173 protein-coding genes, 7 tRNA genes, 3 pseudogenes and 1 riboswitch are annotated in these 191,790 nt (G+C 67.6%); of the genes and pseudogenes, 89 read left to right on the top strand and 94 right to left on the bottom strand.

What is annotated here, in order from left to right; genetic code table 11:
* Window positions 1–9: 9 nt before the first annotated feature.
* A complete protein-coding gene (locus CHC02_RS12305; protein WP_089391743.1) occupies window positions 10–939 on the top strand; it encodes an electron transfer flavoprotein subunit alpha/FixB family protein in 930 nt (309 codons plus the stop codon).
* Between the two features lie 203 nt (window positions 940–1,142).
* Window positions 1,143–2,339, top strand: coding sequence for an enoyl-ACP reductase FabV (fabV, locus tag CHC02_RS12300; protein ID WP_089391742.1), 1,197 nt, complete (start codon window positions 1,143–1,145; stop codon window positions 2,337–2,339).
* Window positions 2,340–2,396: 57 nt separating this feature from the next.
* On the opposite strand, the gene CHC02_RS12295 is transcribed toward fabV, so the two are convergent.
* Window positions 2,397–3,347, bottom strand: coding sequence for an alpha/beta fold hydrolase (locus CHC02_RS12295; RefSeq protein ID WP_089391741.1), 951 nt, complete (start codon window positions 3,345–3,347; stop codon window positions 2,397–2,399).
* A gap of 212 nt (window positions 3,348–3,559) precedes the next feature.
* Between CHC02_RS12295 and CHC02_RS12290 the strand changes: the two genes are divergently transcribed.
* The 9 genes from CHC02_RS12290 to CHC02_RS12250 all read left to right on the top strand — a co-directional run bounded on the left by CHC02_RS12290 (window position 3,560) and on the right by CHC02_RS12250 (window position 11,553).
* Window positions 3,560–4,378 carry a substrate-binding periplasmic protein gene (locus CHC02_RS12290; protein ID WP_089391740.1) on the top strand — a complete coding sequence of 273 codons (819 nt, stop codon included), beginning with the start codon at window positions 3,560–3,562 and terminating at the stop codon, window positions 4,376–4,378.
* 25 nt (window positions 4,379–4,403) lie between these two features.
* On the top strand, window positions 4,404–4,745 hold the full coding sequence (locus CHC02_RS12285) for a DUF4398 domain-containing protein (RefSeq protein ID WP_089391739.1): 342 nt from the start codon (window positions 4,404–4,406) through the stop codon (window positions 4,743–4,745).
* Window positions 4,742–5,554: an OmpA family protein gene (locus CHC02_RS12280; protein WP_089391738.1), complete on the top strand. Its 813-nt coding sequence runs from the start codon at window positions 4,742–4,744 to the stop codon at window positions 5,552–5,554. Before CHC02_RS12285 ends, CHC02_RS12280 begins: the two co-directional genes overlap by 4 nt.
* Before the next feature lie 137 nt (window positions 5,555–5,691).
* The gene (locus CHC02_RS12275) at window positions 5,692–6,327 is read left to right on the top strand and encodes a LuxR C-terminal-related transcriptional regulator (RefSeq protein ID WP_089391737.1); all 636 of its coding nucleotides are present in this window, start codon (window positions 5,692–5,694) and stop codon (window positions 6,325–6,327) included.
* A 129-nt stretch (window positions 6,328–6,456) separates the two neighbouring features.
* Window positions 6,457–7,896 carry an aminotransferase-like domain-containing protein gene (locus tag CHC02_RS12270; RefSeq protein WP_058071001.1) on the top strand — a complete coding sequence of 480 codons (1,440 nt, stop codon included), beginning with the start codon at window positions 6,457–6,459 and terminating at the stop codon, window positions 7,894–7,896.
* Between the two features lie 141 nt (window positions 7,897–8,037).
* Complete coding sequence (locus CHC02_RS12265) at window positions 8,038–9,699, top strand: vWA domain-containing protein (protein ID WP_089391736.1); 1,662 nt, start codon at window positions 8,038–8,040, stop codon at window positions 9,697–9,699.
* A 1-nt stretch (window position 9,700) separates the two neighbouring features.
* Window positions 9,701–10,285 carry an RNA polymerase sigma factor gene (locus CHC02_RS12260; protein ID WP_089391735.1) on the top strand — a complete coding sequence of 195 codons (585 nt, stop codon included), beginning with the start codon at window positions 9,701–9,703 and terminating at the stop codon, window positions 10,283–10,285.
* Complete coding sequence (locus tag CHC02_RS12255) at window positions 10,282–10,914, top strand: hypothetical protein (protein WP_089391734.1); 633 nt, start codon at window positions 10,282–10,284, stop codon at window positions 10,912–10,914. Before CHC02_RS12260 ends, CHC02_RS12255 begins: the two co-directional genes overlap by 4 nt.
* 108 nt (window positions 10,915–11,022) lie before the next feature.
* Entirely contained in the window at window positions 11,023–11,553 is a 531-nt protein-coding gene (locus CHC02_RS12250; RefSeq protein WP_244160954.1) for a hypothetical protein, read from the top strand.
* Between the two features lie 326 nt (window positions 11,554–11,879).
* Here CHC02_RS12250 and CHC02_RS12245 read toward each other — a convergent pair whose 3' ends face one another.
* From CHC02_RS12245 to CHC02_RS12205, 8 genes are all read right to left on the bottom strand, one after another.
* Complete coding sequence (locus CHC02_RS12245; RefSeq protein ID WP_089391733.1) at window positions 11,880–13,706, bottom strand: long-chain-acyl-CoA synthetase; 1,827 nt, start codon at window positions 13,704–13,706, stop codon at window positions 11,880–11,882.
* A gap of 211 nt (window positions 13,707–13,917) precedes the next feature.
* Window positions 13,918–14,739 (bottom strand): SDR family oxidoreductase, encoded by an 822-nt coding sequence (locus tag CHC02_RS12240; RefSeq protein WP_089391732.1) that lies wholly within the window; start codon window positions 14,737–14,739, stop codon window positions 13,918–13,920.
* A 348-nt stretch (window positions 14,740–15,087) separates the two neighbouring features.
* Entirely contained in the window at window positions 15,088–17,070 is a 1,983-nt protein-coding gene (gene atuF, locus CHC02_RS12230) for a geranyl-CoA carboxylase subunit apha (protein WP_089391730.1), read from the bottom strand.
* A 98-nt stretch (window positions 17,071–17,168) separates the two neighbouring features.
* Window positions 17,169–17,966, bottom strand: coding sequence for an isohexenylglutaconyl-CoA hydratase (gene atuE, locus CHC02_RS12225; RefSeq protein WP_089391729.1), 798 nt, complete (start codon window positions 17,964–17,966; stop codon window positions 17,169–17,171).
* Between the two features lie 93 nt (window positions 17,967–18,059).
* On the bottom strand, window positions 18,060–19,220 hold the full coding sequence (atuD, locus tag CHC02_RS12220; RefSeq protein ID WP_089391728.1) for a citronellyl-CoA dehydrogenase: 1,161 nt from the start codon (window positions 19,218–19,220) through the stop codon (window positions 18,060–18,062).
* A 162-nt stretch (window positions 19,221–19,382) separates the two neighbouring features.
* Entirely contained in the window at window positions 19,383–20,999 is a 1,617-nt protein-coding gene (atuC, locus tag CHC02_RS12215) for a geranyl-CoA carboxylase subunit beta (protein ID WP_089391727.1), read from the bottom strand.
* Between the two features lie 3 nt (window positions 21,000–21,002).
* Complete coding sequence (locus CHC02_RS12210; protein ID WP_089391726.1) at window positions 21,003–21,878, bottom strand: SDR family oxidoreductase; 876 nt, start codon at window positions 21,876–21,878, stop codon at window positions 21,003–21,005.
* A 104-nt stretch (window positions 21,879–21,982) separates the two neighbouring features.
* Entirely contained in the window at window positions 21,983–23,770 is a 1,788-nt protein-coding gene (locus CHC02_RS12205) for an acyclic terpene utilization AtuA family protein (protein WP_089391725.1), read from the bottom strand.
* Between the two features lie 222 nt (window positions 23,771–23,992).
* Between CHC02_RS12205 and CHC02_RS12200 the strand changes: the two genes are divergently transcribed.
* Window positions 23,993–24,616: a TetR/AcrR family transcriptional regulator gene (locus tag CHC02_RS12200; protein WP_208604351.1), complete on the top strand. Its 624-nt coding sequence runs from the start codon at window positions 23,993–23,995 to the stop codon at window positions 24,614–24,616.
* On the opposite strand, the gene CHC02_RS12195 is transcribed toward CHC02_RS12200, so the two are convergent.
* Window positions 24,617–25,381: a CPBP family intramembrane glutamic endopeptidase gene (locus CHC02_RS12195; RefSeq protein ID WP_089391724.1), complete on the bottom strand. Its 765-nt coding sequence runs from the start codon at window positions 25,379–25,381 to the stop codon at window positions 24,617–24,619.
* Window positions 25,382–25,499: 118 nt separating this feature from the next.
* Window positions 25,500–25,673, bottom strand: coding sequence for a DUF2897 family protein (locus CHC02_RS12190; protein WP_074979780.1), 174 nt, complete (start codon window positions 25,671–25,673; stop codon window positions 25,500–25,502).
* Window positions 25,674–25,856: 183 nt separating this feature from the next.
* On the opposite strand from CHC02_RS12190, the gene pyrF reads away from it, so the two are divergent.
* A complete protein-coding gene (gene pyrF, locus CHC02_RS12185; protein WP_089391723.1) occupies window positions 25,857–26,555 on the top strand; it encodes an orotidine-5'-phosphate decarboxylase in 699 nt (232 codons plus the stop codon).
* Between the two features lie 203 nt (window positions 26,556–26,758).
* Here pyrF and CHC02_RS12180 read toward each other — a convergent pair whose 3' ends face one another.
* Complete coding sequence (locus tag CHC02_RS12180; protein ID WP_089391722.1) at window positions 26,759–27,202, bottom strand: multidrug/biocide efflux PACE transporter; 444 nt, start codon at window positions 27,200–27,202, stop codon at window positions 26,759–26,761.
* A gap of 115 nt (window positions 27,203–27,317) precedes the next feature.
* On the opposite strand from CHC02_RS12180, the gene CHC02_RS12175 reads away from it, so the two are divergent.
* The 6 genes from CHC02_RS12175 to CHC02_RS12150 all read left to right on the top strand — a co-directional run bounded on the left by CHC02_RS12175 (window position 27,318) and on the right by CHC02_RS12150 (window position 34,223).
* Window positions 27,318–28,178: a LysR family transcriptional regulator gene (locus CHC02_RS12175; RefSeq protein WP_089391721.1), complete on the top strand. Its 861-nt coding sequence runs from the start codon at window positions 27,318–27,320 to the stop codon at window positions 28,176–28,178.
* A gap of 95 nt (window positions 28,179–28,273) precedes the next feature.
* Window positions 28,274–29,191 carry an AAA family ATPase gene (locus CHC02_RS12170; protein WP_089391720.1) on the top strand — a complete coding sequence of 306 codons (918 nt, stop codon included), beginning with the start codon at window positions 28,274–28,276 and terminating at the stop codon, window positions 29,189–29,191.
* A 13-nt stretch (window positions 29,192–29,204) separates the two neighbouring features.
* Window positions 29,205–30,158 (top strand): DUF58 domain-containing protein, encoded by a 954-nt coding sequence (locus CHC02_RS12165; protein WP_089391719.1) that lies wholly within the window; start codon window positions 29,205–29,207, stop codon window positions 30,156–30,158.
* Window positions 30,155–32,146: a transglutaminase TgpA family protein gene (locus CHC02_RS12160; RefSeq protein WP_089391718.1), complete on the top strand. Its 1,992-nt coding sequence runs from the start codon at window positions 30,155–30,157 to the stop codon at window positions 32,144–32,146. The genes CHC02_RS12165 and CHC02_RS12160 overlap by 4 nt, the downstream gene beginning before the upstream one ends.
* A 95-nt stretch (window positions 32,147–32,241) precedes the next feature.
* Window positions 32,242–33,003, top strand: coding sequence for a CHAD domain-containing protein (locus CHC02_RS12155; RefSeq protein WP_089391717.1), 762 nt, complete (start codon window positions 32,242–32,244; stop codon window positions 33,001–33,003).
* A gap of 419 nt (window positions 33,004–33,422) precedes the next feature.
* Window positions 33,423–34,223: an acyl-CoA thioesterase gene (locus CHC02_RS12150; protein WP_089391716.1), complete on the top strand. Its 801-nt coding sequence runs from the start codon at window positions 33,423–33,425 to the stop codon at window positions 34,221–34,223.
* Between the two features lie 3 nt (window positions 34,224–34,226).
* On the opposite strand, the gene CHC02_RS12145 is transcribed toward CHC02_RS12150, so the two are convergent.
* The 3 genes from CHC02_RS12145 to CHC02_RS12135 all read right to left on the bottom strand — a co-directional run bounded on the left by CHC02_RS12145 (window position 34,227) and on the right by CHC02_RS12135 (window position 37,172).
* Complete coding sequence (locus CHC02_RS12145) at window positions 34,227–34,586, bottom strand: Mpo1-like protein (protein ID WP_089391715.1); 360 nt, start codon at window positions 34,584–34,586, stop codon at window positions 34,227–34,229.
* A gap of 154 nt (window positions 34,587–34,740) precedes the next feature.
* Window positions 34,741–36,219 (bottom strand): methyl-accepting chemotaxis protein, encoded by a 1,479-nt coding sequence (locus tag CHC02_RS12140; RefSeq protein ID WP_089391714.1) that lies wholly within the window; start codon window positions 36,217–36,219, stop codon window positions 34,741–34,743.
* A gap of 137 nt (window positions 36,220–36,356) precedes the next feature.
* Window positions 36,357–37,172: a TatD family hydrolase gene (locus CHC02_RS12135; RefSeq protein ID WP_089391713.1), complete on the bottom strand. Its 816-nt coding sequence runs from the start codon at window positions 37,170–37,172 to the stop codon at window positions 36,357–36,359.
* Window positions 37,173–37,663: 491 nt separating this feature from the next.
* On the opposite strand from CHC02_RS12135, the gene CHC02_RS12130 reads away from it, so the two are divergent.
* Window positions 37,664–39,088 carry an MltF family protein gene (locus CHC02_RS12130; RefSeq protein WP_089391712.1) on the top strand — a complete coding sequence of 475 codons (1,425 nt, stop codon included), beginning with the start codon at window positions 37,664–37,666 and terminating at the stop codon, window positions 39,086–39,088.
* A gap of 124 nt (window positions 39,089–39,212) precedes the next feature.
* Window positions 39,213–39,647, top strand: coding sequence for a DoxX family protein (locus CHC02_RS12125; RefSeq protein WP_089391711.1), 435 nt, complete (start codon window positions 39,213–39,215; stop codon window positions 39,645–39,647).
* A 66-nt stretch (window positions 39,648–39,713) separates the two neighbouring features.
* Here the strand turns inward: CHC02_RS12125 and CHC02_RS12120 are convergent, their stop codons facing one another.
* Window positions 39,714–40,742 (bottom strand): YeiH family protein, encoded by a 1,029-nt coding sequence (locus tag CHC02_RS12120; protein ID WP_089391710.1) that lies wholly within the window; start codon window positions 40,740–40,742, stop codon window positions 39,714–39,716.
* Between the two features lie 93 nt (window positions 40,743–40,835).
* On the opposite strand from CHC02_RS12120, the gene CHC02_RS12115 reads away from it, so the two are divergent.
* Window positions 40,836–41,732, top strand: a complete 897-nt coding sequence (locus CHC02_RS12115) for a LysR family transcriptional regulator (RefSeq protein ID WP_089391709.1) — start codon at window positions 40,836–40,838, stop codon at window positions 41,730–41,732.
* On the opposite strand, the gene thpR is transcribed toward CHC02_RS12115, so the two are convergent.
* Window positions 41,719–42,252, bottom strand: a complete 534-nt coding sequence (gene thpR, locus CHC02_RS12110; protein WP_089391708.1) for an RNA 2',3'-cyclic phosphodiesterase — start codon at window positions 42,250–42,252, stop codon at window positions 41,719–41,721. The genes CHC02_RS12115 and thpR overlap by 14 nt on opposite strands.
* Before the next feature lie 192 nt (window positions 42,253–42,444).
* Here thpR and CHC02_RS12105 point away from each other — a divergent pair, with 192 nt between their 5' ends.
* Window positions 42,445–42,765 carry a hypothetical protein gene (locus CHC02_RS12105; protein WP_089391707.1) on the top strand — a complete coding sequence of 107 codons (321 nt, stop codon included), beginning with the start codon at window positions 42,445–42,447 and terminating at the stop codon, window positions 42,763–42,765.
* Window positions 42,766–42,972: 207 nt separating this feature from the next.
* Here CHC02_RS12105 and greB read toward each other — a convergent pair whose 3' ends face one another.
* The 3 genes from greB to CHC02_RS12090 are packed head-to-tail and all read right to left on the bottom strand — an operon-like array spanning window position 42,973 to window position 46,697.
* Window positions 42,973–43,470 carry a transcription elongation factor GreB gene (greB, locus tag CHC02_RS12100; RefSeq protein WP_089391706.1) on the bottom strand — a complete coding sequence of 166 codons (498 nt, stop codon included), beginning with the start codon at window positions 43,468–43,470 and terminating at the stop codon, window positions 42,973–42,975.
* A 37-nt stretch (window positions 43,471–43,507) separates the two neighbouring features.
* The gene (locus CHC02_RS12095; protein ID WP_089391748.1) at window positions 43,508–46,000 is read right to left on the bottom strand and encodes an ABC transporter permease; all 2,493 of its coding nucleotides are present in this window, start codon (window positions 45,998–46,000) and stop codon (window positions 43,508–43,510) included.
* Between the two features lie 13 nt (window positions 46,001–46,013).
* Entirely contained in the window at window positions 46,014–46,697 is a 684-nt protein-coding gene (locus CHC02_RS12090) for an ABC transporter ATP-binding protein (protein ID WP_089391705.1), read from the bottom strand.
* A 10-nt stretch (window positions 46,698–46,707) separates the two neighbouring features.
* Between CHC02_RS12090 and CHC02_RS12085 the strand changes: the two genes are divergently transcribed.
* From CHC02_RS12085 to CHC02_RS12075, 3 genes are all read left to right on the top strand, one after another.
* Complete coding sequence (locus CHC02_RS12085; RefSeq protein ID WP_089391704.1) at window positions 46,708–47,313, top strand: arylesterase; 606 nt, start codon at window positions 46,708–46,710, stop codon at window positions 47,311–47,313.
* Window positions 47,314–47,384: 71 nt separating this feature from the next.
* Window positions 47,385–47,663: a hypothetical protein gene (locus CHC02_RS12080; RefSeq protein ID WP_089391703.1), complete on the top strand. Its 279-nt coding sequence runs from the start codon at window positions 47,385–47,387 to the stop codon at window positions 47,661–47,663.
* A 76-nt stretch (window positions 47,664–47,739) separates the two neighbouring features.
* Window positions 47,740–48,714, top strand: coding sequence for a L,D-transpeptidase family protein (locus CHC02_RS12075; protein WP_089391702.1), 975 nt, complete (start codon window positions 47,740–47,742; stop codon window positions 48,712–48,714).
* Between the two features lie 128 nt (window positions 48,715–48,842).
* Here CHC02_RS12075 and oprI read toward each other — a convergent pair whose 3' ends face one another.
* Window positions 48,843–49,094, bottom strand: coding sequence for an outer membrane lipoprotei OprI (gene oprI / locus CHC02_RS12070; RefSeq protein ID WP_024128796.1), 252 nt, complete (start codon window positions 49,092–49,094; stop codon window positions 48,843–48,845).
* A 405-nt stretch (window positions 49,095–49,499) separates the two neighbouring features.
* A tRNA-Ser gene (locus CHC02_RS12065) sits at window positions 49,500–49,589 on the bottom strand.
* Between the two features lie 161 nt (window positions 49,590–49,750).
* On the opposite strand from CHC02_RS12065, the gene earP reads away from it, so the two are divergent.
* Together earP and efp are read left to right on the top strand one after the other, a co-directional pair.
* Window positions 49,751–50,881: an elongation factor P maturation arginine rhamnosyltransferase EarP gene (earP, locus tag CHC02_RS12060; RefSeq protein ID WP_089391701.1), complete on the top strand. Its 1,131-nt coding sequence runs from the start codon at window positions 49,751–49,753 to the stop codon at window positions 50,879–50,881.
* A 43-nt stretch (window positions 50,882–50,924) separates the two neighbouring features.
* The gene (efp, locus tag CHC02_RS12055; RefSeq protein WP_009623501.1) at window positions 50,925–51,491 is read left to right on the top strand and encodes an elongation factor P; all 567 of its coding nucleotides are present in this window, start codon (window positions 50,925–50,927) and stop codon (window positions 51,489–51,491) included.
* Between the two features lie 59 nt (window positions 51,492–51,550).
* On the opposite strand, the gene CHC02_RS12050 is transcribed toward efp, so the two are convergent.
* The 4 genes from CHC02_RS12050 to CHC02_RS12035 all read right to left on the bottom strand — a co-directional run bounded on the left by CHC02_RS12050 (window position 51,551) and on the right by CHC02_RS12035 (window position 54,644).
* Window positions 51,551–52,570, bottom strand: a complete 1,020-nt coding sequence (locus tag CHC02_RS12050) for an alpha/beta hydrolase (protein WP_089391700.1) — start codon at window positions 52,568–52,570, stop codon at window positions 51,551–51,553.
* A 28-nt stretch (window positions 52,571–52,598) separates the two neighbouring features.
* On the bottom strand, window positions 52,599–53,027 hold the full coding sequence (locus CHC02_RS12045) for an organic hydroperoxide resistance protein (protein ID WP_089391699.1): 429 nt from the start codon (window positions 53,025–53,027) through the stop codon (window positions 52,599–52,601).
* Between the two features lie 147 nt (window positions 53,028–53,174).
* The gene (locus tag CHC02_RS12040; RefSeq protein ID WP_089391698.1) at window positions 53,175–53,627 is read right to left on the bottom strand and encodes a MarR family winged helix-turn-helix transcriptional regulator; all 453 of its coding nucleotides are present in this window, start codon (window positions 53,625–53,627) and stop codon (window positions 53,175–53,177) included.
* A gap of 45 nt (window positions 53,628–53,672) precedes the next feature.
* Entirely contained in the window at window positions 53,673–54,644 is a 972-nt protein-coding gene (locus CHC02_RS12035; RefSeq protein ID WP_089391697.1) for a LysR family transcriptional regulator, read from the bottom strand.
* A gap of 101 nt (window positions 54,645–54,745) precedes the next feature.
* On the opposite strand from CHC02_RS12035, the gene CHC02_RS12030 reads away from it, so the two are divergent.
* The gene (locus CHC02_RS12030) at window positions 54,746–55,486 is read left to right on the top strand and encodes a sulfite exporter TauE/SafE family protein (RefSeq protein ID WP_089391696.1); all 741 of its coding nucleotides are present in this window, start codon (window positions 54,746–54,748) and stop codon (window positions 55,484–55,486) included.
* Window positions 55,487–55,492: 6 nt separating this feature from the next.
* On the opposite strand, the gene CHC02_RS12025 is transcribed toward CHC02_RS12030, so the two are convergent.
* A complete protein-coding gene (locus CHC02_RS12025; protein WP_089391695.1) occupies window positions 55,493–56,350 on the bottom strand; it encodes a LysR substrate-binding domain-containing protein in 858 nt (285 codons plus the stop codon).
* A 97-nt stretch (window positions 56,351–56,447) separates the two neighbouring features.
* On the opposite strand from CHC02_RS12025, the gene CHC02_RS12020 reads away from it, so the two are divergent.
* The 3 genes from CHC02_RS12020 to CHC02_RS12010 all read left to right on the top strand — a co-directional run bounded on the left by CHC02_RS12020 (window position 56,448) and on the right by CHC02_RS12010 (window position 58,471).
* Window positions 56,448–56,681: a DUF1127 domain-containing protein gene (locus CHC02_RS12020; protein ID WP_089391694.1), complete on the top strand. Its 234-nt coding sequence runs from the start codon at window positions 56,448–56,450 to the stop codon at window positions 56,679–56,681.
* A 33-nt stretch (window positions 56,682–56,714) separates the two neighbouring features.
* Entirely contained in the window at window positions 56,715–57,185 is a 471-nt protein-coding gene (locus CHC02_RS12015) for a DUF3291 domain-containing protein (RefSeq protein ID WP_089391693.1), read from the top strand.
* A 62-nt stretch (window positions 57,186–57,247) separates the two neighbouring features.
* Complete coding sequence (locus tag CHC02_RS12010) at window positions 57,248–58,471, top strand: winged helix-turn-helix domain-containing protein (protein ID WP_089391692.1); 1,224 nt, start codon at window positions 57,248–57,250, stop codon at window positions 58,469–58,471.
* 6 nt (window positions 58,472–58,477) lie between these two features.
* Here CHC02_RS12010 and CHC02_RS12005 read toward each other — a convergent pair whose 3' ends face one another.
* Window positions 58,478–59,341 (bottom strand): universal stress protein, encoded by an 864-nt coding sequence (locus CHC02_RS12005; RefSeq protein WP_089391691.1) that lies wholly within the window; start codon window positions 59,339–59,341, stop codon window positions 58,478–58,480.
* 176 nt (window positions 59,342–59,517) lie between these two features.
* Here CHC02_RS12005 and CHC02_RS12000 point away from each other — a divergent pair, with 176 nt between their 5' ends.
* Window positions 59,518–60,123, top strand: a complete 606-nt coding sequence (locus CHC02_RS12000; RefSeq protein ID WP_089391690.1) for a MiaE family protein — start codon at window positions 59,518–59,520, stop codon at window positions 60,121–60,123.
* Between the two features lie 327 nt (window positions 60,124–60,450).
* Here CHC02_RS12000 and CHC02_RS11995 read toward each other — a convergent pair whose 3' ends face one another.
* The 3 genes from CHC02_RS11995 to CHC02_RS11985 all read right to left on the bottom strand — a co-directional run bounded on the left by CHC02_RS11995 (window position 60,451) and on the right by CHC02_RS11985 (window position 61,976).
* Window positions 60,451–60,660, bottom strand: coding sequence for a YgdI/YgdR family lipoprotein (locus CHC02_RS11995; RefSeq protein ID WP_089391689.1), 210 nt, complete (start codon window positions 60,658–60,660; stop codon window positions 60,451–60,453).
* Between the two features lie 73 nt (window positions 60,661–60,733).
* On the bottom strand, window positions 60,734–61,477 hold the full coding sequence (lpxH, locus tag CHC02_RS11990) for a UDP-2,3-diacylglucosamine diphosphatase (RefSeq protein WP_089391688.1): 744 nt from the start codon (window positions 61,475–61,477) through the stop codon (window positions 60,734–60,736).
* 4 nt (window positions 61,478–61,481) lie between these two features.
* Window positions 61,482–61,976, bottom strand: a complete 495-nt coding sequence (locus CHC02_RS11985) for a peptidylprolyl isomerase (RefSeq protein ID WP_089391687.1) — start codon at window positions 61,974–61,976, stop codon at window positions 61,482–61,484.
* Between the two features lie 123 nt (window positions 61,977–62,099).
* On the opposite strand from CHC02_RS11985, the gene CHC02_RS11980 reads away from it, so the two are divergent.
* Both CHC02_RS11980 and cysS read left to right on the top strand, forming a co-directional pair.
* Window positions 62,100–63,782, top strand: coding sequence for a glutamine--tRNA ligase/YqeY domain fusion protein (locus tag CHC02_RS11980; protein ID WP_089391686.1), 1,683 nt, complete (start codon window positions 62,100–62,102; stop codon window positions 63,780–63,782).
* Window positions 63,783–65,168 (top strand): cysteine--tRNA ligase, encoded by a 1,386-nt coding sequence (cysS, locus tag CHC02_RS11975; RefSeq protein ID WP_089391685.1) that lies wholly within the window; start codon window positions 63,783–63,785, stop codon window positions 65,166–65,168.
* 373 nt (window positions 65,169–65,541) lie between these two features.
* Here the strand turns inward: cysS and folD are convergent, their stop codons facing one another.
* Window positions 65,542–66,396, bottom strand: a complete 855-nt coding sequence (folD, locus tag CHC02_RS11970) for a bifunctional methylenetetrahydrofolate dehydrogenase/methenyltetrahydrofolate cyclohydrolase FolD (protein ID WP_089391684.1) — start codon at window positions 66,394–66,396, stop codon at window positions 65,542–65,544.
* Window positions 66,397–66,659: 263 nt separating this feature from the next.
* Here folD and CHC02_RS11965 point away from each other — a divergent pair.
* From CHC02_RS11965 to CHC02_RS11925, 9 genes are all read left to right on the top strand, one after another.
* Window positions 66,660–66,736: transfer RNA gene (locus tag CHC02_RS11965), tRNA-Arg, on the top strand.
* A gap of 29 nt (window positions 66,737–66,765) precedes the next feature.
* Window positions 66,766–66,841: transfer RNA gene (locus tag CHC02_RS11960), tRNA-His, on the top strand.
* A 52-nt stretch (window positions 66,842–66,893) separates the two neighbouring features.
* Window positions 66,894–66,978, top strand: a tRNA-Leu gene (locus tag CHC02_RS11955).
* Between the two features lie 141 nt (window positions 66,979–67,119).
* Window positions 67,120–68,430 carry a trigger factor gene (gene tig / locus CHC02_RS11950; protein WP_089391683.1) on the top strand — a complete coding sequence of 437 codons (1,311 nt, stop codon included), beginning with the start codon at window positions 67,120–67,122 and terminating at the stop codon, window positions 68,428–68,430.
* Between the two features lie 91 nt (window positions 68,431–68,521).
* Window positions 68,522–69,160, top strand: coding sequence for an ATP-dependent Clp endopeptidase proteolytic subunit ClpP (clpP, locus tag CHC02_RS11945; protein WP_009623460.1), 639 nt, complete (start codon window positions 68,522–68,524; stop codon window positions 69,158–69,160).
* Window positions 69,161–69,266: 106 nt separating this feature from the next.
* Window positions 69,267–70,547, top strand: a complete 1,281-nt coding sequence (gene clpX / locus CHC02_RS11940; RefSeq protein WP_009623458.1) for an ATP-dependent Clp protease ATP-binding subunit ClpX — start codon at window positions 69,267–69,269, stop codon at window positions 70,545–70,547.
* 134 nt (window positions 70,548–70,681) lie between these two features.
* Window positions 70,682–73,078, top strand: coding sequence for an endopeptidase La (lon, locus tag CHC02_RS11935; protein ID WP_089391682.1), 2,397 nt, complete (start codon window positions 70,682–70,684; stop codon window positions 73,076–73,078).
* A gap of 136 nt (window positions 73,079–73,214) precedes the next feature.
* A complete protein-coding gene (gene hupB / locus CHC02_RS11930) occupies window positions 73,215–73,487 on the top strand; it encodes a nucleoid-associated protein HU-beta (protein ID WP_003087931.1) in 273 nt (90 codons plus the stop codon).
* A gap of 230 nt (window positions 73,488–73,717) precedes the next feature.
* Entirely contained in the window at window positions 73,718–75,595 is a 1,878-nt protein-coding gene (locus CHC02_RS11925) for a SurA N-terminal domain-containing protein (protein WP_089391681.1), read from the top strand.
* 280 nt (window positions 75,596–75,875) lie between these two features.
* Here the strand turns inward: CHC02_RS11925 and CHC02_RS11920 are convergent, their stop codons facing one another.
* A complete protein-coding gene (locus CHC02_RS11920) occupies window positions 75,876–76,646 on the bottom strand; it encodes a DODA-type extradiol aromatic ring-opening family dioxygenase (RefSeq protein ID WP_089391680.1) in 771 nt (256 codons plus the stop codon).
* 339 nt (window positions 76,647–76,985) lie between these two features.
* On the opposite strand from CHC02_RS11920, the gene CHC02_RS11915 reads away from it, so the two are divergent.
* Together CHC02_RS11915 and CHC02_RS11910 are read left to right on the top strand one after the other, a co-directional pair.
* Window positions 76,986–77,177 (top strand): hypothetical protein, encoded by a 192-nt coding sequence (locus CHC02_RS11915; protein ID WP_139210209.1) that lies wholly within the window; start codon window positions 76,986–76,988, stop codon window positions 77,175–77,177.
* 98 nt (window positions 77,178–77,275) lie between these two features.
* Window positions 77,276–77,929: a thiopurine S-methyltransferase gene (locus tag CHC02_RS11910; RefSeq protein ID WP_089391678.1), complete on the top strand. Its 654-nt coding sequence runs from the start codon at window positions 77,276–77,278 to the stop codon at window positions 77,927–77,929.
* A gap of 48 nt (window positions 77,930–77,977) precedes the next feature.
* Here the strand turns inward: CHC02_RS11910 and htpX are convergent, their stop codons facing one another.
* The 3 genes from htpX to CHC02_RS11895 all read right to left on the bottom strand — a co-directional run bounded on the left by htpX (window position 77,978) and on the right by CHC02_RS11895 (window position 80,670).
* Window positions 77,978–78,865: a protease HtpX gene (gene htpX / locus CHC02_RS11905; protein ID WP_089391677.1), complete on the bottom strand. Its 888-nt coding sequence runs from the start codon at window positions 78,863–78,865 to the stop codon at window positions 77,978–77,980.
* Window positions 78,866–79,009: 144 nt separating this feature from the next.
* A complete protein-coding gene (locus CHC02_RS11900; protein WP_089391676.1) occupies window positions 79,010–79,456 on the bottom strand; it encodes a hypothetical protein in 447 nt (148 codons plus the stop codon).
* Window positions 79,457–79,458: 2 nt separating this feature from the next.
* Window positions 79,459–80,670 carry a pyridoxal phosphate-dependent aminotransferase gene (locus CHC02_RS11895; protein WP_089391675.1) on the bottom strand — a complete coding sequence of 404 codons (1,212 nt, stop codon included), beginning with the start codon at window positions 80,668–80,670 and terminating at the stop codon, window positions 79,459–79,461.
* Between the two features lie 301 nt (window positions 80,671–80,971).
* Between CHC02_RS11895 and msrB the strand changes: the two genes are divergently transcribed.
* The 3 genes from msrB (at window position 80,972) to CHC02_RS11880 (ending at window position 82,435) form a co-directional block, all read left to right on the top strand.
* Entirely contained in the window at window positions 80,972–81,373 is a 402-nt protein-coding gene (gene msrB / locus CHC02_RS11890) for a peptide-methionine (R)-S-oxide reductase MsrB (protein ID WP_089391674.1), read from the top strand.
* 112 nt (window positions 81,374–81,485) lie between these two features.
* Window positions 81,486–81,971: a glutathione peroxidase gene (locus tag CHC02_RS11885; protein WP_089391673.1), complete on the top strand. Its 486-nt coding sequence runs from the start codon at window positions 81,486–81,488 to the stop codon at window positions 81,969–81,971.
* Window positions 81,968–82,435 carry a MarR family winged helix-turn-helix transcriptional regulator gene (locus tag CHC02_RS11880; RefSeq protein ID WP_089391672.1) on the top strand — a complete coding sequence of 156 codons (468 nt, stop codon included), beginning with the start codon at window positions 81,968–81,970 and terminating at the stop codon, window positions 82,433–82,435. The genes CHC02_RS11885 and CHC02_RS11880 overlap by 4 nt, the downstream gene beginning before the upstream one ends.
* Window positions 82,436–82,448: 13 nt before the next feature.
* Here CHC02_RS11880 and CHC02_RS11875 read toward each other — a convergent pair.
* Window positions 82,449–84,819: pseudogene (locus tag CHC02_RS11875) on the bottom strand (hybrid sensor histidine kinase/response regulator).
* A 95-nt stretch (window positions 84,820–84,914) separates the two neighbouring features.
* Between CHC02_RS11875 and CHC02_RS11870 the strand changes: the two are divergent.
* On the top strand, window positions 84,915–85,808 hold the full coding sequence (locus CHC02_RS11870) for an ATP-binding protein (RefSeq protein WP_089391747.1): 894 nt from the start codon (window positions 84,915–84,917) through the stop codon (window positions 85,806–85,808).
* Window positions 85,805–86,287: a GAF domain-containing protein gene (locus CHC02_RS11865; RefSeq protein WP_089391670.1), complete on the top strand. Its 483-nt coding sequence runs from the start codon at window positions 85,805–85,807 to the stop codon at window positions 86,285–86,287. The genes CHC02_RS11870 and CHC02_RS11865 overlap by 4 nt, the downstream gene beginning before the upstream one ends.
* Window positions 86,288–86,679: 392 nt before the next feature.
* Here CHC02_RS11865 and CHC02_RS11860 read toward each other — a convergent pair whose 3' ends face one another.
* Both CHC02_RS11860 and CHC02_RS11855 read right to left on the bottom strand, forming a co-directional pair.
* Window positions 86,680–87,357 (bottom strand): glutathione S-transferase family protein, encoded by a 678-nt coding sequence (locus tag CHC02_RS11860; RefSeq protein ID WP_089391669.1) that lies wholly within the window; start codon window positions 87,355–87,357, stop codon window positions 86,680–86,682.
* Between the two features lie 10 nt (window positions 87,358–87,367).
* Window positions 87,368–88,135 (bottom strand): hypothetical protein, encoded by a 768-nt coding sequence (locus CHC02_RS11855; protein ID WP_089391668.1) that lies wholly within the window; start codon window positions 88,133–88,135, stop codon window positions 87,368–87,370.
* Between the two features lie 217 nt (window positions 88,136–88,352).
* Here CHC02_RS11855 and CHC02_RS11850 point away from each other — a divergent pair.
* The 3 genes from CHC02_RS11850 to CHC02_RS11840 all read left to right on the top strand — a co-directional run bounded on the left by CHC02_RS11850 (window position 88,353) and on the right by CHC02_RS11840 (window position 88,667).
* Window positions 88,353–88,428 (top strand) — tRNA-Glu (locus tag CHC02_RS11850).
* A gap of 2 nt (window positions 88,429–88,430) precedes the next feature.
* Window positions 88,431–88,506: transfer RNA gene (locus CHC02_RS11845), tRNA-Gly, on the top strand.
* A gap of 85 nt (window positions 88,507–88,591) precedes the next feature.
* Window positions 88,592–88,667, top strand: a tRNA-Gly gene (locus CHC02_RS11840).
* Window positions 88,668–88,710: 43 nt separating this feature from the next.
* Here the strand turns inward: CHC02_RS11840 and CHC02_RS11835 are convergent.
* The 8 genes from CHC02_RS11835 to allE form a co-directional block, all read right to left on the bottom strand.
* Complete coding sequence (locus tag CHC02_RS11835; protein WP_139210208.1) at window positions 88,711–89,313, bottom strand: hypothetical protein; 603 nt, start codon at window positions 89,311–89,313, stop codon at window positions 88,711–88,713.
* 299 nt (window positions 89,314–89,612) lie between these two features.
* Window positions 89,613–91,109: an NCS1 family nucleobase:cation symporter-1 gene (locus tag CHC02_RS11830; protein WP_244160953.1), complete on the bottom strand. Its 1,497-nt coding sequence runs from the start codon at window positions 91,107–91,109 to the stop codon at window positions 89,613–89,615.
* A gap of 136 nt (window positions 91,110–91,245) precedes the next feature.
* Window positions 91,246–92,241, bottom strand: a complete 996-nt coding sequence (locus CHC02_RS11825; protein ID WP_167364822.1) for an AraC family transcriptional regulator — start codon at window positions 92,239–92,241, stop codon at window positions 91,246–91,248.
* A 115-nt stretch (window positions 92,242–92,356) separates the two neighbouring features.
* The gene (gene arcC / locus CHC02_RS11820) at window positions 92,357–93,292 is read right to left on the bottom strand and encodes a carbamate kinase (RefSeq protein WP_089391665.1); all 936 of its coding nucleotides are present in this window, start codon (window positions 93,290–93,292) and stop codon (window positions 92,357–92,359) included.
* An 18-nt stretch (window positions 93,293–93,310) separates the two neighbouring features.
* On the bottom strand, window positions 93,311–94,669 hold the full coding sequence (gene allB / locus CHC02_RS11815; RefSeq protein WP_089391664.1) for an allantoinase AllB: 1,359 nt from the start codon (window positions 94,667–94,669) through the stop codon (window positions 93,311–93,313).
* A gap of 12 nt (window positions 94,670–94,681) precedes the next feature.
* Window positions 94,682–96,070: a YfcC family protein gene (locus CHC02_RS11810; RefSeq protein ID WP_244160952.1), complete on the bottom strand. Its 1,389-nt coding sequence runs from the start codon at window positions 96,068–96,070 to the stop codon at window positions 94,682–94,684.
* Between the two features lie 53 nt (window positions 96,071–96,123).
* Window positions 96,124–97,152 (bottom strand): aspartate/ornithine carbamoyltransferase family protein, encoded by a 1,029-nt coding sequence (locus tag CHC02_RS11805; RefSeq protein WP_089391662.1) that lies wholly within the window; start codon window positions 97,150–97,152, stop codon window positions 96,124–96,126.
* An 86-nt stretch (window positions 97,153–97,238) separates the two neighbouring features.
* The gene (gene allE, locus CHC02_RS11800; protein ID WP_089391661.1) at window positions 97,239–98,015 is read right to left on the bottom strand and encodes a (S)-ureidoglycine aminohydrolase; all 777 of its coding nucleotides are present in this window, start codon (window positions 98,013–98,015) and stop codon (window positions 97,239–97,241) included.
* A 320-nt stretch (window positions 98,016–98,335) separates the two neighbouring features.
* Between allE and CHC02_RS11795 the strand changes: the two genes are divergently transcribed.
* A complete protein-coding gene (locus CHC02_RS11795; RefSeq protein WP_139210207.1) occupies window positions 98,336–99,709 on the top strand; it encodes an OmpA family protein in 1,374 nt (457 codons plus the stop codon).
* 18 nt (window positions 99,710–99,727) lie between these two features.
* Here the strand turns inward: CHC02_RS11795 and CHC02_RS11790 are convergent, their stop codons facing one another.
* Window positions 99,728–100,774, bottom strand: a complete 1,047-nt coding sequence (locus CHC02_RS11790; RefSeq protein WP_089391659.1) for an ornithine cyclodeaminase — start codon at window positions 100,772–100,774, stop codon at window positions 99,728–99,730.
* 137 nt (window positions 100,775–100,911) lie between these two features.
* Here CHC02_RS11790 and CHC02_RS11785 point away from each other — a divergent pair, with 137 nt between their 5' ends.
* On the top strand, window positions 100,912–101,406 hold the full coding sequence (locus tag CHC02_RS11785) for an Lrp/AsnC family transcriptional regulator (protein ID WP_089391658.1): 495 nt from the start codon (window positions 100,912–100,914) through the stop codon (window positions 101,404–101,406).
* A gap of 186 nt (window positions 101,407–101,592) precedes the next feature.
* Here CHC02_RS11785 and CHC02_RS11780 read toward each other — a convergent pair whose 3' ends face one another.
* The 3 genes from CHC02_RS11780 to CHC02_RS11770 form a co-directional block, all read right to left on the bottom strand.
* Complete coding sequence (locus CHC02_RS11780) at window positions 101,593–102,003, bottom strand: PA2817 family protein (RefSeq protein WP_089391657.1); 411 nt, start codon at window positions 102,001–102,003, stop codon at window positions 101,593–101,595.
* 77 nt (window positions 102,004–102,080) lie between these two features.
* A complete protein-coding gene (locus CHC02_RS11775; RefSeq protein WP_089391656.1) occupies window positions 102,081–102,497 on the bottom strand; it encodes a PA2816 family glutamine-rich protein in 417 nt (138 codons plus the stop codon).
* 144 nt (window positions 102,498–102,641) lie between these two features.
* Window positions 102,642–105,080: an acyl-CoA dehydrogenase gene (locus CHC02_RS11770; RefSeq protein WP_089391655.1), complete on the bottom strand. Its 2,439-nt coding sequence runs from the start codon at window positions 105,078–105,080 to the stop codon at window positions 102,642–102,644.
* 146 nt (window positions 105,081–105,226) lie between these two features.
* On the opposite strand from CHC02_RS11770, the gene CHC02_RS11765 reads away from it, so the two are divergent.
* The 4 genes from CHC02_RS11765 to CHC02_RS11750 all read left to right on the top strand — a co-directional run bounded on the left by CHC02_RS11765 (window position 105,227) and on the right by CHC02_RS11750 (window position 108,432).
* Window positions 105,227–105,898: a transglutaminase-like domain-containing protein gene (locus tag CHC02_RS11765; RefSeq protein WP_089391654.1), complete on the top strand. Its 672-nt coding sequence runs from the start codon at window positions 105,227–105,229 to the stop codon at window positions 105,896–105,898.
* A gap of 115 nt (window positions 105,899–106,013) precedes the next feature.
* On the top strand, window positions 106,014–106,634 hold the full coding sequence (locus CHC02_RS11760) for a glutathione S-transferase family protein (RefSeq protein ID WP_089391653.1): 621 nt from the start codon (window positions 106,014–106,016) through the stop codon (window positions 106,632–106,634).
* Between the two features lie 92 nt (window positions 106,635–106,726).
* A complete protein-coding gene (locus CHC02_RS11755; protein WP_089391652.1) occupies window positions 106,727–107,659 on the top strand; it encodes an ABC transporter ATP-binding protein in 933 nt (310 codons plus the stop codon).
* Window positions 107,656–108,432, top strand: coding sequence for an ABC transporter permease (locus tag CHC02_RS11750; protein WP_089391651.1), 777 nt, complete (start codon window positions 107,656–107,658; stop codon window positions 108,430–108,432). The genes CHC02_RS11755 and CHC02_RS11750 overlap by 4 nt, the downstream gene beginning before the upstream one ends.
* An 807-nt stretch (window positions 108,433–109,239) precedes the next feature.
* On the opposite strand, the gene CHC02_RS11745 is transcribed toward CHC02_RS11750, so the two are convergent.
* Complete coding sequence (locus tag CHC02_RS11745; RefSeq protein WP_089391650.1) at window positions 109,240–111,285, bottom strand: TonB-dependent receptor; 2,046 nt, start codon at window positions 111,283–111,285, stop codon at window positions 109,240–109,242.
* Between the two features lie 635 nt (window positions 111,286–111,920).
* On the opposite strand from CHC02_RS11745, the gene putP reads away from it, so the two are divergent.
* A complete protein-coding gene (putP, locus tag CHC02_RS11740) occupies window positions 111,921–113,438 on the top strand; it encodes a sodium/proline symporter PutP (RefSeq protein WP_089391649.1) in 1,518 nt (505 codons plus the stop codon).
* A 51-nt stretch (window positions 113,439–113,489) separates the two neighbouring features.
* On the opposite strand, the gene CHC02_RS11735 is transcribed toward putP, so the two are convergent.
* Window positions 113,490–114,680, bottom strand: a complete 1,191-nt coding sequence (locus tag CHC02_RS11735; RefSeq protein WP_089391648.1) for a sugar transporter — start codon at window positions 114,678–114,680, stop codon at window positions 113,490–113,492.
* Between the two features lie 231 nt (window positions 114,681–114,911).
* On the opposite strand from CHC02_RS11735, the gene CHC02_RS11730 reads away from it, so the two are divergent.
* Window positions 114,912–115,154, top strand: a complete 243-nt coding sequence (locus CHC02_RS11730) for a VF530 family protein (protein ID WP_089391647.1) — start codon at window positions 114,912–114,914, stop codon at window positions 115,152–115,154.
* 451 nt (window positions 115,155–115,605) lie between these two features.
* On the opposite strand, the gene CHC02_RS29940 is transcribed toward CHC02_RS11730, so the two are convergent.
* Together CHC02_RS29940 and CHC02_RS11720 are read right to left on the bottom strand one after the other, a co-directional pair.
* The gene (locus CHC02_RS29940; RefSeq protein WP_139210227.1) at window positions 115,606–118,962 is read right to left on the bottom strand and encodes a patatin-like phospholipase family protein; all 3,357 of its coding nucleotides are present in this window, start codon (window positions 118,960–118,962) and stop codon (window positions 115,606–115,608) included.
* Window positions 118,963–119,122: 160 nt separating this feature from the next.
* Entirely contained in the window at window positions 119,123–122,134 is a 3,012-nt protein-coding gene (locus tag CHC02_RS11720; protein ID WP_244160973.1) for a transglycosylase domain-containing protein, read from the bottom strand.
* A 307-nt stretch (window positions 122,135–122,441) separates the two neighbouring features.
* Here CHC02_RS11720 and CHC02_RS11715 point away from each other — a divergent pair, with 307 nt between their 5' ends.
* The 3 genes from CHC02_RS11715 to CHC02_RS11705 all read left to right on the top strand — a co-directional run bounded on the left by CHC02_RS11715 (window position 122,442) and on the right by CHC02_RS11705 (window position 124,885).
* Window positions 122,442–122,672 carry a hypothetical protein gene (locus CHC02_RS11715; protein WP_089391645.1) on the top strand — a complete coding sequence of 77 codons (231 nt, stop codon included), beginning with the start codon at window positions 122,442–122,444 and terminating at the stop codon, window positions 122,670–122,672.
* 340 nt (window positions 122,673–123,012) lie between these two features.
* Window positions 123,013–123,225 carry a hypothetical protein gene (locus CHC02_RS11710; protein WP_176450321.1) on the top strand — a complete coding sequence of 71 codons (213 nt, stop codon included), beginning with the start codon at window positions 123,013–123,015 and terminating at the stop codon, window positions 123,223–123,225.
* A 277-nt stretch (window positions 123,226–123,502) separates the two neighbouring features.
* Window positions 123,503–124,885: an amino acid permease gene (locus tag CHC02_RS11705; RefSeq protein WP_089391644.1), complete on the top strand. Its 1,383-nt coding sequence runs from the start codon at window positions 123,503–123,505 to the stop codon at window positions 124,883–124,885.
* 249 nt (window positions 124,886–125,134) lie between these two features.
* Here CHC02_RS11705 and CHC02_RS11700 read toward each other — a convergent pair whose 3' ends face one another.
* Both CHC02_RS11700 and CHC02_RS11695 read right to left on the bottom strand, forming a co-directional pair.
* A complete protein-coding gene (locus tag CHC02_RS11700) occupies window positions 125,135–127,063 on the bottom strand; it encodes a M48 family metallopeptidase (RefSeq protein WP_089391643.1) in 1,929 nt (642 codons plus the stop codon).
* Window positions 127,064–127,078: 15 nt separating this feature from the next.
* Complete coding sequence (locus CHC02_RS11695; protein ID WP_089391642.1) at window positions 127,079–127,675, bottom strand: LemA family protein; 597 nt, start codon at window positions 127,673–127,675, stop codon at window positions 127,079–127,081.
* 142 nt (window positions 127,676–127,817) lie between these two features.
* Window positions 127,818–128,023: riboswitch (cobalamin riboswitch) on the top strand.
* A 93-nt stretch (window positions 128,024–128,116) separates the two neighbouring features.
* Between CHC02_RS11695 and CHC02_RS11690 the strand changes: the two genes are divergently transcribed.
* Genes CHC02_RS11690 through CHC02_RS11680 form a run of 3 tightly spaced genes read left to right on the top strand, consistent with a single transcriptional unit; the run spans window position 128,117 to window position 131,689 of the window.
* The gene (locus CHC02_RS11690; protein ID WP_089391641.1) at window positions 128,117–130,072 is read left to right on the top strand and encodes a TonB-dependent receptor plug domain-containing protein; all 1,956 of its coding nucleotides are present in this window, start codon (window positions 128,117–128,119) and stop codon (window positions 130,070–130,072) included.
* 7 nt (window positions 130,073–130,079) lie between these two features.
* Window positions 130,080–130,787, top strand: coding sequence for a (2Fe-2S) ferredoxin domain-containing protein (locus tag CHC02_RS11685; protein ID WP_089391640.1), 708 nt, complete (start codon window positions 130,080–130,082; stop codon window positions 130,785–130,787).
* Window positions 130,784–131,689, top strand: coding sequence for an ABC transporter substrate-binding protein (locus CHC02_RS11680; RefSeq protein ID WP_089391639.1), 906 nt, complete (start codon window positions 130,784–130,786; stop codon window positions 131,687–131,689). The genes CHC02_RS11685 and CHC02_RS11680 overlap by 4 nt, the downstream gene beginning before the upstream one ends.
* A 4-nt stretch (window positions 131,690–131,693) precedes the next feature.
* Here the strand turns inward: CHC02_RS11680 and CHC02_RS11675 are convergent, their stop codons facing one another.
* The 7 genes from CHC02_RS11675 to CHC02_RS11645 form a co-directional block, all read right to left on the bottom strand.
* Window positions 131,694–132,719: a Csu type fimbrial protein gene (locus tag CHC02_RS11675; RefSeq protein WP_089391638.1), complete on the bottom strand. Its 1,026-nt coding sequence runs from the start codon at window positions 132,717–132,719 to the stop codon at window positions 131,694–131,696.
* A 15-nt stretch (window positions 132,720–132,734) separates the two neighbouring features.
* Window positions 132,735–135,110 carry a fimbria/pilus outer membrane usher protein gene (locus tag CHC02_RS11670; protein WP_089391637.1) on the bottom strand — a complete coding sequence of 792 codons (2,376 nt, stop codon included), beginning with the start codon at window positions 135,108–135,110 and terminating at the stop codon, window positions 132,735–132,737.
* An 8-nt stretch (window positions 135,111–135,118) separates the two neighbouring features.
* Complete coding sequence (locus CHC02_RS11665) at window positions 135,119–135,838, bottom strand: fimbrial biogenesis chaperone (RefSeq protein WP_089391636.1); 720 nt, start codon at window positions 135,836–135,838, stop codon at window positions 135,119–135,121.
* An 18-nt stretch (window positions 135,839–135,856) separates the two neighbouring features.
* On the bottom strand, window positions 135,857–136,411 hold the full coding sequence (locus CHC02_RS11660) for a Csu type fimbrial protein (RefSeq protein WP_089391635.1): 555 nt from the start codon (window positions 136,409–136,411) through the stop codon (window positions 135,857–135,859).
* A gap of 15 nt (window positions 136,412–136,426) precedes the next feature.
* Window positions 136,427–136,960: a Csu type fimbrial protein gene (locus tag CHC02_RS11655; protein WP_167364833.1), complete on the bottom strand. Its 534-nt coding sequence runs from the start codon at window positions 136,958–136,960 to the stop codon at window positions 136,427–136,429.
* 146 nt (window positions 136,961–137,106) lie between these two features.
* A complete protein-coding gene (locus CHC02_RS11650) occupies window positions 137,107–137,862 on the bottom strand; it encodes a CbtA family protein (protein ID WP_089391633.1) in 756 nt (251 codons plus the stop codon).
* A 17-nt stretch (window positions 137,863–137,879) separates the two neighbouring features.
* The gene (locus CHC02_RS11645) at window positions 137,880–138,095 is read right to left on the bottom strand and encodes a CbtB domain-containing protein (RefSeq protein WP_061561196.1); all 216 of its coding nucleotides are present in this window, start codon (window positions 138,093–138,095) and stop codon (window positions 137,880–137,882) included.
* A gap of 192 nt (window positions 138,096–138,287) precedes the next feature.
* Between CHC02_RS11645 and CHC02_RS11640 the strand changes: the two genes are divergently transcribed.
* The 4 genes from CHC02_RS11640 to ddlA all read left to right on the top strand — a co-directional run bounded on the left by CHC02_RS11640 (window position 138,288) and on the right by ddlA (window position 141,616).
* Window positions 138,288–138,836 (top strand): histidine phosphatase family protein, encoded by a 549-nt coding sequence (locus CHC02_RS11640; protein WP_089391632.1) that lies wholly within the window; start codon window positions 138,288–138,290, stop codon window positions 138,834–138,836.
* Between the two features lie 48 nt (window positions 138,837–138,884).
* The gene (locus CHC02_RS11635; RefSeq protein WP_089391631.1) at window positions 138,885–139,298 is read left to right on the top strand and encodes a VOC family protein; all 414 of its coding nucleotides are present in this window, start codon (window positions 138,885–138,887) and stop codon (window positions 139,296–139,298) included.
* Between the two features lie 31 nt (window positions 139,299–139,329).
* Window positions 139,330–140,154, top strand: coding sequence for an aldo/keto reductase (locus CHC02_RS11630; protein WP_089391630.1), 825 nt, complete (start codon window positions 139,330–139,332; stop codon window positions 140,152–140,154).
* Window positions 140,155–140,521: 367 nt separating this feature from the next.
* Window positions 140,522–141,616 carry a D-alanine--D-alanine ligase gene (gene ddlA / locus CHC02_RS11625; protein ID WP_089391629.1) on the top strand — a complete coding sequence of 365 codons (1,095 nt, stop codon included), beginning with the start codon at window positions 140,522–140,524 and terminating at the stop codon, window positions 141,614–141,616.
* Window positions 141,617–141,627: 11 nt separating this feature from the next.
* On the opposite strand, the gene CHC02_RS11620 is transcribed toward ddlA, so the two are convergent.
* Window positions 141,628–141,981, bottom strand: a complete 354-nt coding sequence (locus CHC02_RS11620) for a hypothetical protein (protein ID WP_089391628.1) — start codon at window positions 141,979–141,981, stop codon at window positions 141,628–141,630.
* A gap of 424 nt (window positions 141,982–142,405) precedes the next feature.
* Here CHC02_RS11620 and CHC02_RS11615 point away from each other — a divergent pair, with 424 nt between their 5' ends.
* From CHC02_RS11615 to CHC02_RS11605, 3 genes are all read left to right on the top strand, one after another.
* Window positions 142,406–142,834, top strand: a complete 429-nt coding sequence (locus tag CHC02_RS11615; RefSeq protein ID WP_139210226.1) for a hypothetical protein — start codon at window positions 142,406–142,408, stop codon at window positions 142,832–142,834.
* Window positions 142,835–143,074: 240 nt separating this feature from the next.
* Window positions 143,075–143,668 carry a lipopolysaccharide core heptose(II)-phosphate phosphatase PmrG gene (gene pmrG, locus CHC02_RS11610; RefSeq protein ID WP_089391626.1) on the top strand — a complete coding sequence of 198 codons (594 nt, stop codon included), beginning with the start codon at window positions 143,075–143,077 and terminating at the stop codon, window positions 143,666–143,668.
* Between the two features lie 91 nt (window positions 143,669–143,759).
* Window positions 143,760–144,569, top strand: a complete 810-nt coding sequence (locus tag CHC02_RS11605) for a class I SAM-dependent methyltransferase (RefSeq protein WP_089391625.1) — start codon at window positions 143,760–143,762, stop codon at window positions 144,567–144,569.
* A gap of 327 nt (window positions 144,570–144,896) precedes the next feature.
* Here the strand turns inward: CHC02_RS11605 and CHC02_RS11600 are convergent, their stop codons facing one another.
* The 6 genes from CHC02_RS11600 to CHC02_RS11575 form a co-directional block, all read right to left on the bottom strand.
* Window positions 144,897–145,253 carry a type II toxin-antitoxin system PemK/MazF family toxin gene (locus tag CHC02_RS11600; RefSeq protein WP_089391624.1) on the bottom strand — a complete coding sequence of 119 codons (357 nt, stop codon included), beginning with the start codon at window positions 145,251–145,253 and terminating at the stop codon, window positions 144,897–144,899.
* Window positions 145,247–145,486 carry an AbrB/MazE/SpoVT family DNA-binding domain-containing protein gene (locus tag CHC02_RS11595; protein WP_139210225.1) on the bottom strand — a complete coding sequence of 80 codons (240 nt, stop codon included), beginning with the start codon at window positions 145,484–145,486 and terminating at the stop codon, window positions 145,247–145,249. The genes CHC02_RS11600 and CHC02_RS11595 overlap by 7 nt, the downstream gene beginning before the upstream one ends.
* A gap of 185 nt (window positions 145,487–145,671) precedes the next feature.
* Window positions 145,672–146,277 (bottom strand): LysE family translocator, encoded by a 606-nt coding sequence (locus CHC02_RS11590; protein ID WP_089391622.1) that lies wholly within the window; start codon window positions 146,275–146,277, stop codon window positions 145,672–145,674.
* 51 nt (window positions 146,278–146,328) lie between these two features.
* The gene (locus tag CHC02_RS11585; RefSeq protein WP_089391621.1) at window positions 146,329–147,165 is read right to left on the bottom strand and encodes an AraC family transcriptional regulator; all 837 of its coding nucleotides are present in this window, start codon (window positions 147,163–147,165) and stop codon (window positions 146,329–146,331) included.
* Between the two features lie 80 nt (window positions 147,166–147,245).
* Window positions 147,246–148,100: a hypothetical protein gene (locus CHC02_RS11580; protein WP_176450320.1), complete on the bottom strand. Its 855-nt coding sequence runs from the start codon at window positions 148,098–148,100 to the stop codon at window positions 147,246–147,248.
* Entirely contained in the window at window positions 148,072–148,596 is a 525-nt protein-coding gene (locus CHC02_RS11575; RefSeq protein ID WP_176450319.1) for a hypothetical protein, read from the bottom strand. The genes CHC02_RS11580 and CHC02_RS11575 overlap by 29 nt, the downstream gene beginning before the upstream one ends.
* Window positions 148,597–148,948: 352 nt before the next feature.
* Between CHC02_RS11575 and CHC02_RS11570 the strand changes: the two genes are divergently transcribed.
* Window positions 148,949–149,608 carry a glutathione S-transferase family protein gene (locus CHC02_RS11570; RefSeq protein WP_089391620.1) on the top strand — a complete coding sequence of 220 codons (660 nt, stop codon included), beginning with the start codon at window positions 148,949–148,951 and terminating at the stop codon, window positions 149,606–149,608.
* Between the two features lie 63 nt (window positions 149,609–149,671).
* Here CHC02_RS11570 and CHC02_RS11565 read toward each other — a convergent pair whose 3' ends face one another.
* The 8 genes and pseudogenes from CHC02_RS11565 to CHC02_RS11535 all read right to left on the bottom strand — a co-directional run bounded on the left by CHC02_RS11565 (window position 149,672) and on the right by CHC02_RS11535 (window position 157,423).
* Window positions 149,672–149,950 (bottom strand): hypothetical protein, encoded by a 279-nt coding sequence (locus tag CHC02_RS11565; RefSeq protein WP_089391619.1) that lies wholly within the window; start codon window positions 149,948–149,950, stop codon window positions 149,672–149,674.
* 423 nt (window positions 149,951–150,373) lie between these two features.
* Window positions 150,374–150,565 (bottom strand): annotated as a pseudogene (locus CHC02_RS30735) (methyl-accepting chemotaxis protein); the annotation flags it as partial.
* A gap of 102 nt (window positions 150,566–150,667) precedes the next feature.
* A pseudogene (locus CHC02_RS11560) lies at window positions 150,668–151,351 on the bottom strand (PAS domain-containing protein); the annotation flags it as partial.
* Window positions 151,352–151,518: 167 nt separating this feature from the next.
* Complete coding sequence (locus CHC02_RS11555) at window positions 151,519–152,868, bottom strand: aspartate aminotransferase family protein (protein WP_089391617.1); 1,350 nt, start codon at window positions 152,866–152,868, stop codon at window positions 151,519–151,521.
* 31 nt (window positions 152,869–152,899) lie between these two features.
* The gene (locus tag CHC02_RS11550; RefSeq protein ID WP_208604354.1) at window positions 152,900–153,904 is read right to left on the bottom strand and encodes a phosphotransferase enzyme family protein; all 1,005 of its coding nucleotides are present in this window, start codon (window positions 153,902–153,904) and stop codon (window positions 152,900–152,902) included.
* Between the two features lie 37 nt (window positions 153,905–153,941).
* Entirely contained in the window at window positions 153,942–155,216 is a 1,275-nt protein-coding gene (locus CHC02_RS11545; RefSeq protein ID WP_089391616.1) for an amino acid permease, read from the bottom strand.
* Window positions 155,217–155,580: 364 nt separating this feature from the next.
* Window positions 155,581–156,600, bottom strand: coding sequence for a helix-turn-helix domain-containing protein (locus CHC02_RS11540; protein WP_089391615.1), 1,020 nt, complete (start codon window positions 156,598–156,600; stop codon window positions 155,581–155,583).
* A 343-nt stretch (window positions 156,601–156,943) separates the two neighbouring features.
* Window positions 156,944–157,423: a hypothetical protein gene (locus CHC02_RS11535; protein ID WP_089391614.1), complete on the bottom strand. Its 480-nt coding sequence runs from the start codon at window positions 157,421–157,423 to the stop codon at window positions 156,944–156,946.
* 214 nt (window positions 157,424–157,637) lie between these two features.
* Here CHC02_RS11535 and CHC02_RS29935 point away from each other — a divergent pair, with 214 nt between their 5' ends.
* On the top strand, window positions 157,638–158,363 hold the full coding sequence (locus tag CHC02_RS29935) for an Nmad2 family putative nucleotide modification protein (RefSeq protein WP_139210224.1): 726 nt from the start codon (window positions 157,638–157,640) through the stop codon (window positions 158,361–158,363).
* Window positions 158,364–159,190: 827 nt separating this feature from the next.
* Here CHC02_RS29935 and CHC02_RS11530 read toward each other — a convergent pair.
* The 5 genes from CHC02_RS11530 to CHC02_RS29930 all read right to left on the bottom strand — a co-directional run bounded on the left by CHC02_RS11530 (window position 159,191) and on the right by CHC02_RS29930 (window position 162,957).
* Window positions 159,191–159,835, bottom strand: a complete 645-nt coding sequence (locus CHC02_RS11530) for a DUF2931 family protein (RefSeq protein WP_089391613.1) — start codon at window positions 159,833–159,835, stop codon at window positions 159,191–159,193.
* Window positions 159,832–161,355: a phospholipase effector Tle1 domain-containing protein gene (locus tag CHC02_RS11525; protein ID WP_167364832.1), complete on the bottom strand. Its 1,524-nt coding sequence runs from the start codon at window positions 161,353–161,355 to the stop codon at window positions 159,832–159,834. The genes CHC02_RS11530 and CHC02_RS11525 overlap by 4 nt, the downstream gene beginning before the upstream one ends.
* 642 nt (window positions 161,356–161,997) lie before the next feature.
* Entirely contained in the window at window positions 161,998–162,147 is a 150-nt protein-coding gene (gene ykgO / locus CHC02_RS11520) for a type B 50S ribosomal protein L36 (RefSeq protein WP_009619020.1), read from the bottom strand.
* On the bottom strand, window positions 162,147–162,410 hold the full coding sequence (locus CHC02_RS11515) for a type B 50S ribosomal protein L31 (RefSeq protein WP_089391611.1): 264 nt from the start codon (window positions 162,408–162,410) through the stop codon (window positions 162,147–162,149). Before CHC02_RS11515 ends, ykgO begins: the two co-directional genes overlap by 1 nt.
* A gap of 235 nt (window positions 162,411–162,645) precedes the next feature.
* Entirely contained in the window at window positions 162,646–162,957 is a 312-nt protein-coding gene (locus CHC02_RS29930) for a hypothetical protein (protein WP_139210222.1), read from the bottom strand.
* On the opposite strand from CHC02_RS29930, the gene CHC02_RS11510 reads away from it, so the two are divergent.
* Together CHC02_RS11510 and CHC02_RS11505 are read left to right on the top strand one after the other, a co-directional pair.
* Complete coding sequence (locus CHC02_RS11510; RefSeq protein ID WP_089391610.1) at window positions 162,956–164,722, top strand: FAD-dependent monooxygenase; 1,767 nt, start codon at window positions 162,956–162,958, stop codon at window positions 164,720–164,722. The two genes, CHC02_RS29930 and CHC02_RS11510, sit on opposite strands and share 2 nt — an antisense overlap.
* A gap of 209 nt (window positions 164,723–164,931) precedes the next feature.
* Window positions 164,932–165,438: a GNAT family N-acetyltransferase gene (locus CHC02_RS11505; protein WP_089391609.1), complete on the top strand. Its 507-nt coding sequence runs from the start codon at window positions 164,932–164,934 to the stop codon at window positions 165,436–165,438.
* 567 nt (window positions 165,439–166,005) lie between these two features.
* On the opposite strand, the gene CHC02_RS11500 is transcribed toward CHC02_RS11505, so the two are convergent.
* Window positions 166,006–166,614: a redoxin domain-containing protein gene (locus tag CHC02_RS11500; RefSeq protein ID WP_167364831.1), complete on the bottom strand. Its 609-nt coding sequence runs from the start codon at window positions 166,612–166,614 to the stop codon at window positions 166,006–166,008.
* Between the two features lie 1,051 nt (window positions 166,615–167,665).
* On the opposite strand from CHC02_RS11500, the gene CHC02_RS29925 reads away from it, so the two are divergent.
* The 3 genes from CHC02_RS29925 (at window position 167,666) to CHC02_RS29915 (ending at window position 170,137) form a co-directional block, all read left to right on the top strand.
* On the top strand, window positions 167,666–167,881 hold the full coding sequence (locus CHC02_RS29925) for a hypothetical protein (protein WP_139210221.1): 216 nt from the start codon (window positions 167,666–167,668) through the stop codon (window positions 167,879–167,881).
* Between the two features lie 37 nt (window positions 167,882–167,918).
* Window positions 167,919–169,229: a phenylacetate--CoA ligase family protein gene (locus CHC02_RS29920; protein ID WP_139210220.1), complete on the top strand. Its 1,311-nt coding sequence runs from the start codon at window positions 167,919–167,921 to the stop codon at window positions 169,227–169,229.
* 554 nt (window positions 169,230–169,783) lie between these two features.
* Entirely contained in the window at window positions 169,784–170,137 is a 354-nt protein-coding gene (locus CHC02_RS29915) for a hypothetical protein (RefSeq protein ID WP_139210219.1), read from the top strand.
* Between the two features lie 621 nt (window positions 170,138–170,758).
* Here CHC02_RS29915 and CHC02_RS29910 read toward each other — a convergent pair.
* The 7 genes from CHC02_RS29910 to CHC02_RS11465 form a co-directional block, all read right to left on the bottom strand.
* On the bottom strand, window positions 170,759–171,205 hold the full coding sequence (locus tag CHC02_RS29910; protein ID WP_139210218.1) for a hypothetical protein: 447 nt from the start codon (window positions 171,203–171,205) through the stop codon (window positions 170,759–170,761).
* A gap of 598 nt (window positions 171,206–171,803) precedes the next feature.
* The gene (locus CHC02_RS30530; protein ID WP_089391606.1) at window positions 171,804–172,160 is read right to left on the bottom strand and encodes a YdcA family protein; all 357 of its coding nucleotides are present in this window, start codon (window positions 172,158–172,160) and stop codon (window positions 171,804–171,806) included.
* A 142-nt stretch (window positions 172,161–172,302) separates the two neighbouring features.
* On the bottom strand, window positions 172,303–173,913 hold the full coding sequence (locus CHC02_RS11485) for an FMN-binding glutamate synthase family protein (RefSeq protein WP_089391605.1): 1,611 nt from the start codon (window positions 173,911–173,913) through the stop codon (window positions 172,303–172,305).
* Window positions 173,914–174,199: 286 nt separating this feature from the next.
* Complete coding sequence (locus CHC02_RS11480) at window positions 174,200–175,459, bottom strand: carbohydrate porin (protein WP_244160969.1); 1,260 nt, start codon at window positions 175,457–175,459, stop codon at window positions 174,200–174,202.
* A gap of 98 nt (window positions 175,460–175,557) precedes the next feature.
* The gene (locus tag CHC02_RS11475) at window positions 175,558–177,975 is read right to left on the bottom strand and encodes a glucose/quinate/shikimate family membrane-bound PQQ-dependent dehydrogenase (RefSeq protein WP_089391604.1); all 2,418 of its coding nucleotides are present in this window, start codon (window positions 177,973–177,975) and stop codon (window positions 175,558–175,560) included.
* A 102-nt stretch (window positions 177,976–178,077) separates the two neighbouring features.
* Window positions 178,078–179,457 (bottom strand): L-serine ammonia-lyase, encoded by a 1,380-nt coding sequence (locus tag CHC02_RS11470; RefSeq protein WP_089391603.1) that lies wholly within the window; start codon window positions 179,455–179,457, stop codon window positions 178,078–178,080.
* An 874-nt stretch (window positions 179,458–180,331) separates the two neighbouring features.
* Window positions 180,332–181,117, bottom strand: coding sequence for a helix-turn-helix transcriptional regulator (locus CHC02_RS11465; protein WP_089391602.1), 786 nt, complete (start codon window positions 181,115–181,117; stop codon window positions 180,332–180,334).
* Window positions 181,118–181,315: 198 nt separating this feature from the next.
* On the opposite strand from CHC02_RS11465, the gene CHC02_RS11460 reads away from it, so the two are divergent.
* Complete coding sequence (locus tag CHC02_RS11460; protein WP_089391601.1) at window positions 181,316–182,137, top strand: carbon-nitrogen hydrolase family protein; 822 nt, start codon at window positions 181,316–181,318, stop codon at window positions 182,135–182,137.
* 152 nt (window positions 182,138–182,289) lie between these two features.
* Window positions 182,290–183,612: an APC family permease gene (locus tag CHC02_RS11455; protein ID WP_089391600.1), complete on the top strand. Its 1,323-nt coding sequence runs from the start codon at window positions 182,290–182,292 to the stop codon at window positions 183,610–183,612.
* A gap of 1 nt (window position 183,613) precedes the next feature.
* Here the strand turns inward: CHC02_RS11455 and CHC02_RS11450 are convergent, their stop codons facing one another.
* Together CHC02_RS11450 and CHC02_RS11445 are read right to left on the bottom strand one after the other, a co-directional pair.
* Window positions 183,614–185,023 carry an MFS transporter gene (locus tag CHC02_RS11450; RefSeq protein ID WP_089391599.1) on the bottom strand — a complete coding sequence of 470 codons (1,410 nt, stop codon included), beginning with the start codon at window positions 185,021–185,023 and terminating at the stop codon, window positions 183,614–183,616.
* A 151-nt stretch (window positions 185,024–185,174) separates the two neighbouring features.
* Window positions 185,175–186,104, bottom strand: a complete 930-nt coding sequence (locus tag CHC02_RS11445) for a LysR family transcriptional regulator (protein ID WP_089391598.1) — start codon at window positions 186,102–186,104, stop codon at window positions 185,175–185,177.
* Between the two features lie 119 nt (window positions 186,105–186,223).
* Between CHC02_RS11445 and CHC02_RS11440 the strand changes: the two genes are divergently transcribed.
* The 5 genes from CHC02_RS11440 to CHC02_RS11420 form a co-directional block, all read left to right on the top strand.
* A complete protein-coding gene (locus CHC02_RS11440) occupies window positions 186,224–187,942 on the top strand; it encodes an acyl-CoA dehydrogenase family protein (RefSeq protein ID WP_089391597.1) in 1,719 nt (572 codons plus the stop codon).
* A gap of 53 nt (window positions 187,943–187,995) precedes the next feature.
* The gene (locus CHC02_RS11435) at window positions 187,996–189,183 is read left to right on the top strand and encodes a CaiB/BaiF CoA transferase family protein (protein WP_089391596.1); all 1,188 of its coding nucleotides are present in this window, start codon (window positions 187,996–187,998) and stop codon (window positions 189,181–189,183) included.
* A 24-nt stretch (window positions 189,184–189,207) separates the two neighbouring features.
* Complete coding sequence (locus tag CHC02_RS11430; RefSeq protein WP_089391595.1) at window positions 189,208–190,455, top strand: OprD family porin; 1,248 nt, start codon at window positions 189,208–189,210, stop codon at window positions 190,453–190,455.
* 67 nt (window positions 190,456–190,522) lie between these two features.
* Window positions 190,523–191,167: a glutathione S-transferase family protein gene (locus tag CHC02_RS11425; protein WP_089391594.1), complete on the top strand. Its 645-nt coding sequence runs from the start codon at window positions 190,523–190,525 to the stop codon at window positions 191,165–191,167.
* Between the two features lie 333 nt (window positions 191,168–191,500).
* Window positions 191,501–191,790, top strand: a 290-nt coding sequence (locus CHC02_RS11420) for an IS110 family transposase (RefSeq protein ID WP_141137691.1), incomplete at its 3' end; no start/stop codon positions are given.

Raw genomic sequence — 191,790 nt, 5'->3', positions numbered from 1 at the left:
AGTAATCTGATGGCTATCCTGGTAATCGCTGAGCACAACAACGGCGTCCTGGGCGCTGCCACCCTGAACACCGTCGCTGCCGCACAGAAGATCGGCGGTGACATCGCCGTCCTGGTTGCAGGCGCGAACGTCGGCGCCGTGGCCGAAGCCGCCGCCAAGATCGCAGGCGTTGCCAAGGTGCTGGTCGCCGACAACGCCGCCTACGCCCACCAGTTGCCGGAGAACGTCGCTCCGCTGGTCGCAGAGCTTGGCAAGGGCTACAGCCACATCCTGGCCGCCGCCACCACCAACGGCAAGAACTACCTGCCGCGCGTCGCCGCGCTGCTGGACGTCGACCAGATCTCCGAGATCATCGACGTGGTCAGCGCCGACACCTTCAAGCGCCCGATCTATGCCGGCAACGCCATCGCCACCGTGCAGTCCTCGGCTCCGGTCAAGGTCATCACCGTGCGCACCACCGGCTTCGACGCCGTCGCCGCCGAAGGCGGCTCGGCTGCCGTCGAGCAGGTTTCCGGCCCGGCCGATGCCGGCAAGTCCGCCTTCGTCGGCGAAGAGCTGGCCAAGTCCGACCGTCCGGAACTGACCGCCGCCAAGATCGTGGTCTCCGGTGGCCGCGGCATGGGCAACGGCGACAACTTCAAGATCCTCTACGCCCTGGCCGACAAGCTGGGCGCCGCCGTCGGCGCTTCCCGCGCCGCGGTCGACGCCGGCTTCGTGCCGAACGACATGCAGGTCGGCCAGACCGGCAAGATAGTCGCGCCCCAGCTGTACATCGCCGTGGGCATCTCCGGTGCCATCCAGCACCTGGCGGGCATGAAGGACTCGAAAGTCATCGTGGCCATCAACAAGGACGAAGAGGCGCCGATCTTCCAGGTCGCCGACTACGGCCTGGTGGGCGATCTGTTCGAGCTCGTGCCGGAGCTGGAGAAGGCCGTCTGAGCCTGACCCGCTGACGAAGGAACCCGCTCCCAGGAGCGGGTTCTTTCATTTCGGGCCCCTGGTTTCCCATGTTCGCCGCAAGGGACGACCCATTGGTCACGAATCTTCTCCCGGTTGCGCCCAAGAGAAGGTGTCTCATCTACAATGCGCGACGTCTTCAGTACCTGAACCTGTTCTAACGGCACCTGGCAAACGAGGTTTTCATGATCATCAAACCGCGCGTGCGTGGCTTCATTTGCGTCACTACCCACCCGACCGGCTGCGAAGCCAACGTCAAGGAGCAGATCGACTACGTCGAGGCGCATGGCCCCATCGCCAACGGTCCGAAGAAGGTCCTGGTGATCGGCTCGTCCACCGGCTACGGCCTGGCCGCGCGCATCAGCGCCGCCTTCGGCGCCGGCGCCGCCACCCTGGGCGTGTTCTTCGAGCGCCCGGGCAGCGAGACCAAGGCCGGCACCGCCGGCTGGTACAACTCGGCGGCCTTCGAGAAGTTCGCCCACGCCAAGGGCCTGTACGCCCGCAGCATCAACGGCGACGCCTTCTCCGACGAGGTGAAGAAAGTCACCATCGAGACCATCAGGCAGGACCTGGGCAAGGTCGACCTGGTGGTCTATAGCCTGGCCGCCCCGCGCCGTACCCATCCGAAGACCGGCGAAGTCTTCAACTCGGTGCTCAAGCCGGTGGGCAAGGCCGTCAACTTCCGCGGCCTGGACACCGACAAGGAAGTGATCAAGGAAAGCGTGATGGAGCCGGCGACCGCCGAGGAGATCGCCAACACCGTCGCGGTGATGGGCGGCGAGGACTGGCAGATGTGGATGGACGCGCTGCAGGAGGCCGGCGTGCTGGCCGATGGCGTGAAGACCACCGCCTTCACCTACCTGGGCGAAGAGATCACCCACGACCTGTACTGGAACGGCTCCATCGGCGCCGCCAAGAAGGACCTGGACCAGAAGGTCCTGGGCATTCGCGAGAAGCTGGCCGCCAACGGCGGTGACGCCCGCGTGTCGGTGCTCAAGGCGGTGGTCACCCAGGCCAGCTCGGCCATCCCGATGATGCCGCTGTACCTGTCGCTGCTGTTCAAGGTGATGAAGGAGAAGGGCACCCACGAGGGCTGCATCGAGCAGGTCGACGGCCTGTTCCGCGACAGCCTCTACGGCAGCCAGCCGCACCTGGACGCCGACGGCCGCCTGCGCGCCGACTACAAGGAGCTGCAGCCGGACGTGCAGGACAAGGTGAAGGAGTTGTGGAACCAGGTGACCAACGAGAACCTGTACCAGCTGACCGACTTCACCGGCTACAAGACCGAGTTCCTGCGCCTGTTCGGCTTCGAGATCGCCGGGGTGGACTACGAGCAGGACGTCAACCCGGACGTGCAGATTCCCGGTCTGATCCAGCTGTAAAAGCTGATCTTCGCTCCAGCAGAACCGGCGCCCAGGCGCCGGTTCTGCATTCCGTCCTCAGCGAGCCGCGGTGCGCTGGGCCCTGGCCTGTTCGAGGAAGTCCAGGTAGTGGCCGGCGGTCTCTTCCGGGCGCTCGATCATCGGCACGTGGCCGCAGTCGCGCAGGATGGCCACGCTGGGGTGCTTGAGCAGCGGCTTCATCACCTCGACGCTGGAGACGTCCAGCACCCGGTCGCGGTCGCCCCACAGCAGCAGGGTGGGCGCGGTGATCTTCGGCAGCTCCGGCTCCAGCGGGATGTAGCGCTCGCGCAACTGGCCGAAGATGTAGGCGTTGAGCTGGCTGCGCTGCACGCCGCGCTCGCCCAGGTACAGTTGCAGGCGCTCGGGCATCGGCGGGCGCTGGTAGATGACGAAGTCCATCAGCCCGGAAAAGTCCTCGGGGCGGCCCAGCACCAGCGGGTTGGGCTGGCCGCCCTGCAGGCGCCGGAACAGTTCGCTCTGCTGCGGCGCGTCGATCCCGGCGTTGTCGAACAGGCCCACGGAGAAGGCCATGTCCGGGTGCCGCGCGGCCATCAGCGCGACTATCTGCCCGCCCATGGAGTTGCCCACCAGGTGCAGGCGGCCGATGCCCAGGGCCTTGGCGAAGTCCACCAGGCGCTCGGCCTGGGTGCCGACGTCGTAGCTGATGGCCCGGGGCTGGCTGCTTTCGCCGAAGCCGGGCAGGTCGGGGATGAGCACGTGGTAGCGGTCGGTCAGGAAGCGGGCGAAGCGCGGCCAGTTGTCCTTGTCGGCGCCGAAGCCGTGGACCAGCAGGACGGTCTCCGCCTCGCGCGGGCCGCCCTCGTAGTAGCGGATGTCCAGGCCGTCGACGCGTACGCTCTGCTCGCTCAGGCCGGCGCGGGTGCGTTCGACGAACTGGGCGCTGGCCAGCAGGCTGGAGGGGAGGGCGTAGAGCACGCCGGCGCCGGCGGACAGCAGCAGGACGAGGGCGAGCAGGACTTTCTTCATCGGTGATCCTTGTGACCGGGGTAGCGGAAATCGAGGGTCGGGAAGGGAACGCGGCGGTTCTCGGCTTGGCGTATCCAGCAGAACGGTGACATGCTGTACTGGCGTCCGAATTCGCCTAGTCTGACCCTTTGTTCAGAACTTTTTCTTACAGAAGCTAGCATGCCGTCGTCATACGCACCGCCCTCCCTTTCGCCGGTTCGCGAGGACCGCGCATGATCGGGCGCAGCCGCGCCCTGCTGGCCATGGTCGGCCTGCTGGCGCTGCACGCCCACGCCCAGAGCAGCCAGTGCTCGGTGCTGGTGGCCAGTGGCAACCCGGAGTACCCGCCGTTCCTCTGGCGCGACCCGGCCCAGCCGGAGCGCCTGGTCGGGGCCAGCGCCGAACTGCTGGAGCAACTGGGCAAGGCCATGGGCGTGAGCATCCGCGTGCGCTACACCGGCTCCTGGGCCCGCGCCCAGGAAGAGGCGCGGCTGGGCCGCGTCGACCTGCTCGCCGGCGCCTTCCTGACGCCCGAGCGCGAGGAGGTGATGGACTACATCCGCCCGGCCTTCCTCAGCACCGACAACGTGGTCTGGGTGCACAAGGGCGAGGGCTTCCCCTACGCCCGCTGGGAAGACCTGCGCGGCCACAAGGGCGGCACCCTGGTGAACAACAGCTTCGGCGCCGCCTTCGACGACTTCGCCGAGGCGCAGCTGACCCTGGAGGAGGTGCCGAGCGTGGCCCAGGCCTTCCAGAAGCTGGCCCTGGGGCGCACCGACTACGTGCTCTACGAGCGCTTCCCCGGCCTGGCCACGGCGGCCCGGCTGGGCCTGCAGCAGCGCCTGCAGCCGCTGGAGCCGCCGATCTCCAGCGAAGGGCTGTACCTGACCCTGGCCCACGCCTCGCCCTGCTATGGCCCGGAACTGCGCGGACAACTGCAGGAAAAAATGACAGAATTGGTCGCCGCCGGCGTACCGCAGCGCCTGTTGCAGCGCAACCTGCAGCGCTGGCAGGCCGAGCAAGCGCGGTCCGCCGCCTCTTCCACGCAGTAGAGAAGAATTCGTGAGCAAGCCAAGCATGACCCTCACGGGCCTGTTGCTGTGCGCCCTGGCGGGATGCGCCAACGACCCGGCTCCCAACGAGCAGATGCGCCTGACCGAACAGGCCCTGGACCAGGCCCGGGCGGTCGGCGCCACGGACGAGGTGGCCGAGTTCAAGCTGGCCGAGGACAAGTACCAGGCCGCCCGCGAGGCCATGGCCGGCGCCGCCAACAAGCGCGCCCGGCAGCTCGCCGAGCAGGCCGAGCTGGATGCGCGCCTGGCCGAGGCCAAGGTGCTGACCGGCAAGAGCGCCGCGCAACTGGCCGAGCAGGGCAAGAGCATCCAGCGCCTGCGCCGCCAGCTGGGGGAGGTGAAATGAGCCTGCGCCCACTGCTGCCGCTCGGCCTGGTGGCCGTCGCCCTGGCCCTGGCGGGCTGCTCCCACGGCCAGCTCGCCGAACAGTCCCTGGAGCGCGCGCACAGCGAGTTCCAGGCGGTCAAGGACGACACCGGCGTGCTGCACAGCGCGCCGCGCGACGTCATCCGCGCCGGCGAGTCCCTGGCCCGCGCCGAGCGCCTGTCCAGCTACTGGGGCAGCAACGACGACGTGCTGCAATACGCCTACCTCAGCCAGCGCTATAGCGAGATCGCCCGCGAGCGCAGCAACCTGGCGCTGAACCAGGAGCGCCTGGCCCGCCAGCAGCTTGACCGCGAGCGTCTGCAGCTGGCCCTGCGCGAGGCCAAGCTGGCCAGCGTGCAGGAGCAGAGCAAGTGGCTGGAGGAACAGATGGTCAGCCTGGCCACCGACCAGACCGAGCGCGGCCTGGTGCTGACCCTGGGCGACGTGCTGTTCGACAGCGGCGAGTCCGACCTCAAGCCGGCCGCCAACCGCACCGTGCTCAAGCTGGTGCAGTTCCTCCAGCTCAACCCGCGGCGGGTGATCCGCATCGAAGGCTACACCGACAACCAGGGCGACGAGCAGGAGAACCAGCAACTGTCCCGGGACCGCGCCCAGGCGGTGGCCGACGTGCTCACCGACCTCGGTGTCGACGCCGGGCGCATCCAGGTGCAGGGCTTCGGCGAGGCCTACCCGGTGGCGGACAACGCCTCTTCCCTGGGCCGCGCGCAGAACCGCCGCGTGGAAATCGTCTTCTCCGACGACAAGGGCCAGCTCGGCGCCCAGCGCTGAGCCCCCGGCGCCGGGCGGGCAGGCCCGGCGCTGCTAACCTGCTGGCAGGCCATCTCGAAAATTTTCGAGGCCGACCTTGGCGAAAATAGGGCCATGGGACCACCCCGCACCGGGGCGTCCGCCAGCAGGAACCGCACATGCCATTGAAACAGGAAACCCTCAAGGTCCTGGTCGCCGATGCCCAGCCGCTGACCGGCTGGGGGCTGCAGCACTACCTGGCCGAGCATTGCCGGGCCGAGGTGCTGGACTGGGTGAACGACACCGACTCGCTGCTGCAGCGGCTCGAACGCCACCCCGAGACCGACCTGCTGATACTCGAGATGGCGCTGCCCGGCTCCCGTGGCCGCGATGGCGTGCACATGATCGAGTGGCTGCAGCGCAACTACCCGCGGCTGAAGGTGCTGGTCTACTCGGTGATGGGCGCGCCGCTGATGGCCCGGGCCACGATCAAGTGCGGGGCCAGCGCCTACATCTGCAAGCGCAGCCCGCTGGGCGCCCTGGACGAGGCCCTGGAGCGAATCCGCCGGGGGCTGACCTACATCGACCCCAACCTGCGCCCGCAGCGCCACACCGGGCGGCCGCTGAGCCCCACCGAGATCGACATCCTGCGCCGGCTGTCCCACGGCGCCACCGTCGGCGAGATCGCCGAGCGCACCAACCGCAGCGTCTCCACCATCAGCACCCACAAGCGCAACGCCATGCAGAAGCTGGGCGTGACCAACGACGCGCAACTGGTGATCGCTGGCATGCTGGACTGGCTCGGCGAACTCTGAGGCGCTCTGGCGCGCGGGCTGCGCCGACCATCGGCGGCGGGCTGTATCGGCATGTTTCCCTGCTACTGTTCTGGAACAGTTTCGAGTTTTTGGCTACTGTTTCGGTCCAATGCCCGAGGGATCGCCGCCATGAGCAATCTGCTTCTGTACCAACGCATCGCCCAGCAACTCGCCGAGGACATCCGCCGCGGCGTCTACCAGCCGGGCGAGCGCGTGCCCTCGGTGCGCAAGCTGAGCACCCAGCTCAACGTCAGCCACGCCACCGTGCTGCAGGCCTACGCCACCCTGGAGGACCAGGGGTTGATCCGCGCCCGCCCGCAGTCCGGCTTCTACGTGCACCACACCCCGGCGCTGACCGCCTCGACCCCGGACATCGCGCGGGTCGAGCGCCCCGGCCTGGTCACCCGCAGCAGCATCATCAACCAGGTGCTCGCCGAGGCCCGCCGCGAGGGCGTGTTCCCCCTGGGCGCGGCAGTGCCGCACGTGGACTACCTGCCGGTGCGCGCGCTGCACCAGCAACTGGCCAAGGTCACCCGCTTCTCCAGCCCGCGGGCCTTCAGCTACATGTTCAGCCCCGGCTACGAGCCGCTGCGCCGCCAGGTGGCGATCCGCATGCGCGACGCCGGCGTGGTGGTCGACCCCAGCCAGGTGACCATCACCCACGGCTGCGTGGACGCCATCCACATGGCGCTGCGGGTGATGACCCGCCCCGGCGACCTGATCGCCACCGAGTCGCCGAGCTACTACGGCCTGCTGCAACTGGCCGACATCCTCGGCCTGAAGGTCATCGAGATCCCCAGCGACCCGCTCACCGGCATCAGCCTGGAGGCCCTGCAGCTGGCCGCCAACCAGTGGCCGATCAAGGCCCTGGTGCTGACCGCGCGGCTGTCCAACCCGCTGGGCGGGACCATCCCCGAGGAGCGCCAGAAGCAGCTGCTCAAGCTCACCGCCGAGCACAACATCGGGGTGATCGAGGACGACATCTACGGCGAGCTGATGTTCGACGAGGGCCAGACCAAGTCACTCAAGGCCCACGACCGCGAGGGCCGGGTGGTGTACTGCTCGAGCTTCTCCAAGACCATCTCGCCGGGGGTGCGCATCGGCTGGATCATCGCCGAGCGCTACCAGGAGGAAATCCGCCGCCTGCAGACCTTCACCACGCACTCGGCGTGTACGGTGACGCAGATGGGCGTGGCCGCGTACCTGGAGAACGGCGGCTACGACCGCCACCTGCGCTACATCCGCCAGGAGTACCGCAAGAACATGACCGCCTACCAGCTGGCGGTGCAGCAGTACTTCCCCGAAGGCACGCAGATGACCCGGCCCAAGGGCGGCTTCATCCTCTGGGTCAGCCTGCCGGCCAAGGTGAACACCAAGGAACTGCACGTGCGGGCGCTGGAGCAGGGCATCAGCATCGCCCCGGGGCTGATCTTCAGCAACACCGAGCAGTTCAACAACTGCCTGCGCCTGACCTGCGGCATCCCGTGGAACCGCGAGGCGGAGCGGGCGATCATGACCCTCGGCATGCTGGCCTGCCAGCTGTGCCAGGAGGAGCAGATCGCTGCCTGACGTGTTCCCGCCGGGCCCCCCCTGTAGGAGCGCGCCTTGCGCGCGAATCGCGGGCAGGGCCCGCTCCTACAAAAAGCGGTTTAACCCGTTTTGGCTGACGGCCTCGTCTGAAGGTTTGACCCCTTCATCGAGGCCGCCGCCATGTCCCTTCCCGCTTCCGCCTTCCGTCCCGTCGCCATCGGCCTGCTGCTGGCCGTGGGCGGTTGTGGCCAGTCCACCCAGCAACAGGCCGCCCAGCCTTCGATGACGAAACAGGCGCCGCTCGCCGACCTGGCCACCAAGAGCGAGGCCCGCCGCGCCGCGCCGGCTGCCGCGCCCATGCTGGAAAGCTACGCGCTGCCGGTGGCCCCCGAGCCGCTGCCGGCGGGCTACCGCGACCAGGACCGCGAGCAATACCAGAAGCTGGCGCAGAACCCGGTGCACAGCGTCGCCGAGGCTCCGGTCTCGACCTTCAGCATCGACGTGGACACCGGCAGCTACGCCAACGTCCGCCGCCTGCTCAACGAGGGCCGCCTGCCGCCCCAGGGCGCGGTGCGCCTGGAAGAGATGCTCAACTACTTCCCCTACGCCTATGCGCCGCCGGCCGACGACGGCCCCTTCGGCATCACCACCGAGCTGGCGCCGTCGCCGTGGAACCCGCACACCCGGCTGCTGCGCATCGGCATCAAGGCTTCGGAGCGCAGCGTCGAGCAACTGCCGCCGGCCAACCTGGTGTTCCTGGTGGACGTCTCCGGCTCCATGGACCGCCGCGAGGGCCTGCCGCTGGTGAAGGGCACCCTCAAGCTGCTGGTGGACCAGCTGCGGCCGCAGGACAAGGTGTCGCTGGTGGTCTACGCCGGCGACTCGCGGGTGGTGCTGGAGCCCACCTCGGGCAAGGACAAGGCGAAGATCCGCGCGGCCATCGAGCAATTGCAGGCCGGTGGCTCCACCGCCGGCGCGGCAGGCATCGAGCTGGCCTACCGCATGGCTCGGCAAGGTTTCATCGACAAGGGCATCAACCGCATCCTGCTGGCCACCGATGGCGACTTCAACGTCGGCGTCAGCGACTTCGGCACGCTCAAGGCCATGGCCGCCGAGAAGCGCCGCAGCGGGGTGTCGCTGACCACCCTGGGCTTCGGCGTGGACAACTACAACGAGCGCCTGATGGAACAGCTGGCCGACGCCGGAGACGGCAACTACGCCTACATCGACAACCTGCGCGAGGCACGCAAGGTGCTGGTGGAACAGCTCGGCTCGACCCTCGCGGTACTGGCGAAGAACGTCAAGCTCCAGCTCGAGTTCAACCCCGCGCAGGTCAGCGAGTACCGCCTGCTGGGCTACGAGAACCGCGCGCTGAAGCGCGAGGACTTCAACAACGACCAGGTCGACGCCGGTGAGATCGGCGCCGGGCATACCGTCACTGCGCTCTACGAGATAGTCCCGAAAGGGCAGAAGGGCTGGCTCGAACCGCTGCGCTACCAGGCCGAGGCCAGGCCCGCCGGCAAGGGCGACGAACTGGCCTGGCTGCGGGTGCGCTGGCAGGCCCCGGAGGGCGGCCCCAGCCGCCTGGTCGAGCGCCCCATCGCCAGCAGCGGCGCCGGCGACCTGGCCCATGCCAGCGATGACCTGCGCTTCGCCGCGGCAGTGGCGGCCTTCGCTCAGCAGCTCGACGGCGCGCGCTACACCGGCGGCTTCGACATGAGCGATACTCTGGCCCTGGCCAGGAGCGCGCGCGGCGAGGACCCGTTCGGCCTGCGCGGCGAGTTCCTCCAGCTCGTCGAACTGGCGCGCAGCCTGCAAACCCCTTTGGCACGGAACCCCTGACTTGACCACGGACGAAGACGACGCCGCGCTGCTGCGGCGTTACCGCAAGGGCGATGCCGAGGCCTTCGCCACGCTCTACGCGCGCCACCGCCTGGGCCTCTACCGCTTCCTCTGCGGCCTGGGCGGCGACGCCGCGCAGGCCGAGGAAGCGTTCCAGGAAACCTGGCTGAGCCTGATCCGCAGCGACAGCGAGCCCCAGGGCCGGGCCAGCTTCCGCACCTGGCTGTACCAGATCGCCCGCAACCGGCTGATCGACCACTGGCGGCGCAACGGCCGGCGCCAGGCGCAGCACGAGGCCTTCGACGAGCAACTGCACGGCGAGGCGCTGCCCGGCGAGGCCGAGGACCCGCTGCGGCAGCTGAGCCTGAGCCGCGACCGCGAGCGCCTGCAGCAGGCCCTGCAGGCGCTGCCGGGCGAGCAGCGCGAGGTGTTCCTGCTGCGCGCCCATGGCGACCTGGAGTTGCAGGAGATCGCCGAACTGACCCGCACGCCCGCCGAGACGGTGAAGAGCCGCCTGCGCTATGCGTTGCAGAAACTGCGCCGGTTGCTTGCCGACCCGGCGGCGACCCAGGAGGTGTCCCCATGAATCGCCACCCGCAGCGGCCGGACGCCGAGAAGGCCGAATTGCTCGAGCATTTCCGCCGGCACGGCGGCGAGCAGCCGTCGGCGCAACTGGACGCCCGCATCCTGGCTGCGGCCCGCGCCGCCGTGCAGCCGCGCGCGAATGCCTGGCAGCGCCTGGGCCGCTGGCTGTTCGGCCGGCCGCAGCGCTGGTCGGTGGCCCTGGCCGGGGTGGCGACCCTCGGCATCGGCGTCAGCCTGGCCTTGCGTACCTTCGAGGAGGCGCCGCGTTTCGATGCCGCCGCGCCGGCCGTGGCCCCGGCGCCCAAGGCCGAATCCATGGCCCGCTCCGCCCGCCAGGCCGCCCCGGCGCTGTACTCGGCGCCGGCCGTCCCCGCCGCGGCGCCGGCCCCGCAGCTGGAACAGCGCAAGCAGATGGCGGAAAGCGCGGTGGCCGCCGACGAAGCCGCGCCCATGGCCAAGCGCAGCGCCGAGCCGGCCGCGCCAGAGCCGGAGGCCAGCCTGCGGCAACTGGTCGAGCTGCGCCGACAGGGCGACCAGGCGGCCGCGACGGCCCTGCGCGAGGACCTGCGGCGGCGCTACCCGCGGCTGGACATCGACGCCGAACTGCGGCGCCTGGAGGGCCGGCCTTGAGCGCCTGAGCGCGTTTGTCGGAATTGTTTTCGGCTTTGTCCGAGGCTCTTGTCTTACCGATCGACTAAGGCGAGGATGGCGCGCCCCTGGCCATTTGCCCGCTCCGTGATGTTGCAACGCATCCTTCTGCTGACCCTCCTGCCGCTGTTGCTGAGCGCCTGCGGCGATGCCGACAAGGCGCCGCCGGCCAAGGCCCAGGCACCCACGGCGGCGCCTGCCGCCTCGGCGCAGAAGGCCCCGGCGCCTGAACCCGCGCCCGCCGCCAGCGTCGTGAAGGCGCCGGCCAAGCCGGCCACGCCCAAGGCGCAACTGGGCAAGCCCCTGGCCCCCGAGCGCTTGCCGGTGGCCGACGCGAAGCCGAAGAAGGCCCCCGAACCCAGCGTGAACAAGCCGCTGCCACCCACCAAGCTCGACCTGCGCCTGCCCAGGGACGTGCTGCGCGGCCTGGAGCCGGGCAACGCCCTGCGCGAGAACCTGGACAAGCCGCTGCTGCCGCCGCTGTTCGAGGAGAAGGAAAGCCCGTTCCAGGTCGGCGGCCGGCTGATCCAGCGCGAACGCGGCGAGCGCACCGATCCCGGCGACGACAGCTGGCATTCGGATATTCGCGGGGCGGAGGTGCAGTTTCAGTTTCGCAATTGAGTCGGGGGGCTTTTCGTAGGAGCGAGCTTGCTCGCGAATGGAGTTTCCCTGTAGCTGCGGTGCTTTCGCTGGACTCCGTACCCTCTCCCCAGCCCTCGGCTGCGCGCCCCGCCCTGAAGGGAGAGGGGGCTTGTTCGTGCCGAGAAAGGGAATGGTTTCAGCTGGTAATCACTGTGCTAGCCGGCTAACGCCGAACTATCAGCGCCTGCCCAACGGTCCCCTCTCCCTTCAGGGAGAGGGTTAGGGAGAGGGCGTTCTTCAGGCTCTGCACCGAAGCCACCAGCAGAACCCCCTTCGCGAGCAAGCTCGCTCCTACGAAAAACCTGTCAGAACCGATGTTCCCCGCGCTGGATGGCCTCGAACAGCGCCATATCCAGCGGCCGGTAGTCCGCCTCGCCCGGCAACCGCACGAACAGCGCCTCGCCGACCTGTCGCGGATCGAAGGCGGCGTTCTTCAGGTCGGCCTTCTTGTACTTGAAGGTGCCCGTGGTCTCCACCTGCTGCAGCAGGCGCAGGAACAGCGGCACGGCGTAGGCCGGCAACTCGCGGTCGAGGTGTTCGGCCAGGGCCTTGCCGTCCACTGCCTGGCCGGGCGCCAGGCGCAGCGCGGCCATGCCGCAGCGGCCATCGGTGCCGGGGATCTCCACGCCGTAGACCACCGCGTCCTCCACGCCGGGGAAGGCGCCGAGGACGTTCTCCACCTCGGTGGTGGAGACGTTCTCGCCCTTCCAGCGGAAGGTGTCGCCCAGGCGGTCGACGAACTGGGTGTGCTTGAAGCCCAGGTCGCGCATCAGGTCGCCGGTGTTGAACCAGGCGTCGCCCTTCTTGAACACGTCGCGGTAGATCACCGCCTGGGTCTTGGCCGGGTCGGTGTAGCCGTCGAACGGCCACTTGTCGCTGATCTCGCTGATCAGCAGGCCCGACTCGCCCTTGCCGACCTTCTCCATGAAGCCCTTGGCGTCGCGCAGCGGGCGGTCGTTCTCCAGGTCGTAGCGGACGATGGCGTAGGTGGCCGGGGAGAAGCCCACGGTGTTGTCGAAGTTGAACACGTTGGTGAAGCCGATGTTGCCTTCGCTGGCGGCGTAGAACTCGGTGATCCGCTCGATGCCGAAGCGCGCCTTGAACTCGCCCCAGATCGACGGGCGCAGGCCGTTGCCGATCATGCAGGTCAGGCTGTTGTCGCGTTCTTCCTCGCACACCGGCTGGTTGAGCAGGTAGCGGCACAGTTCGCCGATGTAGCCGAAACAGGTGGCATTGTAATGGCGCACGTCCTTCCAGAACGCCTTGGCCGAGAACCTGCGGCGCAGGGCGATGGCCGCGCCGCCGGCCAGCACCGCGCTCCAGCACACGGTGACGGCGTTGTTGTGGTAGCAGGGCAGGGTCAGGTAGAGCACGTCGTCGCGGGACAGGCCCAGGCCGGAGTGGCCGAAGCCGCCATAGGCCTTGATCCAGCGCCCGTGGCTCATGATCGAGGCCTTGGGCAGGCCGGTGGTGCCGGAGGTGTAGATGAAGAAGCAGGCGTCCTTCAGGCGTACCTGGGTGGTTTCCGCCAGGTTGTCGGAGCCCTGGGCCTGGGCCAGGCGCATCAGGTTGCCCCAGCCGCCGGGGGCCTGGCCGGGGTCGCGCAGGGTGTCGTCGTCGGCCACCCAGTACAGGCGCTCGGCGCCGCCCTGCAGGCTGGCACGTACTTCGTCGAAGGCTTCGCGCAGTTCCTCGCCGACCACGAAATGGCCGGGGCTGACCAGGTTCAGGCTGTGGGCCAGCACCTGGCCGCGCTGGGTGGTGTTGATCAGCGCGCCCACGGCGCCGAGCTTGGCCAGGGCGGCGAGGATGACCAGCAGTTCGGCGCGGTTCTCCAGCATCACCGCGACCACGCTGCCGTGCTTCACGCCCTCGGCCTGGAAGCTGCGCGCCAGGCGGTTGGCCCAGCCGTTGAACAGCGCGTAGGACAGCCGCCGCTGGCCTTCCAGCAGGGCCGGGGCGTCCGGGTACAGGCGCGCCGCGCGCTCCAGGGCCCAGCCCAGGGACAGGTTCTTCTCGCGGTTGCGGATGCCGGTGTAGTAGAGCCCGCGCAGCATGCGCGGCACGCGGCCGAGGGTGGCGGGCAGGTGGGCGATGAAGCGGGTGGGGGTGATCAGATCGGCATGGCTCATGACGCTGCCCTTGTTGTCGTTGTTGTCCGTGGCGTGTGCACGCCCGCCCGACTCTAGGCCGCCAGCGGCCCGCGGGCTATGACTCTGGCGCGCGCGGCGCCGGGCAGTTGGGCAAATGGGCGGCAGGCTGCAGGCGGCAGGCTGCAGGCAAAAGCCAAGAGCGAGTTGCTCTGGCCTGTAGCCTGTAGCCTGCAGCCTGAAGCCTGCCGCCTCAATCCAGAAACAGATCGGGCACCAGCGGCCCGCCCTGGGGGTCGTAGCGGTACGGTTCGAAGTCGCTCACGCCCTGTTCGCGGAGGATGTCTTCGTCTATCAGCAGGCGACCGCTGATGCTGCGGCCGCCGCTGGCGAGGATGGCGTGGGCGGCGTCGGCCATGATCGCCGGGGTGCGGGCGCGCTTGAAGGCGTCGCGGCTGCCCAGTTCGAACTCGATGGCGGCGGTGGCGATCATGGTCTTCGGCCACAGGGCGTTGACGCTGATGCCGTACTTTTTGAACTCCTCGTGCATGCCGAGGGTGAGCATGCTCATGCCGTACTTGGTGACGGTGTAGGGGCCGTGCTGGGCGAACCATTTCCCGGCCAGGTTCAGCGGCGGCGACAGGCTGAGGATGTGGCCCTGGCTCTGCTTCAGGTAGGGCAGGGCGGCCTGGCTGCAGACCATCACCGCGCGGGTGTTGATCTGGTACATCAGGTCGAAGCGCTTGGGCTCCAGGCGTTCCACGCCCACCAGCTTGATGGCGCCGGCGTTGTTGACCAGCGCATCGATGCCGCCGAAGTGCTCGGCGGCGCGGGCCATGGCCTCGCGCACGGCGTTCTCGTCGCGCACGTCCAGCTGCAGGGCCAGGGCCTTGCCGCCGGCGGCCTCGACTTCCTCGGCGACGCTGAAGATGGTGCCGGCCAGTTTCGGATGGGGTTCGGCGCTCTTGGCGGCGATCACGACGTTGGCGCCGTCGCGCGCGGCGCGCAGGGCGATCTCGCGGCCGATGCCGCGGCTGGCGCCGGTGATGAAGAGGGTCTTGGCGTTCAGGGACATGCTTGGCTCCGTGTTCTTGTTGTGTTCGGACTACAGCTGTAGGAGCGAGCTTGCTCGCGAATGGGGTTTCCCGGCGGTTCTGGTGCTGGGCCTGAAGAGCGCCCTCTCCCTAACCCTCTCCCTGAAGGGAGAGGGGACCGTTGGGCAGATGCTGATAGTTCGGTGTTAGCCGGCTAGCGCAGTGATTACCGACTGAAACCATACCTTCTCTCGGCACGGACAAGCTCCCTCTCCCTTCAGGGCGGGGCGCGCAGCCGAGGGCTGGGGAGAGGGTACGGAGTCCATCGAAAACACTGTAGCTACCGGGATACTCCATTCGCGAGCAAGCTCGCTCCTACGAAAAACGTTTCAGGCCTCCTCGACCTCCACCAGCAACTGGCGGCTCTTGACCTGTTCGCCCTTGCTCACCTGGATGCGGCGGATAATGCCGTCGACCCCGGCCTTGAGCGGATGTTCCATCTTCATCGCCTCCAGCACGAGTAGCAGCTGGCCCTTGCTGACCCGCGCGCCCTCGCTGACCAGCACGTCGACGATGGCGCCGTCCATCGGCGCCTTGACCGTGCCGGAGGCCGCGCCGCCCTGTGCGCCGGCGGGCTCGTGGGTGACGTCGCGCAGCTCCAGGTTGCCGCCCGTGCCATACAGCCAGACGCGTTCGCCCTGGCGGTGGTGGGCGATGCGCCGGCGGATGCCGTTGATCTCCGCCACCACCCAGCGCGCGTCCATGGCGATCAGCCACAGCGCCACCGCCGAGTCGCCGATGCAGGCCAGCAGCCTGGGCTGCGCGCCGGGCTCCAGCACCTCCAGCTCCACCGTGTGCTTCTGCTCGCCGTCGTGCAACTGGTAGCGCCAGGGCTCGTTGCCGGCGTTGCGCCAGCCGGCCAGGCCGCCCTGGTGCGCGCGGGCGCTGGCCGAGGCCTGGTAGAGCAGGGCGGCGGCCAGGGCCAGTTCGCCGGGTTGCGGCGCTTGCGGGCGCAGGCTCGGGTCGTTGGCGAAGTGCTCGCCGATGAACGCGGTGGTGGCGTTGCCGGCGGCGAACTCCGGGTGTTTGAGCAGGTTGGCGAGGAAGCGCTGGTTGGCCTTCACGCCCAGCAGCACGCAGTCCTCCACGGCGCGCACCAGCTTGCGCCGGGCCTCGTCGCGGGTGGCGCCGTAGGCGATCACCTTGGCCAGCATGGGGTCGTAGAAGGGCGTCACCGCCCGGCCTTCCACCAGGCCGTGGTCGATGCGGATGCCGTCCTGCACCTGCGGTTCCCAGCGCAGCACCTCGCCGGTCTGCGGCAGGAAGCCGTTGCCGGCATCCTCGGCGTACAGGCGCACCTCGATGGCGTGGCCGCGCAGCGCGATGTCCTCCTGCTTCAGCGGCAGCGGCTGGCCTTCGGCCACGCGGATCTGCCAGGCCACCAGGTCCTGGCCGGTGACCAGTTCGGTGACCGGGTGCTCGACCTGCAGGCGGGTGTTCATTTCCAGGAAGTAGAAGGCGCCGCTGGCGTCCAGCAGGAACTCCACGGTGCCGGCGCCGACGTAGTTCACCCGCGCCGCCGCCTTCACCGCCGCCTCGCCCATGGCCTGGCGCAGCCCGGGGGTGAGCACCGGGCAGGGCGCTTCCTCGATGACCTTCTGGTGGCGGCGCTGCACCGAGCAGTCGCGCTCGCCGAGGTGGACCAGGTTGCCGTGGTGGTCGCCGAACACCTGGATTTCCACGTGGCGCGGGCGGATCACCGCCTTCTCCAGGATCAGTTCGTCGCTGCCGAAGGCGTTCAGCGCTTCCGAGCGCGCGGTGCGCAGCTGCGCGGCCAGCTCGTCGGCCGCCTGCACCAGGCGCATGCCGCGGCCGCCGCCGCCGGCGCTGGCCTTGATCATCAGCGGGTAGCCGATGCGCCCGGCCTCGCGGGCCAGGCTCGCGTCGTCCTGCTCGGCGCCCTCGTAGCCGGGGATGCAGGGCACGCCGGCTTCGAGCATGGCCAGCTTGGACAGGCGCTTGCTGCCCATCAGGTGGATGGCCTCGACGCTCGGGCCGATGAAGACGATGCCGGCGGCCTCGCAGGCGCGGGCGAACTCGGCGTTCTCCGAGAGGAAGCCGTAGCCGGGGTGTACCGCGTCGGCGCCGGTGCGCCGCGCGGCGTCGAGGATGGCCGCGGCCTTCAGGTAGGACTGGCCGACCGGCGCCGGGCCGATGCACAGGGCCTCGTCGGCCAGTTGCACGTGGCGCGCCTCGGCGTCGGCCTCGCTGTACACCGCCACCGTGCGGTAGCCCAGGGCCTGGGCGGTGCGGATCACCCGGCAGGCGATCTCGCCACGGTTGGCGATGAGGATCTTGTCGAAGCTGGGCATGGATGTGCTCCTGCTGGCTTGGGTTCTGGTCGTGGGTTCCCGCGTTCGCGGGAATGACGGGTTGTTCCGTCATCCTCGCGAATGCCGGGAGCCAGCGACTACTGTGCCCAGTTGGGTTTGCGTTTCTGCACGAAGGCCAGGGTGCCTTCGGCGCCTTCCGCGCCGGTCACGGCGGCGGCGAACTGTCTTGCGGCGTCGTCCAGCAGCGGGCCCAGGGCCTGGGTCTCGGTGGCCAGCAGCAGCGCCTTGGTCTGCGCGTTGGCGCCGGGGGCGCAGCGGCGCACCTGTTCCAGGCATTGCGCCAGGCGCTGGCCGAGGGCGTCGGCGTCGGCCTCGCTGAAGTGCACCAGGCCCAGGCGCAGCGCCTCGCGGCCGTCGAAGCGGGCGGCGGTGAGCGCCAGGCGGCGGGCCTGGGTCAGGCCGATGCGCTTGACCACGAAGGGCGCGATCTGCGCCGGCAGCACGCCGAGGCTGGTTTCCGGCAGGCCGAACTGGGCGCCGTCGGCGGCGAGGGCGATGTCCGACACGCAGGCCAGGCCGAAGCCGCCGCCGAGCACCGCGCCTTCCAGCACCGCCACCAGCACCTGCGGCTGTGCCTGGGCTTCCTCCAGCAGGGCGCCGAAGGCGCGGTTCAGCGCAGCGTAGGCGTCGGGCCCGGCGGCGCGGGCGCCGGCCATGTCCTTGATGTCACCGCCGGCGCAGAAGTGTCCGCCGGCGCCGCGCAGGACGATGGCGCGCACCTCGCGGTCATCGCGTGCGGCGGCCAGCACCGCGCGCAGTTCGCCGACCATGGCCAGGCTCATGGCGTTGCGGCTGTCCGGACGGTCGAGGGTGACGTACAGCACGCCGCCATCGCGCTCCAGCAGCAGGGTTTCGCAGTTCGGCAATTCGCTCATGCCGGATTCCTCATAGACGATGCTTCAGGCGACAGGCTTCAGGCTGCAGGCCAGAGCGACACATCGCCTGCCGCCTGCCGCCTGCAGCCGCTCCTAACTCTTCTTCTTGCCCGGCAGGGTGCCCATCAGCTTGCAAATGATGCCGAGCATGATCTCGTCGGCGCCGCCGCCGATGGACACCAGGCGGGTGTCGCGGTAGGCGCGGGAGACCGGGTTTTCCCACATGAAGCCCTGGCCGCCCCAGTACTGCAGGCAGGCGTCGGTGACCTCGCGGGCCAGGCGGCCGACCTTGAGCTTGGCCATGGAGGCCAGGCGGGTGACGTCCTTGCCGCGGATGTACTGCTCGGTGGCCTGGTAGGTGAGGGCGCGCAGGCACTCGATCTCGGTCATCAGCTCGGCCATGCGGAAGTGGATGACCTGGTTGTCGATCAGCGCCTGGCCGAAGGTCTTGCGCTGCTTGCAGTAGTCGATGGTGGCGTTGACGCAGTACTCCAGGCCCTTGATCCCGCTGGCGGCGCCGAACAGGCGTTCCTCCTGGAACTGCAGCATCTGCATCATGAAGCCCGCGCCCTCGGCGCCGATGCGGTAGCGCTGCGGCACGCGCACGTCGTCGAAGAACACCTGGGCGGTCTCCGAACTGCGCATGCCGAGCTTGTCCAGGTGCGGGCTGACGCTGATGCCCTTGCTCTTCATCGGCACCATGATCAGCGACTTGTTGACGTGGGGCTTGTCGTCGGAGGTGTTGGCCAGCAGGCAGATGAAGTCGGCCGAGGGCGAGTTGGTGATCCACATCTTGCTGCCGTTGATCACGTAGTCGTCGCCGTCCTTGCGCGCGGTGGTCTTCAGCCCCGCCACGTCGGAGCCGGCGCCGACCTCGGAGACGCCGATGCAGCCGACCATCTCGCCGGCGATGGCCGGGCGCAGGAATTCCTCGCGCAGCTCGTCGGAGCCGAAGCGCGCCAGGGCCGGGGTGCACATGTCGGTCTGCACGCCGATGGACATGGGCACGCCGCCGCAGTGGATGGTGCCGAACTCTTCGGCGGCGACCACCGAGTAGCTGTAGTCCAGGCCCATGCCGCCGAACTTCTCCGGCTTGGAGATGCCCAGCAGGCCGAGGGCGCCGGCCTTCCTGAACACTTCGTGGATGGGGAAGCGGCCGTCCTTCTCCCACTGGTCGACGTAGGGGTTGATCTCCTTGTCGACGAAGTTGCGGACGGTGCGGCGGAGTTCTTCGTGTTCCTGGGTGAAGAGCATGTGTTGTTTTCCTCCTGAGCCTTGGGTGTTCACTTCCCCTTTCCCTCTCCCAACCCTCTCCCTGAAAGGAGAGGGGGCTGTTCGGAGTGGGCGGGAAGTTCGCTTTACGCCGGATCGCTTTGGCGCCCTCTCCCGCAAGCGGGAGAGGGAGCCCCTATCAGGTCAGAACCTCGCTACCCCGAAACTGTTGCCCTTCAGCGGTCGCGCTGCCGCCTCCGCGCAGATGTCCAGCAGGTAGCCCAGCAGCCGGCGGCTGTCGCGCGGGTCGATCAGCCCGTCGTCCCACAGGCTGGCGGTGCCGTAGAGCGCGGTGGACTGGGCGTCGAGCTTCTGCGCGGTCATCTGTTCGAGCATGTCGAGCATCTTCGCGTCGGCCTGCTTGCCCTCCTTGGCGTGCTTTTCCTCGGTGACGATGCGCAGCACCTTGCCGGCCTGGGCGCCGCCCATGACCGCGGTGCGGCTGTTGGGCCAGGCGAAGATGAAGCGCGGGTCCAGGCCGCGGCCGCACATGGCGTAGTTGCCGGCGCCGTAGGAGCCGCCGACCACCAGGGTGAGCTTGGGCACGGTGGCGTTGGCCACCGCCTGGATCATCTTCGAGCCGTGCTTGATCACCCCCAGGCGCTCGGACTCGGTGCCGACCATGAAGCCGGTGGTGTTGTGCAGGAACAGGATGGGCGTGTTGCTCTGCTCGCACAGCTGGATGAACTGCGCCGCCTTGGCCGCGCCCTGCGGGGTGATGGGGCCGTTGTTGCCGATCAGGCCGCAGGCGTGGCCCTCGATGTGCAGGTGGCCGCACACCGTCTGGGCGTCGTATTCGTTCTTGAAGTCGAGGAAGCGCGAACCGTCGGCGATGCGCGCGACGATCTCGCGCACGTCGTAGGGCTTCCTGGCGTCGGCCGGGACCACGCCCAGCAGTTCCTCGGCCGGGTACAGCGGCTCGTCCCAGTGCCGCGCCGGGCGGGCCGGCAGCTGGGCGTTCCACGGCAGCGCGGCGATGATCTCGCGGGCCAGGCGCACGCCGTCGGCGTCGTTCTCCGCCAGGTACTCGGCGGTGCCGGCGACCTGGGCGTGCAGCTCGGCGCCGCCCAGTTCCTCGTCGGTGGCGACTTCGCCGGTGGCGGCCTTGAGCAGCGGCGGGCCGGCGAGGAACATCTTGGCCTTGCCGCGCACCACCACCACGTAGTCCGACAGCCCCGGCTGGTAGGCGCCGCCGGCGGTGCTGGAGCCGTGCACGACCGTGACCTGCGGGATGCCGGCGGCCGACAGCCGCGCCTGGTTGGCGAAGCCGCGGGCGCCCTCGACGAAGATGTCCGCCGCGTAGTTGAGGTTGGCGCCGCCGCTCTCGGTCAGGGCGATGAGCGGCAGCTTGTTCTCCAGCGCCACCTGCTGCAGGCGCAGGGTCTTCTTCAGCCCGGTGGGGGAGATGGTGCCGCCCTTGATCGCGCTGTTGCTGGCGCTGACCAGGCAACGCACCCCGGCGACGTAGCCGATGCCGGAGATGATGCCGCCGCCGGCCTGGGTACCGTCCTTGTCGTCGTGCAGCCTGTAGCCGGCCAGGGAGCAGAGTTCGAGGAAGGGTGCGCCGGGGTCGAGCAGCAGGTTCAGGCGCTCGCGCGGCAGCAGCTGGCCGCGCTTGTCGAACTTCGGCCTGGCCTCGGCGGCCTTGTCCAGCACCTGCTGCTCCAGGTCGCGGAAGCTGGCCACGGCGGCCAGCATGGCCTGGCGGTTGTGGGCGAAGTCCTCGCCCTGGGTGTCGATTTCCGACTGGATCACCGGCATGGCTTACTCCTGGTCCTTCAGCACGTCGGGCAGGTAGGCGCGGTGGAAGCCGTTGTAGGAACGGCTCTGCCCCGGCTTGCCCTTGGCCAGCGGGAAGGCGCGGCTGCCCTGGCTGGCGGCGCCGTCGATGCGGATGGTGTTGCCGCTGATGAAGGCGGCGCCGGGGGAGAGCAGGAAGACGATGGCCGAGGCCACTTCCGATTCGGTGCCGATGCGCTTGAGCGGCACGTGTTCGCGCAGGGTCGGGATCACCGCCTTGAAGGCGCCCTCGTAGGTGTCCATGCCGCTGGAGGCGATCCAGCCCGGCGCCACGGCGTTGACCCGCACCCCGGCGTGGCCCCACTCCACGGCGGCGGTCCTGGTGAAGTTCTCCATGCCCGCGCGGGCGGCGCCGGAGTGGCCCATGCCGGGCATGCCGCCCCACATGTCGGCGAGCATGTTGACGATGCCGCCGCCGGTCTTGCTCATGCTCTGGTTGAACACCTCGCGGGCCATGAGGAAGCCGCCCACCAGGTTGGTGCGCACCACCGCCTCGAAGCCCTTGAGGTTGATCGAGGCGAGCGGCGCGGGGTACTGGCCGCCGGCGTTGTTGACCAGGTGGTGGATCGGCCCGCGTTCGGCGAGCACCTGCGCCACCAGCGCCTTCACCGCCTCCTCGTCGCGGATGTCGCAGCTGTGCCAGCTGGCGCTGCCGCCGTCCTCGGCGATCTCGCCGGCGGTCTTCTCCAGCTTCTCGGCCTTGCGCCCGACCAGCACCACGTGGGCGCCCAGGGCCGCCAGTTCATGGGCGGTGCAACGGCCGATGCCGCTGCCGCCACCGGTGACGATTGCAGTCTGGCCGGCGAACAGGCCGGGCTTGAAGATCGAGTCGTATGCCATGGATTTGGCTGCCTTCCACGTTCATGTAGGGCGAATGAAGCGGAACGCTTCATCCGCCGTTGCCGGGTGGCGGATAACGCCTGCGGCGTTATGCGCCCTACGTTTCAAAGCGAATCGGCGATGTGCTGCGGCACCGCCACCGGGAATTCCAGCAGTTGCTGGGCGAAGGCCTTGCCCTGCGGGTCGATGCGCAGGCTGGCCACGCCGCCGCCGCCCAGGGCGTGCTCCAGCAGGAAGTTCAGGCTGTGCGTGCCGGGCAGGTACCAGCGGCTGACGCGGCCCAGCTGCGGGTCCAGCACGTGCTGCATCCACTCGGCCACCGCGCCTTCGCCCAGGGCCTCGGCGATCCACGGCAGGTATTCGGGCTGGCGCGCCATCACGCCGATGTTGCTGTGGTCGCCCTTGTCGCCGGAGCGCGCCACCGCCAGCTTTACCAGCGCCACGCTGGCCGTGGCCTGGCCGCTGGCGGCGGGGGCCGGCGCGGCTTCGGCCAGGTTCGCCGGGTCGAAGTGTTCCAGTTGCGGCAGGGCCACGGCGTGGCTGGCCTCGCCGATGCGCACCGCCAGTTGGCAGCGGGCCTTGTCCACCAGGAAGGAGAACAGGCGGATCACCGGGTACACCGTGGGCCGCCCGCCGACGATGCCGGTCAGGCCCGGGGCCATGCCGGTGGCGGCCTGGGCGATCTCGCGGGAGAACAGCACCAGCGCTTCCTTGCGGGCGTGGCGCACGGCGAGCTTCACGACGATCTCGCGGCTGTCCTGGCGCCTGCCGTGGGGGCCATAGGTGGCCTCGCTGCCCAGCAGCTCGATGCTGGTTTCGCGGTAGGGGCCCCAGCCGCGTTCGGCGAACATTTCCTCGGTCCTGGCGATGATCGCCCGGCTCACCCGCTCGGCCTTCTTCACCGCGTCGATGCCGGCGATCAGGCAACTGGCGGTGCAGCGGAAGCCGTCGGGGTAGGTGGCGCTGACCTTGTACTGGCCGGTGGGCGGCAGGCCGCGGGCGCCGCTGACGGCGACGCGGTCGGGGCCGGCCTGCTGCAGGCGCACCCGGGTGAAGTCGCAGACCACGTCCGGCAGCAGGTAGGCGCGTGGGTCGCCGATCTCGTAGAGCACCTGCTCGCCGACGCTGAGCGGCGTGACCAGGCCGCCCGTGCCCTGCGGCTTGGTGACCACGAAGTCGCCGCTGGCCTGCACTTCGACGATGGGGAAGCCGATGTGCTCGTAGTCCGGCACGCTTTCCCAGTCGGTGAAGTTGCCGCCGGTGCACTGCGCGCCGCATTCGATGATGTGCCCGGCCAGGGCGGCCTGGGCCAGCCTGTCGAAGTCGTTCCAGGCCCAGCCGAACTCGTGCACCAGGGCGGCGCTGACCACCGCGCTGTCCACCACGCGGCCGGTGATCACGATGTCCGCGCCCAGCTCCAGCGCCTCGACTATGCCGGGCGCGCCCAGGTAGGCGTTCATCGACACGCACAGCGGCGGCAGCGGCGCGCCGCTGAACATTTCCACGGTGCCGGCCCTGGCCAGTTCGCTGGCCTGGGGCAGCAGGTTGTCGCCTTCCAGCACGGCGATCTTCAGGTCCACCCCGGCTTTCTCGCAGGCGGCCCGCAGCGCCCTGGCACAGGCCTGCGGGTTGACCCCGCCGGCATTGCTGATGACGCGGATGCGCTTGCCGGCGATCTCCCCCAGCAGCGGCGCCAGCACCTCGACGAAGTCGGTGGCGTAGCCCGCCTCGGGGTTCTTCAGGCGCGCCCCGGCCATGATCGACAGGGTGATTTCAGCCAGGTAGTCGAACACCAGGTAGTCCAGCTCCGCGCCCTTCACCAACTGGGCGGCGGCGCTGCAGGTGTCGCCCCAGAAAGCCGAGGCGCAGCCGATGCGTACGGTCTTGGTCATTGTTCTGCCCGTAACGGTCGAGAGGTGTTCCGACATTACCAAGCAAGCGCTTGGTTGAAAAGAGGGCGTAACCGCCAGACAACCCAACCAAGTGATGGCCAAGCGCTTGCTTGGTTGCCCTCGCAGGCATACATTTCACCTGTATGCACAAGTACTTGCGTGGCGATCATGAAATCGCCCTGAACAGCGGTGGCCGGATGGCGGACGAGGGGAGAGCAGAGCGTGGATGACCAGAAAGCGCGCGAAGTGATGCTGGAGCTGGTGGCGAACGGGCAGGTGACGGACCCGGAGAGCGCCCGCGGCAAGCTGCTGCAGACCGCCGCCCACCTGTTCCGCGCCAAGGGCTACGAGCGCACCACGGTGCGCGACCTGGCCGGCGCCGTGGGCATCCAGTCCGGCAGCATCTTCCACCACTTCAAGAGCAAGGACGAGATCCTGCGCTCGGTGATGGAGGAGACCATCCTCTACAACACCGCGCTGATGCGCGCCGCCCTGGCCGACGCCGAGGACCTGCGCGAGCGCCTGCTGGCGCTGATCCGCTGCGAGCTGCAATCGATCATGGGCGGCACCGGCGAGGCCATGGCGGTGCTGGTCTACGAATGGCGCTCGCTGTCGCCGGAGGGCCAGGCCTACATCCTCGGCCTGCGCGACATCTACGAGCAGATGTGGCTGGACGTGCTCGGCGAGGCGCGCGCGGCCGGCTTCTGCGAGGGCGACCCGTTCATCCTGCGGCGTTTCCTCACCGGCGCGCTGTCCTGGACCATGACCTGGTTCCGCCAGGACGGCAGCATGACCCTCGACGACCTGGCCGAGCAGGCCCTGCTGCTGGTCTACAAGGCCGCCTGATCAGCCCAGGCCCAGGTGCAGCGGGTAGCTCAGCAGCAACAGGTGCACGCTGTTGACCACCCCGTGCAGCAGGATGGGCACCAGCATGCGCCCGCTGAAGTGCAGCGCCAGGCCGTAGCCGAGCCCGGCGATGCCGGCCACCACGGCGAACTGGCCGCTGAAGGGCAGGTGCGCCAGGCCGAACAGCAGGCTGGCGAGGAGGATCCCGGCGGGCGCGCCCAGGCGCTCCACCAGCGAGGTCTGCAGCAGGCCGCGGAAGATCAGTTCCTCGGTCAGGGCGATCACCGCGAAATTCACCAGCAGCCAGATCCACAGGCCGTCCGGCCATTTCGGCCGCCACACCACCAGGCCCGAGGCGGTCGCCAGCAGCGGCACGGCGAACAGGGTGGCGACCACGGCGATGCCGGCGTAGTCCGGCGAGGCGCCCGCCAGGGGCGGGCGGCGCAGCCACCAGGCCAGCAGGGTGACGCCCACCAGCGCCTTGTCCCAGGACAGGCGCAGCGCGTAGGCCGGTGCGTCGGCGGAAAGTTGCCGCGGCGGCCACAGCGTCCACGACTGGGTGCCGGGCAGCAGGTGCGCGGCGAGGGCGAAGCTCGCCAGCAGGCACAGCGGCCACCAGAGCAGCCAGGGCAGGCGCTGTTCGCCATAGAGTGTCCAGGCGACGAAGACCGCGCCTATCAATAGCCCCAGGGGTTGGACGAATCCGAGGGCGAAACCGCCGAGCAGGAGCAACCCTGGCAGCAGCGGGAGTAGCTTCCTGAGCATCGTGTCCTCCATCCACCGGCCGCAGTCTAGGCAATTCGCCCAGCCTGATCCATGCCCGCGGCGGGGAATGGCGGAAATGCCCCCGGGCGCGGGGGCTGTCGGCAATGGCCGCCGGCGTTCAGCGCTTGTCGTCGCGGGCGTCCTGGGCGTCCATCTCGGCGTTGCGCTGGTGGATGCGCTTGAGCTGTTCCTCGGTCAATGGCAGCTTGCGGGCGCTGTCGCGCAGCAGCAACAGGCCGCCGAGGATGGAGCCCAGGGCGAGGACGATGATCAACCAGGCGTACCAGGGCATGGCATTCTCCTTGGGGATGCAGGCTTCCACCATAACCCCGCGCGGTCGGCTTGTCAGTTCGGTGCCGCCGCGCGAAGGCCTGGGGCTATCGCCGGGGCGGCAGCGCGTCGCCGGAGGCTGCCGGCGGCGGCGCTTTCTGCGACAATGCGCGGCGTTTTTCAGATTCCCCCCGCGAGAGAGCCCATGTCCGTCTGCCAGACCCCGATCATCGTCGCCCTGGATTTCCCCACCCGCGAGGCCGCCCTGGCGCTGGCCGACCAGCTCGACCCGAAACTGTGCCGGGTGAAGGTGGGCAAGGAACTCTTCACCAGCTGCGCCGCGGGCATCGTCGAGACCTTGAACGGCCGCGGCTTCGAGGTGTTCCTCGACCTCAAGTTCCACGACATCCCCAACACCACCGCGATGGCCGTGCGCGCCGCCGCCGAGATGGGCGTGTGGATGGTCAACGTGCATTGCTCCGGCGGCCTGCGCATGATGGCGGCCTGCCGCGAGACCCTCGACGCCTTCAATGGCCCGAAGCCGCTGCTGATCGGCGTGACCGTGCTGACCAGCATGGAGCGCGAGGACCTGGCCGGCATCGGCCTGGACGTCGAGCCTCAGGAGCAGGTGCTGCGCCTGGCCGCCCTGGCCGAGAAGGCCGGCATGGACGGCCTGGTCTGCTCGGCCCAGGAAGCCCCGGCGCTGAAGGCCGCGCACCCGGCCCTGCAACTGGTCACCCCGGGCATCCGCCCGGCCGGCAGCGCCCAGGACGACCAGCGCCGCATCCTCACCCCGCGCCAGGCCCTGGACGCCGGCGCCGACTACCTGGTGATCGGCCGCCCGATCAGCCAGGCCGCCGACCCGGCCGCGGCGCTGGCCTCGATAGTCGCCTCCCTGGCCTGAACGGCAGGGGCATGAAAAAGGCGGAGCAGGGTGACCTGCTCCGCCTTTTTCATTCGTAGGGCGCATAACGCCCAAGGCGTTATCCGCCGATGTCCTCGGGCACCAGCGTCCCGTCCAACGGCGGATAACCGCGAACGGTTATTCGCCCTACGCAACGCTCCGGCAGGCTGCATGGAGTGTTCTTCGTAGGAGCGAGCTCCCGCCTAACGCGCCAGCACTTCCCGCGGCCGCTCCACCCAGCGCTCGCGCAGCGCGTCGTACACCCAGTTGAAGGCGATGGTGTAGGGCAGGAAGAACAGGATCAGGCCGATATCCAGGACGAACGCCTCCACCAGGCCGATGCCCAGCCACCAGGCCGCCAGCGGCACCAGCATGAAGATCAGACCCAGCTCGAACAGCGAGGCGTGCAGCACCCGCACCGGCAGCGTGCGGGCGAATTGCAGGCGCCGCTGGGCGCGGTCGAACAGGGTGTTGTAGACCATGTTCCACAGCGTGGCGATCAGCGAGAACATCAGCGTCAGGGCGCCCATGTGGCCCAGCGGCTGGTCCATCAGCCAGGCCAGGGTCGGGGCGCAGATGGCCAGGGCGATGAATTCGAAGAGCAGGGCGTGGAACAGCCTTTCCTTCAGCGTCTTTTGCATGCTCATGGGTGTTTCTCCAGGGTGAAAACGGGCCTCTCGGGGCCGAGTTGCAGCTATTCTCATCGGTTGAAGGGTCGTTTCGAAGTTGGCTAGCATCGGGAAAACCGATGGACGAGGCGCCATGCAATATTCCCCCGAATCCCTCCAGGCCTTCGCCGAGGCTGCCTGCCTGGGCTCCTTCAGCGCCGCCGCGCGCAAGCTGGGCAAGAGCCAGTCCACCGTCAGCGAGGCCATCGCCCGCCTGGAGATCGACCTGGGCCTGGAGCTGTTCGACCGCAGCGCGCGCCAGCCGAAGCTGACCGAGGCCGGCAAGGCCCTGCTCGGGCGCGTGGAAGAGGTGCTGATGGCCAACGACCGCCTCGGCCAGCTGGCCGGGCAGCTCTCGGCGGGGATGGAGCCGCGGCTGACCCTGGCGATGTCCGACACCTACCAGTCCGAACCCTTCGAGAAGCGCCTGGCGGAAATCGACCGGCACTTCCCCGACCTCGAGTTCGAATGGCTGATCGCCGAGCACGGCGACGTCATCGACCTGGTCGGCCAGGGCCGCGCGTCCCTCGGACTGCTCGCCGCGCAGCCGAACTACCCGCCGGACATCGGCTCGGCCACCCTGGGCGAATGCGCCGAGTTCGGCCTGTTCGTCAGCCGCGAGCACCCCCTGGCGCAGCTGGAGAAGGTGGAACGCAGCGACCTGCTGGCCCACCGCAACCTGCGCCTGAACACCTTCATCGACGACGCCGAGCCACCCCTGGGCGGGCGCTGCTGGTCGGCACCGACCTACCTGCTGCTGCTGGACATGGCGGTGCTCGGCTTCGGCTGGGTGGAGCTGCCCACCTGGATGAACCAGCGCTTCGCCAACGGCCGCCTGCACCCGCTGCAGGTGCCCGGCTGGCCGCGCAGCGTGGCGGTCGACGTGGTCTGGTCGCGGCAGCGCAGCCTGGGCCCGGCGGCGCGCTGGCTGGTGGAACGCCTGCTGGCCAGTTGAGCCGGCCCCGTCACAGTTTGTGGCGAAGTGACCTGTTCGCTGTGGCGGTGGGCCAGTAGGATCGGATTCTTTCGATGGCACGGCACGAGGTGAGGATGCGCGGCAAGCTGGAGCAATGCCTGGAAGCGGTGGACCGGATCCTGCTGGGCAAGCAGGTCCAGGTGCGCCTGGCCATGACCTGCCTGCTGGCCCGCGGGCACCTGCTGATCGAAGACCTCCCGGGGATGGGCAAGACCACCCTCAGCCACGCCCTGGCGCGGGTGCTGGGGCTGAGCTTCCAGCGCATCCAGTTCACCTCCGACCTGCTGCCCGGCGACGTGCTCGGCACCTCGGTGTTCGACAAGGAGACCGGGCAGTTCGTGTTCCACCCCGGGCCGATCTTCGCCGAGCTGGTGCTGGCCGACGAGATCAACCGCGCCACGCCCAAGGCGCAAAGCGCATTGCTGGAGGCCATGGAGGAGGGCCAGGTGACCATCGAGGGCGCCACCCGGCCGCTGCCCGAGCCCTTCTTCGTCATCGCCACGCAGAACCCGGTGACCCAGGGCGGCACCTTCGCCCTGCCGGAATCCCAGCTCGACCGCTTCCTCATGCGCCTGTCCCTGGGCTACCCCGGGCGCGCCGCGGAGAAGGCCCTGCTGCTGGGCGAGGCGCGCCGCGACCTGCTGCCGCGCCTGGAGCCGATCCTCACCCCCGCCGAGCTGGCGGCGCTGCAGGCGGAGGTGCCGAAAGTCCATGTCAGCGACGCTCTGGTCGACTACGTGCTGCGCCTGGCCGAGGCCACCCGCAGCCAGCCGGCCTTCGCCCTCGGGCTGTCGCCGCGCGGCAGCCTGGCGCTGCTGGCCGCGGCGCGGGCCTGGGCATTGCTCGCCGGGCGCGACTACGCCATCCCCGAGGACGTCCAGGCGGTGCTGCCTTCGGTGGCCGGGCACCGCCTGCGCGACCAGGCCGACCCCTCCGGCCACGGCGGTGGCGCCCTGGTGCAGTGGCTGCAGCGCGAAGTCCCGGCGCTGTGAGCGGGGCCCGGCCATGCTGGTGAAGGTCCGCCCGCTGTGGCAGAGCTGGATCGCCCGGCGCATCCCGCCCTCGCCGTCGCTGCAGCTGAACCAGCGGCGCATCTTCATCATCCCCTCGGGGCAGGGCGTGGCCTTCGGCGTCGCCGTGGTCCTGCTGCTGCTCACCGCCATCAACTACCAGAACAGCCTGGCCTACGGCCTGACCTTCCTGCTGCTGTCGCTGTTCATCGTCGCCATCCTGCACACCTACCGTAACCTCGGCGGCCTGCGCCTGACCGCGCTGGGCGCGCTGCCGGTGTTCGTCGGCGAGCAGGCCTGCTTCCGCGTGCGCCTGGAAGGCGAGGGCCGCGAGCGGCGGGCCATCGGCCTGGGCTGGTCGGAGCAGGAACTGCTGCACGCCGACGTGCGCGCCAGCGGCGCCGAGGAACTGCTGCTGACGCTGCCGGCGCAGCGCCGCGGCTGGCTGCGCCCGGGCCGCCTGCGGGTGGAGAGCCGCTTCCCCCTGGGCCTGCTGCTGGCCTGGAGCTGGCTCGACCTGGACCAGGCCGCCCTGGTCTACCCGCGCCCGCTGCCCGCCGACCTGCCCCTGGAGGGCGGCCGCGCCGACGAGCACGACGAGGGCCTGCGCGCCAGCGGCAGCGGCGCCGACGACTTCCAGGGCCTGCGCCCCTACCAGAGCGGCGACTCGCGCCGGCGCCTGCACTGGAAGGCCTACTCCCGCGGCCAGGGCCTGCTGGTGAAGGACTTCGCCGCGCTCAGCGGGCGCGACCTCTGGCTGGACTTCGCGCTGCTCGGCGGCGACGTCGAGACGCGGCTGTCCTGCCTCTGCCACTGGGTGCTGCAACTGTCCCTGCGCGGCCAGAGCTTCGGCCTGCGCCTGCCCGGCGTGCAACTGCCGCTGGCCAGCGGCGATGCCCACCGCGCCGCCTGCCTGCGCGAGCTGGCGCTGTTCGGGGCGCGGCCGTGAGCCAGCAGCCGATCCCGCGGATCGCCCTGACCTGGCTGCTGGTGGCCCAGGCCCTGGTGATACTGCCGCACCTGGCGCACCTGCCGTTCTGGGTGGTGGGCTTCTGGCTCGGCTGCGCGGCCTGGCGCGTGCAGGTCTACCGCATGCGCGCGCGCTACCCCAACGGCCTGGCCAAGCTGGCCCTGGTGATCGCCGCCGGCATCGGCGTGTGGCTGTCGCGCGGCTCGCTGATCGGCCTGGACGCCGGCGTGGTGCTGCTGATCGCCGCCTTCGTCATCAAGCTGGTGGAGCTGAAGACGCGCCGCGACGCCCTGGTGCTGATCCTGCTCGGCTTCTTCGCCGTGGCCACCAGCTACCTGTTCGACGCCAGCCTGCTGGCCGCGGCCTTCAGCCTGCTGCCGGTCACCGCCTTGCTGGCGGCGCTGATCGGCCTGCAGCAGAGCAGCTTCGCCGAGGGCCCCTGGCGCACCCTGCGCCTGGCCGGCGGCCTGCTGCTGCAGGCGCTGCCTTTGATGCTGCTGCTGTTCCTGCTGTTCCCGCGGCTGGGCCCGCTGTGGTCGCTGCCGTTGCCCGGCGGCCAGGCCACCACCGGCCTCAGCGACTCGATGATGCCCGGCGACTTCGTCGAGCTGAGCCAGTCCACCGAACTGGCCTTCCGTGTCAAGTTCGACGGCGCCGCGCCACCCCAGGAACAGCTCTACTGGCGCGCCCTGACCCTGGAGAGCTTCGACGGCCAGCGCTGGACGCAGTCCTGGCAGGGCCGTGGCGGACCGGCGCCGGACTGGCGCAAGCGGGGGCCGGCGCTGGGCTACCAGGTGATCATGCAGCCCAGCGCGCGGCCCTGGCTGTTCACCCTCGACGTGGCCGAGGGCGGCCCGGACGACGCGCGCCTGATGAGCGACTTCCGCCTGGAGCGGCGGCGCCCGGTGCAGGACGTGCTGATGTACCGCGCCACCTCCTGGCCCCAGGCCCTGCGCGAGCCGGACAGCAGCGCCACGACGCTGCGCCGCGACCTGCAGCTGCCGGCCCGCGGCAACCCGCGTACGCGGGCCTGGGCGGCGCAGCTGCGCGAGCATCACCCGCAGCCCGATGCGCTGGTGCAGGCGGTGCTGCGCCACTTCCACGACCAGCCCTACGCCTACACCCTGCGCCCGCCGGCCACCGGCGACGAGCGCATCGACGGCTTCCTGTTCGACACCCGGCGCGGCTTCTGCGAGCACTACGCCGGGGCCATGACCTTCGTCCTGCGCGCGGCCGGCATCCCGGCGCGGGTGGTCACCGGCTACCAGGGCGGCGAGCTGAACCCGGCCGGCGACTACCTGCTGGTGCACCAGTTCGACGCCCACGCCTGGGTCGAGTACTGGTCGCCGGGGGCGGGCTGGCGCAGCGTCGACCCGACCTTCCAGGTGGCCCCCTCGCGCATCGAGCGCGGCCTGCAGGCGGCGCTGGCGGAGGAGGGCAGCTTCCTCGCCGACTCGCCCTTCGCGCGCCTGCGCTACGGCGGCCTGGGCGTGCTCAGCCAACTGCGCCTGAGCTGGGACAACCTCAACTACGACTGGCAGCGCTGGGTGCTGGGCTACCAGGCCGAGCAGCAGGCGGGGCTGTTCCAGGCCTGGTTCGGCGACCGCGACAGCCTGTGGGTCGGCGTGCTGCTGGTGGGCGGTGGCACCCTGTCGCTGGGCCTGCTGGCGCTGCTGCTGTTCAAGCCCTGGCGGCGGACGCGGGATGCACAGCTGCGCAGCTTCGAACGCTTCGAGCAACTGCTGGCCGGCCAGGGCCTGCGGCGCCACGCCGGCGAAGGGCCGCGAGCCTTCGCCGAGCGGGCGATGGCCGCGCTGCCGGCCCAGGCCGCGGGCATCCAGGCCTACCTGGCGGCGTTCGAGCGCCAACGCTACGCCGGCGCCGGCTCCGCCCCGCAGGAGCTGCGCGCGCACCTGGCGCGGCTGCGCCGGCAACTGCCCTGGCGGCTGCCCCGGCGTGGCCGCTGAAACGCCTTGCGACCATCGGCCACGGGTGGCCGCTTGCCGCCGTTGCGCTGCCAGCTAACCTCATAGATTCCAGGCCCAGACGGACGGAGTTCGCCGTGTCATCCTTCAGCGACTATCTGGTTTCCCACGTGATCGAGCAGGAAGTGGCCCTGTTCGCCGCCTCCGAACGTCTGCGCGCGCGCTCCGACAGCGAGGCCCTGCACGACCTGCGCATCGCCGTGCGGCGCCTGCGCAGCCTGCTGCATCCGGCCCAGGGCATGCCCGGCATCGACGAGATCGAGGCGGCGCTGGGCGAACTGGGCCGCCTGAGCGGGCCGCTGCGCGACCTCGAGGTGCTGCTGCCGGTGCTGGAGGCCGAAGGCCTGGAGAAGGCCGCCGCGCTGCGCCGGCCGGCACTGACCTCGGGCTACGTGGCGCTGCTGGCCAGCCCGCAGTGGGACCGGCTGATGCGCCTGCTCGACGGCTGGCCGCTGCTCTGGCGCACCGCCGAACGCCATGGCGTGCTCGAAGGCCTGCACGCCCGGGTGCGCAAGCGCCTGGCCAAGCAGTGGCACAAGCTGCGCATCGCCCTGAAGGACCCGGCCCACGACCGCCATCGCCTGCGCCTGCTGATCAAGCGCATGCGCTATTCCCTGGAGGCCTACCCGAAGGATTCGCCCTTGCCGCAGAAGCTGCTGGCGCCGTTGAAGGAAGCCCAGTCCACCCTGGGCACCTGGCACGACTACGAGCAGTGGCTGATCCGCAGCGAGCGCGAACTCGACCTGATGCCCCTGCAGCCGCACTGGAACGCGCTGCACGACCTGGCCGAGCGGGATGCCGACGAGAGCCTGGAGCGGTTGCTCAAGGCATTGGGGTGAGCGCCATCCGCCGTTTTCAGCGACGGATAATACGGTTCAGGGAAGCACGATCGTAGGAGCGGACTCCGTCCGCGATTGGTTCATCAACCACGCCGGACGCCCCGGTGACCCGGCCAGCGGCGGATAACCGCGAACGGTTATGCGCCCTACGCCAGGCCTGACCTTGGCGTAGGGCGGATAGATAACGCCTACGGCGTTATCCGCCGTTTGACCATGGCATCCGGCCGCGCCGGGTTCAGCCTTGGCGCGGCTCGTGGCGTGGGTGCATCGGTGGATAACCGCGAACGGTTATGCCTCACTCCCATCTATGAACAGACATTCGCCCCTTGAGTGGACCCGCGTTCATCCCTAAGGATGGTTGCCAGCCCCGCGGCCTTTGCCCCTAAGATGCCGCCTGAACCAGTCAGCAGGAGGCGACGATGAACTTTCCCGAACTCATCCAGGCGGTGCGCAATGCGCCCGGAAACGTGGTGATCCCGGCGCAGTGGGGCCAGGGGCGCGCCAGTTTCGGCGGCCTGGTGGCGGCCATGGCCTACGAGGCGATGGCGGCCGTCGCCGAAGCCGGGCGGCCGTTGCGCTCGCTGGCGGTGACCTTCGTCGGCCCGGTTGAGCCTGAGGTGCCGGTGAGTTTCGAGGCCGAGGTGCTGCGCGAGGGCAAGGCGGTCAGCCAGGTGTTCTGCCGGGCGCTGCAGAACGGCCAGGTGCTGACCCTGGCCCAGGCCAGCTTCGGCCTGCCGCGCGAATCGGTGGTGCAGGTCGAGGGGCTGCCCGCGCCGGCGTTCAAGGCGGTGGAGGAATGCCAGGAACTGCCTTTCATCCGCAAGCTGATGCCCGAGTTCACCCGGCATATCGCCATGCGCTGGGCGGTGGGCGACATGCCCTTTTCGTCGAGCGCTTCACGGGACATGGGCGGCTGGATGCGCTTTCGCGGCGACGGCGTGGGAGACGAGCCCATGGAGGTCAGCCACCTGCTGGCGCTGATCGACGCCTGGCCGCCGGCGACCCTACCGATGCTCAAGACACCGGCGCCGTCCAGCTCGCTGACCTGGACCATCGAGTTCGTCCAACCGCAGCCGGCGTTGCCGGCCAACGGCTGGTGCCAGTACCTGGCGACCATCGAGCACGCCCGCGACGGCTACGGGCACATCGCTGCCCAGTGCTGGACGGCGGACGGCCAACTGCTGGCGATCTCGCGGCAGACCGCGACCATCTTCGGCTAGGGCTCAGCGCCGGCGGTTGCGCCAGGCGCGCCACCAGGCGCCGCTGAGGACGAAGCGCGGGAAGGTGACGAACTGTTCGGCGAGCAGGCGGCCCACGGCGTCCTTGCGGTCGCTGAAGGGCTCGGGGGCCTGCTCCTCCAGCTTGTGCCCGCGGCCCTGGATGGCCAGCGCCGCGACCATGCCGATGATGCCCAGCAGGATGCTGCCCAGGCTCAGCTTGAACAGCCCGCCCAGCAGCACCAGGGCGGCAACGATGAACAGCGGCACCGCGACCAGGTGCAGGGCCAGGTTGGTCGGGTTGCGGTGGTTGGCGGCATAGCCCTGCCATTGCCAGGCGAACAGGTTGGGATGACGTTTGCCCATATGCGGACTCCTTTTCCGGTCTTGCCCGCTTTCACGGGCCTTTGCACGCAGTCTAGGTCCGCCGCGGGTGGGCGGCGAATGACTATCGCCTATGGTTGCGATAGCCGGAAACGACACGGCCCGGACAATGCCGGGCCGCGGAGGATCGGGCGCGCTACAGGCGCAGCTGGCGGATGGCCCGGCTCAGCTCGCCAGCCAGCTCGGCCAGCTCGTGGCTGGTGCCGGCCGAGTCCACCGTCTGCTGTACGGTCAGTTCGGTGACGTCGCGGATGCCCACCACCGAGCGCGTCATTTCCTCGGCCACCTGGCTCTGCTGCTCGGCGGCCACGGCGATCTGCGTATTGCTCTCGCGCATCAGCGCCACCGCCCCGGCGATGGCTGCCAGCGCCTCGCCGGCCTCCTGGGCCTGCTCGACGCAGCCGTCGGCCTTGATCGAGCTTTCCTGCATGAACTCCACGGCGTCGCGGGTGCCGGACTGCAGCGCGTTGATCATCTGGGTGATCTCGTCGGTGGAGTCCTGCACGCGCTTGGCCAGGTTGCGCACCTCGTCGGCCACCACGGCGAAGCCACGGCCCATCTCGCCGGCACGGGCGGCCTCGATGGCGGCGTTGAGGGCGAGCAGGTTGGTCTGCTCGGCGATGCCGTGGATGACGCTGACCACGCTGCTGATCTTCTGACTGTCCTCGGCCAGTTGCTGGATCATCTGCGCGGTTTGCTGCACGCCCTGGGACAGCCCGGCGATGGACTGGCCGACGCGGCCGACCACCTGCTGGCCGGCGCCGGCCAGGCGGTCGGCCTCCTGGGACTGGTCGCGGGTGTCGGCGGCGTGCTGGGCGATGTGGTGCACGGTGGTGGACATTTCGTTGATCGCGGTGGCGGCCTGGTCGGTCTCGCTCTGCTGGCCGAGCATGCCCTGGCGCACCTGGCCCATGCTCTGGGCGAGGCTGCGCGCGCCTTCGTCGAGGCGCCCGGCGGCCTGGGCCACGGTGCCGACCACGCGCTGGTAGCCGGCCTGCATGGCGTTGAAGGCGGTGGCCATCTGGCCCACTTCGTCGCGGCTGTCCAGCTGCACGCGGGTCGAGAGGTCGCCGCTGCGCTCGACATGGAGCATCACGTCGCGCAGCTTCAGCAGGTGGGTGAGTATGAAGCGGATCAGCAGCTGTGAGGCCGCCAGCAGGGCCATCATCAGCGCCAGCACCGCCCCGGCATAGGCCAGGGCGCGCTCGCTGAATACTTGCCAGAGGTCGGCCCCGGGGGCCAGCACCGCGATGCGCTGGCCGTCGCCGGCGTCCTGCACCCAGGCGCCGGCCAGCGGACCGAGGCGGCCGGAAGCGCCTTCCAGCTCGACCCAGCCATTGCCGCGGGCCAGCGCCTGGGTATCGACGCCCGGCAACTGCGGGGCGCTGCCGCTGGCGAAGCTCAGCAGGTTGTCGGCCGCGGGCAGCGCCGTGCCGGCCGGCCAGCCCTGCAGCAGCCGGGCCTGGGCCTCGGCGCCCTGGCGCGCCGTCTGGTTGCGCGCATCCACTTCCTGGTGCATGGCGAACAGCACGAGCAGCAGGGTGGTGAGGAAGGCGACCGCGTTCACGGCCCAGAACTTGTATTTCAGAGAGATATCGCGGATCCAGGCGCCCATGGGATGCTTCTTGTAGTGGGAATGATGGCTTTTGGCCTGCATTCTCGTTGAAGAGAAGAAGTCTGTCTTGATGGGGGTCAAGACAGCTTCGCCTCCCAGGTTAGCGTCGCTTCCCGGACATTCTTGAGGGGTATTCGTCAGCCTCGTTCGACAATTTCCGGCAGGCCGAAGAAGCGCCGGGCGCAAGCCGTGGTATGGGCGGCCAGGTCGTCTTCCGCTTCGCCGCGATGCAGGGCGGTGACGCGCAGCACCTCGGGGAGGAAGGCCGGCTCGTTCTGCCCGTGCCTGGGCTTCGGCCGCAGGCTGCGCGGCAGCAGGTAGGGCGCGTCGCTCTCCAGCATCAGGCGGCCGCGGGGGATTTCCCGCACCAGCTCCTGCAGGTGGGTACCGCGGCGCTCGTCGCAGATCCAGCCGGTGATGCCGATGTGCAGGTCGAGATCGAGATAGTTGTAGAGCGTGCGCCGCTCGCCGGTGAAACAATGCACCACGGCGGCCGGCAACCGGTCGCGGAAGCCCTTGAGGATGGCCAGCAGGCGCTCGCCGGCGTCGCGCTCGTGGATGAACACCGGGCGCTGCAGTTCCACGGCCAGGGCCAACTGTTCCTCGAAGGCCTTTTCCTGTTGCGGCCGCGGCGAGAAATCCCGATTGAAGTCAAGGCCGCATTCGCCCACCGCGCGTACCCTGTCCTCCGCCAGCAGGCCGCGCAGGACGGTGGCGCTGGCGCTGTTCCACTGCGAAGCATCGTGCGGGTGGACGCCGGCCGTGCAGAACAGCCGCTGGCCGCTTTGGTCGTGTTCGCGGCACAGGCGCAGGGCGGCTTCGCTCTCGTCGAGGCTGGTGCCGGTCAGCACCATCTGCGCCACGCCGGCGTCTATGGCCTGTTCTATGACCGCCGGCAGCCGGTTGGCGAAAGTCGGGTGGGTGAGGTTGACGCCAATGTCGATCAGTTGCATGGTTCACCGGGGTCTGAAGATGTTTGATCACGAACCGCGTTGCTGCGTCAAATGGCGCCAGGCTAGGCGCGGGACGCCGGGAATGGTGCCCCCTTGCCAAGTCCCGCAACGACGCATGGCGCCATTTGCCGCGCAACCCGAAGGGACGGGCCTGTTTTTGTGCGGTACGTCGTTACTCGTCGTTTATTTGGAATGACCAAACCGCTCTCCTCGCGCCTGGTCCCGCACAAAAACAGGCGCCGTCGCGGTCGTGATCAAACATCTTCAGACCCCTGTGGATTCGGGTGAGCAGCATAGCAGAATCCCCTGTTTTCTTAAGAAAGCCTTAAAAAACAGCCTGTTGAATGCACTTGTGAAAGTGCTTCGGGAATTTTGGATTGGCATCGATCTCCACCTGTGAGACGCTCGCGCCCCTTTTTCGAGGCCGGGAACTTGTGGAGGACGCCGGTTTCTCAGGACCGCCGGCGAATGACCACTCCTTGGAGACCTGGATGACGCGACTGTTGCTGCTCACTCTCTGCCTGCTGGCATGGCTGCCGCAGCCGGCCGCCGCGCGCCTGACCAGCCAGCCGGACAACTGGCAGCACGAGAGCGCCGGTACCCGCGACCTGGCCACCATCCGCGGCAGCGGCGTGCTGCGCGTGCTGGTCAACCAGAGCCGCAACAGCTCCGGCGAGATCAAGGGCGAGCCCATCGGCGTCGAGTACAATCGCCTGCGCGCCTTCGAGCAATACCTCAACGACAACGCCCCCGGGCGCAAGCCGCTTACCCTGAAGTTCATTCCCAAGGCCAAGGACCAGTTGCTGGCTGCGCTGCTGCGTGGCGAGGGCGACCTGGTCGCGCCCGGCGAGGTGCTGGTCGCCCGTGACGGCCAGGACGTCGCCGCCAGCCTGCCGTGGCGCCAGGAAGTGCCGCTGGTGCTGGTCTCGCGCCAGGGCAACAGGCGCTACGCGCGCCTGGAGCAACTGGCCGGCAAGCGCATCGCCCTGGCTCCCGGCAGCGCCGCCGGCGAGGCCATCGGGCAGGTCAACGAACGCCTCGCGCAACGCCGCCTGGCGCCCATCGGCATCGACTGGGTGGACCCGTCCCTGGCGGTGGAAGACGTGCTGGAGATGGTCCAGGCCGGCATCTACCCCTGCACCGTGGTGGAGCAGCCGATCGCCGAGCGCTGGGCCAAGGTGTTCAAGAAGCTCCGCATCGACCGCCACCTGGTGCTGGACAACCGCCAGAACATGACCTGGTACGTGCGCCGCGACGCCTCCATGCTGCACGCCAGCGTCGACCGCTTCCTCAAGGACTACCGCGCCCCGGCGGAGCAGGACGGCAATTTCCAGCGCCTCTACCGCCATGCCTACCAGGTGCGCAACCCGCTGGGGAAGGGCGACCGCAAGAAGCTGGAGGCGGTGCGCCCGACCCTGCAGCGCTTCGCCGAGCAGTACCGCCTCGACTGGCTGGCCCTGGCCGCGGTGGCCTACAAGGAATCCAACCTCACCCCGGGCGCCCGCGGCGCGTCCGGCGCCACCGGGCTGATGCAGGTCACCCCGGCGGCCGCGCGCAGCGTTGGGCTCAAGTCGGTGGAGGGCAAGGAGAACAACGTGCAGGCCGCCAGCAAGTACCTGGCCATGCTGCGCCGCGACTATTTCAACAGCCCGCGCATGGACGAGCACGAGCGCCTGGGCTTCATCCTCGCCGCCTACAACGTCGGCGCCGAGCGCGTCCAGGGCCTGCGCGCCCAGGCGCGCCGCCAGGGCCTGAACCCGGACCGCTGGTTCTTCCAGGTGGAGCGCGTGGCGGCCGAGGAAGTGGGCATGGGCGTGGTGAACTACGTCAGCAGCGTCAACAAGTACTATCTTGCCTATCAGCGGGAGCGCGATGGGTTGGAGTCCCGGCAGCGGGTAGCTTCCGTCCAGAAGTGATTTGATCGATTGGTTCGATATGTTTAAGCGTATTTTTGTGCTTTTTATATCGAATTGATGATTTATATTGCGCCTCAAGCAACGACGGTTGCCCCTACCCACTCCCTCTGCACAAGGATGCCCCATGAACGCTCTCGTCAAATCCGTCCTGTCCACCAACGCCGGCGCCGGCCTGGCCGTGCTGCGCATCACCACCGGCCTGACCTTCATGGCCCACGGTTCGCAGAAGCTCTTCGGCCTGTTCGGCGGTCCGGGCCTGTCGGGCATGGCCCAGTGGCTGGAATCCCTCGGCGTGACCCCCGGCTACCTGATGGCCACCCTGGCGGGTAGCGCGGAGTTCTTCGGCGGCCTGTTCCTGGTGCTCGGCCTGCTGGTGCGCCTGGCCAGCATCCCGCTGATCGTCGCCATGCTGGTGGCCGTGTTCAGCGTGCACATCGCCAATGGCTTCTTCATCACCAACAATGGCTTCGAGTACGCCTTCACCCTGATCATGATCAGCGTGGCGCTGCTCATCAGCGGCGCCGGCCCCTTCTCCCTGGACCGCAAGCTCTCCAGCTGAGCGATCCGGCAGCCATGAAAAAGGCGGATGCCCACCGGCATCCGCCTTTTTCCTTTGCTTTGCGCTTCAGCCCAGCAGGTGCTGCACGCCGCTGTTGATCAGGCCGCCGCCGACCAGCAGGAAGACGAACAGCCCGGCGCCCAGCAGCAGCGGTTTGGGACCTTCGCGGCGCAGGTCGCCGAGGCGGGTGGCCAGGCCGAGGGCGGCCATGGCCATGCCCAGCATGACGTCGTCCAGTTGCTGCAGCGGCGCCAGCCAGGCGTGCGGCACCAGGCCCAGCGAGCGCAGGCCGGTGACCAGCAGGAAGGCCACGGCGAAGCCGGGGACGTGCAGGCGGCGCCTGCCTTCGCCGGCCTCGTCGCTGGCGGCGAAGCGCCCCAGGCAGAGCAGGGCCGGGGCCAGCAGCAGCACGCGGAGCATCTTGCTGATCAGCGCGGCGTCGGCGGCGGCCGGGTCCATGGCGCGGCCGGCGGCGACCACCTGGGCCACCTCGTGGATGGTCGAGCCGCTGAAGATGCCGAAGGCCTTGGCGCTGCCGAACAGGTGCGGCAGGTGGGCGAACAGCAGCGGGTGCAGGAGCATGGCCAGGGTGCCGAACAGCACCACGGTGGCCACCGCCACGGCGGTGTGCTCGGCGCGGGCGCGCAGCACCGGGCTGCTCGCCATGACCGCGGCGGCGCCGCAGATGGCGCTGCCGGCGCCGATCAGCAGGGCGCTCTCGCGCGGCAGCCTGAGCCAGCGCACGCCGACCCAGGCGGCCACCAGCAGGGTGCTGGCGACCATCAGCACGTCGATCACCAGGGCCGCCGGGCCGAGCGCGGCGATGTCCTGGAAGGTCAGGCGCAGGCCGTAGAGCACCACGCCCAGGCGCAGCAGTTGCTGGCGCGACAGCTCGACGCCGGGACGCAGGCCGCCGAAGCGGGCCAGGCCGAGGTTGCCCAGCAGCAGGCCGAGGAGGATGGCCAGGGTCAGGCTGCCCAGGCCAAGGTGCTGGATGGCGGGGATGCGCACCAGCAGGCTGGCGGCGCCGGCGATCAGCAGGCAGAGCAGGGCGCCGGGGACCAGGTAGGGCGTGCGGCGCGGCAGGGTAGGCATGGCGGGCTCCTTGTGTAAGGTGCTGCCATGGTGCGCGGCGGGCGCTTAGTGTAAAAACGGATTGTTCTTATTGGATCAAACGGTTTTATCGATATGGGCCCGCGAATCACCCTGCGCCAGCTCGCCACCTTCACCGCCATCGCCGAACACGGCAACGTCACCCAGGCGGCCGCCGCCATCGCCCTCTCGCAGTCGGCGGCCAGCCAGGCCCTGCAGGAGCTGGAGCGCACCCTGCAGACGCGCCTGTTCGACCGCAGCGGCAAGCGCCTGGCGCTCAACGACAACGGCCGCGCCCTGTACCCCCGGGCCTGCGCGCTGCTGGCCCAGGGCGCCGAACTGGAGGCGCTGTTCCAGCATGCGCCGGTGCAACTGGCCCTGGGCGCCAGCCGCAGCATCGGCGGCTACCTGCTGCCGCAGGTGATGGCGGGGTTCCTCGCCGAGCTGCCGGACAGCCGCCTGCAGCTGCAGGTGGCCAACAGCCGCGAGATTCTCGCCGCGCTCTGCGAGTTCCGCCTGGACGTGGCCTACATCGAGGCGCCCATCCAGCATCCCCAGGTGCAGTTGCTGCCCTGGGTCGAGGACGAGCTGTTGCTGGTCGCCGCGCCCGACCACCCCCTGGCGCACCTGGCGCAGGTGAGCCCCGGGCAACTGGCGGCGACACGCTGGATCCTCCGCGAGGCCGGCTCCGGCACCCGGGTGACCTTCGAGCAGCAGGTGCTGCCGCGCCTGGGCAGCCTGGCGGCGCCGCTGGAGGTGAGCAATGCCGAGGCGATCAAGCACCTGGTGGCCAGCGGCGCGGGCATCAGCTGCCTGTCGCGGCGGGTGGTGGCGGACGAGCTGGCGCGCGGCGAGCTGGTGGCCCTGGACAACCCCCTGGGGCCGCTGCGGCGCACCTTCTTCCGCGCCCTGCACGTGGACAAGTACCCCACCGCGGGCCTGCGCCGCTTCCTCGATTTCGCCGAAGGCTGGGCGGCGCTCAATCGTTCCTGAGCGGCTCGCCGTCCAGCGGCCAGCGCCCGATGGCCCGGTAGTGCACGCCGTGGGGGCCGTTCTCCGAGCTGTACAGCACCAGCTCGCGGGCCGGCCAGGCGAACCGCGCCGTGGCCTCGGGCGCCCGGCGGCAGTGGCGGGCGAGGGTCAGGTGCGGGCGGAAGGGCCGGCGTTCGGTCTCGAAGCCGCCGACCTGCAGGGCGTCCTGCAGGGCCTGGACCAGGCTGGGCAGCGCCGGCGGAATGTTCGTCGGCGCCAGGTGCAGGATGCCGTTGCGCCAGCGTTCCAGGCGGTCCAGGAAGAGTTCGAAGGGCGTGCGCGGCAGGCCCGCGCCCAGGGCCAGCAGCTCGGCCTTGCGGGCCCGCGGCACTGCGCCGAGGAAGGCCAGGGTGAGGTGCAGGTTGGCCGCCGTCACCGGCTGGCCGTCTATGGCCAGGCCGTCGCGCCAGGCGGCCAGGGGCGCACGGATGTCTTCCGGGCAGGGCAGGGCGAAGAACAGGCGCAGGGGTGGGGTGCTCATCGGGGCTCTCTCGTTGGCCGGAAGTCGCCTTGACAGTATCGCCGGGGCTTCTCTAGGATGCCGCACAGCGCCGATTTAAGTAGCAACTTGCGGGGCGCTGATGCCCCTGGGGCATCGAAATACCGCTAAAGCGCTGGTTCGGTGTGCCTCTCGCCGCGTCCAGCAGGACCCCAGAGGCGGAGACATGACACCATGACCTGTCCCAATCCCCAGGTGCGCCTGGCCCCCATCACCACCGGCCTGTTGCGGCGCAACCCGCGCATCCTCCTGTGCGGCCACCACCAGCCCACCCTGGTCCGCTACCTCGAAGGCTGGCCGAAGCGCTGGCAGGGCTCGCGCACCTTCCTCATCCAGTTCGCCGCCGACCTCGCGGAAATCGCCCGTTTCCCCCGCGATCATTTCGACTTCGCCGTGGTCCAGTCGCCGCGCGCCGAGGAACTGCAGCCGCTGGTCCACGAGCTGACCCGCGTCGCCCGCCAGGGGCTGATCACCCGCCGGCCGCCGGCGTTCTGAGGCCGCGATAGCCGGAACCACCAGCGCGGTTCGCGGATGAGATCCGCTCCTACGCTGCCCCGCCCACGCCATTCCCATGTAGGAGCGCGCCCTGCGCGCGATTCGCGGGCAGGGCCCGCTCCTACAGTCTGCCGGGAGGTACGGCATTTCCCTGTAGGAGCGGACCTTGTTCGCGATTGCGCCGGCAGGCGCTGTGCGGGGCCTCGCTCAGGGATAGTCGATCTCGACCACGAACCAGAGCTTCTCGCCCGCCGGCGTGCGCACCAGCACCTCGGCGTCCAGCTCCTTGCCCACCAGGGCGCGGGCCAGGGGCGAGTCGATGCTGATCTGGTTGCTGCGCAGGTCCAGCTCGTCCGGCCCGACGATGCGGTAGCGGGCCTGTTCGCCGTCCTCGTCCTCCAGCGTCACCCAGGCGCCGAAGTAGACCTTGTTCGGGTCGCCCGGGCGGTCGCGCACCACCTTGAGGTTCTCCAGGCGCTTGCGCAGGAAGCGCACGCGGCTGTCGATCTCGCGCAGCATCTTCTTGCCGTAGATGTACTCGGCGTTCTCCGAGCGGTCGCCGAGCGCGGCCGCCTCGCTCACCGCCTGGGTCACCTGGGGCCGGCGCACGTTCCACAGTTCGTGCAGCTCGGCGCGCAGGCGCGCCTCGCCTTCGGGGGTGATCAGCGGGGTTCCGGCGGTGCGGGGCGGGCGATAACGGCTCATGGGGTTCCGGCTGCGGCTGGGCAAGCCCTGGAGTCTATCAGCCTTCGCGCAGCAGGCGCAGCGGGCTCAGGGTCAGCGCCCGGCGCGTGCCGAACAGCCCGGCGCCGCCCACCAGCAGCGCGCCCAGCAGCGGCAGGCCGAACAGCCAGGGGTGCGGCCGCCAGGGCAACTGGAACACCAGGCTGTAGAGCAGGTAGCTGATCAGCTCGCAGCCCAGGGCCGCCAGCACGCCGCTCACCGCGCCGAGCAGGGCGAACTCGCTGCGCCGGGTGCGCTGCAGCAGTTCGCGCTCGGCGCCCAGGGCACGCAGCAGGGCGCCCTGGCGCAGGCGCTCGTCGAGGGTGGCCTGCAGGCCGGCGAAGAGCACCACGAAGCCGGCGGCGAGGACGAACACCAGCACGTATTCCACCGCCAGGGTGACCTGGTCGAGGATGCTGCGCAGCTGGCCCAGCAGCACGTCCACCGGCAGCAGGGTGACGGTGGGGAAGGCGCGGGCCAGTTCGATGGCGCTGCGCTGGTCGCTGGCGGGCAGGTAGAAGCTGGTCAGGTAGGTCACCGGCAGGTCGGCGAGGGTGCCGGGCTGGAAGACCATGAAGAAGTTCGGCTGGAAGTTGTCCCACTTCACCGAGCGCAGGCTCTGCACCTGCACCTCGCGGGTCTGCCCGGCGACGCTGAAGCCCAGGCGGTCGCCCAGCTTGATGCCGAGGTTGCCGGCGAGCTTTTCCTCCACCGAGACGCCGGGCAGCCCGCCCGCCGCGGCGTCGCCCCACCAGCGCCCGGCCACCAACTGGTTGCCGGCGGGCAACTGCTGCGACCAGGTCAGGCCGAGGTCGCGCTGCAGGGCGCGCTCGCTGCGCACGTCCTCGCTGAGCGCCTGCACCGGCTGGCCGTTCACCGCCACCAGGCGGCCGGGGACCATGGGGAAGAGCCCTTCGGCGTTGGGCGAGACCTTGCGCACGCGGGCCTCGAAGGCGTCCTTCTCGGCCGGCAGGATGTTCAGGGCGAAGTAGTTGGGCGCGTTGGCCGGCAACTGGGCGTGCCAGGTGTCCAGCAGCTCGCCGCGCAGCAGGGCGATCAGCGCCATGGCCAGCAGGATCAGGCCGAAGGCCAGGCTCTGCCCGGCGGCGGCCAGCGGGTGGCGCAGCAGCTGGCCCAGGCCCAGGCGCCAGGGCAGGCTGGCGCGCGCGAGCAGGCGGCGCAGGCCGTTCAGGGCGAGCAGCAACAGGCCGCCGAGCAGGGCCGCGGCGACCACCCCGCCGCCCAGCAGGGCCAGGGTCAGGCGCAGGTCCAGGCTCAGCCGCCACATGATCAGGCCCAGGGCCAGCAGCGCGCAGCCGTAGGCCAGCCAGCTGCGCATGGGCACCGGCAGCAGGTCGCTGCGCAGCACCCGCAGCGGCGGCACCCGGCCCAGGGCGGCCAATGGCGGCAGGGCGAAGCCGGCGAGGGCGACCAGGCCGGTGGCGACGCCGGCCAGCGCCGGCACCGGCCCGGCCGGCGGAATCTGCGGCGGCAGCAGGTCGCCCAGCAGGGTCACCAGGCCGAGCTGCGCCAGGTAGCCGAGCAGCGCGCCCAGCAGGCTGGCGGCCAGGCCCAGGCTGAACAGCTGCAGCCCATAGAGAAGCAGGGCCTCGCGACGGCTCAGGCCCAGGCAGCGGAGCAGGGCGCTGGCGTCGAAGCGGCGGGCGGCGAAGCGGTTGGCCGAGAGCGCCACCGCCACGCCGGCGAGGAGGATGGCCGCCAGGCTGGCCAGGTTCAGGTAGCGCTCGGCGCGTTCCAGGGCGTCGCCGATCTGGCGGTTGCCGTGGTGCGCGTCGAGCAGCCGCTGGTTCGCCGCCAGCCCCGGCTCCACCGCGCGGCGGTAGGCCTGGAGGGCTTCGCCGTCGCCTTCCCAGAGGTCGCGGTAGCGCACCCGGCTGCCGGGCTGGACCACGCCGGTGGCGTCCAGGTCGCGCAGGTTCATCAGCACCCGCGGGGTGAGGCTGTAGAAGTCGCCGGCGCGGTCCGGCTCGTAGGTCAGCACGCGGGCGATGCGCAGGCCCTGGCGGCCGATCTCGATGCTGTCGCCGACCTTCAGGTCGAGGCTGGTGAGCAGGCGCGCCTCCACCCACACCTCGCCGGGCTGCGGGCGCCCGCCGGCCTGCTCTGGCTCCAGGGGCGCGGCAGCGCTCTTCAGCTCGCCGCGCAGGGGGTAGCTGTCGTCCACCGCCTTGACGCTGCTCAGCTGGATGCCCTGGTCGGTGGCGATGACGCTGGAGAACTCGACGCTGTAGGCGTGCCTCAGGCCCAGGCGGTTGCCGCTGTCGACCTGCTGCGGCGCGGCCGGCTGGGTGCCGCTCAGGACCAGGTCGGCGCCGAGGAATTCCGAGGCGCGCACCAGCATGGCGCCGTTCAGCCGCGCGCTGAAGTAGCCGATGGCGGAGCTGGCGGCCACCGCCACCAGCAGGGCGAAGAAGAGCACGCGCAGTTCGCCGCTGCTCCATTCGCGCAGCAGTTGGCGCAGGGCCAGGCCGAACAGGCGCGGCAGCGGCAGCGATTTCATCGGCTCAGGGCTCCGCGTGGTCGATCAGGTGGCCGCTTTCCAGGCGGATGTGCCGTTGGCAGCGGTGCGCCAGGCGTTCGTCGTGGGTGACCAGGACCAGGGTGGTGCGGCGCTCGCGGTTGAGCTCGAAGAGCAGGTCGCTGATGCGCTCGCCGGTGGCGCTGTCGAGGTTGCCGGTGGGCTCGTCGGCGAACAGCACGTCGGGCTCGGCGGCGAAGGCGCGGGCGATGGCGACGCGCTGCTGCTCGCCGCCGGAGAGCTGGCGCGGGTAGTGGCTCAGGCGCTGGCCCAGGCCGACGCGCTCGAGCAGGACCCGGGCGCGCTCGCGGGCGTCGCCGCGGCCTTCCAGCTCCAGGGGCAGCATCACGTTCTCCAGCGCGTCGAGGCTGTCGAGCAGCTGGAACGACTGGAAGACGAAGCCGACATGGGCGGCGCGCACCCGCGCGCGCTGGTCCTCGTCCAGCTCCGCCAGGCGGTGCCCGGCCAGTTCGACGCTGCCGCCGCTGGGCTGGTCCAGCCCGGCCAGCAGGCCGAGCAGGGTGGACTTGCCGGAGCCGGAGCTGCCGACGATGGCCAGGCTGTCGCCGCGCTGCAGGGCCAGGGAGAGGTCGTGGAGGATGGTCAGCTCGCCTTCCGCGCTGGGGACGACCTTGCTAAGGTTGCGCGCGGTGAGAATGCTTTCGCTCATGGAGGGTCCGATGCGTGCATGGCTATCGAGCGTCTGCCTGGCGTTGCTGCTGGTCGCCCAGCAAGCCGCGGCGCAGACGCTGCTGGTCGTCGGCGATAGTATCAGCGCCGGTTTGGGGGTGGATACCGGCCGCGGCTGGGTCAGCCTGCTGGAGCAGCGGCTGAAGGACGAGGGTTTCGACTACCGGGTGGTCAACGCCTCGGTCAGCGGCGACACCAGCGCCGGCGGCCTGGCGCGCCTGCCGGCGCTGCTTTCCGGGGAGAAGCCGAGCGTCGTGGTGATCGAGCTGGGCGGCAACGACGGCCTGCGCGGGCAGGCGCCGCAACAATTGCAACAGAATCTTGCTTCGATGGTCGCGGCCTCGCGCCAGGCCGGGGCCAGGGTGCTGCTGCTGGGCATGCGCCTGCCGCCCAACTATGGCGAACGCTATACCCAGGCCTTCGCCCGGGTGTTCCAGCAGGTCGCCGAGCAGGGCAAGGTGCCGCTGGTGCCGTTCTTCCTCGACGGCGTGGGCGGCGTGCCGCAGATGATGCAGGCGGACGGCATCCACCCGGCGCTGGCGGCGCAACCGCGCCTGCTGGAGAACGTCTGGCCGCAGCTCAAGCCGCTGCTCTGATCGCCGGGCCGTCGGAAGGCTTCCCCGCGCGGGGGCTTTCCGCTATGTTTGCGCACCCTTCAGGAGCCGCCATGTCCCGCCCCGCCTGGACCCTCTTCGCCTACCAACTGATCGAACCCGATTCCCAGCTCGATCTGTTCGCCTGCCGCGAGGTGCGCGTGCATCTCGTCGCCCGGCAGCTGGAGCTGGGCTCCCCCGCGGACCGCACCCTGTGCGGCGGCCTGTTGCCGGCGCAGCCGCTCTGGCGCGAGGCCCGGCGGCCGCAGCTGCGCGACCGGCGGCTGTGCCCGGAATGCCTGAAACGCCTGGAACAGGAAAAGCGCGGGCAACGATTTTCCTGGATGTTGTGAACTCTCCCGGAAATCAGGGTCTGAGTGGTACACTAACGCCCCCTCTGTCAACTGTGCTCTCGCCAAGGATCTCCGGATGTTGTCGCGTGTTATCGCCGCCTGCTCGCTGTCTTTTGCCGCGCTGCTCTCGGCCGGCCCCGTTTCCGCCCTCGAGCTGCCGATGCCGGCGCCCGGCGAGGATATCGTCGGCCAGGTGCAGGTCATCAAGGCCAAGTACGAAGACACCTTCGCCGACCTCGGCCAGACCTATGACCTGGGCTACCAGGAGATGCTCGCCGCCAACCCGGGCGTCGACGCCTGGCTGCCCGGCGTGGGCACCGAGGTCATCATCCCGACCCGCTTCATCCTGCCGCCGGGCCCGCGCGAAGGCATCGTGATCAACATCGCCGAGTACCGCCTGTACTACTTCCCCAAAGGCAAGAACGTGGTCTACACCTACCCGCTGGGTATCGGCCGCGAGGGCTGGGGCTCGCCCATCGCCCACACCAGCATCGTCGCCAAGACCAAGGACCCGGCCTGGTACCCGCCGGCGTCGATCCGCGCCGAGCACGCCGCCGACGGCGACCCGCTGCCGACCGTGGTGCCGCCGGGCCCGGACAACCCGCTGGGCCCGTACAAGATGTCGCTGGGCGTTCCCGGCTACCTGATCCACGGCTCGAACAAGAAGTTCGGCATCGGCACCCGCACCAGCCACGGTTGCTTCCGCATGTACAACGGCGACGTGACCGAGCTCTTCCCCATGGTGCCGGTGGGCACTTCGGTGCGCATCATCAACGAGCCGTACAAGTTCGGCCGCAGCGAAGGCAAGATCTACCTGGAGGCGCATACGCCGATCGACGACCATGGCAACCCTTCGGTCGTGGACAAGCACACCGCGGTGATCAACGCGCTGCTCAAGCGTGAAGACATCGCCAACCAGATGCAGATGGACTGGAACGTGGTGCGCGAAGTGGTGGCGGCCGAAGACGGCCTGCCGGTGGCCATCGCCCAGCCGCAGCAGCCCGGTACCTCGGTGGCCGCCAGCGAGAACACGACGGTGCAGATGCCCTGACGCCCGGGGCCTGCCGCAGGAGCCCGCCGACCGCAAGGTCCGCGGGCTTTTTGCTGCCCGTGGGAAACGCCGGGCAATAAAAAAGCCGACCTCGAGAGGTCGGCTTTTCGAACAGATCCGAGGATCTATTACTTGCGGCTGGCTTTGTCCAGCATGCGCAGGGCGCGCTCGTTAGCCTCGTCAGCGGTCTGCTGGGCTTTCTGAGCAGCGGCCAGAGCTTCGTCAGCGTGACGGTAGGCTTCGTCGGCGCGGGCTTGGGCACGGGCAGCGGCGTCTTCAGTAGCGGTCAGACGGGCTTCGGTTTCTTTCGAGTGGCTGCTGCAACCGGTGGCCAGAACAGCAGCCAGAGCCAGAGCAGAGAATTTCAGAACGTTGTTCATCGTGTTCCCCTTAAGGTGGACATTTCCATTAAAGCAATTCCCCATGGGACTGGGAAATTAGCCGGACTACATAGTACTCATTACTTGTAGTAAGTAAACTGACCGAACGCAAGTAGGGCACTTTTTTTTCATGCTACGCGGGGTTGAACTCTTATTACCCCCGCATGTTGTGCAAAAAATGTGCAGATACGCCCGACTGCCCTACAGTGGGGCTGTTGCAATGTCGTGAAGCACAGGCCAAGTGTTCGAGTATAGCGCCCCGAACTAATGCTAATTCGCGATAGGACGAAAGTCTGGTGGGAACTAATGGCGAGTAACTGTGGTCGCCAATTGCCGGTGCATTGGATGCAACCGGCCGGAATGAAAAAGCCCGGCTAACTTCATCAGTCAGCCGGGCTTTTGATCTGGCGGTGAGGGAGGGATTCGAACCCTCGATACGGTTTCCCGTATACACACTTTCCAGGCGTGCTCCTTCAACCGCTCGGACACCTCACCAGGGTTTCGACAGCGCGTCGTCTGTCGAGGCGCGCACTTTACTCAAAGGTTTTCCCAAACGCAAATGTTTTTTCAACGGATTCATCGGCTTAAGGTGATCGAGGGGAAACCGTGGCGGCCCGCCTTGTTAAACTGGCGGCTTCCTTCGAAAGGCGAGTGCGATGGCGAGCTGGGATCTCTTCTGCTGCGTGGTGGACAACTACGGCGACATCGGCGTGACCTGGCGCCTGGCCCGCCAGCTCGCCGGCGAGCATGGCCAGGCGGTGCGCCTGTGGGTGGACGACCTCAAGGCGTTCGCGCGGCTGTGCCCCGGGGCCGACCCGGCGCTGCCCAGCCAGCGCCTGGCGGGCGTCGAGGTCCGCCACTGGCCGGCGCTGTGGGAGGACACGCCGGCCGCCGACGTGGTCATCGAGGCGTTCGCCTGCCCGTTGCCGCCGGCCTACGTGGAGGCCATGCGCGGGCGCGCCGTGCCGCCGCTGTGGCTGAACCTGGAATACCTGAGCGCCGAGGACTGGGTGGCCTCCTGCCACGGCCTGCCTTCGCTGCAGGCCAACGGCCTGCAGAAGTATTTCTATTTTCCCGGCTTCCAGGCTGGCGCCGGTGGTTTGCTGCGCGAGGCGGGGTTGCTGGAGCGGCGCCGGGCGTTCCAGGCGGATGACGCCTGCCGGCGGAGGTTCCTGGCCAGCCTCGACGTGGAGGTGGAGGATGAGGAATGCCTGATTTCCCTGTTCGCCTACGAGAACCCGGCGCTGGCGTCCTGGCTGGATGCGCTGGCGCAGGGGCCGCGACCCACGCTGCTGCTGGTGCCGGAAGGGCGCGTGCTGGGCGATGTCGCCGCCTGGCTGGGCCTGCCCGGGCTGGCGCCGGGCGACCGCCACCGGCGCGCTGGCCTGCGGCTGCAGGTACTGCCGTTCGTCCGCCAGGAGGACTACGACCTGCTGCTGTGGAGCTGCGATGTCAACGCGGTGCGCGGCGAGGATTCCTTCGTCCGCGCGCTCTGGGCGGGGCGGCCGTTCGTCTGGCACATCTACGAGCAGGAGGAGGGCGTGCACCTGGAGAAGCTGGACGCCTTCCTCTCTCTATACAGCGAAGGCATGGAGCCTGGCCTCGAGGCTGCCCTGTTGGCCTACTGGCACGCCTGGAACGGCCTCGGCGACGCGGCGACGGCCTGGATGGGGCTGCAGCAGCGGGCCGGAGCCTGGCGGGAATGGGCGCTGCGCTGGAGCGAAAAGCATGCCGCACAGCCGGATCTCGCCGCGGGGCTGGTGCGTTTTTATACAAATTGGCTATGATACGTCCCCTGTTTTTTGTCTCCAATCCAAATCGGATATTCGTATGAAAACCGCTCAAGAGTTCCGCGCAGGCCAGGTTGCCAACATCAACGGCGCCCCCTGGGTCATCCAGAAGGCCGAGTTCAACAAGTCCGGCCGTAACAGCGCCGTCGTCAAGATGAAGCTGAAGAACCTGCTGACCGGCGCCGGCACCGAGACCGTGTTCAAGGCCGATGACAAGCTGGAACCGATCATCCTCGACCGCAAGGAAGTGACCTACTCCTACTTCGCGGACCCGCTGTACGTCTTCATGGACAACGAGTTCAACCAGTACGAGATCGAGAAGGGCGACCTGGAAGGCGTGCTGACCTTCATCGAAGACGGCATGACCGACGTCTGCGAAGCGGTTTTCTACAACGACAAGGTGATCTCCGTCGAACTGCCGACCACCATCGTTCGTGAAATCGTCTACACCGAGCCGGCCGTCCGCGGCGACACTTCCGGCAAGGTCATGAAGACCGCCCGCCTGAAGAACGGTGCCGAGCTGCAGGTTTCCGCGTTCTGCGAAATCGGCGACTCCATCGAGATCGATACCCGCACCGGCGAGTACAAGTCCCGCGTCAAGGCCTGAGCCTTCGCGTGATGTGAAAGAGCCCGGCAGATGCCGGGCCTTTTCGTTTCTGGCGCAGGTTATTTCAGGTGCACCTTCAGCTCCTCGCCGGCCTGGCGCATGGCGGCTTGCACGGCGGGCACCTTGGCCAGCGGGTTGAGCAGGCCGTAGTCGTGGATCATGCCGTTATAGCGCACGGCGGTGACGGCCACGCCGGCGGCGTCCAGCTTGCGGGCGTAGGCTTCGCCTTCGTCGCGCAGCACGTCGAACTCGGCGGTCTGCACCAGTGCCGGCGGCAGGCCCTTCAGTTGCTCGGTGCTGGCGCGCAGCGGCGAGGCGTAGATTTCGGCGCGCTGCTTGGCGTCGGTGGTGTAGCTGTCCCAGAACCACTGCATCATTGGCTTGGTGAGGAAGTGCCCCTGGGCGAACCGGTTGTACGAGGCCGTTTCGAAGCTGGCGTCGGTCACCGGCCACAGCAGGGCCTGGAAGCGCAGCTTCGGCGTGCCCTTGTCCTTGGCCATCAGTGCGACCACCGCGGCCATGTTGCCGCCGACGCTGTTGCCGGCCACCGCCAGGCGCGAGCCGTCGACGTCCAGTTCCTTGCCGTGCTCGGCCACCCACTTCGTGGCGGCGTAGGCCTGGTTGATGGCCACCGGGTAATGGGCCTCGGGGGAGGGCGTGTAGTCGACGTACACCGCCACCGCACCGGAGCTGACCACCAGGTCGCGGATCAGCCGGGCGTGGGTCGGGTAGTCGCCCAGCACCCAGCCGCCGCCGTGGAAGAACATGAAGGCGGGCAGGCTGCCCTTGGCGCCCGCCGGGCGGACGATGGTCAGCCTGATGCGCTGGCCGTCGGCCTGGATGGTCTTCTCGCTGACCTGGGTGCCGGAAAGGTCGACCTTCACCGAGGCCTGGGCGCCGCTCAGTACCGCTCGGGCGTCTTTCGGCGACAGGGTTTCCAGGGGCTTGCCGCCGCCGGCCTGCAGGGCTTCGAGGAAGGCCTGGGTGTCGTGCTGCACGCCGGGGCTGCCGGCGGCGAAGGCGTTGCCGATGGCCAGGGCGAGCAGGCCGCCGGCGAGGGTTTTGCTGAGCGCTTTCATGTTCGGGGTCTCCTTGGGCTGGGTGGGGTCAGACGGCGACGTTCAGGCGGACTTCGATGTTGCCGCGGGTGGCGTTGGAGTACGGGCAGACCTGGTGGGCCGCGGCCACCAGTTCCTCGGCGATGGCGCGCTCCAGGCCCGGCAGGGCAATGTTCAGCTCCACTTCCAGGCCGAAGCCGCCGGGGATCTGGCCGATGCCGACCTTGCCGGTGATGGAGGCGTCGGCGGGCAGCTGACGCTTGCTCTGGCTGGCGACGAATTTCAGTGCGCCGATGAAGCAGGCCGAGTAGCCGGCGGCGAAGAGCTGTTCGGGGTTGGTCGCGGCGCCGCCCTGGCCGCCCAGTTCGCGCGGGGTGGTCAGTTTCACGTCGAGGTTGCCGTCGGAGGAAACGGCGCGGCCGTCGCGGCCTCCGGTGGCGGTGGCAGTGGCGGTGTAGAGGGCTTTGATGGTTTGCATGGCGGTGTCTCCAGATGTAAGTTTGTTCGTTAAAATTTTGCGCGCTAAGTAAGTGCGTGAGACAGAAATTAGTCCTGAGTTATCTTGCGCGCAAGGTATTTATTGGAAGAATTCGCGATAAGAGAACTTGATGTAGGGAATAAGTCTCTAGTCCGAGCCTTGCAGGCTGTCGCGCAGGTCCACCAGTTCGTTCTTCAGCCTGCCCAGTTCTTCGAGGGACAGGCCGCTGGCGGTGAGGATGCAGGCCGGGATGCTCTCGGCCTGCTGGCGCAGCTCCCGGCCCTTGTCGGTCAGGCGCAGCTCGACCACCCGCTCGTCGCTGGCGCTGCGCTTGCGGGTGATCAGGCCTTCGCCTTCCAGGCGCTTGAGCAGCGGGGTGAGGGAGCCGGGGTCGGTGAGCATGCGCGCGCTGATCTCGCCGACGGTGATGCCGTCCCGCTCCCAGAGCACCAGCATGGCGATGTACTGCGGGTAGGTCAGGCCCAGTTCCTGGAGCAGGGGCTTGTAGACCTTGGTCATCTGCAGCGAGGTGGAATAGAGGGCGAAGCACAGCTGGTTGTCGAGCTTGAGCGATTCGCAGGCGTCCTTGGGTTGGCTCATGACGGGCCTCCGAATAGATGATTGCGCCTTAATTTAGCGCGCTGGCTATTTTTTCGCCAGTTCGTCGCTCGCCAGGTGCCCGGCGAGGGCGCTGTCCCAGGGCGGCGGGAAGCCGAAGCGTTCGACGAGGAAGGCCAGCAGCCGCTGGCTGCGCGGGTGGGTGCCGCGTTCCAGGCGCAGGGCGTGGATGCCGCCCGGCTCGGGCTCCGGCAGGCCCTGCTCGCAGAACAGTGCCTGCAGCTCGCCGCGCACCAGGTATTCGCTGCACAGCCAGGTCGGCAGGTGGGCCAGGCCGAGCCCCTGCAAGGCGCCTTCGACCAGGGTTTCCGCATTGTTGGCGGTCAGCCGCAGGCGCCGCGGGCGCAGGTGCTGCAGGCGCCCGTCGACGGCGAAGCGCCAGGCCAGCGGCGGGGCCAGGCCTTCCCAGTCCAGGCCGACGTGCCCGGGTAGCTGCAGCGGCGAGGCCGGCCGGCCGTGGCGGGCCAGGTAGTCGGCGCTGGCGCAGACGATGCGGCGCATGGGCGCCAGCGGCGTGGCCACCAGGCGGCTGTCCGGCAACGGGCCGATGCGCAGCACCAGGTCGACCTGGCCGAGGTTGTCGCCCTGCAGGTCGGTGAAGCTGTCGATCAGGCGCAGTTGCACGTCCAGGCCGGGGTTGGCCTTGAGGAAGTCGGCCAGGGCCGGCGCCAGGTGGCGGCGGCCGAAGGGCACGGGCGCGTCGATGCGGATCAGGCCCTCGGGCGCGGTGCTCAGCGATACCGCTTCGGCGCGGGCCTGGCGCAGTTCCTCGACGATGCGCCGGGCCCGCTCGGCGAACGCCAGGCCGGCCGGGGTGGCACGCACCAGGTGGGTGCTGCGGGCCAGCAGGGGGCTGCCCAGGCCGCGCTCGAGGGCGTCCATGCGCCGCGCCACCGCCGAGGGGGTGAGCTGGCGCAGGCGCGCGGCGGCGGAAAAGCTGCCGCTGTCGAGCACGTCGAGGAACAGGTCCAGCTGGTCTTCCAGGGTGCTGGGGGTCATGGCGGCTGCCTTTGCAGAAAACGCCAAGCCATTGTGCTCGGCTTTGCGTTTCCCATCCAGCGGCGGTCTTCTAGCATGGCGCCGAAAGGTAGGAGGTAGCGATGCTGGACATGGGCTTGGACTTTCTTCTGGGGCTGGTCCTGGGTTGCCTGGGTGGGCTGTTCGGGATCGGCGGCGGGCTGCTGGCGATCCCGGCGCTGGGCGTGCTGTTCGGCCTCGACCAGCAACTGGCGCAGGGCACGGCCCTGGTGATGGTGGTGCCCAACGTGCTGCTGGCGCTGCGCCGTTACCACCAGCGCAACCGCATCGATCCCGGCCCGGCGGCGGTGCTGGCGGTGACCGGCCTGCTCTGCGCCTTCCTCGCCTCCAGCCTGGCGTTGCGCATCGACGCGGCGCACATGCGCACGGCCTTCGTGGTGTTCCTGCTGGCCCTGGCCGGCTACCTGCTGCTGCGCCAGCGCGGCGAGGCGCAACCGCGGGAGGCCGCGCCGGGGCTGCCCTGGTTCGCCGCACTGGGCCTGGGGGCGGGTTCCCTGGGCGGGCTGTTCGGGGTGGGCGGCGGCGTGCTGGCCACGCCGGTGCTGACCTCGCTGTTCGGCTTCAGCCAGGTGGTGGCCCAGGGGCTGGCCCTGGCATTGGCGGCGCCGAGCACGGCGGTGGCGCTGGGCACCTATGCGCTGCACGGCCATGTCGACTGGCGCATGGGCGCCTGTCTCGCGGCCGGCGGCCTGCTGAGCATCTCCTGGGGCGTGAGGCTGGCCCACGCGCTGCCCGAGCGCGCCCTGCGCTTCGCCTTCGGCCTGTTCCTGGTGGCCTGCGCGCTGCTCCTGCTGCGCCAGTGAGGCGGCTCAGGCGGCGGCGAAGCCTTCGACGATGTAGTCGGCCAGCTTGTCGGTGACCGGCGACTGCCGCGGCGGGTTGCGCAGCAGCACGATGCTCGCCGAGGGCAGGGCCGGCAGGCCTTCCTCCTCGCCGATGATGCGCAGGTTGCCGGTGAGCAGGCTGCGCAGCTGGGCGGTGACCGCCAGGCCCGCGCTGGCCACGGCGAACAGCGCCGAGAGGCTGGGGCTGCTGTAGGCGATGCGGTAGTCGATCTCCATCGCTTCCAGGGCATTGCAGGCCCAGGCGCGGCAGAAGCAACTGGTGTTGAACATCGCCAGCGGCAGCGGGCGCTGCTCCTGCGGGCAGAAGCTTTCCGCGGCCATCCAGACGAAGGGCTCCTGGCGCAGCAGCTGGCCGATCTCGGTGCCCGGCTCGCGGGTGACGATGGTCAGGTCCAGGTCCTTGCGGGTGAGCAACTGCGAGGAGCTCTCGCAGTGCACTTCCACCTGCACCAGCGGGTAGGCCTGGGCGAAGCGCGAGAGGATGTCCGGGAGGAAGCGCATCACGTAGTCGTCCGGCGTGCCGATGCGCACCGCGCCGACCATGTGCGGCTGGCGCAGGGTGTTGAACACCTCGCCCTGCAGCCGCAGGATGCGCCGCGCGTAGCCCAGCAGCACCTGGCCCTCGGGCGTCAGGCGCACCTGGCGGCCGTCGCGTTCGAACAGGGTGCGTTCCAGCACGTCGTCCTCCAGGCGCTTCATCTGCATGCTCACCGCCGACTGGGTGCGGTTGACCACTTCGGCGGCGCGGGTGAAACCACCGTGGTCGGCGATGGCGACGAAGGTGCGCAGCAGTTCGCTGTCGATGCTGGGGAAGCTGCTCATTCATCAAACTCCGAGATGGGATGCATAAGAATGATTCGTTGGATTGATCTTATGCCCGGCGCGAGACTGGTGCCAACCCCACAGGGAGGACGGCACGATGAAAGCGCAATTCGGTTTCGTGATGGCACCCTCGGTGCTTACCCGGCGGCACTCCGCCGCTGTCTTCTGGCATGGCCTGCTGGGCCGCATCCGCCGCTGGCGGGAGCTGGCGCGGCAGCGCGAACAGCTGGCCAGCCTCAGTGACGCGGCGCTCAAGGACATCGGCCTGAGCCGCGCGGACATTCTCCAGGAAGCGGAGAAACCCTTCTGGATCGACCATCTGCGTCGCTGAACCCCCCCGCCTGACGTGCACAAGGAAAGGCCCATGTCGCAACCCTACCACCTGGCCCAGGTCAACATCGCCCGGGCCAGGGCCCCGCTCGATCACCCGCTGATGCGGGATTTCGTCGACCAGCTGGCGCCGGTCAACGCCCTGGCCGAGGCCAGCCCTGGCTTCGTCTGGCGCTTGCAGGACGAGGCGGGCGACGCCACCGGCGTCCAGGCCTTCGACGACCCGCGGATCATCGTCAACCTGTCGCTGTGGGAGTCCCTGGAGGCCCTGCGCGACTACGTCTATGGCGGCGAGCACCTCGCCGTGCTGCGTCGGCGCCGGGACTGGATGGAGAAGCTGCCGGGGCCGAGCCTGGCGCTCTGGTGGCTGCCGGCCGGGCAATTGCCGAGCCTGGCCCAGGCCCGCGCGGCCCTGCGCAGCCTGGCCGAAAGGGGGCCGAGCGCCGAGGCCTTCAGCATCGCCCGGCCGTTCCCCACGCCCGGCATGGAAGCCCTGCCGGCCTGATGTCGGCGCTGGCGGCTTCGGCGTAGGATCGAGAGCCCCGATCCGCCCAGCAGGAAGCGCCCATGACCGACAGCCTGTCCCTCAAGCAAGCCCGCCGCCTGGCCCTGGCGGCCCAGGGTTTCGCCGGCCGCCGGCCGCGCGCCGGGGTGCAGCGCCGGCACCTGCAGCAGGTGCTGGAGCGCCTGGGCGTGCTGCAGATCGATTCGGTCAATGCCCTGACCCGCTCGCACTACCTGCCGCTGTTCTCGCGCCTGGGCAGCTACCCGCAGGCGCTGCTGGACGAGGCGGCCTGGAGCGCCGGGCGCCACCGGCGGATGTTCGAGTACTGGGGGCACGAGGCTTCCCTGCTGCCGCTGGAGCTCTACCCGCTGATGCGCTGGCGCATGCGCCGCGCGGCCGTGGGGCAGGGCATCTACAAGCAGCTGGCGCGCTTCGGCGAGGAGCGCCGCGAGGTGATCGAACGGGTGCTGCAGGCGGTACGCGAGCAGGGCGCCCTGGGCGCTGGCAGCCTGACCACCCGCAGCGAGCGCGCCGGCCCCTGGTGGGACTGGAGCGACGAGAAGCACGCCCTGGAATGGCTGTTCGCCGCCGGCGAGCTGACGGTGGCCGGGCGCCGCGGCTTCGAGCGGCTCTACGACCTGCCCGAGCGGGTGCTGCCGGCCTCCTTGCTGGCGCTGCCGGAGCCGGGCGCCGAGGAGGCCCAGCGCGGCCTGCTGCTGCATGCCGCCAATGCCCTGGGCGTGGCCAGCGAGACCGACCTGCGCGACTACTTCCGCCTGGAGCCGGCCGACAGCAAGGCGCGCCTGGCCGAGCTGGTGGAAGCCGGCGCCTTGCGCCAGGTGCGCGTGCAGGGCTGGTCGCAGGCTGCCTACGTCGCCGGCGAGCCGGTCATTCCGCGCAAGGTGACGGCCAGCGCGCTGCTGTCGCCCTTCGATTCCCTGGTGTGGGAGCGCGCCCGCACCGAGCGGCTGTTCGACTTCCGCTACCGCCTGGAGATCTATACCCCGCAGCACAAGCGGGTCTACGGCTACTACGTGCTGCCCTTCCTGTTCGACGAACGCCTGGCGGCGCGCATCGACCTGCGCGCCGAGCGGGCGGCGGGGCGCCTGGCGGTCCACGCCGTGCACGAGGAACAGCGGCCGCTGGGCGAGGAGGGGATGCTGGCGCTGGCCGGGCGGTTGCGCGAGATGGCCGCCTGGCTGGGCCTGGAGGAGGTGCACGTAGGCTGCCGCAAGGCGGAGGGCGTCCGCCTGCGGGCGATGCTGGCGGCCGGGGCGGCCGCCTAGCGGCGGTCAGGCCTTGGCGGCCAGTTCCTCGAGGTGGGCGATGACTTCGTCCGGCTTGAGCACCAGCACGTCGCTTTCCAGGGCATCGAGCACCACCTCGGCGGTGTTGCCGATCAGCGCGCCGGAGAAGCCGGTGCGCGCCACGGTGCCGATCACCGTCACCGCCGCGTCCAGCTGGTGCGCGGTACGCGGGATGAGCACGTCGGCCGGGCCTTCCTCGATGTGCAGGTGCTGGTCGTCCACCCCGTACTCGGCCTGGAAGGCCTTGCAGGCCTCGCGGTAGCGGGCCTCGATGGTCTCGCTGAGCTGGAAGGTCGGGTCGGCGGCGGACAGCATCGGCGAGGGGTGGGCGCTGATCACGTGCAGCGGGCCGTGGGTCAGCCCTGCGATGTCGTAGGCGTGGCTGACGATGTTGGCGTGCAGCGCGTGGTGCTCGGCGTCGTTGTTGCCGACGTCGACCGCGGCGAGGATGTTGCGTCCGGCCCAGGGCGTGGCGCTCTTCACCAGCAGCACGGGGGCGGGGCAGTAGCGCAGCAGCTTCCAGTCGTCGGGGGTGAGCAGGGCCTTCTTCAGCGGGCTGTCGGGGTGGTGCTGCTTGACCACCAGGCCGCAGCCCTCGGCCTGCTGCTCGGCGATGATGGTGGCGTGCAGGCTGTCGTGCCAGGCCAGCCGGCAACTGCTGCTGTAGCCTTCCTCGCGCAGGCTGGCGGTCAGCTCCTCGAGCCGGGCGCCGGCGTCGCCTTGCTTGCTGCAGGCCAGCAGGTGCAGGTGGGATTGAGTGACGCTGGCGATCAGCTTGGCGCGCTTGAGCGCCAGGCCGTCGGGCTGGTCGGGGGCCACTACTACGAGAATGCTGCGGATGGCTTGCATGGTCGTCTCCCTTGGCACTTGCCGTTGCTTTGCAGCAACTGTAGACGCGATCCGGCCGCGTGCTTCTTGAGGTGCGTCAAGTGTGGCGCTGGCCGTGCGCCGCCGCATTCGTATAATGCTCCGCCTTTGGCCGCCGGCGAACCCTTTTGCGCTGCGGCGAGCGACTGGAGCCCGTCATGTTGTCCGAAATCCGCGAATTCCTTGGTTGCGCCACGCCCGACGCCTGGGTCGAGGCCGCATTGCAGGACCAGGAAGTGCTGCTGATCGACCACAAGAACAACGAGTTCAAGGCCGCCAGCACGGCCCTGGCGCTGATCGCCAAGTACAGCGCCCACGAGGAACTGGTGAACTTCATGTCGCGCCTGGCACGCGAGGAACTGCGCCACCACGAGCAGGTGCTGGCGATCCTCAGGAAGCGCGGCATCGCCCTGCGGCCGATCTCCGCCGGCCGCTATGCCTCGGGCCTGCGCGCGGTGGTGCGCAACCACGAGCCGCACAAGCTGGTCGACACCCTGATCGTCGGCGCCTTCATCGAATGCCGCAGCTGCGAGCGCTTCGCCGCGCTGGTGGACCACCTGGACGCCGACCTGGCGAAGTTCTACGGCTCGCTGCTGAAATCCGAGGCGCGGCATTTCCAGGGCTACCTGGCGCTGGCCCGGCGCTATGGCGACGAGGCCGATATCCAGCGGCGCGTGGCGGACATCCGTGAGGTGGAGGCGGGGCTCATCAGCTCGCCGGACGGGGAGTTCCGCTTCCATAGCGGTGTGCCGCAGGTGGCTTGAGGCCTTCCTGGTTGGCGAACCCGATCGCGGACGGAGTCCTCCTACAGGGAAATGCCACGCCTTCCGGCAACCTGTAGGAGCGAGCTTGCTCGCGAACGGACTCCGCAGCGGGGTTTATTCGCGAGCAAGCTCGCTCCTACGAAGAGCATTTCGGCGCGGGACGCAAGACAGTTGCTCCTGCGATCATGCCTCCCTGGAACTGTAGGAGCGGGCCCTGCCCGCGATTCGCGCGCAGGGCGCGCTCCTGCAGGGGAATGGCGTGGGTGGGGTGGTGTAGGAGCGGACTCCGTCCGCGATAGGCGGATGACGCCGATGCCCCGCGTGCTTTCAGCGCTCGATGATCTGCCGGATCTGCGACTGCGGGATCATCTGTTCCCGGCCTTCGGCGTCCTCGAAGCGGATCATGCCGCTGGCCTTGTCCAGCTTCGGCTTGTTGTCGGTGGTGATCATCTGGCCATCGGCGGTGCTGATGATGTACTCGCTGGAGCAACCGGCGAGGGCGAGCAGGCAGGCGGCGAGCAGTAGGTGTCTTTTCATGGTGGTCCCGGGCGGTTCGGCTATGGATGGTTTGAGCATAGCTGCTGGCCCGGGGCCATGAAGTTGACGGGCGTCAGTGGTCGGAGGGTTCCGCGTCGAGGCCGAAGGGCGCCTGTTCCAGGCCGTTGGCGTCGGCCTGCAGGGCCCAGCCCTGGCGGTCCCAGTCGCCGAGGACGATGCGCCGTGCGCGCTGGCCGTCGAGCTGCAGTTCGTGCACCGCCGGGCGATGGGTATGGCCGTGGATCAGGGTGCGCACGCCATGCTGGCGCATGACCTTCAGCACCTCTTCCGGCGTCACGTCGACGATCTCGCTGGCCTTCATCCGCGTTTGCGCGCGGCTTTCCTTGCGCAGCTTGCGCGCCAGTTGGCGGCGTTTCGACAGCGGCAGGTTGCGCAGGATGAATAGCGAGACCGGGTTGCGCAGCCAGCGGCGCAGCTTCATGTAGCCGGCGTCCAGGGTGCACAGGCTGTCGCCGTGCATCAGCAGCACCTTCTCGCCGTTCAGGGCGATGACGCTGGGGTCGCGCAGCAGGGTGCAGCCGGCCTCGCGGCAGAACGCCTTGCCGATGAGGAAGTCGCGGTTGCCGTGCATCAGGTAGATGCGCGTGCCGCCGTCGGCCACCTCGCGCAGGGCGCGGGCGATGGAATGCTGGAACCCGTCCATGCCGTCGTCGCCGATCCAGGCCTCGAAGAAGTCGCCCAGGATGTAGAGGGCTTCGGCCTGGCTGGCGCGGCTGCGCAGGAAATGCAAGAACGCCCGGGTGATGTCCGGGCGTTCCGCTTCCAGATGCAGGTCCGAGATGAACAGGACGCTCATCGACTCACTCGACGATCTCGGCCTTCTCGATGATCACGTCTTCGCTGGGCACGTCCTGGTGGCCGGCGCGCATGGTGGTGGCCACGCCCTTGATCTTGTCGACCACGTCCATGCCGTCCACCACCTGGCCGAACACGCAGTAGCCCCAGCCCTGCACGGTCGGCGCGCTGTGGTTGAGGAAGTCGTTGTCGGCGACGTTGATGAAGAACTGCGCGCTGGCCGAATGCGGCTCCATGGTGCGGGCCATGGCGACGGTGCCGACCTTGTTGCCGACGCCGTTGTTGGCTTCGTTCTTGATCGGGGCGCGGGTGCTCTTCTGCTTCATGCCCGGCTCGAAACCGCCGCCCTGGATCATGAAGTTGTTGATCACGCGGTGGAAGATGGTGTTGTCGTAATGACCGCTCTTCACGTACTCCTTGAAGTTGGCCACGGTCTCCGGGGCCTTGTCTTCGAAGAGTTCCAGGGTGATGACGCCATGGTTGGTGTGCAGCTTGATCATGAGGGGATTCCACTCTGTCGGGAAAATCGAAGGCCTGTCAGGGGGTTGACAGCTTCGGCTATGATAAGCGCTTTGGTTTGGCCGGCCTACCCTGGCCGAACGTCAGTCACGATCAAGGACACCATGAGCAAGCCCACCGCCGATTCGAAAGAAGCCACTGTCGCCGCCAACTTCCTGCGCCCCATCGTCCAGGCAGACCTGGACAGCGGCAAGCACCAGAAGATCGTCACCCGCTTCCCGCCGGAGCCCAACGGCTACCTGCACATCGGCCACGCGAAGTCGATCTGCCTGAACTTCGGCCTGGCCCGTGACTTCGGCGGCGACTGCCACCTGCGCTTCGACGACACCAACCCGGCGAAGGAAGACCAGGAATACATCGACGCCATCGAGGCCGACGTGAAGTGGCTGGGCTTCCAGTGGGCCGGCCCGGTGCGCTTCGCCTCCGACTACTTCGACCAGTTGCACGCCTGGGCGGTGGACCTGATCAAGGCCGGCAAGGCCTTCGTCTGCGACCTGAATGCCGAAGAGATGCGCCAGTACCGCGGCAGCCTGACCGAGCCGGGCCGCAACAGCCCCTACCGCGAGCGCTCGGTGGAGGAGAACCTCGACCTGTTCGCGCGCATGAAGGCCGGCGAGTTCCCCGACGGCGCCAAGTCGCTGCGGGCGAAGATCGACATGGCCTCGCCGAACATCAACCTGCGCGACCCGATCCTCTACCGCATCCGTCACGCCCATCACCACCAGACCGGCGACAAGTGGTGCATCTACCCCAGCTACGACTTCACCCACGGCCAGTCGGACGCCATCGAGGGCATCACCCACTCCATCTGCACCCTGGAGTTCGAGGACCATCGCCCGCTGTACGAGTGGTTCCTGGCCAACCTGCCGGTGCCGGCGCAGCCGCGCCAGTACGAGTTCGCCCGGCTGAACCTGAACTACACCATCACCAGCAAGCGCAAGCTCAAGCAACTGGTCGACGAAGGCCACGTGGACGGCTGGGACGACCCGCGCATGTCGACCCTCTCGGGCTACCGCCGCCGCGGCTACACCCCGGCCTCGATCCGCAACTTCTGCGACATGATCGGCGTGAACCGCGCCGGCGGCGTGGTGGACATCGGCATGCTGGAGTTCGCCATCCGCGAGGACCTGGACGCCAGCGCCGCGCGCGCCATGTGCGTGCTCAAGCCGCTGAAGGTGGTGATCACCAACTACCCCGAGGGCAAGGTCGAGAACCTCGAGCTGGCGCGCCACCCGAAGCAGGACATGGGCGTGCGCGTGCTGCCGTTCGGCCGCGAGATCTACATCGACGCCGGTGACTTCGAGGAAGTCCCGCCGGCCGGCTACAAGCGCCTGGTCCCCGGTGGCGAGGTGCGCCTGCGCGGCAGCTACGTGATCCGCGCCGACGAAGCCGTCAAGGACGCCGCCGGCAACATCGTCGAACTGCGCTGCAGCTACGACGAGAACACCCTGGGCAAGAACCCGGAAGGCCGCAAGGTCAAGGGCGTGATCCACTGGGTGCCGGCCGCCGGGAGCGTCGAATGCGAAGTGCGCCTGTACGACCGCCTGTTCAAGTCGGCCAACCCGGAGAGATCCGAAGAGGGCGGCAGCTTCCTCGACAACATCAACCCGGATTCGCTGGTGGTGCTCAAGGGCTGCCGCGCCGAGCCGTCGCTGGCCAACGCCAGCGCCGAGGAGCGCTTCCAGTTCGAGCGCGAAGGCTACTTCTGCGCCGACAGCAAGGATTCCAAGGCCGGCGCCCTGGTCTTCAACCGCACCGTGACCCTGCGCGATTCCTGGGGGCAGTAAATGGCGCTTTCCGTCTACAACACCCTGAGCAAGGTCAAGGAACCCTTCCAGCCGCTGGTGGGCAACCAGGTGCGCATGTACGTGTGCGGCATGACCGTGTACGACTTCTGCCACATCGGCCACGCCCGCGTCATGGTCGCCTTCGACGTCATCGCCCGCTGGCTGCGCCAGCGCGGCTATGAGCTGACCTACGTGCGCAACATCACCGACATCGACGACAAGATCATCCGTCGCGCCCAGGAGAACGGCGAGCCCTTCGATGCCCTGACCGAGCGCATGATCGCCGCCATGCACGAGGACGAGGCGCGCCTGTCGGTGCTGCGCCCGGACCTCGAGCCGCGCGCCACCGGCCACATCGCCGGCATGCACGCGATGATCCAGACGCTGATCGACAAGGGCTTCGCCTACGCCCCGGGCAACGGCGACGTCTACTACCGCGTCGGCAAGTTCGTCGGCTACGGCAAGCTGTCGCGCAAGAAGATCGAGGACCTGCGCATCGGTGCGCGCATCGAGGTCGACGAATCCAAGGAAGACCCGCTGGACTTCGTCCTGTGGAAGGCCGCCAAGCCGGGCGAGCCGAGCTGGGCGTCGCCCTGGGGCGCCGGGCGTCCGGGCTGGCACATCGAGTGCTCGGTGATGTCCACCTGCTGCCTGGGCGAGACCTTCGACATCCACGGCGGCGGCCCGGACCTGGTGTTCCCGCACCACGAGAACGAGATCGCCCAGAGCGAGGCGGCTACCGGCAAGCCCTACGCGGCGACCTGGATGCACGCCGGCGCGGTGCGCGTGGATGGCGAGAAGATGTCCAAGTCCCTGGGCAACTTCTTCACCATCCGCGAGGTGCTGGAGAAGTACCACCCCGAGGTGGTGCGCTTCCTGCTGGTATCCAGCCACTACCGCAGCCCGATCAACTATTCCGAGGACAACCTCAAGGAAGCCAAGGGCGCGCTGGAACGCTTCTACACCGCGCTGCGCGGCCTGCCCGAGGCCGAGGCGGCCGGCGGCGAAGCCTTCGCCGAGCGTTTCGCCGCGGCCATGGACGACGACTTCAACACCCCCGAGGCCGTCGCCGTGCTGTTCGAGATGGCCCGCGAGGTCAACCGCCTGCGCGAGGCCGACCTGCAGGCCGCGGCGGCACTGGCGGCGAAGCTGCGCGAGCTGGCCGGCCTGCTCGGCGTGCTGCAGCTGGAGCCGGACGCCTTCCTCCAGGCCGGCGCCGCCGGCAAGGTCGACGCCGCCCAGGTGGAGGCGCTGATCCAGGCCCGCCTGGAAGCCCGCGCGGCGAAGAACTGGGCCGAGTCCGACCGCATCCGCGACGAGCTGACCGCCATGGGCGTGGTCCTGGAAGACGGCAAGGGCGGCACCACCTGGCGCCTGGCCGAGTGAGCCGCCGTTGAAATGAAGGAAGGCCGCTGATGCGGCCTTTTTTCTGTCGATGGTATCGCTTCGCTCCGCCCCCGCTACATCGTGCCCATTGTAGGAGCGCGCCCTGCGCGCGAATCGCGGGCAGGTTGCCGGCAGGGTAGGGCGAATAACCGTTCGCGGTTATCCGCCGATGCCGCTGGCGCGAGGGTTGGCGGCGGATAACGCCTTAGGCGTTATGCGCCCTACGGGTTGCCCATGTACCGTGCCATTGCATGGGCGCGCCCTGCGTGCGATTCGCAGTGCGTAGGGCGCATAACCGTTCGCGGTTATCCGCCGTTGGTTTCCATGAAAAAAGGCCGCTGATGCGGCCTTTTCTGCGTCGGCGCAGGGCGGGTTACTTGTGCAGCTCTTCCGCGGCGTACAGGGTGTTCTCCAGCAGGCAGGCGCGGGTCATGGGGCCTACGCCGCCCGGCACCGGGGTGATCCAGCCGGCGCGCTCGGCCGCCACCTCGTATTCCACGTCGCCCACCAGCCGGCCGTCGGCCTGGCGGTTGATGCCGACGTCGATGACGATGGCGCCTTCCTTGATCCACTCGCCCTTGACCAGGCCCGGCTTGCCGGCGGCCACCACCACCAGGTCGGCGCGGCGCACGTGCTCGGCCAGGTCGCGGGTGAAGCGGTGGGTGACGGTCACGGTGCAACCGGCCAGCAGCAGCTCCAGGGCCATGGGGCGGCCGACGATGTTGGAGGCGCCGACGATCACCGCGTCCATGCCGTACAGGTCGGCGCCGGTGCTCTGCAGCAGGGTCATGATGCCCTTCGGGGTGCAGGGGCGCAGCAGCGGGATGCGCTGGGCCAGGCGGCCGACGTTGAACGGGTGGAAACCGTCCACGTCCTTGTCCGGGTTGATGCGCTCCAACAGCTGCGAGGCGTCCAGGTGGGCGGGCAGGGGCAGCTGCACCAGGATGCCGTCGATCGCCGGGTCGGCGTTCAGGCGGTCGATCAGGGCCAGCAGTTCTTCCTGGGTGGTGCTTTCCGGCAGGTCGTAGGCCTGGGACAGGAAGCCCACTTCCTCGCAATCCTTGCGCTTGTGCGCGACGTAGACTTGGGATGCCGGGTCGCTGCCGACCAGGATCACCGCCAGGCCGGGGATGCGCAGCCCTTGCTGGCGGCGCTCGGCGACGCGTTGGGCTATCTGCTGGCGGAGGCTGGCGGCGATCGCTTTGCCGTCGATCAGTTTTGCGGTCATGTCGGAGGAGCAACCATAGAGACGGGGAAAAAAGGACGCGCATTTTCGCACGCCGCCCACATAAGGCAAAGGCGGGCGTCCGCTGATTTGCCGTAACTCCTTTATCTCTTTGAAATTTTTTTGAAAAAACCGTTGACGGGGGTAGGGCTCGTCGCTAACATGCGCCCCGCTTGCCGAGCACAGCCTGAAGCAAGAACAGCAGGCGGTGCAAACCGGTTCAGTGGTTTCCACTGATCTGCTTAGCAAGGGTTGCAGCCACTAAAGCGCCCGTAGCTCAGCTGGATAGAGCATCCGCCTTCTAAGCGGATGGTCGCAGGTTCGAGTCCTGCCGGGTGCGCCATTATGGCGTGCGGTAAAGCGTGTAATATGGTGGGCGTAGCTCAGTTGGTAGAGCACAGGATTGTGGCTCCTGGTGTCGTGGGTTCGATTCCCATCGTCCACCCCATATTCCGAAGCGCCAGGCCCAGAGCCTGGCGTTTTCGTTTCTGCGGTTCCCTGCGGACGTGGTGAAATTGGTAGACACGCCGGATTTAGGTTCCGGTGGCGCAAGCTGTGAGAGTTCGAGTCTCTCCGTCCGCACCATTCTTTCCAGAAGCTCTCGCAGCCCGAGTATTTCCGCCGCTTTCAGCCTGGGTGACTTCTGCATTTCTTGTGACTAGAATGCTTGCCCTTGATTCTGGGAGCCGGAAGGACCGGCTTACGTCTGTGCCACGAGGAATATCCATGCAAGTTTCCGTTGAAAGCACCTCCGCTCTTGAGCGCCGCATGACCGTTGGCGTGCCGGCCGAGCGCATCGAGACCGAAGTCAACAAGCGTCTGCAGCAGACCGCTCGTCGCGCCAAGGTTCCCGGCTTCCGTCCCGGCAAGGTGCCGATGAGCGTGATCCGCCAGCGCTACGAAGCCGCCGCTCGTCAGGAAGCCCTCGGTGACCTGATCCAGGAAACCTTCTACGAAGCCGTGGTCGAGCAGAAGCTGAACCCGGCCGGCGCCCCGTCGGTGGAGCCGAAGGTGTTCGAGAAGGAGAAGGGCCTGGAATACGTGGCTACCTTCGAAGTCTTCCCGGAATTCCAGGTCGCCGGCTTCGACGGCATCGAGGTCGAGCGCCTGCAGGCCGACGTGGCCGACGCCGACGTCGACAACATGCTGGAAATCCTGCGCAAGCAGAACACCCGCTTCGAGGCCGTCGAGCGCGCCGCGCAGAACGACGACCAGTTGAACATCGACTTCGTCGGCAAGATCGACGGCGAAGCCTTCGCCGGCGGTTCGGCCAAGGGCACCCTGCTGGTGCTGGGCTCCGGCCGCATGATCCCGGGCTTCGAAGAAGGCCTGGTCGGCGCCAAGGCCGGTGAGGAGCGCGTGCTCACCCTGAACTTCCCCGAGGACTACCAGAACCTCGACCTGGCCGGCAAGGCCGCCGAGTTCAGCGTCACCGTGAACAGCGTCAGCGAGCCCAAGCTGCCGGAACTGACCGAAGAGTTCTTCGCCCTGTTCGGCATCAAGGAAAGCACCCTGGAAGGCTTCCGCGCCGAAGTCCGCAAGAACATGGAGCGCGAACTGCGCCAGGCCATCAAGTCCAAGGTGAAGAACCAGGTGATGGAAGGTCTGGTGACCGCCAACCCGATCGAAGTGCCCAAGGCCCTGATCGGCAACGAAGTGAACCGTCTGCGCGTGCAGGCCGTCCAGCAGTTCGGCGGCAACATCAAGCCCGAGCAACTGCCGGCCGAGCTGTTCGAAGAGCAGGCCAAGCGCCGCGTGGTCCTGGGCCTGATCGTCGCCGAACTGGTCAAGCAGCACGAGCTGAAGGCCGACGAAGCCCGCGTTCGCGAAATGATCGAAGAGATGGCTTCGGCCTACCAGGAGCCCGAGCAAGTGGTCGCCTGGTACTACAAGAACGACCAGCAGCTGAACGAAGTGCGCTCGGTTGTACTGGAAGAACAAGTTGTAGATACTGTCCTGCAGAAGGCCAAAGTGACCGATAAGCAGGTATCCTACGAAGACGCGGTCAAGCCTGCTGAAGCTCCTGTAGCGGCCTGATCCAACCCTTCGTTCGATCGTCATAAGCCAGCCCTCGGGCTGGCTTATGTCTTTGAGACATATCTATTTCATTAGGGAGTGATCGTCGGACATGCCGAATACCTTCATGCCGCAAGTTCCGAACATCCAGGCCGCCGGTGGCCTGGTGCCGATGGTGGTGGAGCAGTCCGCCCGCGGTGAGCGTTCCTACGACATCTATTCGCGCCTGCTGAAGGAGCGGATCATCTTCCTGGTCGGCCAGGTCGAGGACTACATGGCCAACCTGGTGGTGGCCCAGCTGCTGTTCCTCGAGGCCGAGAACCCGGACAAGGACATCCACCTGTACATCAACTCGCCGGGCGGTTCGGTGACTGCCGGCATGTCCATCTACGACACCATGCAGTTCATCAAGCCGGACGTGTCGACCATCTGCGTCGGCCAGGCCTGCAGCATGGGCGCGCTGCTCCTCGCGGGCGGCGCCGCCGGCAAGCGCTACTGCCTGCCGCACTCGCGGATGATGATCCACCAGCCGCTGGGCGGCTTCCAGGGCCAGGCCTCGGACATCGAGATCCACGCCAAGGAAATCCTCTTCATCAAGGAGCGCCTGAACCAGGTGCTGGCGCACCACACCGGCCAGCCGCTGGACGTGATCGCCCGCGACACCGACCGCGACCGCTTCATGAGCGGCGAGGAAGCGGTGCAGTATGGTCTGATCGATCAGGTTTACACTCAGCGCCCCTCGGCCGCCTGAGTCTTTCCGCTCGAACACGGCCGGGCGACCGGCCGTTTCGCGGGCTTGAAAATGCCCGCATTTGCCTTCATCTTGTGTTTCAAGCCTATCCGACTGGAACGATCTAATGACTGACACCCGCAACGGCGAGGACAACGGCAAGCTGCTGTATTGCTCCTTCTGCGGCAAGAGCCAGCACGAAGTGCGCAAGTTGATTGCCGGCCCCTCGGTCTTTATCTGCGACGAGTGCGTCGACCTGTGCAACGACATCATCCGCGAGGAGGTGCAGGAAGCACAGGCGGAGAGTAGCGCGCACAAGCTTCCGGCGCCGAAAGAGATCCGTTCCATCCTCGATCAGTACGTGATCGGCCAGGAACGTGCGAAGAAAACCCTGGCGGTAGCGGTCTACAACCACTACAAGCGCCTGAATCAGCGCGACCGCAAGGACGACGTCGAGCTGGGCAAGAGCAACATCCTGCTGATCGGGCCGACCGGCTCGGGCAAGACCCTGCTCGCCGAGACCCTCGCGCGCCTGCTGAACGTGCCTTTCACCATCGCCGACGCCACCACCCTGACCGAAGCCGGTTACGTGGGCGAGGACGTCGAGAACATCATCCAGAAGCTGCTGCAGAAGTGCGACTACGACGTAGAGAAGGCCCAGATGGGCATCGTCTACATCGACGAGATCGACAAGATCTCGCGCAAGTCGGACAACCCGTCCATCACCCGTGACGTGTCCGGCGAAGGCGTGCAGCAGGCCCTGCTGAAGCTGATCGAAGGCACCGTCGCCTCGGTTCCGCCCCAGGGTGGCCGCAAGCACCCGCAGCAGGAGTTCCTGCAGGTCGATACCCGCAACATCCTGTTCATCTGCGGTGGCGCGTTCGCCGGCCTGGAGAAGGTCATCCAGAACCGCTCCACCAAGGGAGGCATCGGCTTCAGCGCCGAAGTGCGCAGCCAGGAGATGGGCAAGAAGGTCGGCGAGGCGCTGCGCGAGGTGGAACCGGAAGACCTGGTCAAGTTCGGCCTGATCCCGGAATTCGTCGGCCGCCTGCCGATCATCGCCACCCTCGACGAACTCGACGAGGCGGCGCTGATGCAGATCCTCACCGAGCCGAAGAACGCCCTCACCAAGCAGTACGCCCGCTTGTTCGAGATGGAAGGCGTGGACCTGGAGTTCCGCCCGGACGCCCTCAAGGCCGTGGCTCGCAGGGCCCTGGAGCGCAAGACCGGCGCCCGTGGCCTGCGCTCGATCCTCGAAGGCATCCTGCTCGACACCATGTACGAAATCCCCTCGCAGACCGAGGTCAGCAAGGTGGTCATCGACGAGAGCGTCATCGACGGCTCGTCCCAGCCCCTGCTGATCTACGAGAACAGCGAGCAGCCTGCCAAGGCTGCGCCTGAGGCATAAAAGAAAAGGGGCCTTCGGGCCCCCTTTCTCCTTCCCGTCTACCGCGCTTGTTTTTTCCCTGGCCTAACCCCATCTTAGGCCCAAGGGTCTAACCCCATCTTTTTTGGCCAAGTGCCGCTGTAGAGCCGAACATCATGAAAACACTCGTCGAGTTGCCCCTGCTTCCCCTGCGTGACGTAGTGGTCTATCCGCACATGGTCATTCCCCTGTTCGTGGGGCGCGAGAAATCCATCGAGGCCCTGGAGGCCGCGATGACCAGCGACAAGCAGATCCTCCTGCTGGCGCAGAAGAACCCCGCCGACGACGACCCGGGCGAGGACGGCCTGTACCGCATGGGCACCGTGGCCACCGTGCTGCAGCTGCTGAAGCTGCCCGACGGCACCGTGAAGGTCCTGGTGGAGGGCGAGCAGCGTGGCCATGTCGAGCGTTTCATCGACGAGGACGCCCATTGCCGCGCCGAAGTGTCGATCATCGACGAGGCGCCGGTCGGCGAGCGCGAGTCCGAGGTCTTCATCCGCAGCCTGCTGAGCCAGTTCGAGCAGTACGTGCAGCTGGGCAAGAAGGTCCCGGCCGAAGTGCTGTCGTCGCTGAACAGCATCGACGAGCCGGGCCGCCTGGTCGACACCATGGCCGCGCACATGGCCCTGAAGATCGAGCAGAAGCAGGAAATCCTCGAGATCACCGAGCTGGCCGCCCGCGTCGAGCACGTGCTGGCCATGCTGGATGCCGAGATCGACCTGCTGCAGGTCGAGAAGCGCATCCGCGGCCGCGTGAAGAAGCAGATGGAGCGCAGCCAGCGCGAGTACTACCTGAACGAGCAGATGAAGGCCATCCAGAAGGAACTGGGCGACATCGACGAGGGCCACAACGAGGTCGAGGAGCTGAAGAAGCGCATCGACGCCGCCGGCCTGACCAAGGAGGCGCTGGCCAAGGCCAACGCCGAGCTGAACAAGCTCAAGCAGATGTCGCCGATGTCCGCCGAGGCCACCGTGGTGCGCTCGTACATCGACTGGCTGGTGAACGTGCCGTGGAAGGCCGAGAGCAAGGTGCGCCACGACCTGGCCAAGGCCGAGGACATCCTCGACACCGACCACTACGGCCTGGAGGAGGTCAAGGAGCGCATCCTCGAGTACCTCGCCGTGCAGAAGCGCGTGAAGAAGGTCAAGGGCCCGGTGCTCTGCCTGGTCGGCCCGCCCGGCGTGGGCAAGACCTCTCTGGCCGAGTCCATCGCCCGCGCCACCAACCGCAAGTTCGTGCGCATGGCCCTGGGCGGCGTGCGTGACGAGGCCGAGATCCGCGGCCACCGCCGCACCTACATCGGCTCCATGCCCGGCCGCCTGATCCAGAAGATGACCAAGGTGGGCGTGCGCAACCCGCTGTTCCTGCTCGACGAGATCGACAAGATGGGCAGCGACATGCGCGGCGACCCGGCCTCGGCCCTGCTGGAGGTGCTGGACCCGGAGCAGAACCACAACTTCAACGACCACTACCTGGAAGTGGACTACGACCTCTCGGACGTGATGTTCCTCTGCACGGCCAACTCCATGAACATCCCGGCCCCGCTGCTGGACCGCATGGAAGTCATCCGCCTGCCGGGCTACACCGAGGACGAGAAGGTCAACATCGCCTCGAAATATCTTGTACCGAAGCAGACTGCGGCCAATGGTCTCAAGAAGGGCGAGCTGACCTTCGACGAGGCGGCCATCCGCGACATCATCCGCTACTACACCCGCGAGGCGGGCGTGCGCAGCCTGGAGCGGCAGATCGCCAAGGTCTGCCGCAAGGCGGTGAAGGAGGGGGCCAAGGCCCGGCGCATCGAGGCCAAGGTGACCACCGAGACCCTCGAGAACTACCTGGGCGTGCGCAAGTTCCGCTACGGCCTGGCCGAGCAGCAGGACCAGATCGGCCAGGTCACCGGGCTGGCCTGGACCCAGGTGGGCGGCGAACTGCTCACCATCGAGTCGGCGATCGTCCCCGGCAAGGGCGCGCTGACCAAGACCGGTTCGCTGGGCGACGTGATGGCGGAGTCCATTACCGCTGCGCTGACCGTCGTGCGTAGTCGTGCGAAAAGTCTGGGAATTCCGGCGGACTTCCACGAAAAACACGATATCCACATCCACGTCCCGGAAGGCGCCACGCCCAAGGACGGCCCCAGCGCCGGCATCGGCATGTGCACCGCGCTGGTCTCGGCGATCACCCAGATCCCGGTGCGCGCGGACGTCGCCATGACCGGCGAGATCACCCTGCGCGGCCAGGTGCTGGCCATCGGCGGGCTCAAGGAAAAACTTCTGGCGGCCCACCGCGGGGGAATCAAAACCGTGATCATCCCGGAAGAAAATGTCCGTGATCTCAAGGAAATTCCGGATAACATTAAGGCAGATCTCGTTATTAAACCGGTTAAATGGATTGACGAGGTCCTGCAAATTGCGCTGCAATACACGCCGGAGCCCTTGCCCGATGCGGCTCCCGAGATGGTTGCAAAGGATGAAAAACGCGAGTCTGATTCCAAGGAGCGAATCAGCACGCATTAGCCGGGGGGCTTTCTTGACACTGTTTTTGGGCCCTTGTTATAAAGCGGCACTTGCTTTGTCAGTTGGCAAACCAGCACCTGCTTTTGCTTACACCTAACACATAGAAACATACTCAACAGAAATAAGGGGACTTAGAGTGAACAAGTCGGAACTGATCGATGCAATTGCCGCATCTGCTGATATCCCGAAAGCTGTTGCCGGTCGCGCTCTGGACGCGGTAATCGAGTCCGTCACTGGCGCCCTGAAGGCGGGTGACTCCGTCGTACTGGTTGGCTTCGGCACCTTCGCTGTCAAAGAGCGTGCTGCCCGCACCGGTCGCAACCCGCAAACCGGCAAGCCGATCAAGATCGCTGCCGCTAAGATCCCGGGCTTCAAAGCCGGTAAAGCCCTGAAGGATGCTGTCAACTAAGCGTCTTTCCGGTCTTGACCTGTCCGCTCCGACCTAGCGTCGGATCGGCCGCGGAGCGGCGCTCGGGATGGGTTACCATCCCGCATCGCCGGGGGTCGCGGGCCAAGGCTCGCTAGCTCCGCCCGTTACGAGAAGGCGCATCCTCGGATGCGCCTTTCTCATATCCGCATATTAAATACCCACGCCTCGCCGCCACTGACGGCAGGTGCGTGGCCGCTTTTGGGGGCCGCATGCTGCAAAACATCAGGGACAATTCCCAGGGCTGGATCGCCAAGACCATCATCGGTGTCATCGTCGTGCTGATGGCGCTGACCGGTTTCGATGCCATCATCCGGGCTACCCATCACGAGAATGTCGCTGCCAAGGTCAATGGCGATGACATCAGCATCCCCGAGCTGCAGCAGGCTCAGGAAATGCAGCGCCGCCAGCTGCAGCAGCGCCTGGGCAAGGACTTCGACGCCTCGACCCTGGACGACAAGCTGCTCAAGGACGCCGCACTCAAGGGCCTGATCGAGCGCAAGCTGCTGCTCCAGGCTGCGCAGAACGACAAGTTCGCCTTCACCCAGCAGCAGGTCGACCAACTGATCCTGCAGACTCCCGAATTCCTGGTCGACGGCAAGTTCAACGCCGACAAGTTCGACCAGGCGCTGCGCCAGAACGGCTACACCCGCATGCAGTTCCGCCAGATGCTCGAGCAGGAAATGCTCATCGGCCAGTTGCGCGCCGGCATCGCCGGTTCCGGCTTCGTCACCGACAACGAGCTGCAGGCCTTCGCCCGCCTGGAGAAGCAGACCCGCGACTTCGCCACCCTGACCTTCAAGGCCGATCCGTCCAAGGCCAAGGTCGAGGAGGCCGACATCAAGGCCTACTACGACGCCCACAAGGCCGAGTTCATGAGCCCGGACCAGGTGGTGATCGACTACATCGAGCTGAAGAAGTCGTCCTTCTTCAACCAGGTCGTCGCCAAGGACGAGGACCTGCAGGCCCAGTACCAGAAGGAAATCGCCGGCCTCTCCGAGCAGCGCGACGCCGCGCACATCCTCGTCGAGGTCAACGCCAAGCAGACCGATGCCCAGGCCAAGGCCAAGGTCGAGGAGATCAAGGCGCGCCTGGCCAAGGGCGAGGACTTCGCCAAGCTGGCCAAGGAGGAATCCAACGACGTCGGCTCCGCCAACAACGGCGGTGACCTGGGCTATGCCGGCCGTGGCGTCTACGACCCGGCCTTCGAAGACGCGCTCTACGGCCTGAAGGCCAAGGGCGACGTGTCCGAGCCGGTGCGCACCCAGTACGGCTGGCACCTGATCAAGCTGCTCGGCGTGCAGGCGCCGGAAGTCCCGAGCTTCGCCAGCCTGAAGCCGAAGCTGGAGCAGGACCTGAAGAGCCAACTGGTGGAGCAGCGCTTCGTCGACGCCACCAAGCAGCTGGAAAGCTCCGCCTACGAGGCCTCCGACCTGGCCCAGCCGGCCCAGGAGCTGGGCCTGAAGGTCGAGACCAGCAAGCCCTTCGGCCGCGAAGGCGGCGAGGGTGTCGCCGCCAACCGCCAGGTCATCCAGGCTGCGTTCAGCACCGAGGTGCTGGAAGATGGCGCCAACAGCGGCGCCATCGAGCTGGACCCGGAGACCGTGGTGGTACTGCGCGTCAAGGAGCACCGCAAGCCGCAGCAGCAGACCCTGGAGGAAGTCACCGCTTCCATCCGCGAAGTGCTGCAGCGCAAGCATGCCGCCGACGCCGCCAAGGCCCAGGGCGAAGCCCTGCTGGCGGGCCTGCGCGATGGCAAGACGCCGCTGGCCCAGGCCCAGAACGGCCAGACCTGGAAAGTGGTGGAAGCCGCTTCCCGTGGCCAGGAGGGCGTCGACCCGCTGCTGCTCCAGGAAGTGTTCCGCATGGCGCGTCCGGCCCAGGCCGGGCAACCGACCTTCGCCGGTGTGACCCTGGGCAATGGCGACTACGTGCTGGTGCGCCTGAACGGCGTCAGCGAGCCGGCCGCCACCCTGAGCGACCAGGAGAAGGCCATGTACCGCCAGTTCCTCGCCTCGCGCAGCGGCCAGGAAGACTTCGCCGCCTTCCGTCGCCAGTTGAACGACCAGGCCAAGGTGGAGAAGTACTGATCCACCTGGTGTGAAAAAAGGCGGAGCAGGGTGACCTGCTCCGCCTTTTTCGTATCCGCCGCATACCTACGCCATCCCCATGTAGGAGCGCGCCCTGCGCGCGAATCGCGGGCAGGGCCCGCTCCTACAGGGTGTCTTGAAGCCCGACATTCCCACCCGTAAGTCGATCAGCGGATAACGCCGCAGGCGTTATGCGCCCTACGGGGCCGCTACGTAGGATGGATTGACGAAGCGATACCCATCACCACGGCACAATCCATCTTTCCCGCCGTGGCGAGCCTCAACCGAAACGGTAGATATCCATCCCGAGCGCCCCCAGGGTGAAGCCGGCGTGCTCGACGCGCATGGCGGGGCCGCCGGCGCCGCGGGCGAAGTACAGCGGCAGCAGGTGTTCTTCGCTGGGGTGGTTGCGCGCCGCCGACGGGGCCTGCTGGCGATAGTCGAAAAGCGCGGCCTCGTCGTCGCTCGCGAGCTTCTCGACGATCCAGTCGCGGAAGGCCTGGGCCCAGGGCTCGACCACGTCGGGGCCGGCGTGCCAGTCCAGTTCGCCCAGGTTGTGGGTGATGCTGCCCGAGCCGATCAGCAGGAAGCCCTCTTCGCGCAGCTGGCGCAGGGCCTTGCCGATCTGGTCCTGCAGGCGCGGGCCGAGGCGGCTGGGCAGCGACAGCTGCAGCACCGGGATGTCCGCGGCCGGGTACATCAGGCTCAGCGGGACCCAGGCGCCGTGGTCCAGCGGCCGCTCGGCGTCGAGGCTGGCCGGGATCTGCCGGCTGGCCAGCAGTTCGACGACCCGCTGGGCCCGCTCGGGCGCGCCGGGCGCGGGGTACTGGACCTCGTAGAGGGCGCGGGGGAAACCGTAGAAGTCATGCCAGGTCTCCGGTCGCGGGCTGGCGGTGACCCGCAGGTCCGGCGTTTCCCAGTGCGCCGATACCACCAGGATCGCCTTCGGCCGGGGCAGCTCGTCGGCCAGGCGCTTGAGCGGCGCCGCGCTGGCGCCGGGCTCCAGCGCCAGCATGGGGGAGCCGTGGGATATGAACAGGGTAGGGAGCATGGAGCACCTCCAAAGTGATGGCGTTATGTTCCCGCTGCGATAGATCGAAATCCAGCATGGGTTTTCGACCATAACCATCCGTTAATTCGATACTGCCAGGCTGTGCCCGAGGCGACGATCGGGTTGAACCTGGATGGCCAGTGGCCGCTCCAAGCCACTGTCCACCCTCGGCGAAGACGGTTGCCGAGGTGGTTTTGCAGGCTGCGTCGCAAAGCCATCTATCCTCTGAAAAGAGCTACAGCAAGTTGCGGCCTGCTTCTCTTTGGTTGAGGGGTGGGGGCGGGGATACTGCGCGCCCCCGCGATGCAGTCGTCGTTTCCAGCGTTCGAGGTCCCACCCATGCAAACCTTCAGGCAAGAGCTGATCCTTCGGGAAGGCGACCGTCTCGTGCTCGCCGACGGCACCGAACTCATCGTTCGTCGCATCCGCGCAGGGCAGGTGAGCCTGGGGGTGGTCGAGCAGCATGAGCGGGCCCCGCGCCACGGCAGGCTGCACTGGCCGCTGTGGCCGGCATTGCCGCGCGGTCGCTAGCGGCAGACGCCCCGCTGGGCGATCATGGGCACCCGGCGGAGCCGCTCCGTCGATTCCGTGCAGGCAATCCGGCCTGCACCGCAGCAGGAATGGAGCCCATGCACGAAGACTTCTGGCAGGCGCGCTGGTCGCGCAACGAAATCGGTTTCCACCTCGCCGAGGTCAACCCCTACCTCGTTCGCCACTGGCCGACGCTGGCCCTGCCACGGGGCGCGCGGGTGCTGGTGCCGCTGTGCGGCAAGTCGCGCGACCTGGTCTGGCTGGCGGAGCAGGGCTACCGGGTGCTGGGGGTGGAGCTGGCCGAGCGCGCGGTGACGGACTTCTTCGCCGAGCAGGGCTGGCAGCCCGAGGTGGAGCAGCGGGGTGCGCTGCGCAGTTATCGGCATGGCAACGTCGAGATTCTCCAGGGCGATTTCTTCGACCTGGCGGCCGAACACCTGGCCGATTGCCAGGCGCTCTACGACCGGGCCGCGCTCATCGCCCTGCCGCCGGACATGCGCGAGGACTACGCGCGGCACCTGGCCGCCATCCTGCCGCGGCCGCTGGAGGGCCTGCTGGTCACCCTGGAATACCCCCAGGAGCAGATGTCCGGGCCGCCGTTCGCGGTGCTGGCGGATGAAGTGGGGGAGCGCTTCGCGCAGTGGCAGGTCGTGGAACTGGAGCGCCTGGACGTGCTGGGCGAGAACTGGAAGTTCCTCGACCGCGGAGTGAAACGCCTGGAAGAAGTGGTGTTCCGGTTGCACCGGGACTGAAAAGCAGAAGGGCGGCCCTGGGGCCGCCCTTCTGCTTTATCGACGCGGTCAGCGCGCGTTGCGCAGCGCCTCGATGCGTTCTTCCAGCGGCGGGTGGCTCATGAACAGGCCGGCGAGGCCATGCTTGAGCCCGCCGTTGATGCCGAAGGCGGTCAGGCTGTCGGGCATGTGCACCGGCACGCCCTGTTCGGCGCGCAGGCGCTGCAGCGCGGCGATCATCGCGTTGCTGCCGGCCAGGTGGGCGCCGGCGGCGTCGGCGCGGAACTCGCGGCGGCGCGAGAACCACATGACGATGATGCTGGCGAGGATACCCAGCACCAGCTCCGCGACTATGGTCGCGATGTAGTAGGCCGGGCCGCGGCCTTCCTCGGTCTTGAACACCGCCTTGTCGACGAAGTTGCCGAAGATGCGCGCGAAGAACATGACGAAGGTGTTCACCACGCCCTGCACCAGGGCCAGGGTGACCATGTCGCCGTTGGCCACGTGGCCGATCTCGTGGGCGAGCACCGCGCGCACTTCATCCGGCGAGAAGCGCTCGAGCAGGCCCTGGCTGACGGCCACCAGGGCGTCGTTGCGGTTCCAGCCGGTGGCGAAGGCGTTGGCCTCGTAGGCCGGGAAGATCCCCACCTCGGGCATCTTGATGCCGGCTTCGCGAGAGAGCTGCTCGACGGTCTGCAGCAGCCACTGCTCGTGGCGGGTGCGCGGCTGGCTGATGATTTCCGTGCCGGTGGTGGTCTTGGCCATCCACTTGGACAGGAACAGCGAGATGATCGAGCCGGCGAAGCCGAAGACGGCACAGTAGACCAGCAGCGCTTGCAGGTTGAGGTCGATGCCGTTGGCGGCCATGACCCCGTTGAAGCCGAGCAGGCTCAGGGTGATGCTGGCGACGAGCACGACCGCCAGGTTGGTGGCCAGGAACAGCAGGATGCGCATCATGGGTAAGACTTCTCCTCGCGACTTGGGCGCACGGCGCGCAGGGGCACGCCGATGCCCCGGGCGTGCGCGCTCCGGGGCCGGGCTGGATTATGCGGGGTATATGCGGTCGGCCCCTAGGCGATTCAACGTGGGGACTATTTCAAACTATGTCTCTTTTTCCACGCCACCGCATTCGAATAGTAGCCGGGCCAGGCGCGAGATGCGCTCGCCATGCCCGTCGGCCAGCGCGTCACGCAATTGCTGCGCGAGGGTGGCCTGCTGGCGGCGCACGCTGGCGGGCAGCTGCGGATCGTCGGCGCTGCCGCGGGGCAGGGCGCGGCTCAGGCGCAGGAAGCCCTTTTCGCTGAGCACGGCCTGGTCCAGGGCCTCGTGGCGGATGCAGCCGTCGTAGCGCAGGTAGCCTTCCTCGGCCAGCCACAGCAGCGCGCCCAGGCAGGCCTGGTGGCGCTTGCTGGGCAGGCCGAACTCGTCGTGCTCCTCGCGGCCGATGAGGTCTTCCACGTACAGGGCGACCTTGCGCGGGAAGGCCTGGTAGAGCAGGAGCATCCCGGCGGCGGCGTCCTTGTAGAAGTCGTCGATCTGCAGGTCCATGGTTACTGGCGGTAGCTCCCGAGGAAGCTGCCGATGCGCCCGATGGCCTGTTCCAGGTCGTCGACGCGGGGCAGGGTGACCACGCGGAAATGGTCCGGCCACGGCCAGTTGAAGGCGGTGCCCTGGACGATCAGCAGCTTCTCGGACAGCAGCAGGTCGAGGACGAACTTCTCGTCGTTGTGGATCGGGCAGACCTTGGGGTCGATGCGCGGGAAGGCGTAGAGCGCCCCCATGGGCTTGACGCAGCTGACCCCGGGGATGTCGTTGAGCAGCTCCCAGGCGCGGTTGCGCTGTTCCAGCAGGCGGCCGCCGGGCAGCACCAGGTCGTTGATGCTCTGGTAGCCGCCCAGGGCGGTCTGGATGGCGTGCTGGCTGGGCACGTTGGCGCACAGGCGCATGTTGGCCAGGATGTCCAGGCCCTCGATGTAGCTCTGGGCCTTGTGCTTGGGCCCGGAGATGGCGATCCAGCCGGAGCGGAAGCCGGCCACCCGGTAGGCCTTGGACAGGCCGTTGAAGGTCAGGCAGAGCACGTCCGGCGCCAGGGAGGCAGTGGAGATGTGCACGGCGTCGTCGTAGAGGATCTTGTCGTAGATCTCGTCGGAGAAGATCACCAGGTTGTGCTGGCGCGCCAGTTCGACTATGTCCAGCAGCACTTCCCTGGAATAGACCGCGCCGGTGGGGTTGTTCGGGTTGATCAGCACCAGGGCCTTGGTGTTGCTGGTGATCTTGGCCCGCATGTCGGCGATGTCGGGGAACCAGCCGGCCTGCTCGTCGCACAGGTAGTGCACCGGCTTGCCGCCGGCCAGCGACACCGAGGCGGTCCACAGCGGGTAGTCGGGCGCCGGGATCAGCACCTCGTCGCCGTTGTTGAGCAGCGCCTGCAGGGCCATGACGATCAGCTCGGAGACGCCGTTGCCCAGGTAGATGTCCTCGATGCCGACGCCTTCCACCTGTTTCTGCTGGTAGTACTGCATCACTGCCTTGCGCGCGCTGAACAGGCCCTTGGAATCGCTGTAGCCCTGGGCGGTGGGCAGGTTGCGGATGACGTCCTGGAGGATTTCGTCGGGGGCCTCGAAACCGAACGGCGCCGGGTTGCCGATGTTCAGCTTGAGGATGCGATGGCCTTCCTCTTCCAGGCGTTTGGCGTGCTTGAGCACCGGCCCGCGGATGTCGTAGCAGACGTTGGCGAGCTTGTTCGATTTGCTGACCTGCATGATGTGGCGTTCCCGAAATGAAGGTTCCCGCGGCCGGGCCCGGCTTGGCAGGCTGTAACGCGGGTGACAGACTGGCGTCAATACGAGGTGCGGAATCTCGCGCGTCCTGACGGTTAAACTGAAAAAACGCCTGGTTGACGGAGAAACGAACGAAAAAAAGCCCATAAAAAGGCTTTTTTATCGTCGATGATCCCTTGAGCGGCAGATTCTGCATCCGGCGATGACGTCACGCATCATACGTGCGGCCCGTTTTCCGCGAAAGGGCGCGGACGGGCTTTTTTCAAGCTTGCGAGGTACAGCGATGGAAAAGATCGAGAAGCCCCTGGAAAGCTGGCGCGAGGAGCTCGACGAACAGCAGTTCCACATCTGCCGCCTGGGCGGCACCGAGCGCGCCTTCACCGGCGAGTACTACGCGACCAAGACCCCCGGCGTCTACCACTGCGTGTGCTGCGGCGCGGCGCTGTTCGACTCGGACGCCAAGTACGATTCCGGCAGCGGCTGGCCGAGCTACTTCCAGCCGGTGTCGAAGCAGGCCATCGCCGAGTTGGAGGACTTCAGCCACGGCATGCACCGCATCGAGGTGCGCTGCGCCGCCTGCGAAGCCCACCTGGGCCACGTCTTCCCCGACGGGCCGCGGCCGACCGGGCTGCGCTACTGCATCAACTCGGCGTCGCTGAAGCTGGTGCCGCGCGACGGCGCCTGACCGGCGCGAGGCCCGCTGGTCGACGGCGGGCCTTTTTTCTGCAGAATTAAATTGTGTGCAATTTAATTGGGCGCTATCTTGCTCGCACCCCCACTTTCCCGGAGCCATTTCCATGAGCGACGCACTGCTGGACATCCCCTGCACGACCATCAAGGGCGAGCAGAAGACCCTGGCCGATTTCGGCGGCAAGGCGCTGCTGGTGGTGAACACCGCCAGCAAGTGCGGTTTCACCCCGCAGTACAAGGGCCTGGAGGCGCTGTGGGAGAAGTACCGCGACAAGGGCCTGGTGGTGCTGGGCTTCCCCTGCAACCAGTTCGGCAAGCAGGAACCGGGCGACGAAGGCGAGATCTCGCAGTTCTGCGAGCTGAACTTCGGCGTCAGCTTCCCGCTGTTCAGGAAGATCGACGTCAACGGCGCCGACGCCCACCCGCTCTACGTGCAGTTGAAGAAGCGCGCGCCGGGCGTGCTGGGCAGCCAGGGCATCAAGTGGAACTTCACCAAGTTCCTGGTCAGCGGCGACGGCAGCCGGGTCAAGCGCTTCGCCCCGCTGACCAAGCCGGAGGAACTCGCCGCCGAGATCGAAGCGCTGCTGCGATGAGCCGTCGCGAACCGGACCAGGCGCTGCTGCTGGACAACCAGCTGTGCTTCCGCCTGTACGCCGCCTCGCGGGCGATCATCCGCGGCTACCGGCCGATGCTCGACGCCCTCGGCCTGACCTACCCGCAGTACCTGGTGATGCTGGTGCTGTGGGAATGGCAGGACCGCCCGCCCGCGCAGCCGACCGTGAAGGCCCTGGGCGAGCGCCTGCTGCTCGACTCCGGCACCCTCACGCCGCTGCTCAAGCGCCTGGAGCAGCTCGGCCTGGTGCAGCGCCGCCGGGCGCGGCAGGACGAGCGCGAGGTGCACCTGGGTCTGAGCGGGGAGGGCATCGCCCTGCGCGAGAAGGTGGCGCCGCTGCGCGAGGCGCTGCTGTGCGCCAGCGGCCTGGACCTCGACGCCATGGGCGAGCTGCGCGTTCGCCTGGACGACCTGCTCGGGCAACTGCTGGCGCTGGAGTCCTGAGGCGCTGCCGGCCTCAGGCATTCAGCCGGGGCTGGGCCCAGCGCTCCAGCATCGCCGCCATCTCGTCGCGGTGGAAGGGCTTGGCCAGGTAGTCGTCCATGCCGGCCAGGCGGCAGCGCTCGCGCTCGTCGGGCAGCGCGTTGGCGGTCAGGGCGATCACCGGCAGGTCCTTCCAGCGCGGCTCCTGGCGGATCAGGCGGGTCGCCTCGTAGCCATCCATCACCGGCATGTTGCAGTCCATCAGTACCAGCTCGAAGTCTTCCTGGGCCAGGGCGGCCAGGGCCTCCTCGCCGTCGGCGGCGACCCGCACCCGGCAGCCGAGCTTCTGCAGCAGGCCCCTGGCCACCAACTGGTTGACCGGGTTGTCCTCCACCAGCAGCACGCGCGCGGCGAACTGCTCCGGGGCCTTGCCCGGCGCCTGCCGCTGGGCCTGCAGGGCCTGGCGCCGCAGGGCCTGCTCCAGGGCCTGGTGCAGGGTGGCGCGGCTGAGCGGGCGGGCCAACTGGCGCAGGGGCGCCAGCTGCTGCGCCAGCTCGGCCTCGACGAAGCTGCCGTAGGCGGTGACCAGCAGCACCGGGCGGTCCTTGAGGTGCCGGCGCAGGCCGACCAGGCAGTCCGGGCAGTCGGACAGCAGCACGTCCAGCTCCACGCCCAGCAGGCTGGCGTCGATGTCCAGGCGCCGGTAGTCCAGGCCCCAGCGCGGCAGCCAGGCCTGCAGCAGTTCGGCCAGGCCGCTGTTGGCCGGGCACTGCGCCACCACCTTGCCGCTCAGGGGCTCCATCGCCTGCGCGGGGCCCAGGGCGGGCAGCGGCAGGGTCGCGGCGAACTCGCTGCCCAGGCCCGGTTGCGAGCTGACGCTCAGCTCGCCCTGCATGGCCTCGCAGAGCTTGCGCGTCAGCGCCAGGCCCAGGCCGGTGCCGCCGAACTGGCGGGTGATGCCGGCGTCGGCCTGGGTGAAGGGCTGGAAGATGCGTTGCAGGGCGTCGGGGGCGATGCCGATGCCGGTGTCGCGGACGCTGATGCGCACACCGTCCTCCCAGGGTTCGACGCGCAGGTCGACGCGGCCCAGGCGGGTGAACTTGAGGGCATTGGACAGCAGGTTGCTGACGATCTGCCGCACCCGCGTCGGGTCGCCCTCCAGCTGCGCCGGCAGCTCGGGGCTGACCAGGCAGGTCAGCTCCACCGCCGGGGCGGCGTTCTGCGACAGCAGGCTGGCGGTGTCTTCCACCAGGGTGGCGAGGTCGAAGGGAATCCTCTCCAGCTCCAGCTGGCCGGACTCGAACTTGGACAGGTCGAGCACGTCGTTGAGCAGGTCCACCAGCACCTTGCCCGAGTCGTGGGCGATGGACAACTGCTGGCGTTGCTCCGGGCTCAGCGGGCCGTCCAGGGCCAGGCCGAGCATGCCCAGCAGGCCGTTGAGCGGGGTGCGGATCTCGTGGCTCATGTTGGCCAGGAAGGTAGCGCGGGCCTGGGCCATGTCCAGGGCGTTGAGGCGAGCGCTTTCCAGTTGCTGGTTGGACTGCGTCAGCCGGGCGTTGGCCGCCTTCAGCTCGGCGGTGCGCGCCGCCACTATGTTCTCCAGCTCGGCCAGGTAGCGGGTCAGGCGGTCCTCGGCCTCGCGGCGCTGTTCCATCTCCACGGCGATATGGCTGAGCTGGCGGTTGGTCACCTCCACCAGCACGCCGATCTCGTCGCGCTCGTGGCCGTGGGGGCAGGGCAGGCGCAGGCGCGTGGGCGAGCGCGGGTCGTGGCGGGCGAGGACCTCGATCAGGCTCACCAGCGGCTTGGTCAGCAGGCCGTAGAACAGCACCAGGAGGATCAGCGACAGCAGCAGGCTGCGGACGAAGCCGGAGATCAGCGTCATGCCGGCGCGGCGCAGGAAGTCGTTGCCGAAGACGAAGGTGTCGATCTCCAGGCGCAGCACGCCGAGGGACTCCCGGGGCTGGTGTTCTATGTAAAGCGGCTCCTCGTAGACGCGCATGTGCCCGAAGAGGAAGTCGCTGAGCGGGCGCAGGCGGCTCTCCGCCGGCGGCCGGCCGGCGCTGGCCAGGGCGACGTCGGCGCTGTCGATGATCTCCGCGCGGATCACCGCCGGCGAACGCAGCAGGCCCACCACCAGTTCCTGGGCCAGTTCGGCGTCTATGTTGTAGGCGATGCGCGCCGCCGGGTTGTGGCTGACGTCCAGCAGGGCGCGTACTTCGCGGTTGATGGAGGCATCCTGGCTGGCATAATCGACGCCCACCTGGATGAGGCTGAGCAGGGTGCCGAGGATGAAGGCGACCAGCACCGTCAGGCTGGCCTGCTTGAACGAGAGGCGATGGGTAAGCGCAATATCCATGAGGTGCGGGACTTCGCCTCGAGAGTGCTTTTCTGGCGCCTAGCATAGCCCAAGCCGATAGGCTGTCGGCAGAGGCGATGCCATCTCTGTGACATGACCGAATACCAGCGTCGGTACGCTGAAGATTCCTGGGAGAAAGCCGTGGATTCCCGTCTGAATGATTTCCTGGCCCGCGCGGAAAACGTGCTGGCCCGGCTGGAGCCGTTGCTCCCGGCGCTGCGCGAGCCCATCGACTGGCAGCGCTGCCTGGCCGCCCGCTGGCACCGCGATGGCCGCAGCGGTTACCTGCAGGCGCTGCAGGTGAACCTCGACCTGCGCCTGGACGACCTGCTGGGCGTGGACAAGCAGCGCGAGCAGCTGGCCCGCAACACCCGCCAGTTCGTCGCCGGCAAGCCGGCCAACCACGCCCTGCTGTGGGGCGCCCGCGGCACCGGCAAGTCGTCGCTGGTGCGCGCGCTGCTGGCCGCGCTGGCCCACGACGGGCTGCGCCTGATCGAGATCGAGCGCGACCACCTGGCCGACCTGCCGCGGGTGGTGGAGCAACTGCAGGGCCTGCCGCAGCGCTTCGTGCTGTTCTGCGACGACCTGTCGTTCGATGCCGGCGAGGGCGACTACCGGGTGCTCAAGAGCGTGCTCGACGGCTCGCTGGAACAGGCCCCGGAGAACGTCCTGCTGTACGCCACCTCCAACCGCCGCCACCTGGTCTCGGAAAAGCAGAGCGACAACGAGAACTGGAAGATGGTCGACGGCGAACTGCACCCCAGCGAGGCGGTGGAGGACAAGATCGCCCTGTCCGACCGTTTCGGCCTGTGGCTGTCGTTCTATCCCTTCAGCCAGGAGCACTTCCTGGAGGTGGTACGGCATTGGGTGGAGGTGCTGGCCGGCAGGTCCGGGCTGGCCTTCACCTGGGACGAGCCGCTGGAGAAGGAAGCCATCCGCTGGGCCCTCGGGCGCGGCAACCGCAACGGCCGCTGCGCCTATCAATTCGCCCGCTACTGGGTGGGCCGCCAACTGCTCGAAGGAGAAGAACCATGATCGACCTGCAACAGACCGGCGCCGGGCTGGGTGGCTACGCGCTGCTGGCGGCGCAGGCCGAGGCGCTGTTCGCCGACGAGCGCGACTTCATCGCCAACGCCTCGCAGTTCGCCGCCCTGCTGTTCCATGAACTGGGCGACCTGAACTGGGCCGGCTTCTACCTGAACAGGGACGAGGAGCTGGTGCTGGGCCCGTTCCAGGGCAAGGTGGCCTGCGTGCGCATCCCCTTCGCCAAGGGCGTGTGCGGCGCCGCGGCGCGCACCCGCCAGACGCAGCGGGTCGAGGACGTGCACGCCTTCCCGGGCCACATCGCCTGCGACAGCGCCTCCAACAGCGAACTGGTGGTGCCGCTGGTCAAGGACGGCCGGCTGATCGGCGTGCTCGACCTGGACAGCCCGAGCATCGGCCGCTTCAGCGCCGAGGACCAGGCCGGCATCGAGCACCTGGCCGGGATCTTCCTGCGCCTGACCGATTGCTGAACCGCGGATTGTAGGAGAGGGCCCAGCCCGCGAAATCGCGCGCAGGGCGCGCTCCTACAGGGGAATGGCATCGGCGCTCGGGCTTTCCCCTCACCCCAGCCCTCTCCCCGGGGGGGGGAGAGGGAGCTAGTCCGTGCCGAGAAGAGGCCTGGTTTCAACTGGCGATCCCTGTGCTAGCCGGCTAACGCCGAAACACCCATGTACTCCGAACGGTTCCCTCTCCCTCTGGGAGAGGGTTAGGGTGAGGGGGCCGCAGGCCTGCTCGCTCGATTCCGTGCTCCTATGCGCTTCGTGAGGCACGGCGTTGCCCTCGCACCTGTAGGAGCGGGCCCTGCCCGCGATTTCGCGCGCAGGGCGCGCTCCTACAAGGGAATTGCATGGCGTCTTTCTATTCAGGCCGGCGCCTGGGCGATGCGGGCGCGGATCTTGTCGATGATGCGCCCCTCGCCTTCGAGGACCGCCTGCAGGGCAGGGCGCTGCAGCATGCGCTCGAAGTGCGCGGCCAGGCGCGGCCAGCGCCCGGCATCCAGGCTTTCGCCGCCGTGGCGCATGTTCACCAGTTGGCAGGCCACGGCGATGTCCGCCAGGCTGAAGCGGTCGTCGACGAAGTAGCCGGCATCGCCCAGGCAGCCTTCCAGGTAGTCGAAGTGCTGCGGCAGCCGTTCCTGCAGCGCACCTTCCACCGCCGACTCATCGCACGGCTTGCCCATCAGCGGTTTGAGCACGCGGTTGCGGAACACGGTGAAGGTGGCCAGGGGCGCCACTTCGTAGTCGGCGTATTTCTCCAGCCAGCTGATCCGCGCGCGGGCCAGGGCGCTGCCGCCGCACAGGGGCGTGGCCTGGGGATCGCGGTCTTCCAGGTAGTGGCAGATGACGCTGGAGTCGGCCAGGGTGACGTCGCCGTCGCGCAGAGCGGGGATGCGTCGCAGCGGGTTGAGGTCGGCGTACCAGTCCGGCGGGTTGAACGGGTCGACGTTCTCCAGCTGGTAGTCCAGGCCCTTCTCCGCCAGGCACAGGCGGACCTTGCGGACGAAGGGGGATAGGGCGGCGCCGTAGAGGGTCAGGCTCATGCGGGTCTCCTCAGTCGTAGAGATTCTTCTTCTTCCAGATGTCGTCTTCGTCCAGCGCCTTCAGGCCTTCGGTCAGCTCGGTGTTTTCCTCGGGGGAGGGCCGGCTGCTTTCCAGGACCAGCGCGTTGGCGCGCTCGAGCTGCTGCTCCAGCTGCTTCAACTGGGCCTGGTAGCGGCCCAGGTCGGCCTGCTTCTGCAGGTACTGCACGCCGCGCTCGAAGGCCAGGCGGGCCTGGCGGGGCTGGTTCTGCTGCAGCGCCTGCTGGCCGACGTTGGTGAAGAACTCTATATGCAGCTGGGTGAGCAGGTGGCGGATTTCCTTCAGCCAGCGCTGGGCGTCGTTGCGCGGCAGCAGGCCGTCCTGGGCGAAGCGGTTGACTTGGGCGTGCAGGCCCTCGAAGAGGAAGCGCACTTCCTTGGCCTTGGCCTCGGTGAGGATCAGCTGCGGGGCGTTGCGCACCTCGATGGCGCTGCCCTGGCCCACCAGGCGGTTGAGCTCGGCGACGCGCTCGGCCACCTGGGGCGTCTTTTCCAGCTTGAGCAGGCGTTCGCCCAGGCTGAGTTCGAAACGGCTGAGCAGCAGCTTGAGGTCCGCGGAGATGAACTGGCCGGGCAGGCTCTCGGCGATGGCGCCGCAGCGGCGGAAGCGATCCTGCAGGTCGGCTTTCTCCCGGGCCTTCTCCAGCTTGCGGTTTTCCAGCTGCTGGTTGATGAAGACGATGGCGATCAGAATGACGATGCCGGCGACGACCAGGGCGGTGATGACGAGTGGCGACACCTTGGAAACTCCCTGAAGGATTTTTCCCGAGTGTAATGGCTCGCTGACACCGGTCATAGCGGCGGATCGAAATTTGACCAGAAGTCTTTGATTTAAAAAATTTTTTCCGGAAGGGTTGACGCCCCTCCAAAGGCTCCATAGAATGCGCGCCACTTCGACGCGAAAGCCGAAAGGCAAAGCGAAGAAGCCGGAAAGAATGTTGTAAGTTCCGGGCCGCGTCCCCTTCGTCTAGTGGCCTAGGACACCGCCCTTTCACGGCGGTAACAGGGGTTCGAGTCCCCTAGGGGACGCCATTGCGGGAATAGCTCAGTTGGTAGAGCACGACCTTGCCAAGGTCGGGGTCGCGAGTTCGAGTCTCGTTTCCCGCTCCAGATTCTCGGTCATCGCCCCGGCGGTGAACGGAAAGCGAAATGGCGTTACCCTCCGGCCAGAAGCTGGAGGTTGCAACAAGTTGATGCGGGAATAGCTCAGTTGGTAGAGCACGACCTTGCCAAGGTCGGGGTCGCGAGTTCGAGTCTCGTTTCCCGCTCCAATCCGGATCGCCCCTCGCGGTGATCCACGCAAAGAAGGCTGCCTCAGGGCAGCCTTTTTTCGTTTCCGTTTCCCCTTCCGCCATCGGCAGGCGGCTCCCCGCTGGCCGGCGCGCCCCGCGTTGCGCGCTCCAGCGCCCGGCGCAGGCTCGGCAGGGCCGGCTGCGCGAGGTCGTCCAGGCGCCAGGCCTTCCCGCGCCTGACCAGGTGCAGCAGCACGCCGCGCCGCCAATGGTCGTGCACCAGTGTCACCTTGGCCGTGGCCCGGCCGTCGCCGGCCAGGCTGACGTTCAGTTGCTCCAGCTCCAGTGCCCGCGAGCGCCGGCAGAGGCACAACGGGTCCTTCTCCAGCAGCCCCGGCCCCGCGTGGCGGGCCGAGCGGTAGGCCCTGAGCGCCTGCGCCAGTGCGGGGCTCAGCCAGCGCCGGGCCCGCGCCTCGCCGCTATCGGCGGAGAACGCCCCCGGGCCTTCCTCGCCATACAGCCGGCGCACGAAGCTTTCCACCTCGCCCTTCGCCGTGCGCTGGCCGCCCTGGCCCTGGCTGCTGGGCGCCAGGCCCGCCAGCAGCACCAGCAGCAGGACGAGGACGCTGCCCGAGCGCAGCCGCAGGCCGCCATGGCCGGTGGTCATCGGAGGGAGGTGGGGCATCTGGGGTGTCCTGCGAGAGCGCCTGGGCGAAGTGTTCCGCCAGCTTGGCAAGGCCTGCCCGGCCGGTGGAATAAGGCGCGGGCGCGGCCAGCGGTGAGACGTTTCCTCGCGCCCCTGGCAATGCGGGCGCCGGCGGGTGAATTCGGATTGCCCTTATCTGGTCCGCCGGGTGGATTTGCCGTGATAGCCAGGCCTGCCCGGCGCGCATCCTCGCCCGGGCGGCAGGGCAGGGCCGGGCGGCCGCAAGCCCCCGCAAAAGAGGCAGCCCTGGGGCAGTCTTTTGCGTTTCCGTTGTCCGGTCATTTATCCACGGGAGTCCCGCTCGTCGTCGCGCCGGCAGCGGCCTGGCCATGGGCGAGCCAGTAGTACAGCAGGCCGCTGCTGAACATGCCGACGAAGAACGAGAAGTTCGCCAGCATGTTCAGGGCGGGGAGGGCCACGCAGAGAATGCCGATCGATGCTGCCGGCACCAGCGCCTTGAGCGCAATGGGGTTGATGCCTCCTCGGTACCAGTAGCGCCCCTCGGGAGCGTTGCAGAACAGGTCGGCGACATCGATCTTCCGATGCTGGACCAGCCTGTAGTCGACTATCAGTATCCCGTACAGCGGGCCGATGAAGGCCGCCAGCATGTCGATGGTGTAGTGGATGATCGCCGGCGAGTCGTACAGGTTCCAGGGCATCAGCAGCGCCGAGGCGACAGCGGCCATCAGGCCCGCGCCGCGCCAACTGATTCGGTTCGGCGCCACGTTGGAGATGTCGAAGGCGGCAGAGACGAAATTGGCCACGATGTTCACTCCCACTGTCGCCGTGACGAAGGTGAACGCCAGCAACACCACCATGGTGGTGTCGTCGATCATGCCGATGGTTTCCATCGGGTCCTCGATCATGCGGCCGAAGACTGCCGGGGTGCCCGAGATGATCACGACCGAGATCAGCGAGAACACTGTGAAGTTGACCGGCAGCCCCCAGAAGTTACCGCGCCGTACATCCTTCATCGACCGGCAGTACCGCGAGAAGTCTCCGAAGTTCAGCGTCGGTCCGGCGAAATAGGCCACGATGAGCGAGGTGGCCACCAGTGCCTGCCCCAGTGTCTCCAGCGGTGTCAGGACCTTTTCGGACAGGGACAGGCTGATCTCGCTCCAGCCCGCCTGGTAGACGATCCAGCCCATCAGCATGAACATCACCAGGTAGACGGCGGGCCCTGCCCAGTCCATGAATACCTTGATGGCATCCATTTTCATGAGGAACAGTGCGGTCTGCAGCGACCACATGGCCAGGAAGCCGATCCATCCCAGGTAGGACAGATTCAGGAAGCTCTGCTCGGTCAGCACCGCCATCGCGGGGAAGACTCGCAGCAGGATGATGCTCAGCGCCACCGACGCCAGGTAGGTCTGGATGCCGTACCAGACGATGGCGATGATGCCGCGAATCAGCGCCGGGATATTGGCCCCGTAGACGCCGAAGGCGAGCCGCGCGATCACCGGGAAGGGTACGCCGCTCTTCTGGCTGGGTTCGGCTATCAGGTTGGCGAGCAGCATGACGATGCATATTCCGCCCACCAGCACCAGGAAGATCTGCCAGGACTGCAGGCCCAGCGTGAACAGGGTGCCGGCGAAAACGTAGCCGCCCACGCTGTGCACGTCGGACATCCAGAAGGCGAAAATGTTGTACCAGTTCCAGGTCTGCCTTGTCGGCAACAGGTCCTCGTTGGCCAGGGGAGTGTCCGAGCCGGTCGGCGGCCGGGATGCAAGGGGGGCGGGCAATCGTGCGCGGCGCTGCGGATCGGGCTGGGTCATCGCGGCACTACCTCCATGCTGGGGCGAACCGATGCCCCGAATGCCTGTGCTGCCCAGTCTATGGCGGTTGCCGTCATTTCCACCTGTCGTTTGCTGACAAGCGCTTGGCTTTGGATGCCAATGATCGCGGCGAGCGCTAGACGGTTACGCACAGCATCCGCTGACGGAACTGCTGGGGGCTGCAGTCGAACCAGCGGTGGCAGGCGCGGTTGAAATTGCTGGGGTCGGAAAAGCCCAGCAGGAAGCTGATCTCGGTAACGCTGGTCTCGCTGTGTGCCAACAGGTCGTAGGCCATTTCCTTTCGGCCGTTGTCCACCAGTTGCTTGTAGCAGCAACCGGCATCGTCGAGCCGACGCTGCAACGTTCTGGGAGACAGGTTCATGACCCGCGCCACCTGGCCCAGGGGTGGTTCGCCCGTGGCGAGCATGCGTTGAATGTGGGCACGCACGCGATTGAACACGTCATGCTCGCGGAGATGCGATAGATAGCCGTTGATCAGTTCTTCATTGACCTGGACCAGCTGGGGGTTGCCGCCGGCGTAGGGCTCGATCACGTTCTCGTAGTGGAAGGCGATGGAGTCGCACTCCGCGCCCAGGCATACGTCCGTTCCGAAGTACGCATCCAGGGCCCGGACTTGTGGTCCGGCCGCCATGACGGAAGTGACCCGCAGCGGTATCACCGGATGTTGGGCGAGGGAGCAGGCCTGCCGGTTGATGAAGGCCAGAATCGCCAGGCTGAGGGGGCGCTGGCGTATGTCGTCCTCATCGGTGTGCAGTATCACCCGGGTGCGCTTGCGCTCGTGGTACAGCTCGATGTGCAGCGAGGTGCAGACGAGCCTGCTGTAGTTCGCGAACAGCTCCAGCAACTGTGCAAGCGAGCCGCTGGCCATCAGGGCCAGCCCCAGGGAGTGGAGCGCGGGGGCCTGAAGCTCCTTGCCCACCCGCAGGCCAAGCAGTGCGTCTCCGGTGGCGCGGATGGCCAGGCGCCAGAACCGCTTGACCGCTTCCCCGTCATAACGTGCCTCGGGTACGTTCAGCAGCCGGGTCTCCAGCCCGGCTGCTTCCATCAGCTCAATCGGGTCCAGGCCGTACCCCCTGAGTGTCTGGCAGACTGATCGAATCAGGCTGGACAACACCGATGTCCTGGCGCCAAGACGAACCCCGTCGCCTGGCCTCTTCTCGCCGATGACTACTGCTTCTGGCATTTGTCACATGCCCCTGTATCTGGGAAAGGGCATCCCGGGCGCCTCAGGCCGCTACGTAGGTTATACCCGAGGCCTGCGTCGAAATACGCGTGCCGGCCTGCCCGGCGATAATCCGTTCTATGTCCTGCAGCGCGCCGATGACCGCCGGGCATCCCGTGGCGCGGGCGAAGTTCACCGCTGCCTGCACCTTGGGGGCCATCGAGCCCGCGGCGAATTCGAGCTGCATGATCGCGTCGGGATCGGCAACGGTGATCCGCCGTCGCGAGGGCTTGTCCCAATCGACATAGACACCCTCGACATCGGTGGCGATGACGAGCAGCTCGGCCTGCACCGACCGCGCCAACAGTGCCGTTGCCAGGTCCTTGTCGATCACCGCTTCGGCTCCGCACAGCATGCCTTGGGCGTCATAGTAGGCCGGAATGCCTCCGCCGCCGGCGCAGATCACGATGCATCCATGCTCAATGAGCAGTTTCAGTGGGGTCAGGCCGAATATTCTTACAGGTTGCGGGCTGGGAACCACACGACGGTAGTGGCCGTTGTCGCGGGCCATCGTCCAGCCCTTCTCCGTGGCGATCCATTCGGCCTCTTCCCGCTCGTACACCGGGCCGACCGGCTTGGTGGGGCGCTGGAAGGCCGGGTCGTCGGGCGCCACCTCGGTTTGCGTGAGTATGGTGGCCAGCGAGGCGCTCCTGGGCACGAAGTTGGCCAGTTCCTGCTGGATCATGTAGCCGATCATGCCCACCGACTCCGCCCCCAGCACGTCCAGCGGATACATGGGGACATCCTTGTAGGCGTTGCTTTGCAGCGCCATCAGACCAACCTGCGGGCCGTTGCCGTGGGTGACGATCAACTGGTTGCCCTCATAGGCCCTGGCGATCTGCCGGCAGGCGGCGCGGACGTTCTGCCGCTGGTTCTCCGAGGTCATCGGCTCGCCGCGCTTGAGCAGGGCGTTCCCGCCCAGAGCGATCACGATTCGCATGTATTGTCCCCCCTGTGTTCAGTGCTTGCAGACATGCATGGGTGCGCCGATGGGCTCCCCCAGGATGCCCTTGTCGGCCTGGTACACCAGATGGCCGCGCACCAGCGTGTGGGTGATGCGGCACCCGATCCGCATGCCTTCATAGGCGCTCATCCGGTTCTTGTAGAGCAACTGCGCAGCCGTGACGGTGTAACTCTGGCAAGGGTCGAGAATGGCGATGTCGGCATCCTTGCCCAGGGCGATCTCTCCCTTCGCGGGCAGGCGAAAGCGCCGTGCCGGTTCGGTCGCCAGTGCGTTCATCAGGATCGTCGGGCTGATCCTGCGCTTCAGAACGGCCGCATCGAACATCGCATCCACGCTGTTCTGGCACCCGCTGATGCCTCCCCAGGCATCGAAGGCGTTGGGTGACGCCTTGAGCTGCGGCGTGCAAGGCGAATGGTCCGAGCCCAGGATGGCGATTCGCCCCTGCGCCAGCAGTTGCCACAGGCGCGCCTGGTTCGCACGGTCACGAATGGGCGGCGAGCATTTCGCGCGAGGGCCTATCGCGTCCAGGTCCTCGGTAGCCAGCAGGAAGTAGTGCGGGCAGGACTCGAAGGATGCATCGATTCCCTGCGCCTGTGCCTGCAGCACGGCCTCGATGGCTTCCGGGCAGCTGCAATGGGCGATGTGCACACGACAACCGGTTTCCCTGGCCAGCAGCAGTACCCGCTGCACGGCTTCCACCTCGGTGAACACCGGCCGCGTCGCGACATAGTCCGATACCCGTGTCTTGCCCTGCGCCCTGGCCTGCTGGCCGAGCCCGTCGGTAATGGCGGCGTTCTCGCAATGGATCACCAGCAGGTCCCCGGTGCGCGCCAGTGTCTGCATGCCGAGGTAGAGCTGGTAATCGTCGATGTTCCTGAAATCGCCCGGCTCGCCCGAGCCGCAGGTGGCGACGAAGCACTTGTAGGCCGCGACGCCGGCCTCGGACAACGCTTCGAGGTCGGCCAGGTTCCAGGGCACCAGCCCGGCCATCGGCACGTAATCGACGTAGCATTGACCGCGTGCCGCGGCCAGCTTGGTTTCCAGGGCGGCCAGGTCCGTGGTGGCGGGAAGGGTGTTGAGCGGCATTTCCACGAAGGACGTCGTGCCTCCCGCCGCCATGGCCCGGGTACCGGTGCGGTAGCCTTCCCATTCGGTGCGCCCGGGTTCGGAAATGTGCATATGCACATCGACCATGCCCGGCAGCACGTAGCAGCCCTGGGCATCGATTGTCCGGGCCGAGTCGCCCAGCTCGCGGCCCATGGCGGCGATCCGCCCGTCGCGCAGGCCCAGGTCGAGTAGCTTCACTTCGTCCCGGAGTACCACCAGTCCGTTCTTTATCAGGGTGTCGAACATGCTCGGATCTCCCTACAGGCCCAGCGATAGGCTTTGCATCAGATACAGCGCGGCGCTGGCGATCGCGCCCAGCATCAGCATCAGCGGCGTATAGAACCGCAGCCATTTGCCGTACTCGACGCGGGCGATGCTCAGCGTCGCCACGAAGAACCCGGATGTGGGGAAGAAGATGTCCGTGAGCTGGCCGCCCCAGGCGTTGGCCGAAACCACCGCCTGCTGCGAGATATCCAGCAGCGAGGCCAGCGGGGAAATGATCGGCATGGTCAGCACGGTCAGCGCCGTCGCGCTGGGGATCAGGAAGTTGAAGAGCGACTGCTCCCAGAAGATGGCGATCGCACTCAGCTCCGGCGGCACCGTGCGCATCATGTTCTCCAGCCAGTACACCAAGGTGTCGGTGATGACGCCCTGGTCCATGACGACGGCGATGGCGCTGGCCACGCCGCACAGCAGGGCCGCCACCATCATGTCGCGCATGCCGGCATTGAGGTCGTCGCAGATCTGCTGCGGCCGCTTGCCCGCCACCGCCGCGGCGACCACGCCTATGCACAGGAACAGGCCACCGATGGCTTCGAAGCCGAGGTTCCGCGTCAGGATCAGGGCGATGGCGATCGGAAACATCGCCAGGCAGGCGATCCCGGCCAGCTTCTGGCGGGCGCTGAAGGTCAGCTCTCGCTGGTCGCCTTCCTCCTCGGCGATCTTCGTGCGCATTTCCCGGTCGGACTCGAAGGTCAGGCTGCGCGTGGGGTCACGTTTGACCCTTGCGGCATAGCGCATCACATAGGTTATGCCGACCAGCAGGACGAACAGCAGTACCGCGGCACGGAAGGCGGAGCCGGAAAACATCGGCAACTGCGCGATCTGCTGGCCGACGCCGATGGAGCTGGGAATGGTCAGGCCGAAGGTGAAGCCCAGGCAGGGGCCGAGCAAGGCCACGGCTGTTGCGGTCATACCGTCGTAGCCGAGTCGGTAGAACAGCGGCAGCAGCACCGGCAGGTAGGCCAGCGACAGCTCCGGCGTACCGATGAAGGCCGCCAGGCTGGCGAAAATGCCGATCAGGATCGGAATCACCATGAAGCCTTTGTCGCCGACGGCTCTGTTCAGTTGCAGCACGCCCATGTCGATCAGGCCTGCTCGTTTGATCAGGCCCATGCACCCGCCCATCATGAAGGTCAGGAACACGACCCCGGCACCACGCTTGAGGCCGTTGGGAATCGCCGAGACGAGGTCCATGGCGCCCACCGGTTGTTGCTCGATCCGCTGGTAGGTGCCGGCGATCACCAGCGTCTGCTGGCCCCGCGAGGTTTCCACGGTCTGCCGTTCGTACTGCCCGGCGGGGATCACGTAGGTGAGCGCAGCCACGGCCAGAATGAACAGTGCCAGTACGATGTAGATGTCCGGCATGCGGAACTTCGGGCGTCCCCCGTCTATGGGGGGCGGGGCATGGGGCGTCATCATCAGTTCACTCCCACGACTGCGCACAGCAGCGCCATGCGGATGGCGACGGAGAAGCCGATGGCACGGAAGTACAACTGGTGCTCGGTGTTATCGATGCCGAAGTCGAACTCACCGGGGTTGCGAGGCAGCGAATGATGCACGCCGACCACCTTGCCGGTCTTCTGGCGGATCTCCTGCAGCGTCTCCATGCCGAGGTAGTAGTTCGCCATGGTCTTGACGAAGTCTTCGCGGTTCGGATCGTCCTTCTTGACCGAGCAGCCGGGCAGGTAGATCAGGTCCACGCTCCTCTCGATGTACAACTCCTTGTTCTGGCTTTCGCTCAGGTCGAAGTGTTCCTCGAATTGCGCGCCCATGCGCACCAGCTTGTCGCGCACGACCGCGGGGGTGCGTAGCTCGCTGGTGCCGGTGTAGATGATCTTGGCGCCCATCGCCGCCAGCGCCAGGGCGAACGACTGGCCGGAGCGGGCCCGCGACAGGTCGGGCGTGGCGATGGCCACCGTCACCCGGCTCAGGTCGCCGAAGGCGCGCCAGCAGGTGTAGCAGTCGAGCAGGCCCTGCGTGGGGTGGGTCACATGCCCATAGCCACCGGAGATCACCGGCGACACGTGGCCCTCCAGCTCGGCCAGCGCCCCCAGGGCTTCGCGGTCGTCCGGGTGGCGCATGACGATCACGTCGGCATATTCCGAAGTCACCCGCAGGCTGTCGTACAGGCTCTCGTTCTTGGCGGCCGACGAGTTGTGCAGCGGATCCGACTCGGTGATGACGCTGCCGCCCAGGCGCAACATCGCATCCTCGTGGCTGCAGCGCGTGCGGGTCGATGGCTGGAAGAACAGGGTGTAGAGCACCTTGCCTCGCAGCAGGTCCAGCCCGGTGCGCATGAAGGGCTCCAACTGCCGCGCCGCCTGGAAGAGCGCGTCTAGCTGATCGCGGCTGAAGTCATCCAGGAAGGTTATGTTCCTGCCCCGCATTTGCGTGGCGGCGAGGTGGTCGCGAACATCCAGTGTCTTGAAGTTCTGTTCGAGTGCCATGAGATGCTCCTGCTGTGTCGTTGCTGATTCGTAGGAAAGCCGGGCGGTCTCGTTGGCGGGACGGGGAGCGTCCGGCGCGGGATTGCTCAAACCTCGACGTCGCGGTGGCAATCCTTGGAGTAGATGTAGGTGAATGGCTCACGCCCGACGCCGTAGGCCGCCTGCCTGCAGTACGGGCCGAACCAGATGAAGTCGTCCCGCTGGATCAGGTACCAGTCCTCGTCCAGCAGGTAGCAGCCCTGGCCTTCGTAGACGTAGGCGCCGTGCTCCTGGACGTGGGTCTCGATGATGTTGTGGCTGGCGCCCGGGTCGAAGCTCAGGATGTGCATGTTCATGTCGAAGCACTGCTCGACGGGCAGCAGGTCCTTGATGTGGACGTTCGCCATGCCCTCGTAGTCGGTCCAGGCGATGTCGTTGGCATTGGCGAACACCGCATACGGGCACGAGCCGGCCGGGTGGGGGATGAAGCGCTGCTTGTAGAGCAGAATGCGACCGGGCTGGCCGTTGGCATTCTCGAAACCGATGCCCGTTCCCGGTGGTGCATAGGCGTACCCGCCCTGGCGCAGGGTGGTGCTGTCGTCGCCCACGCGAACCTTCAGCTGCACCTCGCCGTCGAGCACATAGATGAAGGCTTCCTCGTGGGGCAGCCCGGCGTAGGGCTGGGTGGTGCGGGCCTGCGGCCCCAGCGTGCCGATCAACTGCACGAAGCTCGCACCTACCTTGGGGGTGGCCAGCAGCGTCATGCAGCAGTCGACGATGCCGGGGATGGTGTTGATGACACGGCCGTCCGGCGAGATGACGGCATAGTTGCCATGCTTGACGACGGAACGGTTCTTCAACAGTCCCTGGGGATACCCTCGCATGACGCATTCTCCTTTTCCGGTGGTACGCGGTCCGATTGGTGCGTTGGGGAAAAGGTACGGCGCGGGCCGATCGGCAGGGATAGCCGGGCATGACAACGACCTGTCTTTTGATGCCAAAAGCGCGCCTCTTTCAGGGAGAGGCGGCGATTGCATTCGGATTGTCCCTATAGGCCCTGCCAGGGGCCTTTGCTGAGATGGCGTATCTCCCGCCGGAAGGGCGTGCGCCATGGCCTGCCTTTCTCCGCCGGGGCGGAGCGATAGCCCGCCTCGGCCCACGGCGGGCGCGGATTCTGGCCGTTCATCTGTGGACTACTTCGATCATGCAAAACGATTTCATAGGGCAGCTTCTAGAGGACCTCTGCCGCCGCTTCGGCATGGCGCCGGACAACGCCGGCAAGCTCCTGGGCCTGCTGGCCCACCGGGTGCTCGACGAGCAGCGTGGCGGCTGGGACGGCTTCGTCCAGCACCTGCAGCGGCAGGGACTGGGAGCCTGGCTGCAGGGCTGGCTCGAGGGCGACCGCTCCCGGCTGCTCGACCACGCCCAACTGGAGCAGGTGTTCGAGGCCGGGACCCTGGGCCGCTTCGCCCGCCACCTGGGGCTGCCCGACGGCCAACTGGCCGAGGCGGCCGCCGGCTGCCTGCCGGGGCTGCTGGCCGGCATCGACGCCGCGGGCGGGCAGGCCGACGCCAGGGCCGCCGGCCTGACGGTGCTGATGGCCGACACCGCGGAGCTTCTGCCGGTGTTGCAGCAGGCGCCGGCCCCCGAGCCGGCGCAGCCGCGGCACGATGGGCGGCGGCTGCCATTGACGCCGTGGCTCGGCGGGGTGCTGGTGCTGGCGTTGCTCACCCTGGGCCTGTCGCTGCGCCAGTGCTCGTCCACGCCTGTGGCCCAGGAACGGGTGGCCGCCGCCGTGGAGGTGGCGCCGCAGCCCGAGGCCAGCGTGGTCGCGGAGGCTCCGCGGTTCATGTTCGAACTGCGCGAGGGCAAGGTCCGCATCAACGGCCAGCTCGCCAGCATCGACGAACGCGCCTCGCTGCTGGGGCGCCTGAAGGAGGTCTTCGGCGCGGAGCACCTGAGGGGCGACATCCGCGTCAAGCGGGAAACCGCGCCGGCGGCCTGGCTCGATGGCCTGCTGGAGCTGCTGCCGGAACTGAAGGTGGAAGGGCTGAAGCTGGGCTTCAACGGCGAGCGAATCCGCATGGACTCCACCCTGCTGACCCAGGCGGAGCGCATCGAGCTGTCGCAGAAGCTGCGCGAGACCTTCGGCGGCTTCGAGTTCCTGGGGCTGTGGAACCGCACCCTGGCCGCCCTCAGCGGCCTGCCGCCGGGTTCCGGCGCCCAGCAGCTGGCGGATGCCCTGAACCAGCTGGGCATCCGCTTCGACAACCAGTCGATCACCATCAGCCGCGACAGCGACGAGGTGCTGGCCGAGGCCGCCGAAGCCATCCGCCAGGCGCCGCCGGGCACCCGCGTTGAGGTCGGCGGGTACACCGACGACAGCGGCGATTCGCAAAGCAGCCAGCAGGCCTCCCACGCCCGCGCCGAGGCCGTGGTGGCGCGCCTGGTGGAACTGGGCGTGACGCCCGACCGCCTGCAGGCCAAGGGCTACGGGCGCAGCCAGCCGCTGTTCAGCAACGCCACCGAGGCGGGCAGGGCGCGCAACCAGCGCATCCAGTTCAGCGTGCTGGAGTGAGCCGCTGCGCGCCGTGGCTCAGCGCACGGCGCGCAGCGCCTGGCCCTGGGGCTGCTGGACGAGGCCGAAGAGGTCCTTCGGGTCCTGCGGCCGCGGCACCAGCTCGATGTCGCGGCCGATGCCGCGTTCGCGCGCCGCGTCATGCAGCCAGCGCAGGGCGGAGAAGTCTTCCAGGGCGAAGCCCACCGAGTCGAACACGGTGATCTGCTCGGCGTTCTGCCGGCCCTCGGCGGTGCCTGCGAGGATGCGCTGGAACTCGATCACCGGGAAGTCCGCCGGCATCTGCTGGATGTCGCCCTCGATGCGCGTCTGTGGTTCGAACTCGACTATCACCCGCGCGCGTTCCAGCACCTCGGCCTGCAGCTCGGTCTTGCCCGGGCAGTCGCCGCCCACGGCGTTGATGTGCATGCCCGGCTCGAGCATGTCGGCCGTGAGGATGGTGGCGTTGGTCTTGTCGGCGGTGACCGTGGTGACGATGTCGGCGCCGCGCACCGCGTCGCGCACGGAGCCCGCCACCACCAGCTTCAGGCCGGGCAGGCCGGCGAGGTTGCGCTGCAGCTTGGCGGTGGCCGCCGGGTCGATGTCGAACAGGCGGATTTCCTCGATGCCCAGCAGTTCATGGAAGGCGATGGCCTGGAACTCGCTCTGCGCGCCGTTGCCGATCAGCGCCATGCTGCGGGCGTCGGGCCGGGCGAGGAAGCCGGCGAACAGCGCCGAGGTGGCGGCGGTGCGCACGGCGGTGGTCAGGGTCAGTTCGCCGAGCAGCAGCGGGTAGCCGGTATCCACCCTGGCCAGCACGCCGAAGGCCATTACCGTGGGCAGCTCGACGCGATGGTTCTTCGGGTGGCCGTTGACGTACTTGAAGGCATACAGCTTGCCGTCGTCGGCGGGCATCAGCTCGATCACGCCGAGGGCGGAATGATTGGCGACGCGGGCGCACTTGGTGAATTCGTCCCAGCGTCGGTAGTCCGCCTCGATGTAGCCGGCCATCGCGCGGATCGCCGCGCCCGGGCCGATCTCGCCGAGCAGTCGGCCAACGTCCTGCACATCCAGATAACGGGTCATGCTGCCATCCTCCTGAGTGGGAGCGCCGCGCGTTCATCGGGCGCCTGGGGTCAGTCTATGCCGCTGGCCAGGAATAACTGTGCTTTCCGACTGCATGGGCTAGTCTTCTGCGCAAAGACAGACTCAGGATGATGGGAATGAAGAAAAGAAATTCCAGCCTGGCCAGCCTGGATGCCACCGACCTGGCGATGCTGCGCCTGCTGCAGGAGGACGCCAGCCTGTCCAACGCCGAGCTGAGCGAGCGCCTGGCGCTGAGCGTCACGCCCTGCTGGCGGCGGCGCAAGCGCCTGGAGGAGGAGGGCTACATCCGCGACTACCAGGCCAACCTCGACCGCCGGCGCCTGGGCCTGGACATCCTGGCCTTCGTCCACGTGCGCTTCGCCGCCCATTCCGACGACGCCTCGGACCGCTTCGAGGCGACCGTGCGCGAGCTGCCGGAGGTGCTGGCGTGCCACAAGATCACCGGCGACGCGGACTTCCTTCTGCAGGTGCTGGAGAAGGACCTGGACGCCTACGCGGAGTTCGTCGAGAAGGTGCTGCGCAAGCAGCCGGGGATCGCCTCGATCCAGTCGACCCTGGCGCTGCGGGAGATCAAGGATTGCCACCGGATACGGGTGCCGGAGGAGGGGTAGGGCGGCCTGATGGCCGGATCGCGGACGGAGTCATACTGTAGGAGCGGGCCCTGCCCGCGATTTCGCGCGCAGGGCGCGCTCCTACAATGGAAATGGCGTGGGTGGGGCGGCGTAGGAGCGGACTCTGTCCGCGATCGGCGGATAACGCTTCGCGTTATTCGCCCTACGTGGTGCTCCGGTGTCGGCTCAATGCTTGGGCGCGTCTTCCGGCAGCGCCAGCAGGGCCTTTTCCTTGTTCCAGTCGAAGGGCTCGCCGTTTTCCTCGGCGGCGAAGCGGCGTTCGTCCAGTTGCTGGTACATATCGATCTCTTCGTCGGGCATGAAGTGCAGACAGTCGCCGCCGAAGAACCACAGCAGGTCGCGCGGCACCAGGTGGGCGATCTGCGGGTAGCGGTGGAAGGTCTGGGCAATCAGGTCCTGGCCCAGGTACTGGGCGCCCACCGGGTCGCGCGGCAGTTCCTCCAGCAGTTCGTCGAAGCGCTCGAGGAACAGGCCGTGGTTCTCCTCCGGGACCTGCTCGGCTTCGCCCAGGGCGCCGAGGATCATGCGCAGGTGCTGCAGCAGGGCGAGGTGGTGGTCAAGGTAGGCGCTGGCCATGGTGGGGTCCTCTGCGGAAACGGCTGAAACGGGGGCGGAGTATATCGGGTTTCACCGCCCCCGCCGCGCGCCGCCGTTCAACGCAGCGGCCGCGACTGGGTCTGCCGGCGCTGGTTGTCGATCATCCGCCGCTGCATGTCGAGCTGCTGCTGTTGCTGCTGCAGGCGGAACTGTTGCAGGTCGGTGCGCTGGCGCTCGATGGCCTGGTCCTGCAGGCGCTGTTGCTGGCGCTGGCGGTCCAGGGCCTGCTGCTGGTCCTTGAGCTGTTGCTGCTTGAGCTGCAGGCGCTGGTCCTCGTACTGCAGGCGCTGGTCCTGCTGCCGCGCGCGGCGCTGCTCGGCCTGGCGCTGCAGGTTGTCGATCTGCTGCTGTTGCGCGTCCAGGTCGACCAGCGGCGCCGGCGGCGGGCTGTTGCGGCTGGGGTAGAGCCAGGAGTCGGCCTGGGCCGTGGCCGCCACGGCCAGGCCGACGAGAAGGATGGTCAGGATGCGCATGGGCGTTCTCCCGGTTGCCATTCCCTGCCAGTGTGCACCCATCCGCCGGCCCTGGCAGCCCCGCGGGCCGAAAACGCCAAGGGCGCCGTGTCGGCGCCCTTGGCGTACTGCTCCCTTCATGGGGTAGGGAAGGGTTCTGCGAGGTCAGACCTTGCCCGGCTGGCCGAGTTCCTCCTTGGCGAAGTCGTCGACGTCGATCACCTGGCGCCGGGCCGCTTCCGCGGCGTGCAGCTGCTGGCCCTGGGCTTCGTCCAGCACCCGCGCGGCCACCGCGGCGTCGATCGGCGACTGGCCGGGCGCGGGCCGCAGCCTGCCTTCCTTGAGCGCCTTGTGCAGCTGCTTCTGCAAGGGCGCCGCCTCGCGCAGGGCGGTGAGGGCGCGCTCCAGGTCGGCCAGCGGGTCGCCCTCGGCGGTGGGCAGGAAGGCGCCGTAGAGGATCGCCTGCAGCGCCGGGTCGTCCAGCGGGCGGCCGAGGATGCCGGCGATCTCCGCGTCCAGCGCGTCGCCCGGGCCCTTGTGGCGGCGGCCCAGGGGGAACACCAGGAGCTTGAGCAGGCAGCCGGCGATGCGGTTGGGGAAGTTCTCCAGCAGCGCGGCCAGGGCCTCCTCGGCTTTCGCCAGGTTTTCCTCCAGGGCCCAGCGCAGCAGCGGTTGCAGGTGCTCGGCGTGGTTCAGGTCGTGGTAGCGCTTGAGCGCCGCCGAGGCCAGGTAGAGGTGACTGAGGGTGTCGCCCAGGCGCGCCGAGAGGCGTTCCTTGCGCTTCAGTTCGCCGCCCAGCAGCATCATGCTGAAGTCGGCGAGCATGGCGAAGCTGGCGGCCAGGCGGTTCACCGCGCGGAAGTAGGGGCGCGCCACGCGGTCGCCGGGCACGTGGTCGAAGCGGCCGAAGCCCAGCCCCAGCAGCAGGCTGCTGGCGGCGTTGCTCACCGCGAAGCCGATGTGCCGCAGCAGCAGGCGATCGAACTCGTGGGCGGCGTGGCCCTGGTCCTCCTGCTGGGCCAGGGCCATTTCCCTGAGCACGAAGGGATGGCAGCGGATGGCGCCCTGGCCGAAGATCATCAGGTTGCGCGAGAGGATGTTGGCGCCTTCAACGGTGATGAAGATCGGCGCCGTCTGCCAGGCGCGGCCCAGGTAGTTGCGCGGGCCGAGGATGATGCCCTTGCCGCCGTGGATGTCCATGGCGTGGCTGATGCACTCGCGGCCGCGCTCGGTGAGGTGGTACTTGAGGATGGCCGACAGCACCGAGGGCTTCTCGCCCAGGTCCACCGCGTGGGCGGTGAGGATGCGCGCGCAGTCCATCATCCAGGCGTTGCCGCCGATGCGCCCGAGGGCTTCCTGGATGCCTTCGAAGGCGCCGATGGGCACGTTGAACTGCTCGCGGATCTGCGCGTAGCGCCCGCTGCTGTAGCTGCAGCCCTTGGCCGCGCTGGTGCCCACCGCCGGCAGGGAGATGGAGCGGCCCACCGACAGGCAGTTCATCAGCATCATCCAGCCTTTGCCGATCATGGCCTGGCCGCCGATGATGCAGTCCAGCGGCAGGAACACGTCCTTGCCCGAATTCGGCCCGTTCATGAAGGCCGCGCCCAGGGGCACGTGGCGCCGGCCGATCGCCACCCCGGGGGTGTCGGTGGGCACCAGGGCCAGGGTGATGCCCAGGTCTTCCTCGCCGCCCAGCAGGTGGTCCGGGTCATGGCACTTGAAGGCCAGGCCCAGCAGCGTGGCCACCGGGCCCAGGGTGATGTAGCGCTTCTCCCAGGTCAGGCGCAGGCCGAGCACTTCCTCGCCCTGCCACTGGCCCTTGCAGACGATGCCGACGTCGGTCATGCCGCCGGCGTCGGAGCCGGCCTGCGGGCTGGTCAGGCCGAAGCAGGGGATTTCCTCGCCGCGCGCCAGGCCCGGCAGGTAGCGCTGGCGCTGCTCGTCGGTGCCGTAGTGCAGCAGCAGCTCGGCGGGGCCCAGGGAGTTGGGCACCATCACGGTGGAGGCCAGGTCGCCGCTGCGGCTGGCCAGCTTCATCACCACCTGGGAGTGGGCGAAGGCGGAGAAGCCCTTGCCGCCATACTCCCTGGGAATGATCAGGCCGAAGAAGCCCTGTTCCTTGATGAAGGCCCAGGCCTCGGGCGGCAGGTCCATGCGCCGGGAAATGTCCCAGTCGTCGACCATGGCGCAGAGCTGTTCGGTGGGGCCGTCGATGAAGGCCTGTTCCTCCTCGCTCAGCTGCGGCGCCGGGGCGCCCAGCAGCTTGCTCCAGTCCGGGCGGCCGCTGAACAGGTCGCCGTCCCACCACACGGTGCCGGCCTCGATGGCCTCGCGCTCGGTGTCGGACATCGGCGGCAGCACCTGCTTGAACCAGGCGTACAGCGGGCCGCTGAACAGCTTGCGGCGCAGTTCGGGCAGGGCCAGGGCGGCGGCCACCGCCAGCCAGGGCAGCCAGAGCAGGACCATCCAGCCGTGGGCGTGGCTGAACAGGCCCATGAAGACCAGGTACACGGCGACGATGCCCAGCGCCGGGGCCGGCGCCACGCGGCGGTGGGCGAGCCAGGCGACGCCGAGCACGAGAACGATCAACCAGAGCAACAACATGCGCTTTCCTCCATGACGAACGACAGGACGATCCCCTTGAGCTTAGCCGGGTGTTGGCGCCTTCCTCGGCGAGCTTGGCCGGATCGTCCTCCACGGCGTGCGGACGGGCTGTTTAGACTGGCCGGAACCGTGAAGGAGATTCCCCCGTGCAGGCTTACCTTGAACCCGGCCGCTACCTGGATAGTGACCACCCCGCGGTGGTCGAGTTCGCCCGCCGGCACCGCGGCGCCTCGACGCAGCCGCGCGAGCAGGCGGTGGCGCTGTACTACGCGGTGCGCGACGGCATCCGCTACAACCCCTACGTGTTCAGCCTCGACGCGCAGACGCTCAAGGCCAGCCACGCGCTGCAGGCCGGGCAGTCCTACTGCGTGCCCAAGGCCGCGCTGCTGGCGGCTTGCGCGCGCCTGTGCGGCATCCCCGCGCGCATCGGCCTGGCCGACGTGAAGAACCACCTGGCCAGCGGGCGCATGGTGGAGCTGCTGCGCAGCGAGACGTTCGCCATGCACGGCTACACCGAGCTGTACCTGGACGGCCGCTGGGTGAAGGCCACGCCGGCCTTCAACCGCGAGCTGTGCGAAGCCTTCGGCGTGCTGCCGCTGGAGTTCGACGGGCGCCAGGACAGCGTCTTCCACGAATTCGACCAGGGCGGCCGGCGGCACATGGAGTACCTGTGCGACCACGGCCAGTTCGCCGACATCCCCGAGGCGTTCTTCTTCAGCCACCTGCGGGCCTGCTACCCGCACCTGTTCGACGCCGGCCCCACGCCGTTGTCCGGCGACATGCAGGCCGAAGCGCCGAAGCATGAAGGCAATCGATAGTCATCATCAGTCCGCATGCCTTTCTTCTTGCCGCGCCGACCGGTAGGGTGCTCGCATCCACCGGCCGACCTGCCTCGGCCGCGCCCACCCGCCGAACAAGAAGAGGCTGAACGCCATGCTGAAGATCTGGGGCCGCAAGAATTCGTCCAACGTGCGCAAGGCGCTGTGGTGCGCCGAGGAGGCCGGGGTGGCCTACCAGCGCATCGACGCCGGCGGCGCCTTCGGCGTGGTGAACGAGCCGGCCTACCGCGCGCTCAACCCCAACGGCGTGGTGCCGACCCTGGAGGATGGCGACTTCGTGCTCTGGGAGTCCAACGCCATCGTCCGCTACCTGGCGGCCAAGTACGCCGCGGGCAGCCTCTACCCGCAGGATCTGCAGCAGCGCGCCGGCGCCGAGAAGTGGATGGACTGGACCACCTCGACCTTCGCCGGGCCCTTCCGCACGGTGTTCTGGGGTACCCTGCGCACCCCGCCGGAGCAGCGTGACCAGGCCGCCATCGCCGCCGGCATCGAGGCCTGCGTGAAGGCCCTGGCGGTGCCCGAGCAGGCCCTGGCGCGCCAGCCATACTTGTCCGGCGAGCGCTTCGGCATGGGCGACATCCCCCTGGGCAGCTTCATCTACGCCTGGTTCGAGATGCCCATCCAGCGCCCGCCGATGCCGCACCTGGAGGCCTGGTACGCCCGCCTGCGCGAGCGCCCGGCCTACCGCGCGGCGGTGATGACCGAGCTGACCTGAGCCGCCCGCGACGCCGGCGAAGGTTGCATTTGCCGGCGCCGGCCCTTATCTAGCTGTTCCATTTTCTGCGCCGCCCAGCCACGGGAAATTCCATGAGTTCCGCGCTTACCCTCCGTCAACTGACGAAAACCTACGGCAACGGTTTCCAGGCCCTCAAGGGGATCGACCTGGACGTCGCCGAGGGCGATTTCTTCGCCCTGCTCGGCCCCAACGGCGCCGGCAAGTCCACCACCATCGGCATCCTCTCGACCCTGGTGAACAAGACCAGCGGCACGGTCACGGTGTTCGGCCACGACCTCGACCGCGAGCCGCTGAAGGTCAAGCGCTGCCTGGGCGTGGTGCCCCAGGAGTTCAACTTCAACCAGTTCGAGAAGGTCTTCGACATCGTCGTGACCCAGGCGGGCTACTACGGCATCCCGGCGAAGATCGCCAAGGAGCGCGCCGAGAAGTACCTCAACCAGCTGGGCCTGTGGGACAAGCGCAACTCGGCCTCGCGGGAGCTGTCCGGCGGCATGAAGCGCCGGCTGATGATCGCCCGCGCGCTGATCCACGAGCCGCGCCTGCTGATCCTCGACGAACCCACCGCCGGGGTGGACATCGAGCTGCGCCGCTCGATGTGGAACTTCCTCACCGAACTGAACCAGCAGGGCATCAGCATCATCCTCACCACCCACTACCTGGAGGAGGCCGAGCAGCTCTGCCGCAACATCGCCATCATCGACCACGGCACCATCGTCGAGAACACCAGCATGCGCAAGCTGCTGACCCAGCTGCACGTGGAGACCTTCGTGCTCGACCTCAAGGGCGCCGTGGCCCAGCTCCCGCAACTGCCCGGCTACCCGGCGCGGCTGCTGGACGACCACACCCTGGAGGTGCAGGTGGACAAGGCGGCCGGCATCAACGGCCTGTTCGCCGCGCTCAACGCGCAGGGCATCGAGGTGCTGAGCCTGCGCAACAAGACCAATCGTCTGGAGGAGCTGTTCGTGTCGCTGGTCGAGAAAAACCTGTCGAAGGTGGCGGTATGAGCGAGTTGCGCGCCAACTGGGTGGCCCTGAACACCATCGTCTACCGCGAAGTCCGCCGTTTCACCCGCATCTGGCCGCAGACCCTGCTGCCCCCGGCGATCACCATGGTTCTGTACTTCGTCATCTTCGGCAACCTGATCGGCCGGCAGATCGGCGGCATGGGCGGCTTCAGCTACATGCAGTACATAGTGCCGGGGCTGATCATGATGTCGGTGATCACCAACGCCTACGGCAACGTGGTGTCGAGCTTCTTCGGCAGCAAGTTCCAGCGCTCCATCGAGGAATTGCTGGTGTCGCCGGTGTCGCCGCACACCATCCTCCTCGGCTACACCGTGGGCGGTGTGCTGCGCGGGCTGGCGGTGGGCATCATCGTCACGGCGCTGTCGCTGTTCTTCACCAAGCTGCAGGTGCACCACCTGGGCATCACCGTGCTGGTGGTGGTGCTGACGGCCACCATCTTCTCCATGGGCGGCTTCGTCAACGCGGTGTTCGCCCGCAACTTCGACGACATCTCGATCATCCCGACCTTCGTGCTGACGCCGCTGACCTACCTGGGCGGGGTGTTCTACTCCATCCACATGCTGCCGGAGTTCTGGCAGACGGTGTCGCTGGCCAACCCCATCCTGCACATGGTCAACGCCTTCCGCTTCGGCATCCTCGGGGTGTCGGACATCCCGATCGGCATGGCGCTGGTGTTCATGCTGGTGGCGACGGTGATCCTCTACTTCTTCTGCGTGCGCCTGCTGGTGAGCGGGCGGGGGATGCGGCAGTAGCGGCGGCTCCGTGCTCGGCAGCGAGCAGGGTGAGGCCAAGGTCAAACGGCGGATAACGCCGTAGGCGTTATGCGCCCTACGCCAGGCCGACCATGGACGTAGGGCGAATAACCGTTCGCGGTTATCCGCCGCTACACCTTCCTTGCCGGCCATTGCGTGGTTGAGCCTGGCGCGGCTTTGACGGCGGCTCCGTGCTCGGCAGCGAGCAGGGTGAGGCCAAGGTCAAACGGCGGATAACGCCGTAGGCGTTATGCGCCCTACGCCAGGCCGACCATGGACGTAGGGCGAATAACCGTTCGCGGTTATCCGCCGCTACACCTTCCTTGCCGGCCATTGCGTGGTTGAGCCTGGCGCGGCTTTGACGGCGGCTCCGTGCTCGGCAGCGAGCAGGGTGAGGCCAAGGTCAAACGGCGGATAACGCCGTAGGCGTTATGCGCCCTACGCCAGGCCGACCATGGACGTAGGGCGAATAACCGTTCGCGGTTATCCGCCGCTACACCTTCCTTGCCGGCCATTGCGTGGTTGAGCCTGGCACGGCTTTGACGGCGGCTCCGTGCTCGGCAGCGAGCAGGGTGAGGCCAAGGTCAAACGGCGGATAACGCCGTAGGCGTTATGCGCCCTACGCCAGGCCCGCCATGGACGTAGGGCGAATAACCGTTCGCGGTTATCCGCCGCTACACCTTCCTTGCCGGCCATTGCGTGGTTGAGCCTGGCACGGCTTTGACGGCGGCTCCGTGCTCGGCAGCGAGCGGGATGAGGCCAAGGCCAAACGGCGGATAACGCGGGGCGTTATTCGCCCTACGTTCTTCAGAACGCCACCTTCACCCCCGCCTCGATGCCGCGCCCCGGCGCCGGCACGCTGTCGCGCAGGATGGAGCTGGCGTAGCGCACCGTCTGGTTGGTCAGGTTCTCGCCCTTGACGAAGGCCAGCCACTGGCTGCCGCCCACGTCGAATTTGTAGCCGACGCTGGCGCCCAGGGTGGTGTAGCCGTCGGTGGCGAATTCCTCGTCCGGCACCCGGTGCTGCGAGGCGGCGTGTTCCACGTCCAGGCGCGCCTGCCATTGCTGCAGTTCCCAGATCAGCGCGCTGTTCAGGCGCAGCGGGGCGATGCGCGGCAACGGCTGGCCGGTGTCGCGGTTCTTCGCCCGGGTGTAGTCGCCGGACAGTTCCAGGTCGAAGTTGCCGTAGGGGCTTTCCAGCAGGTGGATGCGGTCCTGCGCCTCGACGCCGTAGAACTCTGCGCGCACGCCGCTGTAGAGGTATTCCGGCAGGGCCTCGTCGCTGTCGGCGGCGACCACTTCGCCTTCCTCGTCGCGGTAGCGGCCGCTGGCGAGCAGGCCGATGTAGTTGGAGAAGCGGCTGTAGAACACGCCGACGCTGCCCTTGTGCACGCCGTTGTCGAAGCGCAGGGCCAGGTCGGTGGAAACCGCCTTCTCCTTGTCCGCGTCGGCGTCGCCCACCTCGAAGGTGCCGGTGGCGGCGTGGGGGCCGTTGGCGTACAGCTCGTAGAAGGTCGGCGCGCGTTCGGTGTAGCTGAGGGTGGCGGCCAGGGCCCAGATCGGCGTCAGCTGGTACACCGCGCCGGAGGACAGGCTGCCGGCGGTGAAGCTGCGGCCGCCGTCGTTCTCGGCGAAGCGTTCGTTGCCCTTGGCGTCCGGGTCGATGCGGCTGTGTTCGACGCGGCCGCCGAAGCTCAGCGCCAGGCGCTCGGTGGCCTGCCAGTTCTCCAGGAAGAACAGCGCCGCGCTGTCGGTCTCGGTGTGCGGCACGAAGGCCTCTTCGCCCAGGGCCGAGAAGCGGCTGTTGATCACCTGCGCGCCGACCACCCCCTGCAGCGGGCCGATGGGCTTGTGGCGGGCCTCGATGCGCGCCTCGTAGCCGTCGTTCTTGAAGGTGGTGCCGGTCTCGCCGCCCTCGATCTCCTTGTGCTGGTACTCGGTGTAGGCGGCATCCAGCTTCACCGAGCTGAACGGGCCTTCGAGGTCGCGGATTTCCGAGGCGAAGGCGTAGCGGTCCTGCTGCATCTTCAGGCGCACGTCGTCCTCGGCCGGGGAGCCGTAGTTGCTGTCGTAGCCGCTGTAGGACAGGCCGGCGTAGCCGTGGTCCCAGTGGTAGCTGCCGCCGATGGCGCCGCTGTCCTGGCGGCCGTCGCTATTCTCGACGCGGTGCCTGGCGTCGTCGCCGTCGAGGGCGCGCTGGCGGCTGGAGTGGGCGTAGCCGGGAATGCGCAGGTCGTTGAACTCGCGGGAGCCGGCGTCCAGGTGCAGGGCGAAGTTGCCGTCGCCGGCCTCCAGCGCGCCGGCCGCGCTGCGGGTGGTGTCGGCGCCGCCGTAGCGCAGCTCGCCCTGGCCGTGCACGCCGTCCACCGGTTCGCTGGGGATGCGGTTGTCGAAGCTGTTGACCACCCCGCCGATGGCGTTGCCGCCGTAGAGCAGGGCGGCCGGGCCGCGGACCACCTCGATGCGCTCGACCACGTTGGGGTCCTCCGGCACGGCGTGGTCGTAGGACAGCGACGAGGCGTCCAGCGCGCCCACGCCGTTGCGCAGCACGCGGATGCGGTCGCCGTCCATGCCGCGGATGATCGGCCGGCTGGCGCCGGGCCCGAACCAGGTAGAGGACACCCCCGGCAGGCCATCGAGCGTCTCGCCCAGGCTGCCTTTCTGGCGCAGCGTCAGCGCATCGCCCTGCAGCACGCTGCTGGGGGCGGCGGGTTGCACCTCGCCCAGCGGGTTGGCGGTGATCACGTGGTCCGGCAGGGCGGCGGGGCGGGTGTCGGCCAGGGCGGGAACGGCGAACAGGGCGAGGGTCAGTGGCGCCAGTGGCCAGCGGGGCAGGGGGCGGGACGGGGACATCGGTGGGCTCCTTGGTTTTTTGCGGGCAGAACGCGCCCCTCCCGTGCCGGTTCGGGCTGTGCGAAGGCTCAAGGTCGGGGCTTGGCGGGCCGCTCGGTGGGGCGGCTTTAAGATAGTTTGTTATAACATAACATTCTCTGGGGTTTGAAAATCAAGTTCTTTCAGACCCGAAAGTGCTAGCGGCAAGGCTCAAGCCAGGTTCATCGGCAGCGTGCCGTGGAGTTTTTCGCAAGAAGTCCAGAGCTTTTCGCAAGAATGCCGGGGCAGGGTGCCACTAGATTCCGCCATTCGCTTGTGCGGGTTGCACCTAAGTGCAACCGTTCGGCGATTCGGTGCAACAAGGGCTTTTCCTTGCGCTAGAATCCGCCGCCCGCGCGCGTCCCCGGACGTGCGCCGGGCAATGTGGCGAAGGCCGCCCCGGGACTGGTGAGGGGGCGCCGAAGAATCAGCCGCCCGCGTGGTGCAACCGCGACGGATGGCGACAGGGGTGGCAGCGGCGCTTGCGCAAGACCGCTGCCACCCCGTCGTGCCGAACGGCACGGCAGGGGGACCGGCGCCAACAGCGCCAGCCCCGACGAGCAAGGGCCCGGGTTACCCACCGGGCCTGGATAAAAACAAGCGTTAGGGGAGCCCCCATGAGCGTCAACACGCCAACACTGGTCACGTTCGTGATCTACATCGCGGCCATGGTCCTGATCGGACTCGCCGCCTACCGTTCCACCAACAACTTCTCCGACTACATCCTCGGCGGCCGCAGCCTCGGCAGCTTCGTCACGGCCCTTTCGGCCGGCGCCTCGGACATGAGCGGCTGGTTGCTGATGGGCCTGCCGGGGGCGATCTACCTCTCCGGCATCTCCGAAAGCTGGATCGCCATCGGCCTGATCGTCGGCGCCTACCTGAACTGGCTGTTCGTCGCCGGCCGCCTGCGCGTGCACACCGAGCACAACGGCAACGCCCTGACGCTCCCCGACTACTTCACCAACCGCTTCGAGGACAACAGCCGCATCCTGCGCGTGCTCTCGGCGGTGGTCATCCTGGTGTTCTTCACCATCTACTGCGCCTCGGGCATCGTCGCCGGCGCCCGCCTGTTCGAAAGCACCTTCGGCATGTCCTACGAGACCGCCCTGTGGGCCGGCGCCGCCGCGACCATCGCCTACACCTTCGTCGGCGGCTTCCTGGCGGTGAGCTGGACCGACACCGTGCAGGCCTCGCTGATGATCTTTGCGCTGATCCTCACCCCGATCATCGTGCTCTTCGCCACCGGCGGCGTGGAGCCGACCTTCGCCGCCATCGAGCTGAAGGACGCGGCCAACTTCGACATGCTCAAGGGCGCTTCCTTCATCGGCGTGATCTCGCTGATGGCCTGGGGCCTGGGCTACTTCGGCCAGCCGCACATCCTGGCGCGCTTCATGGCCGCCGACTCGGTGAAGTCGATCCCGGCCGCGCGCCGTATCTCCATGACCTGGATGATCCTCTGCCTGGGCGGCGCCGTGGCCGTGGGCTTCTTCGGCATCGCCTACTTCCAGGCCAACCCGGAACAGGCCGGCGCGGTCACCGAGAACCATGAGCGGGTGTTCATCGAGCTGGCGAAGCTCCTCTTCAACCCGTGGATCGCCGGCGTGCTGCTGTCGGCCATCCTCGCCGCGGTGATGAGCACCCTGAGCTGCCAGCTGCTGGTGTGCTCCTCGGCGCTGACCGAGGACTTCTACAAGGCCTTCCTGCGCAAGAACGCCAGCCAGCTCGAGCTGGTCTGGGTCGGCCGCGCCATGGTGCTGCTGGTGGCGCTGATCGCCATCGCCCTGGCGGCCAACCCGGAAAACCGCGTGCTGGGCCTGGTGTCCTACGCCTGGGCCGGCTTCGGCGCCGCCTTCGGCCCGCTGGTGCTGTTCTCGGTGCTGTGGAAGCGCATGAACCGCAACGGCGCCCTGGCCGGCATGCTGGTCGGCGCGGTGACCGTGATCGTCTGGAAGCAGTTCGGCTGGCTCGGCCTGTACGAGATCATCCCCGGCTTCCTGTTCGCCAGCGTCGCCATCGTGGTCTTCAGCCTGCTCGGCCCGGCCCCGTCCAAGGCCATGCAGCAGCGCTTCGACGAAGCCGAGGCGGAGTACGGCGAGGCCCACCTGCCGGCCTCTGCCCCCGCCGCCGGCCGCTGATCCGCTGAGCTGTACCCAAGGCCGCGGTCCCGCAAGGGGCCGCGGCCTTTTTCATGGGTGCCCGCCGCGCAGCGCCTGGGCATAGCGCCAGCAGGCGAACAGGCACAGCGCCAGGCCCGCCATGGCCAAGGCGCCGCCGACGTTGCCGATCTGCGCCAGGCCGATGCCGCCGACCACCCGGCTGCCCAGCAGCGCGCCGCCGCCGATGCCGACGTTGTACAACCCGGAGAACATGGCCATGGCCACGTCGGTGGCGTCGTGGGCCAGCATCAGCACCTTGGCCTGCAGGGCCAGGCCGAAGCAGAGGATGGCGGCGCCCCAGAACAGGCTCAGGCCGAGCAGCGCCAGGGGCTCGCGGGCCAGCGGCAGGAGCAGCAGCAGGCAACTGCCCAGCACCGCGATGGCGACGCACGGGAAGGCCCGCGGGAAGCGCTCGCTGTAGCGGCTGAAGAGGATCGAGCCGAACAGCCCGGCGCCGCCGAACAGCAGGAGCAGCAGGGTGGTGCGCTGGCTGTCCAGCGCGGCCACCTCGCGGGCGAAGGGTTCGATGTAGCTGTAGGCGGTGAACTGCGCGGTGATCACCAGCACGGTGAGCACGTACAGCGACACCAGCGCCGGGCGCCGCAGCAGCACCGGCAGGCTGCGCAGCGAGCCGGAGTTCTGGCTGGGCAGCAGCGGCAGCGCGCGGGCCAGCCAGAGCACCACCAGCAGCGACACGCCGGCGATGGCCAGGAAGGTCGCGCGCCAGCCCATGGCCTCGCCCAGCACGCGGCCCAGGGGGATGCCCAGGACCATCGCCAGGATGGTGCCGGTGGCCAGCAGGCCCAGGGCTTTCGCCTGCTGGCCGGGCGGCGCCACGCGCACCGCCAGGGACGCGGTGATCGACCAGAACACCGCGTGGGCGAAGGCGATGCCGAAGCGGCTGAGCATCAGCGTGGTGAAGCTCCAGGCGACGCCGGAGAGCAGATGGCTGCCGATGAACAGGCAGAAGATCGCCACCAGCAGGCGCCGCCGTTCCATGTTGCGCGTGGCCAGCATCAGCGGCAGCGAGGTGAGCGACACCACCCAGGCGTACAGGGTGAGCATCAGCCCGGCCTGCTCGGGGCGCATGTCGAAGCTGCGGCCGATGTCGCTGAGCAGGCCCACCGGGACGAACTCGGTGGTGTTGAAGATGAAGGCGGCGATGGCCAGGGCGATGACGTTCAGCCAACTGCCGGCGCGGGTGTCTTGCGGGTTGTGCATGGGAATCCTGAGTGGGGGTGGGGCTCAGGCCGAGTCCCCCGGCCACGCGCGATGTCCCGGCGTCGAGGGGCCGGTGCGTGCGGGCGAAGAGGCGTCGTTGTAGGTATGGGGGATGCGGCGGTCGCGGCGGCCATTCTACGCCGCATGCCGGGCGCCTGTCTGTGCCCGGGCTGCGCGCCTGGCGGCTTGCTGCTAAGGTGCGCGCATTTTCCGCATCGACGAAGCCCGACCATGAGCGAAACACCCAAGGACCCGCTGCACGGCATGACCCTGCAGGCCATCCTCGAACGCCTGCTGGAGCAGTACGGCTGGGAAGGCCTGGCCAGGCGCATCGACATCCGCTGCTTCAAGAGCGAGCCCAGCATCAAGTCCAGCCTGACCTTCCTGCGCCGCACGCCCTGGGCGCGGGAGCAGGTGGAGAAGCTCTACGTGCAGATGGTGCGTGGGAAGGGTCGAGCGGATGGTCCGGTGTGACCAATACCCCGGCAACCTGTAGGAGCGGGCCCTGCCCGCGAAATCGCGCGCAGGGCGCGCTCCTACAGGGGAATGGCGTGGGTGGCGCGGCGTAGGAGCGGATCTCATCCGCGAATCGCGCCTGAACCTCCGGCTATCGCGGACAAAATCCGCTCCTACGGGGGAGGAATACCGTGTCTCCCGGCAACCTGTAGGAGCGGGCCCTGCCCGCGAAATCGCGCGCAGGGCGCGCTCCTACATGGGAATGGCGTGGTGGGGCAGCGTAGGAGCGGATCTCATCCGCGAATCGCGCCGGGATGGCCGGCTATCGCGGACAAGGTCCGCTCCTACGGGGGAGGAATACCGTGTCTCCCGGCAACCTGTAGGAGCGGGCCCTGCCCGCGATTTCGCGCGCAGGGCGCGCTACCATACCGGTGCGCATGGCTTTTCGTAGGAGCATTTCGGTGCCACCTCAATTGGGCTTGGCCTGCGCCGGCAGCCAGAACTCGATCACCCCGGGCGAGGCCTGCAGGCTGGCCGCCAGGGGCAGGGCCACGGCCCTGTCGCTGAACTTCTGCGCCAGCCAGCGTGCGCATTCGCCGTCGCGGCGGGCGTGGTAGATGAAGGTCGGCCGCGGCCAGGGCAGCGGCGGGGGCGAGCCGCGGCGGGTGGCGGCGCTGACCACGTTCTCGATGCCCGGGGTGCTGATGCCGCTGCCTTCCAGCAGCTTGAGGAAGTCCCGCGCCGGGCGCTGTTCGTCGGACGAGTAGATCTGCGTGTAGAGCACCACCGGCCGCCGTCCTTCGCGCACGCAGGGGTTGCCCTCCGGTTCCGCCGCGGGAGTGGGCGCGGCGCCGGCCGTCATGGCCGGTGGTGGCGCCATCTCGGCGGCGACCGGCGGGGCCGATGCCGGCGCCGCGGGTGGTGGTGGCGGAGGGGGCGGCGGGGCGCTGGCCAGCGCCGGGTTGTCTTCCGGCAGCGGGGTGAAGCCGAACCAGTATTGCTGCACCGGGCTGTTGGGGTGCGGGTCGCTGGTGAGCTGGCGCAGGTAGTTGCAGTCGGCCGACTCGGTGCCGTTGGCGCAGGCCGTGCTGGCGCGCTCGAACAGGGTGCGCATGTCGCTGGCGAACTCCACCGACAGGCCGTTGCGGCTGGCGAAGTTCTCCAGGTGGCCGATGCGCGTGCGCAGGGCGTCGCTGACCTTGTTGCCCTTGGCGTAGAGGTCGGCGATGGCCTCCAGTTGGCTGGCGTACTTCGACTCGCTGTCGGCGATGCTGCCGCGGTACTGCTCCAGGCCCTGCCAGAGCGCCACCACCAGGCTGGCGGAAAGGCCCACGCCGAGGGTGGTGCGCACGTTCTGGGCGATGCGCTGGCGGCGGTTCGGGGCGTTGGCCGGGGCCGGCTGGCCGACCGCGGTGAGGGTCACGATGCTGGCCAGGTCGGCCCAGCCGGGCAGGCGCTGGAGGAAGTCGCGGCTGAGCACCGAGCCCAGGGCCAGGCCCAACTGGTGGTAGGCCTCCCACTGGCTCTCGTCGAAGAACTGGTCGTCGGTGCCCTGCTGCGGGAAGGCCGGGTTGCGGTCGGCGTAGCCCACCAGGTCGAAGGGCAGCTCCAGCAGCGGCGAGTCGCAGCGGTGCGGCTTGACCACCAGCAGGGTGCCGCGCCTGTGGCTGGCGTAGGTGATGCGCGCCAGCAGCAGGTACTCGCGGCCGCAATCCGGCGAGATGGACTCCGGGGTGCCGAACAGCAGGGGGCGCGCGTCGCCGCCGGAGACGCGGGCCAGGCTCTGTGGGTCGATGAACTCGATGTCGGCGTCGTAGTCGATCTTGGCCTTGCGCACCAGGTTCTCCAGGTCCTCGAACAGGTAGCGCGGGTCGGCGCCGCAGTCGCTGGCGACGATCAGGTCGACCTCGCGCTTGAGCAGGGCGTAGACGCCGCTGTTGTCGAAGTGGCCGCCGTCGGACAGGTACCAGAAGGGCGCGCGCAGGCCGGGGAACTGGGCGAGCATCTCGGCGCGGGTGGCCAGGTACTTGGCCAGGCGCGCGCGCCAGCCGGTCTCGGCGGCGCGGGTCGGGTTGGGCAGCCAGAAGCCCAGGCGCAGGCCGGTCATGAACACCAGCGCGGCCAGCCCGGCGCTGGTGCGCGAGCCCATGCCGGTGCTCAGCGCGGCGCCGGAGATGGTCGCCCATTGCGCCAGGCTGCCGCGCTCCAGCCCCTCGGGCGCCTGCGGGCCGTGGGTGCCGGTCTCCACGCCCAGGGCGCTGACGGTCAGCGCCACGCCCTTGCGGTCGGCGTTGTAGCTGTGGGTGCGGTCGTCGAGGGTCTGGTTGATGCAGCAGTTGATCAGGTGCAGCGGCCCGCCGTAGGCGTGCGGCTGGTAGTCGCCCAGGGCCACGTCGTCGCCGGGGAGGATTTCCCGCAGCGACTCGATGCCCTCGATCAGCCGGCGCTCGGCCGGCACCAGCAGCGAGGCCGGGAAGCGCGCCTCGGGGCCGCCGTGGTTGGCCACCGCGACGTAGGTGCGGGCCAGGCGCGAGCGGTAGAAGTAGTGCAGCGAGGCGAGGTTCAACTGGGTGAGGTTGGCGCCGCTGATGCCGATGTAGAAGCCCAGCGCGGCCAGCACCAGGGCCCAGTACAGCAGCGGCAGCCAGGGCTGCATGGCGGCGCCGGGGCTGAGCAGGTTGCCGCCCAGGTAGAGGAAGGCCTGCAGCAGCGTCAGCCAGGCCAGCAGCAGGAACGCCAGCAGGGCCAGGCCCAGCAGGTTGGCCAGCTGGCTGCCATAGGCCGTGGGCAGGCCCTGCTGGCGCAGGCGCTCCAGCAGCGTCGGCAGCAGGGCGCGCAGCAGCACCACGGCCAGGCCCGTGGAGCCCAGCACGCTGGAGGAAATGAGGGTGAAGTTGCCGCTCTCGCGCAGGCGCACGACCAAGTGCCAGGTGGCAGCCTCGCAGGCGCCCAGCAGCAGGACCCCGGCGCCGCCCAGCAGCACCCAGCCCAGCCAGTGGGTCAGGCGCAGGCGCTGCTGGTCCGGCGGGCAGGCGCGCAGCGGCAGGCGCAGCAGCCAGCCCAGCGGGGCGATCAGCAGGGCGCCGACCAGGGTGGCGTAGGCCAGTAGCCGCGGGCCCAGCTCGATGTCGCTCTGCAGCTGCGGCCACAGGCCCTGCACCGCCAGGGCCAGCGCGGCGAGCAGGGCCAGCAGCACCGAGAGCAGGTCGCGCAGGGCGTGGTCCTGGCGGTCGCGGCTGAACCAGTAGGCCCAGCACAGCGCGCCGGCGGCCAGCAGCAACAGCGGCACGAGGAGGAACCACAGCGACCAGAGGTTGCCGAGGAACACCGGCGGCGTGCCCACCAGCCCCAGCAGCACGTGGGGCAGCACGGTGAACATGCCGATGCACAGCAGCAGGATGCCGATCTCCAGCTGGGTGGCCATGAAGCCGCGCAGCATCGAGGCGCCGGCCATCAGCAGGTCGCGGCCGCCGGCCGGGGCCAGGTAGCGGCCGTTGTTGCGCAGCCACCAGAGCAGCAGCGAGTCGTCCGCCGCCAGGCCGTTCTCCACCTCGCGGGCGCCCTGGGCGGGGCCGTACAGGCGGCCGAGCATGGCGCCGACGTAGCCGCCGCCGGACACCGTGGACAGGTAGTCGAAGCGCTTGAGCACGTGGTTCTTGGCCAGCGCCCGCAGCAGGCCGAAGTTGAAGGTGGCGCTGCGCACGCCGCCGCCGGAGAGGGCCAGGCCCCAGCTGAAGTCCGCCGGCACGTCGATGCCGGCCTGGGCGCGGCGCTGGCGCAGCAGCGCCTGTTCCTGGTCCCTGAGGTTCGCATGGCGGCGCGGCATGGCGGTGCCCTCCGGCTCCCGGACCCGCGCGGCAAGGGGCGCCGCGCCAGGTCATGCTGACGGCCGGCCGGACCTCCCGGCGCCGAACCCTTGGCGCCGTGCTTCCCTGGCCTTTCCCGGGTTCAGGCCGCGGCGGCGCGTTGGGCGCCGGCCGGCGGCCTCACAGCCAGCTCACCCGCAGCGTGTCCTGGGGGGCGTGGCACTCGGTGCCCGGCTCCAGGTAGTGCTGCAGCATCGGCGCCATGCCCTTGAGCACCTGCACCGGCAGCGCCGAGGTGAACTTGAAGTTGCTCGAGGCGCTGCCGGCGACGTAGGCGGTGAGGGTGCCGAAGTGCCGCGGGCCGAGGTAGAACACGAAGGTCGCGGTGCGGTTCAGCGCCCGCGAGCTCTTCACCGCGCCGCCGCGGGTGAAGCTTTCGATGCGGTTGTCGCCGGTGCCGGTCTTGCCGCCCATCACCAGCGCGCTGCCGTCGTCGCGGCGGAAGCTGCCGGACAGGCGCCGCGCGGTGCCCTGGTCGACCACCTGGGACAGCGAGTCGCGCAGGGTGCTGGCCACCTCCGAGGTCATCACCCGGGTGCCGACGTTGGCCTGCGGCGCCAGGCTCACCTCGTAGGGCGTGCCGGCGGCGAAGTGCAGGCTGTCGATGCGCAGGGTCGGCAGGCGGATGCCGTCGTTGAGGATGATGCCCATCAGCTCGGCCAGCGCCGCCGGGCGGTCGCCGGAGCTGCCCAGCGCGGTGGCCAGCGAGGGCACCAGGTGGTCGAAGGGGTAGCCCAGCTGCTTCCATTGCTGGTGGATGTCGAGGAAGGCCTCCACCTCCAGCATGATGCGGATGCGCTTGTCGCGGGCGGCCTTGTAGCGCGACTTGTACAGCCAGCCGTAGACCTGCTTGCGCTCGGCGTTGCTGGCGGCCACCGCGTCGGCGAAGCTGGCTTGCGGCTGGCGCTGCAGGTAGCCCAGCAGCCACAGCTCCAGCGGGTGCACGCGGGCCACGTAGCCCTGGTCGTTGAGGTCGAAGGCGCCGGGGCCGTAGCGCTTGTAGAGGTCGGCGATGCGCTTGTCGGTGAGTTTCTCGCCGGTGTAGTGGCTCTGCTTCAGGCGGTCCTGGAGGAAGGCGGCGAAGGTCGCCTGGTCGGCCCGGGGCTGCAGGTAGCGGTGGATCGCCGCCAGGCGCACCGGCCAGGGGCGCAGGCCGTCGAGGAAGGTGTCCAGGCGCTCGTCGGCGTTCTGCCCGCGGTACTTCTGCCAGAAGCGCAGCAGGTAGACGCGGCTTTCCTGGTCGACGAAGCGGTCCAGGTACAACTGCCGACGCGGGTCCTTGTCGTCCTGCAGCACGGTCAGCTTGTTGCCGTCCTTCTGGTACATGTCGTGGCGCACCAGGTCGCGCAGCAGGCGCACGAAGGGCAGGTTGATGGACTCACGCAGGGCTTCGAGCAGGGTGGGGATGCGCCCGTTGTCCTCCCGGCGGAAGTTGGAGAAGGTGTGCACGCCGCCGCCGGTGAAGAAACTCTCGTAGGGGCTGGCCGAGTACTTGCGCTGCATGGCCGCGGCGAGCATGGCCGAGAGGTCGGCGTTGGGGTTGGCGATGAGGTAGTCGATGGACCAGCGGGTGATGAAGTCCAGCGGCTCCACCGGCACCTTGCGCAGTTCGGCGGCGGGCTTGCCGGTGTAGGCGCGGTACAGGTCGGCGATGCGCTCCAGGTAGTTGGACAGCACCCGCAGCTTGGCGGTGGAGCCCAGTTCCAGCTTGCTGCCCTCGTTGATGTCGAAGGGCTGGTCGGTGCTGTCGGTCTGCACGCGCACGCGGTTGCCGTCGGCGGTGCGCTCGAACAGCACGAAGCTGTAGCGCACGTCGGCGGTCTTGTCCTTGGACAGCAGGTGCTCGCCGAACAGGCCGATCTGCGCGGCGAAGTCCGCGTCGGCCAGTCGCTTGAGGTAGGCGCTGACCTTGTTCTGCAGCTCGTCCTGCAGGGTGGTGCTGAAGCTCAGGTCGAGGCGGTCCAGGTCATACAGCGGCACGTTGAGCATGCCGGCCAGGCGGGTGCGGGCCAGGCTCACACCCTTGTTCGGCTCCAGCGGCTGCACCGTCGGCTGGTTCTGCGGGTCGCGGAACTCCAGGCGCTGGGCCAGCGCGGCATCGCGCAGCGGCGCCTCGATCACCCCGGCCTGGGCCAGCAGGCGCAGGTAGCTGTCGGTCAGCTCGCCCAGCGGCTTGCGCCCGCGCGACAGGTAGTAGGAAGGGCGCCGGTGGGCGATCATCAGCGACACCACCTGGCGCAGCGCCCGGCCCTGGGCCTCCAGCTCGGCGCCCGTGCCGGCGGGCGCGGCGAGCAGGCGGTTGACCTCCTGGTAGTCGGCGCCGTACCAGATCCACAGGCCGTCGGGCAGGCCGCTGACCTCGCCGTAGCCCGGCTGCGCCGAGAGCGGCACCGAGTTGAGGTAGGTGAGCACCACGTTGCGCCGCGCCGGCAGGTTCTCGGCGCCGCCCTGGTAGGCGCGCACGCTGGCCGAGGCCATCTGCCGCAGCTTGTCGCGGATGGAGTTGGTGCGGCCGTCCACCGAGTGGCGGTACTTCTCGATCTGCGTGGCCAGGGTGCTGCCGCCGGGGGCGTGGTTGCCCATGCCCACCAGGCGCCCGGCCTGGGCCACGGCGGCCTGGGTGAAGCGGCTCCAGTCGATGGCCGGGTTGAGGTAGGGGCGGCTGGCGTCGAGCAGGTCGCGGTTCTCGATGTACAGCAGGCTCTGCACGATGCGCGGGGCGATGGCGTCGTAGCTGGCGTAGAGCCGCTGCGGGTAGCGGAAGTTGTAGATCGGCAGGCCGCGGCAGTCGCTGATGTCGATACCGGCCTGGGCCTTCTCGGCGTAGGGCGGGAACATGCCGTAGCCGGCGTACTGCAGCAGGGCGGGGGAGAAGCGCGCCTGGTCGAGGGTGACGAAGTCGCGCTCGTGCAGGCGCTGCAGGAAGTCCGGCAGTTGCAGGTAGCCCAGGCGGCGGTCGAAGGGGCCGTCCTTCGGGTAGACTACCTGGTCGCTGGCGCCGGCGCCGACCTGCCAGGTCAGCTCGCCGGCCAGGCGCGCCAGTTCGCGGGCCTGCAGCTTGGAAGTGCGCGCCTCGTACAGCAGCGCCGCGCCCATCGCCGCCAGCAGGGGCAGGACGAAGAGGAACAGCAGCAGGAAGCGGTGGTGGTGGCTGGTTTTTTTCGGGGAAAAGCCAGGCTCCGGCACGCCCGGTTGAGAATGCAGTTGACCGGTATGCTCCGTATGCGCCATATCACGACCTGCCCATGCTTGCGAAAGCCTGAGTAAGTGGTCTCCGCCGACGTGACGACCGGCACCCATCCCGGTGCCGCGAAAGCCCCCATGCCAGCGGCCTCCCCTTTCTTTGAGCGTAGTAGGCGGGGAAAATTCTGCTGAATGTCGTGCCTTCGTCCGGCCCAGGCCGCGACAATGGCCGACGAGTGACCTGGAAGCCCGTCCGATGCGCCCGTTCCTGCTGTTCCTGCCGTTGATCGCCTGCCTGGCCGCCCAGGCCGCGCCCATGCCGTTCTACCTGTGGCAGAGCCGCCTGGGCGGCCACCTGACCTGCAGCCAGACCTCGCCGGGGGAAGGCTGGACGCGGCTGTCCGGGCCGTTCGGCGACGCGGGGTGCCGGCAGCCGCTGAAGCGTGGGCCCTCGACCAAGGGGCTGGCGGTGCCGAAGGGGTTGTGAGAGGGGCGCCCAGTTCCTGCTCGCGAACGGTGTTTCCCGGTGGCTGCGGTGCTAGCCCTGAAGAGCGCCCTCTCCCTAACCCTCTCCCTGAAGGGAGAGGGGACCGTTGGGCAGAAACGGAGGCTCTGGAGTTAGCCGGCAACACCGAAAGTTTCCCGCTGGAACCACTCCTTCTCTCGGCACGGACAAGCCCCCTCTCCCTTCAGGGAGAGGGCTGGGGAGAGGGAGCGGAGTCACCCCCAGCACCAAAGCCACCGGGAAACACGGTTCGCGAGCAAGCTCGCTCCTACGAAAAGCCTTTGCCTGGAATGAAGACGCCACCCCCACACCGGATCCCACCATGCCCGACAACCCCGCCCGCATCCGCCACAGCTGGGACAGCAACGCCGGTGCCTGGACCCGCGCGGTGCGCGAGCAGCGCATCGACAGCCGCCGCCTGGCCACCGACGAGGCCATCGTCCGCGCCGTGCTGGAGGGTTCGCCGCGGCGGGTGCTGGACGTCGGCTGCGGCGAGGCCTGCTCGCTGCTGCTGGTGGCCGCGCCGGCCGAATAAGCCTTTGGTCTCGTTCGCACCATAAGGGGGCAGACGCTCCGGCAATCTTGTGCAACACTCCGCGGCGACCTCAGTGGTTCACTCCCGCAATGCCCACGTCCGTTCCACAAGAACGGGCAGCCTCTTCCGGTGTGCAGTCCCGGAAGGCCCCAGACGACTCCTCCCCCGTGCCCACCGGCGCGGCGGCGGCGCTTTTTCCGTCGCGGGCCTTCCTCATCCCGACCGCGCTTCGAGTCGCCGCTGATATACCCAACAACAAAATCGAGGTTGCACCATCATGTCGTCCCATGATCTCCAACGGGATCTCAACGAGCGGCACATCCGTCTCATGGCACTCGGCGCCTGCATCGGCGTCGGCCTGTTCCTCGGCTCCGCCAAGGCCATCCAGATGGCCGGCCCGGCCATCATGCTCTCCTACATCATCGGCGGCCTGGCCATCCTGGTCATCATGCGCGCCCTCGGCGAGATGGCCGTGCACAACCCCGTGGCCGGCTCCTTCGCCCGCTACGCCCAGGACTACCTCGGCCCGCTGGCCGGCTACCTGACCGGCTGGAACTACTGGTTCCTGTGGCTGGTGACCTGCGTCGCCGAGATCACCGCGGTGGCCATCTACATGGGCATCTGGTTCCCCGAGGTGCCGCGCTGGATCTGGGCCCTGGCGGCCCTGGCGAGCATGGGCACCATCAACCTGATCGCGGTGCGCGCCTTCGGCGAGTTCGAGTTCTGGTTCGCCCTGATCAAGGTCGTCACCATCCTCGCGCTGATTCTGGTGGGCGGCGGCATGATCGTCTTCGGCCTGGGCAACGACGGCGTGGCCACCGGCATTTCCAACCTGTGGAGCAACGGCGGCTTCATGCCCCACGGCATCACCGGCGTGCTGATGTCGCTGCAGATGGTGATGTTCGCCTACCTGGGCGTGGAGATGATCGGCCTCACCGCCGGCGAGGCGAAGAACCCGCAGAAGACCATCCCCGGCGCCATCAACTCGGTGTTCTGGCGCATCCTGCTGTTCTACGTCGGCGCGCTCTTCGTGATCATGTCCATCTACCCGTGGAACGAGATCGGCACCCAGGGCAGCCCCTTCGTGATGACCTTCGAGCGCCTGGGCATCAAGACCGCCGCCGGCATCATCAACTTCGTGGTGATCACCGCCGCGCTGTCGTCCTGCAACGGCGGCATCTTCAGCACCGGGCGCATGCTCTACAGCCTCGCCCAGCACGGCCAGGCGCCGGCGGTGTTCGCCAAGACCTCCAGGGGCGGCGTGCCGCGCAATGCGCTGATCCTGTCGATCGTCGCCCTGCTGTTCGGCGTGCTGCTGAACTACCTGGTGCCGGAGAAGGTGTTCACCTGGGTGACCTCCATCGCCACCTTCGGCGCCATCTGGACCTGGGCCATGATCCTGCTGGCGCAGCTGAAGTTCCGCCGCGGCCTGAGCCCGGCCGAGGCCGGCAAGCTGCAGTTCCGCATGTGGCTGTACCCGCTGAGCTCCTACCTGGCCATGGCCTTCCTGGTGCTGGTGGTGGCGCTGATGGCGTTCTTCGAGGACACCCGCATCGCCCTGTACATCGGCCCGGCCTTCCTGGTCCTGCTGGTGGTGCTGTACCGCGTGTTCGACCTGGCGCCGAAAGGCGAGCAGGGCGCGGTCGCCAGCGGCGCGTGAGCGCGGCGGCGCAATGAGAAAGGGCCTCTTCGCAGGCCCTTTTTCCTGGGCGGCCAGAAAATGAAATGCACGGCCTTCCGGCGGACCGTAGGAGCGGGCCCTGCCCGCGAATCGCGCGCAGGGCGCGCTCCTACATGGGCACGGCGTTGGGGCAAGCCGTAGGAGCGGATCTCATCCGCGAATCGCGCCGGAACGTCCGGCCATCGCGGACAAGGTCCTACGAAGAGCGCCTCGGCGTGGGGCGAACCCCTACGCCCTCCCCAGCAACGGCGGCATCGGGCAATCGAGGATATCCGCCACCGCGCGCATCAGCTCCGCCTCGGCCACGCTGATATGGCCGTCGTACTCGATGCAGCGGGCCATGGCCTTGAGCAACTGCGGCTTCTGCAGCGGACGCAGTTGCACCAGGCGGCGCAGCGCCACTTCCAGCTCGCGCAGGGTGCCGGCGCGCGGGCGCTGGCGCGGGGCGAAGGGCAGGCCGGCCCAGGCCTGGGCGAAGGCCTGCTCGGTGTGCAGCGCGTCGGTGTTGTCGAGGCCGGCGAGGAAGGCCAGGAGCATGGCCGCCTCGTCGCCCAGCTCGGCCAGCGGCAGGTTGCCGATGCGCGCCGGGCCGGGGCGCAGGTTGCGTTCGACGATGCGCAGCAGCGTCCATTCCAGCGGCTTCACCCGGCGGTCGGCCTTGATCAGCAGCGCCATGTTGCCGCGCAGGGCCTGGTACTGCCCGTCGTCCAGCTGGCGCAGCGCCGGCATGGCGAGGTCCAGCAGGGGCAGGCGCAGGCCCGGGTCGAGGGCGCGCAGGCGCTCCTCCAGGCGGTCGAGCTGGAAGGCCACGCCCAGGTCCAGGCGCGGCTTGAGCGCTTGCAGCTGCTGCTCGCGGGCGGTCGCCCCGGCATCCAGCAGCAGGCCGTAGACCAGGGCCTGGGCGCCTTCGACGGCATGGGCCGCCGCCTGCAGGCCGTCGTCCAGCCGCTGCAGGGTATGCCGGGCTTCCTCCAGGTGCGCCCCGGCGGGTTCGCCGATGGCCTCGACCGAGGCCAGCGCCGCGCCCGAGGGGTAGCCGCGCAGGGCGGCGTTCCAGGTCTCGCGGTCCACCAGCGGGACGTCCAGGCGCGGCTCCAGCTTCGGGTAGCGGCCGTCCCAGCGCGGCTCGATGCGGCGGATGCGCGCCTCCAGCGGCGGGTGGGTGGCCAGGCCGAACCAGTGGCTGGCCAGGCCGTCGCTGAAGTACAGGTGGCTGAACTCGGCGCGGTGCAGGGCGCCGAGCAGTGAGCCGTAGCCGCCGACCTTCTTCAGCGCCCCGGCGATGCTGGCCGGGTTGCGGGTGAACTGCACGGCGGAGGCGTCGGCCAGGTACTCGCGCTGGCGGTTCACCGCGGCCTTGATCAGGCTGCCGAAGAAGGTGCCGAGCGAACCCAGCACCCACAGGCAGAGGCCGGCGACGAAGGCCAGCGCGATGAAGCCCAGGGCCGAGCCGGAGCCGGCGTCGTTGCCGGCGTTGCTGCGCTGCACGCGGATGCGCGCGACCTCGTCGGCCGTGTGGCTGTCCCACAGGCCGCGGACCATGGTCTCGCCGATCAGGCCTAGCAGCAGGATGCCGTGCAGCAGCGCCACCAGGCGGGTGTTCAGGCGCATGTCGCCGTGGTGGATGTGGCTGAACTCGTGGGCGATCACCCCCTGCAGCTCGTCGCGGCTGAGCAGGCCGATGGTCCCGCGGGTGACGCCGATGACCGCGTCGCGCGGCGTCAGGCCGGCGGCGAAGGCGTTGATGCCGCTGTCCTCCAGCAGGTACACCGGCGGCACCGGGGCGCCCGAGGCGATGGCCATTTCCTCGACCACGTTGAGCACCCGGCGCTCGTCGGCGTCGCGGGCGTCCAGGTTGATCAGCCGGCCGCCCAGGCGCTCGGCCACGGCGCGGCCGCCCAGGCGCAGCTGGCGGTGCTTGTACCAGGCGCCGACGACCACCACGCCGACCACCACCAGGGCCACCCACAGGTAGAGTTCGGGGTCGGGCAGGCGCTGCGGCGAGGTCCAGTGGCTGGCGGGCTCGCCGATATGGCGCCAGAGCCAGCCCAGGACCAGGCTGGTGAGCGTCACCAGGCAGGTCACCGCCACGGCCAGGAGCAGGATCAGCCGCCCGGTCTGGCGGCGGGCGCGGTCCTGGTGCTGGAAGAAGTTCATCGCGCGGGCCGCCCGTCAGAAGGCGACCTTGGGGGCGTCCTGGATCTGCTGGCTGTCGGCGAACTCCAGCTGCGCGACGTCGGCCTTGTGGCCGAAATTCGCCGCCAGCACCACGGCGGGGAACGACTGGCGGTAGGCGTTGTACTCCATCACCGCGTCGTTGTAGGCCTGGCGGGCGAAGGCGACCTTGTTCTCGGTGCTCGACAGCTCCTCGGTGAGCTGCTGCAGGTTCTGCGAGGCCTTCAGGTCCGGGTAGGCTTCCAGGGTCACGTTGAGCCGCCCCAGCGCGCCGCCCAGGGCGCCCTCGGCGCTGGCCAGCTGGGCCAGGGCCGCGGGGGCGCCGGGCTGGCTGGCGGCGGCCTTGAGCCCGGCCACCGCGGCGTTGCGCGCGGCGATCACCGCCTCCAGGGTTTCCCGCTCGTGCTTGAGGTAGGCCTTGGCGGTTTCCACCAGGTTGGGGATCAGGTCGTAGCGCCGCTTGAGCTGCACCTCGATCTGCGCGAAGGCGTTCCGGTAGCGGGCGCGCAGGTTCACCAGGCGGTTGTAGATGGCGATGGCGCCGAAGAACAGCACGGCGAGGACGAGCAGTAGCACCAGGGAAGAAACCGACATGGGCAGTCCTTTTCGAGCGTCGGGAAGGTCCGCCGATGATAGCGGAAAGCTTCCACGACGGCAGGGAGACCATCACAGGCTGCGCCCCGGCGCGGAAGCATGCTGTAAAGGGCCGCCCTTGACGCTCCGCCGCCCAGGTGGTCAGATGCCCGCCGTTCCAGGTGCCTCGTGCCGCCGTGCGCGAGGTGAAACGGGAAGCCGGTGCGTCGCCCTTGGCGGCAAGTCCGGCGCTGCCCCCGCAACGGTAAGCGAGCGGGGCATCCACGAGGCCACTGTGCTCAGGCATGGGAAGGCGGATGCTCCACGATCCTCGCGAGCCCGGAGACCGGCCTGGAGCGTTGTTGGCAAACCCGCGGTGGGCGGGCGTGAGCCGGATTCCGGTCGCGCCCGTGCCGGAACTCGCTGCGCCGCCTGCGAAATTCCCATTTCGAGGCGATCACCTTGCATTTCCCCTTCCCTGAATCCGCACCCCGGCGCGCCCTGTGGCTGGCCGGCCTGTGCCTGAGCCCCTGCCTGCATGCCGCGCCCCTGGGGCTGCAGGACGAAATCGTCAGCGCCCCTTCGGTGGAGTCCACCACCGTCGCCGAGATGGCCCGCTACGGCAGCAGGCTCGAAGTCATCGAGCGCGAACGGATCGAGCGCGCCGGCCCCAGCGCCGACGTCACCCGCGTGCTGCAGATGTACGTGCCGGGGCTATTCGTGGCGCCGAAGAACGGCCCCTTCGACTACGGCACCTACTCGCTGCTGGGCGGGCGCAACGACGACACCCTGATCCTGCTGGACGGCGTGCGCCTGAACAACCGCCTGTACGGCGGCCTCTACCTGGACACCCTGCCGACCACCGCGGTGGAGCGCATCGAGGTGCTCAAGGGCGGCCAGGGCCTGCTGTTCGGCACCCAGGCGGTGTCCGGGGTGATCAACATCGTCACCCGCAGCGCGCGCAGCCGCGAGGCCTCCGGCGAGGTCAACCTGGGCCTGGACAGCTTCCGCGGGCGCAGCGGCGACGCGCGGGTGGAGAAGGTGCTGGAGAACGGCCTGGGCGACCTCGGCCTGCTGGCCTACGTCAGCCACAACCGCTCCGACGGCTACAAGCCGTTCCGCGAGCAGGACATGACCGCCACCGCCACCGTCAGCGACAAGCGCCGCTCCTACGACGTCAACGTGTTCGGCGCCAAGGCCATCCAGGCCTTCGGCGGCGATTCGCGCCTGGAGCTGTTCTACCAGTACGCCGACGCCAACCTGGACTACGCCCGCCCGGCCGACAACCGCCACACGACCAACGACCGCATCCAGCAGATCGCCACCGCCACCTTCGAGCAGCACCTGGGCGAGGACTTCAGCTGGTTCGCCAAGGCCCACCTGAACGACTGGGACACGCGCTACACGCGCATCTACAACCTCGCCGGCGGCGGCACCCGGGTGCTCAACCACAACGACTACTGGGGCTTCACCGACTGGGGTGCGCAGCTGGAGGGCAAGGCGCGCCTGGCCGGCGGCCACGAACTGGTCTTCGGCAGCGACAACCAGTGGTACAAGGGCCAGGACGACGTCCTCATCATCGACAACGACAAGGCCGAGTCCCACGCCCTGTACGCGCAACTGCGCCCGCAGGTGGACCTGCTGCCGGACTGGCACCCCAGCCTGGGCGTGCGCCGCGAGGAAATGAGCGGCGGCGAGGGCGCCACCGTGTGGATGCTCACCTCGCTGTACGACCTGACCGACCAGCTCAAGCTGCGCGGCCAGCTGGGCACCGCCTTCAAGCTGCCCAACGCCGAGCAGCTGTTCGTCAACGAGCCGGGCAGCGAGATCGGCAACCGCGACCTCAAGCCCGAGCGCAGCCGCAACGCCGAGCTGGGCCTGGATTACAGCGGCGCGCTGTTCGGCCAGCCGTGGAGCGGCAGCGTCACCGTCTTCCGCCGCGAGATCAGCGACCTCATCACCCTGGCCGGCGACCAGTGGGTGAACGGCGACGGCGAGATCGAGGTGCGCGGCATCGAGGCCAGCGGCCAGTGGCAACTGGGCGAGCATTGGCAACTGGCCGCCGACGCCACGCGCAACCTGGTGGATACCCGCGAGGGCGTGACGGTGAACAACATCCCGCACTTCTTCGCCCGCACGCGGCTGGGCTATGACCAGGCCCCCTGGGGCTTCGGCGTGGCGCTGCGCTACGTCGGCTCCATCGTCAGCCCCCAGGGCGACGACTACGGCCACTACACGGTGCTCGACGGCGACGCCTACCGCTACCTGGACGGCGCGCGCCGCCACCGCCTGAGCCTGCTGCTGGAGAACCTGCTGGACCGCGACTACGCCACCAGCCGCACCAGCAACGGCATCCGCCAGGTGGACAACCTGGGCCGCCCGCGCAGCGCCGAGCTGCGCTACACCTTCAGCTTCTGAGGTGGCCATGGACCCGGCAGTGCTGATCGTCGGCCCCCTCGCGGGCGCCCAGGGCGAGGCCTTCCGCGCCGAGCTGCAAGCGCTGCGCGGGGCGTTGCAGCCGATCGACACCAGCGATGGCTTCGACGCCCTGTGGCCGGCCGTCCGCGCCCACCTGCAGGCGGGCAGGGCGCTGCTGCTGGTGGACCTGGAACCGGCCAGCGACGGCGCCTACCTCGACTGGCTGCGCGGCGAGGTGGCGCAACTGGCCGGCGACTACCCCCGGGCGCCGTGCCCGCGGGTGACCGCCTCGGCCCTCGGCCGCCGTGGCCTGGATGCCCGGCTGGTGTGCGCGGCCATCGACGACGGCCGCCAGCAGCTGGATTGCCGCCACGCCGGCCCGGTGCCGGAGCAGCCGGACTGGTCGGCGCCGCCGCCGCACAAGCGCCAGGTTTTCCTCTGCACCGGCCCGCGTTGCGTGCGCCGCGGCGCCTTGCCGCTGTGGAAGACGCTGCGCCGCGAACTGGCCCGGCGCGGGCTGATCGAAACCGCCGAGGGCGTGTTGCTGACCCGCACCGGCTGCCAGTTCCCCTGCAACCGCGGGCCGCTGCTGACCGTCTACCCGGAGCGCTGCTGGTACGGCGTGCGCGACGAGGCCCAGGTGCTGCGCGTGGTGGAGCAGCACCTGGCGGGCGGCGAGCCGGTGGCCGAACTGCTGATCGAGGGGGCGCCATGAAGGGCTTGGCACTGTTGCTCGGGTTGCTGCTGGCGGCGCCGACCCTGGCTGCCCAGGACTACCGCAACTGCGGCCAGGCCTGGCACCTGGCGCGCCCGGCCGAGCGCATCCTGGCGCTCAACCAGCACGCCGCCGACCTGCTGCTGGCGCTGGGCGCCGGGCCTCGGCTGGCGGGCGTGGCCTACCTCGACGACCCGGGGCCGGACCTGCAGGGTGGGCGCTACCGCGGCGTACCCGTGGTGTCGGCGCGCTACCCGTCCGCCGAGCTGCTCTACGCGCTGCGCCCGGACCTGGTGGTGGGCGGCTTCGCCACGGCCTTCGACGCGGGGCGCGGGCGCGCCGAGCTGGGCGCCGCCGGGATCGCCAGCTACCTGCTGGAGGCGGCCTGCGCGCCACGCACGGGCGATGGCTTCGGCAACGTGCGGGCCGACCTGCTCACCCTGGGCCGGCTGCTCGGCGCCGAGGCGCGGGCCCAGCGGCTGATAAATGCCCAACAGGCCGACCTGCGCGCGGCCGCCGCCAGGGCCGCCGGCCGCGCGCCGCTGCGGGTGTTCTACCTCGACAGCAGCGACGCCGGCCTGGCCAGCCAGGGCGGGCGCGGTTTCGTCAGCGAACTGCTGCGTGCCACCGGGGCGCGCAACCTGTTCGAGGCGGTGGCGCTGCGCGGCTACCTGGCCAGCCCCGAGGCGCTGCTGGCGGGCGACCCGGACGTGATCCTGCTGGCCGACGCGCGCTGGTCGCCGGCCGCGGAAAAGGTCCGCTACCTGCGCGCGCACCCGCTGCTGTCACGCCTGCGCGCGGTGCGCGAAGGGCGCTTCGTGACGCTGCCCTTCAGCCAGTTGGTGCCGGGGGCGCAAAGCGGCCGCGCGGCGCGCGAGCTGGCCGCCGCCCTGTACCCCTGAGCGCTCAGAAGCGCACGTCCACCACCACGCTGTCGGTGTAGGTCCCGGCGGGCGGGGTGGGTTGTTCGGGGAGGATTTCCGCGCGGTAGTCGAAGCCCTGGGCGGTGAGGCCGTCGAGCTGGCCGGGGTTCGACTCGGCGCTGCCGTCGGGGCGGCGTTCGGCGCCCTGGGCGCCCCAGCGTTCGTTGCCGCTGGCCGTCTTGTACAGCTCGTAGGCCAGGCGCGCGTTGCCGCTGGCCATGTGGCGCTGGCCGTTGCTGGCATGGCTGCCGTCGCTGAGGCCGACGCTGTAGTGCGCGCCCTTGGTGCAGCGCACCTGGATGCGCTGCTGCACCGGAAGGAAGCTGCTGACCAGGGGCGCGCTGCCGAAGTCGAGGGCGGGGGCGCTGAGCTGGCAATCGTTGCGCACGTTCAGCACCAGGCGCACCTGGGTGACCATGCCGTTGCCCCAGTTGCTCGGCCCCTGCAGGCAGACCGGGCCCAGGCAGCCGCCGCTCAGCCCGGGGCTGTTGTCCCAGCCCGGCCAGGCGCAGACGCCGAGGGCCTGGCCGGTGACGCAGATGCGCCAGTACCAGCGCAACTGCAGCGTGGCGACGTAGGTGCCCGCCGCCACGTTGGCCGAGCGCACCCGGGCATGCAGCGGGAAGGTGCGCAGGTCCAGGTGGCCGCTGCCGACGAGGTTGGCATAGTCGTAGGTCACGCCCTGCCGCAGCATCTGCTTCAGCGAGGCGTCGGCGTACAGGTCGAAGGGGATCCTGTCGCCGGTCTTCGCATTGCGCAGGAAGTTGCCGTCGAGGCTTTCCAGGCGCAGGCGCACCCAGTTCTGCCCCATGATCGCGCCGCTGCGCACGTCGCAGGCCATGCCGCCGCGGGTCTGGATCTGCAGCGGCTCGCGGGCGATGACCAGGGAGCTGTGGGTGCCGAAGTTGCTGTCGCCGGGCTGCATGCGGCATTGCTGGGCGGTGGTGGCCCAGGCTGACAGCGGGGCCAGGAGCAAAAAGGGCAGCAGCGGGCGTAGCCATGGGTTCATCGTCGACTCCGGGCTTCAGAGGCAGGGCAGCGGCCCCAGCTGCGCCAGTTCCTCGGCCGCGGGGTCCAGTTCGAAGGTGGCGCTGCAGGTGGCGCCGTCGGGCAGGTTCGCGCGCAGGTGGTTGCGCGCCTGCAGGTGCTCCAGGTAGACCAGCCCGTCCCAGCCGACGTAGGCGGCCTGGCCGTCGTCGCCGGCGACCTGCGTGCCCAGCGGCAGCGGCTGGCCGTGGCGGTCGTGCAGCAGCAGGCTGGCGGCCAGCATGCGCTGCACCGGGAAGCGCAGCAGGTAGCCGCTGCCGGCCCTGACCGCGACGCGCTGCTCGACCACCGGCGCCTCGACGTTGGAGGCCAGGCCGAGCGGGTCGATCTCGTACTTGCCGGGGTAGTAGGCGCTGCTCCAGGGCACCAGCAGGTGGCCATTGGCGTCGGTCTGGCCGACCAACTGGTTCTCGTAGCGCACCGGGATGCCGGGCTGGCCGTCGGTGCTCACCAGCACGAAGGCGTCCTGCACCTGGTTGGCGGCGAACGCCGCGCCGTCCATCCAGGCCAGCGAACCGCCGAGGTCGGCCCAGCGGGTGTAGTCGCCGGCTCCGCCGTACAGGCCGCCGCGGGCCTGCAGGTTCCGGCCGCGCCAGTGCAGCGCGGCCTGGTGCCAGTCGCCGCCCCCGCCGTTGTCGGCGTGGCCGAGGTTCCAGCCGAAACCGCCTTCGCCGGGCACCGCTTCGCTGTAGTCGACGCGCCGGCTGTTGCGGCCGTCGGCACCGCGCTCGATGCCCATGCCGAGGGTGCCGCGCAGGTCGAAGGGGATCACCAGTTGCACCGCGCTGCTCCAGCGGCTATTGCCGAGTTCGCGGTTGGCGGACAGGTACAGGCTGGCCTCGCCCCACAGCGAGCGGCCCCAGGACAGGTTGAGCAGACGGGTGCGGCCGCCGTCGCCGGCCACCACCTCGAAGTAGCCGGCGCCCAGGCTGCCCCAGCCATCCAGCGCCACGCTGGCGGTGGCCTGGGTGCTGCGGCGGGTGGGCGAATAGCCGTGCTGCGGCGCAGCGTCGTCGGTGTTGCGGCGCCGTTGCCGTTCGTAGGCCAGGCGTGACAGGTCGGCGTAGTCGGCGTCGCGCTGGCTGCGCTGCAGCGAGAAGTGGAAGCGGCGGGCGCTGTACTGGTAGCCGAAGCTGAGCTGCCGGCCGCCGTCGCCGTCCAGCCGGCCATGGCCGGCCGCGGCGTTGAGCACGCCCAGGGTGCCCAGGCGCAGCACGCCGCCCAGCCCGCCCATGGCCAGGCCTGCGGCGCCTTCGGCCTGGGCCTCCAGGGTGAAGTGGTCGCTCAGGCCGTGGCGCAGCGAGGCGCTGGCGGCGCCGCTGCCGTAGGCGAAATCGTCCTGGCCGTAGCCCTGGCGCAGGCTGCCCAGGCTCGCGGCGAAGTCGCTGAGGCCCGGGCGCAGCAGTTCGCTGCTGACGTAGAAGGGCACGCTGGTGGAGACCTGGCGGCCGAGGGCGTCGGTGGTCTGCAGCACGGCCTGGCCGGCGCCGTTGACGTAGGGCAGGGCGCCGAGGCTGAAGGGGCCGGGTTGCAGCTCGTAGCGGCCGTTGCGGTAGCCGTCGACGAACAGCTCCAGGGTGCTGGGCAGCGCCGCCTCGCCGGCGAAGCGCGGCAGCGGGTAGGTGACGATGTCGGGGCGGATGGCGAAGTCGCGGGACAGCTGCACCCCGCCCAGGCGCACCGGCGAGGCCCAGGCCTGGGAGCGGCTGACCAGGTCGCCGGCCTCGTAGGTCAGCGCGCGCTCCTCGTCGGCGAAGCGCCAGTGGCTGTCGTAGCGCAGGTAGCGGCTGCGCTGCGCCGGGCCGCCGAAGGGCTGCTGGTGGACGCCGCTGTGGCTGAACACGCCGAAGGGGCCGAACAGGCGCAGGTCGCTCCAGGCCGAGCGGGTGTCCTGGCCGTTCTGCGGGCTGCTGGCGTACAACTGGTAGTTGAACAGGGCGCCGACGCTGCTGCGGGCCGGCACCCGGGCGCGCCGTGCCGCCGCGTCCAACTGCTGCGGCGGCAGCCAGTGCGGCGGCACCTGCAGCAGCAGGCGCTGGCCCTGGGCGTCGTAGCTCGCCTGCACCCCCGCCAGCTCGCCGAGGTCGAGCCAGCCCGCCTGCGCCACCGGCAGGCCGAGGGCGCGCAGGTCGGCCGCGTCCATCCGCAGGCGGCCCTGCCGTAGGTCCACGGCCACCACCTTGCCGCTGGGCCGCAGGTTCACCAGCAGTTCCAGGTACAGGCGCGCACCGTCGGTCAGCGCGCCCGCATCCCGCGGCGGCGGGGGCAGGGGCGCGGCCAGCGGGGCCTCGCCGTCGAGCAGGGCCAGGCCGGCGAACAGCAGGTGGCAGCGGCGCAGCGGCAGCCGGGCCATGCCGCGGTTCAGCGGGGCACGGCGGCGATCTCGCCGCGTTCGCCGTTGACCTCCGCCCACAGCCGCTCGCCACCGGCCAGCGGGCGCGGCAGCGGCCAGCGCATGCGGCTGCCGGGCAGCACGTAGCCGAGCAGGCCCTCGTCCATGGCCAGGCTGGCGCCGCCCCGCTCGAAGGCCACCCGCGTCAGGCGGACGTGGCGTGGCCCGGCGTTGCTGATCTCCAGGTAGGCCTTGCCGCCCGCCTCGACCTGGCGCCAGCCCAGCGCCGGGTGGCCCGCCCCGGCCGGCAGGCCGGGGCCGGCGAGGAACAGCGGCACCGAGTAGCGCATCTGGAAGCGGATGCCGCTGCCTTCCGGCCCTTGCGCCTCGTCCTGCGGGGTGGGCACTTCGTCGATGAGGATGCGGTAGGCGTGCTCCGTGCCGGCCGCGCTCGGCGCCAGGCGCGTCAGGCGCACCAGTTGGCGGGCGCCCGGCTCGACGCGGACCATCGGCGGGCTGCCGACCACCTCGCGCTGCGCCTGGTAGTGCTCTTCGCCGTCGCGCTGGCTCCAGGCGAAGATGCGCACCTGCAGCAGCGCGCTCCGGGCGCCGCGGTTCTCCAGCCAGAGCGCGCTGGCGCGCTGGTCGTGCTCCAGGCGCGGGTCGATCGGCCAGATGAGGATGGAACTGTCGGCCCGCGCCGCGGCGGGCAGCAGCACGAGCAGGATGAGAAGCAGGGCGAAGGGCATCGTGGGGCTCCGGCTCGCTCACCACGACAGGGTCACGGTGAGCCGGTCGTGGTAGCGCCCGGCGGTCTGGTTGCCGGGCAGGCGGAGGGCGGCGTTGATCGGCAGCGCGATGGCGCCGGCGTCGCTGTAGTCGATGGGCACGCTGGCGCCGACCGGGATTTCCTGGCTCAGGCCGGCATCGCGGTACAGGCGGTAGGCCAGCCGCGCCTGGCCGGCGCCCAGGTGGCGCAGGCCGCCGTCCAGGTGCTGGCCGCCGTCCACCGTCATGCGCAGCTTCACCCCCGGCGTGCAGTCGAGGGTGATGGCGTCGTTGGGCAGCAGCCGGGCGCTGATCGTCCCGCTGGTGCTGGAGGGGTGCCGGCCGAAGTCGAGGCGGCCGAAGTCGTTGCCACTGCCCGGTGCCGCCTGGCTGACCAGGCAGCCCTGGGTGACGCTGGCGGACACGCGGAAGCTGGCCTGGGTCGCGGCGCCCGCCTGCTGCGCGCCAGCGTGGGCGAGCAGCAGGAGCAGCGCGGCCAGGGCGCGGCGGCGTGGCCTGGCAGGCCCGCGGGGCGGCTGGGTGGGCGCTGGCATGGGCCGGCCGCGACCTCAGAATTCCAGGGTGACGGTCAGGGTGTCCCGGTAGGTGCCGCTGGGCAGGGCCCTGGCATTGGGCGCGATGGCGCCGTGGATGGGAACCTCGACGGGGGCGCCGTCGCTGGGAATGGCGAATTCGTACATCTGGTCGGGCAGGTATTCCTGGGTGTACCCGGCGTCCACGTACAGCGAGTAGGGAATCTGCTCGCCGCTCTCGTTCTCCAGCGTCCGGTCGCCGCGCAGGCCGCCGTCGACCAGGACATCGAAGGCGCCTATGCCCGGGTCGCAGGTGACCTCCAGGCTGCTGCCTTGCGCACCGATCAACTGCGCGCTCAGGGCGTTGCTCCAGGTCGGGCCGGCCCTGCCGAAGTCCAGGTGGCCGAACTGGTTGACCACGCCGCTGGCGCTGTTGCCCTGGGTCACCTGGCAGCCGCTGGCGATCTCGAGGGAAACCTCCACCTGGCCGCTGATCGCCGCCAGGGCCTGGCCCAGGGGCAGGATGAGAAGGGTGGCGGCTAGGGCGTGGCTGAGCCTGTCATGCTTCATCGTCATGGCCTCGAAAAATGGGAGCGGCATTTTCCCAGGGGGCGGCGGTGATGAAGCGTGTGGATAGGGGGAGGGTGTTCGAGAAAAATGGGGGAGGGGCAGGGCATGCGGGCCCCCGGGCGGGACCCGCATGCCGAAGGGGCCGGTCAGGCCTTGCCGAGTCGCGGCCGATGCAGCGGAACCGCTTCCATCCACCAGCCGAAGACCAGGCCGACGGTGGTCCAGAGGATCGCCTGGATGCCCAGGGACACCAGGCGGAACTGCCACAGCAGGTCGGCCGGGAAGTCCGCCGGCACTTCGCGCACGGCCGGGAACAGCAGGCCGGCGGCGGCGCAGATGCCCAGGTACACGGCCATGCCGGCGATGGCGCCGGTCCAGGCGCCGTGCTCGGCGAGCAGGCGGCGGGCCAGGTTCAGCGCGATGACGGCCGCGGCGATGGACAGGGCGATCATCAGGAAGAACAGCGCGGTGCGCTGGCGGATGCTCTCCGGGTCGCCCACCGACGGCGGGTTGGCCGGGTACTTCAGGCTCGGCACCAGGTACAGGGCGACGAAGGCCGCCAGGGCCAGCAGGGCGCTCAGCGCGCGCGGGCCCAGGCGCCCGGTGCGGCCCAGGGCGTAGGCGAACACCAGGGCGAACAGGCCGCCCATGGCGGCGCCGTAGACCACCACGCCGGTGAGCAGGCCGAAGCTGGCCTGGACCTCGCGGCTGACCAGCTCTTCCTCGTGGTCATGGGCGGCGCCGCCGGTGGCTTCGGCGGCCTCGTGCAGGGCCGACATCTGTTCTTCGAAGGCGATGGCGCGGTCCACCTGGGGTTCGCCGAAGACGAAGGCGAAGGCGAAGACGAGCAGGCCCGCCAGGACGCCGACGAGCATCCCGCGCAGCAGGAGTTTTCCAGTCATGCAGGGAGTCCCCGGGGTCAGTGGCAGGGGAAGCCCAGCAGGTGGCGGCCGTCGTGGACGAATTCGTGCACGTACATGCCCTTGAACATCGAGGTGGCGCCCTGTTCGGCGCCGACGAAGTACAGTGCCAGGAGCAGCAGCAGGCCGCCGAAGATGGCCCAGGGCAGCAGTTCGGAAAGGGGGATGACGGGGAGCGATACGCCGGTATCGGCGTGGGTGGCTGAATGAGCCATGAAGCCTCCTAGGATTGCGCGTCCTGAATGGTTGGCGAGCTGTTTTTGCGGGAAGGGTCTGACTCTCGGCCCGAGGACCGAATACAGTGGCGCGACCGTGCCGGGTTTTCACCGGCTTCCTTCCAGGTAACAAAGTGCTGCGAGAGCGCCGGGCAGTGTAAACCCCGGCGCCTGCGAATGGGAGAGAATTCGATGCCGAGCCGCCTGAGCCTCGTCTGCCACGGGCGCACCGCCGCCCAGCGCCAGGGCCGCTTCGCCCAGCCCGACGAGCCGTTGGAGCCGGGCCAGGACGAACGCCTGGCCGAGCGCCGCGCCGGGCTCAAGGCGCCGCGGCGGCTGCTCTGCGCCCCCGAGCTGCGCACCCGGCAGACCGCCGCCGCCTGGGAGGCCGAGCCACAACTGGTGGAGGCTCTGCGCGACTGCGACTACGGCGCCTGGCGTGGGCAGAGCCTCCAGGCCCTGCAGGAAACCGCGGCGGCCGGGCTGGCCGCCTGGCTGGCGGACCCCGCCAGCGCGCCCCACGGCGGCGAGTCCCAGGTGCAACTGTGCGAGCGCGTGGGCGCCTGGCTCGACGCCTTCGACGAGGACGGCCACTTCGTCGTCGTCAGCCACCCCGCGGTGCTGCGCGCGGCCGCGTTGCACGTGCTGCAGGCCGGCGCGGCGGCGTTCAATGCCATCGACGTCGAGCCGCTGGGCGTGCTGCGCCTGGTCCGCAACGGGCGCTGGCGCCTGCGCCTGTAGCGGGCCGCGGTCTATGCTCTGTGGGCCCATCGCCACGAGGAGACCGCCATGGCCAGCCATCCCCGCCTGATCCCCTGCCTGCGCTACCGCGATGCGCCGGCGGCCATCGACTGGCTGTGCGCGACCTTCGGCTTCGTCCGCCAGTTGGTGGTGGACGACGGCGAGGGCGGCGTGGCCCACGCGCAGCTGTGCCTGCCCGACGGCAGCGGCATGCTGATGCTGGGCTCGGCGGTGGACAACGAATACGGCCGGCTGATGCGCCGGCCCGAGGAGGTCGGCGGCTGCACCCAGAGCCTGTACCTGGTGGTGCCCGACGCCGAGGCCCTGTACCGCCGCGCGCTGGACGCCGGCGCGCGGATGGTCATCGACATCCGCGACGAGGACTACGGCGGCCAGGGCTTCACCTGCCGCGACCCCGAGGGGCACGTGTGGAGCTTCGGCACCTACGACCCCTGGCACTGAACGACTGGTAGTGAACAAGAAGGAGCAAGGCATGAAAGAGGTGGTATTCGCCGATGGCGCGCGCGTCCCGGCCATCGGCCAGGGCACCTGGCGCCTGGGCGAGGACAGGGCGGCGCGCAAGCGCGAGGTGGCGGCCCTGCGCGAAGGCATCGAGCTGGGCCTGACGCTGATCGACACCGCCGAGATGTACGGCGAGGGCGGCTCGGAGGAGGTGGTCGGCGAGGCCATCGGCGGCCTGCGCGAACAGGTCTTCCTGGTCAGCAAGGTCTACCCGCACAACGCCAGCGCCCGCGGCGTGCCGGCGGCCTGCGAGCGCAGCCTGCGGCGCCTGGGCACCGACTGCCTGGACCTCTACCTGCTGCACTGGCGCGGCCAGTACCCGCTGGAGGAAACCGTCGAGGCCTTCGAGCGCCTGCGCCTGGATGGCAAGATCCGCCGCTGGGGCGTCTCCAACTTCGACCTCGACGACATGCAGGAACTGGGCGCCCTGCACTGCGCCACCAACCAGGTGCAATACAGCCTGGAGGAACGCGGCATCGAATGGGATCTGCTGCCCTGGTGCCAGGAACAGCGCATGCCGCTGATGGCCTACTGCCCGGTGGGCCAGGGCGGCCGCCTGCTGCGCAACGCCACCCTGCGCGAAGTGGCCGAACGCCATGGCGCAACTCCGGCGCGGGTGGCCCTAGCCTGGCTGATTCGTCAGGAGGGGGTGATCGCCATTCCCAAGGCGGTGGAGGCCGCGCACATCCGCGACAACGCCGCGGCACTGCAACTGCGGCTGGACGAGGAGGACCTGGCGAAGCTGGACGCGGCCTTCCCGCCGCCAAGGCGCAAGATGCACCTGGCGGTGGTCTGAGGCTGGGTTCTCGCGCTTTTCGTAGGAGCGAGCTTGCTCGCGAAGGGTAGTTACCTGTAGCAGCGGTGTTTTGGGGGACTCCGCCCCCTCTCCCTAACCCTCTCCCTGAAGGGAGAGGGGACCGTTGGGCAGAGCTGGGCATTCTGGAGTTAGCCGGCAGCACCGAAGGTTTCCGGCAGAAACCATGCCTGTTCTCGGCACGGACAAGCCCCCTCTCCCTTCAGGGAGAGGGCTGGGGAGAGGGCGCTCTTCAGTACAGGCACCACCCCGACCGACAGAACACCCTCCGCAAGCCCACCCGACCACCGTCCTGTAAAAATCCCCGCCACCATGATAAGAAGCGCCCATCAGCAAGCTGGAGGCAGTCATGGGCAAGTTGCGTGTCGGGGTGATTTTCGGTGGGCGTTCGGCTGAGCACGAGGTGTCGCTGCAGTCGGCGAAGAACATAGTCGATGCCCTGGACCGCTCGCGGTTCGAGCCGGTGCTGATCGGCATCGACAAGGAAGGCCGCTGGCACCTCAACGACGCCTCCGACTACCTGCTCAACCAGGAGAACCCGGCGCTGATCGCGCTCAACCGCTCCAACCGCGAGCTGGCCGTGGTGCCCGGCAAGGCCGAGCGGCAGCTGGTGGAAACCGGTAGCCGCCAGTTGCTGGACCACGTCGACGTGATCTTCCCCATCGTCCACGGCACCCAGGGCGAGGACGGTTGCCTGCAGGGCCTGCTGCGCATGGCCGACATCCCCTTCGTCGGCTCCGACGTGCTCGGCTCGGCCATCTGCATGGACAAGGACGTGAGCAAGCGCCTGCTGCGCGACGCCGGCATCGCCATCACCCCCTTCGTCACCCTGACCCGCGCCAGCGCCGCGCGCCTGCCCTTCGCCGAGGCGCAGCGCCGCCTGGGCCTGCCGCTGTTCGTCAAGCCGGCCAACCTGGGCTCCTCGGTGGGCGTCAGCAAGGTCGAGGACGCGGCCGGCTACGATGCCGCCGTGCAGCAGGCCCTGGCTTTCGACGACAAGGTGCTGGTGGAGGCCGCGGTGAAGGGCCGCGAGATCGAGTGCGCGGTGCTTGGCAACGACGAACCCATCGCCAGCGGTTGTGGCGAGATCGTGGTGCGCGGCGGTTTCTACTCCTACGCCAGCAAGTACATCGACGAAGACGCCGCCCGCGTGGTGGTGCCGGCGGACATCGACGCCCGGGCCAGCGAACGCATCCGCCAGCTCGCCGTGGAGGCCTTCCAGGTGCTGGGCTGCTCGGGCCTGGCGCGGGTCGACGTGTTCCTCACCGACGACGGCGAGGTGCTGGTCAACGAACTCAACTCGCTGCCCGGCTTCACCCGTATCAGCATGTACCCCAAGCTCTGGCAGGCCGCCGGCATGAGCTACAGCGAGCTCGTCGGCCGGCTGATCGACCTGGCCCTCGAACGCCACGCCGCGCGCCGCCGCCTGCAGACCAGCCGCTGAGGCGGGGCCGGCTAGCCCGGCAGCTCCTCCTGGGTGCGCTGGTGCGCGGCTTCGAGCAGCGCCTGGGCATCTGCGTGGAGCATGCGCAAGGTCGTGCTCCAGCGCGCCAGGTCCCACTGCGAGGCGCTGGCGGCGGGGTGGTCTTCGAGCAGGTCGAGCAGGCCGCCGAGCGCCCGCAGGCGCTGCAGGGCCGTGTCGAGCAGTTGTGTCGCGGGGGCCAGCGCGTCGATGTAAAGCACTTCGCAGAAGGCCTGCGAGCTTTCCGGCAGGGGTTTGAATTCATGAACCCTGAAGGACTCTTGCCGGGCGCTCGACCGGGCTTTCTCGCCGCGGAGGGGCGCGGGCTTGGAAGGGAACTGGTGCATTTCCTTACGCTCCTTGGACCGGGTGGAACCCGCCGCTGCCGTTGCGACACGGGGGGCGGCGGGCCGTGCAGGGGTCGCAAACCGGAGGTCCAAGGAGAGTTCCGGCCAGGCGGAAGCCTGCCCTGCACGGCCAGCCATAACCAAGGCAAGCGTGACGCACGTGGCGCCTTGCTTTGATTTCTGCTGCTGCTGTGCTGAAGGACCTTTGGGTTGCGACACCCTGTCATGGCAAATGCCATGACGCCGGGAAGACTAACGAGCCGGGCTGTGGGAGCTGGGCGTTATGTGCTGTAGGGGGATTCCTTGATAAGGTTTTTCTCAGGGGAGTTCTCGGTTTGCCGGCGCCGTGACCGCCGGCTGCAATTTTGCCGGCCCAGCCTCTACACTCCCCGAAGCTACATTGGCCACGCTAAGGAGCCAGACGATGAGTTCTTCCTCGCGGACGGTATGGGCAGCTGCGCTGGCGGCGCTGCTGGTTGCTGTTGTTCCGGTCGCACACAACCCGGCCTGGGCCGAGGACGCCGCGCCGCCCAGCGGCATGGAGGCGGATGACCAGCAGGGCCCGCTGGGCGACCTCGGCGAATACGGCCGCCTGGCCGAGGAGTCGCTCGACGCGGTGGGCGCCGACGACTTCGCCACCGCCCGGGCCAAGGTCGACACCCTGCAGGCCAAGTGGCGCGCCGCCGCCGCCGAGCTCAAGCGCAGGAGCCCGGAGGACTGGAAGGCCGCCAACGCGGCAGTCGAGGGCGCGGTGCGGGAGCTGCATGCCAAGGCCCCGGACAAGGATCGCAGCCTGGACGCGCTGAACACCCTGCTGTCCACCTTCAACGACATCCAGGGCATCAGCGACTGACGCCCGCCGGGCCGGGGCCCGCCGACGGCCCCGGCCCGGCAGCTCGTCGGCATCGGCGGCGGGCGCCGCTCAACGAAATCCTCACATCCGCCTCGCGGAGTTTTCACCTTCGTCCACGCAGGATGGCGGCCAGCATCCGGCAGCGTGCCGGGCGCGCTCCGACCCATCCCCTGCGAGGCCCGTGGCGAAGTGAGGCAGAAAACCGTGCGACAGGGCGCTGGCCGCCCACCCCGACGCATCATGGCCCTGGCCTGCGGGCTGCTCGGCGTGCTGGCGATGGCCCTGTGCGGCGCGGCCAGCGTGGCGCAACAGCACCCGCCGTTGCCAAGCCCGGACGACCTGGCCCACCACTGGCGCCTGGGCGAGGTGGTGGTGCTGGTGCGCCACGCCGAGCGCTGCGACCGCTCCGACGCCCCCTGCCTGGGCGCCGAGGATGGCATCACGGTGCGCGGCGGGGCGCTGGCCACGGCCTTGGGCGAGGACTACCGCAGCCGCTTCGGCCTGGGCAACGCCGACGTCTACGCCAGCCCGCTGACACGCACCACCCAGACCGCCAGCCTGATGTTCGGCGACGGCACCCTGGGCCAGGCCTGGGTCGCCGACTGCAAGGGCGACCTGCTCGACCACGTGCTGGAACACAAGGCCAGCCACCGCAACCTGATCCTCGTCACCCACAGCGAATGCATGGAGCAGCTGGCCCAGACGCTCAGCCACCAGGACCTGGAAACCCCCGGCTACGGCACCTCGCTGGTGCTGTTCAGCGATGCCCGCGGCGGCCTGCAGCTGGCCGGCGAGATCGCCCCGCGGGACTGGGCCCGCCTGCGGTTGCGCTAAACCGGCGGCGCCGCTGCGCTTGCGGCATCCGGCGATGCGGTCCTAGGCTTGCCGGGGAGGGCGGTGCCATCGTCCGCCCCGGGAGCCGCCCATGCCACACATCCAGCTCGGCGGGGTCAAGCAGACCCTGCTGATCACCTTCTACGCCAAGGCCATGGAAAGCCGCCTGCCCGATTCGCTGCTGCAGGACCGCTTCGCGGCCGCCGCGCTGGCGCGCCTGGACTACGACTTCTCGCGCTTTCGCCTGGGCCGCAGCAGCTACGTCGGCATCGCCCTGCGCGCCTGCAAGCTCGACCGCTGGGCCGCCGAATTCCTCGCCGCCCGCCCCGACGCCTGCGTGGCGCACCTGGGCTGCGGCCTGGACAGCCGGGTGTTCCGCCTCGACCCGCCGGCCAGCGTGGCCTGGTTCGAAGTGGACTACCCGGACGTGCTGGCGCTGCGCAGCGAGGTGTACCCGGCGCGCGAAGGCTGCACCCTGCTGCCCGGGGCCATGGGCGAGCCGGCCTGGCTCGACGCGCTGCCCAGCGGCCGCCCGCTGCTGATCGTCGCCGAAGGCCTGCTGCCCTACCTGCGCGAAGCCGAGGTGAGCGCGCTGCTGCGCGGGCTGCTGGCGCGCAGCCCCCACGGCGAGCTGATCTTCGACGGCTACAACCGCTTCGGCATCCGCATGCTGGGGCTGTTCCTGCCGTTCTGGGCACGTGGCGCCCAGGTGCACTGGGCACTGGACGACCCCGCGGAACTGGAGGCGCTGGTGCCGGGGCTGCGCCTGGTCGAGGAAAGGCTCACCTATACCCCCGAGGAATGCCGGCGGATGGCCTGGTCGTCACGCGCGTTCGTGCAACTGATGCAGCGCTGGCCCACCCTGGGGCGCATCGGCCGGCTGTTGCGCTACCGCTGGTAGGGGCCGGACGCCCCGGCACCATTCCCCGTAGGATAACCGCGAACGGTTATTCCCCTACGATCCCACGCCATTCCCGTAGGCGCAGGCGTTATCCGCCAAATCGCGGACAGAGTCCCACGAGGAAACTCCAGGCCTCACGACAATTGAGCGGGCCCTGCCCGCGATTCGCGCGCAGGGCGCGCTCCTACAGGGGAATGGCGCGGGTGGCGCAGCGTAGGATCTCATCCGCGAATCGCGCCGGAATGTGGAATACCGTGCTTCCCCGCGAACCGTAGGAGCGGACTCCGTCCGCGATCCCGCCGGCAGGGCCGGCGGGCGATGGGGGGGTTATTCCAGGATCGCCCCGACCAGCGAAAGCACGTAGTTGGTTACGGAGTCAGGGGCTTTTTCCTTGAACATGGCTCGGCGCGCCCTCCAGTCCAGCGTCCGCACCTGGTGGCTGTGGACATTGCCCTGGGTGTCGGTGCCTTCGCCCATCAGGGTGACAAGGAAGCCCTGGTTGCGCGCCACACTGGATGTGCCTTGCGAGATGGGGCAGACCAGGGCCAGGCCTATTTCATTGAATTCGCGTTTCGACAGGACCAGGCAAAAGTGGTCGCCGATCATTTCACGGCCCGTCGAGGGATCGAACTGCAGGTGCCAGATCTCACCGCGGTCGGGAACGCTCGGTGGGCGCCTCACCATTGCTCAGCGCCTACGGCCTGCATGTTGTCCCAGTCCGGGGCGAGCGAGTCTTTGGGCGTTTCGGCGATCAGCTGTGCCAGGCTCGGGCGCGTCATCGGTTTGATCACCAGGGCTCCCTCGACGATGTTGCACTCAACCTGACTACCGGCGTGCAGCTTGTTTTGGGCGACGAAGGCGGCGGGAACCGAAATGATCAGGGACCCCCCGGATTTACGCAGGGCAAGAGTGGTCATGAACATGCCTCCTGTTGAGGTTTTACAAAAGCATAACCTTTCGAGTTTTATTTTTGTAAAACCATTCGTCTCGAAGTGTGCCCATTCAGGGTCGTCTTGCAGGTCGCGCCGAGGTGCTTCTCGTAGGATGGGTTGAGCGAAACCCATGCGGTCCTGGCGATGGGGATCGCTCCGCTCGATCCTTCCTACAAAACCCCCGCCCAGGCCGAGAGCAGCAGAAGCACCGCCAGCGCCCGGTTCAGCCGCTGCAGCGCGCGCGGCGAGCGCAACAGCCGTGCGCTGCCGGCGCCGAGCCCGGCCCAGGCGCTCAGGCAGGGTACGCCGACCATGAAGAACAGCAGCGACATCAACTGGATGCGCAGCAGGCGGTCGTCGCCCTGGCCTGCGTAGACGCCGATCACCGCCAGGGCCACGGTCCAGTTCTTCGGGTTGACCAGTTGCAGCAGGGCCGCGTCCAGCAGGCCGATGCGCCGCGCCGGTGCGGCGCTTTCCAGGCCGGGGGGCGGACTGTGCCAGATCTGCCAGGCCAGCCAGGTCAGCCACAGCACCCCGGCGGCGGCCATGATGCCCTGCACCTGCGGCCGCCCGGCGAGCAGCTCGCCCAGGCCGCTGCCTACCGCCAGCACCACCAGCGCGGCGCCGCCGCAGCCGCCGAGGACGATGGGCAGTGCCGCGCCCCAGCCGTGGCGGGCGCTGTTGCTGAAGATCAGCAGGTTGGTCGGCCCCGGGGTGATGGCGGCGACGAAGGCGAACAGGAGGAAGGGCAGCCATTGCTGCAGGGCCTGGATCATGGCGTGGGCTCCGTGGGACGTGGAGCCGGCATGCTCGCAGCGGGCCGGGCGTCAGTCTGGAAGCTTTGAGCAGCGCTGCCGGTAATACGCCGGGGTAACGCCATAGGCGCGGCGGAACCAGCGGCCCAGGTGGCTCTGGTCGGCGAAGCCGAGGTCGGCGGCGACCTGTGCCGGAGCCAGGCCGCGGCCCAGCAACTGGCGCGCACGGGCCAGGCGCAGCTGGACCAGGTAGGCATGCGGCGGCAGGCCGAAGGCCTCCTTGAACGCGCGGCTGAGGCGGAAGCGGTCGCAGCCGGCGGCGCGGGCGAGGTCGTCGAGGTCGATGTCCTGCATCAGGTTGGCATGCAGGTAGTCCCGCGCGCGCAGGGCCGCCAGCGGCAGGCGCGGGTGGTTGTCGACGCGCTTGCGCCAGTGCAGGCGCCGGGTGAGGCCGCCGAGCAGCTCGTCCAGGGCGGCCTGGCGCACGATGCGCAGGTCCTGGCCGTGCACGGCCTGGAAGGCGGCGTCGATGGCGGCGGCCATGCGCGTGTCGTCGAACAGCACCTGGGGTACGCTCAACTGGCAATCGGCCGGGGCCTCCTCGAACAGCGCGCCCACCTCGCGCTCCAGCCACTGCGGGTCGAGGTAGAGCATGCGGTAGGTGAAGCCGCCGGCGGTGGGCGCGTCGCCATCGTGGATCTCCCCGGGCTCGAGGAAGAACACCTTGCCCGGCGTGCTGACGTTGCGCGCCTGGCGGCAGCGGAACTGCTGCACGCCGGTTTCGGTGAAGCCGATCAGGTAGCTGTCGTGCCAGTGCGGATCGTAGGCGTGGCCCTTGAAATGGGCGCGCAGGGTCTCGATGCCGGTGTCGGCATCCTGCGCCAGGTCGATCCAGTTGCCGCTGTGCATGCCGCGCCTCCGCCGCGCCCGCGAGTGGTTCAGCATACCCCGCGGGCGGGCGGCGTCTGGAAGATTTGTGCAGGCGGTCGTCAGGGCCAGGTGCCCTCCGGGTTCCAGGTCGAGACCATCAGCCGCACCTGGCCCTTGATGGCGGCGGCGGCGGGGTTGCCGTGGACGTCGCTGTCGATCGGCAGCAGCACCTGGATGCCGCTGCCGTCCAGCTCGCTGGCCTGCAGCGGGATGGTCGAGGTGTTCATCCCGGTGTTCTGCCAGGCGTAGCGGATGGTCCACTGGTCGCCGCCGTCGCTGGGGCGTTCCAGCTGGATGATCACGGTGTCGCGGTACAGGTAGCTGCCCTCGTAGTGGCTGTTGGGCCAGAAGCGCTTGTCGATCTCGTAGTCCGGCACCCGCACGCCGAGGGTGAGGCTGTAGGCCAGGCCGGGCAGTTCGGGGTCGACCTTGCCGAACTCGGCGAGGAACACGCTGGACAGGTACAGCTGCGTGCCCGGCTTCCACTGCGCCTGGGTGAGGCAGGCCGCGGAATCCTCTTCCGCCGTGCGCCGCGACAGGTACCAGGGCTTGCTGCGTGGCGAGGCCAGCAGCTCGATCTGGTAGAGCGCGTTGACCGGGGCGCCATCGGCGGCGTCGAGCACTTCCTTGGGCAGGCGCAGCTCGTCGACGTCCAGCCAGATGTCGACGCGCACGTTGCCGAACAGGAAGCGCACCAGGTTCTGGAAACTCTCCTCGCTGTTGACGATGCCGAAGAAGCCGGAGTGCGAGCGGTAGGCGAAGGCCTTGGCGCATTCCTCGCCGACCGTGCCGTCGGCGTTCAGGCCGTGCAGGGTGGCGTTCTCGATGCGCACCAGGCCGTCGCTGCCGTGGCCGACGAAGGTGCGCGACAGGCCCGCGGCCACCTCATAGTCGCTGCGGTTGGTGCCCACCATGCAGAACACGCGACTGGAGGGCAGGGCGCTTTCGGGCAGCAGGTCGACCTTCGCTGGCCAGGCGCCCGGCGGTGAAGGCGGTCAGCTCCTTGAGCAGGGCGACCACGGCGGCGGAGCCGGGGTTGGCCAGCATCACCGCCTTGAGCCCCAGGTCGACGGCCTTGCTGCCGACGACGTCGCGGATGCGCTCGCCCGCCTCGCGCAGGTCGCCGTCGGACTCCATCATCAGCAGCGACAGCGCGACGTACTCGCCGGGGTTGGCCGGGCCATACAGCAGGTGGCCATCGCCGAGCATGCTCACCGTCGAACCCTGGCGAACTTTCGGAAAGGGCATGTAGTTGAAAGTGAGGGCACCCTTGTGGATATTCGAAGTGTCGATGGCGAGGGAAACTATATAGGGCTCGCTATAACGGTCGAATAACAGGTCGGCATGTTTCAACAAGGTGAATTGGCCGAGGGTGATTGCAATACGGGAGTTGAAGCGATCGAAGGCCATCTTGGTACTTCCCTGTGGTGGCTTGGAGGGGGCGGAGGCCCGGCGTTCAGGCTGAAGCTAGCTTTCGCCCTGCGGGCTGTCCAACGCCATTGGGAAGTTTTTCAGTACTGATCCGATAATGAAATTAAGTAAGAGCTAATTATTGGGTTTGGTTATTTGATGTGTAAGTCTTGAATGACACGTGCTCCCGTATTTTCAACTTTGACGGATATTTGGCGGCGGTAATTACATACACTTGCGGTAGTAAAGCCGAGACCCTGAACAGGATGTCGGCGGTCGGCTGCTGTGCGCTACCCGCCGGGCTGTGCTACCACTTGCCGCTGGCACATCCACTACAAACAGGCGGTCCGCCATGGCGCTCGTGCTCTACGGTCACCCGTTTTCCTCGTACACCCAGAAGGTGCTGATGGCGCTGTACGAGAACCGGATACCCTTCGAATTCCGCTGCCTGGGCCCCGACACGCCGCAGCATGGCGCGGACTGGCTGCGGCTGTGGCCGCTGGGCAAGTTCCCGGTGTTGCTGGACGGCGAGCGCAGCCTCGCCGAGAGCAGCATCATCATCGAGTACCTGCAGCTCACCCGGGGCGGTCCGGTGCGCTGGCTGCCGGACGAGCCGCTGGCGGCGCTGGACGTGCGCTTTCTCGACCGCTTCTTCGACCTGCACGTGATGACGCCGGTGCAGCATGCCGTGGGCGGCGCCCTGACCGGCGATGCGACCAAGCGCCAGGAAGCCCTGGCCGACGCGGTGGAAAAGCTCGAACGCGCCTACGCCTGGCTGGAGGGCCAGTTGCCCGGCCGCACCTGGGCCGCGGGCGAAGCCTTCACCCTGGCCGACTGCGCGGCAGCCCCCTCGCTGTTCTACGCCGACTGGACGCACCCCATCGGCGAAAACTACCCGACGTTGCGCGCCTACCGGGCCCGCCTGCTGGCGCGCCCCTCGTTCGCCCGGGCGGTGGACGAGGCCCGGCCCTACCGCCCGCTGTTCCCGCTGGGCGCGCCCGACCGGGACTGAGCCGGGATGAAAAAGGCCGGCCCCGTCGAACGGGCGCCGGCCTGGCAGGGCAGCGATTGCGGGTCAGACGCCGGCGGGCGCCTCCAGCGCGCGCTTGCGCGCCAGCTCATACAACTGGCGCGCTTCGCCCACCAGCGGCACCAGTGCGGAAGCCACGCGCGCCGTTTCATGCACCAGCACATCATGGCCTTCGTGCACCTCCAGCACCCGCAGCAGGTCCTCCAGCGCGCTCAGCCGGCGCTCGGCCACTTCGTAGAGGTGCTCCGACGGCGCGGAGAGGTCGACATACAGCACGCTTTCATAGGCCTGGGCCTGCAGCGGTACCAGCTTGCGATCAGGCATGGCGCACCTCCGGGGCGGAGGCGAAGGGCAGGGCGGATGGCAAGGCACGCACAACGAACAGAGGGTGATGAGGCATTTCCGTTGCTCCTGGTTCGGAGGAAGGAGCCGCCCGCCCGGAAAGGGCGGCGGACCGTGCGGGGTCGCAGTACCGGTTAACCAGCGTAAAGACCGGCCAGGCCGAAGCCTGCCCCGCACGGCTCGCCATGGCTGCACATAGCAGCAGGCAAGAAAAAGCGCCTGTGCAAGGTGCATCGGCGCTTCGTGCACGCTAGTCATCGCCGGACTGCGATCCGGGCCACGGGATCGACCGTGGCAGGAACGCAATCTAGCGACGGGGTTTGTAGGCTCACAAGGGCGAATGTGGGTGGGAGATTTCGGATGGGGCAGGGGCCGATTTCGCTGAGATCAGCCCTTGCCATGCTGCTTGTTGAGCATCGACTGGATGTGCAGCACGGAGTCCTGGGTGCGCCTGGCCAGGTTGCGCACTTCGTCGGCCACCACGGCGAAGCCGCGGCCCTGTTCCCCCGCCCGCGCCGCCTCGATGGCCGCGTTCAGGGCCAGCAGGTTGGTCTGCTCGGCGATGCCCTTGATGACGCCCGCCATCTGGGAAATTTCGGCATAGGTGTTCTGGATGCTGACCTGCTCCCGCTCGCGCAGGGCCTGCGCGGCCTTCTCGTCGGTGATTTCCCGCGTGGCGCCGGTGACCCGCAACAGCACGCCATTGGCATCGCGCAGGCAGCGGCCGCGCTCGCGGAACCACAAATCGCCGCGGGTCTTGTGGCGCATGCGGTACTCGACGACGTACACGCGTTGCCCGGTGGGGTCGGCCATCATCTCGCCGAAGGCCTGCATGACCCGCTGCTGGTCCTCGGGCTGGGTGATGGCGAAATAGCTGTCCCAGCCATCGGGAAATTCCTGGCGGTTGTAGCCGATCAACGAGCGGAACTGATCCGACCAGCGAATCACGTTGGCCGGGTGGTCGGGGTTGCCATCGACCACGCTGAGGTCCCAGCACCCCTCGGTCAGCGTCTGCTTGGTCAGCTCCCAGACCTGCTGCTCCTCTAGAAGCCGCGAGCGTTCGGCCTCGACCGCGGCGGCCCATTCCTCGGCGCGCTTCAGGGCCTGCTCGGCCTCGGCCAACTGCCGCTCCCGCGTCCCGAGCGATGCCTGCAGTTCCTGCAGCCGGGTTTCATCGACGGGGGCGTGGCGTTCCGCCTGGTGCTCAAGAGTGGCGCGGTCCCGCTGCCAGTGGTCCTGGACGTCCTGCAGGGCCTGCGCAAGGTCCCGGTGGCGGCTCAGCGCGGCATACTCGGCCGGGTTGCGCCAGTTGCCCGCCAGCCACTGCCGGCACAGTTCGCTCACCTCACCCGCCAGTTCCTTCGCACCCTTTGCGAACCACATGCTTCGCCACTCCTCGTCGCTTGCGGTGATGCCAGATTAGTATGAAACCATATCTTATATGTAAAAGGAGCGGGTGAGGGAAGGGGGGTGGTTGTTTTTGGGTTATGGGTGGGGGAGGGTGTTGCTGCGATGATCAGGGCAGCCAACACCCGGAGTACTACGAAGCGTCAGCGGTCGCTCGATCGCACGGACACGCCGGACATATCGGATACCAACGCATCTCGCCTGCCCTCGGCGCTGCCAAGCGAGCCAAAGGCGAAGTCGACCGCGCAGAGCAGTTCCTCGGCGTTTTCCTGGCTGAAGACGAGAGGCGGGCGCATCTTCAGCACGTTGCCAAACGGGCCGGTACGGCTGACCAGGATGCCGTGCTGCCTGAGGGCGTTGACCAGTTGCCAGGTCTCCCAGGCGGCGGGTTCCCGCGTGAGCCTGTCACGCACGAGTTCCACGCCGACCCACAGGCCTTCACCGCGAATGTCGCCGATCAGCGTGTGCCGCCTGGCGAGGTCGGTGAAACCATGGCGAATGAAGTTGCCGACCGTGCGTGCGTTGTCCGGGAGCCTTTCGCCCTCGATCACGTCCAGCACCGCCGAAGCTGCGGCGGCAGCGGTCTGGGAAGCGGCGAAGGTGTTGAAGTAGAAGGCCGTGGCGCGGAAGGCGTCGAGGATTTCGCCCCTGCTCACCAGCGCGGCCACCGGGTAGCCGTTGCCCATGGGTTTTCCCAGGGTCACGATGTCGGGCGTAATGCCCATCAGGTCGTGGCCCCACAGCGTGCCTGTGCGGCCGAAGCCTGACTGAACCTCGTCGATGATGATCAGCCCGCCGGCTTTCCTGACCAGGGCGACTGCGCGCTGCAGCAGGCCCGATGGAATGTTGGGCAGGCCCTCGTTGGCGAAGATCGGGCAGAAGATCATGCCGGCAAAGCCGATACCCGCCGCCTCGAAGCTATCGATCGCGCCCTGGATTTCGGCGAGGTAGGCTTCGATGAGTGCCTCACCGGCCAAGCCGTCGAGCGGCCTGTAGGTTTCCGGGAACGGGACGCTGCGCACTTCGGTGAAATACTGCCTGTTCCGGTGCATCAGCGGCGAGACCTGATCCACCGCCGCCGTGTTGCCATGGTAGGCGTAGTTGCTGCAGATGATGCCGCGGCCCCGTCCCAGCATGCGGGCGATGCGCAGCGCCTGCTCGTTGGCTTCCGAGCCGGAACAGGTGTAGAGCACCTGGTCGAGGCCGCAGGAGAAGGTGCCAAGCAGCCGTTCCGAGTAGTCGACGATGTTCTGGCTCAGGTAGCGGCTGTGAACGTTGAGGGTCCGGTTCTGCCGGGTGATGGCTTCGGCAACGTGCGGGTGGCAATGTCCTACCACTGGAATGTTGTTGTAGCAGTCCAGGTAGCGCCTGCCGTCTGCGGCATACAAGTGGACGCCTTCACCTCTTACGAAGTGCAGCGGCTCGTCGTAGAACAGCGGGGAGGCGCCCATTGCCTTGTGGCGGCGCGCGAGAAGTTCGCGGGTTTCGCTCATTACGATCTCCAGCAATAAAAAGGCGGACGCGTCAGCGCCCGCAAAGGGCCTGGCCTGCGAGGTATTTCCTGGCAAGCTCGACAGTGCCGACCGTGTAGTCGTCGCCCATTTCCCGGGCGAGGTCCGTTCCGGGGTGCGAGCCCGCCCAGCCCATGATGATCAGCCGCCTGAACATCATCAGCGTTGGGATTTCGGCTACATCCTCTTCGCTCAAGGGCTCGACCTTTCGATAGCCCTCGACCCAGGCGGCGATGATGTTGGCGATATCGGGGTGGTTCTCGATGAAGGTTGCCGAAGAGGCGACGTCGTACAGGTACCAGCCAAAGCCGCTGTCATCGAAGTCGAGAACCCTTGCCTCGCCCTGGTCCACCAGCAGGTTCGCCAGGCGGAAGTCGGTATGAATGAGGCCGAAGCGGTCCGCGCCTTTCCCGTACTGCGCCAGGCGGCGTTGCATCAATGCCTCGGCTTGTTCGACGATCCCGAGCCCGGGCTTGTGCTTGCTGAAGCCGGCGCGCCAGTGGCCCCAGATCGGCGTATCGCCGAATGCTCCTTCGTAGTCCCAGACCTGGCGCTCGAAGAAAGCGGGGCGCTGCCATTGCCGCGAGTGGCGATGCATCCGCGCCGTGATCGCGCCCAGCTGGCGGAAGGCGTCGTAGAGGTTGTCCGGCTCCGGCTGGGTGCCTGTGATGAAGTCGAAGAGCACCACCATCCGGGCTTCCTTGAACGGCTCGGCGGCTACGTGTTGCACCAGTTCGTGATCGATGCCCGGCAGCGCGACGGGGGTTTCCACATCGGCTTCCTCGCGCAGCGCGCGCATCCAGGCCAGCTCCGAGCGGACACCGTCATGGGAGTGGTAGCCATGCCGGTGTACCCGCAGCACCCATTTGCGCTGTTCGGTCGCCACCAGAAACATGGCGTTCTCGGAGAGGCTGATCAGCCGCAGATCTGCATCCTGGGAGATGTTCCAGCGCGGTAGCGCCTCACGCGCGACTCTCGCCAGATAGTCTTTATGAAGAACTTCATTGATAGCGTTCACAGGGTGTACCTCTTTCTTGTCATGGGGGCGCGGCGGGTTACTGGCTGGCGCTCAGGCGTCCCCAGCGACGGCAGGCCGAGGTCAGAAGGAAGAGCACGACGATCGGAACCAGGATGAGCACATCCAGCTTGAAGGAGCAGGCCAGCACCGTCAGGGACAGGATGAGGGTGAGATAGGCCGTGGCGTTGCCGCCGATGGTCCGGTAGCTGCGTGGCTCCTGCGAGCGGGTGCGGCGTAGGCGCAGGAAGGCGCAGATGGTCAACAGGTAGGAGGACGTGAAGAGCAGGACCACGCCCAGCAGCACCCGCTCAGGTCCGATCAGCGACGTCGCGAAGCCCGCCACGGCCACGGCCAGGACGGCGAACACCGGTGTGCCGCGCGTATTCACCTGCGCCATGCCGGCTGGCAGGAAGCCTCCACGGGCCAGGTCATAGACTTGCCGAGACGCCGAATAGGTGATCGAGAAGAAGCTGGCGAGAAGGCCGAAAAGCGCGCCAAGCCCGATCCACATCGAGAACCCGGCGCTGTCGCCATTGGCTTTGCCAAGCGCGGCGAGCAGCGGATCGCCCGCCTGGGCAACCGCCTCTACGCCACCGGCACCAGGCGCGGCCAGGAGCACGCTGAACGCGGTCAGCGTCAGTACCAGCAGCGCAATGACCAGGCCACGGGAAATATCCCGGCCCGGCATCCTGGTTTCTTCCGAAGCGGTGATGGCCTGCTCGACACCCACGTACAGCCAGAGCGCGAACGGCATCGCATGGATAACGCCGCCCAGGGAGAGCGAGCCCAGTTCGATGTCGAGGTTGCTTGCCTGGAAGCGGGGCATCACCCCGGCGGAAAAGCCCAGCAAGGTCGCTATGGCGATCAGGCCGACGACCAGCGTCAGCCAGAGGGCATCCCTGGCGCCACGCAGATGAAGGAGCGTCACCGCGGTGAAGACGATGACCTTCAGCAGCAGCGGATCGATGGGCAGAATGGAGGCGGCATAGGCCACGATGAAGGTGGCTACCGCGCCAACGCAGGCCATCAGGGCAATGGCCATGGCGACGCTGACGAAACCGCCCAGGCGCTCGCCGAATGCCATTGCGACGTAGGTGCCCAAGCCTCCGGCGCTTGGCCAGGTGGCTGAAAGCTCCGAGACGCACTGCAACAGCCCGGCGTAGAAAACGCACATGACCGCAGTGGCAACCGCCATGTTGAGCCAACCGTAGGCCAGCCCGTAGTTCCACCCGGAAAACTGCCCGGCGACCACAATCGAAACACCGATTGCAGCGATGATGGGCCATCCGATCGTATTCTTGTGTAGTGACATCAAGAGCTCCTAAATCATCCTGCCGGTGCTCCACCCGGAGCCTCGGCAATCCTGCTGCTGCCTCTTGTTTTCCTTTCATTGGCAGCAGCCCAGTCCTCCCCGGCCGCGCAGAGGCAGTCGCCTGCTCTCCGTGCGTCTGGTCGGGCATTAGGGGCACTTGCCTGCGATGCGCAATGGCGAGTGAGCTTCCTGTTCCGGAAGCGGCTCCATCATGGAAATGGAGCGGTGCGGAGCGTTAGCAGATATCGGCAAGATTTGCGTGCCGGGGCGCGGGAGCCCTGGTTGCTCAGGACGTGCGGGGCATGCAGAGGACGAAGGCGGAAGGGGCGGGCAAGGAGCGTCGCCCCTGCCGTGGGGGAGGGGATTACGAGGCGGTTCTGTGCAGGGTTTGCGAAGGCAGTTCGCCAAACATTCGCTTGTAGTCGGCGGTGAAGCTGCTGAGATGCCAGAACCCCCAGTTGCAGGCGACGTCCTGGACTTTGACCTTCGCGCCTTCGTTCTGGCGAAGCTCTCGCCGAACCTGGTTCAGGCGGATGGCCCGCAGGTACTGGACAGGGTTGGTACCCGTGATCTCCTGGAAGCACATTTGCAGGGAACGGCGGCTTACTCCGACTATGCCGCAGAGCTCTGCGATCGTTACCGGTCTGTCGGTGTTCTCGAGGACGTATTCTCTGGATTTGTCCACGACACGTTTGTGCAGAAGCGTCCGCCGGTTCTTCTCACTGCTGCTGTCCACGTTCGAGAAAAGAGAGAAGAAAGAGGTCAGCAGCGTATGGCGCAGCCCTTTGCGGACTGCGGCGTAGGCGAGCAGCTCGGGTGTGTCCTGGAGTACGTGGAACACTGAATCCAGCAGGGTGCGCAGCTCCTCAAGCCCTGCGTTATCGCCATGCAGGCAGAGGCTTCCCCGGAGCATGGTTTCCAGGTCGAAACCTTCAGTGGAAATCGACAGCTGCGAGACCGATTCCGCACTCAGCGCAATGGACATGACATCGAGCGTAGGCGGGGTGCGGAAGTCCAGTTCCTGCCCGGGGCCAAGCGTTGCCGGCACGCTGGCCTCGGTGACTTGGGAACCGAAACGCGAAGCGCCTTGTTGAGCCATGGGAATGATGAACGTGCGCGCACCTCTCCAGGCGTGCCCCATCTGGTGCACGCATTGATTCGCGCGCTCACGGATGACCTGGACGTCGTCAATCCAGCACTCGGTGATGCTCCCGCTGTAATGGCCGGGGCTCAGCTGGTCGTATACCTGGTCCCAGCCACTGATGCTGCAGGCATGGTCGTCAATGTCGGTCGTGGAATGGCTTTGCACCTGGCACGCGGCTTCTGGCTGGGAGCGCCAGTTGGAAAACAGAGCGTCGCGATCTACGCAGGGATTGTTATTCATATTGGCACCCGTAACGCTATCGAAGTCTTTGCCGGCTCTGGCGTCGTAGGCTAGCGACCCAACGTATCGTGGATGGCGCCGACGCTACTATCAAAAATTGGCAAAGTCAGCAGATTACGGATGAGGTGCGCAGCGACCAGATGAGGCGTGGCGGGTGCACTGATCGCGAGCGCCCGGCGGCTGCCCGGCACCCTACCGATCGCTGGCCTGGGGATGGGCTCGCTTCACCCTCGCGACGGTCTGCTTTGTGGCCCGCCTGGATCACATCACCAGGCCAGGCGCGTGCCCGAGGCGCTGGCGGGCCTGAGCAAGCTCGACATCGCCAAAATACGAAGTGGACTCTTCAGGCGCGAGCGATCTTCTTCTGCAGGATCGCCGACGCTTCGTTATAGGCGCTCAGGAAGGCGTTGCTTTCGATCCAGGCCATTGCCATGTCTTCGTCTTCATCGTGGAAGATCTCGCGGTAGACGACCAGCAGGCCCATTATGAAATCGGTCGTAGCCTCTTCCGGTTCCTCGGCGACCACCAACTGCAGCACCGGGTATTGCAGGAACACCAGGCACATGGCGAGCAGACTGATGTCCTCTGCGTCTCTCATGGCCTCGAACAGATCGCTGAAATACACCGGGTCGAAGCCGTTCTCCTGGATGTCCTTGAAGTCGAAGGTGCTCAGGTCGAGTTCGAAATCGTCGAACGGCTCGTTGATCAGCGGGTTGGCCAGAAGCGGATGGATGGCATTGGCTTTCGGCTTGCCCATGCGGTTCTGCTTGGCCTTGGCTTTGGCCCGCTGGGCACGCTTTTTCTGTTTGTCTGAGGAGGCCATGGAGGCGAGTTCCTTCTTGGCTGGGTTCTGCTGTCGAATTTAGTGACTTCGAGCCCCGAACCGGATCGGGGCTCAGCCGCAACGCAATGGCCGTTCTCTGTCGGTCGTGACTGGCAGAACACGCCGCTCGGCGGCCAAGGGACAAGGGGTTGTCAGCGATGGCATAGCCTAACCGAGACGGGGACTGGGTGGCGAACGGGATGGGAGCGAGTGCATGAAGTTGCTCAAGTATGTGATGACGCATGACACCGGGCTGGCTCCCAACCCGTTCTTCGGTGTCTGTTCGCTGGCGCTTTGTACGCCCAATCATAAGAAAGCAAGGCTGTTGCCGGGGGACTGGGTTGTCGGTCATTCGAGCAAGTCGACAGGACATCGGCTGGTATATGCCATGCAATTGACGGAGGTACTCAGCATGGACGAGTACTTTAAGGCGTTTCCCGAAAAGCGCCCCGACCCCTGCGGCAGCCCCGAGCAGCGTTCTGGCGACAACCTGTACTTTCGCGAGGGCGGCGGATGGCTACGTGTGCCCTCTGCCGAGCACAATGACGTGGAGTCCTTTCTGAATGATCAAGGGCGTCCCGTGTATCTGGCGGAAGGCGAAGATCACTTCTGGTACTTTGGCGCCGCCAATCCCATGCCCGAGATTCAGGGCTTCGCCGATCGGTTTCCGTGGCTCATCAAGAATCGACAGGGCTTTAGCTATATCCATGATGCAGAGCGTATCCAGGCGTTCGCCCAGTGGCTCTCGTCATTGAAGCGAAGCGGTCGACTGGGTTCTCCGCGCGATCAGCAACCCATTGCGACAGACCGCTACCTGATTGCAGTCGATCCCGAGCCTGTTTGGCGCATTGATGGGGCGATTGCGAGTCATGGTCCATCGACTGTGGCACGCTGTACGCGTAGCGCCAGGCGAAAGCGTCCAGTCAAGCGGGGTTGCTAGGCAGGTACGTTCTGGGAACTGAGGTTCTTTGGCCAGGATGAACCATAGTCGGCGACAACTATCGATCCCTAGCAGATACCCGATGTGCATGCGTCTAGCTGTTAGCGAGCAATGGCTTTTGGGTGCCTAAAGGTAAAAGTTATATCCCGTATGCTTGAAGGCAACGGCCCAGATGAAAGGATGCATCATGACTTCGAGAGCTTGGCTTTGTGCAATCGCCTGCATTGCGCAAACCCTATCCATTCGATCAAGCGGAATTCGACGCGATAGTGAAGTCCTGGATGCTTGCGGAAAAATCACCAACCGAGGCGAGTGCGGCCTTGGAAGAGAAGGGCTTCAAAGTAAGACGCCGCAAGGCAGAGAAGTATTTTGACGATCAACGGGACTACCTATACGCCACTCCAGGTTGCCCGAATCGTCTGCAACCTGGAGTGGCGGGTCATCTTGGCCCTTGAGGACGAGAAGGTTGCAGAAGTCAAACCTTATGTATTTTCCCAATGTCTTTAGCGTCATCCGGCAAGCCAGGCATAGGTACCCGCTTCTGATCGATTGCAGCTCCTGTGTATGGCCCAAACGCACGTGTCGGATCACCGGCTCCATCTTCAGGCTGCCATATGGAGACAACGCCTTGCATTGCTTCCGTATGAAGGCCTCCCCGTATATTGGTGACGTCTGTTGTTTCCAGTCACACATCCATGTGGTCCGGGGCCACGAAGCCTTAATACCAGGAAGGAAAAGGCATTGACGGCTCCGTCGCATCGACGTGGCCTATATGGAACGCTGCAATGAGTAACCAATGCCACGCTTTCATCAGGCGGACCCCCGGCTCACCAGGAGCCATAGGGAACCCCGTATTTCTCGATATAGGCCTTGGCGGCGGGCTCCAACGGGCGATAGCGGCCGCCTGACTTCCCACCGTATGGCCCCAACGGCTCCACCTCGGCCTGAACATGAGCGACCGGTGTGGCCGGGAAACAACTACCGCTGACCCAGACCTTGACGACACCCCCTGGGGCCAGCATCACTGCCAAGGAGTCGCGATACTCATCAGCCCAACCGGTAATGGGGCAGTTGACCCGTTCACGCTTGCGCATCAGCTCACGGGCAGAGTCAGGAATCTCCACTGTGGCACGGTAGGTCTGGGGCTCCACCAGGGATTGCCAGCGCACGAACAGGCGTTGTGGCAGTTCAAGGGACAAGCTGACTCCTGCCCCCAGAATGTAGGGGCCCAGTTCTCGTGTGGGATCACCTTTCCCATTCTCAGGCTGCCAGATCGATACGGTTCCCTGCATGGCTCCCATGAACGTCGCTCCGCGTACATCGGTGACATCCGCCGTTTCCAGCCAGACATCCATATAGTCCGGGGCCACAAACCCCAGGTACCAAGAGGAAAACGGCATCGGTGGTTCCGTTGCTCCTGCCTGACACAGATAGAGCATCGTAATGAGTAGCCAATGCCTTGCTTTCATCATGCGGACCCCTTGCGATTGGGATGACGGGTCCGTTCGCCGGACGCAGCGGGGCGGTCGACGAACTGCACCTTCAGGCCACCGCTCATACCGGGATAGACGTTCCAATTGTCGGACTGGTGGACATAGTGGGCCCAGAGCAATTCTTGCTCAGCTGCGGTCAGGGCTATCGAGTGACCTTGCCCGGTGCTGGCCATCAGTTTCTCGGCAATTGATTGCAGGGGAGCAGGAATGGCTAGATCGGGGTCAGCATCGTCGATGGCCCTGAATGCAGCGCCAGCCCGCACCGACAATGCATGCATGATCCGCAAAGGAATACGCCCATACTCGCCACGAACCTGACGTTCCAGGCGCACTTGGGCATAGACATTCTTGCGCCGCAGGGGGCTTTCCGTGGAGCGAATCGAATAGCAGTCGACATAGAGCCTGCCATTGGACTGGCGAGGATCGATCAGCCCGTATTGGTTCCAGTGTTCCAACGCGGCGACGGCCTGGCGATAGGCCTCGGTTTCCTCGTCGGGCCTCTCCTTGTCCGCTTCGCTCACATAGGGTGGAGTCAGCAGCAATCGTTCTTCCATCAGCGCTGGGTAGTTGCCGCCCAGGTCGCCGTGGGCGCCTGGCAGGTAGGTATCGCGGAACCCCGGCTCGACGCTGTTGAGGGAGAAGTTGTGGCGCCGCTCGTCAGCGGCTACCAGGTGGATCACGCGCTCGGCGCAGCCTGGGGCCAGGTACAGCTCCAGGCCGCCATTGCGTGCGTCGTGAACGTCCCAGCCATCGGCCAGGGAGCCGATGGCTGCCAGGGTGTCGAACAAGCCGAGCACTCCGACTTGCACCCCATCCCCGATTTGCCAGCGAAAGCCCGGGGCCAGCGGCGCCTTCCCGGCATGCAGGGCCTGGGCTAGCAAGGATTTGGTGTCACGTGCCAGGTCATTGAGGAAATGCCGTGCAGCGGCGGCGCCACGGCTGAAACCAAACAAGTCCACTTTTACACAGGCGATCTGCAATGCCGGGTTGTTACCAGCGAGCTGGCGTATGCGTTTCAGCGTCTCCCGCGCAGCAAAGCTGATTTGCGCTTCCACCCCACGCTCGCCCGTTCCCAGCGCCATATCGGGAAAGGTTGCGTCCGGCTCGTTGGTCCGGGTACCCACTCCTGGTGCATAAACCCGTAGAGCAACCTCTCCAGCCGCGCGGTCCAGCGGTTGTTGGAGTTCGTCCCGGTATAGGTTGAACAACCGCCAGATATTCGTCGGTTGCCGTCCATAACTGCTGCGCGGGTCACGCTGGAAGTCGCGGCAGCGCATCAACATGGCCTGCTGATCCTCAGCGCTGTAGCCCAGCTCACCAGCCTGGCATTGCGCCCCGAGCTGGACGTTCTGCGCATTGTCTCCGGTGCCATCGAAGAACAGGCCCAGGCGCAAGGTAATGCCGGTGTCCTCCAGTTCTTCCTCTTCTTCCTCCTCTTCCGCGAGGCTGTTCGTAGCTGGCCTGGGGGCGGCTTTCAATGGCGCAGCGGCGGGCGGCATTGCGCCACCGGCGGGCGACGGGGCAGGCGCGTTGACGCTCCTCGATTGGGTAGAGGCGGGCATGGAGCTGGATGCGACAGTGGTGTATTGGGTGGCTGAGCCATACACCACGTGGTCCGGACATCCACAGAGGACTCTATCGCCCGTAGCAACATACGGCTGCTTTTCCGACCAGTCGAATGCCGTCCCATAGATGGGAAACGCCCCTTTGCATTTACGGCATAGGGCGAGGTCGCCCGTTTGAGCAATGGCTTTGTCGCCCTCGAACCAGGTTGTCGTGGCCGATATGACTTCGCCGTATGTGGTTTTATCTCCAAGACAGACTAGCGCCCTCAATCAGAATCCCTCGCATTGAATCATCCACTCCCGATCAGAACATCGGCGGTTTGCGAGGGTAGCCGAAGCTCTGTGGTTACCGATGTAGGATGCGTCCGAATTGCACTGATGTACGCCGACCTACGCTGCAGCAGCGCCGACCAGGATTCCCTAAGAGGGTTCGCTTACTGACCCAAGCTTCCAGCCTGGGTCAGAATCATCAGCGCAGGGGCCCGCAATCACGGAAATGGCTGCGGTACAACCGCCTCGCGGAGGCACCATCGCTAGAGCTGGGCGCCAGCATCACTGGAACATGCAGCATGGAACTCAACGCCGGACCTTCGGCTTGGGCCGGCCCTGCACGCACTTGAAGCGCGGGTTGGATTTGCAGATCACGTACAGCCGGCCGCGCCGCTTCACCACCTGGCAATCACGGTGGCGCAGTTTGGCTTTCTTCAGGGAGGCGAGGACCTTCATCACGCCCCCTTGTTGCCGACGAAGCCGGCGAAACGTTTGTTGAAGCCCGCCACGCGGCCCTCGGACTTGGTCTTGCGCTGCTCGCCGGTATAGACCGGGTGCGAGGCGCTGGACACGTCCAGGGTCATGTAGGGGTAGGTGTTGCCGTCGGAGTGGGTGTAGGTCTTGTCCGTCTGCACGGTGGAGCGGATCAGGTAGAACACGTCGGCGGAGGTGTCGTGGAACAGCACGGGACGGTAGTCGGGGTGGATGCCTGGTTTCATGGGGTATCTCCTGTATGTAATGTAATAATATTACATTTAATCGAGAAGAGTTCGCAACGCCACACGTCCGGTAGCTCAAGGCCGGGCCTTCCAGGGAGGCTGCCGCGGGCATGTCGATCCATCGGTGGGCCCGGTTTCCGGTCGTTGCCCAACCGCGGGGAGCGGCTCCAGCGACCAGTGCGCGGTCGCATGTGAAGGGGCTTGTTCCTGTCATCGGCGGTGTGGTGTCCAGCGTTCAGAAAATGGAACGCTGAGAGCCGTTCAGCGGGACTACCGGCGGTATCGTTGCGGAATTACCGTGGTTCTCGTCGGCGACGTCGAGCGCGCTGGAGGGCCCGCCCCAGGCCGCTTCAGCTTCGACGCCGGGACCGCTGGCCGATCGGCGCACCGCCGTTCCCGGTACCCATTTCCTTTCGTATTTGCCGGCAGCCATGGCAGGCGGCACGGGTTCGGCTTGCCCGCGATCCGTGAGCAGGGGCTGGGCCACCGCGCCCGCCCTGGTGGGCACCTTTCCGATTTCAAGAACAAGAGTACGGAGTACGATCATGAACCCGCACAACACCTCCCACGTCATCGAAGTCCCCGTCCTGATCGTCGGGGGCGGCCCGTCCGGCCTCACGGCCTCGCTGCTGCTGTCGCGCTATGGCATCCGCAACCTGCTGGTCAACAAGTACCGCTGGACCGCCAACAGCCCGCGGGCGCACATCACCAACCAGCGCACCATGGAGGTCTTCCGCGACGCGGGCGTCGAGGCGCAGGTGGTGGCCGCCGCCAGCCCCCACGAGCTGATGGCCAACAACGTCTGGGCCACCAGCTTCAGCGGCCAGGAACTGGGCCGCCTGCTCACCTGGGGCAACGCCATCGAGCGCAAGTCCGACTATGAGCTGGCCAGCCCCTCGGCCATGTGCAACATCCCCCAGCACCTGATGGAGCCGATCCTCGCCAACGAGGCCCTGCGCGCGGGCAGCGAGATGCGCTTCAACCACGAACTGCTGGACTTCACCCAGGACGGGGAGGGCGTCACCGCGCGCATCCTCGACCGCGGCACCGGGCGCGAATTCACCGTGCGCGCCCAGTACATGATCGGCGCCGACGGCGCCCGCAGCCGGGTGATGGAACTGCTCGGCATCCCGCTGGAAGGCGAGATGGGCCTGGGCTGCGCGGTGAACGTCTGGCTGCGCGCCGACCTGCGCCGCTACTGCGAGAGCCGCCCGGGCGTGCTCTACTGGATGGTCCAGCCGGGCAACGACTACTGGGTGGGCAGCGGCACCTTCATCTGCGTCCGCCCGTGGAACGAATGGGTGATGCTGTTCATGTACGACCCCGCCCAGGGCGAGCCGGACCTCGGCGAGGCCGCGGTGATCGAGCGGGCGCGGCGGGTGATTGGCGATGCCGACATCCCGGTGGAGATCCTCGCCACCAGCAAGTGGCAGATCAACCACGTGGTCGCCCAGCGCTACTCCGAGGGCCGGGTGTTCTGCTGCGGCGACGCCGTGCACCGCCACCCGCCGGCCAACGGCCTGGGCACCAACACCTCGGTGCAGGACGCCTACAACCTGGCCTGGAAGCTGGCCCTGGTGCTCAAGGGCCAGGCCGGCTCCGGGTTGCTGGACAGCTACTCCGCCGAGCGCCAGCCCGTCGGCCGCCAGGTGGTGGACCGGGCCATGGAAAGCGTGCGCAACATGCTGCCGATCTCCAACGCCCTGGGCTTCAAGCCGGGCCAGAGCGAGGCCGAGGGCTGGAACAGCCTGCACGAACTGAGCGCCGACAGCCCGCTGGGCCGCGAACGCCGCGCCGCCCTGGAACAGGCCATCCAACTGCAGCACTACCAGTTCAGCTGCCACGGGGTGGAACTGGGGCAGCGCTACCGCAGCGGCGCGGTGCTGGCCGACGGCAGCGAAGAGCCGGCCTACACCCGCGACCGCGAACTCTACTTCCACCCCACCACCTGGCCCGGCGCCCACCTGCCGCACGCCTGGCTGCACGACACCGCCGGGCGCAAGCTGTCCACCCTCGACCTCTGCGGCCAGGGCCGCCTGACCCTGCTCACCGGCCACGGCGGCGAAGCCTGGCGCCAGGCCGCCGAGACGCTGGCCCGTGAACTGGGCATCGACCTGGTGGCGCGCCGCATCGGCCTGGGCCTCGATTACGAAGACAGCTACGGCGACTGGGCACGGCTGCGCGAGATAGACGAGGACGGTTGCCTGTTGGTGCGGCCGGACCTGCATGTGGCCTGGCGTTCGCAAGGGGCGCCGGCGGATGCCGAGGCCCTGTTGCTGGGGGCGGTCAAGGCGGTGCTGGCGCGGGGCTGAGGTCTTCCCACGTTCCGCGGAGTAGCGGCCCAGGGAGGGGCCGCAGCGGTAATATGCGTGTTTCGTCGCCAGCGGATCCCAGTGATGCGGCCACCTCTCGAGCTGCATGGTTCCCGACGTGCCTTGGCCATCGCACTGCAGTCGTGATCGGCAGAGAACACCCGGGAGCCATCCGCCTCATCGACCAGGACACTGAAGGGAAAATCGCCATGCGACTGACCATCCGCAACGAACAGCCCGAAGACATCGACGCCATCACGCGCCTGACCACGGCGGCATTCGAAAACGAAGAACACTCAAGTCATACCGAGCAATTCATCGTCAACGCCCTGCGCCGCTGCGGGCAACTCAGCGTTTCCCTGGTGGCGGTAGAAGAGGGCAAGGTCATCGGCCATGTCGCCATCTCGCCGGTCCGAATCTCGTCGGGAGCAAGTGGCTGGTACGGACTCGGGCCGATTTCCGTATGGCCGGATCGCCAGGGCCAGGGCATTGGATCAGCCTTGATGAAAGCAGCGCTGGCGGAACTGCGACGCCTCGGCGGCATTGGCTGCGTAGTGCTGGGCGATCCTGGCTACTATGGCCGCTTCGGTTTCAAGGCCCACCCGAGTTTGGAACTGCCTGGAGTGCCCCGGGAATACTTCCAGGCGCAGGCATTTGCCGGCGGGTTGCCAACGGGGACTGTGCAGTACCATGAGGCGTTTGAGGCTGTCGAGTAACAGTGCGCCCCCTATTTTTCTACCCTGTACTAGTCAACTGGATGAACCAAGCAGGGGCATGCAATGAAACTTGTCGAGCGAACTGCATTGCGTGCGCGAAGAGGTGGGGCGCTCTCATCTATCTATGCCAAGGCTGCGGAGCGTAACGCCAGGCAGTTCCAGCTTCATCTTTGTGCTGCCGCAACGGCTTGGTCCTGCTGAACTCGCCATCGCTGATCGCCTTCATCCTTTCGCTCGCCGCGATTCAGTCTGGGATGTGGGCCTTCAATCGGGCGGTTGCTGAGAAGCTTGCGCAGTTGTGTGGCGCTGCCGAAGATTAAAAGCGGAAGGGCTGCTTACGGCCAGAAGCAGTCATTCGCGTTGCAAGCGACGACAGGCAACCTTTGCGTGTAGCTGTATCTGGCGGGGATGTCTCTTCGCGTACCGTCGTTGGCAGCAACATGCGCCACCGTATGCAACAGGCCCTAGTATCCCAGCCCGATGAAGTTTGAGCGGCGAATCGCGAGCAGTAGCGCTTAACTACCTATCCACCAACTCCGAGACAGACCAGTCTGCTCCTGTCCGGCTTTAGTACTCCACGGGGCAGCAATAGGGCTGAGTCGAGGCGGTGGCAACCGGCTTGCCGTCGAGGCTTTCGTTCAGTGCAGCCCTGACGTAATTGTGTGCCACCTTCATGGCCTCAAGGGCCACGCTGCGCTTATCGTCGATGGCGCCGGCGTAGATCAATATGCCATCAGGATCGACTACGAACATGTGGGGCGTGGTCTTGGCTCCGTAGAGTTTGGCCACGGCGGCGCCTGAGTCGATCAACAGGGCGGTGGGGCTGGATTTCATTTCTTCGAGCCAGGCATTCAACGCCGGCGCTGACCGGGCTGAAGCGCTGTTGGCGGCAGCGGTATTGATGGTCAGCCAGACGTCGCCTGTGTCGCTGGCGTCCTGCTGCAACGACTGCATAACTCCGCTGCGGTAGTGTTCCTGGGTGAATGGGCAGTCGGGGTTCATCCACTCCAGCACAACGGACTTTCCCTTGTAGCTGGATAGGGAAACCGCATGGCCGTTGCTATCGGTGGCGGTAAAGTTGGGAGCGGTGTGACCGACGATTGCCGCTGCGCCTGCTACGGCAGACCAAAGCGAGACCGCAAGAAAGGCGGTTATTGCAAGTAGCTTGGCTTTCATGCTGCGCTCCTTTGATAGGTAAGTTACTGATTTGCGCGAGGTAGGCTCGAGGCAATGGATTGTGCGTCGCCGCGTACGAGTGCAGCCCTCAGCAAATCCTTGGTCAGGAGTTCGGAAAGCAGCTCGGGCGATTCTCATGGCCTCGAGTGAACAGGCATGGCCTACATCAATCTAGTAGGCCGTGAGCGAAATGCCGGACTGGCCTGGCCATGCCGCCCCGAACGCTGGCTCTGGCCGTCTCGTGCCTGCGCGACCACACTGCAAGTCTTCACCTGCGGCATGGGCTGCCATGGGTCGATCTCTGCCGGTGGCGGGCAGAGATCGGTCAGTCGCGGCCGGCGGGTATAGGCCAGAAGCAATGGGTTGGGTTGGATTCGCCCTCACCTCGACACCACGAGTGCCAGACTGAAGGTACGTACCATATTCATCGATGAGAAGGAGTCCAGATATGAAGTTTATGCGCATTGGCGGCGACCCGGCCGAATCAGCCACCGTCACGGAATTTCAGTCTTCTACGATGCCACCGCTGCGCCAATAGCACTACCTGAAGTTCGGCCACAGATAGGCAATCAAGTATCGATTGGTCTCTTCATAATCACACGCAAGCTGAGACTGCTTGATCTCTTAGTACTGAAACCGGTATCGGAAAGCTTTTTTCGATCCTGAGTACTCCCGACGACTGAGAATGCAAAACTCATGCACTCACTCAGTGAGCACATGATGTGAACTCCCTTTCTGTGTATATCCCCATGAAGCTCCCCAACGACAGCCGCGATAGTTGGATAGACAGAAAATAAGCATTGAATATCGAACGCGGTTAAATCGGCTGATTATGTAGATGGCCTGCGTTGCGCATTGCGCTATAAATCAAATGATTTTATGAGTCAAAGATTTTTGCATTGGGAGCATTAAATAAACTTCGAGAAATATATAAATCACGCAATCAGTATAGAGTAAGTCAACCTCCAGGAGGTTGACTTCCCAATGCAAAATGCTACGCTTTATTTTGCAGTATTTATGTTCATATATAAATATATACAGAGGTGTGATCATGAAAGAAATTGAAATTTCTATCCCAGAAGATTTATCAGCACATGAAGTTGAGGTTTTTAAGCGTGCCGTAACTGCCATTGCCATTGCGTACAAAGAGCGGACGATAAGCATTGAAGATCATGAAAAATGCATAAAGGTTGTTGCTGAGTTCAGTAGTGGCGGCTCATCCTCTATGAAGCAGGCGCACGCTCTGCTCGAACATAGGCACGCATAATATTTCTGTGGCATCCCTAAACTCTCGGAGAGATTTCATGGAAGTAGCTCATGCAGAGATGCGTTTGGAGTTATTATGCGAGACAGTTAGATTTTCCGCAGAAAAAACACTTTTCTATTCCAATTTAAAATCAGTCAAAATTCGCTCCTTAAGCGATCTAGAATCAATTCCCCTAATTTCTAAAATAGATATTTCTAAAAGCGGGGCATCGATGCTCACCTGTCGCCCGGATGTTGGGTCGATAAATATTTCTAGCGGCACAACTTGGGGGGACTATCTGGATGCAAGTACTTTAGGGGGTGAACTTAAACTTAAAAATCTAGCAGAGCCTGCCTTTGTATACCGTTCACCAGAAGAGGATGACCTTTGCCGCCAGTTAACTATAAGTAACTTATCGGCCGGACTAACACTGAGGATAGATAATGGCACGCATGGCGCTAGACACTATAAGCACGCAAAAGAAATATCATTCCCACTACAAAAGCCATTTCACTATGCGGCGATTAAGAAAATAATTAGAGATTCTCCGAAGATCTTTGGTGAGTCTATTACTGGGGTTTGCGGTCCTTCAAATCAATTAAAAAACCTTGCAGCAATGCAGGATTTAGCTAAAGAAAAGATTTTCTCTCCTTTTGGCGGGCCAGATTATTTAATTGGCTATGGGAGCTTTGTTACTAGCAAGTGGCGAAAATTGCTCGGAGAGACATACTTAACCGAACTGACTGACGCATATGCGATATCAGAGATATTAGGCTCAGGCAGCCCGCAATGCAACATCTGTAAAGCATATCATGTTCAGCCATGGGTGATCCCGGAAATAATTAATCCATTAACAGGACTGCGAGCGCTGTCTGATTCCGGCGAACTTGTACTTACCTGTCTACTGCCGTTTTCAAGGGTGCAGCCAATTATACGCTATCGAACTGGAGATATAGTCAGGGTAAGAAAGTGCGCAATTGACTTTTCTTTTTTACCGTGCGGAAAAACAGGAGACTCCGTATTCTCAAAGGATGGGCAACTGGTAATTGGTGGATATGAATTGTTAGAAAGGCTAGATTCCATTGAGCAAATTAACAAGTGGCACACCCCAAATCAAAAAATGCTAGGAATACCTAGCTCCTATGGGCCTCCCAAGATTCAAGTGATGAGAGAACTCACCTCGGCTAAAAAAAGCCATAATGACCAAGCTAAGCCTGGCATCCGTATTGAACTTTCTAAAAATCATAAAAATGACAAATCCTTAAGAGATCTTATAAAAGGAATTATCAACTCCGACGGACATTCAGAAGAGATCTTTGTTGACTTCGGAGAAATAGACGAAAGTACAGTTCGGATGCCAAAGCAATGACAGGCGCACAACACTCAATTCTCGAAAGGCCTTATTCAATTCTCACCACATCCAATGGATCTATTTGGTATGGCTGCGGGAGCTTCAGCTCTAACTTTAGCTCGATAGGAGTTTCGGCAATTCTAGCTTACTCCCCCTCACACCTAACAATAGATCTATCCCCCACTAAGGTTCGATACGTTGACAACAGGCCGATTTGGAAGGTTTTTTCAGCACCTGACCCGGAGTATCAACAGGTCCTAAAAAAAAATGAATCCGTCATAGCAGAGACCTTTGGTAGGGTCGCAATTTTAAGAAAGAACGAAATAATAAAATCGGTCGAGCCTTGTTCGATATCTCAGAAATTTTTGGACAGTATTGGTCGACAGAGTGTTGATTTCCTGCACGTACTGAGTTTATTAGAGATTGAAATTGAGGAAATCGGAATTAGTGGGAGTTGCGGGGCCTTTTCGCCTATTTGCCTGCAGCATGAGGTTGACATTTGCTTTTTTGGATCAGAAAAATGTCAGCGCATTTGGCATCGAATTCGAGAGCTCTTAGATAAGAAGATCTTCATGCCAGCAGATAAATATGAACAGCGCTTCCGCTATGGAGAAATTGAATTTGATCCACAATTCAGCAGGAGTAATTCACATCAGATTATGGGGTTTGGAGAAATTTCCAACATTTCCATCGCTGAAAGTATGCTGCCTATCTCAGCTAGAGTAGTTGACGCAAGTGAATCAATTTTCTTTCCTGCTTATTATAAGACAACTGCTGGACCGTTGATTAGTTTTCGGGTTGGTCATCGAGGTCTATTTTCTTCTGGTGAGATAATAAAAATTCATGATCCAGTTAAGCTAATGTTAACTGTTAATGGAAAGGAGACTACTGCAATAGGAGTAGTTGGCCGCTCTTGGATTTCGTGATCCAGACCAAGCGATGTTTTCCCGACTCCTTCAAACGCGAAGCGGTAAACTAGAGGTTTGCTGGTTGGGCGTACCCAGTTGAGTCAAAAGTCTGATCGAAGATAATGAAACTATTCCCTTCAGTGTCTGGAATGGGACGTGCTCCTTGGTTAGGCCCCCTTGATGTTCAGCGCTTAAGAATTTCATATCCATGTTCGGTTTCGTTAAAAAAACCAGTCGCTCGCGTAAAATCGACGCCGGCGTTAGGTTGGCGCGCACGAGCAAAACATGAATAGATATACCTTGTGCTAGTTAGAGGTCAGCAGACATCGAAATTGTCACGATTGAGAATACAAAATTCTGAAAGCGCGGAGCAGGCAGTCCCGCCAGCGGCGATTCGGCCGCCATAGGGCGGAAGCTGCCTCTGGCCAGCGGCATCGTCCCATTGCAGGCGTTCGTGAGTGGCAGAGAACGGCCAATAGCGGACGGCATCTCTATAGATAAACCTGTCCCATCTCTCTTCCCTGAGTAGATTAACCCGTGCACCTAGGTCGCAAGTTAAGGGAAAGGGGTTGCCGGTTGCTAAGATGCTCGAAAACATGATTATCTTAGAAATCAGTTCGGCAACCTTAAATAATAAGCTCAATACTCTCTAAACCATCTAGTAGCAGAGCCAGTAGCGATCTGCCCACTCACTGCGGCGTAACTGCCATCCGTCCCTTGCTGGGTCTTGTTGTCAGCAGAGCCTTTGTAGGGGAGCGAAGCTAGATTATAGGTCCGTGCGTAGATGATCGCTCCCTGGGCATTCTTGAACTGAACATCCACCTCAAACTTGCACCCAAAGCCGATGTCCACGCCTACATTGTTGTTTCGTCGCATCTGGGCCAAGTGGGTTGCAAATGCAAACCAGCTTCCGTCGTTATAGATAATCAAATTCGACGGCGCATCCCAATGTCGATGATCGTCAACCCATGTCGAAAATTGGAAGTCAAAATTCACCCACCTTGCATCCAATACTGCTATCTTTGGCTTGGAAATCTCTACCAATTGAGCATCTTCGTTACTAATTTCTACTGGCTCATTTTTCATATATTTCGCTCTTAGTCGTTATTTGAAAATACAGAATCATTTGCCAAATAGCTTGGCGAGAAATTCTCAGTTTTACGCACTCAATACCAGAAATTATCAATGTGAAAATCCTGAGCTCTATAAGTCCTCACACGCTCTTTACGTTGGTGCATCTTCGGCCACAGCCATGATGGAGACTAGCCTATACGGCGACGTTTGCCTGATTTGCGCAACGCCGGAATCCCGCCCCATACGCGGTGCAAGCTATTAGGATATGTTCAAGGATCTGTGATTACCGCTCAGTCGGATCGGCGCCGGCAGCAGCGTTGAACAGGTAGGCGCCCATGTCTTTGAGCTGGCCCTTGCCTTGCTGAACCTCGTCAAGAATTTTGCCCGCGTAGACGCTGCTCCAGTTGGCAGAACCCTCAATTTCGGTCCATAGGTAGGTACTCTCGATATGAGCGTGGTTGGTCCGGTAGTACGCGATGCGGGGAAGGGGGCCAGCCTGAATCGTTACTAGATTCGTAGACACCACCGGATGACCGCTTCTGGCCGATAACTGCCAACCACCGACCTGTCCGCTCTGTTGCCCCCTTTAGTCCGAGCCCTGGCAAATCACTCACCTCCTCACATAACTCTTCCGCCCACCCGGCGTCAGGCAATAAACCCCGCCCCGAGGCCCCGTACAGAAACTACCGGAACCACAACCGCATTCGCTGGAGGCACCCGAAAAGCGCTGCAGGGACGGCGTGGCCTGGCTACCAGAACCGCTCGCCCCACCCAGATAGGCCGAACAACTCCGCTTCGATCCACTGATCGAGCCGTCATTGCAAAGGAATAGATCGCCATCGCACCGGGCAATCCCGCCCTTGCTACCGGAGCAGGGCTTATTGCCGGCGTGGGCCTGGAGCGAAAGCCCGGCAAGCGCGATGGCGAGGAGGAGGAAGAGGCGTAGCGGTCCTGGCACGTCGAGCATCCTTGCGGGTAATGGCCCGATGCTATCTCTCGGACCTATCCTCAGACAAGGAATTCGCCTTCAGTCTTTACCTTCGTCGTATATCCCGGTCGGTGCCGCCATTGCAGCGAACACCGGCCGGAAACGAACACACACAGGCTTATCAGGCCCCATTGGCCTCGAAGCTGTCACTGCGCGCCATGCGCCACATGCGCTCGTAGAACTCCCCCTCGATATTGCCGCTGAGCAGTTCGCCCGGCTTGAGGAAGTAGTGCAGGTGGGCGAACAGGCGGATTTCGCTGGAGGAGACGCGGCGCACCAGGTGCTTGGCTTCCACTTCCGAGGGGTGGCGCAGGCCGGCGGCGGCGAGCATTTCGGCCAGGGCTTTCAGGGTGTTGCGGTGGAAGTTGTAGACGCGTTCGGCCTTGTCCGGCACCACCAGGGCGCGTTGGCGCAGCGGGTCCTGGGTGGCCACACCGGTGGGGCATTTGTTGGTGTGGCAGCTCTGGCTCTGGATGCAGCCGATGGCGAACATGAAGCCGCGCGCCGAGTTGGCCCAGTCGGCGCCCATGGCCAGCACGCTGGCGATGTCGAAGGCGCTGACCACCTTGCCGCTGGCGCCGACGCGGATCTTGTCGCGCAGGTTCAGGCCGACCAGGGTGTTGTGCACGAACAGCAGGCCTTCGCGCATCGGCAGGCCCATGTGGTCGACGAATTCCACGGGGGCGGCGCCGGTGCCGCCTTCCTTGCCGTCGACCACGATGAAGTCGGGGAGGATGCCGGTTTCGTGCATGGCCTTGGCGATGCCCATGAATTCCCAGGGGTGGCCGATGCACAGCTTGAAGCCCACCGGCTTGCCGCCGGAGAGTTCGCGCAGGCGGACGATGAAGTCCAGCAGTTCCCGGGGCGTGCTGAATTCGCTGTGGCTAGAGGGCGAAATGCAGTCCTGGCCCATGGGCACGCCGCGGGTGGCGGCGATTTCGGCGGTGACCTTGTGCTTGGGCAGGATGCCGCCGTGGCCGGGCTTGGCGCCCTGGCTGAGCTTGATCTCGATCATCTTCACCTGCGGGCTGGCGGCCTGGGCGGCGAAGCGCTCGGGGTCGAAGCGGCCGTCATCCGTGCGGCAGCCGAAGTAGCCGCTGCCCAGTTCCCAGGTGAGGTCGCCGCCGTACTCGCGGTGGTAGGGGCTGATGCTGCCTTCGCCGGTGTCGTGGATGAAGTTGCCCATGCGCGCGCCCTTGTTCAGCGCGCGGATGGCGTTGGCGCTCAGCGCGCCGAAGCTCATGGCGGAGATGTTGAACACCGAGATGGAGTAGGGCTGCCTGCATTCCGGCCCGCCGACCATCACCCGGAAGGTGCTGGGGTCGGCCAGGGGCGCGGGGCGGATGGAGTGGGCGATGAACTCGAAGCCGGACTCGTAGACGTCGATGAGGGTGCCGAAGGGCTTGTCGGCGGTTTCCTGCTTGGCGCGGGCGTAGACCAGGCCGCGCTGGGCGCGGGAGAAGGGCAGGGCCTCGCGGTCGCCTTCGAGCAGGTACTGGCGGATTTCCGGGCGGATGCCTTCGACCAGGTAGCGGATGTTGCCGAGGATCGGGTAGTTGCGCCGCACCGCGTGGGGCGCCTGCAGCAGGTCGAACACGCCCAGCAGGCTGAGGGCGAGGGTCACCAGGGTGAAGGGCCAGACCCAGTCGTGCCCGAGGAAGGGCAGGCTGAACAGGGTGAAGAGCACACAAGCGGCGAAAAAGGCGTAACGGCTTAGCAGCGACAGGTTCATGGAATCTCCAGTCGTCGGGCTTGATCACGGGGGTGGGCTGCCGGCATGGCACAGCGGACCGCCATTGAGCATGGCAGGCGTTGCGCCGCTGCGCTCGGGCGAAGGCCAATGGGCTGGGCGTTGCGGGCGGATTCTTATGCTGTGGAAGGCTTGCGAGGCCGAACTTAGCCCGAAGCGGGGAAAAAAGAAAGCAAGCTAACGATATTTTCCGTCGCTGAGAAAGCTTGTGCCGCGAACTGCAACATTGGCGCGCCGGCCGCCGCTCGCTGGCGGCCGGCGGTGCGGATCAGAGCGTGGCCTTGACCTGCAGGCCGAAGACCAGGGCGTTGTCAATGTTCTGCCCGGAGAAGGCGCCCGGTTCGATCACGTACTGCACGTCCGGGCGCAGCAGCAACCAGGGCGTGGCCTGGTAGCCGTAGCTCAGTTCGACCAGGCGCTCGGCGTTGTCCAGGCCGGGGTAGGCCTGGCCGTTGGCCTCCTGCACCTCTCGGCTGCGCGGGTTGGGCACGGCGCGGCCGAAGCCCAGGGCCAGGGTGTCGCGCGGGCGTTCGGCGAAGGGCTGGTAGAGCACCACGCCTGCGCTGTACCACTTGCTGAAGGGCGAGGCCGCCGAGCTGGCCACGGAGGCCTGGCCGAACAGGTGCAGGCGCTGCCCCGGCAGGCCCTGTGCGTGCCAGACGGCCTGGTCCAGGAGGAAGTAGTGGCCGCCGCGGCCGGCCACTTCCTCGTCGCTGCCGATGCGCTGGGCGTCGGAGCTGTCGTAGTACCAGCCCAGCTTGTATTCGCCGGGCAGCTCGCCCAGGCGCTTGTGGACCAGTTCGATGGGCACCACGGTGCCGGTGCTGTGCTTGGGCGTGAGGTGCCAGGCCCGGCTGGAATTGCCGTTGCTCTCGGGGTCGACGTTGAAGGCCGCCACGCGCAGTTGCCAGGCCGGCGAGAAGCTGTACTTCAGGCGCACGCCCAGGTGGGCGTTGGGGTAGTTGGCCCAGCCGCTGCCGCCGGACATGTTCAGCGGGTGGCCGCAGAAGCCGGCGTTCATGAAGTTGCAGAGGATGCCGCTGTCCAGGCCGCCGAGGTCGTTGCCCATGGCCATGTAGCCGAGCTTCACGTCCAGCGCCGGGGTGAACAGGGTGCGCTCGTAGCTCAGTTCGGTGAGGCGGGTGTAGAGGCCGCCGTAGTTCTCCTGGACCGGCAGGCGGTTGCCCACCAGGTCGCCGGAGCCGTCGTTGCCGCGGCGGTCGTTGAGGGTCAGTTGCACCAGGCCGCCGTTGTCCAGGCCGTAGAGCTTGCCCAGGTCGAACTGCACGCCGAGCCTGAGGTTCTGCGAGTAGCGCGCCGAGCGCTTCAGGCCGCCGTCGGCGTTGTAGACGGTCTCGCCGCTGTATTCGCCGCTGAAGCGGATGCCCTCGTCGTCCAGTTGGTGGCGCAGGCCGCCCCAGTCGCCGGTCAGGGTCGAACGCTGGAGCGGCTCGTCGGCCAGGGCCAGGGACGGGGTGAGGCAGGCGGCGCCCAGCAGCAGGCGCAGGGAGGTGGAGGGGAGTCGCATGACGGAACACTTACCGGATGAGGGAAGACACGGCCCCCGGGGCCGCGCCGGAAGGAGGCGCCCGCCGGGTGGCGGGCGTCGGGTGGCGGGCGTCGGGTTCAGGGCAGGGCGTAGGCCAGCACGTAGTCGCCGCGGTCCGGCGACTGGCGGGCGCCGCCGGCGGTGACCACGATGTACTGCTTGCCGGTCTTGGGCGAGACGTAGGTCATCGGGCCGCCCTGGCTGCCCACCGGCAGGCGGGCCTTCCAGATTTCCCTGCCGTTGCCGCTGTCGAAGGCGCGCAGGTAGAAGTCCTGGGTGCCGGCGATGAACACCAGGCCGCCCTGGGTGGACAGGGTGCCGCCGAGGGTCGGCAGGCCGATGGGGATCGGCAGGTGCATGCGGATGCCCAGCGGGCCGGTGTCTTCCACGGTACCCACCGGCACTTGCCAGGCGATCTTGCGGGTCTTCAGGTCGATGGCGCTGAGGGTGCCGAAGGGCGGCGCCTGGCAGGGGATGCCGGCCACCGAGAGGAAGCGGTTCTTGTTCACCGCGTAGGGCGTGCCCTTGAGCGGCACCGCGCCCATGCCGGTGTTCAGCGCCTCGCCGCCGCCGGCGGCCTGGCCCTTGTTGGCCGAGGGGATCATCTGCACCCACAGGCCCAGGCGCATGTCGTTGACGAAGATGAAGCCGTGCACCGGGTCGGTGGACAGGCTGCCCCAGTTCATGCCGCCCAGGGAGCCGGGGAAGCTCAGCGAGAGGTCGGTGCCCGGCGCGGTGTACAGGCCGTCGTAGCGCATCTTCCTGAAGTCGATGCGGCACAGCAACTGGTCATAGGGAGTGGCGCCCCACATGTCCGACTCGGTCAGGGTCTGCGCGCCTATCTGCGGCATGCCGACGGACTTCGGCTGGGTCGGCGCGTAGGGTTCGTTGGGGATGTTGGCGGCCTTGACCGGCACTTCGTCGACCTGGGTCAGCGGCTTGCCGGTGGCGCGGTCGAGCACGTAGATCTGCCCGGCCTTGGTGCCGATCACCACGGCCGGCACCTGCCTGCCGTCGGCCATGGGGAAGTCCACCAGGCTCGGCTGCATGGGCAGGTCGAAGTCCCAGAGGTCGTTGTGCACGGTCTGGTACACCCACTTCTGGGCGCCGGTGGTGGCGTCCAGGGCCAGCACCGAGGCGCCGTAGGTGTGGTCGAGCTTCGTGCGCTCCACGCCGTAGATATCGGTGGAGGAGCTGCCCATGGGCAGGAAGACGGTGTTCATCGCCGCGTCGTAGGACATCGGCGCCCAGCTGTTGGGGGTGCTGCGCACGTAGGTGCCGCCCGCCGCCGGGGCCTGCCGGTCCTGCGGGTTGCCCGGGTCGAAGGCCCAGCGCATCTGCCCGCTGATGACGTCGAAGCCGCGGATCACGCCGCCGGGCATGTCGGTCTGGACGTTGTCGGCGACGCGCCCGCCGACCACCACCGTGGTGCCGGCCATCAGCGGCGCGGAGCTGAGCTGGTAGTAGGAATCCGGCACGTCGCCCAAGCCGGCCTTGAGGTCCACCTGGCCATTGACGCCGAAGCCCTGGCAGAAGGCGCCGGTGTCGGCGTCCACGGCGATCAGGCGGGCGTCGATGGTGTTGGTCAGCAGGCGGCGCAGGCAGTTGGCGCCGGCCGGCACGCCGACGGCGGTGACCGGGGTGCTGCCGGGCTGGCTGGGCTGGACGACGGCCCTGGTCGCGTCGAAGTAGGCCAGGCCGCGGCAGCGCTGCCAGACCTTGGACTGCGCGTTGATCTCGTTCTTCCACAGCTGCTTGCCGGTGTCGGCATCCAGCGCGATCAGGTTGTTGTGCGGGGTGCAGATGAACACCTTGTCGCCCACCTGCAGCGGGGTGAGCTGGTCCTCGGCGCCGTTGCCGTCGCTGACCGCGACATCACCGGTGTGGTAGGTCCAGGCCACCTCCAGCTTGTCGACGTTGCCGCGGTTGATCTGGTCCAGCGCGGCGAAGCGGCTGCCGCCCTCGGTGTTGCCGTAGTGGGCCCAGTCCTTCTGGGCGTGGGCCGGGTCCACCGGGGTCAGGCCGGGGCCGTCCCCGCTGGGGGCCACGCTGGGGTGGGCGACGAACATGTTGCCGGCGGCCACCGCCAGCAGCACGGCGAGCACCGCGGCCACGCCATAGGCGCCGCGCCCGCCGACGCCGCCGGAGGCGCGCACCAGCATGGGGTAGACCAGCGCCACCGCCAGGCCGATGGCGCCGAACATGAACAGCCGCGAGACCAGCGGCCAGAACTGCAGGCCGACGTCGGCCAGGGCCCAGAGGGCGGTGCCCGCCAGGAAGGCGCCGAACAGCCAGGCGCCGGCCGGCTTGCGCAGCGCCACCAGGACGCCGGCCAGGGCCATGGCCAAACCGCCGATGAGGAAGTACCAGGAACCGCCCAGGCTGGCCAGGCGTGCGCCGCCGGCGGCCAGGGCGAGGCCGAGCAGGGCGATGAGCGCCCCCAGGCCGACCAGGATGAAGGTGCTGGCGCCGGAGGCGCGCTGTGCTTGTTTCATGCCGGGAATCTCGCAGTGTGGGGGTGCGAATTATACCCTTAGCAAGCTAATTAACTAAATGGTTAATTGCATTTCGTCCGATTCCCGACCGGCCGGTCGCGCTCAGCAGGCGATCACGTTCACCGCCAGGCCACCCTTGGAGGTCTCCTTGTACTTGTCCATCATGTCGCGCCCGGTGTCGCGCAGGGTGTCGATGGCCTTGTCCAGCGACACCAGGTGCTGGCCGTCGCCGCGCAGGGCCAGCTGGGCGGCGTTGATGGCCTTGAGCGAGGCCATGGCGTTGCGCTCGATGCAGGGTACCTGGACCAGGCCGGCGACCGGGTCGCAGGTCAACCCGAGGTTGTGTTCCAGGCCGATCTCGGCGGCGTTCTCCACCTGTTCCAGGCTGCCGCCGAGCACTTCCGCCAGCCCCGCCGCGGCCATGGCGCAGGCCGAGCCGACCTCGCCCTGGCAACCCACCTCGGCGCCGGAGATGGAAGCGTTGAGCTTGCACAGGATGCCGATGGCGGCGGCGGTGAGCAGGTAGCGCTCGATGGCGTCCATGGGCGCGTCGCTCTGGTAGTGCGCGTAGTAGTGCAGCACCGCCGGGACTATGCCGGCCGCGCCGTTGGTGGGGGCGGTGACCACGCGGCCGCCGGCGGCGTTCTCCTCGTTGACCGCCAGGGCCCAGAGGTCCACCCAGTCCATGGCGCCCAGGGTGCTGGCGATCAGGTTGCCGCTGCCGGCCTCGTTCAGGCGGCGGTAGAGCATGGGCGCGCGGCGGCGCACCTTGAGGCCGCCGGGCAGGGTGCCCTCGGTCTCCAGGCCGCGGCGCACGCAAGCCTGCATTTCTGCCCAGATGTGCGCCAGGCCGGCGTGGATGTCCGCCTCGCTGCGCAGCGCCAGTTCGTTGGCCCACATCAGCTCGCTGATGCGCCGGAAGCCGTGGGCGTGGCACAGCCGCAGCAGTTCCTCGGCGCTGTGGAAGGGGTGGGGCATGGGGTTGTCGGGCAGGGCGCGGTCGGTGTTGAAGTCGGCCTCGTCCACCACGAAGCCGCCGCCCACGGAATAACAGGTGCGCTCGGCCAGCACGTGGCCGGCGGCGTCCAGGGCGCGCAGGCGCATGCCGTTGGGGTGGGCGGGCAGGCTGCCGTCGTGGAACACCAGGTCGCGGCCGGGGCTGAAGTCGATGACGTGCTCGCCGTCCAGGGCCAGGCTGTGCTCGGCGAAGATGGCATCCACCAGCGGCGCCAGGGCGGCCGGGTCGGCATCCGCCGGGTCGATGCCGAGCAGGCCGATCAGGCAGGCGCGGTCGGTGGCGTGGCCCTTGCCGGTGGCGCTGAGCGAGCCGTAGAGGTTCACCTCCACCCGGGCCACGCGGGTCAGCAGGCCGGCGGCGCGCAGGCGCTCGACGAACTCGCGGGTGGCGCGCATGGGCCCCACGGTATGCGAGCTGGACGGGCCGACGCCGGGCTTGAACATGTCGAAGACGCTGAGGGTCATGGTTGTGTTCCTCCTGTGTTCAAGCATGGACCTGTTTGGGAGGATGGTCGATTGGAGGGGAACGGGGCGGGTTCCTGGGGAGTCCAGCGTGGCCGGTGGAGACGATCGCGGACGGAGTCCTACGGCCGTGCTTCCTGGAACCGTAGGAGCGGACTCTGTCCGCGATTTGGCGGATAACGCCGTAGGCGTTATGCGCCCTACGGGGAGCCCGGGAGCTTCGTGGTTTCGCATCACTCCGGACGGTCCCCTCTCCCGCTTGCGGGGGAGGGTTAGGGAGGGGGTGCGGCGTCAGGGTTGGCAGAGGTGCGTGAGCGAAGTCCGTTCCCTCTCCCCAGCCCTCTCCCTGAAGGGAGAGGGGGCTGTCCCGAGCAAGCGGATAACGCAGCGTCAGCCGGCAAACTCGTAGGGCGAATAACCGTTCGCGGTTATCCGCCGTTGGCCGTGCCACCGGGGCGTCCGGCGTGGCCGGCGCCCTACGGGTTTCCAGAGAAACCACCGAGCGCACCGGAACGCCCCTTCAGAAGGCCGAGCGAAACCGGCGCTCAGGAGGTCATGCGACATGGATGTCGCGAGAGCCCCGATCAGCACAGGGACGTGCTGTCGGGGCGGGCCTCCGTGGCGGGGGAATTCGCGAGGGTAGCCCGGCTCCATCGGGCCCGTATGCGGGGCAAGCCTTTTTGGTTCCTTTTGTGGCGTTTGACAAAAGGGACTCGCCCGAGGGGGCGAAACAAGAGACATCAACGCACTCGGAGCGGCGCGCTACACCAAGCCCCCAAACCATTGGGCTCCCGCGTTCGCGGGAATGACGATTGGTAGAGAGGTGCGTGGGTAAGGTTCGCGAGCAAGCTCGCTCCTACGAAAAATTGCCCCTGGCTTACCCCTGCGCCTGCAGGAACAACGAAAACAACTCCGACTGCGACTTGATCCCCAGCTTGCTGTACATGTGCTTGCGGTGCACCTTCACCGTCTCCGCCGAGATCGCCAGCTTGCGCGCTATCTCCTTGCTGGAGCAGCCACTGAGCATCAGCCGGCCCACCTCCAGCTCGCGCGCGGTCAGCGGGGTTTCCAGGCGTTCCACGGTTTCTTCCAGGCGGCTCTGCCAGCGTGGCGCCGGGGGCGTGGCCTGTTCCAGCAGTTCGCGCTCGAAGGCCATGCGCTGGCGCATCAGCCCGGCCACCCAGGGGCGCAGCAGGTCGAGCAGGGCGGCCTGTTCGGCGCTGAAGCGGCCCTTGCTGCCCAGGGACAGGCAGAGGGTGCGCTCGGCGTCGAGCTGCACGTTGAACTGCACCTCGTCGGCTACCACGTTGAGGCGGAAGTAGCGCTGGTAGTAGTCGGTCTGCTCGAAGCATTCCGGGGCCACGTCGGCCAGGCGCAGCAGGCCGCTGCCCGGGGCTTCGCGGCTGGCGATGTAGAAGGGGTCGAGCAGGTACAGGCCCTTGAGGTAGTCCTGGAACAGCGGGTCGGGGCCGCCGTCCTCGCCCGGGCACTCGGCGAACACCTGCGGGCGGCCGTTGCTGAAGAGCAGCGCCACCCAGCTGTCGAATGGCACATACTCGTCGAGCAGGCGCACCAGGGCGAGCCAGAAGTTGGGCTTGTCCAGCGTCTCGATCAGCTGCCCGACCGAGCGGTGCCAGGCGATGTCCTGCAGCGTAAGGTTCATGCCTCTACCCCTGTTGGGTTACCACGTGGGCGTAATTACCCGGGCGCGATGGCGAACTGCATACTCGGTGAATGCCTTGCACCGGCCCGGCGCGCATTCTGACCCTTTTGCGCCGGGCGGTCATGTTTCCCTGGCCAGGACGGCTGATTCACCCAGAGCGCGGCGATCGAGGCCGGCGCCAGAACAACAGGAACTGCAATGAAGGTCGAACTCGTCCAACTGGCCGGCCGCGACGGCGACACCGCCTACAACCTCGGGCGTACCCTGGCGGCCATCCGCGCTTGCGCCGCGGATACCGACCTGGTGGTGTTCCCCGAGACCCAGCTGATGGGCTTCCCCACCGAGGACAACGTCGCCCGCCTCGCCGAGCCGCTGGATGGTCCCAGTGTGCAGGCCGTGCAGCAGGCCGCGCGGGAGCGCGACCTCGCCGTGGTGGTGGGCATCGCCGAGGCTGGCGACGACGGCCGCCATTACAACACCACGCTGCTGATCACCCCCGAAGGCATCGCCCTGAAGTACCGCAAGACCCACCTGTGGGCTTCCGACCGCGGCATCTTCACCCCCGGCGACCGCTACGCCACCGCGCTGTTCAAGGGCGTGCGGGTGGGCATCCTGATCTGCTTCGACATCGAGTTCCCGGAAAGCGCCCGCGCCCTCGGCCAGCTGGGCGCCGAGCTGATCCTGGTGACCAACGGCAACATGGACCCCTACGGCCCCACCCACCGCACCGCGATCATGGGCCGGGCCATGGAGAACCAGGCCTACGCGGTGATGGTGAACCGCGTCGGCGAAGGCGATGGCGGCCTAGTGTTCGCCGGCGGCAGCGCGGTGGTCGACCCCTACGGCCAGCTGCTCTGCGAGGCCGGCCGCGAGGAGTGCCGGCTGCGCGTGGAACTGGACCTGGCGCGCCTGCAGCAGTCGCGCCACGACTACAGCTACCTCGCCGAGCGCCGCTTCGAGCTGCCCGGCGAGTTGCGCGAGCACGCCGACGGCCTGCGCGAGCTGCTGATTCCGGGCTGAGCCCCGGAGGGCGCAGGGCCGCGCCGACCGATCTTCCCAAGCAGTACCGGCGGGGGAGCCCCTCCCGCCCGCGTCTCCCGGGTGAGGGGAGGCGCCCTTGCACGCGTCGATTTCGACTCTGCCATAACAACCACAACTCGGAGTAAGCAGTAATGGCTCGACTCAAGCGGACCCTCTCGCTGGGCGCGGTGGTGCTGTTCGGCATCGCCTACATGACCCCCATCATCGTCCTCGGCACCTTCGGCATCCTCGCCGACACCACCGGCGGCGTGGTGCCCGCGGCGTACCTCGTGGCCTCGGTGGCGATGCTCTTCACCGCGCTCAGCTACGGGCGCATGGCAGCCGCCTTCCCGGTGGCCGGCTCGGCCTACACCTACGTGCGCAAATCCATCAGCCCCAAGCTGGGCTTCCTCGCCGGCTGGGGCGTGCTGCTGGACTACCTGTTCCTGCCCATGGCCATCTGGCTGATCGGCGCGGCCTACCTGCACTCGGCCTTCCCGGCGGTGCCCCAGGCGCTGTGGGTGCTGGCCTTCATCGGGGTGACCACCGGCATCAACATCATCGGCCTGCGCCTGGCGAAGAACGTCAACGGCGTGCTGATGCTGGTGCAGTTCCTGGTGCTGGCGGCCTTCGTGCTGCTGGCGGTGCACTACGTGCTGGGCGACGCCAGCAAGCCGCTGTGGTCGCTGGAGCCCTTCTTCAAGGAAGGCGTGCAGCTGCCGCTGATCATGAGCGGCGCGGCCATCGCCTGCTATTCGTTCCTGGGCTTCGACGCGGTCAGCACCCTGACCGAGGAAACCCACGAGCCGCGCAAGAACATCCCGCGCGCGATCCTGCTGATCACCCTGATCGGCGGCTGCATCTTCATCGCCGCCAGCTACTTCGTGCAACTGGCGCACCCGTCCACCGCGTTCCAGAACGCCGACTCGGCGGCCTACGAGATCGCCCGCAACATCGGCGGCGACCTCTTCGTCAGCATCTTCCTCATCGGCCTGATCGTCGGCCAGTTCACCTCGGGCCTGTCGGCCCAGGCCAGCGCCTCGCGCCTGCTGTTCGCCATGGGCCGCGACGGCGTACTGCCCAAGGCCTTCTTCGGCACCCTGAGCGAGCGCTTCGGCACCCCGGTGGGCAGCATAGTGCTGTGCGGCGTGGTGGCCCTGCTGGCGTTGGAGATGGACGTGACCACCTCCACCTCGTTCATCAACTTCGGCGCCTTCCTGGCCTTCAGCCTGGTCAACCTGTCGGTGATCTTCCACTACTGGATCGCCCGCGGCGAACGCGGCCTGCGCGGCGCGGTGCTGTTCCTGGCGTTCCCGCTGATCGGCCTGGCCGCCGACCTGTGGCTGATGGCCAGCCTCGACCACCTGGCCATCTACCTGGGCCTGGCCTGGCTCACCGCCGGGGTGGTCTACCTGGCCGTGCTCACCGGCGGCTTCCGTCGGCAGCCGCCGGAGATGCACTTCGAGGAAGCCTGACTCAGGCCGGGTGCGGGCCGGCGTGCACGCGCCGGCCGCGCTCGCCAGCCACGGGCTCCGGCTCGGCGCCCGCGGCGAGGTCGCGGGCGTCGGCGTGCTCGGCGCTGGACAGCTCGCTGGCGTTGAAGCCGGTGATGCGCAGCAGCGCCAGGGTGCAGGCCAGCGAAACCACGGCGTAGAGCCCCGAGGCGATGGCCACGCCGACGATGCTGCCGCTGCTGTTGAGAATCCACTGGGCCAGCACCGGGGTGCCGCCGCCCACCAGCAGCGAGCACAACTGGTAGGCCAGCGACAGCCCGGTGTAGCGCACCCGGGCCGGGAAGGCGCGGGCGAGGATGCCGCCCACCGCGCCGTAGAACATCGCATGGGGCACAGTGGCCAGGCACATGCCCACGGCGGCTATCCAGTAGACCTTGGTTTCCACGGCGAAGAACATCGCCGGCATCAGGATGAACTCCGGCAGCACCATCAGGCACACCGCCTTGCGCATGTCGATGCGCGAGGTCAGCAGCGCGCCCAGCGGCTGGGTGATGAACTGCACCACCAGGGCGATGACGATGATGCTGAGGAAGGTGCCCTGGCTGTAGCCGAGGGCCTTGGTGGCCCAGGACAGGGCGAAGGTGCTCTTGAAGTAGGTGACGTGGATCACCGGCAGCACCCCGGCGCCCAGCAGCACGATCAGCCAGTGCTTGCGCAGCACTTCCGCCAGCGGCAGCTTCACGGTCTTGTTCTGCTGCAGCAGGCGCTTCATGTCCTCCGACTCCTCCAGCTTCAGGCGGATGACCATGCCGACGATCACCAGCACCGCCGAGATCAGGAACGGGATGCGCCAGCCCCAGAGGATGAACTCCGGCGTGGGCAGGGCGCTGAGGGCGAAGAACACCAGCGTCGCCAGCAGGTTGCCGGTGGGCGAGCCCTGCTGGGCGAAGGCGGCGTAGAGAATGCCCTTGCCCCTGGGCGCGCTTTCGCTGGCGATGAGGATGGCGCCGCCCCATTCGCCGCCCACGGCGATGCCCTGGATGACGCGCAGCAGTACCAGGGCGATGGGCGCCCACACGCCGATCTGCGCGTAGACCGGTAGCAGGCCGATGCAGGTGGTGGCGATGCCCATCATGATCAGGGTGATCACCAGGGTGGTCTTGCGCCCGATCCTGTCGCCCAGGTGGCCGAAGATGATGCCGCCCAGCGGACGGGCGACGAAGCCGGACCAGAGGGTGACGAAGGACAGCAGCGTGGCCAGGCCCGGGTCCATGTCGGCGGGGAAGAACACCTTGCCGAACACCAGGGCGGCGGCCAGGCCGTAGATGTAGAAGTCGTACCACTCGATGGTGGTGCCGATGAAGGAAGCGATACCGGCCTTGCGGGCCTTCCTGTGCTGTTCGGCGTCGGAGAGGGAAGTCGTGCGGGGCATGGGCGAGTCCTGATTATTGTTGTTGTCGCCGACATGCAGGCCCCGTCCGCGCCTTCGCTGGAAGGCGCGGGGCGGGGGGTGCAGCGTCGGTGTTTGCCCGGGATGGCTCGGAGTCTATGCGGCGCCCCCGCCGATCAATAGTTTTTTAATCTTATGGTGTGATAAGCGATTCCGTATCGACGCAGGCGTCGGCCTCGGCCTCGGCCAGGCACTCGCGCAGGGTGGCCAGGAAGCCCCGGGCCGCCTGCGGCGCGTCCTGTGCGGCGAGGATGGCGTGGATTTCCGAGCGCGCGCCGCTCTGCTCGATCTCCAGGTAGCTCACCTCGTTCTTCCAGGCCAGGCACAGCGTCTTGGGCAGCAGGGCCACGCCCATGCCCAGGCCGACCATGGCCGCGATGGTCTGCCACAGCCGCGCCTCGTGGCGGATGTGCGGGCTGAAGCCGGCGTCCACGCAGCGGGCGATGATCAGGTCGTGGTAGTGCGGCGACAGGCTGCGCGGGAACAGGATGAAACCCTCGTCGCGCAGCTCGGCGAGGTCGATGCGCGCCTGCCCGGCCAGGCGGTGGCTGGCCGGCAGGCAGCAGAGGAAGGGGTCGGCGACCAGGCATTCGGAGACGATCCCCGGCGGCAGCCTGGCCCAGTGCACGAAGCCGATGTCGATCTGCCCGCGCTGCAGCGCCAGGGCCTGCTCGGAGGTGTTCATCTCCATCAGCAGCACCTCCATGTTCGGCTGCTGCGCCTCGAAGCGCGCCATGGCCCGGGGCAGGCCGCGGTAGAGCATGGAGTTGACGAAGCCCACGCGCAGCTGGCCCACCGCGCCCTCGGCGGAAAGCCGCGTCAGGCGCCTCACCTTCTCGGCCTGCAGCAGCAGGTCGCGCGCCTCGTCCAGCAGCACCTGGCCGGCGTTGGTCAGCTTCACCGACTTGTTGTTGCGCACCAGCAGCTGGATGCCCAGCTGTTCCTCCAGCTTCTTGATGTCGAAGCTCAGCGCCGGCTGGGAGATGAACAGCCGCGCGGCGGCGCGGCCGAAGTGCAGCTCCTCGGCGACGGCGATGAAATAGCGCAGTTGCTTGAGGTCCATGGCAAGGCACCCGGGTTTCTACGATTTGTTTTTCTTATCGTGGATGATTTTTATTGTATTGGATACTTATCGTCACGCCCTCCTAGTCTCGGCGCCAGAACAAGACACGGAGACGCGCCATGACCGCTATGCCCGAGACAGGCCCCGAAGACGCCCTGAACATTCCCGACAGCCGGGGCATGAACCTGTACGCCTGCGACCCCTCGCTGCAACGCCTGCTCGAGGTCTACCTGCCGCCGGAGGTGCTGGCGCAGTGGCAGGGCACCCTCGAACGCCTCGGCGCCCGCGCCGGCGACGAGCTGGACGTGCTGGCGCTGTCGGCCGACAGGAACCCGCCCGTGCTGGCCCCGCGCACCCGCCGCGGCGAGGACCTGCAGAGCATCCGCAAGCACCCGGACTACGTCGCCCTGGAGCGCGTGGCCTATTCGGAACTCGGCCTGGCCTCCATGAGCCACCGCCCCGACGGCCCGCCGCCGCTGGTGAAGTACGCGCTCACCTACCTGTTCGTGCAGGCCGAGTTCGGCCTGTGCTGCCCGGTCAGCATGACCGACTCGCTGACCCGCACCCTGCGCAAGTTCGGCTCGCCCGAGCTGGTGGCGCGCTACCTGCCGTTGCTGGCCTCGCGCGACTTCGACAGCCTGTTCCAGGGCGCGATGTTCATGACCGAGCAGGCCGCCGGCTCCGACGTGGCCCGCACCCGCACCCTGGCGCGGCTGGAGGAGGGGGAGTGGAAGCTGTACGGCGACAAGTGGTTCTGCTCCAACCCCGACGCCGACCTGGCCATGGTCCTGGCCCGCCCCGAAGGCGCGCCCGAGGGCATGAAGGGCGTGACCCTGTTCCTGCTGCCCAGGCACCGCCCGGACGGCTCGCGCAACGCCTACCGCATCCTGCGCCTGAAGGACAAGCTGGGCACCCGCTCCATGGCCAGCGGCGAAATCTGCCTGGAAGGCGCCAGCGCCTACCTGATCGGCGAGGTCGGCCGCGGCTTCCAGCAGATGGCCGACATGGTCAACATGTCGCGCCTGTCCAACGGCGTGCGCGCCGCCGGCCTGATGCGCCGGGCGCTGAGCGAGGCGCTGTTCATCGCCCGCCACCGCCGCGCGTTCGGCAAGCACCTGGTCGACATGCCGCTGATGCAGAAGCAGTTGCTGAAGCTGATGCTGCCGGCCGAGCAGGCGCGCTCCATGTTCATGCAGATCGCCACCCTGCTGCCGCGGGCCGACGGCGGCGACGCCGAGGCACAGAAGTGCGTGCGCATCCTCACCCCGCTCATCAAGTTCCGCGCCTGCCGCGATGCGCGGCGTGTCACCGGCGACGCCATGGAGGTGCGCGGCGGCGTCGGCTACATCGAGGAATGGAGCGATGCGCGCCTGGTGCGCGATGCCCACCTGGGCTCGATCTGGGAAGGCACCAGCAACATAGTCGCGCTGGACATCGCCCGCGCCGTCACCCGCGAGCAGGCCCTGGCGCCGCTGCACCGCTACCTGCGCGGCCTGCTGGCCGAGAGCGGCCTGCCGGACGCCAGCCACGCCCGCTTCGAGGCGCTGCTGGAGCGCAGCGTGGCGCTCATGGCCGAAGTGGCCGAGGGCCGCCAGAACGAGCAGGTGCGCCAGGCCGGCAGCGCGCTCTACCACATCTGCAGCGCCATCTTCATGGCCTGGGAAGCCGGCCGCCAGGCCAGCGACCGCCGACGCCTGGCCCTGGCCCACCTGGTGCTGCAGCACAAGCTGCTGCCGCGCGACCCGCTGGGCCCGCAGGGCAGTCCGGCCGTGCTGGCCCGGCTGCTCGACGAAGGCGAGCTGAGCCTGGACGAGGCCATGCAGCTGCTGCCCGCCTGACTCCCCGCAACCGACAAGAATCGACAAGCCAGAATCGACCGAAGAGAGTTGCCATGAACCACGAGACCGGTGCCCTGCGTGGCCTGAAAGTCATCGACCTGAGCCGCGTGCTGGGCGGCCCCTACTGCTCCCAGGCCCTGGCCGACCACGGCGCGCAAGTGATCAAGCTGGAACCCCCGGGCGGCGACGAGACGCGCGGCTGGGGCCCGCCCTTCGAGGGCGACACCGCGTCCTACTTCCGCGGCGTCAACCGCAACAAGAAGGGCATCGCCGTCGACCTCTCGCGGCCCGAGGGCATCGAGCTGCTGCTGCAGCTGCTGGAGGGCGCCGACGTGCTGATCGAGAACTTCAAGCCCGGCACCCTGGCGCGCTGGGGCATCGGCTACGCCGAGGTGCTCAGCCAGCGCTTCCCGCGGCTGATCCACTGCGCGGTGTCCGGCTTCGGCGCCGACGGCCCGCTCGGCGGGCTGCCCGGCTACGACGCCGCCATCCAGGCCATGGCCGGGCTGATGAGCGTGAACGGCGAGGCCGATGGCGGGCCGCTGCGCATCGGCCTGCCCATCGTCGACATGGTCACCGGGCTGAACGCCGTGGCCGGCATCCTGCTGGCGCTGCACGAGCGCGAACGCAGCGGGCGCGGGCAGTCGGTGGACATCGCCCTGTACGACTGCGGCATCTCGCTGCTGCACCCGCACCTGCCGAACCACTTCGCCTCCGGCCGCACGCCGCGGCGCACCGGCAACGCCCACCCGAACATCGCCCCCTACGACAGCTACCGCACCGGCACCGAGCCGATCTTCCTCGCCGTGGGCAACGACCGCCAGTTCGCGAAACTCTGCGAGTACCTGGGCGCCGGCGGGCTGGCGCAGGACCCCCGCTTCGCCGACAACGGCCAGCGCCTGGTCAACCGCGAGGCGCTCAAGCAGGCGCTGGAAGACCACCTGGCGGCGCGCGACGGCCGCGAGCTGGCCGAGCGGCTGATCCGCCTGGGCGTGCCCTGCGGCGCCGTGGCCACGGTGGACCGCGTGGTGGGGCACCCGCACACCCGCCACCGCGGCATGGTGGTGCAACTGGGCGACTACCGCGGCATCGCCTCGCCGGTGAAGCTCTCGCGCACCCCGGCCAGCTACCGCAGCGCGCCGCCGGCCCTGGGCGGCGACACCCGCGAAGTCCTCACGGAACTGGGCCTGGCGCCCCAGACCATCGAGGCCCTGTACCGGCTCGGCATCGTCTGCGGCTGAGCCCCCCAACCGCCTGGAGAACACATGAACAAGAACAACAAGAGCTCTGTTTTCCTCTTCACCACCCTGGCCGCCAGCGGCCCGGCCCTGGCCGACGGCTTCCTGGAGGACGGCAAGGCCAGCCTGGGGCTGCGCAACTTCTACATGAACCGCGACTTCCGCGACGGCGCCGGGCGCTCGAAGAGCGAGGAGTGGGCCCAGGGCTTCCTCCTCGACTACCGCTCGGGCTATACCGCCGGCACCCTGGGCGTGGGCCTGGACGTGCTCGGCAAGCTTGGCGTCAAGCTCGACTCCAGCCCGGAGCGCAGCGGCACCGGCCTGCTGCCGGTGCAGGGCGACGGCCGTGCGGCGGACGACTACGCGCGGCTCGATCCCACCGCCAAGCTGCGCCTGTCGCGCACGGAGCTGAAGCTCGGCGCCCTGGTGCCCAAGCTGCCCACGGTGCAGCCCAACTACGGGCGGCTGTTCCCCCAGGTGTTCCAGGGCGGCCTGCTGACCTCCAGCGAATTCGACGGCCTGACCCTCAACCTGGGCCGGCTGGACGAAGTGAGCCAGCGCAACGAGGCCGGCACCAGCGACCTGGCGCTGTACAACCGCAACGGCCGCTTCGCCGCGGCGGCGCGGGCCGACCACTTCTACCTGGGCGGGTTGGACTACCGCTTCACCGCGAACTGGACCGGCAGCTACCACTACGGCCAGCTGGAGGACGTCTACGACCAGCACTTCCTCGGCCTCAAGGGCCGCACGCCGATCGGCGCCGACAGCCTGGAGGCCGACCTGCGCCTGGCCATCAGCCGCGACGCCGGCGCCGGGCGCGGCGGGCGCATCGACAACCGCGCCTTCAACGGCCTGTTCACCTACCGCCTGCACAACGGCCACGCCTTCGGCCTGGGCTTCCAGGCGATGGACGGCGCCAGCGCCTACCCCTACCTGGACGGCACCGACCCCTACCTGATCGACTTCGGCCAGTACGGCGACTTCGCCGAGGCCGGGGAAACCTCCTGGCAGCTGCGCTACGACTACGACTTCGCGCCCCTGGGCCTGCCCGGCCTGAGCTTCATGACGCGCTACTTCAGCGGCCACGGCGCCGAGCCGACGGCCGGCGGCGGCAGCCGCGAATGGGAGCGCGACAGCGACATCCGCTACGTGCTGCAGGGCGGCCCGCTGAAGGGCCTGGGCCTGACCTGGCGCAACGCGACCTACCGCTCCGGCTTCAGCCGCGACGTGGACGAGAACCGGGTGTACCTGAGCTACGAGGTGGCGCTGTTCTGAGGGTGGAAGAGGGCGGGGCGCGGTCTATGCTTTCGGGCCGGCCCCGTCATCGGCAAAGGAGAACAGCATGAGCGACCGTCGCATCACCTTCTACCACTCCCCGCAAACCCGTTCCTCCGGCACCCTGGCGCTGCTGGAGGAACTGGGCGCCGACTACGACCTGCACCTGCTCAACATGCAGGCCGGCGAACAGCGCCAGCCGGCGTACCTGGCGATCAACCCGATGGGCAAGGTCCCGGCCATCCGCCATGGCGGGGCGCTGGTGACCGAGCAGGGCGCCGTCTACATCTACCTCGCCGACCTCTACCCGGAAGCCGGGCTGGCGCCAGCCATCGGCGACCCGCTGCGCGGGCCCTACCTGCGCTGGCTGGTGTTCTACGGCTCCAGCTTCGAGCCGGCGGTGACCGACCGCTCCCTCGGCCGCGAACCGGCGCCCCAGGCGCGCGGCCCCTACGGCGATTTCGAGACGGTGATGAAGGTCATCGACGCCCAGCTGGAGAAAGGCCCCTACCTGCTCGGCGAGCGCTTCACCGCGGCGGACGTGCTCTGGGGCTCGGCGCTGGCCTGGACCACGCATTTCGGCATAGTGCCGAAGACCCCGGCCATCGAGCGCTACATCGCGAAGGTCACCGCGCGTCCGTCCTTCACCAAGGTCGCCGAGCGGGATGCGCAATGGCATGCGGAACACGCCAAGGCAGCAGGCAAGCCGTAGGAGCGGATCTCATCCGCGATCCGCGCCGATACGTCCGGCTATCGCGGACAAGGTCCGCTCCTACGGGAAGGAATACCGTGCCTCCCGGCAACCTGTAGGAGCGGGCCCTGCCCGCGATTCGCGCGCAGGGCGCGCTCCTACAAGGGCACGGCGCATGGGCAACCCGAGCGGATCTTATCCGCGAATCGCGCCGATACGTCCGGCTATCGCGGACAAGGTCCGCTCCTACGGGGTGTCATGCCCTTGGGTAGGGCAATGAAATGGACTCCTCCCTCCTACGGCATCTAGGTGCCAGACTGATGTGTTGGCAACAGTCCCGGAGGGGGAGTCACGATGAACATTAAACGCATTGGCTTGGATCTGGCAAAACAAGTCTTCCAGGTGCACGCGGTCGACAGCCACGAACAGGTGGTGTGCCGTCGCCAGCTCAAGCGCGACAAGGTCCAGGATTTCTTCCGCCAGTTGGCGCCATGCCTGGTGGCGATGGAGGCCTGTGGCAGTGCGCACTACTGGGCGCGCGAACTGCGCCAGCTGGGACACGAGGTCCGCCTGATCGCCCCGCAGTTCGTCAAACCCTACGTCAAGGGCGACAAGCACGATGCCCACGACGCCGAAGCGATCTG

Origin of the sequence: Pseudomonas delhiensis, assembly GCF_900187975.1 — a bacterium.
GTDB lineage: Bacteria > Pseudomonadota > Gammaproteobacteria > Pseudomonadales > Pseudomonadaceae > Pseudomonas > Pseudomonas delhiensis.
The sequence above is the reverse complement of the archived record's forward strand: the minus strand, read 5'-3'. Positions and strand labels throughout refer to the sequence as shown.

Coding starts and splice junctions, on each gene's coding strand:
- CHC02_RS12305 (WP_089391743.1), top strand. CDS start 10: ATGGCTATCCTGGTAATCGCTGAGCACAACAACGGCGTCCTGGGCGCT.
- fabV (WP_089391742.1), top strand. CDS start 1,143: ATGATCATCAAACCGCGCGTGCGTGGCTTCATTTGCGTCACTACCCAC.
- CHC02_RS12295 (WP_089391741.1), bottom strand. CDS start 3,347: ATGAAGAAAGTCCTGCTCGCCCTCGTCCTGCTGCTGTCCGCCGGCGCC.
- CHC02_RS12290 (WP_089391740.1), top strand. CDS start 3,560: ATGATCGGGCGCAGCCGCGCCCTGCTGGCCATGGTCGGCCTGCTGGCG.
- CHC02_RS12285 (WP_089391739.1), top strand. CDS start 4,404: ATGACCCTCACGGGCCTGTTGCTGTGCGCCCTGGCGGGATGCGCCAAC.
- CHC02_RS12280 (WP_089391738.1), top strand. CDS start 4,742: ATGAGCCTGCGCCCACTGCTGCCGCTCGGCCTGGTGGCCGTCGCCCTG.
- CHC02_RS12275 (WP_089391737.1), top strand. CDS start 5,692: ATGCCATTGAAACAGGAAACCCTCAAGGTCCTGGTCGCCGATGCCCAG.
- CHC02_RS12270 (WP_058071001.1), top strand. CDS start 6,457: ATGAGCAATCTGCTTCTGTACCAACGCATCGCCCAGCAACTCGCCGAG.
- CHC02_RS12265 (WP_089391736.1), top strand. CDS start 8,038: ATGTCCCTTCCCGCTTCCGCCTTCCGTCCCGTCGCCATCGGCCTGCTG.
- CHC02_RS12255 (WP_089391734.1), top strand. CDS start 10,282: ATGAATCGCCACCCGCAGCGGCCGGACGCCGAGAAGGCCGAATTGCTC.
- CHC02_RS12250 (WP_244160954.1), top strand. CDS start 11,023: ATGTTGCAACGCATCCTTCTGCTGACCCTCCTGCCGCTGTTGCTGAGC.
- CHC02_RS12245 (WP_089391733.1), bottom strand. CDS start 13,706: ATGAGCCATGCCGATCTGATCACCCCCACCCGCTTCATCGCCCACCTG.
- CHC02_RS12240 (WP_089391732.1), bottom strand. CDS start 14,739: ATGTCCCTGAACGCCAAGACCCTCTTCATCACCGGCGCCAGCCGCGGC.
- atuF (WP_089391730.1), bottom strand. CDS start 17,070: ATGCCCAGCTTCGACAAGATCCTCATCGCCAACCGTGGCGAGATCGCC.
- atuE (WP_089391729.1), bottom strand. CDS start 17,966: ATGAGCGAATTGCCGAACTGCGAAACCCTGCTGCTGGAGCGCGATGGC.
- atuD (WP_089391728.1), bottom strand. CDS start 19,220: ATGCTCTTCACCCAGGAACACGAAGAACTCCGCCGCACCGTCCGCAAC.
- atuC (WP_089391727.1), bottom strand. CDS start 20,999: ATGCCGGTGATCCAGTCGGAAATCGACACCCAGGGCGAGGACTTCGCC.
- CHC02_RS12210 (WP_089391726.1), bottom strand. CDS start 21,878: ATGGCATACGACTCGATCTTCAAGCCCGGCCTGTTCGCCGGCCAGACT.
- CHC02_RS12205 (WP_089391725.1), bottom strand. CDS start 23,770: ATGACCAAGACCGTACGCATCGGCTGCGCCTCGGCTTTCTGGGGCGAC.
- CHC02_RS12195 (WP_089391724.1), bottom strand. CDS start 25,381: ATGCTCAGGAAGCTACTCCCGCTGCTGCCAGGGTTGCTCCTGCTCGGC.
- CHC02_RS12190 (WP_074979780.1), bottom strand. CDS start 25,673: ATGCCCTGGTACGCCTGGTTGATCATCGTCCTCGCCCTGGGCTCCATC.
- pyrF (WP_089391723.1), top strand. CDS start 25,857: ATGTCCGTCTGCCAGACCCCGATCATCGTCGCCCTGGATTTCCCCACC.
- CHC02_RS12180 (WP_089391722.1), bottom strand. CDS start 27,202: ATGAGCATGCAAAAGACGCTGAAGGAAAGGCTGTTCCACGCCCTGCTC.
- CHC02_RS12175 (WP_089391721.1), top strand. CDS start 27,318: ATGCAATATTCCCCCGAATCCCTCCAGGCCTTCGCCGAGGCTGCCTGC.
- CHC02_RS12170 (WP_089391720.1), top strand. CDS start 28,274: ATGCGCGGCAAGCTGGAGCAATGCCTGGAAGCGGTGGACCGGATCCTG.
- CHC02_RS12165 (WP_089391719.1), top strand. CDS start 29,205: ATGCTGGTGAAGGTCCGCCCGCTGTGGCAGAGCTGGATCGCCCGGCGC.
- CHC02_RS12150 (WP_089391716.1), top strand. CDS start 33,423: ATGAACTTTCCCGAACTCATCCAGGCGGTGCGCAATGCGCCCGGAAAC.
- CHC02_RS12145 (WP_089391715.1), bottom strand. CDS start 34,586: ATGGGCAAACGTCATCCCAACCTGTTCGCCTGGCAATGGCAGGGCTAT.
- CHC02_RS12140 (WP_089391714.1), bottom strand. CDS start 36,219: ATGGGCGCCTGGATCCGCGATATCTCTCTGAAATACAAGTTCTGGGCC.
- CHC02_RS12135 (WP_089391713.1), bottom strand. CDS start 37,172: ATGCAACTGATCGACATTGGCGTCAACCTCACCCACCCGACTTTCGCC.
- CHC02_RS12130 (WP_089391712.1), top strand. CDS start 37,664: ATGACGCGACTGTTGCTGCTCACTCTCTGCCTGCTGGCATGGCTGCCG.
- CHC02_RS12125 (WP_089391711.1), top strand. CDS start 39,213: ATGAACGCTCTCGTCAAATCCGTCCTGTCCACCAACGCCGGCGCCGGC.
- CHC02_RS12120 (WP_089391710.1), bottom strand. CDS start 40,742: ATGCCTACCCTGCCGCGCCGCACGCCCTACCTGGTCCCCGGCGCCCTG.
- CHC02_RS12115 (WP_089391709.1), top strand. CDS start 40,836: ATGGGCCCGCGAATCACCCTGCGCCAGCTCGCCACCTTCACCGCCATC.
- thpR (WP_089391708.1), bottom strand. CDS start 42,252: ATGAGCACCCCACCCCTGCGCCTGTTCTTCGCCCTGCCCTGCCCGGAA.
- CHC02_RS12105 (WP_089391707.1), top strand. CDS start 42,445: ATGACCTGTCCCAATCCCCAGGTGCGCCTGGCCCCCATCACCACCGGC.
- greB (WP_089391706.1), bottom strand. CDS start 43,470: ATGAGCCGTTATCGCCCGCCCCGCACCGCCGGAACCCCGCTGATCACC.
- CHC02_RS12090 (WP_089391705.1), bottom strand. CDS start 46,697: ATGAGCGAAAGCATTCTCACCGCGCGCAACCTTAGCAAGGTCGTCCCC.
- CHC02_RS12085 (WP_089391704.1), top strand. CDS start 46,708: ATGCGTGCATGGCTATCGAGCGTCTGCCTGGCGTTGCTGCTGGTCGCC.
- CHC02_RS12080 (WP_089391703.1), top strand. CDS start 47,385: ATGTCCCGCCCCGCCTGGACCCTCTTCGCCTACCAACTGATCGAACCC.
- CHC02_RS12075 (WP_089391702.1), top strand. CDS start 47,740: ATGTTGTCGCGTGTTATCGCCGCCTGCTCGCTGTCTTTTGCCGCGCTG.
- oprI (WP_024128796.1), bottom strand. CDS start 49,094: ATGAACAACGTTCTGAAATTCTCTGCTCTGGCTCTGGCTGCTGTTCTG.
- earP (WP_089391701.1), top strand. CDS start 49,751: ATGGCGAGCTGGGATCTCTTCTGCTGCGTGGTGGACAACTACGGCGAC.
- efp (WP_009623501.1), top strand. CDS start 50,925: ATGAAAACCGCTCAAGAGTTCCGCGCAGGCCAGGTTGCCAACATCAAC.
- CHC02_RS12050 (WP_089391700.1), bottom strand. CDS start 52,570: ATGAAAGCGCTCAGCAAAACCCTCGCCGGCGGCCTGCTCGCCCTGGCC.
- CHC02_RS12045 (WP_089391699.1), bottom strand. CDS start 53,027: ATGCAAACCATCAAAGCCCTCTACACCGCCACTGCCACCGCCACCGGA.
- CHC02_RS12040 (WP_089391698.1), bottom strand. CDS start 53,627: ATGAGCCAACCCAAGGACGCCTGCGAATCGCTCAAGCTCGACAACCAG.
- CHC02_RS12035 (WP_089391697.1), bottom strand. CDS start 54,644: ATGACCCCCAGCACCCTGGAAGACCAGCTGGACCTGTTCCTCGACGTG.
- CHC02_RS12030 (WP_089391696.1), top strand. CDS start 54,746: ATGCTGGACATGGGCTTGGACTTTCTTCTGGGGCTGGTCCTGGGTTGC.
- CHC02_RS12025 (WP_089391695.1), bottom strand. CDS start 56,350: ATGAGCAGCTTCCCCAGCATCGACAGCGAACTGCTGCGCACCTTCGTC.
- CHC02_RS12020 (WP_089391694.1), top strand. CDS start 56,448: ATGAAAGCGCAATTCGGTTTCGTGATGGCACCCTCGGTGCTTACCCGG.
- CHC02_RS12015 (WP_089391693.1), top strand. CDS start 56,715: ATGTCGCAACCCTACCACCTGGCCCAGGTCAACATCGCCCGGGCCAGG.
- CHC02_RS12010 (WP_089391692.1), top strand. CDS start 57,248: ATGACCGACAGCCTGTCCCTCAAGCAAGCCCGCCGCCTGGCCCTGGCG.
- CHC02_RS12005 (WP_089391691.1), bottom strand. CDS start 59,341: ATGCAAGCCATCCGCAGCATTCTCGTAGTAGTGGCCCCCGACCAGCCC.
- CHC02_RS12000 (WP_089391690.1), top strand. CDS start 59,518: ATGTTGTCCGAAATCCGCGAATTCCTTGGTTGCGCCACGCCCGACGCC.
- CHC02_RS11995 (WP_089391689.1), bottom strand. CDS start 60,660: ATGAAAAGACACCTACTGCTCGCCGCCTGCCTGCTCGCCCTCGCCGGT.
- lpxH (WP_089391688.1), bottom strand. CDS start 61,477: ATGAGCGTCCTGTTCATCTCGGACCTGCATCTGGAAGCGGAACGCCCG.
- CHC02_RS11985 (WP_089391687.1), bottom strand. CDS start 61,976: ATGATCAAGCTGCACACCAACCATGGCGTCATCACCCTGGAACTCTTC.
- CHC02_RS11980 (WP_089391686.1), top strand. CDS start 62,100: ATGAGCAAGCCCACCGCCGATTCGAAAGAAGCCACTGTCGCCGCCAAC.
- cysS (WP_089391685.1), top strand. CDS start 63,783: ATGGCGCTTTCCGTCTACAACACCCTGAGCAAGGTCAAGGAACCCTTC.
- folD (WP_089391684.1), bottom strand. CDS start 66,396: ATGACCGCAAAACTGATCGACGGCAAAGCGATCGCCGCCAGCCTCCGC.
- tig (WP_089391683.1), top strand. CDS start 67,120: ATGCAAGTTTCCGTTGAAAGCACCTCCGCTCTTGAGCGCCGCATGACC.
- clpP (WP_009623460.1), top strand. CDS start 68,522: ATGCCGAATACCTTCATGCCGCAAGTTCCGAACATCCAGGCCGCCGGT.
- clpX (WP_009623458.1), top strand. CDS start 69,267: ATGACTGACACCCGCAACGGCGAGGACAACGGCAAGCTGCTGTATTGC.
- lon (WP_089391682.1), top strand. CDS start 70,682: ATGAAAACACTCGTCGAGTTGCCCCTGCTTCCCCTGCGTGACGTAGTG.
- CHC02_RS11925 (WP_089391681.1), top strand. CDS start 73,718: ATGCTGCAAAACATCAGGGACAATTCCCAGGGCTGGATCGCCAAGACC.
- CHC02_RS11920 (WP_089391680.1), bottom strand. CDS start 76,646: ATGCTCCCTACCCTGTTCATATCCCACGGCTCCCCCATGCTGGCGCTG.
- CHC02_RS11915 (WP_139210209.1), top strand. CDS start 76,986: ATGCAAACCTTCAGGCAAGAGCTGATCCTTCGGGAAGGCGACCGTCTC.
- CHC02_RS11910 (WP_089391678.1), top strand. CDS start 77,276: ATGCACGAAGACTTCTGGCAGGCGCGCTGGTCGCGCAACGAAATCGGT.
- htpX (WP_089391677.1), bottom strand. CDS start 78,865: ATGATGCGCATCCTGCTGTTCCTGGCCACCAACCTGGCGGTCGTGCTC.
- CHC02_RS11900 (WP_089391676.1), bottom strand. CDS start 79,456: ATGGACCTGCAGATCGACGACTTCTACAAGGACGCCGCCGCCGGGATG.
- CHC02_RS11895 (WP_089391675.1), bottom strand. CDS start 80,670: ATGCAGGTCAGCAAATCGAACAAGCTCGCCAACGTCTGCTACGACATC.
- msrB (WP_089391674.1), top strand. CDS start 80,972: ATGGAAAAGATCGAGAAGCCCCTGGAAAGCTGGCGCGAGGAGCTCGAC.
- CHC02_RS11885 (WP_089391673.1), top strand. CDS start 81,486: ATGAGCGACGCACTGCTGGACATCCCCTGCACGACCATCAAGGGCGAG.
- CHC02_RS11880 (WP_089391672.1), top strand. CDS start 81,968: ATGAGCCGTCGCGAACCGGACCAGGCGCTGCTGCTGGACAACCAGCTG.
- CHC02_RS11865 (WP_089391670.1), top strand. CDS start 85,805: ATGATCGACCTGCAACAGACCGGCGCCGGGCTGGGTGGCTACGCGCTG.
- CHC02_RS11860 (WP_089391669.1), bottom strand. CDS start 87,357: ATGAGCCTGACCCTCTACGGCGCCGCCCTATCCCCCTTCGTCCGCAAG.
- CHC02_RS11835 (WP_139210208.1), bottom strand. CDS start 89,313: ATGCCCCACCTCCCTCCGATGACCACCGGCCATGGCGGCCTGCGGCTG.
- CHC02_RS11830 (WP_244160953.1), bottom strand. CDS start 91,109: ATGACCCAGCCCGATCCGCAGCGCCGCGCACGATTGCCCGCCCCCCTT.
- arcC (WP_089391665.1), bottom strand. CDS start 93,292: ATGCGAATCGTGATCGCTCTGGGCGGGAACGCCCTGCTCAAGCGCGGC.
- allB (WP_089391664.1), bottom strand. CDS start 94,669: ATGTTCGACACCCTGATAAAGAACGGACTGGTGGTACTCCGGGACGAA.
- CHC02_RS11810 (WP_244160952.1), bottom strand. CDS start 96,070: ATGCCGGACATCTACATCGTACTGGCACTGTTCATTCTGGCCGTGGCT.
- CHC02_RS11805 (WP_089391662.1), bottom strand. CDS start 97,152: ATGGCACTCGAACAGAACTTCAAGACACTGGATGTTCGCGACCACCTC.
- allE (WP_089391661.1), bottom strand. CDS start 98,015: ATGCGAGGGTATCCCCAGGGACTGTTGAAGAACCGTTCCGTCGTCAAG.
- CHC02_RS11795 (WP_139210207.1), top strand. CDS start 98,336: ATGCAAAACGATTTCATAGGGCAGCTTCTAGAGGACCTCTGCCGCCGC.
- CHC02_RS11790 (WP_089391659.1), bottom strand. CDS start 100,774: ATGACCCGTTATCTGGATGTGCAGGACGTTGGCCGACTGCTCGGCGAG.
- CHC02_RS11785 (WP_089391658.1), top strand. CDS start 100,912: ATGAAGAAAAGAAATTCCAGCCTGGCCAGCCTGGATGCCACCGACCTG.
- CHC02_RS11780 (WP_089391657.1), bottom strand. CDS start 102,003: ATGGCCAGCGCCTACCTTGACCACCACCTCGCCCTGCTGCAGCACCTG.
- CHC02_RS11775 (WP_089391656.1), bottom strand. CDS start 102,497: ATGCGCATCCTGACCATCCTTCTCGTCGGCCTGGCCGTGGCGGCCACG.
- CHC02_RS11770 (WP_089391655.1), bottom strand. CDS start 105,080: ATGTTGTTGCTCTGGTTGATCGTTCTCGTGCTCGGCGTCGCCTGGCTC.
- CHC02_RS11760 (WP_089391653.1), top strand. CDS start 106,014: ATGCTGAAGATCTGGGGCCGCAAGAATTCGTCCAACGTGCGCAAGGCG.
- CHC02_RS11755 (WP_089391652.1), top strand. CDS start 106,727: ATGAGTTCCGCGCTTACCCTCCGTCAACTGACGAAAACCTACGGCAAC.
- CHC02_RS11750 (WP_089391651.1), top strand. CDS start 107,656: ATGAGCGAGTTGCGCGCCAACTGGGTGGCCCTGAACACCATCGTCTAC.
- CHC02_RS11745 (WP_089391650.1), bottom strand. CDS start 111,285: ATGTCCCCGTCCCGCCCCCTGCCCCGCTGGCCACTGGCGCCACTGACC.
- putP (WP_089391649.1), top strand. CDS start 111,921: ATGAGCGTCAACACGCCAACACTGGTCACGTTCGTGATCTACATCGCG.
- CHC02_RS11735 (WP_089391648.1), bottom strand. CDS start 114,680: ATGCACAACCCGCAAGACACCCGCGCCGGCAGTTGGCTGAACGTCATC.
- CHC02_RS11730 (WP_089391647.1), top strand. CDS start 114,912: ATGAGCGAAACACCCAAGGACCCGCTGCACGGCATGACCCTGCAGGCC.
- CHC02_RS29940 (WP_139210227.1), bottom strand. CDS start 118,962: ATGCCGCGCCGCCATGCGAACCTCAGGGACCAGGAACAGGCGCTGCTG.
- CHC02_RS11715 (WP_089391645.1), top strand. CDS start 122,442: ATGCGCCCGTTCCTGCTGTTCCTGCCGTTGATCGCCTGCCTGGCCGCC.
- CHC02_RS11710 (WP_176450321.1), top strand. CDS start 123,013: ATGCCCGACAACCCCGCCCGCATCCGCCACAGCTGGGACAGCAACGCC.
- CHC02_RS11705 (WP_089391644.1), top strand. CDS start 123,503: ATGTCGTCCCATGATCTCCAACGGGATCTCAACGAGCGGCACATCCGT.
- CHC02_RS11700 (WP_089391643.1), bottom strand. CDS start 127,063: ATGAACTTCTTCCAGCACCAGGACCGCGCCCGCCGCCAGACCGGGCGG.
- CHC02_RS11695 (WP_089391642.1), bottom strand. CDS start 127,675: ATGTCGGTTTCTTCCCTGGTGCTACTGCTCGTCCTCGCCGTGCTGTTC.
- CHC02_RS11685 (WP_089391640.1), top strand. CDS start 130,080: ATGGACCCGGCAGTGCTGATCGTCGGCCCCCTCGCGGGCGCCCAGGGC.
- CHC02_RS11680 (WP_089391639.1), top strand. CDS start 130,784: ATGAAGGGCTTGGCACTGTTGCTCGGGTTGCTGCTGGCGGCGCCGACC.
- CHC02_RS11675 (WP_089391638.1), bottom strand. CDS start 132,719: ATGAACCCATGGCTACGCCCGCTGCTGCCCTTTTTGCTCCTGGCCCCG.
- CHC02_RS11670 (WP_089391637.1), bottom strand. CDS start 135,110: ATGGCCCGGCTGCCGCTGCGCCGCTGCCACCTGCTGTTCGCCGGCCTG.
- CHC02_RS11665 (WP_089391636.1), bottom strand. CDS start 135,838: ATGCCCTTCGCCCTGCTTCTCATCCTGCTCGTGCTGCTGCCCGCCGCG.
- CHC02_RS11660 (WP_089391635.1), bottom strand. CDS start 136,411: ATGCCAGCGCCCACCCAGCCGCCCCGCGGGCCTGCCAGGCCACGCCGC.
- CHC02_RS11655 (WP_167364833.1), bottom strand. CDS start 136,960: ATGAAGCATGACAGGCTCAGCCACGCCCTAGCCGCCACCCTTCTCATC.
- CHC02_RS11650 (WP_089391633.1), bottom strand. CDS start 137,862: ATGACTGGAAAACTCCTGCTGCGCGGGATGCTCGTCGGCGTCCTGGCG.
- CHC02_RS11645 (WP_061561196.1), bottom strand. CDS start 138,095: ATGGCTCATTCAGCCACCCACGCCGATACCGGCGTATCGCTCCCCGTC.
- CHC02_RS11640 (WP_089391632.1), top strand. CDS start 138,288: ATGCCGAGCCGCCTGAGCCTCGTCTGCCACGGGCGCACCGCCGCCCAG.
- CHC02_RS11635 (WP_089391631.1), top strand. CDS start 138,885: ATGGCCAGCCATCCCCGCCTGATCCCCTGCCTGCGCTACCGCGATGCG.
- CHC02_RS11630 (WP_089391630.1), top strand. CDS start 139,330: ATGAAAGAGGTGGTATTCGCCGATGGCGCGCGCGTCCCGGCCATCGGC.
- ddlA (WP_089391629.1), top strand. CDS start 140,522: ATGGGCAAGTTGCGTGTCGGGGTGATTTTCGGTGGGCGTTCGGCTGAG.
- CHC02_RS11620 (WP_089391628.1), bottom strand. CDS start 141,981: ATGCACCAGTTCCCTTCCAAGCCCGCGCCCCTCCGCGGCGAGAAAGCC.
- CHC02_RS11615 (WP_139210226.1), top strand. CDS start 142,406: ATGAGTTCTTCCTCGCGGACGGTATGGGCAGCTGCGCTGGCGGCGCTG.
- pmrG (WP_089391626.1), top strand. CDS start 143,075: ATGGCCCTGGCCTGCGGGCTGCTCGGCGTGCTGGCGATGGCCCTGTGC.
- CHC02_RS11605 (WP_089391625.1), top strand. CDS start 143,760: ATGCCACACATCCAGCTCGGCGGGGTCAAGCAGACCCTGCTGATCACC.
- CHC02_RS11600 (WP_089391624.1), bottom strand. CDS start 145,253: ATGGTGAGGCGCCCACCGAGCGTTCCCGACCGCGGTGAGATCTGGCAC.
- CHC02_RS11595 (WP_139210225.1), bottom strand. CDS start 145,486: ATGACCACTCTTGCCCTGCGTAAATCCGGGGGGTCCCTGATCATTTCG.
- CHC02_RS11590 (WP_089391622.1), bottom strand. CDS start 146,277: ATGATCCAGGCCCTGCAGCAATGGCTGCCCTTCCTCCTGTTCGCCTTC.
- CHC02_RS11585 (WP_089391621.1), bottom strand. CDS start 147,165: ATGCACAGCGGCAACTGGATCGACCTGGCGCAGGATGCCGACACCGGC.
- CHC02_RS11580 (WP_176450320.1), bottom strand. CDS start 148,100: ATGGTGGGCACCAACCGCAGCGACTATGAGGTGGCCGCGGGCCTGTCG.
- CHC02_RS11575 (WP_176450319.1), bottom strand. CDS start 148,596: ATGGCCTTCGATCGCTTCAACTCCCGTATTGCAATCACCCTCGGCCAA.
- CHC02_RS11570 (WP_089391620.1), top strand. CDS start 148,949: ATGGCGCTCGTGCTCTACGGTCACCCGTTTTCCTCGTACACCCAGAAG.
- CHC02_RS11565 (WP_089391619.1), bottom strand. CDS start 149,950: ATGCCTGATCGCAAGCTGGTACCGCTGCAGGCCCAGGCCTATGAAAGC.
- CHC02_RS11555 (WP_089391617.1), bottom strand. CDS start 152,868: ATGAGCGAAACCCGCGAACTTCTCGCGCGCCGCCACAAGGCAATGGGC.
- CHC02_RS11545 (WP_089391616.1), bottom strand. CDS start 155,216: ATGTCACTACACAAGAATACGATCGGATGGCCCATCATCGCTGCAATC.
- CHC02_RS11540 (WP_089391615.1), bottom strand. CDS start 156,600: ATGAATAACAATCCCTGCGTAGATCGCGACGCTCTGTTTTCCAACTGG.
- CHC02_RS11535 (WP_089391614.1), bottom strand. CDS start 157,423: ATGGCCTCCTCAGACAAACAGAAAAAGCGTGCCCAGCGGGCCAAAGCC.
- CHC02_RS29935 (WP_139210224.1), top strand. CDS start 157,638: ATGAAGTTGCTCAAGTATGTGATGACGCATGACACCGGGCTGGCTCCC.
- CHC02_RS11530 (WP_089391613.1), bottom strand. CDS start 159,835: ATGATGAAAGCAAGGCATTGGCTACTCATTACGATGCTCTATCTGTGT.
- CHC02_RS11525 (WP_167364832.1), bottom strand. CDS start 161,355: ATGCCGCCCGCCGCTGCGCCATTGAAAGCCGCCCCCAGGCCAGCTACG.
- ykgO (WP_009619020.1), bottom strand. CDS start 162,147: ATGAAGGTCCTCGCCTCCCTGAAGAAAGCCAAACTGCGCCACCGTGAT.
- CHC02_RS11515 (WP_089391611.1), bottom strand. CDS start 162,410: ATGAAACCAGGCATCCACCCCGACTACCGTCCCGTGCTGTTCCACGAC.
- CHC02_RS11510 (WP_089391610.1), top strand. CDS start 162,956: ATGAACCCGCACAACACCTCCCACGTCATCGAAGTCCCCGTCCTGATC.
- CHC02_RS29930 (WP_139210222.1), bottom strand. CDS start 162,957: ATGATCGTACTCCGTACTCTTGTTCTTGAAATCGGAAAGGTGCCCACC.
- CHC02_RS11505 (WP_089391609.1), top strand. CDS start 164,932: ATGCGACTGACCATCCGCAACGAACAGCCCGAAGACATCGACGCCATC.
- CHC02_RS11500 (WP_167364831.1), bottom strand. CDS start 166,614: ATGAAAGCCAAGCTACTTGCAATAACCGCCTTTCTTGCGGTCTCGCTT.
- CHC02_RS29925 (WP_139210221.1), top strand. CDS start 167,666: ATGAAAGAAATTGAAATTTCTATCCCAGAAGATTTATCAGCACATGAA.
- CHC02_RS29920 (WP_139210220.1), top strand. CDS start 167,919: ATGGAAGTAGCTCATGCAGAGATGCGTTTGGAGTTATTATGCGAGACA.
- CHC02_RS29915 (WP_139210219.1), top strand. CDS start 169,784: ATGCCAGCAGATAAATATGAACAGCGCTTCCGCTATGGAGAAATTGAA.
- CHC02_RS29910 (WP_139210218.1), bottom strand. CDS start 171,205: ATGAAAAATGAGCCAGTAGAAATTAGTAACGAAGATGCTCAATTGGTA.
- CHC02_RS30530 (WP_089391606.1), bottom strand. CDS start 172,160: ATGCTCGACGTGCCAGGACCGCTACGCCTCTTCCTCCTCCTCGCCATC.
- CHC02_RS11485 (WP_089391605.1), bottom strand. CDS start 173,913: ATGAACCTGTCGCTGCTAAGCCGTTACGCCTTTTTCGCCGCTTGTGTG.
- CHC02_RS11480 (WP_244160969.1), bottom strand. CDS start 175,459: ATGCGACTCCCCTCCACCTCCCTGCGCCTGCTGCTGGGCGCCGCCTGC.
- CHC02_RS11475 (WP_089391604.1), bottom strand. CDS start 177,975: ATGAAACAAGCACAGCGCGCCTCCGGCGCCAGCACCTTCATCCTGGTC.
- CHC02_RS11470 (WP_089391603.1), bottom strand. CDS start 179,457: ATGACCCTCAGCGTCTTCGACATGTTCAAGCCCGGCGTCGGCCCGTCC.
- CHC02_RS11465 (WP_089391602.1), bottom strand. CDS start 181,117: ATGAACCTTACGCTGCAGGACATCGCCTGGCACCGCTCGGTCGGGCAG.
- CHC02_RS11460 (WP_089391601.1), top strand. CDS start 181,316: ATGAAGGTCGAACTCGTCCAACTGGCCGGCCGCGACGGCGACACCGCC.
- CHC02_RS11455 (WP_089391600.1), top strand. CDS start 182,290: ATGGCTCGACTCAAGCGGACCCTCTCGCTGGGCGCGGTGGTGCTGTTC.
- CHC02_RS11450 (WP_089391599.1), bottom strand. CDS start 185,023: ATGCCCCGCACGACTTCCCTCTCCGACGCCGAACAGCACAGGAAGGCC.
- CHC02_RS11445 (WP_089391598.1), bottom strand. CDS start 186,104: ATGGACCTCAAGCAACTGCGCTATTTCATCGCCGTCGCCGAGGAGCTG.
- CHC02_RS11440 (WP_089391597.1), top strand. CDS start 186,224: ATGACCGCTATGCCCGAGACAGGCCCCGAAGACGCCCTGAACATTCCC.
- CHC02_RS11435 (WP_089391596.1), top strand. CDS start 187,996: ATGAACCACGAGACCGGTGCCCTGCGTGGCCTGAAAGTCATCGACCTG.
- CHC02_RS11430 (WP_089391595.1), top strand. CDS start 189,208: ATGAACAAGAACAACAAGAGCTCTGTTTTCCTCTTCACCACCCTGGCC.
- CHC02_RS11425 (WP_089391594.1), top strand. CDS start 190,523: ATGAGCGACCGTCGCATCACCTTCTACCACTCCCCGCAAACCCGTTCC.